Genomic DNA, 161,803 nt, shown 5'->3' on the forward strand with positions numbered 1-161,803 from the left:
TGGCCGAGCTACTGGCAAACCCGCCAGCAGCATGACCGTTGCTACGACCACGTGACTCCGCCGGGACATTTCCCCTGAGAAGTGCAGGAATCACCGGTGCACCGGTGATTCCGACAGCCCCCCGCCCGCCGTCAACCCCTCATCCACCGCCCAGCGTCGAGTCGATCAGCTCCTGGGCGACCTCGGCGAGCTGACGGGCGCCGGCGAGGTCCTCGGAGGCGTCCGAGGCGGTCACGGTGACACCGCTCCCGCCGCCCGCGGCCAGCTGGATGAGGTAGCGGGCATCGGCGTTCTCGCACAGCTGAGCGCCCTCGCCGAGCCCGATGATGGCGGTGTCGGTGCCGCTGGAGGAGGAGAGCCACAGGCCGTCGTCGCCCTCGTAGCAGGAGATGTCGGAGACGTCGTCCGCGGCGACCGCACGCACCCGGAACGTCAGCCCCTCCTTCTCGGCGATCGCGTTCAGCCGACGCACCATCACCTCGGGGTCGGAGACGCCGTCGGCGGCGAGCGCGACCGCGCGGTCGTCGAGATCCTGACTGCCCGAGAAGGTCGCGGTCAGGAGCGCGCGGTACGCCGCGATCCCCGCCCGGCCGTCGCCCGCAGCACTCGACCCGGAGGCCGAGGCCGAGGCCGACGGCGACGGGGAGGCATCAGGCGCCGGCTCGTCGGAGTCACCCGAGCATCCGGCGAGCGCGAGGACGGCCACGGCGCCGATGCCGGCCAGGACGACGTGGGGGCGGGTCACCGCCCCATCGAACCACCGGCCGCGGCGCGGCGTCAGCGGATCGTGCCGACGCCCGGGATCAAGGGCAGGTCGAGGGCGGTGACGAACCCCGGCGGCAGGTCGTTGACCGCCGGGACGGCGTTGAGCGCGCGCATGCCGGTGGCAAGACACCCGGCCACGGCCGGAGCGCGCCCCGAGCCGTCGGTGAAGCGGAACGCCGTCTCCTGACTGATCGACGGCGAGCCGATGACGTCGACGCGGTAGACGTCGTCGGCGGTGCCGGCCGGCCACTCGGGGGCGGCGTCGAGCCCGATGCGGTTGACGTGCTCGAGCGTGATCACCTCGCGACCGTCGAACACGCCGTTGATGGTGAACCGGATCGCGGCCACCTTGCCGGCCTCGATGACGCCCTTCGCGGTGGGGCGCGGCGTCGGCGTCACCCACTTCTCCCACGTGGTGGTGATGTCGTCGAGCTCGATGCCGGCGGCGTGGGCGATCATCGGCACGGTGGCGCCCCACGCCATGATGAGCAGCTCGGGGATCTCCAGCAGCGGGGTGAACTCCGGCGAGCGGCCGATGCCCATCTCGTCCTCGTAGTCGCCCTCGTAGTCGGTGTAGTCGAGCAGCTCGGAGGCGCGCACCGAGTCGACCCGCCCGCACAGGCCCATGAGGGTCATCGGGAAGAGGTCGTTGGCGAAGCCGGGGTCGATGCCGGTGGTGAAGCACGACGCGCCGCCGGCCTCGCAGGCCTCGCGCACCGGGTCGAGCCAGGTGACCGGGATCGAGGCCAGGTGCGGCCACACCCACGGGGTCATCGCGGTCGAGCAGACGTCGATGCCGGCCCGCAGGAAGGCGGTGATGACGCGGATGTTGTCGTCGGCCTTGGCCGCCGTGGGGCCGTAGTGCACGAGGGCGTCGGGGCGCAGGGCGATCAGGTCGTCCACCGAGTCCGTCGCGAGGACGCCGATCGGTGCGAGACCGCAGATCTCGCCGGCGTCCCGCCCGATCTTGTCGGGGTTCGAGACGCCGACGCCGACCAGCTCGAAGAGCGGGTGGTCGACGAGCTCGGCGATCACCATCGACCCGACGACGCCGGTGCCCCAGACGACGACCCGTTTGCGGGCTCCCACCCCGGGCGAACCCACGGCGCTCATCGCTCGAAGGCCGCGCGCACGCGGTCCTCGGTGAGGCCGTAGTCCTTGAGCGCGTAGCGGTGGGACGGCGCCTTGCCGCCGGCGCGCAGCTCCTCGTCGGCCTCGCGGACGCACGTCTCGACCTCGGGCGTCCAGTCGAGCCCGAAGGCGTCGTAGATCGAGCGCACGGTGCCGACCTGATCGGCGCGGAAGTCCTCGAAGGAGACGTCGACGAACTGGCGCTGGTCGTAGCGCGGCCGGGCGTCGTGGAAGGCGTGGAAGGAGCGCGACCACAGATCGAGCTGGGTGTGCCCGATGACCCCGCCGATGTAGGAGTCCGAGTGGCCCTCGGTGGTCTCGGCCGAGAGCGAGCAGGAGGAGGCGATGCACACGACCGGGTCGCGGTGGGTGTAGACGATGAGCGCGTCGGGATAGACCGTCATGAGCGCGTCGAGCGCTGTCATGTGCGAGGGGTTCTTCAGCACCCAGCGCTTCTCGGGGTCGTTGAGACCGATCAGCTGGAGGTTGGCGCGGTGCCGCTCGTAGGCGTCGGTCCAGTCCTGGGTCTGCAGCCACCGGCTGTAGCGCGGCAGGTTGGCCAGGGACTCGTACGAGTTGGACTTGCCGGTCTGGCGCAGCAGCCGCCAGCACTCCTCCACCGAGGTGGCATCCATGTAGTGGATGCCCATGTACTCGGGGTTCTCGGCGTGATGCGCGGCGAAGCCCTGCTGCATCATCGCGAAGATCGGGTCGTCGTCCCAGGTCTCGCGGGGCGGCCGCGGCTGGGGGAACTGAGTCAGCCACATCTCCAGGCCCTGGGCATCGGGCGCGGCGTAGAGCAGGCGGTGCAGGGCGGTGGTGCCGGTGCGCGGCAGGCCCATCACGAAGATGGGCCGCACGATCGGGACGTCGGCGTGCTCGGGCCGGGAGGTGAACGCCGCCTGGGTGAGCAGCCGCCCGACGAGCGCCGACTTCACCTCCGAGCGCTGGAAGTAGTTGCCGCGCGGGGTCAGCCCGGCCTCGGGGGAGTTGAGGTCCTCCACGAGCACCCGCAGACCCTCCTCGTGCCCGGTGCCGCCGAAGTCGGAGAGCCCTGTGGTGCGCATCGCCGCAGCGGCGATGTCCTCGTAGGTGCCGACGTCCGCCCGCTCGCGGGTCATCACGTTGTCCGCCATGGGTCTCCCCCTCCGCCGTCCGAGCCCTCAGGACTCGTTGTGGAACTCGCCGCAGTCGACGTTGATCAACTGCCCGGTGATCGCCGAGGCGAGGTCGGTGGCCAGGAAGAGCGTGGCGCGCGCGACCTCCTCGGGCGAGGCGAGCCGCTTGAGGTCGGTCGGCGCGGCCTTCTGGGCGTAGATGTCGTCGTGGGTGACGCCGTCGACCGAGGCCAGCCAGTCGAAGTAGGACTTGTTGACGTCCTCGTAGATGTAGGACGGCGCCACGCTGTTGACCCGGATGCCGCGCGGACCGAGGTCGGTGGCCAGCGAGGAGGCGAGGTGCAGCAGCGCGCCCTTGGAGAGCTTGTAGCCGCTGTACTCGGGCTGGGAGGAGTGCACCACGCAGGAGTTCAGCATGATGATCGAGCCGTGGGTCGCGGCCAGCGCGTCGGCGAACAGCGCCGAGAGCCGCAGGGGCGCGAAGACGTTGGTCTCGTTGGCCGCGCGCAGCGACTCCACCGACAGGGTGCTGACGGGGTCCATCGGCGGGATGCCGAAGGCGTTGTTGAGCAGGCAGTCGACGCGACCGAACTCCTCCAGCGACCGCTCGACGAGCTTGGCCCGGGAGTCCTCGTCGGTGATGTCGGTCGGGACGACGAGCGCGCGGCGTCCGTGGGCCCGCACGACCTCGGCCATCTTCTCCAGCCGCGACTCGGTGCGGCTGACGAGCACGAGGTCGGCGCCCATCTTCGCGGCCTCCTCGCCCAGCGCGCGGCCCAGACCCGGGCCGACGCCGGAGAGGACGACGACCTTGCCCTCCAGCAGCGGCAGGGGTCGGTAGCGCTCCTCGACGGCCGCCGAGGTGGCGACGTGGGCGGCGGCGGTGGTCGGAGCGTTCACGAGATCATCCTTCGGGCGACCGAGCGCTGCCGGGCGGCGATGCGCGCGGCGTACTGCTCGGGGGTGAGCGGGCGGGTGTGGGGCAGCAGGGAGGGGACCTCGGCCAGCGGCACGATCTGCACGGTGGGGCCGTCGTCCGGGCCGAGGTCGCGCTCGAGGCGCTGCCAGCGCAGCATCATCGAGCCGGTGCGGTGGCCGGTGGTCTCCAGCCAGTTCGCGATCGGGGCGCCGTCGTAAGGCGGGTGCTCGCTGACGACGAAGCGCATGACGCCGTCGAGGTCGGTCTCGGCCTGGGCCTTGGTCAGCGAGGTCTGGTGGGTCTCGTAGTCGGTGGAGGCGTACCAGTCCGAGCCGATCTGGATGGCCTGGTAGCGGGCCTCCTCGCAGCGCGGGACGCTGACGATCATCGCCTCGTGCTCGCCGAGCTCGTAGTGGCCGATGGAGGAGCGCTGGGAGGCCAGGCCGCCGGGCGTCGACTGCGGCACGGTGAGGGTGTTGACCGGTTCCTTGTACTGGAAGAACTGCGGGAAGGCGAACCAGGTCTGGATCGAGCCGACCAGGCTGCGCGCGGCCACCTCGTACTTCTTCGCGAGCCGCTCCCGGGTCAGGGGGGCGGCCGGCTGCCCGAGGGTGTCGACCCGCTCGATGGTGATCGTGCCGCGCTCCTCGGCGTCCCAGTCGCAGAAGACCTCGCGCACGATCATCGTCTTCGCGCCGTGCTCGGCGGTGTAGGTGAACTCGAAGGAGCCGTCGTCGGCGACCTCGAGCTCGCGGTCGTCGAAGGCCAGCATCGAGGTGGCCGCGGAGTCGGCGGTGTAGGCGCCGCCCATCACCTGGAAGGACAGGTCGGCGCTGGTGCCGCGGCGTCCGCGGACGACGTACTCGACGCCCTCCTTGAGGTAGGCGTTGAAGTAGATGGCGTCGGGGTTGTCCAGGCCCTGGCGGGAGAACTGGTGGGTCGGGTTGACGAACAGCGGCCGCTCGAGGTCGTAGTCGAACGCGGTCTGCATCGCCATCCGGATGCGGCCGGCGAGGTAGTCGTAACCCTCGAGGAGGTCCTTCTCGGAGCGGATGAACGACGCCCCCGCGATCAGCTTCTCGGCCTCGGCGATCGCCTCGCGCAGCGGCGCGGTGAGGTCCCAGGAGCCGTCGGTGCCGGGAACGGCGTCCGGGGCGCTCACCCGTTCACCTTGGCGATGATGTTCTCGGCGTACTGCTCGAGGTGCTTGATCTTGGTGTCGAGCGGCTCGGTGTCGGGGCCCTTGATGTAGGGAACCCGGAAGCCGACGATGCAGTCGGTGACGCCCTTGTCCTCCAGGCGCTTGATGCCGTCGACGGTGTAGGCGTCGTAGCTGATGACGTGCACCTCGAAGTCGTCGCGGGTGTCGCCCTCCTCCGCGCGGATCTCGGCGAGGCGGGCCAGCAGCCGGTCGAGCTCCTCGCCGTCGCCGCCGGCGTGCATCCAGCCGTCGCCCTTGCGGACGGCGCGGCGCAGGGCGGCGTCCGCGTGGCCGCCGACGAGCAGCGGGATCTTCTCGGTGGCACCGGGGCACTGCTTGAGGCTGTCGACCTCGTAGAACTCCCCGGAGTAGGAGAAGAACTCACCGGTCGTGAGGCCGCGCAGGATGTCCATGCACTCGTCCATCCGCTTGCCGCGCTTCTCCCACGGGACGCCGAGGTTGGCGAAGTCCTCGGGCCACGGCGAGATGCCGACGCCGAGGCCGAGCCGGTTGCCGGAGAGGAAGGCGAGGGAGGAGGCCTGCTTGGCCACCAGCACCGGCGGACGCACCGGCAGCTTCAACACGAAGGGCGTGAGCCGCAGCGTCGTCGTCTGCGCGAAGAGGTGCGCGCAGAGGATCATCGTCTCGATGAACTCCTTGCCCTCGAGGAACTCCCGGTCGCCGGTGTCGGTGTAGGGGTACTTCGAGTCGGAGATCTCGGGGTAGATGAGGCTGTCGGCCACCGTCATGGAGGTGTACCCGGCCGCCTCCGCGGCCTGGGCGAGCGGGGCGTAGTACTCCGCGCGGGTCATGGCCTCGGCGTAGCTGAATCGCATGTCGACCTCTCGATGGGGAACCGGCTCGAAATATAGAACCTGTTTCAGTTCTGTGCCAGAGTTCACACCGTGGAACTGCGCGAGATCAGCGACCGCCTCGAGATCCAGGACGTGCTCGTCCGCTACACCCGCGCCATCGACACCGGCGACTTCGACCGGCTCGACAGCGTCTTCACCCCCGACGCCGACATCGACTACGTGGCCTCCGGCGGCATCCACGACACCTTCTCGGTGATCAAGCCGTGGCTGGCCGAGATGCTGCCGCTGTTCTTCCCGACCCGCATGCACACGCTCGGGCAGTTCGAGATCGCGTTCCCCGACGGCGCCGGCGCGCTCACCGGCGAACCGGGGGACGTCGCCACCTGCACGGCCTACTTCCACAACCCGATGACCATGGACGACGGCGCCGGCGGCACCAAGGTCGTCGAGCTCGGCGGGCTCTACCACCACGAGCTCGTGCGCACCCCCGAGGGCTGGCGCAGTCGCCGGCTCGTCGAGGAGGTCGCCTGGAAGCGCGGGCTCTGACCCACGCCGCCCGATCGGGCGGGGCGAGTTGGGCGACCCCGGGCCGTCCGTGACAATGGCGGGGTGTCCGACCCGACCAGCGGCCCCGATCGCCCCCGCCGTCCCACCGAGGACCGGCCCATCCTCACCGGGCTGGTCGCGCTCGTGGGTGTCGGCATCGGCGTCGGCCTGGTGCTGGGCCTGGTGGTGCTGATCGGCGTCCGGGTCACGGGCATCGGGGGCGACGACGTCGCCGCCTCGACCTCCCGCGACGACGCCACGATGTACCTGCCGCGACCCGAGCGGACGACGGCGTCCGACGGCCCGCTCATCACCCTCGACGCCGACCCGAGCTCTTCGACGACCCCGAGCGCCTCGCCGACCGAGTCGGAGTCGCCCACCGAGTCGCCGTCGCCCGAGACGGGCATCAACCTCTCGGCCGGCACCACCGCCGTCGCCCCGATGGAGCAGATCGACCTCACCGGCACCTACCCCGACGGCGAGGGCGCGGTGCTCCAGGTGCAGCGCTTCCAGGCCGGCGCGTGGGCCGACTTCAACGTGACGGTCGTGGTGAGCAACCAGACCTTCGCCACCTACGTGCAGACCAGCGTGGTCGGCCTCAACCGCTTCCGGATGGTCGACACCGACTCCGGTGCGGTCTCCAACGAGGTGCGGGTGCGGGTCGGCTGAGGTCGGCCTACCGGCGTCAGGAGTCACCGGGCGCCCGGTGACTCCTGCCATTGGTCAGGCAAGACTGCCGTCACGAACCGACAGTCTCGCCTGACCAACCTGGCGACCAGCGACCAGCGCCGATCGCGAACGCCTCACTGCGGCACGTAGTCGAACGTGTCCGGGTTCGGGCCGGTACGACCGGCCTCGCCGCGGTCGAGACCCGAGATCGCGGCCATCTCCTCGGCGCTGAGCTCGAAGTCGAAGATGGCGAAGTTCTCCTCCATCCGCTCCCGGCGCATCGACTTGGGGAAGACGATGTCGCCGCGCTGCACGTGCCAGCGCAGCGTCACCTGGGACGGCGTGCGGCCGTGCGCGGCGGCCACCTTGCCGATGGTCTCGTCGTCGAGCACCTTGCCCTGGGCGATCGGCGACCACGCCTCGACGGCGACGCCGTGGCGGGCCGAGGCGGCGCGGGCCTCCTCGTTGCCGAAGTAGGGGTGCACCTCGATCTGGTTGACCGCCGGGACGACGCCGGTCTCGGCGACGATGCGGTCGAGGTGGGCGGGCTGGAAGTTCGAGACGCCGATCGAGCGGGCGCGGCCGTCGGCGACGAACTCGCCCAGGGTGCGCCACGTGCTCACGAAGTCGCCGTCGTAGAGCGTGGGCAGCGGCCAGTGGATGAGGAAGAGGTCGATCTGGTCGATCCCCAGCTTGGCGATGGTCTCCTCGAAGGCCCGGCGGGCGTCGTCGGGACGGTGGTAGCCGTTGTTCAGCTTGCTGGTGATGTAGAGCTCCTCGCGCGGGAGGCCGGAGGCGGCGATCGCGATGCCGACCTCCTGCTCGTTGCCGTACATCTGCGCGGTGTCGATGTGGCGGTAGCCGACCTCGAGCGCGGTGGCCACGGTGTCGGCGGCCTGCGCCGGGGGCACCTGGAACACACCGAAGCCCAGCTGCGGGATGGTCGTCTGGTTGTTCAGGGTGATGCTCGGAACGGTCATGCCTTCGAGGCTGCCACCTGAGGCGTATTCCCCCTACACCCCGGCGCGAGGAGATCCGAGCGCTCCGAAGGAAGGGGCGGACGCCGGGAATGGATCCCGCCCGACCGGGGTTGGGGCGTATGAATAAACTTGAGCCACCAAGACTCAAGTAAGTGGACAGCACCGACGCAGGTCGCGCACCATGGCGGCCGACGTCCCTCGGGCACCCGGCACCGCAGCACAGCTCAGCGCAGCATCCGCCGGCGACCGGGCAGCCCACAGCGAACAGCGAACAGCAGAAGGAAGGTTCAGCCATGGCACGTGCGGTCGGCATCGACCTCGGCACGACCAACAGCGTCGTGTCGGTCCTGGAGGGCGGCGAGCCCACCGTCATCGCGAACGCGGAGGGCGCGCGCACCACGCCGTCCGTGGTCGCCTTCGCCAAGAACGGCGAGGTCCTCGTCGGCGAGGTCGCCAAGCGGCAGGCCGTCACCAACGTCGACCGCACCATCCGCTCGGTCAAGCGCCACATGGGCACCGACTGGAAGGTGAAGATCGACGACAAGGACTTCACCCCGCAGCAGATCAGCGCGTTCGTCCTGCAGAAGCTCAAGCGCGACGCCGAGGCCTACCTCGGCGAGCCGGTGACCGACGCCGTCATCACCGTGCCCGCGTACTTCTCCGACGCGCAGCGCCAGGCCACCAAGGAGGCCGGCGAGATCGCGGGCCTCAACGTCTCGCGCATCGTCAACGAGCCCACCGCCGCGGCCCTGGCCTACGGCCTGGACAAGGGCGAGGACCAGCTCATCCTGGTCTACGACCTCGGCGGCGGCACCTTCGACGTCTCCCTGCTGGAGATCGGCGAGGGCGTGGTGGAGGTCAAGGCCACCAGCGGCGACAACCACCTCGGCGGCGACGACTGGGACAACCGCATCGTCGAGTGGATGGTCAAGAAGTTCAAGGACAACAACGGCGTCGACCTCGGCGCCGACAAGATCGCCAAGCAGCGCCTCCAGGAGGCAGCGGAGAAGGCGAAGATCGAGCTGTCCTCCTCCTCCGAGACCACGATCCACCTGCCCTACATCACCCACGGCGAGTCCGGCCCGCTGCACTTCGAGGAGCGCCTCACCCGCAGCGAGTTCCAGAAGCTGACCGCCGACCTCATCGAGCGCACCAAGGCCCCGTTCCAGCAGGTGCTCAAGGACGCCGGCGTCAAGGTCGGCGACATCGACCACGTCGTCCTGGTCGGCGGCTCGACCCGCATGCCGATCGTCACCGAGCTGGTCAAGGAGCTGCTCGGCGGCAAGGAGCCCAACAAGGGCGTCAACCCCGACGAGGTCGTCGCCGTCGGCGCCGCGCTCCAGGCCGGCGTGCTCAAGGGCGAGGTCAAGGACGTCCTGCTGCTCGACGTCACCCCGCTGAGCCTGGGCATCGAGACCAAGGGCGGCATCATGACCACCCTCATCGAGCGCAACACCACCATCCCGACCAAGCGCAGCGAGATCTTCACGACCGCCGACGACAACCAGCCCTCGGTGGAGATCAAGGTCGCGCAGGGCGAGCGCCAGATCTGGGCGGAGAACCAGCCGCTCGGCAACTTCGAGCTCACCGGCCTGCCGCCGGCGCCCCGCGGCGTCCCGAAGATCGAGGTCACCTTCGACATCGACGCCAACGGCATCGTCCACGTCACCGCGAAGGACCAGGCGTCGGGCAAGGAGCAGTCGATGACGATCTCCGGCGGCTCCTCGCTGAGCAAGGACGAGATCGACCGCATGGTGCGCGAGGCCGAGGAGTACGCCGAGGCCGACGCCAAGCGACGCGAGGCGGTCGAGGTGCGCAACCAGGCCGACCAGCTCGTCTACACGACCGAGAAGTTCCTCACCGACAACGCCGAGAAGCTGCCCGAGGACGTCAAGACCGAGGTCCAGGCCGACGTCGACGCCCTCAAGGCCACCCTCGAGAACGCCGACGCGGACGCCGAGGAGCTCAAGGCCGGGGTCACCAAGCTCAACGAGTCCAGCCAGAAGATGGGTGCGGCGCTCTACGCCGCGGCCGAGGCGGAGTCGGCGGCGCAGGGCGGTGCCACCGGCGCCACCGGCGAGGCCGACGAGGACATCGTCGACGCCGAGGTGGTCGACGAGACCCCCGAGGACGACAAGTGACCGATCCCGCAGGTGCCGAGGCCGGCGCGGCTGACGCGCCGGTCGAGGGCGAGGCCCCCGTCGACGCGCACGCCGCGGAGACCTCCGGCGTCTCGGACTGGATCGAGGAGGGCAACCCCCTCGAGCCCCAGGACGTCGCCGAGGTCGAGGGCACGGCGGGCACCGAGGGTGCTTCCGGTGACGCCGGGGAGCCCGAGGACGGTCTCGACCCGCTGGGCCGCGCCCAGTCGGAGCTGGCCGAGCGCACCGCCGACCTCCAGCGCCTGCAGGCGGAGTTCCTCAACTACAAGCGCCGCGTCGACCGCGATCGCGACCTCATCCGGGAGAACGCCACGTTCGCGGCGCTCACCCCGATCATCGAGGTGCTCGACACGATCGACCGGGCGCGTGAGCACGAGCCTCTCGAGGGCGGCTTCAAGGCCGTGGCCGAGCAGCTCGAGCGCACGGTCGCCGCACTCGGACTCGTCCGGTTCGGCGATCCCGGCGACGCCTTCGACCCCGGGCTGCACGAGGCCCTGAGCCACATCGGCACCGACCCCGAGGTCAGCGTCACCACCTGCAAGGTCATCGCGAAGGCCGGCTACCGCATCGGGGAGCGCGTCGTCCGCGCCGCCCAGGTGCTGGTGGTCGAACCCGCCGACGCCTGACCCACCGCCGTCCGCCGCCCAGCCGCGCGTCCCTCGAGGGGCGCGCGGCCGGCGGTGACGGCACCGCCACCGCACGACACGAGGGGAGGTATCTCGCGTGAGCAGTACCGACGGCTTCCGGGCCGACTGGGCGCAGAAGGACTTCTACGCCGTCCTCGGCGTGAGCAAGGACGCCACGACCGACGCCATCAAGAAGGCCTACCGCAAGCTGGCCCGCGAGAACCACCCCGACTCCCACCCCGACGACACCGCCAAGCACGAGCGGTTCAAGGCCGTCGCCGAGGCCTACGACGTCGTCGGCGACCCCGACAAGCGCGCGAAGTACGACGAGATGCGCCGCCTCTACGCCTCCGGGGGCGGCTTCCCCGGAGGCTTCGGCGGTGCCGGGTTCGGCGGCGGCGGGCAGACCTTCAACCTCGACGACCTGCTGCGCCAGCAGGGCGGGGCCGGTGGCGGGATCGGCGACATGTTCGGCGACCTCTTCGGCGGCGGGGGCGGCTTCGGCGGCGGCTTCGGCCGCGGACGCCGTCGCGCCACCGCGGGCGCCGACGTCGAGACCAGCGCCACCATCGGCTTCGCCGACGCGCTCGACGGCGTCACGATCTCACTGCGCCTGACCAGCGAGTCGGCGTGCGAGTCCTGCCGCGGCACCGGCGGCAAGCCGGGCACCAAGCCGCACACGTGCCCCCAGTGCGACGGCGCCGGCTACGTCACCGCCGGTGTGGGCGGGGCGTTCTCCATCAACGAGACCTGCCCGGCCTGCGGTGGGCGGCAGATGGTCTACGACGACCCGTGCCCCACCTGCCACGGCACCGGCCGCGGCAGCTCGGCGCGCACCATCTCGGCCCGCATCCCCGCCGGCGTGAAGGACGGCCAGCGCATCCGGTTGCGCGGCAAGGGCGGGCCCGGCGAGAACGGCGGCCCGGCCGGCGACCTCTACGTCACGGTCAAGGTGCAGGGCCACCCGGTGTTCGGCCGCAAGGGCGAGCACCTCACGATCGACGTCCCGGTCAGCTTCGACGAGCTGGCCCTGGGTGCGGAGATCAAGCTGCCGACCCTCGGCGGCGCCCCGGTCACCCTCAAGGTGCCGGCGGGCACGCCGAACGGCCGCACGTTCCGGGTGCGCGGCAAGGGCGCCCCGGGCCCCGACGGATCGCGCGGCGACCTGCTCGCCACGGTGGAGGTCCAGGTGCCCGCGGTGCTCAACGCCGAGGCGCGCGCCGCCGTCGAGGCCTACCGGGCCGCGATGTCCGGCACGCCGCTGCGCACGAAGCTCTTCGACACGGCAGGGTGATCACCATGGCCGGCACTCCCCGCTCCCCCTTCGAGGGTCGCCGCGGCGGCCCCGGACCCGACCCCGACGCGGCCGTCTACGTCATCAGCGTCGCCGCCGAGCTCACGGGCCTGCACCCGCAGACCCTGCGCACCTACGAACGCCTCGGCCTCATCACCCCCGGGCGCACCGGCGGCGGCGGACGCCGCTACTCCGCCCGCGACATCGAGACCCTGCGCGGCATCGCCGAGCTCACCTCCTCGGGCATCGGCCTCGAGGGCGTGCGGCGCATCATCGAGCTGCAGAACCACGTGGCCGCGCTCGCGGCGCGCAACGACGAGCTGCTCGCCGAGCTGCACGCCACCCGCGAGGCCCTCGCCCAGGCGCTGACCCAGCGCAGCGAGGTGGCACGCACCCCGAACAAGCTGCCGGTGCTGCGCCAGCCGGGGGCCGGGACGCCGTCCTCGGTCGTCGTGTGGCGACGCGGCCGCTGAGCCGGCCGGGCCCGCCGGGCCTGCTCGTCCTGGAGTGGTCGGCGCGGCTCCGGGTGATGCAGACGGCCGCCCGGGGTGCCGACGCGCACATTCCCTGGCGGCCCGGGCCCCTGCCTTCTAGTCTTCGCTCGGACGAGACGGTCGTCACGTCCCGACCGGGCGCGTGGGGTGCTCGGCATCAGGAGCGGGGTGCGGTGGATGGTTGAGTGGTTCAGCGACTGGCTGGCCGACATCCACTGGGTGCACTTCCTGACGATCCCGGTCTTCACCGGCGTCGTCGGCTGGCTGATCAACTGGTCGGGCCTGTGGATGCTCTTCAGCCCGGTGCGCTTCCACGGCGTCCGCATCCCCGGCATGCAGGAGCTCGCCGGCCTGCTGCCGCGCAAGGTGCAGGAGGTGCCCGGCATCCTCCAGGGCGGCATCGGCTGGCAGGGCATCGTGCCCGCGCGCGCCGCGAAGATGGGCAGCATCGCCGTCGACAAGGCGATCGCCAAGCTCGGGACGCCGGCGGAGTTCTACCAGCAGCTCGAGCCCGACCAGATCGCCGAGCACATCATCGAGGTGTTCCGTCCCGAACTGCCGGAGCTCGTCGACCGGGTGATGCGCGAGGAGCACCCGCGCCTGTGGCGCGACCTGCCGCGGCCGGTGCGCACCGCCGTCATCGAGCGGGTGCAGGCGCAGCTGCCCTCGGTGGTCACCAAGGTCACCACCGAGATCGGCATCCACATCGACCAGCTGCTCGACCCCAAGATCATGGTCATCGACCACTTCCAGAAGAACCCCGCGCTGGTCGTGCGCATCTTCCGCGACTTCGGTCAGCGGGAGCTGAACCTCATGGTCGCCTTCGGCTTCATCTTCGGGTTCCTGCTGGGCATCCCGGTCGCGATCGTCGACTCGATCTTCGGCCAGTGGTGGCTGCTGCCGATCCTCGGCGTCATCGTCGGCTGGATCACCAACGCCCTGGGCATGTGGCTGATCTTCGAGCCCACCGAGCCCAAGCGCTACTTCGGCATCAAGACCCAGGGCCTCTTCCTGCGTCGCCAGGAGCAGGCGGCCGAGGTCTACGCGCGCATCATCGCCGAGGACGTCATCACCCTGGAGCGCATCGGCGACTTCCTGCTCGAGGGCCCGCGCGGCGACCGCACCCGCGCGATGCTCGCCACCGCGCTGAAGCCCGCCATCGACAAGGCCGCCGGGCCGGCGCGGGCCGCCGTCCGGCTGGCCGTGGGCCCGACCAAGTTCGACAACATCCGCGACTCCGTGGCCCGCGAGGCGGTCGGGCGCACGCTCACGCCGTTCCAGGATCCCGACTTCAGCCGCCGCCAGTCCGAGAAGATCCGGGTGCTCATCGCCCGGCGCACCAAGGAGCTGCCGCCGCGCGACTTCGTCGACATGATGCGCTCGGCCATCAAGGAGGACGAGTGGATGCTCTACGCCCACGGGGCGATCATGGGTCTGGCCGGCGGCTTCCTGCACCTGTGGATCTTCGGAGTGGCGTGATGGGTGTGATCGAGGGGCCCGGCCCCGGCTCGACCGGCGGCTCGATGGAGCGCGACGAGGCCTACGAGCGCTCGTTGGACGACGCCCTGGCCCGGGTCTACGGCGACGAGGCGACGCCGGTGCCGCTCACCGAGGCGTTGGCCCCGGCCGTGGAGGCCCTGCCCGGCCTGGCCCGCGTGGCGGCGTCCGCGGCCTGGCACACCACGAGCTGGAGCGTGCGCGCCTACGTCAAGGGCGGACGCCGGCTGGCCAAGGCGATGACCGACTCCCGCGAGGCGGCGGCCCTGGCCGCCGACGCCACCAAGATGGCGGCGGTCGTGAGCGACCTGAGCCGCTCGGTCTCCGGCGGGACGCCGATCGGCCGGGCGCTGCTGCAGGCCGCGGAGTCCCTCGGCGAGATCGTCGACCCGGCCGGGGAAGGGCCCTCGGTCGTGGTGGCGGCCAACATCCACGTCAACGACCGCCGTCGCTCGACCCCCGAGCGGCTGCGCGAGCGCGGTGCCGACCTGCTCGAGCGCAGTCGCGACGTGTGGAGCGAGGAGGAGTCGCACCCGGCCTACGACCGCATCCTCGACGAGCTCGCCCCCGACGAGGCCCGCATCCTGCTGCTCATGCTGCGCGGCGGCCCGCAGCCCAGCGTCGACGTCCGCACCGGTGGGCCGATCGGCCTGGTGAGCAGCCAGCTGCTCGCGCCGGGTCTGACGATGATCGGCCCGCGGGCCGGTCTGCGCTACGTCGACCGCGTGCCCTCCTACCTCAACAACCTCTTCCGGTTGGGGCTCGTGTGGTTCTCCGCCGAGCCGCTGCGCGACCCGATGGACTACCAGGTGCTCGAGGCCCAGCCCGACGTGCTGGCGGCCATGCACTCGGTGCGGTTCGCCAAGATCGTGCGCCGCAGCATCCACCTCACGCCGTTCGGCGAGGACTTCTGCCGGACCTGCCTGATCGACGAACTCGCGGCCACCGCGGTCTTCCCCGCCCACGAGGCGCCCCCGGAGAGCGCCGACGCCTGAGGCGAGCGGCCCGGCCGACCCGACTGGCCTCCCAGACTTGAGCGGAATAGACTCAACTTAGCTGAGGTTGTTCCACTGACGGGCCGAGCACGGCTCGTCGTACGAGCCCACCGCCCGGAGGTCCCGCCGCCATGAGCCAGTTCGGCGCCGACACGTTCACCACCCGCAGTCGCGAGGCCATCGAGGCCGCGCAGCTGTCCGCCACCACCGCCGGCCACAGCGTCATCGAGCCGGTGCACCTGCTCCTCGCCCTGCTCCTGCAGCCCGAGAGCACCCCCGCCTCGCTCGTCACCCGGGCCGGCGCCGACGCCGCCGCCCTCGTGCGCGCCGCCTCCGCCGCCCGCGACGCCCTGCCCACCGCCACCGGGGCCAGCGTGCAGACGCCGACGGCGTCCCCCGCCCTGACCCGGGTCCTGGCCGGCGCCCTCGATCTCGCCCGCTCGATGAAGGACGAGTACGTCGCCACCGAGCACCTGCTCATCAGCCTGGCCACGGTGGAGTCCTCGGCCAAGAAGGTGCTCACCGACGCCGGGCTCACCGAGGCCGGCCTGCGCGACGGGCTGACGGCCGTGCGCGGCAACCGCCGCGTCACCAGCCAGGAGGCCGAGTCGACCTACGAGGCGCTCGCGAAGTACTCCGTCGACCTCACCGCCGCCGCCGAGCAGGGCCGCCTCGACCCCGTCATCGGACGCGACTCCGAGATCCGACGGGTCATCCAGGTGCTCTCGCGGCGCACCAAGAACAACCCCGTGCTCATCGGCGAGCCCGGCGTCGGCAAGACCGCCGTCGTCGAGGGCCTGGCCCAGCGCGTGGTCGCCGGCGACGTGCCCGACAGCCTCAAGGGCCGCCGGGTGCTCAGCCTCGACCTCGCCGCCATGGTCGCCGGCGCGAAGTACCGCGGCGAGTTCGAGGAGCGGCTCAAGGCCGTGCTCGAGGAGATCAAGGACGCCGGCGGGCAGGTCATCACCTTCATCGACGAGCTGCACACCGTCGTCGGTGCGGGCGCCGGCGGCGACTCGGCGATGGACGCCGGCAACATGCTCAAGCCGATGCTGGCCCGCGGCGAGCTGCACATGATCGGCGCCACCACGCTCGACGAGTACCGCGAGCGCATCGAGAAGGACCCCGCACTCGAGCGGCGCTTCCAGCAGGTCTTCGTCGGCGAGCCGAGCGTCGAGGACACCATCCAGATCCTGCGCGGCATCCAGGAGAAGTACGAGGCGCACCACGGCGTCCGCATCACCGACGCCGCGCTCGTGGCGGCGGCGTCCCTCTCCGACCGCTACATCCCCGGCCGTCAGCTGCCCGACAAGGCCATCGACCTCGTCGACGAGGCGGCGTCCCGGCTGCGCATGGAGATCGAGTCCTCCCCCGAGGAGATCGACAAGCTGCGCCGCCAGGTCGACCGCATGAAGATGGAGGAGTTCGCGCTCGCCAAGGAGTCCGACGACGCCTCGGTCGAGCGGCTCGCCGCCCTGCGCGCCGACCTCGCCGACCGCGAGGAGGAGCTGCGCGCGCTCGAGGCCCGCTGGGAGCGGGAGAAGTCCTCGCTGGAGGGCGAGGGCGAGCTGCGCCGCCAGCTCGACCAGCTGCGCATCGAGGCCGAGCGCCTGCAGCGCGAGGGCGACCTCGGCAAGGCCTCCGAGCTGCTCTACGGCCGCATCCCCGAGCTGGAGGCCCAGATCAGGGCCGCCGACGCCGCCCAGGCCGGCGGGCTCGACCCCGCCGACCGGCTCGTCGGCGAGGAGGTCGGCGCCGAGCAGATCGCCGAGGTCGTCGAGGCCTGGACCGGCATCCCGACCGGGCGCATGCTCCAGGGCGATGCCGAGAAGCTGCTGCACATGGAGGAGGTCCTCGGTGAGCGGCTCATCGGGCAGCGCGAGGCCGTCCGCGCGGTGAGCGACGCCGTCCGCCGCTCGCGGGCCGGCATCGCCGACCCGAACCGCCCCACCGGCTCGTTCCTCTTCCTCGGCCCCACCGGCACGGGCAAGACCGAGCTGGCCAAGGCGCTGGCCGACTTCCTCTTCGACGACGACCGCGCGATCGTGCGCATCGACATGAGCGAGTACGCCGAGAAGCACGCGGTGGCCCGCCTGGTCGGGGCGCCTCCGGGCTACATCGGCTACGACGAGGGCGGCCAACTCACCGAGGCGGTGCGCCGGCGTCCCTACTCCGTCGTGCTCCTCGACGAGGTCGAGAAGGCCCACCCCGAGGTCTTCGACATCCTGCTCCAGGTGCTCGACGACGGCCGCCTCACCGACGGCCAGGGCCGCACGGTCGACTTCCGCAACACGATCGTGGTGCTGACCAGCAACCTGGGCTCGCACCACCTCGTCGACCCGCTGCTCGACCCCGAGAAGCGGCGCGACTCGGTGATGGCGGTCGTGCGGTCGTCCTTCAAGCCCGAGTTCCTCAACCGGCTCGACGAGATCGTGGTCTTCGAGGCGCTCACCCCCGCCGAGCTCGCCCGCATCGTCGACCTCCAGCTGGCGCTGCTCGAGCAGCGGCTGGCGGTGCGCCGCATCGGCATCGAGGTCACCGACGAGGCCCGCACCTGGCTGGCCGACACCGGCTACGACCCGGCCTACGGCGCCCGCCCGCTGCGGCGGCTCATCCAGACCGCGATCGGCGACCCGCTGGCCCGCATGCTCATCGCCGGCCAGATCGGCGACGGCGGCCGGGTGCGCGTCGACCTCGGCCGGGAGGACACCGGCCCCGACGGCGTCCCGACCGAGGGCACCGGCCGGCCGCGGCTGGTGCTGACCCCCGCGTAGGCCTGCGTGTCGCGGGCCCGATGCAGGCCCGATGCGGGGCTGATGCGGGGCTGACACCGTCCCGGCGTCTCGCGGGGCACCTGCCGGGTTAGTCTCGGCAGGTGCCCCGTACCGCTCCCCGCCGTGCCGCCGCCGTCCTCGCCTCCGCCGCACTCCTGGCGCCGCTCGCGCTCTCCTCGTCCTGGGCCGGGGGCACCGACCCCGGCAGCACGAGCAGCGACACCCTCTTCCCGACCTCCGGCAACACCGGCTACGACGTGCGTCGCTACGACGTCGCCCTCGACTACACGCCGGGCGCCAACCAGGTCGAGGCCACGATCACGATCACGGCCCGCGCCCAGCAGGCGCTGCGCTCGTTCCACCTCGACTTCGAAGGGCCGACGCTCGACACCGTCACCGTCGGGGGCAAGGCCGCGACCACGAGCCGCGACGGGGCCGAACTCATCGTCACCCCCGCCTCGACGATCGCCCGGGGCTCCACCTTCACCACCGTCGTCACCTACGCCGGCACCCCGCCGACCCACACCGACCCCGACGACAGCACCGAGGGCTGGGTGCCCACCTCCGACGGCGCTGTCGCCCTCGGCCAGCCTGTCGGTGCCGCCACCTGGCTGCCCTCGAACAACACGCCCGGCGACAAGGCCGACTACCGGTTCCGCATCACCGTGCCCGCCGGCTGGTCGGCGGCCGCCAACGGCGCCCTCGTCTCGACCACCACGAGCGGCACGCGGACCACCTGGACCTGGCGCACCGACGAGCCGATGGCCACCTACCTGGCCACGATCGCCATCGGCCGGTTCACCGTGACCAAGGGCTCGTTCCGCTCCCGCGACGGCCGCACCATCCCCGTCACCACCTTCGTCGACTCCCAGCTCGGCTCGGCCGACGGCCTGAGCCGGCTGACCGAGATCCTGCGCACCGAGGAGAAGTGGTTCGGCCCCTACCCGTTCAGCGCGGCCGGCGGCATCGTCGACGACGCGAACGTGGGCTACGCGCTGGAGACCCAGACCCGGCCCTTCTACCCCATCGGCGGCGCCGACGTCTCCACCGTGGTGCACGAGAGCGCCCACCAGTGGTTCGGCGACTCCGTGGGCCTCACCGACTGGCACGACATTTGGCTCAACGAGGGCTTCGCCACCTACGCCGAGTGGCTCTGGGACGGCGCGCACGGCGGCAAGACCCCCCAGCAGCACTTCGACGACCTCTACGCCGAGCCGGCGGGCTCCGGCCTGTGGAGCCCGGCGCCGCGTACCTTCACCGACCCGGCCGACCTGTTCGGCGAGCCGGTCTACAACCGCGGCGCGATGACCCTCCAGGCCCTGCGGGTGCGCATCGGCAGCAAGGACTTCTTCACGCTGCTGCGCCGCTGGGCCGCCCAGCACCGCGACGACACCGTGCGCAACGCGCAGTTCGTGGCGCTCGCCGAGAAGGTCAGCGGCAAGGAGCTCTCGGCGTTCTTCCGCACCTGGCTGGAGATCCCGAAGAAGCCGAAGGGCTACTGACCAGCGGCCCTCAGACCTCGCTGACGGCGTAGGCCGCGGCGGGCTTCTGTTTGTCGTCACCGCAGCTCTGACGCCGCCGCGTCGAGGTCGCGGTGACGCGGACGTTCTCCGTTCCGCCGGCGAGGTGCACCCGGACGACGTCGCCGTCGACCTCGATCCGGCCGACGGCGTCGAGAGCATCGAGGCCGTGCGCCGCTCGAACGTGCAGGTCGGCGGCCTGGGCCACCGGTGTCTGCCCGGCACGGCCGCGCACGAGGGCGAGGTCGGGCAGTCGCCCCGAGAGGATCCGCTCGGCGGCGGGGACGGCGTCCGCGGCACCGACCCGACCGAGGGTGACGCCGCTCGGCAGGGCGATGAGGGTCGGGGCGAACCGGTGGCCGCCGAGATGGCTGGTCTCCCAGGTGTCGTCGGGCCAGCGGGCGGCCAGCGCGGCGGCGACCGGGCGGCCGAACTCGGCGCAGCACACGTCACGGCGTCCATGGGTGCACACCAGCCAGAGCGGTGCGGCATGGGGACGCCAGTCGGCCGCCGCGAGATCGAGGTCGTCACCCACGAGCGCGGTCTCCACGACGCCCGCGACGAGGTCGGCACGGAAGACCCGGCGGCCGCCGGGGGTCGCTCCTCCGCCGACACGTCGGATCAGCTGCACCCGGACGCCGTCCTCGACGCCGTCGATCGCGAGCTCGTCGGCCGCCTTCGGCGTCCAGGCTCCGGGCTGCTCGACCAGCACCCATCTGGTCTCGGTGGGTGCCGTGCCGGCGAGCGGCTCGCCGTCCCCGACGCTCGCGAGCGAGCACCGGAACGGGCCCACGGCCGTCTGCGTCACGTGTGCACCTCGCCGAGGTCCTCGTGGCTGCGGTGGCTGACCGGCTCGACCTGGAACGTCGCGTGCCGCACCCCGAAGTGCTCGGCCACGCACGCGCAGAGATCATCGAGCACCGCACCCACTCCGCGGGCGGCCAGCGCCTCGTCGGTGACGGTGACGTGGGCCGAGAGGCTGGGCAGGCCCGACGTGATGGTCCAGGCGTGCAGGTCGTGCACGTCGACGACGCCCGGCACCCCCAGCACGTGCTGCTCGACGTCGTCGAGGTCGAGGCCGGCCGGGGCGATCTCGAGCAGCACCACGGCGGCGTCCCGCAGCAGCGCGACCGAGCGCGGCAGGATCATCGCGGCGATCAGCAGGGAGGCGATCGGGTCGGCGCGATGCCAGTCGGCCACCAGGATCGCGACCCCCGAGAGCACGGCGAGCACCGAGCCGAGGAGATCGGCGAGCACCTCGTTGAGGGCGCCGCGCATGTTGAGCGACTCGCCGTCGGCCCGGCCGAGCACCGTGAGCGACACGCCGTTGGCGATCAGGCCGACGAGGGCGAAGGCGACCATCGCGCCGCCGTCGACGTGCGCGGGGTCGAGCAGGCGCGGGATCGCCGCCCACGCCAGGTAGCCGCAGACCACGAGCAGCACGACGGCGTTGACGAGCGCGGCGAGGATCTCCGCACGGTGGTAGCCGAAGGTCGAGCGCTTGCCGCCGGGCAGGCCGGCCACGAACGAGGCGCCGAGCGCGAGCACGACGGCCGCCGCGTCGGTGGCCATGTGGCCGGCGTCGGCCAGCAGCGCGAGCGAGTCGGTGACGAACGCCCCGATCACCTCGACCACCATCACGGTCGCGGTCACCGCCAGCACGATGCGCAACCGACGCCGGTCGGCCGCGCGTGCGGCGCCGTGCCCGTGCCCGTGTCCGTGGCCCATGGGGTCAGCGTAGGCGGGCGGGAGTCTTCCGGGTCAGCCGCGCCCGTGCGGCGTCGTCCACCCGGAGAGGTCGGGACCGGCCGGCACGATGCCCGACGGATTGATGTCGGTGTGGACGACGTAGTAGTGCGCCTTGATCTGCTCGAAGTCGACCGTGTCGCCGAAGCCCGGGGTCTGGAACAGGTCGCGCGCGTAGCCCCACAGGTTCGGCATCTCGGAGAGCTTGTTGCGGTTGCACTTGAAGTGCCCGTGGTAGACGGGATCGAAGCGCACGAGGGTGGTGAAGAGCCGGACGTCGGCCTCGGTGATCGCCTCGCCCATGAGGTAGCGGCGATCGGCGAGCCGCTCCTCGAGCCAGTCCAGCGCGGCGAACAGGCGCTCGTACGCCGCCTCGTAGGTCTCCTGCGACCCGGCGAAACCGCAGCGGTAGACGCCGTTGTTGACCTCGGTGAAGATCCGCTGCATCACCTCCTCCATCTCCTCGCGCAGATGGGCGGGCCACAGGTCGGGCGCGTCGGGACGGTGGTACTCCTTCCACTCGAAGAAGAAGTCGTGGGTGATCCACGGGAAGTCGTTGGTGACCAGCAGACCGCTCGACTCCTCGACGATCGCCGGCACGGTGATGCCGCGCGGGTAGCCGGGGAAGCGCTTCTCGTAGGCGTCCTTGAGCCGCGGGATGCCGAGCACGGGGTCGAGACCGTCGGGGTCGAGGTCGAAGGTCCAGGAGTTCTTGTCGTGGGTCGGGCCCGGCGTCCCGAGCGAGATGACGTCCTGGAGCCCCAGCAGCTCGCGCACGATGATGGTGCGGTTCGCCCACGGGCAGGCCCGCGCGGCCACCAGTCGGTAGCGGCCCGGCTCGACCGGCCACAGCTCGCCCGCGACCGGGCCGTGCTCGGGACGACGCGCGCCGGCGGTGATGCGATCGGGGACGTAGTTCATGTCCCGCTCGAACGCCTTCCCGGTCTCGACGTAGGTGGGGGTCAGGTCCTCGCTCATACGGTTCACGCTACCGAGCCGCCCCGCACGAGGGCGTCGACGAACTCGAGCTTGTCGAGCACCGGCTCGGGGATGACGAAGGGGTAGAGGTCGTCGGCGCCCATGCTGCGGTTGATCTGGTTGAGCGCCGTCGACAGCGGGATCCAGACCCCGGTGACGACGTCCCGGAACCGCGCGAAGGAGGCCACCGGGCCGACCGTCGCGAGCCCGAAGGCCCGCGCGGTCTCGACGGCGTCGCAGATGTGCAGGTAGTGCGCCCAGGTCTCGGCGAAGTCCTCGAAGGGATGCATGGTGGCGTAGGTCGAGATGTGGCTCGACTCCCACCCCGCCGGCGGGCCCGACGCGTAGTGCCGGTCGATCGCGGCCTGGTAGTCGAGGGTCTCGTCGCCGAACAGCTCGCGGTAGCCGGCCCGCCGCTCGCCGGTGACCAGGCGCCACTCGTAGTAGTGCCCCACCTCGTGGCGGAAATGGCCGAGCATCGTGCGGTAGGGCTCGTCGAGCTGCGCCTTCACCTTCTCGCGGTAGGCGTCGTCGCTCTCGGCCAGGTCGATGGTGATGACGCCGTCCTCGTGGCCGATGACGACGTTCTCGGCGACGCTGGAGAGCAGGTCGAACGCGAGTCCGCCGACCGGATCGGCGAGCTTGTCGACGACCGGCAGCCCGAGCGCGTCGAGCTCGGCGACGAGGTGGCGCTTGGCGGCCTCCGCGAGCCGGAACTGCGCGAGGCCGAGGTCGTCGTCGTCCGCCGGACGGGTGCGGGTGAGGTCGCAGCCGGAGCATTGCGCGCCCTCGGTGCGGGCCAGCCAGGTGCAGCCGGAGAGGTTGAGGTTCGCGCACACGTGCCACACCAGGCCGGTGGCGTCGACGTACACCCCGCTCGCGTCGACCGGGACGATCGCCCGCTCCTCCCGCGCGTAGCCGAGCGCCGTCCCACAGGCGACGCAGAGCGAGTTCTCGAAGTACAGCGGGTTGTCACAGACTCGGCAGCGGTAGGCCAGCATCCCGCCAGGGTGACAGGTCACGCCGATCTCGGCTGCACGCGCGGGTGGGGGAGGACAGGCGAAACTGCCCGTTTCGGGGCCGATCGGGCCGGATTCCGGCTGGTTTCCCCGGTCGGCCGGGGAAACTGGCCCCTCACGCCGTGACCGTCAGGACGACGTCCGCCCGCCGCTCGGCGTCCGACCAGCGCCGCCGCGCCCGCAGCAACCGGGCGGCCGACCAGCACAGGAACGGGACGGCGAGCAGGGCCGGCACCCGCCAGTCGTCGGCGCGGGCCAGCCCGGAGAAGACCAGGCCCGTGACGGTCGTGCTCGCCGCGAGACGTGCGGAGTAGCCGACCATCGCCAGCGGCGGGGCGGGGGTGGCGCGGGCCGAGCGCAGGTCGGCGGCGTAGGGGTGCAGGATCGACCAGCGCATCGAAGCGGCCACCACTTGCAGCGCGATGACGAGCACGCTGGCGAGCATCGCGGTGAACTCGGCCGGTGTCGGCACGCCGGCGCGCAGGCCCGCGATCAGCACCGTGAGCGCGGAGGCCGACAGCAGGAACTCCGCCAGCACCCAGGCTCGGGCGTCGAAGACCAGGCCGGGCTCGACCGGGAGGCTCTCGCGCCAGCGACCGCCGCGCCCGTCGAGACACCACGCGTTGACGCCGAAGAGCAGGGCCCCGCCCGAGACCACGAGGCCGGGCAGCAGGGTGAGGGAGTCCCACCGCAGGTCGCCGAGCACGGCCACCAGCCCGGGACCGACGGCCAGCACCAGCAGGCCGCGCCGCATCGGCACGGCACGCCACACCGACGCGCGGTCGGTGCGCACGAGCGCGGCCCACGGCGATCGCGCCAGGCCCCGCGGACGACGATGGCCGGTCTCGAGCTCGACCTCGTCGACCGGCAGCCGGCGTCCGGCCCAGCGGGCAGGAACGGCACCGAGGGCGACGATCGCGACGGCCGCGAGCGCGAGGAGCAGCACCGTGGTCCACCAGCGCGGGCCGGGGGCGTCGAGGAGTCCGATGAGCACCGGGGAGGTGGGCGCGGCGTCGAGGGCGTCGACGAGCAGGTCGGCGGTCTGCATGGCGATCGCGGTGGCGATGACGAGCACCGTGAGCATCCGCACGATCGGGACGCCGTGCGCGGTGCGGCGGATGCCCTCGATGGTCCACGCCGCGAACTGGCCGATCGCGGTGGCCACGACGAGCCACAGCCCCAGGCCGAGCTGGAGGCCGGCGAGAGTGCCGAGCGAGCGGTGCCCCACGGCGTAGGCGGCCGAGCCGAGCAGCACCCACGCCTGGAGCAGCCAGGCGATGTTGAGCGGGGTCAGCACGAGCGCGCCGAGATGGTCGGTGGTCGAGCCGATCGGGAAGATCTGGCCCGGATCGCGGGGCATCAGCTCGCGCCCGCCGCCGCTCGCGACCGCCGAGGTGACGGCGAGCAGGACGACGCCGGCCATGCCGGTGGGCAGCAGGAGCAGGAGGTTGAACGCCCGGTCGCCCGATCCCGCGTGCGGCGTCCAGGCGGGCACGGTCGCCACCGCGAGGGTCAGCACGACGAACGCGGCGATCGCCCCGCGGGCCCGGCCACGGCGGGCGGTGCGGGCACGGAAGCGCAGCAGGGTGACGAGGTCGACGACCGCGGTGCCGACGCCTTCGCGCCGCCCGCTGCGGGACGTCGGCCGCTCAGTCCAGGAGGCCGCGGTAGGCACGCGCCCCCTCCTCGCCGCGCATCTCCTCAGCTGTCATGGAGGCGACCCGGGCGCCCCCGCGCAGCACGCTGACGCTGCCGCAGGCCTGGACGGCGAGCTCGCGCAGGTGCGTTGAGACCAGCACCGCGGCGCCGCGTGCACGGGCGTCGGCGATGGCGTCCATCGTGGCCTCGACGCCGATGGGGTCGACGCCGTCGAAGGGTTCGTCGAGCAGCAGCACCTCGGGCTCGTGCAGGACGGCGAGGACGACGGAGAGCCGGCGTCCCATGCCGTGGGAGAAGCCGGCGGTGATCCGGTGGGCGACGTCGCCGAGCTCGAAGCGCTCCAGCAGGTCGCGCCCGCGGCTCTCCCACGAGGGGCCGAGGCGGCGCAGCCGGGCGGAGAGCTGCAGGTGCTCCCACGGGGTCGCGCGCGGCACCAGGCCGCCGATGTCGGGGCAGTAGCCGACGGCGCGCTTGACGGCCAGGGTCGCGGTGCGGACGTCGTGCCCGGCCACCACCACCTCGCCCGCGCTGGGCGGGACGACGCCCGCGAGCACCCGCATCGTCGTGGACTTGCCGGCGCCGTTGCGGCCGAGCAGCGCGGTGGCCTGACCGGCGTAGGTGCTCAGGTCGACCCCGGCGACCGCCTCGACGCGCCCGAAGCGCACGTGCAGCCCGCGGACGTGGACCCGCTCGTCGGCCTCGACCACGACCATCCCCTCTCTGACCCAGCGACGGACGCCCCCGTGTCCGTCGCGGCCATCCTCCCCGGCCCATCGGCGGCCCGCGGCGGGTCGTGAGAAGTCCGACCGATCGGAGGAGACCGGGGTGCGGGTGCGGGTGCGGGTGCGGTGCTCGGCCGCGCCGCTCGGTCGCGGGCCGGCGTCCCGCCATGTGGATCGACTTCTCAGGGGAAACTGGCGCTGATCGGGCGATGTTTCCCCTGAGAAGTGCAGGAATCACCGGTGCACCGGTGATTCCGACACGCCACCAGCCCCCGAGCCGTCCACCCCCCGAGACGCCACGAGCCGGCGCCCCGGGGAGGGGGCGCCGGCTCGTGGGTGTCCGGAGAAGCCGAACCGAGCAGCCGATCAGGCCGGGAGCGAGCCCCCGGAGGCGGCGAGGTCGCGCAGCCAGGCGGTGGGACGGAAGCGCTCACCGTAGGCGTCGGCCAGCTCGTCGGCCCGGGCGACGAACGCCGCCAGGCCGATGGTGCCGTCGGCACCCTCGTAGCCGGCCATGAACTGCGCGGCACCACCGGTCATCGGCGGGAAGCCGATGCCCATGATCGAACCGATGTTGGCCGCGGCTGCGGAGGTGATGACGCCCTCCTCGAAGCACTTGGCGGTCTCGAGCGCCTCGGCGAAGAGCATGCGGTCCTTCACGTCGGCGAAGGGCACCTGCTGCTCGGCGACCGGGAAGACCTCGGCCAGGCCCGACCAGATGGAGCCGCGGTTGCCGGCCTCGTCGTAGTCGAAGAAGCCCGCGCCCTTGAGGCGGGAGGGACGACCGATCTCGATCATCTTCTCCACCACGGCGATGCCCGGGTGGTCGTTGACCGGCTTGCCCTCGCGCTCGGCGGCGGCACGGGTCTCGGCGGCGATCTTGGCCATGAGCTCCATGTTGAGCTCGTCGGTCAGCTGCAGGACGCCGACCGGGTAGCCGGCCTGGGTGGCGGCCCGCTCGAGCGAGTACGGCGCCACGCCCTCGCCGACCATGGCCAGCGCCTCGGTGACCTGGGTGCCGATGACGCGCGAGGTGTAGAAGCCGCGGCTGTCGTTGACCACGATCGGGGTCTTGCGCAGCTGCTGGACGACGTCGTAGGCCTTGGCCAGGGCGACGTCGGAGGTCTCCTTGCCGCAGATGATCTCGACCAGCGGCATCTTGTCGACGGGCGAGAAGAAGTGCAGGCCGATGAAGTCGGCCGGCCGGTCGATGCCGGTGGCCAGCTCGGTGATCGGCAGCGTCGAGGTGTTCGAGCACAGCAGCGCGTCGGGGTTGACGTGCGGGGCGATCTCGGCGAACACCTTCTGCTTGAGCGAGGGGTCCTCGAAGACGGCCTCGATGACCAGGTCGCAGCCGGCGAGGGCGGCGGGGTCGGAGGTCGCGGTGATGCGGTCGAGCAGCTCGGCCGACTTCTCCTCGGTGAGCTTGCCGCGGCTGACGGCCTTGGCGTTGATCTTCTCCGAGTAGGCCTTGCCGCGAGCGGCGGCCTCGTCGCTGACGTCCTTCAGCACGACCTGCATGCCGGCGCGCGCGCAGGAGTAGGCGATGCCCGCGCCCATCATGCCGGCACCGAGGACGCCGACCTTCTGCGCGCGGAACGGCTCGACGCCCTGCGGACGCTGGGCACCGGAGTTGATCGCCTGGAGGTCGAAGAAGAACGCCTGGATCATGTTCTTCGAGCCCTGGTTGACGATCAGGTTCGTCAGGTAGCGCGACTCGATGCGCGAGGCGGTGTCGAAGTCGCGGTTCGCGCCCTCGACCGCGGCCGAGAGGATCGCGCGGGCGGCCGGGTAGAGCGCACCCTTGGTCTGCTTGCGCAGCAGTGCCGGGAAGGCGGGCAGGAAGCCGGCGAGCGCGGGGCTCTTCGGCGAGCCGCCGGGCATCTTGTAGCCCTTGGCGTCCCACGGGTTGAGGGCGGCGTCGGGGTTGGCCTTGATCCACGCCTTGGCGGCGGGCACGAGCTCCTCGCGGGTGGCGACGAGCTCGTCGATCAGGCCCTTCTCCTTGGCCTGGGCGGGCTTGAAGCGGGTGCCGGTCAGCAGCACCTCCATGAGGCCGGTCTGCAGGCCGAGGAGGCGCACGATGCGGGTGACGCCGCCACCGCCGGGCAGCAGGCCGAGCTGCGACTCCGGCAGGCCGATCTCGACCTTCGTGTCGTCGACGGCGATGCGGTGCTGGGTGGCCAGGCAGATCTCGAAGCCGCCGCCGAGGGCGGCGCCGTTGATCGCGGCGACGACGGGGCGGGGGAACTTCTCGAGGCGGCGCAGCGCGGCCTTGACGTTCTCGGCCATGGCGAAGACGTCGGCGGCGTCGTCCTTGCCGGCCTGGATCATGTTCTTCAGGTCGCCGCCGGCGAAGAAGGTCTTCTTCGCCGAGGCCACGACGACGCCGGTGACGCTGTTCTCGTCGGCGGCGTACTCGTCGTAGAGACGGTCGACGACGGCCTTCATCGAGGAGATGTAGAGGTCGTTCATCGTGTTCGCCGACTGGTTCGGGTCGTCGAGGGTGAGGGTGACGATGCCGTCGGCGTCCTTCTCGTACCGGACGGCCGTCTGCTCGGTCGTGGTGCTCATGGTGTTCCTGTTCTGGGAGATCCCGGACGGCGCGGCGCGCGGCTCGACCGGAGTGGCGTGAGGGAGGGGCGCGTGCGACGCGCCCGGGTGGCCCGGCTGCGCCGGACCCGATGCTCGGTCAGACCAGCTCGACGATGGTGGCGATACCCATGCCACCGCCGACGCAGAGCGTGGCCAGGCCGCGCTTCTGGTCGCGTCGGGCGAGCTCGTCGATGAGGGTGCCGAGGATCATCGCGCCGGTGGCACCCAGCGGGTGGCCCATGGCGATGGCGCCGCCGTTGACGTTGGTGATCTCGTGGGAGATGCCCATGTCGCGCATGAAGCGCATGGCGACGGCCGCGAAGGCCTCGTTGATCTCGAACAGGTCGATGTCCTCGGTCTTCAGACCGGCCTTGGCTAGCGCCTTGCGCGCGGCCGGCGCGGGACCGGTGAGCATGATCGTCGGGTCGGCACCCGAGACGGCCATCGAGACGATGCGCGCCCGCGGGGTGAGGCCGAGCTCCTGGCCGATCTCCTCGGTGCCGATGGCCATGAGGGCCGCACCGTCGACGATGCCGGAGGAGTTGCCGGCGTGGTGGACGTGGTTGATCTTCTCGATCCAGTGGTACTTCTCCAGCGCGACATCGTCGAAGCCGGCGTCACGGCCGAGGTCGGCGAAGGACGGCTTGAGGCCGGCCAGGCCCTCCGGCGAGGTGTCGGGGCGGATGAACTCGTCGTGGTCGAGGACGGTCAGGCCGTTGAGGTCGCGCACGGGCACGACGGAGTCGGCGAAGTAGCCGTTGGCCCACGCCTTGGCGGCGCGGTGGTGCGACTCGGCGGCGTAGGCGTCGACGTCGTCGCGGCTCCAACCCTCGATGGTGGCGATGAGGTCGGCGCCGATGCCCTGGGGCACGAAGCCGGCCTTGAACGCGGTGGCGGGGTCGGAGGCCCAGGCGCCGCCGTCGGAGCCCATCGGCACGTTGGACATCGACTCCACGCCACCGGCGAGGATGAGGTCCTCCATGCCGCCGCGGATGCGGCCGGCGGCCTGGTTGACGGCCTCGAGGCCGGAGGCGCAGAAGCGGTTCAGCTGCACGCCGGCGACGGTGTCGGGGTACCCGGCCGCGAGAGCCGCGGTCTTGGCGATGTCGCCGCCCTGCTCGCCGATCGGCGAGACGACGCCCAGGACGACGTCGTCGACGCGCGCGGGGTCGAGGGAGGGGTTGCGGGTCTTGATCTCGTCGAGCAGGCCCACCACGAGGTCGACGGGCTTGACCTCGTGCAGCGAGCCCGCCGCCTTGCCCTTGCCGCGCGGCGTACGGATGTGGTCGTACACGAATGCTTCTGCCATGACCGTCCTTGAGGAAGTGCGGGGTGAATGCTCTGATTGTGACACTATTGGTGTCATGGTCAAGCGGGAGTCCCTCACAGCGGACACGGAGGTCGACGGCGGCAGCACCGCTGCGACCCCCACGACCCCCACGGTCGGCGACGCCGGAGCCTCCCTTCCGGCCGGCGGCGGCGTCGCCGAGGCCGCGGCGACGCTGCTCACGCTGGAGGAGCTGACCCAGCGGGTCGGGATGAGCGTGCGCAACGTGCGCTTCTACACGACCAAGGGCCTGGTGCCGCCGCCGATCCGCCGCGGCCGTAGCGGCTACTACTCCCCCGACCACGTGGCGCGCCTGGAGCTGGTCAAGGACCTCCAGGGGCACGGCTTCACGCTGTCCGCGATCGAGAAGTACCTCGCCGCGATCCCGCCCGACGCCTCGCCCGAGGACATCGCGCTGCACCGCACGATGTTGGCGCCCTGGCAGGCCGACACGACCCAGGAGATGACGCGCGCCGAGCTCGAGCGCCGCGCGGGTCGCGAGCTGAGCGACGCCGACCTCGACACCCTCGCCGCGCTCGGGGTCGCGATGCGCACCAAGCGCGGCCGCTACGAGGTCTCGACCACCCAGCTGACCGTCGGCCTCGGACTGGTCGACCTCGGGTTCCCGACCGAGGCGGCGGTCGCCGCGGCCGACGTCTACACCGCCCACGGCCGCCAGCTGGCCAAGGAGCTCAACGACCTGTTCCGCACCATGGTCTGGCCCGCATACAAGGAGGCCGGCGCCTCGGCCGAGGCGATCCGGGAGATGGTCGAGCGGCTCAAGCCGCTCTCGATCGCGAGTCTGGTGGCCGCCTACGAGGCCGCCATGGACGAGACGCGGCGCGAGCGCATCGCCGCCCGCGCCCGCTCCGACCGCCCGTCCTGATCCCACCCCGAGGAGGGGGCACGGGACGCCGTCCCCGCTCGGGTCGGGTCGCTCTCACCAGGGCTCCCCTACCGTGGGGGGCATGACCGGGCCGGCCGACCCCACCCACGAGCGCCGCGCGGACGACGGCGGCTGCCGCGTCCTCGTCACCGGCGCCACGGGTTTCGTGGGGCGCCGCCTGGTGCCCGGACTGCTCGCAGCAGGGCACACCGTGCGGGCGATGACCCGGCGGCCCTTCGACTACGCGGGCGAGGGCGAGCCGGTCTTCGGCGACGTCGCTGACGTCGAGTCGCTGCGCGAGGCGCTCGCCGACACCGACGTCGCGATCTACCTCGTGCACTCCCTCGACGACCACGACTTCGAGCGCAAGGACGCCGAGGCCGCCCGCAACTTCGGACGCGCCGCGGCGGAGTCCGGCGTCCGCCAGATCGTCTACCTCGGCGGTCTCGGCGACGACGCCGAGGAGCTCTCGCCGCACCTGCGCTCACGCCGCGAGGTCGAGGAGCTGCTGGGCGAGGCCGGCGTGCCGGTCACCGTGCTGCGCGCCGCCATCGTCGTGGGCGCCGGCGGCATCTCCTGGGAGATGACGCGGCAGCTCGTGCACCACCTGCCGGCGATGGTCGTGCCGAAGTGGGCCGCCACCCGCACCCAACCGATCGCCATCGACGACGTCGTGCGTTACCTCGTCGGCGTCGTCGGCCACGACGAGGCGCTGGGGCGCACCTTCGACATCGGCGGCGCCGACCAGCTCTCCTACCTCGGCATGCTCCAGCAGGCGGCGCAGGTGATGCACGGCCACCGCATCCCGATCCTCCAGCTCCCGGTGGGCACCCCGCTGCTCTCGGCCTACTGGATCAAGCTCATCACCGGCGTCGACGTCGTCACCGCCGGCAACCTCATCGAGTCGATGCGCACCGAGGTGGTGCAGCGCGACACCGCGATCCGCTCGGTCGTCCCGGGTGAGCCGCTGTGCTACGCCGAGTCGGTACGCCGCGCACTCGCCGAGGCCGCCACCGCCTGACCGGCTGGACCGGCTGAGGACGCCGTAGCGTCGTGTGCGGCCTCGGACTGCGCCAGCCGGAAGAGCATCACCAGCGCCGGCAGCACCAGCACCATCGCCAGAGCGAGGGCGACGAGGAGCGCCTGGAGGGTCGCGGTCGCACCGGCCGCGCCGTCGATCGTGACGTGGTCGACCAGCAGCCAGGGGTACTGGCCGACCCCCCACCCCGACAGGACGGCGGCCACGGCGACGACCGCGGGCAGCCGGGCTGCGGCGAACCGTCCGCGGGCGACCAGCGCGAGCGTGAGCACGCCGGCCACCGCGGCCAGGACGACGAGCGGCAGAGCGCGTCCGGTGAGGCCCGACCACAGCGTCGGGGCGTCGGCGCGCAAGGGCAGCAGGCCCGCGAACACGACGGCTCCGGTGACGACGCCGACGGCGAGGGTGCGGCGCCGCAGCGCCGCGGCCAACCGCACGCGGCCACCCCGGGCGGCGTCCGCGGTGAGGAAGACGCCGGCCAGGAACGCGCAGGTGCCCACGGCGATGGTGCCGCCCACCAGAGAGGTGGCGTTGAGCCAGGAGCCCCACCGGTCACCGCGCTCGCCGTAGGGCACCCGGCCCGAGGCGATCGCGCCCGCGACGGCGCCGAGGAAGAAGGGCGTGATCACCGACGAGGCCCCGAACACCACACCGAACAGCCGCGCCTGGCGCAGATCGACGGCGTACTTGCGGAAGGCGAAGGCCGCGCCCCGCAGGACGATGCCGAGCAGGGCCAGCAGCATCGGCAGCACGAGGGTGTCCATGGCCGAGGCGAAGGCCATCGGGAAGGCGGTCCACCAGACGACGAGCACGAAGATCAGCCATACGTGGTTGGCCTCCCACACCGGGCCGATGCTGTGGTCGACCTGGGTGCGCAGTTCGGCGCCGCGCCGGTCGCCGCCGGCGGTGAGGTCGTAGAAGCCGGAACCGAAGTCCGCGCCGCCGAGCACGCCGTAGGCCAGCACGCCGATGAAGAGGGCGGCGGCGACGAGCACCGGCAGGCTGAGCGAGAGGCTCATCGGCCCGCTCCCGCTCGCGCTCGCGCAGGGGAGTCGAGCGGCTCGGGCTCGGGCGCGTAGGGCGAGGGCAGGTCCTCCGAGCCCTCCCGCCAGCGCCGCGCCATCGAGCGCAGCACCACGACGGCGCCCGCGGTCATCGCGCCGTACAGCAGGACGCTCGCGCCGTAGAGCCACCACAGACCGGAGTTGTCACCGGCGGCCTCGCTGGTGCGCATGATCCCGTAGACGATCCACGGCTGGCGACCGACCTCGGTGGCGACCCACCCGGCCTCGAGGGCGACGACGGCGAGCACGCCGGACGCCGCGACCAGCCGCAGGAAGGGTCGGTGGAAGCGGGTGCCGGGGTCGAGCAGGTCGCGCCGGCGCCACCGCGCGAACCAGTAGACGACGACGGCCAGGGCCAGCAGGGTGCCGATGCCGACCATCGACTGGAAGGCCAGGTGGGTGATGTTCACCGGCGGCCGGTCGGCAGCCGGGATCGTGTCGAGGCCCTGCACCGGTTTGGTCAGCGAGTTCCGCGCGATGATCGAGCCCAGGTAGGGGATGTCGAGGTGGAAGCGCGGTTCGCCGTCCACCAGGATCCCGCCCAGACGCAGCGGCGAGGGGCTCTCCGTCTCGGTGGCGAGCTCGAAGGCCGCGAGCTTGGCGGGCTGGTGGTCGGCCACCCGCAGGCCGAGCAGATGGCCGACGAGCGGCTGGGCGATCGCCGCGGCGGTGGCGAAGCCGAAGGGGATCGCGAAGCCGAGGCGGTGGTGGGCGTCGAGGCGTCCGCGCAGCATGCCCACGGCGTAGACCGAGGCGACGCCGAAGCCGACGACCATGAAGGCCGCGACCCACATGTGCAGGAACTGGAGCCACACCTGGTCGTTGAACATCGCCGCCCACGGGTCGACGTCGACGACCTCGCCCCCGACGATCCGGAACCCGGTGGGGTCGTTCATCCAGGCGTTGACCGAGAGCACGCAGAACGTGCCGAACACCCCCGCCGCACCCATCGGCAGCAGGAACAGGGCGTGGCGCTTCGGGGGCACGCGGCCCCAGCCGTAGAGGTAGAGCCCGAGGAAGATCGCCTCGACGAAGAACGAGATGCCCTCGAAGGCGAACGGGAGGCCGAGGACGTCGCCGAAGGTGCCCATGAGCCCGGGCCACAGCAGGCCGAGCTCGAAGCTCAGCACGGTGCCGGAGACGGCGCCGATGGCGAAGAGGACGGCGGCGACCTTCGACCAGCGGCGGGCCAGGCGCATCGCGACCTCGTCGCCGCGCCAGGCGCCGCGCCAGTGCGCGAGGAGGATCATCGCCGGGAAGGCGACGCCGAAGCAGGCGAGCACGATGTGCCAGCCCAGGGAGAGGGCCATCTGTTCGCGCGCGGGGAGCAGGCCGGCCGGATCGGCGGTCGTGACGAGCGAGGTCAGCGGTGCGAGCGCCGCGTCGTGGAATGCGCTGGGGACTGCCACGTCTCCGACGCTACGCCGCTTGTGAATGCATTCACAAAATATGTGAAAACTTTCACAAGGGGGTCAGCCGAAGATCGCCGGGAGCAGGAAGAGCATGCTGATCGACCAGGTCAGGTGGGTGATGATCGGCGCCAGGATGCCGCCCGAGGCCCGGCGCTGGAGGCCGGCCACGGCACCCAGGAGGACGGCGGCGAAGCTGAGCATGACGTTGCCCGTGGCCAAGGTCGCCACGGTGTAGGCGACCGTCGTCCACACCACGGGGTGGCGCGGGATCGCCGCATAGGCGGCGCCGCGGAAGAAGAGCTCTTCGGCGATGCCGTTGAGGGCGGTGATCACGACGAGGATGGGCAGCGAGCCGTTGTCGGCGATCGCCAGCACGTTGCGGATCTGGTCCTCCAGCGGCTGGAGGAAGGCCAGCCCCCGCACGAGCAGGGCGCCGACCACGAAGAGCGCCACCATCGCGGCCCCCAGCAGGAACGGCGGCACCACCGGGCGCTCGAAGGTCTGCGGCTCCTCCAGGTCGGCGATCCGGCCGAGGTGGAGCCGACCGGAGGCGAAGGCCCCCACGATCCAGACGAAGGCGAGCAGGGTGCTCGCGGGGTAGAACCAGATGCTGCCGGGCTCGATCCGCAGCGAGATCGCGAGGGCCGCGGCACCGAGCACGAGGAAGCCGGCCGTCACCCACTGGCGACGGCGCAGGCCCTGCGGGGTGTCGCGCTGGTCGCGCGGGACGACGTCCCACAGCGAGCGGCGGACCAGGGCGGGCAGGTTCACGACCATGAGCCTAGGAGGTCGCACCCAGGGCGGGCCGGACGTCCGTGAACGCACGACAGGGGGCGACCCGCGGTAGCGGGGCGCCCCCTGTCGGGGAGTGGATCACTTCGTGAGGCCGTCCTTGATGTCGGACACGGCGTCCTTGACCTTCTCGAAGCCGTCCTTGATCGAGGCCTTGGCCTGGTCGGCCTTGCCCTCGGCCTGGAGCTGCTCGTCGCCGGTCGCCTGACCGACGGCCTCCTTGCCCTTGCCGGCGAGGTCCTCGGCCTTGTTCGAGATCTTGTCAGCGAAGCTCATCGTCGTACCTCCTTGGTGCGGATCGGACATCTTCGAGACTGCCCGCCGCACCGCCCCGCTCACACCTCCAAGGGGTGGTCTGCCCACGTGGGGAGTTCCACACCGATCCGATCGCCGGATCGGGAATGGAACCGCCACCCCCGCATCGGGAGTTGCGGCGTCAGGAGAACTGCAGGACGCCGTCGTCGATCTTGTCGCGGCGGATCGTGCGGATGTCGCTGAGGTAGTTCTGCTTGAGCATCCACGGCGCCCGGTCACCCTGCTTGGGCAGGCCGTCGAGCGCCCGCTGGATGTAGCCCGACGCGAGGTCCATGAACGGGCGCTCCCCGACCGTCTCGTCCTTGACCGGCACGACGACCTTCTTGCCGTGCTCGTCCATGTAGGTCAGCAGGCGGTTGACGTACTCGGCCACCAGGTCGGCCTTGAGGGTCCAGGAGGCGTTGGTGTAGCCGATCGTGTAGGCGAAGTTCGGCACGCCGCTGAGCATCAGCGCCTTGTAGGCCATGGTGTTCGCCGCGTCGAGCTTCTCGCCGTCGATGGTGATCTCGATGCCGCCGAACAGCTTCAGCTTCAGGCCGGTGGCCGTCACGATGATGTCGGCGTCGAGGTGCTCGCCGCTCTCGAGCTGGATGCCGGTGGCGTCGAAGGTCTTGATGCGGCCGGTGGCCACCGACGCCGTCCCGGCGCGCAGGGCGCGGAAGAGGTCGGAGTTCGGCACGACGCACAGGCGCTGGTCCCACGGGTTGTACGGCGGCTGGAAGTGCTCGTCGTAGGAGACGCCCTCGGGCAGCTGGCGCTCGGTGAACTTGCGCACGAAGCCCTTCGCCTGGTCGGGGAAGCGGCGGGCCAGCTGGTAGCTGGCGACCAGGCGCAGCACGTTGGCCCAGCGCACGATGGGGTACTTCGCCGAGAACGGCAGGAAGTCCAGGCGCTTGGAGAGCTCGTCCTCGCCCGGCTGCGGGAGGATGTAGGTGGGCGTGCGCTGCAGCATGGTGATGTGCCCGGCGGTGCCGGCCATCGAGGGCAGCAGGGTGATCGCCGTGGCGCCCGAGCCGATGACGACGACCTTCTTGCCCGTGTAGTCGAGGTCCTCGGGCCAGAACTGCGGGTGGATGATCTGACCCTCGAAGGTCTCCTCGCCCGGGAACTGCGGGCGGTGGCCCTCGTCGTAGTCGTAGTAGCCCGTGGTGCCCCACAGGAAGTTGCAGGTGATCTCGCGCTGCTCGCCGTCGACGTCGACGGTGACGGTCCAGCGCGCGGAGGCGGTGTCCCACTCGGCCGCGACGACCTTGTGCCGGTAGTGGATGAGCTGGTCGACGCCGTACTCGGTGGCGACCGTGCGCAGGTAGTCGAGGATCAGCGCGCCGTCGGCCAGCGAGGTGTGGCTGGGCCACGGGCGCCAGCGGTAGCCGAAGGTGAACATGTCGGAGTCCGAACGGATCCCGGGGTAGCGGAAGAGGTCCCACGTGCCGCCGCTGGCCTCGCGGGCCTCGAGCAGGGCGAGCGTGCGCTCGGGGTGGGCGGTCTTCAGCTGGCAGGCAGCTCCGATGCCGGAGAGTCCGGCACCGACGATGAGCACGTCGACATGCTCGGGCGCGGTGGTGGGCATGCGCCCACCGTACGCTTATTGACAGATATTCAGCAAGGGGTGTCGTGCAGGTCTCAGCCGGTCGGGATGCGGTGGGCCGGCCGGGCCGAGAGCCGGAAGGCGCGGCCGGTCACCGCGACCGGGGCGATCTCGACGACGTCGTACTTCGGCGTCCCGATCCACGGGCGCAGGCCGACCCGGTCGGCCCGATGCGCCTCGTCCTCCTCCAAGCGCCGCGCCGTGCCGCGGACCACGACGCTGCGCGCCTCCTCACCGACGATCCGGTCGACCTCGAAGGCGATCTCGCCGCCCAGCACGACCGCGAGCAGCTTGGTGCCCTCCGCGGTGCGGAAGAGCAGCGTGCTGCGGTCGACGCCGTAGTTGACCGGCACGATCGAGATCTCGTCGATCAGCCGGTACGCCAGCCGACCCAGCTCCTCCTCGGCCAGCAGCTCCCAGCACTCCTGCGGGCTCAGTTCGCGCCACAGCTCGTCGGTGAACATCGCCGTCCCCCTCTCCGCGGCCACGGGCGGGTCGCCGTCCTTCGACGGTAGGTCGGACGGCGTCCGCGGGGCAGGGCCGTGCGGCCCGGGACGGGAGGACGTAGGCCCGCCCCGGGCACGGGCAGCTCAGGCCTGGACGGCGATGCCGCGCTCGAGCAGGCCGTCGACGTCGGCGATGCCCCAGGCCTCGAGGGCCTCGCGGGTGTGCTCGCCGGCAGCCTTGCTCGGCGGGGTGGTGATGCTCGGCGTCGTGCGGGAGAAGCGCGGCGCGGGCTGCGGCTGCATCATGCCGTGCCGCTCGACGAAGGTCTCGCGAGCGACCAGGTGCGGGTGGCGCACGGCCTCGCTGATCGGCACGATGCCCGCCACGCAGGCGTCGGTGCCCTCGAACAGCTCGATCCACTCGGCCTGCGTGCGGCTCTTGAAGGTGTCGGTGAAGATCTGCCGCATCTCGTCGTAGCGGTCGAGGTCGGCCTGACCCGGGCAGGTGTCCTTGACGCCGAGGAGCGTGACGAGCGCGTCGAAGAACTGCGCCTCGAGGGCGCCCACCGACATGTGCTTGCCGTCGGAGGTCTCGTAGATGTCGTAGAACGGCACGCCGCCGTCGAGCAGGTTCGCCGCGCGCTCCTCGCGGTAGCCGCCGCTGGCGGCGAAGGCGTTGGTCATCGCGTTGAGGTGCGCGGTGCCGTCGACGATCGCGGCGTCGACGACCTGGCCCTGGCCGCTGACCTTCGCCTCGAGGAGCGCTGCCAGGATGCCGATGACCAGGTAGGTCGAGCCGCCGCCGAAGTCGCCGACGAGGTTGGTCGGGAAGTGCGGGCGGGACTTGTCCTGGCCCAGGCCGAAGAGGGCGCCGGTGATGGCGATGTAGTTCATGTCGTGGCCGGCCGCCTGGGCGAGCGGGCCCTCCTGGCCCCACCCGGTCATCCGGCCGTAGACGAGCTTGGGGTTGACGGCGTGGCAGTCCGCGGGTCCGATGCCGAGCCGCTCGCAGACGCCGGGGCGCATGCCCTCGACGAGCACGTCGGCGTCCTTGACGAGCTCGAGCACGACCTGCGCGGCCGCGGGGTCCTTGAGGTTGAGCGCCACGCTCGGCCGGCCGCGGTTGAGCAGCATCGTCTCGCCGCCCGCCAGCGCCTGGCCGCCCGGCCGCTCGATGCGGATCACGTCGGCGCCGAGGTCGGCGAGGATCATGCACGCGTGCGGCCCCGGGCCGATGCCCGCGATCTCGACGACCTTGAGGCCCCGCAGCGGGCCCGTTCCCTGTCCCAGCTCGATGGTCATGGGCGTGATTCTGACAGAACCACTGTCACAGTGGTGGTGTGACCGAGGGGCGGGCGCTGCAAGTTTCTTCGGTCAACCGAAGAACCTTGCAGTCGGACGGCGAAGTTTCGCCGTCCCAGCGATCGTTTCGTCGGTCGACCGAAGAAACTTGCACGCCACGAGGCCCGCCTCACGCCCCCAGCACCCGCCGCAGGAACGTCCGCGTGCGCTCCTCGCGGGGCTCGGTGAAGATCCGCTCCGGCGGGCCGGACTCCAGGATCCGACCCTCGTGGAGGAAGCAGACCGTGGTGGCGACGTCGCGGGCGAAGGCCATCTCGTGGGTGGCCAGCACCATCGTGGTGCCCTGCTCGGCGAGTTCGCGGACGGCGTCCAGCACATCGCCGACGAGCTCGGGGTCGAGGGCGGCGGTGATCTCGTCGAGCAGCAGCAACACCGGCCGGGTGCATAGCGCGCGCACGAGCGCGACCCGCTGCTGCTGGCCGCCGGAGAGCCGGTCGGGGTGCTTGTCGACGTGCTCGGAGAGACCGAAGCGGCCGAGCAGTTCGCGCGCCTCCTTCTCCGCCCGTGCCCGCGGGACGCCGTGCACGCGGCGCGGCGCGAGGGTGCAGTTCTCCAACACCGAGAGGTGCGGGAAGAGGTTGTAGGCCTGGAAGACCGTGCCCATCCGCTTGCGGACCTCGCGCGGGTCGATCAGCGGATCGGAGATCTCGCGGCCCTCGAAGACGATGACGCCGTCGTCGATGGGCTCGAGCAGGTTGAGGCAGCGCAGCAGCGTCGACTTGCCCGACCCCGAGGAGCCGATGAGGCACACGACGTCGCCGGTGCCGACGACCAGGTCGACATCGGCCAGCACGACGCGCTCGCCGTAGGTCTTGCGCACGTTCTCCAGGCGCAGCAGTTCGCTCCGGCCGCTCATCGAGGTGGTCACCGAGCGCCCGCCCATTCGCGGCGCCGCGCGCGCTCCTGGAGCCAGTCGACGAAGCGGGCTGTCGGCACCGTCAGCAGGATGAAGATCGCGGCGACCACCACGTACGGGGTGAAGGTGAAGTTGTAGTTGCCGTAGTCCTGGGCGTAGAAGACGGCGTCGAAGATGCCGAGCACGGAGACCAGTGCGGTGTCCTTCTGCAGCGAGATGAAGTCGTTGAGCAGGGGCGGGACGACGCGGCGCACCGCCTGCGGGATGACGACGAAGCGCAGCGCCTGCGACCGCGAGAGCCCGAGCGCGTCGGCCGAGGCCAGCTGCGAGGGGTGGATGGAGTCGATGCCCGAGCGGAACACTTCGGCGACGTAGGCGCCGTAGGAGAGCACGAGCGCGACGCCGGCCCACACGATCGCCGAGTTGGTGACGCCCTGGAGCTGCAGGCCCGGGATGCCGAAGCCGAGCAGCAGCACCAGCAGCACGGTGGGGATGCCGCGGAAGAGGTCGGTGTAGAGCACCGCGACGATGCGCAGCGGCGCCAGCACCGGGGCGGTCGAGACCCGCGTGATCGCCACGAGCAGCCCGACGAGCAGGATGGCGATCTCGCAGACCACGAACAGGCGCACGTTGAGCCAGAAGTGGCTGAGGATCGGGCCGACGGTGGCACGCACGTCGCCGCCGTCGAAGAACAGCTCACGCACGCGGTCCCAGCCGGGACTCGCGGTGACGCCGAAGGCCAGCGCGCCGAACACGACGACGACCGCCGTGCTGGAGATCAGCAGCGCACGGCGCCGCTGACCGCGGATGACCGCGCGCCGCTCCAGCTCGCGGGCGGACGGCGTCCACCCGTCCGCCGCGGCGGACATCGCGGGGTCGGCGCTCACTGCAGCACGGGAACGCTGACGACGTCGGAGAGCCACTTCTGCTGCAGCTCGGCGAGGGTGCCGTCGGAGGTGAGCTCGGCGAGCGCGGCGTCGACGCAGGGGGTCAGGGTGCTGTTCTTCTGCAGCAGCAGGCCGAACTCCTCCTGCTGACCGGTCTCGGGCTGGAACTGCCCGATGATCGAGGCCTTCGGGATCTCCACCGCGGTGATGTAGAAGGCGGTGGGCAGGTCGGCGAGGATCGCGTCGACCTGGCCGTTGAGCAGCGCCTGCTTGGCGGCGTTGGTGTCCTGGAACACCGCGGGGTCCTGGTCGGGTGCGATGACGTCGCGGATCGCGGTCAGCGAGGTGGTGCCGGTCTGGGCGCCGAGCTTGAGGCCCTTCAGACCGTCGACGGTGGTGACGCTGGCCGCCGGGCCGTCCTTGAGCGCGATCACGGCCTGCGCGGCGGAGTAGTAGCCGCTGGAGAAGTCGACCTTCTCGGCACGCTGCGGGGTGATCGAGATCTGGTTGATGTCGAAATCGAACTTCTTCGCCCCCGGCGCGTAGGAGGTGTTGAAGCGCACGGTGGTCCACTCGACCTGGTCGGCGCTGAAGCCCAGCTTGTCGGCGACCGCGTAGGCGACGGCCGACTCGTAGCCCTTGCCGTTGGTGGGGTCGTCGTCGACGAACCACGGCTCGTAGGCCGGGCTGTCGGTGCCGATCGTCAGCACGCCCGGCTTCTTCAGGTCGGCCGAGGCCGCGCAGGCGGCCGGGTCGGCGGACGCCGTCCCGTCGTCCTCGCCGGTGGAGGCGGTCGGGGAGGCGCCGGCGTCGCTGGCGGTGTCGGCCTCGGGCGCGCACGCCGTCGCGATGGCGAGGACGGCGACGGCCGGGATGAGAGCCGAACGGGTGAGCCGGAGCGTGCGGGTCCGAAGGTGCGACATGGCTGCATCGTAGGGGCGGACACCAGCCCCCTGGCAGGCGCCGTCCATGCGGAGCACCGCTGATCGGTGACGCCGCTCACGTCGACCCCCGACCTCTTGCAACTAGTTGCATAGCCGTGCCACGCTGCCGCCATGCCGCTCGACCACGCCCTCCTCGTCGCGCTCTCCGAGCAGCCGGCGTCGGGGCTGGAACTGGCCAAGCGGTTCAGTCGCTCCATCGGGTTCTTCTGGAGCGCGACCCACCAGCAGATCTACCGCACCCTCGCCCGCATGGACGCCGACGGCTGGCTCGAGGCCAGCACGGTGCCCCAGCACGGCAAGCCCGACAAGAAGGTCTACGAGGTGTCCCCTGCCGGACGCCGCGTGCTCGCCGACTGGCTCGGCGAACCCACCGAGATCCACCCCCTGCGCTCCGATCTCGCCGTGAAGCTGCGCGGCGCGAGCTTCGGGGAGCGCGCCGCGGTGCTCGACGTCGTCCGCGACGTCCTCGCCGACCACCAGACCCGTCTGGCGCACTTCCGCCACCTCATGTCCCGCGACTACCCCGACCCGTCGACCCTCACCGGCCTCGAGCGCGACCAGTACCTCGTGCTCCGCGGCGGCATCCTCATGGAGGAGGCCTGGGTCGCCTGGCTCAGCGAATACCTGGAGGCCCACGCATGACCGAGAGCACCACCTACCCGCACCTGCTCGCACCGCTGACGATCGGCGGCCTGACGCTGCGCAACCGCGCGGTCATGGGCTCCATGCACACCGGCTTCGACGACCACCCGTGGGACCGGCCGAAGGCCCAGGCCTACTTCGCCGAGCGGGCGCGCGGCGGCGTCGGCCTCATGATCACCGGCGGCCACGCGCCGACGAAGCGCGGCTGGCTGCTGCCCTTCGGCGCCGAGATGCGCAACCGGCTGCACGCCGCGCGGCACCGCGACACCACCGACGCCGTCCACGCCGAAGGCGGCGCGATCGCCCTCCAGGTGCTGCACGCGGGCCGCTACGCCTACCACCCGCTCAGCGTCGGCGCCTCGGCGAAGCAGTCGCCGATCACGCCGTTCAAGCCGCGGGCGATGAGCTCGCGCGAGGTCGACGCCACGGCCACCGCCTTCGCCGAGTCGGTCGCGCTGGCCCGCAAGGCCGGGTACGACGCGGTGGAGATCATGGGCTCGGAGGGCTACCTCATCAACCAGATGGTGGCCGCCCGCACCAACGACCGCACCGACGCGTGGGGCGGCACCGCCGCCAAGCGCATGCGGTTCCCGGTCGAGATCGTGCGCCGCACCCGCGAGCTCGTGTCCGCCGACTTCCCCGTCATCTACCGCATCTCGCTGCTCGACCTCGTCGAGGACGGCCAGACGTGGGAGGAGACCGTCGAGCTCGCCCACCTCCTCGAGGACGCCGGGGTCACCGTGTTCAACACCGGCATCGGCTGGCACGAGGCGCGGGTCCCCACGATCATCACCCAGGTCCCGCGCGGCGCCTGGCGTTCGCTGACCGCGCGCCTCAAGGCCGAGGTGGGCGTGCCGGTGTGCGCGTCGAACCGCATCAACACCCCCGAGCTCGCCGAGGACATCCTCGCCACCGGCGAGGCCGACCTCGTCTCGATGGCCCGCCCGCTGCTGGCCGACCCCGAGTTCGTCGCCAAGGCCGCGGCCGGCCGCGCCGACGAGATCAACACCTGCATCGCCTGCAACCAGGCCTGCCTCGACCACGCCTTCGGTGGCAAGAAGGTCTCCTGCCTGGTGAATCCACGCGCCGGCCGCGAGCTCTCGCTCGTCCTCGCCCCGACGCGTCGGCGCCGCCGGGTGGCGGTCGTGGGCGCCGGACCCGCCGGTCTGGCCACCGCGGTCAGCGCCGCCGAGTGCGGCCACGCCGTCACCGTCTTCGAGGCCGACGACGTCATCGGCGGCCAGTTCCGCCTCGCGATGGCCGTGCCGGGCAAGGAGGAGTTCGCCGAGACGCTGCGCTACTTCGGACGCCGCATGGAGGTGCTCGGCGTCGACCTGCGGCTCTCCACCCGCGCGACGGCGTCCGAGCTGCTGGGCTTCGACGAGGTCGTCGTCGCCACCGGTGTCACCCCGCGCATCCCGGCGATCCCCGGCGTCGAGCACCCGAAGGCCGTCAGCTACGCCGACGTCCTCTCCGGCCGGGTCGTTCCCGGACGCCGGGTCGCGGTCATCGGAGCCGGCGGCATCGGCGTCGACGTCTCGGTGTGGCTGACCCACACCGAGGAGGACCTCGGCGAGTGGATGGCGCACTGGGGCGTCGGCGACCCCGCCATCGACCGGGCCGGGCTCACCACCGTCAAGCCGCGCACGCCCGCTCGGGAGGTGACGCTGCTGCAGCGCAAGACCTCGATGATCGGCAAGGACCTCGGCAAGACCTCCGGCTGGGCGCACCGGCTGGTGCTCCAGCAGTCGGGCGTCACCCAGGTCGCCGGCGTCACCTACGACCGCATCGACGACGCCGGCCTGCACTACACGAAGGACGGCGTCGCCCACGTGCTCGACGTCGACCACGTCGTCCTGTGCGCCGGCCAGGAGTCGGTGCGCGGCCTCTACGACGAGCTCACCGACCTCGTCGCGGGCCGCGCCGACGCCCCGCGCCTGCACCTGATCGGCGGCGCCGACCTCGCCGCGGAGCTCGACGCCAAGCGGGCGATCGAGCAGGGCACGCGGGTGGCCGCGGGGCTGTAGCGGAATCGCCGGACCGGTCGGTCCGCCCGGTACCGTTCTCCCCGTGGGACGCGTGCTGGACGGTGCCGACCGGTTCCAGCGTCGGCATCCCGTGCTGGGGATGCCGATCGCGGTGATCTACAAGTTCACCGACGATCAGGGCAGCTACCTGGCCGCGATCATCACCTACTACGCGTTCGTCGCGATCTTCCCGCTGCTGCTGCTCAGCACGAGCATCCTCGGCTTCGTGCTCCAGGGCCAGGAGCAGCTCCAGAAGGAGCTGTTGAACTCCGCACTCGCGCAGTTCCCCATCGTCGGCGACCAGCTCGGTCGGCCCGAGGGGCTCCAGGGCTCCTACGGCGCCGCGATCGCCGGTGGACTGGCCGCGCTGTACGGCTCCCTCGGCCTGGGCCAGGCGCTCCAGAACGCCATGAACGTCTCATGGTCGGTGCCCCGCAACAGCCGGCCCAACCCGATCATGCTGCGCCTGCGCAGCCTGCTGCTGCTGATGTCGGCGGGCGTCGCGGTGCTGGTCATCTCGGTGCTCTCCGCGATCGCCTCGAACACCCAGGTGTTCGGTCGCGACGTCGATGAGAGCATCCGCTGGCTGATCCGGATCGCCACGGTGGCGCTCCTGTGGCTCGTGCTCACCGTGCTGTTCCGTCTCGCCGCCGCCCGTGCGCACCGCGTGGGAGCGGCCGCTCCCGGCGCGCTCGCCGTCGCGCTCATGTGGCAGGGGCTCCAGTACGTCGGCACGCTCTACGCCACCCGCATCCTCGCCGAGACCTCGAAGATGAACGGCACCTTCGGACTGGTGCTCGGACTCATCGGCATCATCTACATCGCGGCCGTCATGGGCGTGCTCGGCATGGAGCTCAACGTCGTCCTCGCCCGGCGGCTGTGGCCCCGCGCCCTGCTGACGCCGTTCACCGACAACGTCGATCTCACCGAGGCCGACCGCCGCGCCTACACCAGCTACGCCCGCGCCCAGCGCCACAAGGGCTTCGAGAACGTCGAGGTCACCTTCGACGACCTCCCCGCCGTTCAGGAGCCGATCGCCGAGCCGCCGGTGCGGGCCGAGGGGCCCGCCGGCTTGTAACGCGGGGTTACGCACCTCTGAGTGACCCTGACAAGGGGTGCCTAGAGATGTGCACCTGCGCGTGACAAGCCTCCGGCGCCCGATCAGGCCGGCCGGAGCCGACCGACCAGCGCCGCGATCTCCGCATCCGAGAGGCCGAGGCCGTCGCGGACGTAGGCCTCCAGCGATCCGTGGTGCTCGGCGACGGCGGCGTCGGCCTCGGCGAGATAGGCGAGGTCGGCGACCATGACGGCCTCGTAGACGGCGACCTTGTCCTCGCCGAGGTGCTCGCGGATGAGTCCGAGGTACTTGTGCCGGGTGCCGTCGACCTCGTTGGTGAGCAGGTAGTCGGCGTGCACGGTCGCCTCCGGCACCCCGCACAGGCGCAGCAGGACGGCGGCAGCCCAGCCGGTGCGGTCCTTGCCGGCCGTGCAGTGGAAGAGCTGCGGGGTGCTGGACGCCGCGATCGAGCGGAACAGCTCGGCGAAGGCGGCCCGGGCGCCGGCGAGTTCGACGAACCCGCGATAGACGCGGTGCATCGTGTCCAGCGCCGCCTCGAGGCTGGGCAGGTCGGCGACCTCGGTCATCGGGATGCCCTCGACCGGAACGTGGTGCCACCGCGAGCCGGGCACCTCGATGTCGGGGTGCGCCTCGACCTCGATCGACTCGCGCAGGTCGAACACGTCGGTCACACCCAGGCCGGCCACCGTGGCGGCGTCGCCGTGGGAGAGCTGGAGCTCGTTGCTGCGGAAGAGGACGCCGGTGAGCAGCCGGACGCCGTCCTCGGTGAGGTAGCCGTCGCCGGCCACGTCGCGGAAGTTGTCGGCCGAGGAGAGTCGCAGCATCTCGGTGCGAAGATCCTGGGTCTCGGCGGGATCGACCGGGGGAGGGCTCACGGTGTCGACCCTAGCGAGAGGCGGGTACGGCTCCCGATCGACGAGGCGGCAACGGGAAGAACATCGAGGTGCGCGCGGCGTACTCCGGGTACCCCGGCCGCTTCATCATCGTGCGCTCGAGCAACCGCGCACCGGTGGCGAAGAGCAGGAAGTAGGTCATCGCGAGCGGGCTGACGACCGCGAGCAGCCCCCACCAGCCGGACGCCGCGGCGCCGGCCAGGAACAGGCCCCACCAGATGCAGGCGTCACCGAAGTAGTTGGGGTGGCGGGTCCACGCCCACAGACCGCGGTCCATGACCGGGCCCCGGTCGGGGTCGGCCTTGTACGCGGCGAGCTGGGCGTCGCCGACGGTCTCGAAGATCCAGCCGAGCAGCCACACGGCGATGCCCAGGACGACGACGGCCCAGGAGGCGACGTCGGAGACGGCGGCGACCTGGAGCGGGATCGAGATGAACCAGACGGCGAACCCCTGCACGAGGAACACCTTGCGGACTGCGACACCCATGCCGACCTGGGACAACGGACCGCCGAGCAGCTCCTCGTAGCGCGGGTCCTCCTTGCCCTGGTGGTCTCCGAGCGCCCGGCGGCGGATGTGCCAGGCGAGGCGCAGGCCCCACGCACCGACCATCGCCAGCACCACCCACCGCCGGGGCCCGTTTCCCTCCGACGCGGTCCCCACTGCCGTCATGACGACGGCGACCGCGACGAAGCCCAGGCCCCACGCGACGTCGACCACAGCTACCCGGCCGAGCTGCCGGGCGCGCAACGCCGCGAGGGTCATCACCAGCGCCGCCGTCAGGAGGGCGACGCCGGAGGCGACCAGGAACGAACTCATCGAGCACCCATCAGAAGTCCCGGATCCAGGGCACGCTGTGCGCGGCACCCGGGCGCACCATCAGGATCTGGTCGACACCCATCCGACCGTCGCGGAAGGCCATCGATCCGCCGACGAGGTAGAGGCGCCACACGCGCACGACCTCCTCGCCGACGAGCTCGGTGAGGCGCTCGAGGTTCGACTCGAACCGGTCGATCCAGCCCGCGACGGTGAGCACGTAGTGCTCGCGCAAAGCGTGGACGTCGCGCACCTCCAGGCCGCCCTTCTCCAGGAAGGCGACGGTCTCGCCGACCGGGCGCATGTACATGTCGGGGGCGATGAAGGACTCGATGAACGGACCGCCGCCGGGCCACTTGCCGGTGCGCGACATCTGCTGCACCAGCACGCGGCCGCCCGGCTTCACAGCGTCGTGCAGCACCTTGGCGTAAGTGGGGTAGTTGCCCTGGCCGACGTGCTCGCCCATCTCGATCGAGGAGACCGCGTCGTACTCCTGACCGCGCGGCGGGACGGCGTCGCGGTAGTCGAGGAGCTTGATGGTGACCTTGTCGCCCAGCCCGCGCTCGGCGATGCGGGCGTCGATGAACTTCTTCTGCTCCGCGGCGATCGTGACGCCGGTGACCTGGGCACCGAAGTGCTCGGCGGCGTGCAGCGACAGCGATCCCCAGCCGCAGCCGACGTCGAGCAGCCGCATGCCGGGCTGGAGGCCGAGCTTGCGGCAGATCAGCGACAGCTTCGCGAACTGGGCCTCCTCCAGCGGCTGCTCGGGGCTGGAGTGGTAGCCGCACGAGTAGGCCATCGAGGGGTCGAGGATCAGGGAGTAGAACTCGTTGGAGAGGTCGTAGTGGTGGCTGATCGAGCGGATGTCGCGCAGCTTCGAGTGCAGGCGGCCGCGGATGCGGGCCTGGGACGCCGGGGGTGCCGGCGGGCGGCCGAGGAGCCCGAGTCGGCCCTCGCCGAGGTCGAGGGCGGTGCGGACGGCGGTGACCATCGCGGCGGGCGAGGGCCGCTTGCCCGACAGGCCGCGCTCCTTCGCGACCGCGAAGGCGTAGGTGAGCGCCTGGTCGAGGTCACCCGGGACGTCGAGCTCGCCGGTGACGTAGGCCTGGGCGGCGCCGAGCTCGCCGGGGTGCCACAGCAGCCGGCGCAGGGCGTCGGGACTGCGCAGCTCGACCAGCGGCGCCTCCAGCGGGCCGGCGACCGAGCCGTCCCACGCCTTCAGGCGCACCGGCAGGTCGCCGCCGACGAACGGTCGCAGGGCCTCGGCGAGCGCGGGGGCCACCGGTCGAGTGGTACCGGCCATGCCGGTGGTGTCGGTGGCGGTCACGCGCCCTCCCGGGTCAGCAGGATCTGGTTGACGTCGATGTAGCCCGAGGCGAAGCCGGCGCGGGAGTACTCGAGGTAGAAGTGCCACATCCGGATGAACGTCTCGTCGAAGCCGAGCTCGAGCACGCGGTCGCGGTTGTCGAGGAACGCGGTGTCCCACCGGCGCAGGGTCTCGGCGTAGTGCGCGCCGAAGTCGAGCCGGTCGGCGATGCGCAGCGAGGTGTGGGCGCGGGTGATCTGGTCGATGGCCTCGACCGAGGGCAGCAGGCCGCCCGGGAAGATGTACTTGTGGATCCAGGTCCACGTGTTGCGGGTGGCCAGCATCCGGTCGTGCGGCATGGTGATGGCCTGGATGCCGACCTTGCCGCCGGGGGCGAGCACCCGGTCGATGGTGGTGAAGTAGGCGTCCCAGTAGTCGTAGCCGACGGCCTCGATCATCTCCACCGAGACGATGGCGTCGAAGCTGCCCTCGACGTCGCGGTAGTCGCACAGCTCGACCGAGACGAGGTGCTCCAGACCCGCCGCGGCGATGCGCTCGCGGGCCAGGGCCTGCTGCTCGACCGAGAGGGTGATCGTCAGCACGCTGGCGCCGCGACGTGCGGCCCGCAGGGCGAGCTCGCCCCAGCCCGAGCCGATCTCCAGCACCCGGCTGCCCTCGGTGACGCCGGCGACGTCGAGCAACCGCTCGATCTTGCGGGCCTGCGCGTCGGCCAGCGACTCCTCGCCCGCCTCCAGCGGGGAGGGGACGCCGTCGAACAGCGCGGAGGAGTAGCTCATCGTCGGGTCGAGGAAGAGCTTGAACAGATCGTTGGAGAGGTCGTAGTGGTGCGCGATGTTGTTGCGCGCGTTCTTCTTGCTCGACCGCTGACGGCTCGGCGGCCGCTTGGCTACCACGGCGCGCAGCCGCTGCAGGCTCTGCGGCACGAGCTCGCTGATCTCGGCGGCCAGCACGGTGAGGAAGTCACCGAGGCCGGACGGCGTGGGGGTGTCCCAGGCGCCGGTGAGGTAGGCCTCGCCGAAGCCGATGAGCTGGTCGCGGCCGAGGCGGGCGAAGAACTCCTGCGGGCGGTGCACCCGCATCACCGGGCCGCCCTTGCCGTAGGTGCGGCCCTCGAGCTCGACGGTCACGTCGAGTCGGTTGACGGCACCGAGGAACAGCCGGCGGGCCACCCGCGCGGACACCGCGACGCGGGGCCCGCTGGGCACCACGTCGAGGCCGACCCAGCGCATCGCGTCGGGGCGACTGGTCGCGAGCACCTCGCGGTCGGGGGAAGCGGTCATCGGGGGTCACTCTCCTGCACGAGGGTCTGGGAGTGGGCGGGACGGGGCTGGATCGGCAGGCGGCGCAGCCACAGGCGGATGCCGTGCATGCGGATCAGCAGCGATCCGCGCAGGGCCGCCCAGGCGGCACGCCGGACGGGCGGGGCTGCGTTGACCCGGCGTCCGTCGAGGGCGGCGCTGAACCGCGCACCGTCGTCGGTGTGCAGTGTGACCGCCACGTGCAGCCGATCCTCACCCGGGGTGGGGACGGCGAGCTCGTAGTGCCCGTCGGTTCCGTGGAACGGCGAGACGTACATCTGCTTGTCGGTGCGCGCGCGGCCCTGCTCGTCGGGGTGCACGAGGTAGGCGTGCCGGTCGCCGTAGGTGTTGTGCACCTCGACCACGGTGGCGACACGGGCGCCGGCGGCGTCGTGGCACCAGTAGACCGAGATCGGGTTGAAGCAGTAGCCGAAAGCGCGGGGCTGGGTGGCCATCAGGATGAGGCCGTCGGCCTCGATGCCCTCGGCGCGCAGGAAGGCGACGACGTTCTCGCGGATGCTGCGCTCGGGGTCGCCGAAGTGGTCGCGCGCCTCGAAGGTGCCCTTGAGGACGCCGAACGGACGGTGGTCGGGGAGGTCGTCGAGATCGACGACCCAGACGTGGGAGGCGTGCTCGAAGCTGCGCTTCCACGGCACGCGCCGCGTGTGGCGGATCGTGGTCTCGTAGACGCCGGTGACCTCCGCGGGCGCCGGCGCCTGGGGCGCGGGCGTCGAGGAGACCTCGTCGGGGCGCAGCCACGGGAGGCCGAGGTGCTCCGCGGCGGCGAGGCCCGAGCGGGCGCCGTCCTCGTGGAAGCCCCAGCCGTGGTAGGCGCCGGCGAAGGCGACCCGGTCGGTGTTGAGCTCGGGCAGGCGGGCCTGGGCGGCGACCGAGACGGGGGTGTAGAGCGGGTGCTCGTACTCCATGCGGTCGATGACGGTGGCCGGATCGACGAGGTCCTCCCCGCCGAGGGTCACGAGATAGTGCACGTCGGTGTCGAGGCGCTGGAGCCGGGTGAGGTCGTAGGTGACCGTGACCTCGCCCCGTTCGCCCGAGACGCGACGGAAGTTCCACGACGCCCAGGTCGAGGTGGCGCGGGGCAGCAGCGAGGTGTCGGTGTGCAGCAGCGCGGTGTTGGGCGAGTACGGCATCGCGCCGAGGATCTCCACGTGCGCCGGCGTCGGCTCGGCCAGCATGGCGAGCGCCTGGCCCGGGTGCGTGGCGATGACGACGGCGTCGTAGGTGGCGGTGTCGCCGTTGCCGTCGGTGATCTCGACGCCGGACGGCGTCTCGAGCACCGAGGTGACCTTCGCACCGGTGCGCACCTCGTCGAGGTGCGGGGCGACCCGCGAGACGTAGCTGCGCGAACCGCCGGTGACGGTGCGCCACGTCGGCGACCCGAAGACCGCGAGCATGCCGTGGTGCTGGAGGAACGCGAAGAGGTAGCGCGCGGGGTAGGCCAGCGCCACCTCGGGGTCGCAGGACCACACGGCCGCGACCAGCGGCTCCATGAAGTGGCGGCGGAAGTAGGGCGTGAACCGGTGGACGTCGAGGAACGCCGCGAGCGTCATGTCGTCGCCCGGCTGGGCGAGCAGCGCCTTGGCCCGGCGGTGGAACCGCGGGATCTCGGTGAGCATCCGCAGGTAGGCCGGATCGGTGTAGTGGCGCCGCGTGGGGAACACGCCGCCGCGGCCGAGCGCGCCGGCCCATTCGACGCCGGTGTCGTCATCGCTGATCGACATCGACATCTCCGACTGCTGGGTGGCGACGCCCAGTTCGCCGAACAGGCGCAGCAGCACCGGGTAGGTGCGGCGGTTGTGCACGATGAAGCCGGTGTCGATCGCCAGTTCGCGACCCGAGGGGTCGAGCACCGTGTGGGTGTCGGCGTGACCGCCGAGGCGGTCGTCGGCCTCGTAGAGGGTGACGTGGGCGGTGCGGGACGCGACGTAGGCGGCGGTGAGGCCGGCGACGCCGGACCCGACCACCGCGATGCGACGGCCGGTGGGGGCGGCAGTCACGATCAGGCCTCGTCGAAGGGCAGCAGGACGGCGGAGGCGAGGTTGGGCTCGGGCGATCCGCCCTCGGGCTCGGTGGTGATGCCGACCGCCGAGGCGGAGGCGGCGTCGCCGGTGAGCAGGACGGTGTCGTCGGAGCCGCTGGGCAGGAACCCGGCAGCGACCATCTCCTCGCCGTGCTGGAGCCAGAGCTCGTAGACCTTGCCCTCGGGCAGGTCGGCCATACCCTCGACCGTGATGACGGCCTGCTTGAGCGAGACCGAGCGGACGACGGTCGCGCGGGCACCGTCGTTCATCCGGAACGTCTGCTTCTGCGCGTCGGGCGCGTCGAGGACGCGCGCCGCGGCGCTGATCGTGGTCGGTGCCGGCTCGTCGCCCGGGCGCAGCACGGTCGCGCCGACGCCGAGGGCGGCGATCACAGCGGCTGCGGCGGCCAGCGCCGGGAGGCGGCGGCGACGGAGCGGGACCACGGTGCGGTCGACGTCCGGTCGCTCCACCACCGGCGGAAGGGGCCGAAAGGTGGCGATCTCGGCCATCACCTTCTCCCGGAGCATCGCCGGAGCGGCCATCTCCAGGCTCTCGCCCATGAGGGCGGCGGCCTCCTGCAACGAGGAGACCTCGTCGCGGCAGGTCGGGCAGATCGCCAGGTGGCGCTCGAAACCGGCACGCTCGAGATCATCGAGCGCGTCGAGCGCATACGCACCCGAAAGGGCATGAATGTCGCTCATCGCCCTCCCACTCCCATCGTGTCACGCAACCGGATGAGTCCATCGCGGATGCGGGTCTTGGCGGTTCCCACAGGCAGGTCGAGCAGGCTCGCCACCTCGGTGTGGGTGTAACCCCCGAAGTACGCGAGCTCCAGTGCTTCGCGCTGCACGGGGGTCAAGGTCTGCAGGGCCGCGCGCACGCGCCGCGCCTCGAGGCTCGCGTGTGCGGCCTCGGCGGTGGCGTCGTGGGCGACCGGTTGGTTGTGCTGGTGGTACGTGGTGTCGCGCCGCGTGGACGCCTCGGCCGAGCGGACCCGGTCGACGGACTTGCGGTGCACGATCGTGAGGATCCAGGCCATCGGGCTGCCCTTGTCGGCGTCGAAGCGACCGGCGGTGCGCCAGATCTCCAAGAACGCCTCCTGGGCGACCTCCTCGGCCTGCGCCGGATCGCGGACGACCCGGACGGCGAGCCCGTAGACGCGTCCGGAGACGGCGTCGTAGAGCTCGGCGAAGGCCTCCTGCTCACCCTTGGCGGAGCGGCGGAGCAGCTCGCCGAGGACGGCCTGGCCGTCGGCAGGCGCCGTCGCCGGCGTCCCCTGAGGGACGCCGGCGACGGGACGTGGATCGGTCATGACCAAATCCTCGCGTGACTACCTGTCCTCAGGCAATCAGGGCATCAGGACGGAGTCGATGACGTACACCGTGGCGTTGGCGGTGGGGATGTTGCCGCACAGCACGTTCGCGGTGACCTTCGAGTCCTTGACGGTCATGCCGTCGGTGTCGCCCGCGACGGTGACGGTGTCGCCGTTGAGGGTGGTCTGCTCGCCCACGACGGCGGTCGGGTCGAGCTGCTCGCCGATCACGTGGTGGGTGAGGATGGCGGTCAGGGTCTTCTTGTCCTTGAGCACCGCGTTGAGGGTGTCGGGGTCGATCGCCTTGAACGCGTCGTCGGTGGGAGCGAAGACGGTCAGCGCCTCGGCGTTGTTCAGGGTGTCGACGAGACCGGCGGCCTTGACGGCGGCGACCAGCGTGGTGAGCAGCGGGTTGTTGCTCGCGGCGGTGGCGACCGGGTCCTGGACCATGCCGTCGAAGGAGCCGGGGTCGGTCGGGTCGGTCGGGACCTTCGCGCAGCCCGGGCCGAAGACCTGAGCGGCGGCGTCGGAGGTGGAGCTGCCGGAGTCGGTCGACTCGGCGGCCGTGGGCGTGCTGTCGCCCGCGGTCGAGTCGGACTCGTCGTCGCTGCCGCAGGCCGCGAGGCCCATCGAGAGGACGGCGGTGGCGGCGGCCAGGGCGCCGGTACGGCGGAGGGTGGTGCGCTTCATGGGGCTTGCCTTCCGTGTGGCTGTCCCGGTCGGTAGTTCCGGGGCTGTTGACGTGGGTGATTCGCACCCCCGGGGGGATCGGATTGGTCGGATCGGAAGAAATCTCCGACGCCCGATGAGACCCGGATCACATCAGGCATGCGCCGTACGGCCCGGGACGCACTCGTGCCCGCCGGCGGTGAGCCGACGGGCACGAGGAGGAGGCCCGCATCGCGTCGGGCCGGACCGTTCAGACGGTCTTGAAGCCGATGCCGAGGTTGACGATGGTCTCGTCGCCGGGGCAGCCGACGGCGGAGTAGATGTCGGTGCCCGTGACCCGCCACGGACCGGCGTACTTCACGCCGTCGGTGCACTGGATGAGGGCCCGGAACCGGTTGGCGCCGCTGCTCTGGAGGCCGCACTGGGTGGCGAAGGAGTTGTTGTTGTAGGACACGTTCTTGGTGCAGGTGTCCCTGGCCGGTGCGGCCGAGACGGGTGCCGCGGCTGCGGCGACCAGGCCGCTCGAGGCGAGCAACAGGCCGGCGACGGCGATGGCGTGCTTGGACATGGGGTGGTTCCTTTCCCGAGAGTGATGAGGCACAGCGACGATCGCCGTTCGCCGACGTCGACCTGCTCATCCGCAGGGGTGTCGACAGCACCGGGCCGCGCTCGATCGAGGACCACCGCCGGAGACGACCGAGCCGGCCACGCCGCACTGGCGGGGCCGGCTCAGGGTCGGTTCGGGGTCGGTTCGGGGTCGGTCCGGGGTCGGTCGGTTGGCGGTCGGCTCGGAGCGGCCGATCAGCCGACGGTGACGAAGATGTCCTGGATGCCGCTCGAACCGCTCGGGAACGGATCGGCGCGCACGGCGCTCTGCACCTCGCCCTCGCCGCTGACAGCGCGGACCGCGAGGCTGTGGCGACCGGGCTTGGCGTCCCACTCGTAGTACCACTGGCGCCAGTAGTCGTTGTTGACGTCGGGGCCGAGCGTGGCGTCGGTCCAGGCCCCGCCGTCGATGCGCACCTGCACCTTCGCGATGCCGCCCGCCTGCTGGGCCCACGCGACGCCGCCGATGAACTGCTTGCCGGCATCGATCTGGCTCAGGGCACGGGGGGTGTCGATGCGCGAGGACATCTTGATGGGGGCGTCGGTGGCCCACTTGCGATCGGTCCAGTACGCCGTCTCCTCGGCGTAGGTGGTGAGCGTCAGACGCGTGACCCACTTGGTGCCGCTGATGAAGCCGTAGAGGCCGGGCACGATCATCCGCGCCGGGAAACCGTGGGCCCGCGGGAGCGGCTCGCCGTTCATGCCGATGGCGATCATCGCGTCGCGGCCGTCGGTGGCGAGGTCGAGCGGCGTGGAGATCTTCATGCCGTCGAAGTCGGTGGAGAGGATCTGGTCGGCCTTCGTGCCGACCTTCGCCCGGTCGAGCAGGTCGGTGAGGCGGACGCCGAGCCAGGTGGCCGAGCCGAGGTAGGGGCCGCCGACGCTGTTCGAGACGCAGGTCATCGTGATGTCGCGCTCGATGAGCTCCATGTCGAGGAGGTCGTCGAAGGTGAAGGTGAGCTCGTTCTCGACGTCGCCGTCGATCCTCAGCGTCCAGTCGGCGGCCGACAGGACCGGGGTGTCCAGGCGGGTGTCGACCCGGTAGAAGTCCTTGTTGGGCGTCTTGAGGGGCGAGATGCCGGGGATCTTGTCGTCGAGTCCGACCGGCAGCGCCGGAGCGGGGTCGGCCGCGGCCGGGAGGGTGATGTCCTCGGGCCGGGCGCGGAAGGATCGGATCGCGCGGCCCGCCTCGCCCATCGCGGCCGCGAGCACGGCGAGCACGCCGGCGCCGATGAGCACGCCGCGGCGCGAGGCGCCGGCGGCCGTGGCCACCGGAGACTCGACCGGGGACTCGAGCCGGTCCTCGGCTGCGAGGGGTCCGGTCGGCGCACCCGGGACGGAGGCGGTGCGCCGACCGTGCGCGAGGCGTGCCAGAACGCCCAGCGCGGCGACCCCCGCGGCAGCGGTGACCAGGCTGGGGACGAGGTCCTCGGCGCCGGCGGTGGGACGGGTGATGGCGGCGTAGGCGGCGACCGCGACGAGCACGACCTGGAGGATCGCGCCGTTGCGGAACCGGCGGCGGGCGAGCAGTCCCGCGACGGCCGAGAGCAGCAGGACGACGATCAGGACGGATCCGACGAGGATCGTCTTGTCCTTGCTCCCGAAGTTGCGGATCGCCCACTCCTTCATCGGCGTCGGCGTCGCGTCGATGACCGCCGAGCCGACCGCGAGCACAGGCGAGGACGACGGCACCAGCAGCGCGGACACCAGGTGACCGGCCGCGATGCCGACGAGGGTGGCGAGGACACCGAAGAGTCCCCAGACGGCAGCTGTGCGGATGCGGGCGAACATGTCGAGGGTTCGACACGGACCCCCGCCCCGGATTGCCTGCCGGCAGGGCAGGATGCCCTCCATGAGCGACGTCACGCCCGCGCCGGAGACCCGATCGACCCTCGTGCACTACCGCGCGACGGACGGCGTCGCGACGCTCACGCTCGATTCACCGCACAACCGCAACGCGCTGTCGCGGCAGCTGGTCGGCGAGCTCCTCGAGGGTCTGCGGCGTGCCGATGCGGACGACGAGGTGCGGGTCGTGCTGATCACGGCCACCGGCACGGTGTTCTGCTCGGGTGCCGACCTCTCCGAGGCCGGCACCGGCTCGATGACGCAGGGCGCACGCGCCATCGTCGACCTCCAGCGCCTGATCCTGACCCTCGGCAAGCCGGTCGTGACCCGCCTCCAGGGGGCGGTGCGCGCGGGCGGCACCGGCATCGTCGCCGCCTCCGACGTCGCGATCGCCGCCGAGGGCGCCACCTTCGCCCTCACCGAGGTGAAGCTCGGCCTCGCTCCGGCGGCGATCTCCTTGACCGTCCTCCCGCGGATGACCTCCCGTGCCGCGGCGCTCACCGCGCTCGGCGGGGAGGTCTTCACGGCCGCGGACGCCGTCGGCATGGGCCTGGTCACCGAGGCGGTGCCGGCCGACGAGCTCGATGCCCGGGTGGCGGCCGTGTGCGCCTCCCTGGCGACCGGCGCCCTCCAGGGGCTGCGCGAGACCAAGGCACTGCTCACCCGCGAGCTCGTGGCGCGCATCGACGCGACCGGCGACGACCTCGCCGACCTGTCGGCGCGGCTCTTCGCCTCCGAGGAGGCGAAGGCCGCGATGACGGCGTTCCTGACCCGGCGTTGAGGCCGCCGGCGTCCGGCCGGCGTCCTCTGGTGCGGGTCAGCCGGCCTTGACCGAGGGCCCGAGCTTGGGCTTGCCGCTGGAGGTGAGGGCGCCGTTGAGGCGGGCGTCGTCGCTGACGGCGGTGTTCCCCTGCTTGGCGGTCATCACGGCGCCGACCCGCACGGAGGCGGGCCGACCGAGGCAGGAGCGCGGCACGTACACGTACAAGGTGTTCGGCGTGTCCTCGATGCGCGTGTCCATGGCCTTGCAGGTGATGGCGGTGCCCTTGCGGGAGAGGACGGCGTACTTCGTGCCGCTCAGCTTCGCGAGGAGAACCTCGTAGTTCGACTTCGGCGTGCGGATCGCGGTGACGAGGTTCCAGTTGTCGGCGTCGACATCGCGGAGCGTGACGACGACCTTGACCGCGGAGGTGCCGTGGGTGACGGCGATCGAGGTGATGTCGGCCGTCTGGTTGTTCGGCGAGGTCGACCCCGAGGAGGTGACGGCGTCACCGGTGGCGTCGGTGTCGGTGGTGGCCGCGGCGCGGGCCGGGGCCGCGAGCGAACCAACGAGGGCGGCGGAGGCGACCAGGGCGACCAGTGGGCGGATGGCGGGGACGAGAGACGTGCGCATGGCACCAGATCCTGACACCGACGCCGCACCGGCGGGAGTCGGCGAGTAAAGTCGGGTGCTCGCCGCCTCCCGGAGCCCTGGGGGACGGCCTTGGCTGACCGGCCCCTGGGGCCGCGGTGACGAAGGACGGGCATGGACCGGGAGTTGGAGCGGGAGGACGACCTCGCCGCCGGCGAGATCGCCCGTGAGCAGGCGTTCGTCGACCGGGTGCGCGAGCAGCTGGCGCTCTCGGCCCGCAACGCCGAGCAGTTGGCGAAGGAGGGCCACGCCCGCGGGCGCCTGGGCCACGAGGGCGGCCTCGTCGAGCGCGACGCGATGGTCTTCCAGGCCGCCAAGCGCATCGCCCAGCTGGACGCCGCCCACGAGGGCCTGGTCTTCGGCCGTCTCGACCTGCGGCCCTCCATCGACGACGAGCCGCGCTACATCGGCCGCATCGGGCTGCGCGACGAGGAGCGCAACAGCCTGCTGATCGACTGGCGCGCACCGGCGGCCGCGGTGTTCTACCAGGCGACGGCGGCCGAGCCGCACGGCGTCCTGCGGCGTCGGGTGCTGCGCACCAAGGCCGACGTCGTGCTCGGGGTCGAGGACGAGCTCCTCGACGGCGAGGCGATGGCCGAGGCCGGGCTCGACCTGCCGATCGTCGGCGAGGGCGCGCTGATCGCGCAGCTCTCCCGCGCCCGCGACCGCTCGATGCACTCGATCGTCGCCACCATCCAGGCCGAGCAGGACAAGGCGATCCGCGCGCCCGCCAAGGGTGTCGTCGCCATCTCCGGCGGCCCGGGCACCGGCAAGACCGTGGTCGCGCTGCACCGGGCGGCGTTCCTGCTCTACAGCGACCGGCGCCGCTACGAGACCGGCGGCGTGCTGGTGGTCGGCCCGAGCGGCGTCTTCATGCGCTACATCGAGCGGGTGCTGCCCTCGCTGGGCGAGACGGCGGTGGCTCTGCGCTCGCTGGGCGAGGTGGTCGACGGCGTCCGCGCGACGCGGCGCGACGAGCCGGCTGTGGCCGACGTCAAGGGATCGGCGCGGATGGCCGAGCTGCTGCGCCGGGCCGCGCGCCAGCAGGCGCCCGACAGCCCGTCGGATTTCCGCTACTTCTACCGCGACGACGTGCTGCTGCTCGACCGCGGCACCCTGGGCCGGGTGCGGCGCTCGCTGATGTCGCAGGGGCGCCGCAACCGGCAGCTGCCGCGTGTCGCGGGCGCGCTGCTCGATCAGCTGTGGCGCCAGGTGCGCAGCGAGCGCGGCCGGGAGCGTGGCCGGGAGGCGTTCGAGGACGACCTGCTGAACGACGCCCGCTTCCTGGAGTTCGCCGCCGCCTGGTGGCCGGCCCTCGAGGCACGGCAGGTGCTGGGCTGGCTGGCCGATCCGGAGTTCCTCGCCCGCGTGGGCGAGGGCGTCATCACCGCCGAAGACCAGCGGCTGCTGCTCAAGTCGTGGTCGCAGGGCTTCGCCGACCTCTCCATCGACGACGTCCCGCTGCTCGACGAGCTGCGCTACGCCCTCGGCGACGTCCCGCAGCGCACCGAGGACGACACCGACCTCGAGGGCACCGGGCTGCTCGACGGCGGCCGCGACGTCGCGGAGCTGATGACCGCCGCCGACCGGGAGTTCTCCTCCGGGCGCGGCTGGACCCCGCCCACCTACCGGCTCGAGGACGACCCCTTCGCCCACGTGCTCATCGACGAGGCGCAGGACCTCACCCCGATGCAGTGGCGCATGGTCGGCCGCCGGGGCCGCACCGCCACCTGGACCATCGTCGGCGACCCGGCCCAATCGTCGTGGCCGGTGCCGGAGGAGGCCGCGGCCGCCCGCGCCGAGGCGCTCGAGGGCAAGCAGATCCACGAGTTCCACCTCTCCACGAACTACCGCAACTCCTCGGAGATCTACGCCTACGCCGCCGCCTACGCCCGCCGCGTCGGGCTCGACGCCGACCTGCCGACCGCCGTGCGCTCGACCGGCGTCGACCCGGTGGAGGTCGCCGGGGTGGCCGACCTCGAGGCCGCCACCCGCGAGGCGGTGGCCGCGCTGGCGGCGTCGGTCTCCGGCACCGTCGGCATCGTGGTGCCCGTGGCGCGCCGCTCGGAGGTCAACTCCTGGCTGGCCTCGTGGAGCGAGTTCGCCGACGACGCCCCGCACGCCCGCGAGGCGATCGACTCCACGGCCGCGCCCTCGGGCGAGGATCGCATCGTCGTCCTCACCGGCCTCGACACCAAGGGTCTGGAGTTCGACGGCATCGTCGTGGTGCGGCCGCAGGAGATCGAGGACGAGTCGGCCACCGGCCGGGCCACCCTCTACGTCGTCCTCACCCGGGCCACGCAACTGTTGACGACGGTCAGCTAGGGCGGGGCCAGGGGCGGCCAGGTCGTGCACGTTCCGTCGGCTGACCGACGAACCCTGCACGCCGCGCCGCCCACTAGGCTCTCGCCCATGGACGACGCCGTGACCCGCGCCCGCGACGGAATCGAGGCGATCCGGGGTCACGAGGCGTGGGCGATCATCCGGCGTTCCACGCGGGCGGGCGATCGCGACACCGTCGGCCTGCTCGGCGGCACCCGCAGCGAGGTCGCCTCGCTGCTCGACGTCCCGCTCGAGGAGGGCCCGCCGGCGCCCGGTCGGGTGGCCGACCGGCTGCTCGCCGTCCCGTTCCGGCAGGTCGCCGAGCGCGGGTTCGAGGCCCACGACGACGGCGCCCCGCTGGTCGTCGTCGACATCGCGGTGGAGATCGAGTGCTCGGTGGCCGAGGTGGTCGCCGCCATCGACCCGGTGCCGGTGGAGTTCGTCGACCGCGGCGGGTTCGAGACCTCCGACGAGGAGTACGCGAAGGTCGTCGAGGCGATCATCAAGGACGAGATCGGGCAGGGCGAGGGCGCCAACCTGGTGGTCGGGCGCCACTACCGCGCGCAGGTCGCCGACTGGAGCGCCGAGACCGCGCTCACCGTCTTCCGCCGGCTGCTCGAACGCGAGCGCGGCGCCTACTGGACCTACGTCTTCTTCACCGGCGACCGCTACCTCATCGGCGCGAGCCCCGAACGCCACGTGAGCATCCACGACGGCGACGTGCGGATGAACCCGATCAGCGGCACCTTCCGCATCCCGCGCGATCCCGACGCCGACGTCAAGGCGCGGCTGCTGGAGTTCCTCGGCGACGAGAAGGAGATCTACGAGCTCTTCATGGTGGTCGACGAGGAGCTGAAGATGATGTGCGACATCTGCCACGAGGGCGGCCAGGTGCTCGGCCCGTTCCTCAAGCCGATGACCCACCTCATGCACACCGAGTACCTCCTCGCCGGCCGCACGAACCGCGACCCGCGCGCCGTCCTGCGCGACACGATGTACGCCGCCACGGTCACCGGCTCACCGGTCGAGAACGCCTGCCGGCTCATCAAGGCCTACGAGAACGAGGGCCGCGGCTACTACGGCGCGGCGCTGGCGATCCTGGGCCGCGACCCCGACGGCGCGGCCGTGGTCGACAGCCCGATCGTCATCCGCTCCGCCGACGTCTCGCCCGACGGTCGCCTCAAGGTCACCGCGGGCGCCACGCTGGTGCGCGACTCCGACCCGGCCTACGAGGTCGCCGAGACGCACGCGAAGGCCGGCGGCATCCTCTCGGCCTTCGGTCTGGTCGACCCGCCGACCGTGCCGGCCGCCGACGTCGCCGAGCTGGCCGCCGACGAGGACGTCCTCATCGCCCTGGCCGCCCGCAACCGCCGGCTCTCCACCTTCTGGCTCACCGACCAGGCCGGCGAGGACCCCGACCCGCTGCTCGCCGGCAAGCGCGTGCTCATCCTCGACGGCGAGGACGACTTCGTGAACATGCTGCGCCACGTGCTCGGAGTGCTCGGCATGACCTCGGAGGTCATCCGCCACGAGGACTACCGCGACGGCGTCCTCGAGGGCTACGACCTCGTCATCGTCGGCCCCGGCCCCGGCGACCCGCGCGACGACGCCGACCCGAAGATGGGGCAGCTGCGCGCGGCCGTCGACTGGCTGATGGCGCACGAGAAGCCGTTCCTCGCCGTGTGCCTGGGCCACCAGGCGCTGTGCCACCGCCTCGGACTCGGCCTGCACTACAAGGACATCGTCTTCCAGGGCACGCAGTCGACGCTGCGGGTCGACGGCCGCCGCGAGCGGGTCGGCTTCTACAACACCTTCGTGGGGCGGGTCGGCGACGCCGTCCTGCCGGCGGGGGTGGAGGTCGACGCCGATCCCGAGACCGGCGACATCCACGCCCTGCGCGGGCCGCACTACTACGGCATCCAGTTCCACGCCGAGTCGATCCTCACCGAGCGCGGCGACGACCTGCTGCACGGCATCGTCGCGCGGCTGCTCGGCTGAGGCGCGCCCCGGGATGGCGGGGGTGCCGGACGTCGTGGTCGTCGACCACCACGACTCCTACACCCACAACCTGGTGCACCTCATCGCCGGCGTGACCGGCGTGCTGCCGCGTGTGGTCCAGCACGACGAGGTCGACGCCGCCGAGGTGCTGCGGCATTCCCACGTGGTGCTCTCCCCCGGCCCCGGCCGGCCCGACGATCCGGCCGACTTCGCGGTCGGACGCGCGGTGCTCGAGGCCGGCACGCGGCCCGTGCTCGGGGTGTGCCTGGGCCTGCAGGGGATCGTCGACGTCTTCGGCGGCCGGGTGGGGCGGGTGACGCCGGGGCACGGCGTCCTCGCCCGGGTGCGGCACGAGGCGACCGGCCTGTTCGCCGGCGTCCCGCAGGGGTTCGCGGCCGTGCGCTACCACTCGCTGGCCGCGCTCGAACTGCCCGACATGCTCGCCCGCACGGCCGTCGACGAGGAGTCGGGGCTCGTCATGGGCGTGGCCCATCGCGACCTGCCGATCGCCGGCGTGCAGTTCCATCCCGAGTCGGTGCTCTCCGAGCACGGCGCGCTGCTCGTGGCCAATTTCCTGGGGGCCGACTTACCGGGGGCCGGCCTCCTGGGGGCGACGTGATCCCGCTCGACCCCGCCGACCTCGCCGCGACCTTCACCGAGGTCGCGGCCCGCCACGACCGCTGCGTCTGGCTCGACGGCGGCGGGTCGCGGGAATGGTCAGGACGACGCTCGATCCTCGGCTGGCTGGAGCCCGACGACGTCTCCCTCACCTACGACGCGGCCCGCCACCAGGTCACCCGGCACGCGGGCGGACGCAGCGCGGTCGTCGGCGACGACGTCTTCGCCGTCCTGGAGGCGGAACTGGCCGACGGGCCGGCCGACGCCCAGTGGTTCGGCTACCTCGGCTACGCCGCGCGCCCCGACCTGCCGGCCCGCCCGGCCGGCCCGGACGGCGTCCCCGACGCCGTGTGGGTGCGGCCCTCGCACCTGCGCCTCGTCGACCATCCGGCGGCGGCCGGACACCCCGCGCCCCAACGGGAGGAGCACCCTGGCGACCCGGTACCGGCGGTTTACGCGTCGGCGTTCGCGCGCGTGCAGGAGCACCTGCACGCCGGCGACACCTACGAGGTGAACCTGACCGAGCGGATCGAGGTGGCCGCCGACCTCGATCCGGCGGCCGCGTACCTCGCCCTGCGCCGGCTCAACCCGGCGCCGTACGCGGGCTTCCTGCAGCATCGGGTGCCGAGTGCGACCGGGTGGCTGCTCTCCAGCAGCCCCGAGCGGTACGCGCTCATCACCTCCGCCGACGGCACGCGGCACCTGGAGACCAAGCCGATCAAGGGCACGCTGCCGCGGCTGGCGGACCCGGAGGCGGACGCCGTCCAACGCGAGCGGCTGCGCACCGACCCCCGCTTCCGGGCCGAGAACCTGATGATCGTCGACCTGCTACGCAACGACCTCTCGATCGTCTGCGAGCCGGGCAGCGTCGAGGTGCCGGAGCTGATGGCGGTGGAGTCCTATGCGACCGTGCACCAGCTGGTGAGCACCGTGCGGGGGCGGATCCGCGCCGACTCCTCCTCGGTCGCGGCGCTGCGGGCGCTCTTCCCCGCCGGGTCGATGACGGGAGCACCGAAGCTGCGCACCATGCAGATCATCGACGCCGTCGAGGCCACGCCCCGCGGGGCCTACGCCGGCGCCTTCGGCTGGATCGGCGCCGACGGGCGCGCCGATCTCGGCGTCGTCATCCGCACCCTGACCTCCGCGGAGCCGGGACGCTGGAGCATCGGCACGGGCGGCGGCATCACCGTGCTCTCCGACGTGGCGAGCGAGTACGCCGAGGCACGACTGAAGGCAGAGCGGCTATTGGCCGTGTTCGATCACTGACCGCCGGCCAGGCGAAGATCGGTCGGCTGGTCAGCCCAGGGTCAGCTCGACCTCCGCCTCGACCTCGCGACTACCGAGATCGAACAGCAGCGTCAGGGTGAACGGACCCGGCGGGATACCGAGGGAGGCGAGGTCGACGGTCGCGCGACCGGCCTGCTCATCCAGACCGATCAGCTCGACGTACGAGCGCAGCTCCTCACCATCCGCGACCCAGGTCGCCTGCAGATCGACGTAGCGGATCTCGGCGGCGTCCACGTTGGTCAACCACGTCAGCTCGAAGGTCTCGGGTACGACGGCGCCCGCGCTGGGCGAGGTGATCCGCAGGGAGGGCACGACCACGGTCACGGTGATGCGATCGGACTCGCGGACGGTGCCGGCCCGATCGGTGGTCCGCGTCCACACCGTGCGGGTGCCGGGGCGATCCCCGGCGTCCCAGGTGATCGACCAGCTGCCGATTTCTTCGACGCCGGTCGCGACCGTCTCCCCGTCCACGATGAGCTCGATCGTCGCGACCCCTGGATCGTCCGGATCACCGGCCTCCAGGGAGGGGTACAGCACGGTGCGGCCATAGACGGTCTCGCCGTCGTAGCGGGAGATGTCGGCGACGGTGCCGACCCGCTCGGCGACGATCTCGTTGCTCGGCTGCGAGACGGGCGACCAGCCGCGCTCGTTGCGGGCTTCGACGGTGAACGTGTACGAGCGGCCGGTCGTCAGACCGCCGACGCGGAGGCGAGCCGCGTCGGCGCCGATGGCGTCGGCCGTGCGCGTGCGACCGTCGGAACCGGTGACCCGATAGCGCGTGACCACAGCACCGCGGTCGTCGGGTGGCGCCCAGGTGACCGTCGCGGTCCGTCCCTCGACCGTCGCCACCACCGCCGCGGGGGCGGCCGGCACCCGCGCGGCCCCGGCACCGAACTCGATCCTCACCCGAGCGCTCGACCCGGTCCGAGAGAGCACCGTGATGCGGGTACCGCGCGGCGTGGTGACGCTGCTGCCGACGGGGATCGCGGCGTCCTGATGGCCGGCCTCGGGACGGGAACCTGGGGTCGCATCGATGAGCCAGCTCGGGGAGGGCCACCGCGAGGAGCCGCTTGCGGGCGCGCGAACCTGCACGCCGCAGGCCGCGGCCGGTTGCGTGCACGCGTCGGCGTCCAGGCCATCGGCGGTGCGCAGCTCGAGCCACCAGGGAACACCGCCGTCGTCGACCACGACGGCCCGGACCCCGGGGTCACCGGCCGAGGTGGCACCGAGGGAGGCCAGCTCCACCGTTGTGGTCGAGCGCACCGTCCGGCGCTCGCCCAGCCACCCGAGCCGATCGAGCTGCGAGCTCGACAGCGCGGTCGGCCAGTCGATGCCCATGGCATCGAACGGGTCGCCGTACTCGAACCCGTCGCAGCCTCGCAGGCCCCGCTCGGACGACGGGAAACTCCGCGGTGAGCGGCCGCCGCAGGTGAGCGAGCCGGCGTGAGGGAGCCCGAGGTTGTGGCCGATCTCGTGCGCGACCACGCCCGGTCGGAAGGCGCCGAAGATCCAGACCCGGCCGGGATCGGCACCGAGGTCGCCCAGACCCGCGATGTAGCCCGGTCGGCAGGGCAGGTGGAGCACCAGGTGCTCGATACGACCGACGCGGGCCTTGCGGGCCGCCTCGCGGGCGATCCGATCGGTGGCCGACAGACATCCTCCCCGACCAGGAGCGCCCACCCGGACGACCGGCGTGACCCGTGGGGTCGCAAGCCGGAACCGCCCGCTGGAGACCTGGTCGTACCAGTCGGCGACCTCGGCCATGGTGTCCTCCACCGTCGCAGCACTCGGTGAGCCGCCGCTGCCGGGCCAGCGGACCCGCACGACCGTCACATCGTGGCTGCCGCGGACGACGCGCGGCGTCGCCGCCGGCCGACGAGTGCGCACGACGTCGTCCATCCGGACGGCCGAGCGGGGGCTCTCGGCGCGGACCGGTCGGGTCGAGGACGACGTCGCGCCCGCGACCGGGGCGCCCGCGACCGGGGCCACGGCGGCGTCCGCTGGAGCCAAGGGCGCGCCCAGGGGGAACGCCGGCGCGAGGAGGAGGGCGGCGATGGCCAGCAGGCCCCGCCGGGCGGATCGCACAGGGAGCATGTGCCGCTCACTTCGGTCAGGGGGAGGAGGGCGAGTCTAGGACCGCGACCCCCCGAGCGGACCACTATCGGCGACGACGACGCGTCCCTGAGGGCTGGCCCAGCCCACCACCACCCCGACGAGTGAGTGTCATCCGGGCGTTACAGAACGGGTCTAGCGTGGAGGTCATGGAGGAGAAGCCCCACGTCGTCGTCCTGTTCGGGGCGACCGGCGACCTGGCCCGTCGCAAGCTGCTGCCGGGCCTGTTCCGGCTGCATCTCGCCGGCCTGCTGGTCGACGCCCGCATCGTCGGCACCTCGCTGGAGGAGGTCGACACCGAGCACTTCCAGAAGTTCGCGCGGGCGGCGTGCGAGGAGTTCGGCAAGGGCGCGCTCACCGAGGCCGCCTGGGCGGAGTTCGCCCCCACGTTGTCCTACGTCGCGCAGTCGGCGGGCCCCCACGCGCTGGCCGACGAGGTGCGCCGCGTCGAGGCCGAACTGCCCGGCGAGCTCGCCGACAAGCGGCGCCTGCACTACCTCAGCGTGCCCCCGAAGGCCGCTCTCGACGTCGTCCGGCAGCTCGACGAGGCCGGCCTGGTCGAGCGCAGCCGGATCATCATGGAGAAGCCGTTCGGCACCGACCTCGCCTCGGCGATCAAGCTCAACGGCGCCGTCCACGAGGTCTTCGACGAGTCGCAGGTCTTCCGAATCGACCACTTCCTGGGCAAGGAGGCGGCCCAGAACATCCTGGCGTTCCGCTTCGCCAACGGCCTCTTCGAGCCGATCTGGAACCGCAACTTCATCGACCACGTGCAGATCGACGTCCCCGAGACGCTCGGCCTCGAGGGCCGCACCGCCTTCTACGAGGCCACCGGCGCCTACCGCGACATGGTCGTCACCCACCTCATGCAGGTGCTGGCGTTCATGGCGATGGAGCCGCCGACGTCGCTGGCACCCGGGCCGATCGGCGACGAGAAGCTCAAGGTGTTCCGCTCCATGCGGCCCATCGAGCCGAGCAACGTCGTCCGCGGCCAGTACACCGGTTACCGCGGCAAGGAGGGGGTCTCCGACCACTCCGACACCGAGACGTTCGTGGCGCTGAAGGTGGAGATCGACAACTGGCGCTGGGCCGGCGTCCCGTTCTTCCTGCGCACCGGCAAGAAGATGGCCGAGGGCGCGCGCATCATCTCCATCGCGTTCAAGGAGCCGCCGCTGACGATGTTCCCGAAGGGGTCCAACGTCGGCACCCAGGGGCCCGACCACCTCACCTTCGACCTCGCTGACCAGTCGCGCATGTCGCTGTCGTTCTACGGCAAGCGGCCCGGCCCCGGCATGAAGCTCGACAAGCTCTCGATGCAGTTCGCCACCCACGACACCGCGGACGCCGGTTCGGTGCTCGAGGCCTACGAGCGGCTCATCCACGACGCCATGCGCGGCGACCACACCCTCTTCGTCTCCGCGGCCGGCATCGAGGCGCTGTGGGAGAAGTCGATGCCGCTGCTCGAGCACCCGTCGCCGGTGCGCAGCTACCAGCCCGGCTCGTGGGGCCCCAACGCCATCCACCAGCTCATCGCGCCGCACGCGTGGCGGCTGCCGTTCGAGCGGTCGTGGCGCGACCCGAACGTGATCGGGCAGTAGGTCGACGTCCGATAACCGGGGTCACTTCTCAGGGGAAACTGGCGCTTGTCGGCTGAAGTTTCCCCTGAGGAGTGCAGGAATCACCGGTGCACCGGTGAATCCTGCAGCCACTTCCCGCCGGTCAAGCCCCGATCCACAACCTAGGCGCCCGGCTCGGTGCGCGTGCCGTCGTCGCGGTACCGCACCGTGGTGAAGTCGATCTGCCGCTTGGTGTTGGCCATCGCCGTGATGACGACCGTGCCGAACGGGCCCTCGCGGTCGTAGACGGTGGTGGTGCCGACCACGATGCCGTCCTGCTCGAGCCGGTCGAGCACCTGCACGCCCATCGAGGGTCCGACCGGGTGCCGGGCGAGGGTCAGGGTGAGGTCGGCGTTGATGTGCCCGACACCGGCCTCGCCCCAGTTGGTGACCAGGTTGGCGGCATCGGCGACGCACGCGGCCCGCTGGAACGGCGAAGCCGGGACGCCCAGCACGACCGAGGGCATGGTGGTCCACTCCGCGTGCGGCCCGGCGTTCTGGTGGTCGCCGAAGCGCTGCGACCAGTCGGCGTCGCTGCGGAAGAACGGCACGTGCGGCATGTCGGTGACCGGCGCAAGCTCCAGGGGCGGCGGCACCGGCCGCTCCAGGGACGGCGTCCAGGTGGCCGCCGGCGGGTTCTCGCTCACGGCCAGCGCCAGTGCGCTCGCCCGGGCGACCGGCTCGCCGTCCTGGAGCAGGACGACGTCGACGAGCGCGAGACGGGCGCTCTGCCGCACCACCGTGGCGGTGGTCGTGACCGGCTGCATGCGCACCGGCCGGAACAGGTCGACGCTCCACTTCGCGATCCGCAGGTGCGCCGCGTCGAGCCCGTCGAGCGCCTGCTCGGCGGTCCGCGCCAGCGCACCGCTCACCGCGACGCCGTGCGCCTGCTCGGCGCTCCAACTGCTGGCGGCGAGGGGCAGCGGCACGAGGCGCTCCCCCGCGTCGGTCTCCTCGACGCGGAAGAAGGCGATCGAGGTCGGGTCGGGGAGGCTCACGTGCGGAGGCTAGCCGAGCGGGAGTTTCCGCGGTCAGCCGGGGAAACTCCCGCTTGTCAGGCAATGCTTGCTGTGCCACGAGGGAGTTCTCCCTGACCAGTCGCACGGCCCGGACGGCGGGACGAGGCGACCAGGGGATCCTTCAGGACGGATCGCCCGGCAGCGCGAGCACGAACCGCGCCCCGCCGTACGGCGATCGCTCGGCCCGCACGCTGCCGGAGTGCCGCTGCGCGACCTGGGCGACGATCGAGAGGCCGAGGCCCGAACCCGGCATCGAGCGCGACTCCTCCGAGCGCCAGAACCGCTCGAAGACGTGCGGCAGGTCGGCCTCGGCGATGCCGGGGCCCTCGTCGTCGACGGTGAGGACGCCGCGGACGAGCGTCACGTGCACCGTGCCGCCGGCCGGGCTCCACTTCACCGCGTTGTCGAGCACGTTGGTGTAGGCGCGTTCGATGGCCGACGGGTCGCCGATCGTCGTCCAGGGCTCGGCGGCGACCTCGATGAGGATGCCCGACCCGGCGCGACGGCGCACCCGGGTGACGGCGGCCTCGAGGACGTCGGCGAGCTCGACGCTCTCGATGACCTGGGCCAGCGGCTCGTCGCGCGCCAGCTCGACCAGGTCGCCGACCAGGGTAGTGAGCTCCTCGACCTGGCCGCGGACGTCGCCCAGCAGCTCGGCCCGCGCCCCCTCCGGCAGGACGACGCCGGACTGGTCGGCCTGGGCCAGCAGGTCGAGGTTGGTGCGCAGCGAGGTGAGCGGCGTGCGCAGCTCGTGGCCGGCATCGGCCACCAGGCGCCGTTCACGATCGCGGGAGGCGGCCAGCGAGAGCATCATCTGGTTGAAGGCGGCCGAGAGGCGGGCGATCTCGTCGCCCCCCTCGACCGGGATGGTGTCGAGCTCCTGGGTGCGCGAGATCTCCTCGGCCTTCGCGGTGAGCCGTCGTACCGGGCGCAGACCGCTGCGGGCGACGGCCCAGCCGGCGATGCCGGCCGCGATCATGCCCGCGAGGCCGAAGAGCAGGCTGACGATGCCGAGCTTCACCAGCACCCGCTCGGTCGGCTCCAGGGACTGGGCGACCACGACCGCCACGCCGGGGCGGGTGGCCGGCACGGCGGCGACGCGGTACGGCGTCCCGTCGACGGAGATGGTGCGCACGCTGGACGGCGCGTCGCCCCGGGCCACCGCCGCCTCCGGGGCGCCGAGGTCGAGCCGGCTGCCGCGGTTGAGCTGGATCGTGTAGGCGCCGCCGTTGCCGCTGACGGCCACGAGGGCGACCTTAGCGTCGGCTGCGCCCAGGGCCCAGGCGGGCAGGCCCCCGGTGACGCTGAACTGATCGAGGTAGGCCTCGAGCTCCTCGACATAGACGGGGGACGCCGCGGCCTGGGCGCGTTCGAGGAGGGTGTCGTCGAGGGTGGCCCGCAGCTGGTGGCGTGCGGTCAGGTAGGCGCCGGTGGCCACGAGCGTGACCGCGATGCCCACGGCGATGGTGGTCAGCAGGGTGACCCGGCTGGCGAGCGACCGCCGGTAGCGGAACCGGTGGTCGACCCGTGCGTCGAGGCTCATGTCTCCTTCAGCACGTACCCGACGCCGCGGACGGTGTGCAGCAGGCGGGACTCGCCCTCGGCCTCGGTCTTGCGGCGCAGGTAGCCGACGTAGACCTCGAGGGAGTTGGCCGTGGTCGGGAAGTCGTAGCCCCAGACCTCCTCGAGGATGAAGGAGCGCTCGAGCACGCGGCGCGGACGGCGCAGGAACATCTCCAGGAGCGTGAACTCGGTGCGGGTGAGCTCGATGAGGCGTTCGCCGCGGCGCACCTCGCGCGAGGCGAGGTCCATCGAGAGGTCGGCGAAGTGCAGCACCTCGGCGGCGTCGTCCTCGCTCGGGGTGGCGCGTCGCAGCAGCGCACGCAGCCGGGCGAGGAGCTCCTGGAGGGCGAAGGGCTTGGTGAGGTAGTCGTCGGCCCCGGCGTCGAGGCCCTCGACGCGGTCGCCGACGGCGTCGCGTGCGGTGAGCACGAGGATCGGGACGTCGTGCCCGGCCTTGCGCAGCGCCTTGGTGGTCTCGATGCCGTCGAGGCGCGGCATCATCACGTCCATCACGACGACGTCGGGGTGGGTGGTGCCGATGCCGGCGAGCGCCTCGGCGCCGTCGGCGGCGAGCGAGACGTCGTAGCCGTTGAACTCCAGCGAGCGGCGCAGCGACTCCCGGACGGCGCGGTCGTCGTCGACGACGAGCACGCGGGGGCGGGCCGGCGAGGTTCCTGTCACGGGCCCCATGATGCCGTCCGGGGCTGAACCGTGCCTGAGGCGCGCTCAGCCGGTGCTCAGCCGGCGTTCAGAGCGCACCCGGCGGGCTCACAGGTAGCGGACGGCGCAGTCGGCCGCGCGGGCGCCGTACCCGCCCCCGAAGAGGCAGGCGTGCACGAGCAGGGGATGGATCTGGTGCAGCGGCACGCGCTCCTCGAACCCAGGGGCCAGCGGGGCGGCCTCCTGGTAGGCGGCGAGCACCCGGGCGAGGTGCGGCAGCCCGAAGAGGGAGAGCATCGCGAGGTCGACCTCCCGGTGACCTCCGTGGGCGGCCGGGTCGATGACGTAGGTGCGGCCGTCGTGACCCCACAGCACGTTGCCGTTCCACAGGTCGCCGTGCACCCGCGCGGGCGGCTCCTCGGGGACGAGGTCGGGCAGCCTGGCCACGAGCCGCTCGATCACGACCTGCTGTCCCGCGGTGATCGCGCCGCGCTCGCGGGCCAGGCGCAGGTAGGGCAGCACGCGGCGCGCGGCGTAGAACTCCGCCCAGGTGGGCAGCGGCCGGTGGGGCAACGGCAGGCTGGCGATGAACCCGTCGTGGTCCCAGCCGAAGCCCGGCGCACCCGCGGCGTGGGTGGCGGCCAGCTCGCGGCCGAACGCCGCGGCGGCATCGGTGGTCGGCCGGCCCGGCTCGATCCAGCGCAGGATGACGCAGTCCTCGGCCGCACCGAGCAGCTCGGGGACGGCGACGCCGCCGGCCGCGGTGGCCTCGGCCAGCCAGCGCAGCCCGGTGGCCTCGGACTCGAAGAAGCCGGACGGCGCGTGCGGCCGGGTCTTCATCAGCGCCACCAGGCCGGTGGCGGTGCGGATGCGGGTGGCGGTGGCGACGTCGCCGCCGGCCACCGGGGCCGTCGCGGCCACCGCCACCCCGAGGAGCTCCTCGGCACGGCGGGCCACGATCGGCTGGCGGGTCATCGGAAGGGCAGCTCCCGCTGGAGCGCAGCGACGATCGCGACCGACGTCCGCTCGATCATCGCCAGCACCTCCTCGAAGCCGTCACTGCCACCGTAGTACGGGTCGGGGACGTCGCCTCGCCCGAGCGGGTCGTGGTCGCGGAAGAGATGCAGCCGGGCGGGATCGACGGCGAGGCCGGCGTCGCGGGCCAGCTGCTGCAGGTCGCGCAGGTTCGCGGCGTCCATCGCGAGCACGAGGTCGAACTCCTCGAACAGGCCGAGCCGCACCTGCTGGGCGCGGTGGGTGGTGGGGTCGAGGTCGGCGGCGGCGAGGGTGGCGGCGGCACGCGGGTCCATCGGCTCCCCGACGTGCCAGTGGCCGGTGCCGGCGCTCACGACCCGGACGACGCCGGCGAGCCCGGCGTCGTCGACCCGCGCGGTGAGGACGACGTCGGCCATCGGCGAGCGGCAGATGTTGCCCAGGCAGACCAGGGCGATGCCGTAGCGGCCGGGGTTCAGCGCGGCGGGGAGCGGCGGGGGGGACGGCGTGCCGGTCATCGGCGCGGGGATCAGTCGTCGTCGCCGACGAACCCGTCGACGATCCAGGTGGTGATCGTGATGATGATGGCGCCGGCGACGGCGGGCCAGAAGCCGGTGACCTTGAAGCCGAGGTCGAGCTGGCCGGCGATCCAGCCGGTGAGGCCGAGCATCGCGGCGTTGATGACGAGCAGGAACAGCCCCAGCGTCAGGATGATGAAGGGGATCGAGAGCACGGTCAGCACCGGCTTCACGAACGAGGTGACGACGCCGAGGATCGCCGCGACGATGAGCAGGGGCAGCAGCTTGTGCTGGATCTCGTCCATGCCGTGACGCGGGCCGGTGAAGCGGATGCCGTCGACCAGCCAGGCGGCCACCGCGAGGGAGACGGCGGTGGTGGCGAGCCGGGTGAGGATGCGGTCCATCCCCCGATCGTGCCCTACCGGGCTGTGCCGGCGCTGGCGGCCTCCTCGGCGCGCAGATCGAGCGCGGCGAGGATCGCCTCCTCGGCGTCGGCGAGGTGGCGCACGAGGAAGGCCTGGGCGCCGGGGACGTCGTCGGCCTCCAGCAGGGCCAGGAGCTCGGCGTGGGTGTCGGCCTGGTCGTGGGCGTTGCGGCGGATGCGCTCGACCTGGGCGAGCGCGAGCCGCAGCTCGCGGACGAGGCTCTCCTGGGCGGCGACCAGGCGCGGGCTGCCGGTGAGCTCGACCAGGGAGACGTGGAAGGCGAGGTGGCGCTCGTTGAGCTCGCGGTAACCGGCCCCGGCGCGCACGGCTCCGGTGTAGGCGGCCAGCGTGGTGCGCACCCGCTCGCGGGCGGCGGCCTCGGCCTGCGGCCAGTGCCGCACGCCGGCGTCCTCGAGCACGAGGCGCGCCCGGCACAGGTCGCGCACGGAGTCGGGGTCGGGGCTGGCGACGCTCACCCCGCGGTGGGGTTCGCGCACGGCGAGACCCTCGGTGACGAGCAGGGCCAGCGCCTCGCGCACGGTCGGCCGGGAGACGCCGAGGGAGGAGGCGAGGGCGACCTCGCGCAGCGGGGTGCCCGATTCGAGCTCGCCGTCGAAGACCGCGCGGCGCAGTTCGTCGGCGACGCGGTCGACGGTCGAGGAGTGGTCGACGGTGAGGCCCGCGTACAGCGGCGGGTCGACGCGCGGGTCGTCCTGCGTCGAGGTGCGCGAAGCGGTCACGGGCCCTACGATAGCGATGTAAGATTGTCCGACAATCTGACATTCCGGTCGATGGACGCGCGATCCGCGTCCCGCCGACCGGCTGCGGACCGCCGCACCGACGACGAACCGACGACGCACCGACCACCAACCGACGATGAAGGGGAGCCACGTTGAACGAGAGCCTGGCCTGGGGCCGCCACTACGCGATGGTCGAGCCGACCCACTTCCGCGTCGAGTACGTCATCAACCCCTTCATGGACCCCGCCCTCCAGCCCGACCCCCAGCTGGCGATGCTCCAGTGGCACACGCTCCAGCGCACCCTCGAGAGCCTCGGGGCGCAGGTCGAGGTGCTGCCGCAGCGGGCCGACTCCCCCGACATGGTCTATGCGATGAACCTCGGCCTGGCCGTCGTCGACCCCGGGGCCGAGCAGCCGCAGCGCATGGTGATGTCGCACATGCGGTTCGCCCAGCGTCGGGCCGAGACCCTCACCGCCCAGCCCTTCTTCGCCGAGCGCGGCTGGCGCACCACCAGCGTCGGCCGCGACGGCGTCGGCCCGCACCTCGAGGCCGGCGACGCCTTCGCCTGGGGTGATGCCCTGCTCGTCGGCTACGGCCCGCGCACCGAGGAGCTCGCGCTCAAGCACCTCGCCACCGACCTCGGCGTCCGGGTGCGGGGTCTGCGCATCGTGCACCCCGGCATGTACCACCTCGACCTCGCCTTCTGCCCCCTCGACGAGCGCCGGGCGATGATCTGCCCCACCGCGCTGGACGGCGCGTCGGCCGAGGCGCTGATCGACCTGGTGCCCGAGCCGATCGTGCTCACCGAGGAGGAGGCGCTGGGCACCTTCTGCGCCAACTCCGTCGTCGTCCCCCGCGAGGGCGCGCCCGACGTCGTCGTCATGCCCGACTGCCCCGACCGCGTGCGCGAGCAGCTGGAGGCATGGGGCTTCGAGATCGCGCTCGTCGACGTCGGGGAGTTCCACAAGGGCGGCGGCTCGATCCGGTGCCTGACCAACCCGCTCGACGTCACGCTGGGCCGCGACCTGCCCCGCGTGCCGGGCGGGGAGGTCGTCCTCCCGCGCTGAACCTGGATGCGCCATCTCGCCCGGCTACCCTCGGCCCGGTGTTCCCGGTAGGCGGCGTCGGCGTCATGCTGCTCGGCGCCCTCCTCGGCGCGGTGGTCTGCGGCGCCCTGGCCGCGGCGCTGCGCCGTCCGCTCGGCGGCGCGCTCGCCGGCACCCTCGCGGCCCTGCTCTGGAGCCTGGTGGTGGTCGGTCTGGTGACGCTGATCCCCGCCGACGGGGCGCCCGGCATCGTCTCGGCCGAGGGCCGGCTGACGACCTGCTCGTGGGACATCGGCGGGCCCGCGCCGGAGGGCTTCTGGATCTTCGGCAGCGGCCAGCGGCTGCTCAACACCGTGCTGTTCGTGCCCTCCGGCGTGCTCATCACGCTGCTCGGCGGCGCGGTCGGACGGCGCTGGCCGCGCACCCGCCCGCTCGTGCCGGCCTGGACCGTGCTCGGCCTCGTGCTGCTCGCCGCCGCCTCCACCGGCATCGAGTACACGCAGCTCGAGCTGGCCCGGCTCGACCGGGCCTGCGACGTCACCGACATCGTCGACAACACCACCGGCGCGGTCATCGGCGTCCTGCTCGGGAGTCTCGTCGTCGGGACGGCGACCTTGCTCGGACGGCGCGGCGGACGACGTCCCCGTGCCAGGCTGGACGCGTGAGCGTCCCCTCTCCGCAGCCCCGCTCGGTCGTCGAGCAGATCCCGGTCTACGTGCCCGGACGGCCGCCCACCCCGCGGCCCGGGCTGACGACCTACAAGCTGTCGTCGAACGAGAACCCGTTCCCGCCGCTGCCCGGCGTGATCGAGGCCGCCCACGCGGCGGTCGACCTCGCCAACCGCTACCCCGACATGGGCAACACCCGGCTCTACGAGGGCCTGGCCGCCCGGCTCGGCGTCCCGGCCGACCACCTCGCCGCGGGCACCGGCTCGGTCGCACTGATCTACCACCTGCTCCAGGCCTTCTGCGACCCCGGCGACGAGGTGGTGCACGCGTGGCGCAGCTTCGAGGCCTACCCGATCGCGATCGCCTCGGTCGGCGCGGTCTCGGTGCCGGTGCCGCTCGACGAGCAGTGGCGCCACGACCTCGACGCGATGGCCGCCGCGATCACCGACCGCACCCGCATCGTGCTGCTGTGCACGCCCAACAACCCGACCGGCCCGGCGCTGACCCAGACCGAGCTTGACGCGTTCCTCGACCGCGTGCCCTCGCACATCGTGGTGGTCGTCGACGAGGCCTATCTGGAGTTCGTGCGGCTCGACGACGCCGTCGACGGGGTGGCCACCTACCGCGGCCGCTCCAACGTCGTCCTGTTCCGCACCTTCTCCAAGGCCTACGGTCTGGCCGCCTTCCGGGTGGGCTACGCCGTGGCGCCCGCGCCGATCGCCGCCGCGCTGCGCGCGGTCTCGCTGCCGTTCGGGGTCTCGACGGTCGCCCAGGCCGCGGCGCTGGCCTCCCTCGACGCCCACGACGAGCTGATGCGCCGCGTCGACCACCTCGTCGCCGAGCGCGACCGCGTCACCGCGGCGCTGCGCGACCAGGGGTGGAGCATCCCCGACGCCCAGGGCAACTTCGTGTGGTTCGGCGTCGGCGAGCGCACGGCGTCCTTCGCGGCGGCCTGCGAGGACGCCGGCATCGTGGTGCGCCCCTACGGCACCGACGGTGCCCGCGTCTCGATCGGCGAGCCGGAGGGCAACGACCGGCTGATCGAGGTCGCGGGCAGCTTCGGCTTGTAACGCGGGGTTACACACCACTAGGCACCCCTTGTAAGGGTCGGGTAGAGGTGCGTAACCCCGCGTTACAAGCTCGGCGGCCCCACGGCTTTACCGTTCCGCAACACGCGACGGGCAGGCTGTCACCATGTCGATCAAGGTCGCGCTGGAGCACCGGACCAGCTACACGTTCGCCCGGCCGGTCTCCGTCGCCCCCCACGTGGTGCGGTTGCGCCCCGCCCCGCACTGCCGGACGCCGATCGAGGCGTACTCGCTGCACATCGAGCCGAAGAACCACTTCCTGAACTGGCAGCAGGACCCGTTCGGCAACTGGCTGGCGCGCCTGGTCTTCCCCGAGCGCACCGACCGGCTCGAGATCACCGTCGGGCTGGTGGCCGACATGATGGTGATCAACCCCTTCGACTTCTTCATCGAGGAGTACGCCGAGCGGTTCCCCTTCGCCTATGAGGAGACCCTCGCCGCCGATCTCGCGCCCTACCTGCGCCCGGTCGAGGACGCCGAGGAGGTCGAGCGGTGGCGCGAGAAGCTGCCGCCGCTGCCGGCCGACGGCGTCCCGACGGTGCAGTTCCTCGCCGAGCTCAACGCCGCCGTGCACCGCGACGTCGCCTACAGCGTGCGCATGGAGCCGGGCGTGCAGTCCCCCGACGAGACCCTGCGGCTGGCCATCGGGTCGTGCCGCGACTCCGCGTGGCTGCTCGTCGCGCTGCTGCGCCAGTACGGCCTGGCGGCCCGCTTCGTCTCCGGTTACCTCGTGCAGCTGGCCGCCGACCAGGAGGCGCTCGACGGCCCGAGCGGCCCGACCGCCGACTTCACCGACCTGCACGCCTGGACCGAGGTCTACATCCCGGGCGCCGGCTGGGTCGGCATGGACCCGACCTCGAGCCTGTTCGCCGGCGAGGGCCACATCCCGCTCTCCGCGACCCCGCACCCCTCCAGCGCCGCGCCGATCGAGGGCGCCACCGAGCCGGTCGAGGTGACCTTCGACTTCCACAACGAGGTGCGGCGCATCCACGAGGACCCGCGCGTCACCAAGCCCTACAGCGACGACCAGTGGGCACGCATCGACGCGCTCGGCGAGGCCGTCGACGCCCGCCTCACGAAAGGCGACGTGCGGCTCACGATGGGTGGCGAGCCGACGTTCGTCTCCCTCGACGACGCCAGCGGCGCGGAGTGGAACACCGACGCCGACGGCCCCGCCAAGCGCGCTCTCGCCAGCGACCTCGCGGAGCGGCTGCGCGCCGTGTACGCCGAGGGCGGGCTGGTGCACCGCGGCCAGGGCAAGTGGTATCCGGGCGAGCCGCTCCCGCGCTGGAACATCGCGCTGCAGTGGCGCACGGACGGCGTCCCGCTGTGGCGCGAGCCCGGCCTGCTGGCCGACCCGTGGACGACGCCGGAGGAGCCCGCCACCGACGCCGACGCCCACACACTCGCCACCACCTTCACCGCGCTGCTCGGTCTGCCCGAGCGCCAGCTCCAGGCCGCCTTCGAGGACCCGCTCGCCCGGCTGGCCGCCGAGGTGCGGCGTCCCGACGGCCCCGCGCCGGCCGCCGAGGACGACGCCGCGATCGACGCCGACGCCCTGGCCCGGCTCGACGCCGCCGTCGACGAGCCGACCGGATGGGTGCTGCCGCTGACGACCGGCGAGACCGGCTGGACCTCGCCGGCCTGGCGGTTCCGCCGCGGCCGGCTCGTGCTGCTGCCCGGCACCAGCGCGGTGGGTCTGCGCCTGCCGCTGGACTCCATCGCCTGGGTCGACCCCGAGCCGACCGGCGAGCCCTCCTACCTCGAGGCCGGCGAGCCGTTGCCGCACGACCCCGATCTGCCCGAGGTGACGGTGGTCGACCCCGTCGGCGCGGCCACCACCGCACTCGCCTTCGAGACCCGCGACGGGCACGTGCACGTGTTCCTGCCGCCCACCGACCGGCTCGAGGACTACTCGACGCTGGTCGGGGCGATCGAGCGGGCGGCGTCCGCCACCGGCACGCCGGTGGTCATCGAGGGCTACGGCCCGCCGCCCGACGCGCGGCTCACCTCGCTCACCGTCACGCCCGACCCCGGCGTCATCGAGGTCAACGTGCAGCCGACCCGCTCGTGGGCCGAGCAGCGCGACCTCACCGTCACCCTCTACGAGCAGGCCCGCCAGGCCCGGCTGACCACCGAGAAGTTCGACCTCGACGGCCTGCACACCGGCACCGGCGGCGGCAACCACCTCACCCTCGGCGGCCACCAGCCGGCCGACAGCCCGCTGCTGCGGCGTCCCGACCTGCTGGCCAGCCTGGTGACCTACTGGCAGCGGCACCCGAGCCTGTCCTACCTGTTCTCCGGGCGCTTCATCGGCCCCACCAGCCAGGCACCGCGGTTCGACGAGGGCCGGCCCGAGGCGGTCTACGAGATGGAGATCGCGCTCGCCGAGATCGCCCGCATCACCGCCGAGCTCGCCGCGCACGGCGAGGAGCCGCGGCCGTGGCTGGTCGACCGGGCGCTGCGGCACCTGCTCACCGACCTCACCGGCAACACCCACCGCGCCGAGTTCTGCATCGACAAGCTCTACAGCCCCGACTCCAGCCGCGGCCGCCTCGGCCTGCTCGAGCTGCGCGGCTTCGAGATGCCCCCGCACGCCCAGATGGCGCTCGTCCAGGCGCTGCTCGTGCGCAGCCTCGTGGCGATGTTCTGGGAGCGGCCGCTCACGGCGCCGCTCGTGCGCTGGGGCACCGCCCTGCACGAGGACTTCCTGCTGCCCGTCGGCGCCGTCCGCGACCTGCACGAGGTGACCGCCGACCTGCGCGCCGCCGGCATCGCCTTCGAGGACGCCTGGCTCGACCCGTTCGTGGAGTTCCGGTTCCCGCGGATCGGCCTGACCCGGCTGCCGCGGCGTCCCGGCGCGGACGCCGCCGAGGAGGCAGTCACCGGCGTCGGCGCGGTCTCGGCGATCGAGCTCGAGCTGCGCTCGGCCATCGAGCCGTGGCACGTGCTCGGCGAGGAGGCCACGGCCGGCGGCACGGCCCGCTACGTCGACTCCTCGGTCGAGCGGCTCCAGGTGCTGGTTCGTGGGATCGACCCCCATCGGCACCTGGTGACGTGTCAGGGTGTGCCGGTGCCCCTGACCGAGACCGGCCGACCCGGCGAGTTCTACGCCGGCGTCCGCTACCGCGCGTGGCAGCCGTGGTCGGCCCTGCACCCCTCGATCGCCGTGCACGCGCCGCTGCACGTCGACGTCGTCGACACCCTCGCCGAGGCCAGCCTCGGCGGCGCCACCTACCACGTCGTCCACCCCGGCGGCCGGGCGTATGCGACCCCGCCGATCAACGCCAACGAGGCCGAGGCGCGCCGCCACAGCCGCTTCGAGCCGCGCGGCCACACGGCCGGACGCATCGACGTCGGCGCCCTGCGCGAGGCGGCCCGCCGGGCCGCGGCACCCGAGTACCCGCACCTCCTCGACCTGCGACGCGTGCCGTCGCAGCCGCCGCGCGTGTGAGGCGCCCGCGACCGTGACCGTGCTGCGTGACTACGCCACCGCCCTGGCCCAACCGGCGCTCGCCGGCGACGGCCCGCGCGGCGAGCGGTACGACGAGGTCGTCGCCCCCGACGGCTCGCTGCGCACGCCCTGGAAGGGGCTCGCGGAGCTGGCCGTCGGACTCACCGGCGCCGACCTCGACCGCGTCGACGGCGACATCTCGCGCTTCCTCGACGACGACGGCGTCACCTACGCGCGGCCCGGCACCGGCGGCTCGGGCTCGGAAGCCTGGCACCTGGACGCCGTCCCGCTGATCGTCGACGCCGCCACCTGGGCGCCGCTGGAGGTGGGGCTCGCCCAGCGCACCGAGCTGCTCAACGCCGTCCTGGTCGACCTCTACGGGGAGCAGAAGCTGCTGGCGGAGGGCATCGTGCCGGCCGCCGCCGTGCTCGGGCATCCGGGCTTCGTGCGGATCATGGCGCGCGCCTCGGCCGGCGATCCGCGCCCCCTCGTCTTCGCCGCCGCCGACCTCGGCCGCGACGCCGCCGGGGAGTGGCGGGTGCTGGGCGACCGTGCGCAGGCGCCGTCCGGCATCGGCTACGCGATGGAGAACCGCCGCGTCATCTCCCGGGTGCTGCCCGAGCTCTACCGCGAGGCCGGTCTGCACCGCATGGAGCCGTACTTCTGGGCGATGCGCTCGGCGCTGCTGCAGTCGGCCAACGGCGACCTCGCCGACCCGCGCGTCGTGGTGCTCAGCCCCGGCACGCACTCCGAGACCGCCTACGACCAGGCGTTCGTCGCCTCCACCCTCGGCTTCCCGCTCGTGCAGGGCAGCGACCTCGTGGTGCGCGACGGCTGGGTGTACATGCGGGTGCCGGGTCGCCTCGAGCGCGTCGACGTCATCCTGCGGCGCGTCGACGCCGCGTGGAGCGACCCGCTGGAGCTGCGCGGCGAGAGCCAGCTCGGCGTCCCGGGTCTGGCCGAGGCCGTACGTCGCGGGCGCGTGCGGGTGGTCAACGGCCTCGGCGCCGGCGTCCTGGAGAACCCCGCGCTGCTGCCCTACCTGCCCGCAGCGTGCGAGCGCCTGCTCGGCGAGCCGCTGCGCCTGGAGTCGGCGCCCACGTGGTGGTGCGGCGACCGGGGCGGGCTGGAGACCGTGCTCGACCGCGTCGGCGAGGTGACGATCCGCCCCATCGACGGCCCTGCCGACGCGCTGGCCGAGCTGACCCGCGAGCAGGTGATCGAGCGCGTGCTGGCCGCGCCGCACCGCTACGTCGGCCAGGAGCGCCTGCCGCTGAGCCAGGTGCCGACCTGGCAGCGACGCGGACGCCGCGGCGGCGAGATGCGCCCGCGGCCGATCACGCTGCGCACCTTCACCCTGCGCTACGGCTCCTCCTACCGCCCGCTGGTCGGCGGCCTCGCCGCCGTGCACGAGGAGACCGGCGTCGGCCGCTCCATCGCCAGCAAGGACGTGTGGGTGCTCAAGTCGGGGCCGGGGGACGCCGACCAGGGCCTCGCCGAGGTGATGTCGCTGACCAGCGTGCGGTCGGTGGCGGTCACGGTGCCGCGCATCCTCGAGGACATGTACTGGTCGGGCCGCTACGCCGAGCGCGCCGAGGACCTCCTGCGGCTGATCATCGCCACCCACACCGTCGCCGAGGACTACAAGACCCGGCCCGGCACCACGGGTGCGGTGAGCCTCGGCGTCCTCATGGCGGCGATCGGGCGGCTGGCCGGACACCGTTTCGACGACGTCGACGAGGAGTTCCGCTCGCTGCTGCTCGACGCCGAGCGGTCCGGCAGCGTGGCCCATGCGCTCACCGGTCTGTGGGATGCCCTCGCCGGGGTCCGCGACCAGCTCTCCTCGGACATCTGGCGGGTCTTCGGCGCCACCGACCGGGCCGCCGAGGCCCTGCGCACCAACCCGCACAGCCACCAGATCGCGGAGTCCGCGGGCCGCGCGCTGACCGGCATCCTCTCGCTGCAGGGCGTGACGGCGTCGATGATGCGCGACCCCGGCTGGCAGATGATCGGGGCCGGGCGATCGCTCGAGCGGGCGCTCCAGCTGTGCCACCTGCTGCGGGCCACCATCACCGAGCGTCGCGGTCTCGACGTCGACCGCACCGTGCTCACCTGCGTGCTCCAGTCCTCGGAGTCGGCCGTCACCCACCGACGCCGCTACCGGGGCTACGTGCGGCCCGCGAGCGTCTTCGAACTGCTCATCCTCGACATCGACAACCCGCGCTCGCTCGCGTTCTCGTTGCAGGAGGTGCGCGACCGGCTGGCCGCGATGCCGTCGTCCACCGGCTCCTCGCGACCCGAGCGGCTCGTCGCCGACCTCATCGAGGAGGTCGCCGCCCAGGACATCGCCGCACTCGTGGCCATCGGCGGCGTCGGCCGCCCGAACCTCGAGGCGTTCCTCGACCGGTTCGTCGTCCAGCTGGGCCGGCTCTCCGACGCCATCGCCGAGGTGCACTTCGCCTCCGGGCCGCCGCCGCGGCTGCTGGGCCAGCTCGTCGGGCAGCTCGCCGCCCAGGTGCCGCTGGTGCAGGAGGGGCCCTGATGCGCTACCGGGTCTCCCACCGCACCACCTACGCCTACGACGAGGACGTCACCGACTCCTACGGCATCGCCTACCTGCGCCCCCGCGAGCTGCCGTGGCAGCGCGTCGACGCCTACGAGCTGAGCATCGACCCGGTGCCGCAGGACCGCAGCGACGACGTCGACTACTACGGCAACACCACCACCTACTTCCAGATCACCGAGGCGCACACCGAGCTCGACATCGAGTCGGTCAGCGACGTCGAGGTGAGCGTGCCGGTCTACGACCCCGACGCGCTCGCCGTCCCGTGGGAGCGGGCGCGGCCGCTGCTCACCGACGTGCCCGGCGCGTGGGCGGTCACCGATCTCGCGCTGCCCTCGCCGCAGGTCGACCAGGTGGTCGGCGCGCGGGAGTACGCGGCGTCGTCCCTGCTGCGCGGGCGGCCCATCGGCGACGCCGTCACCGACCTCATGCACCGCATCCACGCGGAGTTCGAGTACGACAAGACCGCCACCACGGTCACCTCGACGGTCGAGGACATCCTCGACAAGCGGGCCGGGGTGTGCCAGGACTTCGCGCACCTCACCCTCGCCTGCCTGCGCAGCCACGGGCTCGCCGCCCGCTACGTCAGCGGCTACCTGGCCACCGAGCCGCCGCCGGGCAAGGAGCGCATCGTCGGCGCCGACGCCTCGCACGCCTGGGTGGCGGTGTGGCTGCCCGGACCCGACCCGACCGGACCGGACGCCGGCCAGTGGCTCGCCGTCGACCCGACGAACGACCAATGGGCCGGCGACCGCTACGTGACGGTGGCCTGGGGCCGCGACTACGGCGACGTCCCGCCGGTCAAGGGCGTCATCTTCACCGAGGCCAAGCGGTCGACGATGACGGTGGCGGTGGACGTCGCGCCGGTGGGGTGAGGCGACTCTGGCGGCCGGTCGCGGAGGGATTGGTCAGGTGAGTCTGTCGGTTGGCGTACGAAACTTCAGCTGACCGACGACAGAGTCACCGGGCGCCCGGTGACTCAGACGACCGGCCGGGACCCCCGACCCACCCCGGCGAGCCTCCGGCCTCCTGACCCCGCGGACGACGCGGGGCTAGGGTCGCGGGCATGGACTTCGCCCCCTCCCCCCGCGCGGCCGATCTCGCTGCCCGCGTGGCAGCGTTCATGGCGGCCGAGATCGATCCGGTCGAGCCGGCCTACCACGCCGAGCTGGCCCGGCGCCGCGAGGCGGCGGGCGATCCGACGGTGCCGAGTCCGTGGGAGCCGCAGCCGATCCTCGAGGAGTTGAAGGCCAAGGCCCGCGCCCAGGGCCTGTGGAACCTCTTCCTGCCCGCCGAGCACGCCGGGGAGTACGCCGTCCGCTTCGGCACCGACGGCGGCGAGGGCCTGACGAACGTCGACTACGCGCCGCTGGCCGAGATCATGGGCCGCTCGGCGATCGCGCCGCTCGTCTTCAACTGCAACGCCCCCGACACCGGCAACATGGAGGTGCTGCTGCGCTACGGCACCGCCGAGCAGCGCGCCACCTGGCTCGAGCCGCTGCTCGAGGGCCGCATCCGTTCGGCGTTCGGCATGACCGAGCCGGGCGTGGCCTCCTCCGACGCCACCACGATGGAGGCCACCGCGGTCGTCGACGGCGACGAGGTGGTCATCAACGGTCGCAAGTGGTGGTCGACCGGCGTCGGACACCCCGATTGCGCGGTGTTCGTGTTCATGGGGCTGCGCGACACCCCCGAGCGACTGGCCGCCGACGACACGATCGACCGTCACCACCGGCACACGATGGTGCTCGTGCCGCGCGACGCCGCCGGCGTGAAGGTCGAGCGGCTGCTGCCCGTCATGGGCCTCTACGACGAGCCGCTGGGCCACGGCGAGGTGAGCTTCACCGACGTCCGGGTGCCGGTCACCAACATCCTCTCCGGCCCCGGCGAGGCGTTCTCGATCGCGCAGGGACGCCTCGGCCCCGGCCGGGTGCACCACTGCATGCGGCTCATCGGCCTCGCCGAGCTGGCCTTGGAGCTGGCCTGTCGTCGCAGCCTCGAGCGGGTCGCCTTCGGCAAGCCGATCGCCAACCTCGGCGGCAACCGCGAACGCATCGCCGAGGCCCGCATCGCCATCGATTCCGCCCGCCTGCTGGTGCTCAACGCCGCCTGGAAACTCGACGTCGGCGGACCGTTCAACGCGCTCTCGGAGGTCTCCCAGATCAAGGTCGCCGTGCCCCGCATGGCCCAGGACGTCATCGACATGGCGATGCAGCTGCACGGCGGCGGCGGCCTGTCGGAGGACTTCCCGCTCGCCGCCGCGTGGACCGGCGCCCGTGCCCTGCGCCTGGCCGACGGGCCCGACGAGGTGCACCGCGGCGTCGTCGCCCGCCTCGAGCTCGGCAAGTACGGAGCGAGGCGATGACGGGGCTTCGGTGGTCCGAAAGTTTCAGCGGGTACCCGCTGGAACTTTCGGTTCGCGTGCGAAGCTTCGGACCTCCGCCGAAAGATTCGGCGGGTACCCGCCGAATCTTTCGCCCGGCGCCAGCGGAGGTGACGCGATGAGCAGGGTTCTCATCACGGGAGCGGCGTCCGGCCTGGGTGCGGCGCTGGCCGAGGCCCTCACCGCGCGCGGGGACGACGTCCTGCGCACCGACGTGAGCTACCTGGAGGCCGGCGAGCGCGAGCTGCGCCTCGACATCACCTCCGAGGCCGACTGGGCGCTCGCCCACGAGTGGGTGCTCGAGACGTGGGGCGGCCTCGACGTGCTGATCAACAACGCCGGCGTGGCCGGCGGCGGCCGCCTCGACGTGGCCGAGGTCGAGGAGTGGCAGTGGATCCTCGACATCAACCTCCTCGGCGCGGTGCGTGGCATGCGCACCTTCGTGCCGATGATGAAGGCCCAGGGCGAGGGTCGCATCGTCAACGTCGCCTCGCTGGCGGGCCTGGTGCACCCGGCGGGCATGGCGTCCTACAACGCGGTGAAGGCCGCGGTCGTCGCGCTCACCGAGACCGCCGGCCACGAGCTGGCGAGTCACGGCATCACCGCGCACGTCGTGTGCCCGTCGTACTTCCGCACCAACCTGATGAGCTCGCTGCGCGGTGCCGACACCGCACTCGGGGCGGTCATGACCCATCTCGTGGACGCCGCCCCGCTGAGCGCCGAGGAGATGGCCGACGCCGTCCTCGCAGGGCTCGACGCGGGCGAGGAGCTGATCGTCCCCGACGACGCCGCCCGCGCGGCGTACCGGCTGAAGCTGGACGACCGCGCCGCCTACGACGCCGTCATGCGCGCCCAGGCCCGCAAGCTGGAGGCCCGCGCATGAGCATCGACCTCAACCCGGCGGGGCGACTGCGCGAGGAGGACGCCTTCGACACCGAGGCCCTGACCCGGTGGCTGGTCGCCACCGAGGGTGACGCGGGGGTGGTGATCGACGAGGTGCGCCAGTTCCGCGGCGGCGCCAGCAACCTCACCTACCTGCTGCGCACCACCACCGGCGACGGCGCCGCACGCGAGCTGATCCTGCGCCGTCCCCCGGCGGGCCGGAAGGCGGCGGGTGCCCACGACATGGGCCGCGAGTTCCGCATCCAGGCGGCGCTCGCGCCGGTGTTCGCCCAGGTGGCGCCGATGGTCGGGCACTGCACCGACGAGGGCGTCATCGGCTCGGAGTTCTACGTGATGGAGAAGGTGCCCGGCCTGATCCTGCGCTCGGAGTTCCCCGCCGAGATCGGCCTGGTCGACGCCGACGCCGCGGCCGCGCTGTGCCAGAGGGCGCTCGACACGCTGGTGGCACTGCACTCGGTCGAGGTCGCGAGCGTGCCCGACCTGGCCGCGCTCGCCCGCGGCTGGGGGTACGTCGAGCGTCAGGTGACAGGGTGGATCACCCGGCTCGACCAGGCCCGCACCGACGACACCGGCGACTGGTCCGACGTCCTGGACTGGATCCGTGCCCACCAGCCGGACGACGTCGCGCAGGTGCTGGTGCACAACGACTTCCGCTTCGACAACCTCGTGCTCGACGAGCAACTGGAGGTGCGGGCGGTGCTCGACTGGGAGATGGCCACGGTCGGCGACCCGCTCATGGACCTCTCCTCGACGATCGCCTACTGGGTCGAGGCCGACGACGACGAGCTGTTCCAGCTCTTCCGGCGCCAGCCGACCAACGCGCCGGGCATGTGGACCCGTGCCGAGCTCATCGACCGCTACGCGGCCGCGACCGGCCGCACCGTCTCGGCGCAGCACGCGCTGTTCCTCGAGGTCTTCGGCCTCTTCCGGCTCGCGGTGATCGCCCAGCAGATCTGGTACCGCTACGTGCATCGGCAGACCACCAACGAGTCCTACGCGATCATGGGCCAGGTCGTCGGCTACCTCGAGCAGCGCTGCCGCGGGCTCATCCGGGCCTGAGGCCCGGCCACCGTCCACCCCACCATCCGCATCGACCCAGGAGGGCCGACCCATCGGCAGTGTGCTGCTCGTCCGGCACGGTCAGGCGTCCTTCGGCGCCGACGACTACGACGTCCTCTCCCCCGCAGGTTGGGAGCAGGGCCGCATCCTGGGCCGCTACCTGGCCGCCCGCGGCGTGCGTCCGACGACGCTCGTGCGCGGCGGGCTGCGCCGCCATCGCGAGACGCTGGAGGCGATCTGCGAGACGGCGGGGTGGACCCAGCCGGCCGTCGAGGACCCGCGCTGGGACGAGTTCGACCACCTCGCCGTCGTCGCCGCGCACCCGGAGTTCGCGGCGTCCGACGACCTCGACCGGCGCGGCTTCCAGGCGATCTTCGAGGCCGCGACGGCGGCGTGGATCGCCGGCACCCTGACCGGACACGAGACGTTCGCCGCGTTCGGCGAGCGGGCGCGCGCTGCGCTGGCGGACGCCGCCGCGTCGGCGGGTCCGGGCGCCGAGGTCGTGGTGGTGACCTCCGGCGGCGTCATCGCCGCGGTGGCGGCCGCGCTGCTCGAGACGGAGCTGCCGCCCGGCGACCCGGCGATCGGGCGGTTGTGGAACCGGTTCAACACCGTCTGCGTGAACACCGGCATGACCCGCGTGGTCGTCGGGCGCACCGGGGCCCGCCTGCTGACGTTCAACGAGCACGCCCACCTCGAGGGCGAGCACCTCACCTATCGTTGAGGTTGCGCACCGTCAGATGAGCCGCTTCACCACCGGCAGCGGCGCGTGCTTCATCACCATCGACAGCGGTGCCCACGGCAACGCCGGCACGCAGGCCGAGGGCACCTCCTTCTCGATGGCCTGCACCATCGCGCGCACACCCTTCTCGGTCGAGGCCATGAGCGGCGTCGACTGCTCGACCTTCTCGTTCATCTCCGAGGCGATGTAGCCCGGGTAGAGCACGGTCACCTTCACCGTGCGCCCGAGCTCGGTGCCGTAGAGCTCGGTGCGCAGACCCTCGGCGAGGTGGGCGACGCCGGCCTTGGTGGCGGCGTAGGTGGTCAACGACTTCGGCATGCCGCGCATCGCCGACATGGAGGAGACCATCACCAGGTGGCCGGCCCGCTGCTCGCGGAAGACCTCCATCGCGGCCTCGGTCTGGGCCAGGGCGGCGACGAAGTTGGTCATCGCGGTCTGCCGGTTGGCGTCGTAGCGTCCGGTGCCCAGCGCGGCGCCCTTGCCCAGACCGGCGTTCACGATCACCCGGTCGAGGCGCCCGAGGTCGTCACGGAACCCGCGGACGGTGGCGAAGACCGCCTCGTCGTCGGTGACGTCGAGCGGACGCACCGCCACCCGGACGCCGTGGGCGGCCACGATCTCCTCGCGCAGCTCCTCGAGCCGCTCGGTGCGGCGCGCGCACAGGGCGAGGTCGTCGCCGAGGGCGGCGAACTGACGCGCCATCTCGGCGCCCAGGCCCGAGGAGGCGCCGGTGATGAGGACGGTGCGGGAGCGACGGGTCACGGCGGGCAGCCTACGCACCCCCGGTGGTCCGGACCGGCGGCATCCGGCCCCCATCCGGATGACCATCGGCGACGAACACATGCCGCCTGGGGGTGTACACAGGTTCTGCATACCTGGTATACGGTCTGCACCCATACTCGGTATGGCGGTCGCCACATCCGCCTGCGCCGACCACCCTCCCGCCCCACCCGAATCCCCACCCAATCCCACGCCGAATCCCACCCCACGCACACCCCGACCCGCCCCGGAGGCCCCATGTCCGTCAAGCACGCGCTCCTCGCGCTGCTCGAGGACGGGCCGCGCCACGGCTACCAGCTGCGCACCGAGTTCCAGCAGCGCACCGGCGGCACCTGGCCGCTCAACGTCGGGCAGGTCTACACCACGCTCGCGCGCCTCGAGCGCGACGGCCTGGTCGCCAGCAGCGATCCCGACGACTCCGGGCACGTGCGCTACCAGGTCACGGCGAGCGGACGCCGCGAGGTCGCGGCCTGGTTCGGCGCTCCCGTGTGCCGACGCCAACGGCCCCGCGACGAGTTCGCCATCAAGCTCGCCCTCGCCGTCACCACCCCGGGGGTCGACGTCACCGACCTCCTCGAGCAGCAGCGGGCGGCCACGACCGCCGTCCTCGAGGAGTGCCTGGCGCTCAAGCACGAGGAGCGCGCCCAGCATCCCGACGACGCCGACGACCTCGCCCGCAGCCTCCTGCTCGACGCCGGCGCCTTCGAGGCCGAGGCCGAGCTGCGCTGGCTCGACCACTGCGAATCCCGACTGCGCCGCGCCGCGATCGGCCTGACCGTGTGCCGCGACGACGAGACCGAGGCCTCCACGAACGACCTGCGAGGGGTGATCTGATGAGCACGCTGTGCCGCGAATCCGAGACGCGTCCCTCCGCCGTCGTCCGCACCCGGCGGGTGCTCGCGGAGGTCGCGCTCATCGGCGTCCTCTACGTCGCCTACTCCTGCTCGCGGCTCCTGGCCTCCGACGCCCTCGCGCCGGCCCTCGACCGCGCCGCCGAGCTCGTGCGCGTCGAGCGGCTGCTCGGCCTGCACTGGGAGATCGCGCTCAACCAGCTGTTCGCCGAGGTCAAGGTGCTCGGTCTGCTCGCCAGCTACTGGTACGCCACCGCGCACTACATCGTCACCGCGATCGCCCTCGTGTGGCTCTACCGCGTCGGGCACCACGCCTACGTGCCGGCCCGGCGCGCCCTGGTCGCCGCCACGCTCATCGGTCTCGGGGTCTACCTGACGGTGCCGACGGCGCCCCCGCGGTTCGTGTCCGGCTACATCGACGTCCTCAAGCTCAACGCCGCCGACGGCTGGTGGGGCGGCGACGCCTCGGCCCCCAAGGGGCTGGGCGGGCTCACCAACCAGCTGGCCGCCTTCCCGTCCCTGCACGCCGGCTGGGCGCTGTGGGTGGCGATCGTCGTCAACCGGTACGCCGTGCACCGCACGACCCGCGTGCTCGGCTGGGCGCACGCCGTCGTCACCGCCGTGGTGATCGTCGGCACCGGCAACCACTGGGTCATCGACGCCGTCTTCGGCTGGCTGGTCGTGCTGGCCGGATTCCTCATCGCCGACGGCCTCTCCGCGTCGCGCACCATCACCGGGCGCCCACGCAGTTCCTCCTGACACCAGGCTCGGAGACCGGTCTCCCTTCGGCCCCGCGCACCCCTCGCCGGACGCCGTCCGGCACGTCGAGCGCGGGTCACGGAAGGGTATCCCCGCGATTGCGACGGCCCCAGGTGCTTGACGCCGATACCGCCACGGGTTTCGGATAGGGCCCATTCAGTCGCCGGTCATCGGGACGGCGACACATCTCCACCGATCAGGAGTCACTCGTGTCGGATCTCCCTCGGGGCATGCGCAAGCGCGGAGCGCTCGCAGGTCTCGCCCTCACCTCGGCAGCGGCCCTCGGCCTCGCCGGCCTCTCGGCGGTCACCACCGCCACGGAGGCGGCGCCCTCGGGCACCGCGGCCTCCCAGTTCAGCGCGGGACGCTACGTCGTCGTCCTGCGCCAGCCCGGCGCCGCGGCCTACCGCGGCGGCACGAAGGGCATGGCGCCGACGTCGCCGGCGGCCACCGGACGCTCGTTCCGGCCGACCGCCGAGACCACCCGCACGTACGCGCGCTACCTGGCCGAGCGGCAGAGCTCGGTCGCCTCCTCCGTGGGCGCCCGCATCGACACGCGCTACACGACCGCGATCAGCGGCTTCGCGGCCGACCTCACCCACGACCAGGCCCTCGCGCTCTCGCAGGACCGTCGGGTGATGCTGGTCGAGAAGGACACGCTCCAGCACCTCGACTCCTACGAGACCACGCCGGACTACTTCGGCCTCACCGGCAGCAAGGGCCTGTGGAAGAAGGAGGCCGGCGGTCGCGACAAGGCGGGCTCCGGCGTCGTCGTCGGCGTCCTCGACACCGGCATCTGGCCCGAGTCGGCCAGCTTCAAGGGCACCAAGCTGTCGGCCAAGCCCACCGGGCCGTGGGACGCCACCCAGGTCGGCAGCACCACCCGCATGGAGAAGTCCGACGGCACCCTGTTCACCGGCGCGTGCGAGACCGGTCCGGAGTGGGCCGCCGACACGTGCTCGACCAAGATCGTCGGGGCCCGGTTCTACGACCAGGGCTTCCTCGACCAGGTCGGCGGCGAGTCCGGCCTCGCCGAGACCGAGTACCTCTCGCCGCGCGACGGCGACGGCCACGGCTCGCACACCGCGAGCACCGCGGCCGGTGACCCCGTGGCCAAGACCACCGTCGTGGGCACCACCTACCGCGACCTCGCCGGCATGGCGCCGGGCGCCTCGATCGCTGCCTACAAGGTCTGCTGGAGCGGTGCCGACCCCGACGACGACGGCTGCACCACCAGCGACATCCTCGCCGCCATCGACGACGCCATCGGCGACAACGTCGACGTCATCAACTTCTCCGTCGGCGGCGGGGCCTCCCCGAACGTCGGCGCCGACGACCTCGCCTACGAGGGCGCGGCCGAGGCCGGCATCTTCGTGGCCGCCAGCGCCGGCAACTCCGGTCCCGGCGCCACCACGCTCGACCACGCCGGTCCGTGGCTGACCACCGTGGCGGCGTCCTCGTCGTACGCGGCGGAGAACACCGTCAAGCTCGGCAACGGCGTCAAGCTCGCCGGCGCCTCGCTGGCCGCCAAGCCGGTGCCCTCGACCCCGCTGGTCGACGCCGCCGCCTCGGGCCTGCCCGACGCCACCGACGCCAAGCTCTGCGCCCCCGACTCCCTCGACCCCACCAAGGTCACCGGGAAGATCGTGGTCTGCCTGCGCGGCGTCTACGCCCGCACCGACAAGAGCCTGGAAGTGAAGCGGGCCGGCGGCGTCGCGATGGTGCTCATCAACCCGACGCCCAACAGCCTCGACGCCGACGCGCACGAGATCCCGACGATCCACCTGAGCGACGTCGACGGCCCGAAGGTCTTCGACTACCTGGCCTCGGCCGGCAGCAAGGCCACGGCCTCCTTCATCCTCGGCAACAAGGTCGGCGTCACCCCGGTGCCGCAGATCGCGGGGTTCTCCTCGCGTGGTCCGACGGAGGTCGCCGGCGGCGACATCCTCAAGCCCGACATCGCCGCTCCGGGCGTCAGCGTGCTGGCCGCGGTCGCGCCGCCGACCAACCACGGTCGCGACTACGACTTCCTGTCCGGCACCTCGATGGCCTCGCCGCACATCGCCGGTCTGGCGGCGTTCCTCCAGGGCAAGCACCCCAAGTGGACGCCGATGCAGATCAAGTCCGCGATGATGACCACCGCCACCAACACCCGCACCGAGGACAACAAGGCGAACACCGACGTCTTCGCCCAGGGTGCCGGCGAGGTCGACCCGGCGAAGTTCTTCAACCCGGGCCTGTTCGTCACCTCCACCCCGCGGGAGTGGCAGGGCTTCTTGGCCCAGCAGGGCTACGACACCGGCGTCGCGCCGATCGACGCGAACGAGATCAACACCCCGGCCCTCGCCGAGGGTGCTGCGGCCGGGCCGGCGACCTTCACCCGGACCTTCCAGGCGACCCGCACCGGTACCTGGACGATCTCGAGCTCGGTGCCGGGCTTCACCCTGAAGACCACGCCGTCGAAGATCACCTCCAAGCGGGCCGGCGACCTGATCACGGTCGACTTCACCTTCACCCGCACCGACGCTCCGCTCGCGGAGTACGCCACCGGCTACGTGAGCCTCAACGGCCCGACCAAGCTGCGGCTGCCCACGGCGATCCGACCGGTCGCCGTCGACGCCCCGGCCGACGTCGCCGGCACGGGCACCACCGGGTCGGCCACGGTCGACATCACGCCCGGCATCACCGGCACCCTGCCGCTGACCCTCACCGGGCTGGCCAAGGCCCAGAGCGTCACCGACGCCGTCGCCACCGGCGACGACTACCTGGAGTGCGTCACCATCCCGGCCGACACCTCGTTCGCGCGGTTCGACCTCGACGCCACCGACGCCAACGCCGACCTCGACCTGTTCGTCTACACGTCGGACTCCTGCGACCCGGCCGACATCACCGGAGAGGCCGGCACCTCGGCCACAAGTTCCTCCGATGAGCGCCTCGACCTCGTCGCCCCCGACGCGGGCACGTACATCGTCGACGTGAACGGCTACGCCGCCGGCTCCTCCGGCTCGCCGATCCCGTTCCGCCTCGACACCTACGCGCTCGACCCGACGGCCACGCTGGGCTCGTTCACCGCCACCCCCAACCCGGTGCCGGTGACCGCCACCCAGCCGACGTCGTTCACGGTCAGCTGGAGCGGCCTGCAGGCCGGTGCCCGCTACCTGGGTCTGGTCGACTACGACGGCTCGCTGAGCCCGACGGCCGTCACGGTGTCCACGGGCTCCTGACGGTCCAGCAGCACCAGCACCACATCAGCCCCGGTCGCCGCCAGCGGCCGGGGCTGGTGGCCGTCCGGGGCGGGTCGAGGAGGTGGGACGCCGTCACACCGGCCGATCGTTCGTCGACCAGGATGGCGAGCAGCTCCCTCCCGCGAGGTCCTGCTCCCCTCGCTCTTGGCGACGCGAGTCTCGGATCTGGCGACAGTCGGATGCTGGTGCGAGAGCACACCGATAGCGTCCAGACCATGCTCTCGGAAGGGGCCAGCGGTGAGACCCAGGTGCCGGACCTCGGGCCACCCCCGGTACGCATCACGGTCGATGAAGACACCGTCCAGAAACTCGTCTCGGACCAGTTTCCGCACTGGTCACACCTAGACGTCGAGCCGGTCCAGAACCCCGGGTGGGACAACTTCACGTTCCGCCTGGGTGAGGATCTGCTGGTGCGCCTACCAAGCGCCGCCGAGTACGCGTTGGCCGTGGAGAAGGAGCAGCAGTGGCTGCCTCGACTGGCTCCGCATCTGCCCGTGCCCATTCCGTCGGTGCGCGGCCTGGGCGTGCCGGGCGCGGGATACCCGTTCGCGTGGTCCGTCTACGACTGGATCGACGGCTCCACGGCCACTCGGGCCGACATCACGGACCAGGCTCGATTCGCTGGGCAACTCGCCGACTTCCTCGTGTCACTTCGCAGCATCGACCCGGCCGATGGCCCGCAGCCCGGCATCCACAACTGGTACCGCGGCGCGACTCTCCTCACCTACGACGCGACAGCTCGTCGAGCCTTGGAGGCGTTGACCGACCGCGTCGATGTTGGCCTCGCCGCCGAGGTGTGGGCCGACGCCCTGACCGCCCCGTGGGACGGCACGGACGTCTGGTTCCACGGCGATCTCGCCGCGGGCAACCTGTTGCTGAGCGAGGGGCAACTCGCGGCTGTGATCGACTTCGGCACCTGTGGCGTCGGGGATCCCTCGTGCGACCTCGCGGTCGCCTGGACGCTTCTGAGCGAACCCGGGCGAGAACTCCTGCGAGACCGCCTCATGATCGACGAAGCAACGTGGGCGCGTGGCCGAGGCTGGGCGCTGTGGAAGACGCTCTCCTCCCTGGCCTCAGCGATCGCACACGACGATGAGGCAGAGACCGCACAACTCACGCACGTGTGTGGCGACCTCATCAACGGTCGCACCGCGGCGTCGTAGGAACATCGTCGCGATGCAGGCGACCTGCAGCCCGGACTGCTGCACACACACCCAGGGCGCCCAGGTCGACATCGCCCTCGGCGAGGGCGCCGGCCTCAAGGGAGCCACCGGCGCGGGTTCGGCGACCCACAAGGACCCCACGATGGTCGCCCTCCAAGAGGTCATCGACCGGCTCAACGACCTCTTCCATCCTGCGTTCGATCAAGTCGGCCGTCTACCGGTCGGGTCTCGAGGAGGAGGCGACCGAGCCCTGAGGGTCGGGCCGGCGAGCGGCGATCCCGGTGACTCGAGCGATGAGTACGCGCCAGTCAGATGTCCGCCACACCCATGACGCCGACCCCTGTCAGCCGATGCGCCGCAAGGGCAGGCCCCTGGCGGGAGGCGATCACGCCAGCCCTCAGTCAGGGAAGTCGTAAACGACGGGCAGGGGCGCCAGCTCGTCGATCAGGACGGCGAGCAGTTGCCGCCCACGACGCTCCTGCGCCTCCCGCTCGGCCGCGGACCGTCCGCGCATCTCGGCGTTTCCGCGCTGCCACGCGAGCAGGAGTCCGTACGTCTCGTGGCTGAGGCAGAGGTGCCGGTGCAGCCAGTCCGCGTCGTCGCCCAGGTACTCCTCGGCATCCCACAGCGGGAAGGCGGTGTGCGGCAGCGCGCGGAGCCGCAGCGGGGGCGTGACCCGATCGCCGACGGAGGTGTCCCTCGACTGCTCCTCATGCGCCCCCGGCACACCTGACGGTGGCTGCCCCTCGCCCGACATGGCGTCCACGATAGGCGCGAGGTGCGAGCGCGTCGCCGTCCGGCCCGCCCGCCGTCTCACCACAAAAAAGTCAGGCTTGACTGTTTGTTAGTGCCCGGTCCAGGCTGCTCCCATGGCCAGCACCGTGCGCGTCCCGCAGGAGGAGCGCACGCGCGCCATGCGGGCCCGGCTGCTGGAGGCGACCGTCGAGCTGCTCATCGAGCGCGGCTACGCCGGCACGACCACCACGCTGGTCTCCGAGCGGGCCGGGGTGAGCCGGGGCGCGCAGCTGCACCACTTCCCGACCAAGGCCGCGCTCGTCGTCGCGGCCGTCGAGCACCTCACCCAGGTGCGCGGCGACGAGCTGGCCCGTGCGGCCGCCGACGTCCCACGCGGGGTGCGCCGCACCCGCGCCGTGCTGGAGATGCTGGCCGACCACTTCACCTCGCCGGTCTTCACCGCCGCCCTCGAGCTGTGGGTGGCCGCCCGCACCGACCCCGAGCTCCTCGCCGCCGTCGCGCCGCTGGAGCAGCGGGTCGGCCGCGAGGTGCACCGCCTCACCGTCGAGCTGCTCGGGGTCGACGAATCGCAGCCCGGACGCCGCGAGCTCATCCAGGCCACCCTCGACCTCGCCCGCGGTCTGGGCCTGGCCAACACCATCTCCGACGACCGGCGCCGCCGCAGCCGGATCCTCGACCAGTGGGCGATCACCCTCGCCGACGCCCTCGCCGAGCCGACCCCGGGAGCATCCGCATGAGCACCACCCTCGACCAGCTCCTCACCGACCTCGCGGCCGAGGGCGCCGTGCTGCGCGAGACCGTCGTCGCCCTCGACGAGGCCGGCTGGCGCCAGCCCACCCCGGCCGCCGGCTGGGACGTCGCCACCCAGGTCGCCCACCTCGCCTGGACCGACGAGGTCGCCGCGCTGGCGGCTGGCGCCCACACGCCGTCCGGCAAGGAGGCCTGGGACGCCGTCGTCCTCGCGGCGATCGCCGACCCCACCGGGTTCGTCGACGCCGAGGCCCTGCGCCTCGGCGCCCTGCCGGTGCCCGAGCTGCTGGCCCGCTGGGACGCCGCCCGCGCCGGCCTCGGCACCGCACTGGCCGGCGTGCCCGCCGGCCAGAAGATGCCGTGGTTCGGCCCGCCCATGTCGCCGGTCTCGATGGCCACCGCCCGCTTCATGGAGACCTGGGCGCACGCGCTCGACGTCTACGAGACCCTCGGGGTGCCGGCCTCGACCTGCATCGAGCGCACCGGCGACCGCATCCGCCACGTCGTCCACATCGGCGTGCGCACCCGCAACTTCGCCTTCACCGTGCACGGCCTCACGCCCCCGGCCGAGGAGTTCCGCATCGACCTCGTCGCGCCCTCGGGCGAGGTGTGGTCGTTCGGACCGGAGGACGCCGTCCAGACCGTCATGGGGTCGGCCTGGGACTTCTGCCTGCTCTCCACCCAGCGGGTGCACCGCGGCGACACCGACCTGGTGGCGGTCGGGCCCGACGCCGACCGCTGGCTCGACATCGCCCAGTGCTTCGCCGGCCCCGCCGGCGAGGGACGGAGCGCGCGATGAACGACGTGCTGCGCGTCGGCAACTGCTCGGGCTTCTACGGCGACCGACTCACGGCGATGCGCGAGATGCTCGAGGGCGGTCCGCTCGACGTGCTCACCGGCGACTACCTCGCCGAGCTGACGATGCTCATCCTCGGCAAGGACACGATGAAGGACCCCTCTGCGGGTTACGCGCGCACCCACCTGCGCCAGCTCGAGGACTGCCTCGGCCTCGCCCTGGAGAAGGGGGTGCGCATCGTCTCCAACGCCGGCGGCCTCAACCCCGCCGGGCTCGCGGCGAAGGTGCGCGAGGTGGCGGCCGCGCAGGGGCTCGACGTCGCCGTCGCGCACATCGAGGGCGACGACCTGCGAGCGCAGGCGGCCGACCTCGGGCTCGGGGCCTCGGCACTCACCGTCAACGCCTACCTCGGCGGATTCGGCATCGCCGCAGCGCTGCGGGACGGCGCGCAGGTGGTCGTCACCGGCCGCACCGCCGACGCCTCGCTCGTGGTCGGCCCGGCGGCCGCGCACTTCGGCTGGACCCCCGACGACCACGACGCGCTGGCCGGTGCGGTGGTCGCCGGCCACGTGCTCGAATGCGGCACCCAGGCCACCGGCGGCAACTTCAGCGGCTTCCGCGACCTCATGCGCGCGGGCATGGATCCCCAGCGGCCGTTGGGATTCCCGCTCGCCGAGATCTCCGCCGACGGCTCCAGCGTCATCACGAAGCACCCCGGCACCGGCGGGGCCGTCACCGTCGACACCGTCACCGCGCAGCTGGTCTACGAGATCCAGTCGACGCGCTACCTCAACCCCGACGTCACCACCCGGCTCGACACCGTCGAGCTCACGCAGGAGGCGCCCGACCGGGTGCGCATCCACGGCGTACGCGGCGAGGCACCGCCCGAGCAGCTCAAGGTCTGCGTCAACGAACTCGGCGGCTGGCGCAACGCGATGGAGTTCGTGCTCACCGGACTCGACGTCGAGGCCAAGGCCGAGTGGCTGCGCGCCCAACTGACGCCGTCCCTCACCGCTGCCACCGTGCACTGGAGCGAGGTGCGCACCCCGCTGCCGAACGCCGACACCGAGGAGTCGGCCTCGGTGCTGCTGCGCTGCACCGTGCAGGACCCCGAGCCCGGCCCGGTCGGCAAGGGCTTCACCGGCCCCGTCGTCGAGACCGCCCTGGCCTCCTACCCGGGCTTCACCCTCACCTCGCCGCCGCCCGCGCCCACGCCGTACGGCGTCTACCGACCGGTGTACGTCGACCGCTCGCTCGTCGAGCACACGGTCGTGCATGCCGACGGACGCCGCGAGCCGATCGCCGAGCCGAGCGTGTTCTCGGTCGCCGACCACGCCGCCGGACTGCGTCCCTCGCCCTACCCGGCCCCGGCCGACACCCTCAACCGCCGAGCGCCGCTGGGCACCTTCGTGCACGCGCGGTCGGGCGACAAGGGCGGCGACGCCAACATCGGGCTGTGGGTCGCCCACGACGGCTCCCCGCTGCGGGAGGCCCGCATCACCTGGCTGGCGAAGTTCATGAGCCCCCGCCGGGTGCGCGAGCTGATCCCCGAGGCCGCCGACCTCGACGTCGAGGTGCACCTGCTGCCGCGCCTCGGCGCCGTCAACGTCGTCATCCACGGCCTGCTCGGGCAGGGCGTGGCGGCGTCCACCCGCTTCGACCCCCAGGCGAAGGCGCTCGGCGAATGGCTGCGCTCCCGCGTCGTCCACATCCAGGAGGGACTGCTGTGACCGCGACCCAGACCCGCGCCGACCTCGGCGCCGACCACCGTGACCACCACGAGGACCTGCGCGAACTCGGCCGCGAGTTCGTGCGCCGGGAGGTGGCCCCGCACCTGCAGCAGTGGGAGGACGAGCGGCTCATCCCGCGCGACCTGCACCGCGCCGCCGCCCGCCAGGGCCTGCTCGGCATCGGCTTCCCCGAGGAGGTCGGCGGCCAGGGCGGCGGCGTCATGGACACCGTCGTCCTCCAGGAGGCGATGTACGAGGCCGGCGCCTCCAGCGGCCTGATGGCGGGCCTGTTCACGCACGGCATCGCCCTGCCGCACATCGTGGCCAGCGGCGACACCGAGCTCATCGACCGGTTCGTGCGGCCCACCCTGGCCGGGGAGCTGATCGGCTCGCTGGCCGTCACCGAGCCGGGCGGCGGCTCCGATGTCGCGAACATCCGCACCACCGCCCGGCGCGACGGCGACCACTACGTCATCGACGGCGCGAAGACCTTCATCACCTCGGGCGTGCGCGCCGACTTCGTGACCACCGCCGTGCGCACCGGCGAGGCCGGCCACGGCGGCATCTCGCTGATCGTCGTCGAGAAGGGCACGCCCGGCTTCACCGTCGACCGCAAGCTGGAGAAGATGGGCTGGCACTGCTCCGACACCGCCGAGCTCGGCTACGCCGACGTGCGGGTGCCCGCCACGAACCTCGTCGGCACCGAGAACCACGGCTTCTACGCCATCGCCGAGCAGTTCGTCGTCGAGCGGGTGGCGCTCGCCGTCCACGCCTACGGCATCGCCGCCCGCTGCCTCGAGCTCACCGCCGAGTACTGCCGCCAGCGCGAGACCTTCGGCAAGCCGCTCATCGCCAACCAGGTCGTGCGCCACAAGCTCGTCGAGATGCGCCGCCAGGTCGAGATCGCCCGGGTCTACACCCACGACGTCGCCCGACGCCACGACGCCGGCGAATCGGTGATCGCCGAGGTCTGCCTGGCCAAGGAGACCGCCTGCAACGCGGCCAGCTTCGTCACCGACGCCGCCGTCCAACTGCACGGCGGCACCGGCTACATGAACGGCACCGAGGTCGAGCGGCACTACCGCGACGCCCGCATCCTGCCCATCGGCGGCGGCGCCACCGAGGTGCTCACCGACCTCGCCGCCCGCCTGCTGGGGTACGCGTCGTGAGCCTCCTGCGAGCGCCGTACGGCGAGGTGTCGCTGACGATCGCGGCGCCGATCGAGGAGGTCTGGAGCCTGGTCTCCGACGTCACCCGCATCGGGGAGTTCTCACCCGAGACTTTCGAGGCCGAGTGGACCCACGGCGCCACCGGACCCGCCGTCGGCGCCCGGTTCCGCGGCCACGTGAAGCGCAACGGCGTCGGGCCCATCTACTGGGTGCCCTGCCAGATCAACGTGTGCGAGCCGCAGCAGCACCTGGAGTTCTCGGTCGGCGGCAAGAACGCCGTCAACAACTGGGGCTACCGCCTCGAGGAGGTACCGGACGGCGTCCGCGTCACCGAGTACTTCCGGCTCTCGACCGCGCTGCCGCTGCGCCTGTACTGGCTGCTGCTCGGCACGCTGCGCGGTCGCACGAACGAGCGCGGCATGCGCACCACCCTGGAGAGGATGAAGCAGGTGGCGGAGCGATGACGCAGGCCCCGACCCATCGCGAGGCGATGCTGGAGAAGCTCGCCGCGCTCGACGCCGAGCACGCCAAGGCGGTCGCCGGCGGCGGGGAGAAGCAGGTCGCGCGCCACCACGCGCGCGGCAAGCTGCTCCCCCGCGAGCGGCTGGAACTGCTCATCGACGAGGGCTCGGCCTTCCTCGAGCTCTCACCCCTGGCCGGATGGGGCTCGGACTTCACCGTCGGCGCCAGCGTGGTCACCGGCATCGGCGTGGTCGAGGGCGTCGAGTGCATGATCATCGCCCACGACCCCTCGGTGAAGGGCGGCGCCTCGAACCCCTGGACGGTCAAGAAGATCTTCCGGGCAGCGCAGATCGCCGAGGAGAACGGGCTGCCGACGATCTCGCTCGTGGAGTCCGGCGGCGCCGACCTGCCGACCCAGAAGGAGATCTTCATCCCGGGCGGCAAGCTCTTCCGCGACCTCACCCGCTCCTCGGCCGACAAGCGGCCCACGATCGCGCTGGTCTTCGGCAACTCCACCGCCGGCGGCGCCTACGTGCCGGGCATGAGCGACTACATCGTCATGGTGCGCAACCAGGCGAAGGTGTTCCTCGGTGGACCGCCGCTGGTGAAGATGGCCACCGGCGAGGAGTCCGACGACGAGTCGCTGGGCGGCGCCGAGATGCACGCCCGCACCTCCGGCCTGGCCGACTACCTCGCCGAGGACGAGCTCGACGCGATCCGCATCGGACGCCGCATCGTCGCCCGCCTCAACTGGCGCAAGGCCACCCCCGAGCCCACCGGCTACGCCGAACCGGACGCCGACCCCGAGACCCTGCTCGACCTCATCCCGAGCGACCTCAAGGAGCCGTTCGACCCCCGCGAGGTGATCGCCCGCATCGTCGACGGCGTCAGCGCCGGCAACGCGGTGGCCTTCGACGAGTTCAAGCCGCTCTACGGCAGCTCGCTGGTCACCGGCTGGGCGCGCCTGCACGGGCGGCCGATCGGCATCCTCGCCAACGCCCAGGGCGTGCTGTTCAGCCAGGAGGCGCAGAAGGCCACCCAGTTCATCCAGCTGGCCAACCAGACCGACACCCCGCTGCTGTTCCTGCACAACACCACCGGCTACATGGTCGGCAAGGAGTACGAGCAGGGCGGCATCATCAAGCACGGCGCGATGATGCTCAACGCGGTCTCCAACTCCACCGTGCCGCACCTGACGGTGATCATGGGCGCCTCCTACGGCGCCGGCAACTACGGCATGAACGGCCGCGCGTTCGACCCGCGCTTCCTCTTCACCTGGCCCTCGGCGAAGTCGGCGGTCATGGGCCCGGCGCAGCTGGCCGGCGTCCTCTCGATCGTCGCGCGGGCCTCCGCCGAGAGCCGCGGCCAGGCCTACGACGAGGACGCCGACGCGCAGATGCGCGCCTTCATCGAGGCCTCGGTCGAGGAGCAGTCGCTGCCGCACTTCCTCTCCGGGATGCTCTACGACGACGGCGTCATCGACCCTCGCGACACCCGCACCGTGCTCGGCATCTGCCTCTCGGTGATCGACACCCGCCCGATCGTGGGCACCGACCGGTTCGGGGTGTTCCGACCGTGACCTCAGCCCACGCCACCGCCGGAGGTGTCACCCACCGATGATCACCCGCCTCCTCGTCGCCAACCGCGCCGAGATCGCCAGCCGGGTCTTCCGCACCTGCCGAGAACTCGGCATCGAGACCGTGGCGATCCACTCCGACGCCGACGCCGATCTGCCGTACGTGGCCGAGGCCGACCACGCCGTCCGGTTGCCGGGCAGCGCCCCGGCAGAGACCTACCTGCGCGTCGACCTCGTGCTGGAGGCCGCGCGGCGCAGCGGCGCCGACGCGATCCACCCCGGCTACGGCTTCCTCTCCGAGAACGCGGAGTTCGCGCGAGCGGTCGAGGCCGCCGGCATCACCTGGGTCGGTCCGACCCCGACCTCGATCGAGCAGATGGGCTCGAAGATCGAGGCGAAGAAGCTGATGAAGGCGGCCGGCGTCCCGGTGCTCGAGGCGCCTGCGGAGCCGACCGAGGCCGACCTGCCGCTGCTGGTGAAGGCGTCCGCCGGCGGCGGGGGCCGCGGCATGCGCATCGTGCGGCGTCTCGACGACCTCGCCGAGGAGATCGCCCGCGCCGAGGCCGAGGCGGCGTCCGCCTTCGGCGACGGCACGGTGTTCGTCGAGCCCTACATCGAGCAGGGCCGCCACGTCGAGGTGCAGGTGGTGGGCAGCGTCGTGTTCGGCGAACGCGACTGCTCCCTCCAGCGTCGCCACCAGAAGGTGGTCGAGGAGGCGCCCGCGCCCGGCCTGCGCGAGGAGGTGCGCGCCGCCCTGCACGATGCCGCGCGCACGGCCGCCGAGGCCGTCGACTACCGCGGCGCCGGCACTGTGGAGTTCCTCTACGACCCCGCCACCGAGCGGTTCTCCTTCCTCGAGATGAACACCCGCCTCCAGGTCGAGCACCCGGTCACCGAGCTCGTGCACGGCGTCGACCTGGTGCGCCTCCAGCTCCAGGCCGCGCAGGGCCACGCGGCGGTCGACCGGTCCGACGCACCGCACGGGCACGCCATCGAGGTGCGCCTCTATGCCGAGGACCCCGCAGCCGACTACCAGCCGCAGAGCGGCACGCTCACGGCCTTCGAGATCCCGGCGACCCCCGGTGTCCGCGTCGATGCGGGCTTCGCCACCGGCAGCACCGTCTCGACGTTCTATGACGCCATGCTGGCCAAGGTCATCGCCTGGGCGCCGACCCGGGAGGAGGCCGCGCTCAAGCTGGCCGGCGTCCTCTCCAGGTCGCGCATCCACGGCCTGCGCACCAACCGCGACCTGCTCGTGCACGTGCTGCGCGACCCCGGCTTCCTGCGCGGCGAGGTGAGCACCGACCGGCTGCCCGAGATCGTCGCGACGATGCCGGCGCCGGCCCCCGACCCGGGCGCCGCGGCCGCGGCGGCGATCGCGCTGGCCGAGCAGGCGGTGGCCGAGCGCCGCGTGCAACGCCACCTGCCGGCGGCCTGGCGCAACGTCGTCAGCCAGCCGCAGCGCACCGTCCTCGAACGGGACGGCGAGGAGACCACCGTCGCCTGGTACGGCGGCCGCGACGGCTACACCGTGGCCGAACCCGCCGGCGTGACGGTGGTGGCGGCGTCGTCCGAGCTCGTCACCCTCGAGGTCCACGGCGTCCGCACCGCCTACGCCGTCAGCGTCGACGGCGCGGCGGTCGACGTCGACTCCGCCCGCGGCCATGTGCGACTGACCCGCGTCCCGCGGTTCGTCGACCCGGCCGACCAGCTCGCCAGCGGCTCACTGCTGGCACCGATGCCCGGCACCGTCGTCCAGGTGGCCGTCGGGGTCGGGGAGGAGGTCTCCGCCGGCCAGCCCGTGCTGGTCATGGAGGCGATGAAGATGCAGCACACCGTGAGCGCGCCGACCGACGGCGTGGTCACCGAGATCAACGTCGAGCCCGGTGCGCAGGTCGCCGCCGGTGAGGTGCTCGCCGTCGTGGAGGAGAAGGAATGACCGTCAGCTTCACCGAGTCCGAGGAGCGCCAGGAGCTCCGCAAGGCCGTCCAGGCCCTCGCATCCAAGTACGGCCGGGAGTACTTCAACGCCCAGGCCCGCAGCGGCGGCAAGACCACCGACCTGTGGCTCGACATCGCCAAGCACGGCTTCCTCGGGGTCAACGTTCCCGAGGAGTACGGCGGCGGCAGCGGCGGCATCGGCGACATCGCCGCCGTCTGCGAGGAGCTCGCCGCGCAGGGCTGCCCGCTGCTGCTCATGGTCGTCAGCCCCGCGATCTGCGGCACGATCATCGCCCGCTACGGCACCGAGGAGCAGAAGCAGCGCTGGCTGCCCGGCATCTGCGACGGCACCGGCACCATGGCCTTCGCCATCACCGAGCCCGACGCCGGCACCAACACCCACAACATCACCACCACCGCCCGCAAGGACGGCGACGGCTGGATCCTCAACGGCCGCAAGATCTGGATCTCCGGCGTCGACGAGGCCGAGAACGTGCTGGTGGTCTCGCGCACCGAGGACGCCAAGACCGGCAAGCTCAAGCCCTGCCTGTTCGTCGTCCCCACGAACAGCCCCGGCTTCGAGGCCAACCCGATCCCGATGGAGCTGATCTCCCCGGAGAAGCAGTTCCAGGTCTTCATCGACGACGTCCGGCTGCCCGCCGACGCGCTGGTGGGCGACGAGGACGGCGGCCTCATGCAGCTCTTCGCCGGCCTCAACCCCGAGCGGATCATGGCCGCGGCCTTCAACGTGGGCCTGGGCCGCTACGCCCTCGACAAGGCCGTGGCCTACGCCAAGGAGCGCGCGGTCTTCAAGACCCCGATCGGCGCCCACCAGGCGATCGCGCACCCGCTCGCGCAGGCGCACATCGAGCTGGAGATGGCGGCGCTGATGAACCAGAAGGCCGCCGCGCTCTTCGACGCCGGCGACGAGTTCGCCGCCGGTGAGGCCGCCAACATGGCCAAGTACGCCGCCGCCGAGGCCGCCTGCCACGCCGTCGACGCCGCCATCCAGACCCACGGCGGCAACGGCGCCAGCCAGGAGTACGGCATCGCCTCGCTCCTCGTCGCCACCCGCGTCGGCCGGATCGCGCCGGTGAGCCGGGAGATGATCCTCAACTTCGTGGCGATGCACTCGCTGGGGTTGCCGAAGTCGTACTGAGGTCGGGCGCCAGTTTCACCGGTCGGCCGGGGAAACTGCCCGAAATCGGGCCTCCGGAGCCCGCAAACGGCAAGTTTCCCCGGTCGGCCGGGGAAACTTGCCTACCCCAGCGACCGCATCTGCCCCGCGATCACCGAGGCATACCAGTCGAAGGACGCCTTCGGCGTGCGCTCGCCGGTCGCCTCGTCGACCTCGACGAGGCCGAAGCGCTGGGTCCAGCCCTCGGTCCACTCCAGGGTGTCGAGGAGCGACCAGGCGTAGTAGCCGCGCACGTCGACGCCGCGCCGGGCGGCCGTGGCGACCGCACGCAGGTGGGCGTCGAGGAAGGCGATGCGGTCGGCGTCGGCGACGACGCCGTCGGCCCCGCGGGTGCCGTGGAAGGCCGCGCCGTTCTCGGTGATGAGGATCGGCGGCAGCGCGGCGCGGTAGCGGGCCCGCATCGTGATGAGCCACTCGCGCAGCGCGTCGGGCACGATCGGCCAGCCGAGGTCGGTGGTGGGGTAGCCGACGGTCTCGCAGAGCTCGAAGGGCACGTCGGCGTCCTCGGGCGTCGCCCCGATGCGCATCGGCATGTAGTAGCTGACGCCGTAGAAGTCGAGCGGCTGCCGGATGGTGGCCAGATCGCCCTCCTGGACGACGTCCTCCATCAGCGGCAGCAGGTCGGTGGGGTAGCGCCCGAGCAGCATCGGCTCGAGGAAGAAGCCGTTCCACAGGGCGTCGAAGAGCTTGGTCGCACCGACGTCGGCGGCGTCGTCGCTCACCGGCCACATCGGCGCGTGGTTGTTGGCGCAGCCGACCTCGCCGGTCGACGACGCCCGGACGGCGACCGCCGCGCGGCCGTGGGCCAGCAGCAGGTGGTGGGCGGTGTAGAGGGCGTTGAAGTGCAACGTGCGTCCTGGCGCATGCGTGCCCAGGCCGTAGCCGAACATCGAGGCGACGTTGGGCTCGTCGACCGGCACCCACTGCCGCACCCGGTCACCCAGCCGGTCGGCGACGATCGAGGCGTACTCGGCGAAGCGGTCGATGGTGTCGCGGTTGAGCCAGCCGCCGTCGTCCTCGAGCTCCTGGGGGAGATCCCAGTGGTAGAGGGTGACCATCGGGTCGATGCCGGCGGCGAGCAGCGCGTCGACCTGACGCTCGTAGTGGTCCAGGCCCGCGGCGGACGCCGGCCCGCGGCCGCCGGGCTGCACCCGCGGCCAGGAGATCGAGAACCGGTAGGAGTGCACCCCGAGGCGACCGAGCAGGCCGACGTCCTCGCCCCACCGGTGGTAGCTGTCGCAGGCGGGGTCGCCGGTCGCGCCGCCGCGGATGCGGTCGGGGGCGGCGGCGAAGGTGTCCCAGATCGAGGGACCGCGCTCGGCGACGCCGCCCTCGATCTGCCACGCGGAGGTGGCGACCCCGAATCGGAAGCCCGGCGGCAGCTCCGGAACGGCGGCCGCATCGGTCATGGCACGATCTTGGGTCATGACCGTGGAGATCCGCAGGGGTTCGGCCCGCTTCGTGACCCGTGAGACAGGGCGTGAGACGCGGCACACGTTCTCCTTCGGCCCGCACTACGACCCCGAGCGTCTCGGCTTCGGCGCGCTGGTCTGCCACGACGAGCACCTGCTGCGCGCCGGAGCGGGTTTCGACACCCACCGGCACTCCGGGCTGGTCATCCTCACCTACGTCGTCGACGGCATCGTGCGCCATCAGCACGGGGACGACGCCCCGCGCGACCTCGCCGCGGGCGACCTCGGGGTGCTGGTCACCGGGAAGGGCGTCGACCACAGCGAGCACGCGGCACTCACGCCCACCCGGTTCGTGCAGTTCTGGATCGCCGACCCCGACGCCGACGACCGGCCCGTCGCGCACGCCGTCCACCCCTCCGGGCCCGGGGCGTCGGAGGTCGCGCTGCCCGTGCCGGGCGCCCACGCCGCGGTGCTGCGGCTCGCGGCCGGCGAGGCGGCGACGCTGCCGGCGGCCGGCCGTCTCTATGCCGCGGTCGCCCGGGGTGCGCTGCTGCGCTCCTCGCTGGCCGAGCCGCTCCAGGCGGGCGACGCGTTCGCCATGACCGAGGCCGAGGCCTACGAGGTCACGGCGGCGGTCGATACCGACATCGTCGTCCTCAGCCTCGGCTGAGGTCGGGCACGAGCACCTCGAGGGCCGCCGGTCGCACCTCCACCAGCGCCGGCTCGGCATCGAGCGCCGGCAGGACGCCGAGAGGCTCCCCGTCGGCTCCGACGTCGAGGGCACCGCGGCCCGGAGCGGGGTCGGCGGCCACCCGGATCCGGCGTCCGCGCAGCACGGTGACCTCGGGTCGCCGCACGTGCGAGCCGTCGTAGATGGAGGGGAAGGAGCGCACGAGCCGCAGGCGCGAGGCGGCCGCGACGATGACGACGTCGAGGACGCCGTCCTCGAGGGCGGCATCGGGTGCGATGTGCATGCCCTTGCCGTAGAACCCGGAGTTGGCGACCACCACCATGCCGGCGTCGAGCTCGTGCACCTCGCCGTCGATGTCGAGGCGGAACCGGCCGGGGGCGTAGGTGGCGATCGCGCGCAGCGCGCCGAGCGGGTACTGCAGCGGACCGGGCGTGCGGCGCATGCGGTGCACGAGCACGGCGGCGCGAGCGTCGATGCCGGCGTAGACCGAGCCGGCGACCAGCCGCTCGGCGGGAGCGCCGGGGGGCTGCCAGGCCACGAGGTCGACCGCGCGCGTCGTGCCGGTGGCGAGCACCCGGGCGACGTCGGCCGGAGCGCCGGGCAGACCGAGCATCCGGGCGAAGTCGTTGCCACGGCCGGCGGGCACGACCGCGAGGCGGGCACCGCTGGCCGCCGCCGGACCCACCAGGTGGGAGAGCATGCCGTCGCCGCCCACCGAGGCGACCACCCGACCGGACGCCGCCGCGGCGGCGACGAGGTCGGGCAACGCGTCGGCGCCGGGGGAGGTGACCACCTCGGCGTCCCCACCGAGCGCCTCGAAGGCCGCGACGACCTCCTGCACCGCAGCGGGCCGCAGGCCGCCGCCGGCGGCGGGATTGACGAGGAAGGTCACGGGACGCGTCATCGGGAGGAGGCTCCCAGATGCGCCGCAGGATTCCCACCCGAGCGGACCGATGAATCCTCGGCACCTGGCGGGTCGACCCGTCCGGGAGGCAGACTCCGAGCCCCCGCCCGCACACCGCGTCCACATCGAGGGGATGACCATGACGCCGGCACCGCAGCAGGATCCGGGCACCGCGACCGCGGAACTGGCCGACTTCGACACGCTCACCGCGCGCTACCAGCGCGAGCTGCTCGCGCACTGCTACCGCATGAGCGGGTCGGTGCACGAGGCCGAGGACCTCGTCCAGGAGACGCTGCTGCGCGCCTGGAAGGCCTCCGCCGACTTCCAGGGCCGCTCCTCGGTGCGCACGTGGCTCTACCGCATCGCCACCAACGTGTGTCTGACCAACCTCGAGGGGCGGCCGCGGCGTCCGCTGCCGACCGGACTCGGCGCACCCGACCAGCCGGCCGGCACCGCGTTGGAGCAGGACCTCGAGGTCACCTGGCTCGAACCGGTGCCGGACGCCGCGGTGGTGGTCACCGAACGGGACTCGATCCGGCTGGCGTTCGTGGCGGCGCTGCAGCACCTGCCGGCCCGCCAACGCGCGGTGCTGGTGCTGCGCGACGTCCTGCGATGGTCGGCGGCGGAGGTCGCCGAGGCCCTCGACACCACGACGGCGGCCGTGAACTCCGCCCTCCAGCGCGCGCACGCGCAGCTGGCCGAGCGGGGGCTCACCGAGGACACCGTCCAGCCCGATCTCACCGCCGCCCAGCGCCAGCTGCTCGACCAGTACGTCGAGGCGTTCTGGCGCAAGGACGTCGACACCATCGTCTCCCTGCTCACCGCCGAGGCGGTCTGGGAGATGCCGCCGTTCACCAGCTGGTTCCGCGGCCGGGAGTCGATCGCCTGGCTCATCGGCAACGAGTGCCCGGGCGGCAGCTTCGACATGCCGATGCTGCCCACCTCCGCCAACGGCCAGCCCGCCTTCGGCCTCTACATGCGGGCGCCCGGCGGTGCGGGTTTCGTGCCGTTCCAGCTGCAGGTGCTGGAGTTCGACGGCGACGCCGTGCGGCACGTGGCGGCCTTCTTCGACCCCTCGCTGTTCGAGGTGTTCGGGCTGCCGATGCACCTGCCCGACGACTGGACGCCGTGAACCGGGCATGAGGTCGACCACCGCTCCAGCGGTCCTGCTCGACCTCACCGCCGCCGGCGCGCTGCTCGACCGGGCTGTGGCCCTCCTCGACCCGCTCCTGCGGCAGGTGCGGCCGATCGACCTGACCCGCCCCACACCGTGCGCCCGCTGGGACGTCGGGTGGCTCATCACGCATCTCCAGGACGCCGTGGCCGCCGTCGCGGAGGCGGCATCCGGCGAGGTGCGGGTGGAGCCGCGGCTCGTCGCGAGGCCCGAGCCGGTCGGCGTCGCGGACGCCGCCCGTGCGCTGCTGGAGCAGTGGCGCGCGGACGCCGCCGGCTCCCCGGTCGTCGTCGGGACCGCGCACCTGACGCCCGGCGTCCTCCTGGGCGCCGCGGCGCTCGAGATCGCCGTCCACGCCGACGATCTGGCGGTCGCCCTCGGCCGGCCCGGGATGGACGACGCGCTGGCTCTGACCCTCTGGCCGGTCGCGCGTGCGCTGGTGCGCACCGGCGACCGGGCGGGGCGCTTCGGCGCGCCCGTGGAGGTGCCGCCGGGGTCGCCGCCGCGGATGGTGCTGCGGGCCCATCTGGGACGCCGACCGGGCTGAGCGTCCCGCACCGGACCAGACAGATCCCGCTCAACGGCGGGGTTTTCGGCGTTTCGAGGACCAGAACCGCCGTTCCCGCCCGAAGCTCCCCCGGGGTTCTTAGGGTGACCTCATGCAGGTCGCCCGGACCGCTCCCCCAGCGGTCAGGCCGGTGCCCACCGGCGGATTCCTCTCCTCCACCTCCGATCCTCGACTGGAGCTGGCGCTCAGCGCCCAGCGGTCGGGGCGGCTCCTGGAGGCGCTCGGCCTGCTCTCCGCGCTGCACGCCTCGCCCTCCGGCGTCCCGGACCGTGATCTGCGGGTGCTCAGCGCCCTCGTCGAGCTGCGCACGGCCCGCGGCGACCTCGCCGAGGCGCGGGCCCTGGCGGCCGGGCTGCCCGCCGACCTGACCGCCGCCGTCCACGACGGCCTCGACCGTGCGGTCGCCGGCCAGGTCGAGGTGGCGCGTGCCGAGCTCGCCGCGGCCTCGGGTGATGTCGAGGAGGCGATCGCCGGCCACCGCCGCGCCGAGCACTGGGCCCACGACGCCGCTCCCGACGTCGTCCCGTGGCGGGCCGGACTCGCGGTCGCACTGATCCGCACCGGTGCCCGGCGCGAGGCGGCCTCGGTCGCCGCCGACCAGTACGCGGCCGCCCGTGCCTGCGGCGACCCCTACGCCGTCGCGATGGCCCTGCGCACGATGGCCACCACCGACCCCGGCGATCGTCGTCTGCACCACCTGCGGGCCGCGCGCCTCGAGCTGGAGGACGGCGGAGTGGTCGCCGAGCGGCTCGGTGCCCAGATCGACGCCGACCTCGGCGGGCTGCTGCTCCTCGGCTTCTCGCCCGACGACCGGGCCGAGGCCGTCCGGCTGCTGCGCAGCGCCGAGACCTACGCGGGCCGCCAGGAGCTGCGCCCGCTGCAGGAGCGGGTCGCCCGGCTGCTGGTGCGCATCGGCGAGGTGCCGCAACCGGTGCCCAGCGACGCCCTCGGCGCGCTCACCGCCACCGAACGCCGCGTCGCCGACCTGGCGGCCCGGGGGCTGACGAACCGGGCGGTGGCCGCCGAGCTCGCGGTCAGCGTCAAGGCCGTGGAGTGGCACCTCTCGCACATCTACCGCAAGCTCGGCATCACCTCGCGCACCCGGCTGCCGGGAGCGCTGGGGCTCTCCTCGGTCGGCTGAGGGGACGCGCGGGCCGACCCGGCCCCGGACTTCCCAGGGGAAGCCGTCGCGTATCAGGGGATGTTCCTCCTGATACGTGCAGGAGTCACCGGTGCACCGGTGATTCCGACACGCCGTCCGTCACCGTCAACCCACCCTCCCCAGGCCCGCTCACAGCCAGGCCCGCTCACAGCCAGGCCCGCTCACAGCCAGGCCCGCTCGCAGCCAGGCCCGCTCACAGCCAGGTCAGCTCACAGCCAGGTCAGCTCGCGCCCGTGCCCGTGGGCGTGAGCCCGCGCGACGCCGTCGATACCGACGACGAACGGTTGGGACGTGGCGGGGTCGAGTCGGCCGGCCGCGGCGACGCGCGGCAGCACCCGCGCACCCTCGTTGCTCACCCAGTGACAGGCACCCTCGGCCACCAGCCGGGTCATGAGGGTGTGGAAGCGCTCGCGGTCGTCGTCGGCGAGGTAGGCGATGACGGCGGTGTGGAACACGATCACCGGACCGTGGCGCCCGGCCTCGGCGATGAGGGCCTCGGTCGAGGTCAGCAGGTCGCCGGCCACGATCCGCGGCGGCTCGGCCCGGGCGATCTCGACCGCGGCCCGCAACGTGGCGCGGCGGTCGTCGTGCTCGGGCCAGATGAGGGTCTCCAGCCAGGCCATCGCATCGGGGTCGGTGACGTCGAGCGGGTGGAGGTCGATGCCGCCGCGCCACGCGACCTCGAGCGGGCGATCGGGCAGCGGAGCGGGCCCGCTCACCGTGCACGACAGCTCGTGCGCCGACGGCCCGGCCAGGGTGACGTCGCCGGCCGGCGTGGTCCACCGGTAGCTCCACCGGTCGGGGTAGAGGCACAGGCCGGCACTCGCGCCGACCTCGACCAGTGCCACGGGGGCACCGGCGGCGTCCGCCAGCTGCGCGAACGCCGGCAGCAACACCGCCGAGCGCCGCGCCTCGTTGGTCTGGGTGGAGCGGCCGAGGATGGTCGAGCGGAGGGTGCCGTCGTCGTCGAGGAGGGCGGCCCGCAGCGCCTCGTACGGGCCGGGCGCTGGGACGCCGTGCCAGCGGGCGGCGGCGAAGACGAGGTTGGGTTGGCGCTTGAGGCCGGGCAGGGTGTCGATCCAGGCCAGCACGTCAGTGTCGTCGGCGATCGCCGTCGACCACGCCACCAGGGACGGCGAGTCGACGCACTCGCGTGCGAAGGCGAGGTACTGGTCGCGGGTGCTGCCGTGAGGATCCATCCCGAGTAGGTCCTTTCCGGTGGGTGGTGGGGCGTCAGCCGGCCGGCAGCGCCACGTAGGTGGTCTCCAGGAACTCCTCGATGCCCTCGAAGCCGCCTTCGCGGCCGAAGCCGCTGGACTTCACGCCGCCGAAGGGTGCAGCCGGGTTCGAGATCAGGCCGGAGTTGATGCCGACCATGCCGTAGTCGAGGGCCTCGGCCACGCGGATGGTGCGGGCGAGGTCGCGGGTGTAGACGTAGGAGGCCAGCCCGTACTCGGTGTCGTTGGCACGGGCGATCGCCTCCTCCTCGGTGGCGAAGGTGCCGATGGCGGCCACGGGACCGAAGATCTCCTGACGCACCAGCTTCGCGGACGACGGCACGTCGAGCAGCACGGTCGGGCTGTAGAAGAAGCCGGCCCGCTCGGGCGCCGACCCGCCCGTGACGACCCGTGCGCCACCGGCCACGGCGTCCTCGACCAGGGCGGAGACACCGGCCACGGCCTTCTCGTCGATGAGCGGGCCGACGTCGACGCCGTCGTCCTGGCCGCGGCCCACCGACAACGCGCCCATGCGCGCACCGAGCTTGGCGGCGAACTCCTCGGCCACGGCCTCGTGGACGAGGAAGCGGTTGGCCGCCGTGCAGGCCTCGCCCATGTTGCGCATCTTGGCCACCATCGCGCCGTCGACGGCGGCGTCGACGTCGGCGTCCTCGAAGACGATGAAGGGGGCGTTGCCGCCGAGCTCCATGCTCACCCGCTGGAGGTTCTCGGCCGACTGGCGCACGAGGATCTTCCCGACGCCGGTGGAGCCGGTGAAGCTGACCTTGCGCAGCCGGTCGTCGTCCTGGAGCCGCTTGCTCACCTCGGCGGCGCGGGTGGTCGGCACGATGTTGAGGACGCCGTCGGGCAGCCCGGACTCGGCGAGCACCCCGGCCAGGGCGAGCATGGTGAGCGGGGTCTGCTCGGCCGGCTTGATGACCATCGTGCAGCCGGCCGCCACCGCCGGGCCGATCTTGCGGGTGCCCATGGCGAGCGGGAAGTTCCAGGGCGTGACGAACAGGCACGGCCCGACCGGCTTCTTGATCGTCAGCAGACGGCTGCCGCCGGCCGGCGCCTGCATCCAGCGGCCGTGGATGCGCACGGCCTCCTCGGAGAACCAGCGGAAGAACTCGTTGCCGTAGGCGACCTCGCCCTTGGCCTCGGCCACCGTCTTACCCATCTCCAGGCTCATGAGCAGCGCGAACTCCTCCGCGCGGGCCGCGATGGCCTCGAACGCACGGCGCAGGATCTCGCCGCGCTCGCGCGGCGGTGTGCGGGCCCAGTCGTGCTGCGCGGCGACCGCGGCGTCGAGGGCGGCGACCGCGTCGGCGACGGTGCCGTCGGCGACGGTGGTCAGCACCGAGCCGTCGGCGGGATCGAGCACCTCGAAGGTCTCCTGGTGCTCGGCGGGACGCCACCGCCCTCCGATGTACAGGGCACGGTGGTCGTCGGGCAGCAGGGCGGAGACGCGGTCGAGGCTCACGGGACCGATCCTGTCACCGCCCTCCGACGCCGCCAACGGGGGCCCGCCCCGTCGGCAGCGCGGACCACGTCGGGATATTTGTCCCGGACGTGTGGGGGGATTCGGCCTCCATCGGTCCCGCGGCCATGGCACACTGGTGCCGTCGACTTCGGAGGGAGCACTCAGAAGCGACGGTGAACCCCTTGCTGACCCCATGCAGCGAGGGGTTCACTCATGTCAGCCCCTGTCAGCGACCGCGCAGGAAGGCCTCCAGCAGCGGCCCGGCCGTTCCCGAGCCGGAGCTCCCCTCGTCGACGAAGACCGCCACGGCGAGGTCGCCCTGGGCGCCGACCATCCACGCGTGGGTGAGGGTGCGGCCGTCGCGCTCGAACTCCGCGGTACCGGTCTTGGCGATGACCGGGTCGCCGGGGACGTCGAGGAGACCGCGCCCCGATCCGCCGGTCACCACGCCGCGCAGCATCGAGCGCAGCGCGCCGGTCTCGGCCGCCGTCAGCGGGGCAGCGTCGGCCGGCGGCTCGGCGCGGACGTCGTCGACCAGCCACGGGACGACGGTGCGCCCGGCCACGACCGAGGCGAGCACGGTGGCCATCGCCATCGGCGAGGCCAGCACCCCGCCCTGACCGATGAGGTCGGCCGCGGCCTGGGTCTGCGAGCCGGGCGGGGGCACCTGACCGAAGTAGGCGGGGAAGCCGAGGTCGTGGTCGACCCCCACCCCGAGGGACGCCGCAGCGGCCGCGAGGTCGCCGTCGTCGAGGCGCCCGCGCTGGCCGATGAAGGCGGTGTTGCAGGAGTTGGCGAGCGCGGTCGCGAGCGGGATGTCGCCGTTGGCGCCGGCCGGGTAGTCGGAGTAGTTGGTGAAGCGCTTGCCGTCGACGGTGACCGCGACCGGGCAGGACACCGTGCTCGAGGGCGTCAGCCCGGCGCGCAGCAGGGCCAGGCTGGAGACGATCTTGAAGGTGGAGCCGGGCGGGAACTGGCCGTAGGTGGCGAGGTTGAGAGCACTGCCGGGACCGTTGGCCGCCGCGAGCACTGCCCCGGTGCTGGGACGGATCGCCACGAGCGCGCTCGGCGGCCCGACCTCGGCGAGCACCCGCTCGGCCAGCGACTGGAGCGACTCGTCGAGACTGAGGCGCAGGGCCGTGCCGTTCGTCGGCTCGATGCGCGTGAGCTCGCGGCGCTCGGCGTTACCCGGGGAGTCGGCGTCGCCGCCGTCGGCGGGGACGACGGCGTCGACCACCGCGCCGGGCGTGCCGCGCAATCGGTCGTCGTAGCGGGCCTGGAGCCCCGAGAGGCCGGCGACGTCGCCGACGCGGTAGCGCTGCGGATCGTCCTGGACCATCTCGGCGGTCACCGGCCCGACCGAACCGAGGATCGGCGCGGCGAAGGTGCGGGTCGGGGCGAGCGGGAGCTGCCCGGCGATGGCGGCCGCCCCGGGGATGGTGTCGTAGTCGCGGCCCACGCGCACCGGGACGTCCTCCTGCCGCAGCACCAGGCCCTCGACGAACGCCTTCGGGCCGGCCGCCTTCACCCGGGCCGCGAAGTCGTCGGCGTCGATGCCGAGCAGGTCGGCCAGGCGCCGGGCCGAGCGCGCCGCGGTCGACGCCGACACCCGGCTGCGGTCGATGCCGAAGCGCACCACCGGCCGGTCGGTGACCAGCACCCGCCCGCCGGCGCCTCGCACGACGCCGCGCTGCGGCGGCACGGAGACGGCGTCGAGCACCTCGCCGTCGGCCAGGGAGGGTTCGACGAGCCCACCGCTCCAGGCGCTCTGCCAGGCGCTGCCGCGCAGGGTGAGCGGCGCCTCGGTGGTGTAGGTCCACGCGTCGGCGCCCGGGACCAGGGTCCAGCTCCAGGCGAGGGTGACGGTGGCGCTGGTGCCGGTCACGGCGATGTCGTCGACGCGCACCTGCGGGGTGCGGTCGTCCATGCCCGCGACGATGGCCGCGTAGCGGCGACCGGCCTGCTCGGCGGTGAGGCCGGCGAGGTCGACGTCGGCGAAGTCGCCGTCGGTCAGGGCCGCCGCGAGCGCCTCGGCGGCCGGCCGCAGGTCGGGGCCGTCCTCCTCCCCGCCGCCCGAGCAGGCGGTCGGGACGAGGAGGAGCAGCGCCGCGAGCGCCCAGCCGAACCGAGACATGCTCCCGGTTCTATCAGCCCTCGCCGACAGGACCCTTCTTGTGCCGCGGCTTGCGGGGCGCGTCGCCCCGGTCGCCCCGGTCGCCCCGGTCGCCCCGGTCGCCCCGGTCGCCCCGGTCGCCGCGGTCGTAGCTGCGCTCGCCGTCGCGGCGAGGACGCCCCGGACGGCCGGCCGGCGGGCCGGAGTCGCGCTTGAGCTCGATCAGCTTGCCGCTGATGCGGGTCTGGCGCAGGGCCTCCCACGCCTCGGGGGCCAGCTCGGCGGGCAGTTCGACGAGGGAGAAGTCGGGGCGGATCGTGATGGCCCCGAAGTCGGCGCGGCGCAGGCCGCCCTCGTTGGCGATGGCGCCGACGATCTGCCGCGGCTCGATGCGGTGCCGCTTGCCGACCTCGATGCGGTAGAGCGCGAGCGGCGGCCCGTCGGCGCGCCGGTTCGGCCGCTCGCCGCGGGCCGGCCGGTCGCCGCGGTCGCCCCGGTCGCCGCGGTCGGCACCGCCGTCACGGTCGCGTTCGCGCGGTGCGCGCACGGGCCGCTCGTCGGCGGGGTCGAGCAGCAGTGGAGTGTCGCCCTGGGCGACGACGGCCAGCGCGGCGGCGACGTCGGCCTCGGGCACGTCGTGGTGACGGACGTAGTGGTCGACGATGTCGCGGAAGGCCGCGATGCGGTCGGTCTGGCCCAGCGCGGCGGTGATGGCGTCGTCGAAGCGGGCGAGACGGGTGGCGTTGACCTCGTCGACGCCCGGCAGCGGCATCTCGACCAGGGGCCGCTTGGTGGCCTTCTCGATCTGCTTGAGCAGGTAGCGCTCGCGCGGGGTGATGAAGGAGATGGCATCGCCGGTGCGTCCGGCCCGACCCGTGCGGCCGATGCGGTGCACGTAGGACTCGGTGTCGGTGGGGATGTCGTAGTTGACGACGTGGCTGACGCGGTCGACGTCGAGACCGCGGGCGGCGACGTCGGTGGCCACGAGGATGTCGAGCTTGCCGGCCTTGAGCTGGTTGACGGTGCGCTCGCGCTGGGCCTGGGCGACGTCGCCGTTGAGCGGCGCCGCGGAGTAGCCCCGGGCCCGCAGCTTCTCGGCGAGGGTCTCGGTCTCGTTCTTGGTGCGGACGAAGACGATCATCCCGTCGAAGTTCTCGACCTCGAGGATGCGGGTCAGCGCGTCGACCTTCTGCGGGTAGCTGACGACGAGGTAGCGCTGGGTGATGTTGGCGGCCGTGGTGCTGGTGGCCTTCACCGTGATCTCGGCGGGGTCCTCGAGGTAGCGCTGGGAGAGCCGGCGGATCTGGGCGGGCATGGTGGCCGAGAACAGCGCCACCTGCTTGGTGGCCGGGGTGTCGGCGAGGATCGTCTCGACGTCCTCGGCGAAGCCCATGTTGAGCATCTCGTCGGCCTCGTCGAGCACGAGGAAGCGCAGCTCGGAGAGGTCGAGGGTGCCCTTCTCCAGGTGGTCCATGATGCGACCCGGCGTGCCGACGACGACGTGGACGCCGCGGCGCAGCGCGGAGAGCTGGACGCCGTAGCCCTGGCCGCCGTAGACCGGCAGCACGTGGACGCCGGTGAGGTGGGCCGCGTACCGCTCGAACGCCTCGCACACCTGGAGCGCGAGCTCGCGGGTGGGGGCGAGCACGAGCGCCTGCGGGGTCTTCTGGGAGACGTCGAGCTGGTCGAGCACCGGCAGCGCGAACGCCGCGGTCTTGCCGGTGCCCGTCTGGGCCAGGCCGACGACGTCGCGGCCGGCCAGCAGGGTCGGGATGGTGGCGGCCTGGATGGCCGAGGGGGTCTCGTAGCCGACGTCGCGCAGGGCCTTCAGCACCTTGGCACCCAGGCCGAGATCGGCGAAGGTGGGCTGGGCGGGGACGTCGTCGGTGTGCTCGGAAGCGGGGATATCGGTGGTGGGGTTCTCGCCGGCGTGTCCGGCGACCGCGGGCTCTCCCGCGGGTTCAACAGGGTCAGTCACCCGACAACGGTAGTGGCCGCTCCCCCCGCCGGCCCATTCCGCAGCGGAGTCGATCCGGCCACACTGGCTCCGTGACCGATCGCGAGGAGGAGCTCTTCCATCCCGCGACCCTGGGCGAGTGGAGCGCGTGGCTCGCCGCCCACCACGATCGCGGCCTCGGCGTGTGGGTCGTCGGGTGGCGACGCACCAGCGGCCGCGAGGTGCTCGAGTACGAGGATCTCGTGCTCGAGGCGCTGTGCTGGGGCTGGGTGGACTCCCGGAGCAAGGGCCTGGACGCCGAGCGGTCGATGCTGTGGTTCGCCCCTCGCTCGCCACGCTCGACCTGGGTGCGCTCGAACCGGGACCGGATCGCCCGCCTCGAGGCCGAGGGTCGCCTGCAGCCCCCCGGTCGGGCGGCGGTGGAGGCCGCGCGGGCCAACGGCATGTGGGATCTGCTGCTCGATGCCGAGGCCGGCGTCGTCCCGCCGCGTCTGGACGCGGAACTCGACGTCGTCCCGGGCGCGCGGGCCGGGTGGGCAGCGCTGAGCGATGCCGCCCGTACCCGGTCGCTGACCGAGCTGGCCCTGGCTCGCACCGACGCCACCCGGGCCCGGCGCATCGCCACGATCGTCGAGGCCTGCGCGGCCGGACGCCGTCCGTTCTGAGCCGCCGGTCGATCCGCATCTCCTTCGAGCGGGAGGTGGAGCGCGGGTGGGGAATGGCCGCGCTTCCTCAGGGTGCAGGTGGAGGAGCCGATCAGGAATCCATCAATTTCCTGCGGGTCCAGTGGAGCCGTGCTACCTTTGGTGAACGGAACATGAACAGGAGGTGTCTCATGAGGTCCCAGAAGATGACCGGTGAGATCGTCCAGGTGTGGATCAGCGTCCCCGACGCCGAGGGCCGCTCCCACCTGGAGTCGCGGTGGGTGACGCCCGAGATCGCCGCCCAGTTGCACACGACCTACGCGGCCTGACCACCGAGCGGAGCAGATCCGCCCAGACCGCGCGCACAGGCCCCGTCCCGATCACCGGGACGGGGCCTGTGTGCTGTGCGCGGACCAGCCCTCACCCCCACCGGTCTGGACCGGTGCGGCGTCTGCGGGGAAGGCTCGGGAATGGATCCGACCACCGCTCCGTTACGGTGGTTGAAAGTTCTACCAACCCGACGACTTCCAGGAGCCTCCCATGGGCATCTTCAGCAAGAAGGCCGCCACCGACACCTTCGACGCCGCCACCTCGGTGCTCGACGACATCTCCGGCGACTACACCCTCGACGCCAGCCACAGCCGCCTCGGCTTCAGCGCCCGCCACGCCATGGTCACCACCGTCCGCGGCCAGTTCGGCGAGTGGAGCGGCACCGCCCACGTCGACGCCGCGAACCCCGCCGCCTCCTCGGTCTCGCTCACGATCAAGGCCGCCTCCATCGACACCGGCTCCGCCGACCGCGACGGCCACCTCGCCTCCCCCGACTTCTTCGACGCCGAGACCTACCCGGAGATCACCTTCGTCTCCACCGACGTCAGCCGCGACGGCGACGACTGGACCATCGTCGGCGACCTGACCATCAAGGGCGTCGCCAAGCCGGTCACCATCGAGTTCGAGCACACCGGCTCGGCCACCGACCCCTTCGGCAACACCCGCATCGGCTTCGAGGGCGCCAGCTCGCTCAACCGCAAGGACTGGGGCCTCACCTGGAACGCCGCGCTCGAGACCGGCGGCGTGCTCGTCTCGGAGAAGATCAAGCTCGAGTTCGACGTCTCGGCCATCAAGAGCGCCTGAGCCTCCCACCCCCTCACCAGGGGTCCCGAGGGGCCGCATCCGGATATCCGGGTGCGGCCCCTCGTGCGTGCGGGCGAGGATGCGCCGGTGATCGATCTCCCCGCCGGCTACACCGCGCGTCCCCTCGTGCCCACCGACGCGGCCGCCGTCGTCGCCGTCATGGCCGCCCAGCAGCTGCGCGACGTCGGGGAGGTCGCGATCGAGCTCGCCGACATCGAGTCCGACTGGGCCCGGCCGTCCTTCGACCTCGGCGCGCAGACCATCGGCGTCCTCAGCGGCACCGCGACAGGGGAGGTCCTCGTCGGCTACGCCGAGGTGAGCGGCTCCTCGCGCGGTGACGCCTGCGTGCACCCCGACCACGAGGGTCGCGGCATCGGCACCGCCCTCGCCGCCTGGATGCGGCGCCGCGCCCGCGAGCGCGGCGAGGAGTGGATCGGGATGCCCGTGCCCGCCGGTTCCGCCGGCGACCGGCTGCTCGCCGCGCTCGGCTACGAGGTGCGCTGGGACTCCTGGGTGCTCGCGCTGCCGGGGGACGCCGTCGTCCCGCCGCGCGACCTGCCCACCGGGTACGCCGTCCGCGAGGCGCGCCCCGAGGAGTACGAGCAATGCTGGACGGTGAAGGAGGACGCCTTCCTGGAGTGGTCGGCGCGCGAGCGCGAGTCCTACGCCGACTGGGCCGCGACCGTGCTCGGGCGCCCCGGATTCGCGCCCTGGAACCTCCGGGTGGTGCTCGACTCCGACGGATCGGTCGTCGCCATGGCGCACGTGGTGCTCGCGCCGATCACCGACGGGCTCGAGGGCTACATCGGCTCCCTGGCGACGCGCGCCGACCAGCGCGGACGCGGTCTGGCCCAGGCGCTGCTGGCCGACGCCTTCGCGACCGCGCGTGCCCACGGCGCCGTCCGCTGCGCCCTCGACACCGACTCGCGCACCGGGGCGCTCGGCCTCTACGAGAAGGTCGGCATGGTCGTCACCCAGACCTGGCGGCACCGCGGCATCCGGGTCACAGCCTGAATCCACCGGCTCCCCGCTACTGCGCGACACCATCCGGGCGCCCTGGCTTCGTTACCGCCGCTCGATGGTGCAACCAGACCGCCGTCGCGCCGGCGCCTTGCCAGGACACCCGCCTGGTGCCGCTCGCTACGCGGCGCACCGGTGGATCCAGGCTGAGGCAGCCTGGGATCAGCCGCCCTCGACGATCGTCGTGGTGACCGCCGTGACGCACGGACGCCGCGGGGTGGAGGAGAAGCCGAAGTCGGGAGGCGGGTCGACGGGCGCGAGCCCACCGAGGTCGACGCCGTCGAACCTGCCGCGGGCGGCAACGATCGAGCGGACGTCGCCGGCTCCGTAGTACTCGCGACGGCCGTTGCCCGCCGACCCGCGGGTGCGCACGCCGCGCAGCGCGACCCGGGCGACCGGATCGGTGACGGCGCAGAACCAGGGCGCCCGGGCGAGCGGCGGCGGCACGGCGCGCAGCAGGACGCCGAGCGGCGTGCGCCCGCCGAGCTCCAGATCGAGGGCGAGGGACGCCGTCCGCACCGACCAGCCGTCGCCGGGACCGGGGCCGCTGTCGGCCACCGCGACGGGCTCGATGCGCACCTCGTCGAAGGAGTAGGTGGCGGCCACGAACGCGGCGACCCGCTCGTCGGGGGCCAGCAGCACACGGTGTCCGGTGGCGGTGGCGACCATGACGTCGGCGAAGGGTCCCCACGGTCCGGCGTCCCACCGACCGACCACCAGGCGGACGCCGGAGTTGGAGCCGACGCCGGCGATCCGGCCCACGAACCGGTGCCGGACGGGCATCAGCCGGCGCTGAAGGGGAGCGCCTCGCCCTCGCAGCAGTTCGCCTTGAACTTGCACTGGGGACAGAACCAGCGGGTGGCGATCGGGTCGAACTCGTGACCGCAGGCCAGGCAGGAGAAGTACCCGGCCGCGGCCACGCCGGCGGGCCGTGAGGAGTCAGGAGCTGTCACTCCCCGAGAGTCCCACGGCCCGCCGGCGGTCGCGAGGACGCTCGCCGTCTCGTGATCACCGAGGGGAGCTCAGTGCACTGCGAACGCCTCGATTCCCCCCCACCGGCGACCGACCGCATCAGTCATGGGCTGCGGCCGGCCTTCCGGCGCGCCGGCGAGGACCGGCGCGTCTACGACGGTAGGTGCCGCGCAGCGCCCGTGGACCGCGGCGGTGTCTCAATCCGAGACACCCTCCTCGACCGGTGATACGAGGCCCCTGCCGAACGTCCCACCCGGGGGTTATCCTGACCCGCATGGGGGGTGGGGAGACCTCCGGCTCGCAGCGAGCCCGCCGACACCACGCCGCGTCGCGCACCATGTCGCACGGCGTGCCGCACCGCCTGCTCGCGTCCTGGCAGCGCAGCGAGGCCTACGGCGTCCCGCTCGAGGAGATCACCCCGGTCTTCGCCGGCACCGTCGAGGACGACTCGCTGTTCTTCCAAGCCGGACAGGAGGCCCTCGACGGGCTCCAGCGCACCCTCGTCGACGAACCGGTCAGCCTGATGCTCACCGATCCCGACGGCCTGGTGCTCACCCGGGGCAGCGGCGACCACGGGCTGCTGCGGGCCCTCGATCGGGTGCATCTCGCGCCGGGCTTCTCCTACGCCGAGCGCGAGGCCGGCACGAACGGCCTCGGGCTGGCCCTGGCCGATCGGCTGCCCACCCTCGTCCGGGCCGAGGAGCACTACGCCCTGAGCCTCGCCGGCTACACGTGCGCGGCTGCGCCGGTGCTCGATCCGCGCACCGGTCGACTGCTCGGCGCGGTCAACCTCACCACCTGGGCCGACACCCCGCCCCACCTCATGCTCGCCCTCGTGCAGGCGGCGGCCGGTTCGACGGCGTCCCTCGTGCTCGCCCGCGGCGCGGGCCACGACAGCCGGCCGATGCCGCGCGGGGAGGTCCGCCGCCTCGGCGCGCATCGGCTCGAGCCCGGCGCGGGCGCCGTCGAACCCGCTCGGCTCTCGACCTCGTGGCGCGACGCCTTCGACCTCGCCGTCCTCGCCCAGCGCTGCGGGCGGGTGGTCGCCGCGGTCGGCGAGCCCGGAGCCGGGCGCACGACCCTGCTCGCCCAGGCGCTGCGCGCTCGGCGACCCCACGGCCGCATCCTCGCCGCGAGCGCCCCGGCACCCCAGGACGCCGAGGGCTGGCTCGGCCTGTGGAGCCCCGAGCTCGGCAAGCCGCACACGGTCGTCGTGCTCCGCGACGCCGACGCCCTGCCCGCCTGGGCGGCGGAGCAGGTGCGCGACCTCGTGCAGCGTGCCCGGCGGACGGCCCGCCCCGTCGACACCGGCGGGGCCGACGGCACCACCGGGACCGACGCGACCGACGGGGCCGCGGGAGCGCCGATCGCCTTCACCTGCGAGCGCTTCGAGGACCTCCCGGCAGCGCTGCGCGATGTCGTCGACTCCGTGGTGCCGGTGCCGCCGCTGCGCGAGCGCCCCGAGGACGCCGTCGCCATCGCCGAGCAGATCGCCCTGCGGGTGCGCGGCCGCGAGGTCGGGCTGACCCCGGCGGCCAGGCGCGCGCTGGCCGACCACGGCTGGCCGGGCAACACCTCCGAGCTGGTCGCGGCGATCACCCACGCCGCGACGCGTGCCGACGTGATCGACGTCGTCCACCTGCCGCCCTCGGTGCTGGCCGCGCGTCGGCGGTTGACCCGGTTGGAGACCTTCGAGCGCGACGAGATCGTGCGGGTCATCGCGCGACCGGGCATCACGATGCGCGCGGCGTCCGACGAACTCGGGATCAGCCGCGCCACCCTCTATCGGAGGGTCGCGCAGTACGACATCCGCGTGCCACGCTGAGGCCCATGCGCACCAGCAGGCTCGAGGCCTTCAGCGACGGCGTCCTGGCGATCATCATCACGATCATGGTGCTGGAGGTGAAGATCCCGCACGGCGAGGAGTTCAGCGACCTCGGGGACTCCTTCCCGAGCCTGCTCACCTACCTGCTGAGCTTCATCTACATCGGCATCTACTGGAACAACCACCATCACCAGTTCCAGCTGGTGAAGCGGGTCGACGGCGTCGTCCTCTGGGCGAACCTGCACCTGCTCTTCTGGCTCTCCCTCGTGCCGTTCACGACGGCCTGGATGGACGAGTCCTCGCTCGCCTCGGCACCGACGGTCGTCTACGGCGTCAACCTGCTGGCCGCCGCGATCGCCTACTACGTGCTCCAGCAGGTGGTGCTGAGGGCCGACGATGCCGGGCACCTCGAGCTCGCGCTCGGCAACGACCTCAAGGGCAAGATCTCGCCGGTGCTCTACACGCTCGGCATCCTGGCGGCGTTCGTCTCGCCGGCCGTCGGGATCGCCTTCTTCGTGGCGGTCGCCCTGCTGTGGATCGTGCCCGATCGACGCCTGGAGTCCTACGTCGCCGAGCACGCGGCCGACTGAGGCCCCAGGTGACCCGCGACCTCGACGTCGTCCTCGTCGGGGCGACCGGCTTCACCGGCACCCTCGCGGCCGAGCACCTCGCCCGCGCAGCACCCACCGACCTGCGCTGGGCGCTCGCGGGCCGCAACCGGGCGAAGCTCGAGGCCGTGCGCGAGGCGCTGCCGGCGGGCGTCGCACCCGCGGAGATCGTGGTGGTCGCCAGCGACGACGACGCCGCCCTGCGGTCGCTCGCCGAGCGCAGCCGCGTGGTGATCGGCGCGGTCGGCCCCTACCTCCAGCACGGCGATCCGCTCGTCGCGGCGTGCGCGGCCGCCGGCACCGACTACGTCGACCTCACCGGAGAGCCGGAGTTCGTCGACCGCACCTACCTGCGCCACCACGCCACCGCCGTCGCGAGCGGCGCCCGGCTCGTGCATGCCTGCGGGTTCGACTCCGTGCCCCACGACCTCGGCGCGCTGTTCACCGTGCGCCAGCTCGTCGACGTCGACGGGCCAGTGCGGCTGCGCGGCGTCGTCCGGGCCGGCGGCGGGGTCTCGGGCGGCACGTTCGCCTCGCTGCTGGGCGCTGCGTCCCGGGTGAGGGAGATGCGCGCGGCCGCCCGCGAACGCGCGGCGGCCGAGCCCGCGCCGTCCGACGGACGTCGCGCCCGACAGGTCACCCTGCGTCCGGGCCGCGATCCGCTGCTGGGGCTGTGGCTGCTGCCGCTGCCGGCCATCGACCAGGCGATCATCGCCCGCAGCGCCGCGGCCCTGCCCGACTTCGGGCCCGACCTCTCCTACTCCCATGCCGCCGGGCTGCGCCGGGCTCCGGTGCTCGTCGGTGCCCTGGGCGGCATCGCGGCCACCGTCGCGGTCGCGCAGGTCGGCCCGGCACGCCGACTGCTGATGCGACGGCTGCCGCAGGGCACGGGTCCCTCGGCGGAGGTGCGGGCGGCGTCCGGCTTCACCGTCGACCTCGTCGCCGAGACCGACGCCGGCCCGTGGGTGCACTGCCGCGTCACCGGCATGGACCCCTACGACCTCTCCGGCATCGCGCTCGCCGAGAGCGCGCTGTCGTTGGCCCTCGACGACAACCCGCCCACCGCCGGCCAGGTCACCACCGCCCAGGCCATGGGCGATGCCCTCACCGCCCGGATGGAGCGGGTCGGGGTGCGGTTCGAGGTCGTCGCACGCGGCTGAAGGGGCGTCGCGAAGTCGCCGACCACCCCGCTCGTGATATCACGGCGGTACCGTGGCCATGAACCTGCGACCCACCGACGCCGAGAGCGATTGACAACCCATAGAAGCGTCTCAGGGTGGATGAGGCCGAGGCGATGATCCTCCAGGCTGCCGTGGGCCGGCTCGACGTCCCGGCGATCGCCGACTGGCTCCGCACCCACGCGAGGCCGACGTCCTGACCGGCCCCTGACCGGCCCCTGAACGCTTCAGTCCAGCTGCCCCATCACGACCGAGTCCGCATAGAACAGGGCGTATCCGTGTTCCACCGCCGGAATGACCCCGGCGTAGACGGTGGCCGGGGAGTCGAGGAATCCGTGCAGGCAGGAGGTCGGCACGGTCAGGGTCGCGGTGCGTCCGGAGGTCTCGAAGGCGGCGTCGGGACAGGAGCGGCGTGACCGCTGCCCGTTCGCACCGTAACGGACGACCTCGACGTCGCCGGATGTGCGGAACCCCCGAGCCGACAGCCGGACGTCGCCGCGCACGAAGGTCATCGTGATCGGGGCGACCGTCGAGTCTGGTCGCGGCACCGAGCGGCGTGTGCGCACGACGAGGGTGAGGGTGCCTGCGTCGGCGTCGAGGGTGGTCGTGGCGCGCCGGAGATCGGCGGCACGGGCGAAGGCCGGACGTCGGCGGGCATCGCCCGGGGTGGCCGTGACGTCGCCTAGCGGGTCGGCATGGTCGACGACCACCGGTTCGGCGGTCCGCTGCTGCGCGGACGCCGCGACGGGCACAGTCGCGACCACCAGCACGGCCGACATCAGGGCGATCGGACGACGCCGACGCACCCGTTGCTCCTGCCCGCTCCGAGAGGCCACGACGACCTCAGAAGCCGGAACTGCCGCCCCGGCCCCAGAACCCGCGGACCCACATCGAGGCGGCCTCCGCCTTGGCCTGCTCGTTGGCCGGCCGCCGCCGGTCGATGCCGCGGACGCGGTGGTGCGGGTCGGCGCGCCACCCGAGGAACAGGAGGGCGAGGACGCCGATGCCGACGATCATCCAGAACATGGTGACCTCCGAGGTCGTGTCGCTCCGCGATGGAGCCGACGCCTCAAGTGCACTCCTGCCACACCTCGGGCGTCAAGGACATCCGGACCGGAACGAGCCGGGGGAACCCCGACGCCGTCCGGACCGTTGAGGGGCATCAGACCGCGCCGACGTCCAGATGCGTGAGCGGGAACTCCCGCGTCGGCGAGGCGTCGTCGCTGTAGAAGCGCGTGTGGGTGCGCGGACGGCGCCGATGTTCGCCGAGCGTCGAGACGCCCAGGACCGCCGACTCCGCTCCGAGGAGACAGCTGAACGGCACGGTGAGGGTGACGAGCCGGCCGGCGGCGACCGTGCTCGCCGCCGGGCAGTCGACAGGGTCGGGGGTGCCGTCGCCGTCGTGGGCGTCGTCGAGCGGCAGCACGGTCGTGGTGCCGGTGCGCAGGTCGGCGAGGAGTTCGAAGGCGACCTGGTCGGGAGCGAAGCCGACGACCATGAGCGAGGCCCGCAGGCGGCGACCCAGCTCGGGCCGGCGTCCGGTCCTGGTGACCGCGACGGTCAGGAGGTCGGCGGCGCGGTCGCTGGTGAAGGTGACCGACCGCAGGTCGAGGCTGTGGCGCAGGGGGGCGTCGTCCCGGCGGGCCCGGCCGAGGTAGGAGTCGACATCGCCCTGCGCGTCGACGACGGTCTCGACGACGGCGGGGGCGGCGAGGTCGGCCGGCGACGGCTCGGCGTCGGCCGTGGCCACCGGACCGGCGGCCGGGAGTGCGAGGGCGACAGCGAGGGGGACGACGCGGAGCGCCGACCTCACATCGCTCCGCCGGGGCCGAAGTCGTTGTACCGAGCCGCGGCCTGCCCCTCGGCGATGGCCTGCTCGGCGGCCGCGTTGCGGCGGCTGACGCGAGCAGTGCCGCGCCTGCGGTCGTAGGCCCAGGCGGCGAGAGCAGCGAGCACGACGAGTGCGCCGACGACGATCCAGAACATGTGAACCCCTCCTCGGCCCGCCCGCTCGGGCGGGGCGACCAGTCAACACCGAGCCGTTCGACGGCGTCCAGAGCATGAACACCCGAACGCGCACGGCCCCGCCCGACGCGAGGTCGAGCGGGGCCGTGCGGCTGGTGCGGGGTGGATCAGCGGATGGAGGCGCCCGAGATGGTGCGGGCGATCACGAGGCGCTGGATCTCGCTGGTGCCCTCGAAGATCGTGTAGATCTTCGCGTCGCGCGACCAGCGCTCGACCGGGTACTCGCGGGTGAAGCCGTTGCCGCCGAGGATCTGCATCGCCTGGGTGGTCACCTTGACCGCGGTCTCGCCGGCGAAGAGCTTCGACATCGAGCCCTCGGCGGCGGTGAACGGCTGGCCGTTGGCGGCCATCGAGGCGGCGCGCCACACGAGCAGGCGGGCGGCGTCGATGCTGGTCTTCATGTCGGCCAGGGCGAAGGCGACGGCCTGGTTCTCGATGATCGCCTTGCCGAACTGCTCGCGGGTCTTGGCGTAGTCGAGCGCGGTCTCGTAGGCGGCGCGGGCGATGCCGACGGCCTGGGCGCCCACGGCGGGACGGGTGCGCTCGAAGGTGGCCATCGAGGCGTTGCCCGAGCTGCTCGCACCCTCGCGGGCACGGGCGAGACGCGCGTCGAGCTTCTCCTTGCCGCCGAGCAGGCAGCGGCCGGGGATGCGCACGTTGTCGAGGACGACCTCGGCGGTGTGCGAGGCGCGGATGCCGTGCTTGTGGAACTTCTGGCCCTGGGAGAGGCCCTTCGTGCCCGGCGGGATGATGAAGCTCGCCTGGCCGCGGGTGCGCAGGTCGGGGTCGACGACGGCGGTGACGACGTGGACGTTGGCGATACCGCCGTTGGTGGCCCAGGTCTTGGTGCCGTTGATGACCCACTCGTCGGTCTTCTCGTCGTAGACCGCGCGGGTGCGCATGGCGCCGACGTCGGAACCGGCGTCGGGCTCGGAGGAGCAGAAGGCGGCGACCTTGAGGTCGCCGGGCTCGCCGAACATCTGCGGCAGCCACTCCATGACCTGCTCCTCGGTGCCGTTCGAGCTCAGGCCCGCGGCGGCCAGCGAGGTGCCGGTGATGGCCAGGCCGATGCCGGCGTCACCCCAGAAGAGCTCCTCGAGGAACACCGGGATGCCGAGGCCGGTGGGGTCGAAGGCCTGGGTGGCGACGAAGTCGACGGAGTACAGGCCGATCTTGGCGGCCTCCTCCAGCACGGGCCAGGGGAACTCCTCCTTCTCGTCCCACTCGGAGGCGGCGGGGCGGACGACGTCCGCGGCGAACTGGTGCACCCAGTCCTTGAGGTCGAGGTGGTCCTGCGACAGGGTGAAGTTGGTGGGCGTCTCGGTCACGTCGATGACTGTACCCGCGGGTATAACTCCGTGTTACAACTTCGGGCGAACGTCACACCTCAGCGGTGTCCCGTGCGGGTGAACATCAGCGTGGCCGCCTCGACGATCTCGGCCGGCGTCGCGTCGATAGTGCCGTCGAGCCAGGCGGTCATCAGCTCCTCGACGCCGCCGATGAACATGAGCGACTGCAGCACGGCGTCCCGCTCGGGCAGCGCCTCCTCGCCGTAGAGCAGCCGGCCCTCGTCGGCGACGATCGCGGCGAAGGCGCGGGTCATGGCGTTGCGCGGGCCGCGCAGCTCGGGCCAGGACGGCGCCTCGAGGGTGACCACGCGTCCCACCCGCGGGTCGTCGGTCATGACGTGGACGAAGGCCGCGAGGGCGGCGCGCACCCGCTCGGTGGGCCCGCCCTCGGTCTCCTCGATCGCCCGCAGACCGTCGGTGCGGATGCGGTCGCCGATCTGCTCCAGGACGGCGATCAGCACCTCCTCCAGCCGGGAGAACGACTCGTAGAAGTAGCGCTCGGTGAGGCCGGCCTCGTTGCAGACCAGGGTCATGGTGATGCGCGGGCCACCCTCGCGGCCCCACACCTCCAGAGCCGCCTCGACGAGCTGCGCACGCCGGGCCGCGGCCCGCTCCTGCGCCGTCATGCCCCGGTAGCGCCCGGACTTCACCGCCATGGCACGCATCCTCGCATCGGGCCTCCTCCTCGCCTGGCTCCGACCAGGCCGCCCGGTGGGTCCGGGTCGCCGCAGGATGCATATTGACAGACGCGTCTGTCTGATTGAAGCTGGGCACGTGACCCAGACCACATCGCGCCCCGGGACGACGGCGTCCGCGGGGTCACCGACACCGTCGCGACCGCTGGCGGAGGTCCTTCCGCAGGACCGCGGGAAGCCCGTGCTCGGCCGCGCCCTGGAGTACGCGAAGGACCCGCTCGCGATGTTCCAGCGCCAGTGGGACCACTACGGCCCGGTCTCGCCGATCCTCATGCTCGGCCAGCGCTGGGTCTTCCTGCTCGGCCCCGAGGCCTGCGAAGCCGCGCTCACCAACCGCGACAAGGCCTTCGTCAACGGCCCGGCCTGGACCGAGGTCATCGGCCCCTTCTTCCAGCGCGGTCTCATGCTCCTCGACTTCGAGGAGCACCACATGCACCGCCGGATCATGCAGCAGGCCTTCACCCGCGACCGGCTCGAGGGCTACGTCGAGCGCATGCACCCGGCCATCGAGCAGGGCCTGCGCCGCTGGCGTCCGCTGCCGCGCTTCGAGGCCTACCCGGCCCTGAAGACCCTCACCCTCGACATCGCCGCCGAGATCTTCATGGGCGGCGCCGAGCACACCCCGCCCTCGGAGATGGCCGCGATCAACAAGGCGTTCATCGACTGCGTGCAGTCGGCCGCCGCCATCGTGCGCTACCCGCTGCCGGGCACCCGGTGGAAGCGCGCGATCAAGGGACGCCGCGTGCTCGAGGACTTCCTGCGCTCCTACCTGCCCGACCGGCGCGCCACCGAGACCAGCGACATGCTCAGCCAGCTGTGCCACATCGAGACCGAGGACGGCGAGCGGTTCACCGACGACGACGTCATCAACCACATGGTCTTCTTGATGATGGCCGCCCACGACACCTCGACCATCACCGTCTCCACGATGCTCGAGCTGCTGGGCAAGCACCCCGAGTGGCAGGAGCGCTGCCGTACCGAGGCGCTCGCGCTGCCCGAGCGTCCCTCGCTCGCCGAGCTCGAGAGCCTCGAGGCGATCGACTGGGTGATGAAGGAGGCGCTGCGGCTGCGCGCGCCGGTGCCGGTGATGGTGCGACGCACCATCAAGGACACCGTGGTGTGCGGAGTGGAGATCCCTGCCGACACGTTCTGCTCGGTCGGGCCCCAGTTCAGCCACGTGATGCCCGAGTACTGGACCGACCCGATGCGCTTCGACCCCGAGCGGTTCAGCCCCGAACGCCGCGAGGACAAGTCCCACCGCTACGCCTGGGAGCCGTTCGGCGGCGGAGTGCACAAGTGCCTCGGCATGCACTTCGCCGGCTCCGAGATCAAGGCCATCATGTGCCACCTGCTGCGCGGGTGGACCTGGTCGGTCGACCCGGGGTACGTCGCCCCGCTCAACAACCACTCCCTGCCGTTCCCGTCGGACGGCCAGCCCATCGACCTTCTCCGGAGGACCCGCGCATGACCCTCGACCTCACCGACAAGCTCGTCGTCATCACCGGAGCCGGGCGCGGCATCGGCCTGGCCACCGCCGCCCGCTTCGTCAACGCCGGCGCCCGGGTCGTCATCGGCGATCTCGACGACGACGTCGCCGCCAAGGCCGCGATCCAGGTCGCCAAGGGCCGCACCGGCGTGGCCGAGGGGCACGTCGTCGACGTCGCCGACCGCGACTCCTACGCCGCCTTCATCTCCTACGCCCGCTCGCTCGGGCCCATCGACGTGCTGGTCAACAACGCGGGCATCATGCCGCTCTCGGTGCTCGAGGAGCACGCCGACGCCTCGATCGACCGCACCCTCGACATCAACGTGCGCGGCGTCATCACCGGCACCAAGCTCGTCGTCCCCGACATGATCGCCCGGCGTTCGGGCCACGTCATCAACGTGGCCTCGGCCGTCGGCCGCATGGGCTACGCGGGTGCGGCGGTCTACTCCGCCAGCAAGTTCGCCGTCGTCGGGTTCACCGAGGCGATGCACAGCGAGCTGGCGCCCTACGGCGTCCACGCCTCGGTGATCCTGCCGACCGTCGTGGCCACCGAGCTGTCCTCGGGGGTGGCCTCGGCGCCGGGCATGCAGCCCTGCACTCCCGAGCAGGTGGCCGACGCGATCGTCGGGGTGGCGCGCAAGCCTCGCTTCGAGACCTGGGTGCCGAACTACGCCAAGGGCATCGGCTACGGCCTCTCGATGGTGCCGCGCCGCGGCCGCGACTGGCTGGGACGCACGACCGGCGGCGACAAGATCCTGCTCGACGTCGACAACGCCGCCCGCGCCGACTACGAGTCGCGCGCGCGCCGCTGAGCATCCCTTCTCCCGGGCGGTCGAGGGGCCCTGTCGGCTCCTCGACCGCCCGGACCAGCGCCCGGACCAGCGCCCGGACCAGCGCCCGGACCAGCGCCCGGACTCGCAGCCGGACCGCTCACTCGAGGTCGGCGTCGGCGAGGATCCCGTAGAGCCGGCGCCGGGTCTCGACGATCAGCTCCAGGGCGGCCTGCTGCTGGGCCTCCGTGCCGGTGGCCTTGACCTGCCACACCGCGCTCATCAGCCGTCCGAGCTCGGGCTTGAGGTCGGCGGTGCGGGCGTCCTCGGGGGCGTCCTCGGCGAAGGGCGCCCACACGGCGTCCAGCTGCTCGGCGTTGTCGGCGACCCAGGCGCGGCCGGCGTCGGTCAGCGCGAGGGAACGGCGGCCGCGGCCGGCGTCACCGGCGACCAGACCCTCGTCCTCGAGCTGCTGGATGGTCGGGTAGACCGACCCGGGGCTGGGGCGCCAGGCATCGCCGGAGCGTTCGGCGATGCGCTGGATCACCTGGTAGCCGTTGATCTCCGCGTTCTGCCCCTCTCCCTCGGCCTCCCGCAGGACGTCGAGGATCGCCGTGCGCACGTCGCCGCGACGGACCCGCGGCCCGCGGCCGCGCTCCCCCACGCCGAAGAAGCCGGCGAGCCAGGGCGGCGGGCCGCCGCGGTGACCGCGGCCGCCGTCCCAGGGGCCCTCGCCCCACGGGCCGCCGCCCGGTCCCCCGGGTCCGCCGCCGGGGTGGTGGCGCAGCCGGTGCTCGAGGCTGCGGTCGAAGCCGCCCTCGGCCGCCGAGCGGCGCCGTCCGCGGCGACCACCGGGGGTGCCGCCGCGCAGGCGGCCGAGCTGGTCGCCCAGCTGTCCGCCGATCTCGTGTTCGTCCCTGCTCATGGCGGGACCTCCTTCTCCTCGCTGCGAACCGGATCTCGGTTCCTATCGCGATATATCGGTAGAATAACGCGATAGTTGTGGTCTGGCAACCGTGGACGCCGGCGGTCCGGATGCCTAGGTTCGTCCCATGGCCTGGAGCGACGTCTACGAACGCTGCGTCGAGGAGATCGCCGCGGTGGCGGGCGATCTGGGGCCCGACGATCTGGGGCGCCGCGTGCTGGCCACCCCGGAGTGGACGGTGCACCAGCTGCTCGCCCACCTCGCCGGCGGAGCGCGCGACGTCGTCACCGGCCGCATGGACGACGCCCCCCAGCCCGCCTGGACCGCCCGCCACGTCGCCGAGCGAGCCGACACGTCGGCGGCCGGACTCCTCACCGAGCTCCAGGCCCAGGTGGCGCTGCTGACGCCGATGCTCCAGGACAACCCGCGCCCGGCGATCGTCTGGGACATCGCCGTGCACCTCGCCGACCTCCACGAGACCCTCGGCCTGGGCATCGCGCCGAGCGCCACCTGGGAGCCGGTGCTGGACGCCGTCCTGCCGCCGGGAGCGCGCGAGGACCTCGGCCTCGAGGACGCGGTGCCCGACTACGAGCTGTTCCGCGGTCGGTTCTCGCGCCGCTCACGGGCCCAACTGCGGTCGTGGGGCCTGCCCGGCACCGCGATCGAGACGTTCGGGGTCTTCGGGGTGCGCGAGGACGACCAGCCGGTGCCCTGAACCGCGCCCGACGTCGGCGCGCTCCACCTACCCTGGTGGCGTGAGGCGACGACGGATCATCGGGACGCTCGCCGCCCTCGGACTCGTCTGGGGTGTCGGCACGGCGCCGGCGACCCCCGGCGGCACCGACCCCCGCACCACCCGCGGCCTCTTCGTCGACCCGCTCATGCCCGGGTCGCAGGCAGCCGCCGACAACCCTCGCTACGACCGCATCGGCAAGCGGGCCCAGCCGCTGTGGATCACCGACTACTACGCGATCGACGGCGTCGCCGACGCCGTACGGCGCTACACCGAGCGCGCCGAGGAGATCGAGAAGACGCCGCTGCTCGTCCTCTACGCGATCCCCGGACGCGACTGCGGCCTCTACTCCTCCGGCGGAGAGCCCGACGCCGCCAGCTACCGCTCGTGGATCGACCAGGTGGCGCTCGGCCTCCAGGGCACCCATGCGCTGGTGGTCGTCGAGCCGGACGCCGTCCCCTTCATCGGCAACGAGCGCTGCAGCTTCGACGTCGACGAGCGGCTCTCGCTGCTGCGCTACGCCGTCCGCCAGGTCACCGACGCCGGCGGCTGGGCCTACCTCGATGCCGGCCACTCCGGCTGGCGCACCCCGGCCGACATCGCACCGCTGCTGAAGCGGGCCGGCATCGCCGACGCACGGGGCTTCAGCACCAACGTGGGCAACTTCCGGCCGACCGGTCAGGAGCAGCGGTACGCACGCGGCGTCCTGGCCGAGCTGGAGCAACGCGGCGTGCGGGGTCTCCACTACGTCGTCGACACCGGACGCAACGGTGGCGGGACGCCGGTCGACGGCGACGTCTGCAACCCGACCTGGGCCCGGATCGGGGCCCCGCCGAAGCTGCTCTTCCGCGACGCCTACGACGGGCGGCTGTGGGTGAAGAACCCGGGCGAGTCCGACGGTCAGTCCGACGACGGCACCTGCCATGGCGGTCCGCCGTCGGGGCAGTGGTGGCCGCAGGGAGCGCGACGACTGCTGAAGTGACGATCAGCCTGGATTCAGGTGGTTCCAGTCTCAGGCGTCGAGTGCCAGCGCGAGCGGGAGCACCCGCGCGGCGCCGGCGTCGTGGAGGGCGCGGGCAGCCAGGGTGAGGGTCCAGCCGGTGCCGACGCGGTCGTCGACGAGCAGCACCGACGCCTCCGGCGGCACGTCGGCCTGCAGGCGGAACCGGCGCCGCACCGCCGCCACGCGCTGGGCGGAGTTGGTGGCGCCCTGGCCCGGCCGCACCTCGGGGTCGACGATGGCGAAGCGCCCCACCAGCGGCACGTTCAGGTAGCGCGAGAGCCCGGCGGCGAGGTCGTCGACGAGGGCGCCGTGGGTCTCCGACTCGACCGCCACCACGGCCTGGACGGCGGGCCGCCAGTCGCCGAGCACCTCCACCACGGCGCGCACGAGGGGGACGGGAACGGTGGCGGGCGGTTCGGACCCGGCGGCGAAGAGGGCGCGCAGCTGCTGGCCGTAGCCGAGATCGGTGAGGCGGGCGACCACCCGGCCCTCCTCGGCGGGCGGCGCGATCTTCCCCTTGAGGTCGAGCCCCATCGCGGCGAGCCCGGTGGGCCACAGCTTGCGGGGCTCGATCGGCACCCCGGGGCGCGCCAGCCGCTCGCGGGCGGCCTCGAGCGCCTCGCCGGACACCTCGGTGCTGACGGCGTAGCCGCCGCACCGGTCGCACCGCCCGCAGTCGGCCGCCTCGGGGTCGTCGAGCTGCTCGCGCAGGTAGCGCATGCGGCACATCGGGGTGTCGAGGTAGGCGAGCATGGCCGCCTGTTCGCGCTCGCGGGCCTCCCGCACGCGCGCGTACCGCTCGGCGTCGTAGACCCAGGGGCGACCGGTGGCCTCCCACCCGCCCTTGACGCGGCGGACGGCGCCGTCGACGTCGAGCACCTTGAGCATGGTCTCCAGCCGGTTGCGGCTGAGGTCGACGCTGGTCTCCAGGGCCGCCGTGCTGAGGGGGCGGCCGGCCTCGGCCAGCGCGGCCAGGGTGTCGCGCACGAGCTCCTCCCGCGGGAAGGCCAGGGAGGCGAAGTAGGCCCAGATGTCGCGGTCCTCGGTGGCCGGCAGCAGCACCACCGAGGCCGTCTGCCCGGGCGCGAGCGCACGGCCGGCCCGGCCCACCTGCTGGTAGTACGACACCGGCGAGGACGGCGCCCCGAGGTTGACGACGAACCCGAGCGGCGCGTCGTAGCCCATGCCCAGTGCGCTGGTGGCGATGAGCGCCTTGACCCGACCGGCCGCGAGGTCGGCCTCCAGCGCCTGGCGCTCGGTGGTCTCGGTCTGCCCGGAGTAGGCGGCGACGGCGTGGCCGCGGGCGCGCAGGTAGTCGGCGACCTCGGCGGTGGCCGCGACGGTGAGGCAGTAGACGATGCCCGAGCCGGGCTGCTCGGCCAGATGATCGGCGAGCCAGGCCAGCCGCTGCTCGGCCGTCGGCAACCGGACGACGCCCAGCCGCAGCGACTCGCGGTCGAGGGTGCCGCGCAGCACCAGGACGTCGTCGCCGAGCTGCTCGGCCACGTCGGAGGTGACCCGCGCGTTCGCGGTGGCGGTGGTGGCCAGCACCGGGATGCCCTCGGGCAGGTCGTCGAGCAGGGTGCGGATGCGCCGGTAGTCGGGCCGGAAGTCGTGGCCCCAGTCGGAGATGCAGTGCGCCTCGTCGACCACCAGCAGGCCGCAGGTGGCCGCCAGCTGCGGGAGCACCTCGTCGCGGAAGCCGGGGTTGTTGAGCCGCTCGGGACTGACCAGCAGCACGTCGATCTCGCCGTCCGCCACGGCCGCCTGGATCGGCTGCCATTCCTCGATGTTGGTGGAGTTGATGGTGGCCGCCCGGATGCCGGCCCGCTCGGCCGCCTGGATCTGGTTGCGCATCAGGGCGAGCAGCGGGGAGACGATGACCGTCGGCCCGGCACCCTGCGCGCGCAGCAGGAGCGTCGCCACGAAGTACACCGCCGACTTGCCCCACCCGGTGCGCTGCACGACCAGCGCGCGACGACGGTGGACCGCGAGCTCCTCGATGGCACGCCACTGGTCGTCGCGCAGGACGGCGTCGTCGCGGCCCACGAGGGCCCGCAGGTGCGCCTCGGCCTGCGCGCGGACGCCGGTGGTGGTGCTCGCTCCCGTCACTCCCCCTTCCTAACAGCCGCGACCGACAAGCGTCGGAGCGGGTCCACAGGGTCCGCCCTCCGGAGACGTTGCTCACCTCGGGACACCGCGCCCGCGGGAACAGGTCCGAGGGCGGTCTGGACCAGTGACCGCGGGCACGGGACGCCGCCGGCGCCGTCCGTAGCCTCGAAGTACCCCCGGTCAGACCCCCGTACCGGCCCCGAGGAGAACCCGATGTCCCGCACCCGGATCGACACCCTCCGGCGCCTCGCGCCCTTCTCCGGCTGCTCCGACAAGGAGCTGCGCCGCCTCGACTCGCTGCTCGACCAGGCAGAAGTGCCGGCCGGCAAGCAGCTCACCGCCGTCGGACAGCACGGCACCCAGGCCTTCGTGATCGTCGAGGGCGCCGCCGAGGCCCGCATCGGCGAGCGTCACCTCGCGAGCTTCGGCCCCGGCGACGTGATCGGCGAGATGGCCCTGCTCGACCGCCGGGCCTCGCGCGTGGCCACCGTCGTCACGACCGCGCCCACGACCGTGCTGGTGATGGACCCGCGCTCGTTCGAGAGCGTGATGGCCCAGTTCCCCAGCGTGGCGCGGCACATCGCCACGGTGCTGGCCCAGCGGCTGCGGCTGGCCGACACCGCGCCGGCCAGCGAACTGGCCGGCTGACCCGGCTGACCCGGCTACGTGCTGACGAACGCGCCGTCCCGCAGCATCGGGACGACGACGTCGGCGTCGAGCCGCCCCGCCACCGCGACGTCGTCCGCGTAGCCCTTCGCGACGAGTTCGCGTCCGCTCGCAGACGCCGCGAGAGCACCCGGGCCGGCCGCCCGATAGGCGTCGGCCGCGGCGAGCGCCTCGGCTGAGAGCGCCACCGGCGCGGTGAGGGCCGCGAGGATCGCGCCGGCGCCCCACCAGTCCTCCTGGGCGGGGCGGAGCGACCCGTCGGGCCATCGTTCACCGCACGGCACCACCGCGACCCGGCCGCCGGCGGCCAGCACCGCGTCGACCCGCCGCGCGACCGCGGTCGCGTTGCGCAGACACCCCGCGACGACCGGCACGCCGACCTCGCCGATCGCGGCACTGATCGTGGCGCCGTTCGGCGAGGGCAGCACGAACCGGGATCCCGGGGCGGCCGCGGCACCGATCTCGGCGGGCGAGAGGCTGACCCGCGCCTGCGGCGGCGAGCCGGGGGTGCGCGCCTCCAACCGCCCGACGGCCAGGACGGCGTCCTGCTCGGCGGCGAACGCGGCGGCGCGGTCGTCCTTCCAGCGGTAGGGCCACACGGTGGCGCCGGCCGCCACCGCGACCGTGACGGTCGTGGAGAACGACAGCACGTCGACCACGACGGCGAGGTCGCGCGGACCGAGGTCGGCGACGATCGCCGCGGCTCCGACGGGACCCCACTCGCAGCGGACGGCGTACTCGCCCTGGGTGTGGGCGGGGTGGTGGGCGGGGTCGGGTCCGCCCATCACGCCCTCACCAGATGCGCACGCGCGCGTCGGGCTCGAGCCACAGCCCGTCGCCCGGCGCGGTCTCGAAGACCTCGTGGAACTCGTCGAGGTTGCGCACGATGTTCGCGCGGAACTCCGCGGGGCTGTGGGGGTCGACGGTGAGGAACTGCCGGGCCTGCTCCTCGCGGCGCTTCGTGCGCCACACGAAGCCCCAGTTCATGAACAGCCGGCGGCGGTCCTCGATGCTGGCCTGGCCGCCCTGGGAGATGACGAACGCCTTGTGGCCGATGGTCAGGCCGCCGAGATCGCCGATGTTCTCGCCCACGGTCAGGGCGCCGTTGACCTTCTCGCCGGGCAGGTTGCGCGGCTCGAAGCCGTCGTACTGCTCGATGAGCGCCTTCGACTTCACCTCGAAGGCCGACTTGTCGGACTCGGTCCACCAGTCGTTGAGGTTGCCGGCGCCGTCGTACTGGGCGCCCTGGTCGTCGAAGCCGTGGCCGATCTCGTGGCCGATGACAGCGCCGATGCCGCCGTAGTTCTCGGCCGGGTGCGCGTCGGGGCTGAAGAACGGCGGCTGCAGGATGCCCGCCGGGAAGCAGATCTCGTTGGTGCCCGGGTTGTAGTAGGCGTTGACGGTCTGCGGCAGCATGAACCACTCGTCGCGGTCGACCGGTCCACCGAGCTTGGCCAGCTGGCGGTCGGTCTCGAAGATCGAGGCCGCCATGACGTTGCCGACGAGGTCGTCGGGCCGGATCTCCAGCGCCGAGTAGTCGCGGAACCGCTCGGGGTAGCCGATCTTCGGGCGGAAGGTGTCGAGCTTGTCGTAGGCCCGCTGCTTGGTGTCCTCGCTCATCCAGTCCAGCTGGGAGATCGACTCGCGGTAGGCCGCCAGGAGGTTGGCGACCAGCTCGTCCATCATCGCCTTCGAGGACGGCGGGAAGTGGCGGGCGACGTACTCCTGGCCCACGGCCTCGCCGAGCGCGCCCTCCACGAGGGTGACGCCGCGCTTCCAGCGGGCCCGCAGCTCCGGCGTCCCGTTGAGGGTGCGGCCGTAGAAGCCGAAGTTGAGCTCGACGAGATCGTCGGTCAGGTACGGCGCCCACGAGCGCAGCACCCGACTCTCCAGCCAGTCGCGCCACTGCTCGATCGGCACCTCGTCGAGCACCGTGGAGAGGTGGCCGAAGTAGGACGGCTGCCGCACGCAGCTCTCGCCGAGCAGCGCCGCTGCGTCGAGCTTGGTGCCGCTGAGGTTGGTGGCGTAGGCGTCCCAGTCGAAGGACGGGCACAGGGCCTTGAGGTCGGCCAGCGTCGTCAGGTTGTAGGTCTTCTGGACGTCGCGGGTCTCGGCGCGCTCCCAGTGGCCGCCGGCCAGCCGGGTGTCGATGTCGACGACGGTCTGCGCGGCGCCGTCCGGGTCGGGGTGCGCGCTCTTCGTGAACAGTGCGGCGAGGTAGTCGCGGTAGGCGCCGCGGATCTCGGCGAACTTCTCCTCCCGGTAGTACGACTCGTCGGGCAGCCCGAGGCCGCCCTGGACGAGGTGGAAGAGGTAGCGGTCGGAGTTGCGGTCGTCGGTGTCGATGTAGGACCCGAACAGGCCGTGGCCGCCGATGCGCTCGAACTCGCCGAGGAACGCCGTCAGATCGCGGACGTCGCGCAGGCTGCGGGCCGCCTCGACCAGCGGCTCGATCGGCGTCAGGCCGAGGGCCGCGATCGCGTCGGTGGCCATGAAGGAGGCGAACAGGTCGCCGATCTTGCGGGCGTCGTCCGACAGGCCCGACTCACCGGCGGCGACCCGGGCGGCGAGGTCCTCGATGATGACCCGCACCTGCTCCTCGGCGACGTCGGCGAGCTGCACGAAGGGCCCCCAGCTGGAGCGGTCGGAGGGGATCTCGGTCTCCTCCAGCCACCGGCCGTTCACGTGGCCGAAGAGGTCGTCCTGGGGACGGATGTCGGGGTCCATGCCCGCCTGGGCTGCGTCCAGCATGCTCACGTCACCCGAGGCTAGTCGACGCCGCCACGACCGGGGGCGTGGCCCGGCCGACCTGGGCGCGATCCGAGGCCGGTCGCGCGACACTGGGGGGCCGAAACCTGCAGCCGGTCAGGCCGGCTCGTCCACCGCAGCCCGCACCGCGGCGACGACGTCGGCCGGCGTGGTGCCCGTGCGCTCGGCGAGCTGCTCGACCAGGCGCCGCACGACCAACAGGACGCCGCTCATCAGCGGGGAGATGTCGAGCTCGAGCTCGTCGTTCTCCTCGTCGAGCAGCAGCTCGATCGCCTCGATCTCCAACAGCTTGGAGAAGGCCAGCTCGACGGGGTCGGTGCCGTCGGTGTCGAAGGCGACGCTGACGCCGTCGAGGACGATGTGCGCCGAGAGCCGGGCGCGCTCCTCCTCGCTCAGCTCCGGGCCGTCGTGGCCGTGACCGTCGTGGCTGCAGTCGGGGCCGTGCTCGTGGTCGGACATGGGGTGCCTCTCGGTACGGGAGATGAGCAGGAGATGGGCGCGCGGATCAGCGCACGTGGACGACGGACTTGCCGAGCGCCTTGCGCTCGTCGAGGTCGACCAGAGCCTGACCGAAGTCGGCGAGGTCGTAGGTGAGGCCGACGGGCGGCTTGACCACGCCCGAGGCCATCATCGGCACGAGCTCGGCCCACTGCTGGTGCATGTAGCCGGGCCGGCGCATGGCGTACTCGCCCCAGCCGACGCCGCGCACGTCGATGTTGTTGAGGAGCAGCCGGTTGACCTTGACCTCGGGGATGCCCTGACCGGCAGCGAAGCCGACGACGAGCAGGCGGCCCTGGGAGGAGAGCAGGCGCAGGGAGTCGAGGAAGACGTCGCCGCCGACGACGTCCATCACGATGTCGACGCCGCGGCCGTCGGTGAGCTCCTTGACGGCGTCCTTGAACCCGTCGAGCAGGACGACGTCGTCGGCTCCGGCGTCGCGGGCGACCTGGGCCTTCTCCTCGGTGGAGACGACCGCGATCGTGCGGGCGCCGTACCCCTTCGCGACCTGGATGGTGGCGGTGCCGACGCCGCCCGCGGCGCCGTGCACGAGCACGGTCTCCCCGGCCTTCAGCGAGCCGCGTTCGGCCAGGGCGAACTGGGCGGTCAGGTAGTTCATCGGCAGGGCGGCGCCCTCGTCGAAGCTGATCGAGTCGGGGATCGGGAAGGTGAAGATGCCCGGGCTCGCGACCAGTTCGGCGGCGCCGCCGTAGGCGCCCACGCCGGCGACCCGCGTGCCGGGCGCCATGCCCTCGATCTCGGCGCCGCCGACCACGACGCCGGCGAAGTCGACGCCGAGGGTGAACGGCGGCTCGGGCTTGAGCTGGTACTCGCCCTTGCTCAGCAGCAGGTCGGGGAAGGAGATGCCGACGCTGTGCACCTCGACGAGCAGTTCGCCGGGACCGGGCACCGGCTCGGGGACGTCCTCACGGACGACGACGTCACGGGGTCCGGTGGTGGTGATCACCTGCACTGCCTTCATGGGCGCAACCGTAGCCGCCCGCCGACCCCGCCCATCCGCGGGCGCCCGGGCGCCGAACGACCGGCGTGCCCCCCACCGATCGCCTGCAGGCCATGACGATGCACGCCCTCGCCCGCTTCACCGTGCGCTACGGCGCCGACCTGCGGTTCGCGGGGCGCGATCTGCCCCGGCCGCGGGTGGTGCGGACGCCGACCCGGCACGGCGTCGTCCGGTCCTTCGTCTACGGCAGCGCGGACGCCGGCGGCGTCGCGCACGTGCACTTCCACGGTGGAGCGTGGTTGATGCGCTACCCGCAGATGGACGACTGGTGGTGCCGCTACCTGGCGGCGACCACGGGCGCGGAGATCTGGAACGTCGACTTCCGCACCGGCCCCTACGTGACCTATCCCGTGGCCCAGGAGCAGAGCCACGACGTGGCGGCCGCCGTGGCCGGCCAGCGGCGGGCGGTGAGCATCGGCGGGTTCTCCTCCGGTGGCGGGATCGCAGCGTCCGTGGCGCTCCAGGCCCGCGACCTGGGCTCGTTCGCGCCGCGCCTGCAGGTGCTGGGCGTGCCCGCGCTCGACCTCGCGAGCGATCTGCCCACCGGCGCCGGGATGATCTCGCCGTCCCTGCGAGCGTTGGTGCGGCGCGTGTACTTCCCCGATCCGGCGACGCGCAGCGAGCCCTACGCCTCCCCGCTGCTGGCCCCGGACCTGTCAGGGCTGCCGCCGGCGGTCGTGCTGACCGGCGAGCGGGACACGCTGCGTCGCGACGGCGAGGCCTACGCCCGCCGCCTGGAGGACGCCGGGGTGCCGGTCGTCTACGACATGACGCCCGGGGTCGACCACTACTTCCTGACCGAGGATCCCGGCCGAGCCCGCACGACGATGGCGATGATCGCCCACCAGATCTCCGCCCACCTCGCGCCCGTGGACTCCCACTGACGCCAGGCTGAGCCTGCCAGCTGAGCCCCGATCGGACCCGCGTCAGTCGGGGCGCACCAGCCGCGCCAGCTCGAAGTGCATGGGGTCGGTGTAGCTCCAGTCGCCACCCCAGGCGAAGCCCCACTTCTTGAAGATCGACACCACGGTGCGGTCCATCTCGCCGACGGTGCCGCGCTGGTTGCCGGGCACGTTGAGGTCGAAGGCGAGCCCGAAGGCGTGGTTGGAGAGCGTCGTGGTGCCGGCGATGAAGCGCGGGTAGAAGCAGCCGGCGTACTCGCCGACGTGGATCTTCGAGGCCAGCCCGCGCTGCACGATCTCCTCCAGCGCGGCTCGCAGCTGCGGGAAGATCGCCGTGTTGCAGGTCATCGACCCGAGGATCGGCACGGGCTCGGTGGCGATGTGGGAGGCGACCCAACCGGCGTCGGGCACGACCCGGCCGCCGACGACCCGGTAGCTGTAGGTGCCCACCGCGTCGGAGACGCCACCGACGACCACCGCGGTCTGGACGGCGTCGGGGTCGAGGCCGTACCGCGCCACGGCGTCCAGGCCCTGGATGGAGGAACCGGCGGGCACGATGCGGGCGATACCGCGCCGTACCCGGTCGGGTGCGGCCATCCCGGTGGAGATGAGGACGGCGTTGCCCGGCGTCATCCCGAGGGTGCGCCCCCAGGCCTCGTCGACCACGAGGTCGACCGAGGGCACCTGCGGGGCGAAGGCGCCGATGTGCGGGGTCGGGTCGTCGGGACCGAGCTGGAGGTACCCGTCGTCGGTGATCGGCAGGGTGTCGCGCAGGGCGGGGCTGACGAAGATCTCGCCGCCGGCCAGGCGCTTCCAGATGGCCGTGGCCTGGGCGACCTGCACCTGGGTGGAGCGGCGGTAGGTGTCGGGGTCGACGGCGGCGACGGTCAGGGCGCGGTCCTCGATCGCCAGCGAGGCGATCGAGAGCGGGGTCACCTCGCGGACGCCGGGGACCTTGCGCAGGCGCGCGAGCTCGTCGTCGCCGATGGTGCGGTCGTCGACGACGAGGAGGTCGGCGGAGAGGAGCGGCAGCTTCAGCGGGCCGGGGGCGGCGACCGCGTGCTCGGGGTCGAAGGCGTCGGCGACCTCGGCGGGGGCGCTGAGCCGGCCCCCGGTCGAGGCGGTCGGGTCGTCCGCGCCACCGGCGGCGCGGCCGGCGTCGGCCGATCCGCCGCACGCGGCGGCTGCGAGCACGGCGGCCAGCGCGAGACCGGCGGTCAGGGCCTGACGCGCCGACCGACGCTGTCGCTGCCAGCGCATGCCCATGGACCGACCTTCCGCACGGGGCGCACCCCGTCGTGCGCCGTCGCTCCAGGGTAGGCGAACCGGACCAGACCAGCAGGCCGGATGGATGGGCCGATCGGTCAGTTCGCGTCCGGTTCGCCGGCCAGCACGCGGGCGGCGATGAAGGCCACCGCGTCGGCGGTCTGCGTCGGCGCCGCACTGGGTTGCATCACGTGGGAGAGGACGACGCGGACGACGATGTCGATCATCGCGTCGGTCTGCTCGGCGGTCAGCGGATGCTCGTAGGGCTCGACCCGGGCCGCGATGACCTCCTTGGCGGTGGTCAGCAGCGAGTGCGCGTGCGTGGTGAGCAGCGGCAGGAGTTCGGTGTCGGCGCCGTGGGTGGCCGAGACGACCGCCTTGAGCAGGGTGTTGTCGCCGGCGTGCACGAGGACGTCCTCGGCCGAGGCGCGGATCGCGGCCACGAGGTCGGTCGGGTGGGTGTCGAAGGCGTGGTCGACGACGGTCATGAACCGCTCGAGCTCGCGCAGGATCATCGCCTCGGCGAGGCCGGCCTTGGTGCCGACCTCGTTGTGCACGGTCTGGCGGCTCACGCCGACCGCGTCGGCGAGCTTCGCCATGGTGACCCGCGACCACCCGAGGTCGGTGGTGAGCTGGACGCCGGCGTCGACGATGCGTTCGCGCGTCGTCAGCGGCCGGGTGGTCATGGCTCCGAGTGTAGGAAGCCCGACCACCCGGCCGACGACGGAGGTGCTCACCAGAGCCGCGCCTCAGCCCTCGAGCGTGAGCGCGAGCACCGGGCAGGCCTGGACGGCGGCGTGCACGTGCCCGCGATCGGCCTCGGGCGGGTTCTCGTCGAGTACGTGCATCTGCTCGTCGTCGTCGAGCTCGAAGTAGTCGCTGGCCATGGCCTCGCACATGCCCAGGCCCTCGCACTTGCCGTAGTCGACGACGATGCGCGGCATCAGAGGGCCTCGGCGTTCGTGAGCGGGAGGAAGTCGACCTTCTCGCGCACCCCGCAGTCGGGGCAGCACCAGTCGTCGGGGATCTCCGACCAGGCCGTGCCGGCGGCGAAGCCCTCGAGCTCGTTGCCCGCGGCCACCTCGTAGGTGTAGCCGCAGCCGGGGCAGCGGGCGGCGAGCACCTCGTCGACCTCGACGGCGCCCGGGGTGACGTCCTCGCGCACCGCTCCGGCGGCCGCCTCGGCGGCCCGGATCTCGGCCAGGTGCGGGGCGTACTTCGCGATGAGCTTCTCGCGCTTGCGGGGCATCACGTTGGCGCGGCTGATGTCGCCGTCGAAGTGGTCGAGCACCCGGCGGTCCATGACCCGGCGCCACAGCGGCGGGAAGAGCGCGAGCACGATCATGCCGGCGTACCCGGTGGGGAGCACGGGGCTCTCCTCGAAGTCGCGCAGGGTCTGGTAGCGACGGGTCGGGTTCGCGTGGTGGTCGCTGTGCCGCTGCAGGTGGTAGAGCAGCACGTTGGTGGCGATGTTGTTGGAGTTCCACGAGTGCGAGGGGTCGACGCGCTCGTAGCGCTGGCGCTCCCCGCTGCCGACCTTCTGGCGCAGCATGCCGTAGTGCTCCATGTAGTTGACGACCTCGAGCAGCGAGAAGCCGATCACGGCCTGGAGCGCCAGGAAGGGCAGCACCTCGACGCCGAGCCAGGCCACCAGCCCGCCCCAGAGGACGGCGGTCATGAGCCACGCGTTGAGCACGTCGTTGCCGAGGTGGAAGGGGTGGGTCGACTTCCGCGCGTACCGCTTCTGCTCCAGGTGCCAGGCGCTCTTCAGGGAGCCGAACACCGTGCGCGGCCAGAACTGGTAGAAGTTCTCGCCCAGGCGGCTGGAGGCGGGGTCCTCGGGGGTCGCGACCCGCACGTGGTGGCCGCGGTTGTGCTCAATGTAGAAGTGGCCGTAGGCGACCTGGGCCAGCGCGATCTTGGCCAGCCAGCGCTCGTTGGCCTCGCGCTTGTGGCCGAGCTCGTGGGCGGTGTTGATGCCGATGCCGCCGACGCAGCCGATGGACGCCGCGAGGCCGATCTTGTCGATGAGCGACAGGTCGCCCGGACCCCAGTCGACTCCGCGGGCGATGAGGTACATCGCGCCCACGAATCCGGCGTACTGGATCGGCAGGAACAGGTAGGTGATCCAGCGGTAGTACTTGTCGTTCTCGAGCTGCTCGATGACGTCGTCGGGCGGGTTGGCGGTGTCGAGACCGGCGAACAGGTCGACCGCCGGCACGATGCCGAGGATCACGATGGGCCCGATCCACAGCCACACGCCCCAGCCGGTGGCGGCCCACAGCCCGATGGCGAGGAACGCCAGGGAGGGCACCACCAGGCCGATGAGCCACAGGTAGCGCTTCTTGTCCTTCCAGGCCTCGGTCGAGCCGGCCGGAACGGTCGAGTTCGCGATCGCGGGGGCGATCGTCGGGTCGGACTGGGTCATCGGGTTCCTCCTGCGGTGACGGGCATCACGGCCCGCGGTTGACAGAACCATAGGGTTTGTCAACCGCTTTGACAAGAGGGTTGGAAATGTAAAGTGCGCGGGAGGTTGTCCGGCCGCCCGACACCGGGCAGGGTCGGGGCGTGAGCGGAACCACCACGGCACGTGCCTTCGGCATCGACTTCGGCGGCACCGGGATCAAGGGCGCCCCCGTCGACCTCGAGATCGGCGACTTCGCCGCCGAGCGGGTGCGCATCAAGACCCCCGATCCCGCGACGCCCGAGGCGGTCGCCGACGTCTTCGTCGAGCTGCTGGGGGAGTTCGACGACATCGAGGGGCCGATCGGGGTGACGGTGCCCGGCATCGTCCGCAAGGGCATCGTGCACAGCGCCGCGAACATCGATCCCGCCTGGATCGGCACCGACGCCGATGCGCTGTTCAGCAAGGCCACCGGCCGCGAGGTGCACGTCGTCAACGACGCCGACGCCGCCGGCATCGCCGAGGCCCGCTACGGCGTCGCCCGCAGCCGCGGGGGCCTGGTCATCCTGACGACGCTGGGCACCGGCATCGGCTCCGCGCTCATCCACGACGGCCACCTGGTGCCCAACAGCGAGCTCGGACACCTCGAGGTCGAGGGCCACGAGGCCGAGAAGTGGGCGGCCAACAGCGTCCGCGAGGAGCACGACCTCTCGATGGAGAAGTGGGCCGAGCGCCTCCAGGCGTACTACCGCACGCTCGAGCGGCTCTTCAGCCCCGAGCTGTTCGTGGTCGGCGGCGGCATCAGCAAGCGCGCGGAGGAGTTCCTGCCGCTCCTCGACCTCGACACCGCGATCGTGCCGGCCTCGCTGCTGAACAAGGCCGGCGTGGTGGGTGCGGCGGTCTACGCCTCGGAGGCCTCCGGCGCCTGAGCGTCCCGCGGCGTCGCGGTGCGCGCGATCGCCGAGGCCACGGCCTTCGGGACGTCGGGGTGGAAGACCGTGGGGATGATGAAGCTCGGGTTGAGCTCCTCGTCCTTGACCACCAAGGCGATCGCCTCGGCGGCCGCGAGCAGCATCGGCACGGTGACGTCGGAGGCGCGGGCGTCGAGCAGACCGCGGAAGACACCGGGGAACGCGAGCACGTTGTTGATCTGGTTGGGGTAGTCCGAGCGGCCGCTCGCCACGACGGCGGCGTACCGGCCGGCCTCCGCGGGGTCGACCTCCGGGTCGGGGTTGGCGAGCGCGAAGACGACGGCGTCGGGCGCCATCTCGGTGATCCACTCGGCCTTGAGGACGCCGGGCGCGCTCACGCCGATGAACACGTCGGCACCCTGGAGCACGGTGTGCAGGTCGCCGGTCACCCGCCGCGGGTTGGTGGCCGCGGCGAGCTCGCGATGGGCGGGCGGGAGCGACTCGTCGCCGGCGCACAGCGCACCGGCGCGGTCGACCACGACGACGTCGGTGACCCCGGCCGCGAGCAGCAGCGTGACGATGGCGGTGCCGGCCGCGCCGCCGCCGGAGACGACGATGCGGACGGCGGAGAGCTCCTTGCGCACGACCCGCAGCGCGTTGGTCAGCGCGGCCAGGACGACGATCGCGGTGCCGTGCTGGTCGTCGTGGAAGACCGGGATGTCGAGGCTGGCGCGCAGCCGGCGCTCGATCTCGAAGCAGCGCGGTGCCGCGATGTCCTCGAGGTTGATGCCGCCGAAGCCCGGGGCGATGAGCTCGACCGCCCGCACGATCTCGTCGGTGTCCTGGGAGGCCAGGCAGATCGGCCAGGCGTCGATGCCGGCGAACCGCTTGAACAGGGCGGCCTTGCCCTCCATCACCGGGAGGGCGGCGCCCGGCCCGATGTTGCCGAGCCCGAGCACGGCCGATCCGTCGGTGACGACCGCCACCGAGTTGCCCTTCACCGTCAGGCGCGGGATGTCCTCGGGGTGCTCGGCCAGTGCCCGGCTGACCCGGCCGACCCCGGGGGTGTAGGCCATCGAGAGGTCGTCGCGGTTCTTCAGCGGCACCTTGGAGGAGACCTCGATCTTGCCGCCGATGTGGAGCAGGAAGGTGCGGTCGGAGACCTTGTAGACCTCCACGCCCTCGATCGCCCCGACGATGCGCTCGAGCTCGAGCGCGTGGTCGGCGTCGCCGGCCGAGCAGGTGACGTCGACGACGAGGCGGGTGTTGCTGGACTCCGCGACGTCGATAGCGGTCACGATGCCGCCGGCCCCGGCGATCGCGGTGGCGACCGCGCCGACGACCCCGTGGTCGGGGTCGGTGTGCAGACGCATGGTGATCGAGTAGGAGGACGTCGTCGCGCGGTTCACCTCCTCACCTTCGCACCGGTGCGGTGGTTACCGACAAGTCGGACACCCGTGCGTGGGCTCGGGCGGCGGGAGGGCGTCCGCAGACCGGTGCGGCACGTCCGATGGACGGTGTGACCGGCGCCACAATTCTGCACTCCTTGAACGGGAGTGCAATACTGCACTACATGTCCGAGAGTGCAATCTCCCTGCGTGAGGCGAAGAAGGCGCAGACCCTGCGGCGCATCCGCCAGCAGGCCCTCGAGCTGACCCGCGACCGCGGGCTCGAGGGCTGGACGATGGACGATCTCGCCGAACTGGTCGAGGTCTCGCGCCGCACCTTGTTCAACTACGTGCCCGGCAAGATCGACGCCATCCTCGGCGAGCCGCCGGCCTTCCCCGACGACGCCCTGGCCGTCTTCCGCGCCGGCGGCCCCACCGGCCGCCTCGTCGACGACATGACCGTGCTGGCCGTGGCCATGTTCGAGCGCGACGACTTCGGCGCCGACCTGCTGCCGCTGGCCAAGCAGGTCTTCGCCGCCACCCCGCGCCTCATCCTCATCGCCCACGAGCGCTTCGAGGTCGTGGCCGCCGAGATGGTCGGCCACATCCTCGAGCGCGAGGGCGAGTCCTACGGCAGCGACCGCGCGCTGCTCGCCGTCCGCGTGCTGGCCGCCCTCTTCGACGTCGCCACCTACGCGCTGGCCGCCGACCCCGACGGCCCGCCCCTGGCGGAGCGCTTCGAGGAGGCCGTCGACCAGGCCCGCGCCCTGCTCACCTGACCCGCCCGACCCCGCACGACCCCGCACAGCCCCGCAGAACCCCGCCACCAGCGCCCTGTCACTTCCCACCAGGAGACCACCACCATGGCCACACTGCTGTACCGCCTCGGCCGCACCGCCTACCGGCGGTGGCCGATCGCGATCGGCGCCTGGCTCGTCGCTCTGATCGCCGTCGGCACCATCGCCGCCGGCTTCGGCAAGCCGATGACCGACGCCTTCACCATCCCCGGCATCCCCTCGGAGAAGGCCCAGGACCTCCAGGCGGAGCTGTTCCCGGGCTCGGTCGACGCCTTCGACCAGGCCGGCGTCACCGTCGTGGTGGCCGCGCCCGAGGGCAGCACGCTCGCCGACCGGAACGTCGCGCGCTCGGTCGACCAGCTCGTCGCGCGCCTGCAGAAGCTGCCGCAGCTGAGCGAGGCCGGCTCCGCCGCCATCGCCGATCCCGTGCAGGCCGAGCAGACCCAGACCTCGCAGATCCTGAAGTCGGCCCGGCAGAGCGGCACGCCTCCCGACGAGGCCCGCGCCGACGCCGCCAACCTCTCGCCGCTCTCGGCCGACGGCCGGGTCGGGCTCATCAGCTTCGCCTGGGACGTCGACACCCCGGCCGACGTGAAGGCATCGACCATCGACGCCCTCGACGCCGCGATGGCCTCCGCGCGCGCCGACGGCCTGACCGTCGAGGCCAACGGCTCGGGCTCGAAGGTCCAGGGCGAGGTCGGCGGAGCCTCCGAGCTCATCGGCATCGGCGTCGCGCTGATCGTGCTGCTGCTCACCTTCGGCTCGTTCGTGGCCGCCGGTCTGCCGATCGTCACCGCCATCATCGGCGTCGCACTCGGCATGCTCGGCATCACCGCCATGACCGCCGTCATGGACATCGGCTCCAGCACCCCGATCCTCGCCACGATGATCGGCCTCGCGGTCGGCATCGACTACACGCTCTTCATCCTCGCCCGCTACCGCACCGAGCTGCAGGAGACCGACGACCGCGAGGAGGCCGTCGGCATCGCCGTGGGCACCGCCGGCTCGGCGGTCGTCTTCGCCGGTCTGACCGTGCTCATCGCGCTCTCCGCGCTGGCCGTCGTGCGCATCCCGTTCCTCACCGCCATGGGCCTCGCCGCGGCGGCGACCGTGCTGATCGCCGTCCTCGTGGCGCTCACCCTGCTGCCGGGCATCCTCGGCCTGCTGAAGTCCAAGGCCTTCGGCGGCACGGTCCGTCGCTACCGCCCGAGCCGTGACGCCTCCGGTCGCGTCGTGAACAACGGCGTCCGCTGGGCCCGGGTCGTCGGACGCCGTCCGGTGGCCGCGGTCGTGCTCGTCGTCCTCGCGCTCGGGGCACTGGCCGTACCGGTCAAGGACCTCTTCCTCGCCTTCCCGACCGACGCCACCGCGGCCTCCGACACCACCCAGCGCAAGGCCTCCGACCTCATCACCGAGGCCTTCGGCCCCGGCCGCGACGCACCGCTGCTGGTCGTCGTCGACGCCCGCTCGGTCGAGGCCAAGCAGCGCGGCCAGGCCTTCGCCGACGTCGCGAGGTGGGCGAACCGGCAGGACGGCGTCGCGCACGCCCAGATCGCCGGCACCAACCCCGACGGCACCGGTGCGCAGATCCTGGTGACCCCGTCGACCGGTCCCGCCGACGAGGCCACCGAGCAGCTGCTGCTCGACCTGCGCGACGGCCAGGCGGGCATCGAGGCCCGCACCGGCACGACCACCGGCATCACCGGCCTGACCGCCATCACCACCGACGTCTCCGACCGGCTCAGCAGCGCGCTGCCGATCTACCTCGCGGTGGTCATCGGGCTGGCGTTCATCCTGCTGATGATCGTCTTCCGCTCGATCCTGGTGCCGCTCACGGCCACCCTGGGCTTCCTGCTCTCGGTGCTGGCCACCCTCGGTGCGACCGTGGCGGTCTTCCAGAAGGGGGCGTTCGGCCTCATGGAGGGTCAGCCGATCGTCAGCTTCATGCCGATCTTCCTCATCGGCGTCGTCTTCGGTCTCGCGATGGACTACCAGGTGTTCCTGGTGACCCGCATCCGCGAGGCGCACGTGCACGGCATGTCGACCCGCGACGCCGTCGTCGACGGCTTCCGCAACTCGGCACGGGTGGTCGCGGCCGCCGCGACGATCATGACCGCGGTGTTCTCGGCCTTCATGCTCCAAGACGACGCGATCGTGAAGTCGATGGGCTTCGCCCTGGCGATCGCGGTGGTCTTCGACGCCTTCGTGGTGCGCATGGTGCTCATCCCGGCCCTGCTCTACCTGATGGGCGAGAAGGCCTGGTGGCTGCCGGCCTGGCTCGACCGCATCCTGCCGGTCGTCGACGTCGAGGGCGAGAACCTGCAGCGCCCCGGCAAGGCGCTCGACGCCGAGCTGGCCGCGCTGACCGAGTCCGGCGAGGGCGTCGACACCGCGCGCTGATCGGCCGCCGCACGACACGAGGGCCCCGGGACAACGTCCCGGGGCCCTCGGCGTCGTCGGACCACAGGGCCGGACGTCGTCCTGGCGGCTGCGGGAGCGGCTTGATCGTGATCGGGCCGCGACTTGTCAGGGGAAACTCCCGCTTGGCACAGCAAGCATTGCCTGACAGGAAGGAGTTTCCCCGGCTGACCGGGGAAACTCCTCCCGGCCCTCAGCCCGCCACGCCCAGCTGCCGCAGCAGCTGGGCGGCGAACCGGTCGCCCATCTGGGCCACGACGCCGGACATCGTGCGGGTGACGGCGGGCCGGGCGAGCCCGGGCAGCGGGAGATCGAGGGTGATCTCGAGGGAGGTCGCGAGCGCGGTGACGCCGGGCCGCAGCTCCTGGAGGTCGTACCAGCCGACGACGCCGGCGCGCTCGGTCGTCCCCGCCGGCGGGTCGTGCCGGAACTCGATGCGCTCGGGCTCGGTGAAGGTCATCCGCTCGGTGAAGGCGGGGGCGACGTCCAGTCCGGCGACCGAGAGCCCCGAGAGCTGCCAGTGCCAGTGCGTGCCGCCCTCGAGGGCGGTGATGGAGCGCACGAACGGCACCAGCGGCGCCAGCGTGGAGGGGTCGACCAGGATCGCCCAGATGTCCTCCCGCGGCGCTCGCACCTCCGCGTGGGCGGTGCGCGACGCGGTGAAGGAGGTCATCAGGCGGCGAGGGCCTTCTCGATGTCGGCCGCGATCTTCTCCGGCTTGGTGGTCGGGGAGTAGCGCCCGATGACCTGGCCGTCCTTGCCGAGGAGGAACTTGGTGAAGTTCCACTTGATCTTCCCGCCGAGCAGGCCCGACTTCTCCTTGCGCAGCCACTGGTAGAGCGGGTGCGCCCCGCTGCCGTTGACCTCGATCTTGGAGAACAGCGGGAAGGTGACGCCGAAGTTGCGCTCGCAGAAGCCCGCGATCTCGCTGTCGCTGCCGGGCTCCTGGTGGCCGAACTGGTCGCACGGGAAGCCGAGGACGGCGAACCCACGCTCGGCGTACTGATCGTGCAGGGCCTGGAGACCCTGGTACTGGGGCGTGAAACCGCACTGCGAGGCGGTGTTCACCACGAGCACGACCTGACCCTTGAAGTCGGCGAGGTCGACGGGCTGACCGGAGATCGAGGTCGCGGAGAAGTCGGCGAGGGACGTCATGCCCCCAGCCTGCCAGGCCCCCGGAAACCCGCCCAGGTCTTCGCCGCGATCAGTCGCGATCGGTCGGCGAGGGGACGCCGATCGGCTCGCCGGTGGCCTTCTCCACATAGTCGATGAGCGCGGCGACGGCGACCGGGTCGTGACCCCGCTCCCAGCCGAAGGTCGTCGGGCGCTGCACCCGGTCGTGCCAGAAGTGGCCGGGCCGCGACATCGGCCGGGTCGCCAGCAGCCACACGGCCGTGTCGGCGCCGTCCGCCGGGCCGCGCAGCAGCGGTCGGGTGACCTTCTCGAAGGTCGGCAGGTGCTGGCTCACGCCCGGGGTCGCGACCCAGCCGGGGTGCATGCTCTCGACCCGCACGTCGCCGGCGCCGGCCGCCCGCAGGCTCTGCGCCCAGGCGTCGGCGAGCACGACCTGCATGCGCTTGGTGCGGGCGTAGGCCTGCACGGCGTCGTAGCGGCCGACGCGGTACTCCAGGTCGTCGGCGTCGTCGGCGTGCAGGCGCGCGCCGTACATGCCGCCCGAGCTCATCCACACCACGCTCGAGCCGTGGGCGGCCCGCAGCGGGTCGAGCAGCAGCGCCGTCATCAGGTGCGGCGCGAGCACGTGCACGGCGAGCGTGGCCTCGTGACCCTGCGCGGTCTCGGTGCGCTCGGGGGTCATCAGCCCGGCGTTGTGCAGGACGCCGTGCAGGGCCGGGACGCGGTCGCGCAGGCCGAGGGCCCACGCCTGGACGGCGTCGAGGTCGGCGAGATCGCAGATCTCCTCCTCGATCTCGGCGTCGGGCTGGGCCCGGCGCAGCGCCTCGGCGCTCGCGCCGACCTTGTCGGGGTTGCGGCCGAGCAGGTGCACTGTGGCCCCGAGGCGGGCCAGGCCGGAAGCCGCGGCCTCGCCGATGCCGGAGGTGGCGCCGGTGACGACGATGCGGCGTCCGCGCAGAGACCCTGGCTCGGGGTCGGCGGGCCACCACCGCCGGCGCAGCGCGCTGCCGATGCGGGTGTAGCCGCCCACGATCGAGCGGTCGAGGGCGGCGTCGACGAGGGCGGTCACGGGCATGCCCTCGACTGTAGCCAGCGCCCGCGCGAGGCTCGGGCGACGTCCTTCACAGGAACCCGACAGGTTCGCGCCGGGTTCGCGCCCACCCCTCCGGGTGGCCTGGCATGATCGCCCGGTGCTCACCTCCCTGCGACCGACGCGCGCCGATCTGACCGCGCCCCCGGTCGTGGCGGGGCTGCTGTCGCTGCTGGCCCTGATGGCCGTCGACGTCGCGGCGTTCCGGTTCGCCGGGGCGTTCGGCGCCGCCGCACTGGTGACGTCGGTGCTGGGTCGAGCGCGCCAGACGGTCGTCACGGTCGCTGCGACCGAGGCGGCGCTGATCGCCAGCGGGGCGTGGCACGGATTCCTCGACAGTCCGGAGATGCTCCTACGAGGCGGCACGGCGACGGCGATGTGCGTGATGGCCGTCGTCTCCGCCTACGTGCGCGACGAGCGCGAATCGCATCTGGCCCGGATGACCGTCATCGCCGACACCGCCCAGCGGGCGTTGCTGCGGGCCGCTCCCGAGGCGATCGGCTCGGTCGGCCTCGCCACGCGCTACGTCTCGGCGACCGAGGGCGCGGCGGTGGGCGGCGACCTGTACGAGGTCGCGGCGACCCCTTACGGCGTCCGGGTGATCGTGGGCGACGTGTGCGGCAAGGGACTGGACGCCGTGCAGACCGCCGCCGCCGTCCTCGGCGCCTTCCGGCAGGCCGCGTTCACCGAGTCCGACCTCGCCGCCCTGGCGCGCAGCATCGACCAGATGGTCGCCCGTGAACCCGCCGACGAGCTCTTCGTGACCGCGATCGTCGGGGAGTTCCACGACGGCTCGGTGCACCTGGTCAACTGCGGCCACCCGTCGCCGGTGCTCGTCGACCCCGACCCGCGGGCGCTCGAGGGCGACGACGTCACCCTGCCGCTGGGCCTGGGCGCCGACCCGGTCGTCACCGAGCACCCGTGGCACCGGGGCGCGCGGCTGCTCCTCTTCACCGACGGCCTCATCGAGCAGCGCGACCGCACCGGCGCCTTCTTCCCCCTCACCGAGCATGCGGCCGGCCTCGCCTCCGGCACCCTCGACCAGGCACTCGACACCCTCGTGGGCGCGCTGCGGCGGCACGGCGGACGCCGCATCACCGACGACCTCGCCCTCCTGCTGGCCGAGAACCGCGCCTGACCCCCACCTGACCGCGGACCGGCCCAGTCGGCACCGGCCGGGCCCGGCCGAGATCGGAGGGCCGTGGGACGCGCGGGACAACCGCCGTCCCGTCACCGCCCCGGCGCGTGCCTACTGTCCCGGACCGGATCAGGACACCTGCCACCGGCGCGAGCGGAGAAGGTCCTGCCCGGTCAGGGCCCGGCTGCGGGGCGCGATGGGAGGACGCCGGCCCGCCCCAGCCGACGGCATCCGTCCCTGCAGAAACCGGAGACCGATGATGTCCGTCCACCTTCTCGCGGCATCCGCCGCCGCCCTCGACACCGAGGACTTCGCGCACGCCTACGACCAACTGCCCACGCCGGTGATGATCGCCGACACCGACCTCGTGATCCGCTACCTGAACGCCGCCTCGCAACGCGCGCTGCAGCGGGTCGAGGCGCACCTCCCCGTGCCGGCGACCGCCGTCCTCGGGAGCAGCCTCGACGTCTTCCACCGCCACCCGCAGCACCAGCGCAGGATCCTCGCCGACACCTCCGCCCTGCCCCGCCGGGCGCTCATCGACGTCGGCCCGGAGGTGCTGGAGCTGACCGTGACGACCGTGCGCGACCGGGCCGGCGTCGTCGTCGGCTCGATGGCCGTGTGGGACGTCGTCACCGACCGCGTGCGCCAGGACGAGGAACGCATCGCCGGCGAGCGGGACGCCGCCGCCGCCAACCGCGTGGAGGTCGGCGTCGCCGCGGCCGTCGACGCCGACGCCGCCGTCCTGACCGCGATCGAGCGGGTGCGCGAGGAGTTCGGCTGGGCCTACGGGTCGTTCTGGCGCATCGAGGACGACGGTCGCCTCCACTGCGCCGCCGAGTCCGGCACGGTGAGCCCGGAGTTCGCCCAGCTGACCCGGACGGCGTCCTTCGCCGAGGGCGAGGGGCTGGCCGGGCGCGCCTGGGCGGCGCGCGACCTGGTGCACACCGCCGACCTCGGGGCGATGACCGACTGCGTGCGGGCGCCGGTGGCGCACCGCCTCGGCATCCGCTCCGGGGTGTGCCTGCCGATCACCCACGGCGGCGTCGTCATCGGCACCATGGACTTCCTCACCACCGAGACCGTGCACCTCTCCGAACGACGCCTCGACGTGCTGCGCACCGTCGGCCGCCTGGTGAGCAACGGCATCGAGCGGTTGGCCCGCGAGGAGGAGGACCGGCGCCGCGGGATGCAGATCGCGATGCGGGTGCAGCAGATCCTCGCCGCCGTCGAGCGCGCCGCCGAGGGCGATCTCAGCCAGGATCTCGAGCTCGCGGGCGAGGAGGACCCGGCCACCGCGATCGCCGTGGCGTTCAACGCCATGCTCGCCCAGCAGCGCAGCGCGCTCGGTCGGCTCGCCGAGACGACGACCGGGCTCGGCGAGGCCGGCGCGCACCTCGGCGGACTGGCCGGCTCGATGGCCGCCGACGCCGGACTCACCGACGAGCGGGCACGCTCGGCGTCGACCTCGGCCGCGGAGGTGAGCGCGGCGGTCTCCTCCGTCGCCGCGGCGGCCGAGGAGATGACGGCCTCGATCCGCGAGATCGCCCACAGCGCCACCGAGGCCGCGGCCGTGGCCGCCACCGCCGTCGAGGCCGCCACCGGGGCACGCACGACCGTGGCGAGCCTCGGGGAGTCCTCGACCGAGATCGGGGAGGTGCTCAAACTGATCACCTCGATCGCGCGTCAGACCAACCTGCTCGCGCTCAACGCGACCATCGAGGCCGCGCGCGCCGGGGACGCCGGGAAGGGGTTCGCGGTCGTCGCCGGCGAGGTCAAGGAGCTGGCCAAGGAGACCGCGCGGGCCACCGAGGACATCGGACGCCGGGTCGAGGCGATCCAGGGCGACAGCGCCGAGGCGGCCACCTCCATCGCGCGCATCGCCGAGGTGATCGGCCGGATCAGCGATCTCCAGACCTCGATCGCCTCCGCGGTCGAGCAGCAGACGGCCACCACGAACGAGATCGCCCGCTCGGTGAGCGAGGCCGCCGAGGGCGCCGAGCAGATCGCCCGCGACGTCACCGACGTGGTCGGCGCCGCGGCGTCCACCCTCGAGGGCACCCGCCGCACCCGCGACGCGCTCGGCGACATGGCGCAGATGGGGACGACGTTGGAGGAGCTGGTGGGCGCCTTCCGGTTCTGAGGGTTCCGGGCCTGAGGGGTCGACCGGCGGGCGCCATGTGGTTGAATGCTGAACTATGTCAGCGCCCGAGGTCGTCCTCGCCACGGCACCCGGAACGCGGCTCGACCGCGACGATCGGCCGCTCGTCGTGCTGCTGCACGGGCGGGGCTCCGACGAGCAGCAGATCCTGCCGCTCGCGGCCGCCCTGCCCGGCGGCCTCGACGTCGTGGCGGTGCGCGCGCCCATCGCCGAGGGCGGCGGCTACGCGTGGTTCGCCAACCGGGGCATCGGCCGCCCGGTGCCGGCGTCCCTGCGGCTCCACCTCGACTGGTTCCGGGAGTGGCTCGACGCCCTGCCCCGGCGCCGCGTCGTCCTGGTCGGCTTCAGCGGCGGCGCCGCCTTCGCGGGCGGGCTCGTGCTCGACGACCCGACCCGGTTCGCCGGCGTCGCCGTCCTGCACGGCACGCTGCCCTTCGATGCGGGGCTGCCGGTCGAGCCCGGTGCCCTGGACGGCGTCGAGGTGCTGGTCAGTCGCGGCGCCCGGGACGCCGTCATCCCCGGCGACCTGCTCGACCGCACCTGGCACCACCTCGCGGACGGCGTCTCAGGTGCGCGGGTCACCTCCCATCTCGACCCCGGCGGCCACGAGCTGACGCCGGCGACGGTCGCCGTCCTCGCAGCCTGGCTTGCGCGGATCGCGACCGGCGGGGAGCGGTGATGGACACCCGGGACGCCGTCGTCGCGCTCGCCGCCGCCCGCCGCGAGCGCCGCACGATCGACCCCTTCACCGACACACATCCCGACCTCGACGAGGCGTGGGGCTATGCCGTGCAGGACCTCGACCTGGCCGATCGACTCGCCGCCGGGGAACGGTCGATCGGGATGAAGCTGGGCCTGACCAGCGCCGCGAAGCAGGAACGGATGGCGGTGCACCGCCCCGTCGTGGGCTTCCTCACCGACGCCCACCTGCTCGCCACCGGCGAGGTCGCCCGGCGTCTGGACTCCTGGGTGCAGCCGCGCATCGAGCCCGAGATCGCCTTCGTGACCGCCGTCGATCTCGGTGGCGGGCTCACCCGCGCCGACGCGCCGACGGTCGTCGCGTCGGTGCTGGTGGCCGCGGAGATCCTCGACTCCCGCTTCACCGGCTACCGGTTCCGGCTGCCCGACGTGCTCGCCGACGCGACCAGCGCGGCCGGGGTGCTGCTCGGCGAGCCCCGACCGGTCGGCGACCTCGATCTGGCGTCCCTGGCCTGCCGGGTGGAGGTCGACGGCGTGCTCGAGCACGAGGCCACCGGTGCGGCCGTGCTCGGCGATCCGTGGCTGGCGCTGGTCGAGCTGAGCGCGCACCTCGGTCGGCGGGGCACGATGCTCCCGGCCGGATCGCTCGTGCTCGCCGGGGCGCTCACCGACGCCGTCCCGCTCACGGCCGGGCGGCGGTACCGGCTGGTCGTCGACGGTCTCGGGGAGATCGTGGTGGACCTGTTGGGCGCGGTGGGCGCGGTCAGCCCGTGAGCTCGACCCGCGTGATCGACCGCCACCGGTAGGTCTCCCCCGGCCGCAGGAGCGGCGAGGGCCAGCCGGGGTGGTGGACGGCGTCCGGCGGCAGCTGCGGTTCGAGGGCGACGCCCGCGTAGGGCGGGAACGGTCGGCCGTCGAACCCGGCCGCCGTGTAGACCTGGAGCCCCGGTTGGTCGCTGGTGAGCACCAGCCGCCACCCGTGCGCCTCGAGGCGGGCCACCTCCCGCAGGCCGTCGCCATCGACGACGCCGTCGACGACGAGATCGTGGTCGAGGCCGCCGAGCCGATCGGCGAGGTCGCCGATGCGCACGCCGCCGCGCAGGTCGAAGGCCGTGCCCGCGACCGGAGCCGTCGCCCCGGTCGGGATCCCGGTGCCGTCGACCGGGTGGTAGCCCGAGGCCGGCACCGTGAGCACGTGGTCGCGCGCATCGGCGCCGCCGAGGCGGTAGTAGGCGTGACTGGAGAGGGCCAGCGCGGTCGGTGCATCGGTCGTGGCCGAGTAGGTCGTGTGCAGCGCGCCGCCGTCGATCGCGAACCGCGCGGTGACCCGGACCTCGCCGGGGAAGCCCTGGTCGCCGTCCGGGCTGAGCAGGTGCAGCTCGGCGGCGGTGTCGGTGCGGACGCCGATCTCCCAGCGCCGTCGGTCGAAGCCGTCGGGGCCGCCGTGCAGGGTGGCGCCGCGGTCGTTGGTGGCGAGGCGATGCACGATGCCGTCGAGCGGCAGTTCGCCACGCGCGATCCGGTTGGCGACCCGGCCCACGGTGGCGCCGAGGTAGCCGTCGTGGCCGAGGTAGGCGTCGTCGTCGGGCAGGTGGAGCACGAGGTCGTGCCAGGCGCGGAGTCCTGCGTCGTCCGGCGTGCCACGGGCGCGGAGCCGGTGGAGCCGGGCGCCCAGCGGAGCGATCTGCGCCTCGAGGTCGCCATCGCGGAGGACGACGAGGTCGCGCGGGGAGCCGCTCACGAGGCGAGATCGCCGTCGAGGAGGAGCCGGTCGAGCGACTGCTCGGCGGCGCCCAACGCGGCGGCGTGGACGCCGAGGACGCTGCCGCGCAGCTCGGGACGCACCTGCGCCCGCGAGCCGAGCCGCTCGTCGAGGACGGCGCGCGCGGTGGGCAGTACGTGGTCGAGCAGCGGCACGAAGTAGCCCCCGAGCACGACGACATGGGGGTCGAGCACGCCGGCGAGGATCGTGAGTCCGAGGCCGAGGTCGCTGCCGAGGCGGGTCAGGCGCTGGGCGGCCGACGGGTCGCCGGCGGCCTGGGCCGCGAGGTCCTCGGCGAGGGCGAGCGGGCTGCGGTCGTCGGCGGCGGCCGAGCCGGACGGGTCGGACGGGTCGGCCGAGTCGGCGGAGCCGAGGTGCTCGGGCACGAGCGCCGCGAGACCGATCTGGGCCTCCCAGCACCCGCGGCGCCCGCATCCGCAGGGCGCCTCGGGGTCGCCGACCGGGATGTGGCCGACCTCCCCGGCGAAGCCGGCGGCGCCGCGCATCAGCTCGCCGCCGACGACGATGCCGGCTCCGATGCCGACCGTGCCGGTGAGGTAGAGCGCGTGGCTCACCCCGGCGGCGGCGCCGTGGTGCAGCTCGGCCAGGCTGGCGCAGTTCGCGTCGTTGGCCACCCGCACCGCGCATCGTGCGGCGGCCGTGCCGGCGAGCCCCGCCTCGACCCGCGCGGCCACGTCGACGTCGTCCAACCCGAGGTTGGGCGCCCACGCGACCGTGCGTTCGTCGCTGCGCACCAGGCCCGGCACCGCCAGGGAGACGCCGGCCCACCGGGCGTCGGGGTGGGCGTGGAGGCAGCCGCGCGCCAGCTCGAGCAGGCGCTGCTCGCGGTCGGACGGCGTCGCCGCGCGGGTCTCGACCTGCACGACCTCGCCGGCCAGGTCGAGCACCACGGCGGCGACGTAGTCGACGTTCAGCTCCAGGCCGAGGCCGAGGTGGCGTCGTCCGCGCAGCTCGACGGGACGCCCGGGACGGCCGCGGGCACCGGCACGCGCCGCGCCCTCCGCGACGGCCTCGGCGCCCTCGAGGTCGGCGACGATCGCGCCGACCGTGGCCTTGGCCAGACCGGTGCGCACCGCCAGCTCGGCACGGGTCGCCGGGCCGTCGGCACGCAACGAGCGCAGCACGGCCGCGACGTTGTCGCGACGCAGCTGGTCGGTGCCGACGGCCACCGGCGTCCCCTTCTCAGGTCGGTTCGGGCGAGCCCGGATCAGGTCAGGTCAGGTCAGCGGACACCGTAGAGGTGCTCGAGCGCGAGCTGGTCGAGCCGCTCGAACCCGGCACCGCGCGCGGCGATGGCCTCGACGTCGGGCAGCGGCCAGGCGGCCAGCTCCTTCCAGGTCTCGCCCTCGGCCAGGGTCGGGACGGCGAGCTCGGCGACCTTCGCCTCGGCCAGGGCGTCGGCGACCTCGGGGTCGGCGCGGAACGCCTTCACCTTCTCCCGCAGGATGAGGTAGTTGTCCATGCACGCCTTCGCCGAGACCCACACGCCGGCGTCGGACTCGGTGCGGGCCGGCTTGAAGTCGAAGTGCACCGGGCCGTCGTAGCCGCCCTGGAGCAGCGTGTCGACGACCCAGAAGGCGCCGCGCACGTTGCCGGCGCCGAAACGCAGGTCCTGGTCGAACTTCGGACCGTTCTGGCCGTTGAGGTCGATGTGGTAGAGCTTCCCGTGCCACAGCGCCTGCGCGTACCCGGCGGCCGCGTTGAGCCCAGCCATCTCCTCGTGGCCGATCTCGGGGTTGAGGCCCACCAGCTCGGGCCGGTCGAGGGTCTCGATGAACGCGAGCGCGTGGCCGATCGTCGGCAGCAGAATGTCGCCGCGGGGCTCGTTGGGCTTGGGCTCGATCGCGAACCGCAGGTCGTAGCCGTGGTCGACGACGTACTCGCCGAGCACGTTGAACGCCTCCTGGTAGCGGCTCAGCGCGGCGGCGACGTCCTTCGAGGCACCCGACTCCGCACCCTCGCGTCCGCCCCAGCAGACGTAGACCTTCGCGCCGAGCTCGGCGGCGAGGTCGAGGTTGCGCATCACCTTGCGGATCGCGAAGCGGCGCACGTCGCGGTCGTTGCTGGTGAAGCCGCCGTCCTTGAAGACGGGGTGGGTGAACAGGTTCGTGGTGGCGGTGGTGACCGCGAGGCCGGTGCGCTCGAGGCCCTGCTTGAAGTGGGCGATGATCGCGTCGCGCTCGGCGTCGTCGGAGCCGAAGGGGATGAGGTCGTCGTCGTGGAAGTTGACGCCGTAGGCGCCGATCGCGGCGAGCTGCTCGAGGGCGTAGACCGGGTCCATGGCGGGGCGGGTCGCGTCGCCGAACGGGTCGCGGCCGGCGTAGCCGACGGTCCACAGGCCGAAGGAGAACTGGTCCTCGGGCGTCGGGGCGGGGATCTGGATGGCCATGGTGGTGCCTCTCGTCTGGCTGGTCGGGTGGTGTCGGTGCCGGTTGCGGGATCGGGTGCGGACCTCAGGTCCAGGACGCCGTGCGCTCGCGCAGCGCGGCGTAGGCGGCGCGGACGCCGGGGGTCGGCTCGGCCTCGACGGTCTCCAGGCCGGGCAGCGGCCAGGACGGCGGGGCGTCGGTGCCGGCGAGCGCCCAGGCGGCCTGCCGGGCGGCGCCGAGGGCGACGTACTCGCCCGGGGGCGGGAAGGCGACGGGGCGGCCGAGCACCGCCGGGGCGAGGGCGCGCAGGGCGGGGCTGCGGGTGGCGCCGCCGACCATCAGCACGCGCCGGGGCGGTGCGCCCGTGGCGGCGACGAGCAGGTCCATGGCCTCGCCGAGGCTGCACAGCAGGCTCTCGAACGCGGCCCGTGCGAGGTCGGCGCGGGTGGTGGCCGGGGTCAGCCCGTGCCAGGTGCCCTGGGCGGTGGGCCGGTTCGGCGTCCGCTCGCCGCCGTAGTACGGCAGCAGGGTGACGCCGCTTGCGCCGGGTGCGGCCTCCAGCGCCAGCCGGGCCAGCTCGTCGTGGTCGACCCCGAGCCAGCGGGCCTGGAGGTCGAGGATGCCGGCGGCGTTCATGGTCGTGACCATCGGCAGGTAGCCGCCGGCGGCGTCCGCGAAGCCGGTGACCGTGCCGCTGCCGTCGCGCACCGGCACGGTGCCCACCGCGCTCGCGACGCCGGAGGTGCCTACCGAGAGCAGCACGTCGCCGGGTTCGAGACCCATGCCGAGGGCGGCGCCCATGTTGTCGCCGGTGCCGGCGGCGATGACGGCCCCGGACGGCGTCCGGGCGGCGACGGCTCCGGGTGCCACGACGCGCGGGAGCTCGGCGTCGTGGCCGAGCGCGGCGGCGAGCAGGTCGTGACGCCAGGCGCCGGCACCGCCGTCGGCCGCGGCGTCGAAGTAGCCGGTGCCCGAGGCGTCGCCGCGGTCGGTGAAGGGCGTGGTGCCGGGCGCGGCGGCATGCAGGGAGACGTAGTCGTGGGGCAGCAGCACGCGGTGCACGCGGGCGGCGGCGTCGGGCTCGGCGTCGCGCAGCCAGCGGAGCTTGGTGACGGTGAGCGAGGCGACCAGCACCGAACCGATCTCGTCGGCGCACGCCTGCGGGCCGCC

General features: G+C 72.7%; 145 protein-coding genes. 67 read left to right on the forward strand and 78 right to left on the reverse strand.

Annotated features, from left to right (window positions below; genetic code table 11):
• Positions 1–139: 139 nt before the first annotated feature.
• Genes ABD671_RS15160 through ABD671_RS15185 form a run of 6 tightly spaced genes read right to left on the reverse strand, consistent with a single transcriptional unit; the run spans position 140 to position 5,970 of the window.
• Positions 140–745, reverse strand: coding sequence for a hypothetical protein (locus ABD671_RS15160; protein ID WP_344734261.1), 606 nt, complete (start codon positions 743–745; stop codon positions 140–142).
• A 32-nt stretch (positions 746–777) separates the two neighbouring features.
• Positions 778–1,854, reverse strand: a complete 1,077-nt coding sequence (locus tag ABD671_RS15165; protein WP_344734262.1) for an NAD(P)H-dependent amine dehydrogenase family protein — start codon at positions 1,852–1,854, stop codon at positions 778–780.
• Between the two features lie 20 nt (positions 1,855–1,874).
• On the reverse strand, positions 1,875–3,032 hold the full coding sequence (locus ABD671_RS15170) for a sulfotransferase family protein (protein ID WP_344734263.1): 1,158 nt from the start codon (positions 3,030–3,032) through the stop codon (positions 1,875–1,877).
• Positions 3,033–3,059: 27 nt separating this feature from the next.
• Complete coding sequence (locus ABD671_RS15175) at positions 3,060–3,914, reverse strand: SDR family oxidoreductase (RefSeq protein ID WP_344734264.1); 855 nt, start codon at positions 3,912–3,914, stop codon at positions 3,060–3,062.
• Complete coding sequence (locus tag ABD671_RS15180; protein WP_344734265.1) at positions 3,911–5,095, reverse strand: type VI secretion system Vgr family protein; 1,185 nt, start codon at positions 5,093–5,095, stop codon at positions 3,911–3,913. The genes ABD671_RS15175 and ABD671_RS15180 overlap by 4 nt, the downstream gene beginning before the upstream one ends.
• Complete coding sequence (locus ABD671_RS15185; RefSeq protein ID WP_344734266.1) at positions 5,092–5,970, reverse strand: TIGR03619 family F420-dependent LLM class oxidoreductase; 879 nt, start codon at positions 5,968–5,970, stop codon at positions 5,092–5,094. The genes ABD671_RS15180 and ABD671_RS15185 overlap by 4 nt, the downstream gene beginning before the upstream one ends.
• Positions 5,971–6,039: 69 nt before the next feature.
• Here ABD671_RS15185 and ABD671_RS15190 point away from each other — a divergent pair, with 69 nt between their 5' ends.
• Together ABD671_RS15190 and ABD671_RS15195 are read left to right on the forward strand one after the other, a co-directional pair.
• The gene (locus tag ABD671_RS15190) at positions 6,040–6,495 is read left to right on the forward strand and encodes a nuclear transport factor 2 family protein (protein WP_344734267.1); all 456 of its coding nucleotides are present in this window, start codon (positions 6,040–6,042) and stop codon (positions 6,493–6,495) included.
• A gap of 63 nt (positions 6,496–6,558) precedes the next feature.
• Entirely contained in the window at positions 6,559–7,164 is a 606-nt protein-coding gene (locus ABD671_RS15195) for a hypothetical protein (protein WP_344734268.1), read from the forward strand.
• Positions 7,165–7,298: 134 nt separating this feature from the next.
• Here the strand turns inward: ABD671_RS15195 and ABD671_RS15200 are convergent, their stop codons facing one another.
• Entirely contained in the window at positions 7,299–8,144 is an 846-nt protein-coding gene (locus ABD671_RS15200) for an aldo/keto reductase (protein ID WP_344734269.1), read from the reverse strand.
• Between the two features lie 293 nt (positions 8,145–8,437).
• Here ABD671_RS15200 and dnaK point away from each other — a divergent pair, with 293 nt between their 5' ends.
• The 8 genes from dnaK (at position 8,438) to ABD671_RS15240 (ending at position 19,488) form a co-directional block, all read left to right on the forward strand.
• The gene (gene dnaK / locus ABD671_RS15205; protein ID WP_344734270.1) at positions 8,438–10,285 is read left to right on the forward strand and encodes a molecular chaperone DnaK; all 1,848 of its coding nucleotides are present in this window, start codon (positions 8,438–8,440) and stop codon (positions 10,283–10,285) included.
• On the forward strand, positions 10,282–10,932 hold the full coding sequence (gene grpE / locus ABD671_RS15210) for a nucleotide exchange factor GrpE (protein ID WP_344734271.1): 651 nt from the start codon (positions 10,282–10,284) through the stop codon (positions 10,930–10,932). Before dnaK ends, grpE begins: the two co-directional genes overlap by 4 nt.
• 97 nt (positions 10,933–11,029) lie before the next feature.
• Entirely contained in the window at positions 11,030–12,226 is a 1,197-nt protein-coding gene (dnaJ, locus tag ABD671_RS15215; protein WP_344734272.1) for a molecular chaperone DnaJ, read from the forward strand.
• A 5-nt stretch (positions 12,227–12,231) separates the two neighbouring features.
• Positions 12,232–12,699, forward strand: a complete 468-nt coding sequence (locus tag ABD671_RS15220) for a heat shock protein transcriptional repressor HspR (RefSeq protein WP_344734273.1) — start codon at positions 12,232–12,234, stop codon at positions 12,697–12,699.
• A 198-nt stretch (positions 12,700–12,897) separates the two neighbouring features.
• Positions 12,898–14,199, forward strand: a complete 1,302-nt coding sequence (locus ABD671_RS15225; RefSeq protein WP_344734274.1) for a DUF445 domain-containing protein — start codon at positions 12,898–12,900, stop codon at positions 14,197–14,199.
• Positions 14,199–15,212 carry an Abi-alpha family protein gene (locus tag ABD671_RS15230; protein ID WP_344734275.1) on the forward strand — a complete coding sequence of 338 codons (1,014 nt, stop codon included), beginning with the start codon at positions 14,199–14,201 and terminating at the stop codon, positions 15,210–15,212. Before ABD671_RS15225 ends, ABD671_RS15230 begins: the two co-directional genes overlap by 1 nt.
• A 131-nt stretch (positions 15,213–15,343) precedes the next feature.
• Positions 15,344–17,986 carry an ATP-dependent chaperone ClpB gene (gene clpB / locus ABD671_RS15235; protein WP_344734276.1) on the forward strand — a complete coding sequence of 881 codons (2,643 nt, stop codon included), beginning with the start codon at positions 15,344–15,346 and terminating at the stop codon, positions 17,984–17,986.
• A gap of 101 nt (positions 17,987–18,087) precedes the next feature.
• Entirely contained in the window at positions 18,088–19,488 is a 1,401-nt protein-coding gene (locus ABD671_RS15240; RefSeq protein ID WP_344734277.1) for a M1 family metallopeptidase, read from the forward strand.
• 10 nt (positions 19,489–19,498) lie between these two features.
• Here ABD671_RS15240 and ABD671_RS15245 read toward each other — a convergent pair whose 3' ends face one another.
• The 8 genes from ABD671_RS15245 to ABD671_RS15280 all read right to left on the reverse strand — a co-directional run bounded on the left by ABD671_RS15245 (position 19,499) and on the right by ABD671_RS15280 (position 29,534).
• Entirely contained in the window at positions 19,499–20,314 is an 816-nt protein-coding gene (locus ABD671_RS15245) for a ferredoxin family protein (protein WP_344734278.1), read from the reverse strand.
• The gene (locus tag ABD671_RS15250; RefSeq protein WP_344734279.1) at positions 20,311–21,234 is read right to left on the reverse strand and encodes a cation diffusion facilitator family transporter; all 924 of its coding nucleotides are present in this window, start codon (positions 21,232–21,234) and stop codon (positions 20,311–20,313) included. The genes ABD671_RS15245 and ABD671_RS15250 overlap by 4 nt, the downstream gene beginning before the upstream one ends.
• 33 nt (positions 21,235–21,267) lie before the next feature.
• A complete protein-coding gene (locus ABD671_RS15255; RefSeq protein ID WP_344734280.1) occupies positions 21,268–22,230 on the reverse strand; it encodes a glutathione S-transferase family protein in 963 nt (320 codons plus the stop codon).
• A 5-nt stretch (positions 22,231–22,235) separates the two neighbouring features.
• Positions 22,236–23,231, reverse strand: coding sequence for a zinc-binding metallopeptidase family protein (locus ABD671_RS15260; RefSeq protein ID WP_344734281.1), 996 nt, complete (start codon positions 23,229–23,231; stop codon positions 22,236–22,238).
• Positions 23,232–23,364: 133 nt separating this feature from the next.
• Positions 23,365–24,924 carry a hypothetical protein gene (locus ABD671_RS15265; protein WP_344734282.1) on the reverse strand — a complete coding sequence of 520 codons (1,560 nt, stop codon included), beginning with the start codon at positions 24,922–24,924 and terminating at the stop codon, positions 23,365–23,367.
• Positions 24,899–25,615: an ABC transporter ATP-binding protein gene (locus ABD671_RS15270; protein WP_344734283.1), complete on the reverse strand. Its 717-nt coding sequence runs from the start codon at positions 25,613–25,615 to the stop codon at positions 24,899–24,901. Before ABD671_RS15270 ends, ABD671_RS15265 begins: the two co-directional genes overlap by 26 nt.
• Before the next feature lie 381 nt (positions 25,616–25,996).
• Positions 25,997–28,204, reverse strand: coding sequence for a 3-hydroxyacyl-CoA dehydrogenase NAD-binding domain-containing protein (locus ABD671_RS15275; RefSeq protein WP_344734284.1), 2,208 nt, complete (start codon positions 28,202–28,204; stop codon positions 25,997–25,999).
• Between the two features lie 118 nt (positions 28,205–28,322).
• Complete coding sequence (locus tag ABD671_RS15280; RefSeq protein ID WP_344734285.1) at positions 28,323–29,534, reverse strand: acetyl-CoA C-acetyltransferase; 1,212 nt, start codon at positions 29,532–29,534, stop codon at positions 28,323–28,325.
• A 55-nt stretch (positions 29,535–29,589) separates the two neighbouring features.
• Between ABD671_RS15280 and ABD671_RS15285 the strand changes: the two genes are divergently transcribed.
• Both ABD671_RS15285 and ABD671_RS15290 read left to right on the forward strand, forming a co-directional pair.
• Positions 29,590–30,438, forward strand: a complete 849-nt coding sequence (locus ABD671_RS15285) for a MerR family transcriptional regulator (protein WP_344734286.1) — start codon at positions 29,590–29,592, stop codon at positions 30,436–30,438.
• 82 nt (positions 30,439–30,520) lie between these two features.
• On the forward strand, positions 30,521–31,459 hold the full coding sequence (locus tag ABD671_RS15290; protein ID WP_344734287.1) for an NAD(P)H-binding protein: 939 nt from the start codon (positions 30,521–30,523) through the stop codon (positions 31,457–31,459).
• Here the strand turns inward: ABD671_RS15290 and ABD671_RS15295 are convergent.
• From ABD671_RS15295 to ABD671_RS15340, 10 genes are all read right to left on the reverse strand, one after another.
• Positions 31,411–32,496, reverse strand: coding sequence for a cytochrome d ubiquinol oxidase subunit II (locus tag ABD671_RS15295; protein WP_344734288.1), 1,086 nt, complete (start codon positions 32,494–32,496; stop codon positions 31,411–31,413). The genes ABD671_RS15290 and ABD671_RS15295 overlap by 49 nt on opposite strands.
• Positions 32,493–33,950 (reverse strand): cytochrome ubiquinol oxidase subunit I, encoded by a 1,458-nt coding sequence (locus tag ABD671_RS15300; RefSeq protein WP_344734289.1) that lies wholly within the window; start codon positions 33,948–33,950, stop codon positions 32,493–32,495. The genes ABD671_RS15295 and ABD671_RS15300 overlap by 4 nt, the downstream gene beginning before the upstream one ends.
• 63 nt (positions 33,951–34,013) lie before the next feature.
• A complete protein-coding gene (locus ABD671_RS15305) occupies positions 34,014–34,724 on the reverse strand; it encodes a CPBP family glutamic-type intramembrane protease (protein ID WP_425574924.1) in 711 nt (236 codons plus the stop codon).
• Between the two features lie 102 nt (positions 34,725–34,826).
• Positions 34,827–35,021, reverse strand: coding sequence for a CsbD family protein (locus ABD671_RS15310; protein ID WP_344734291.1), 195 nt, complete (start codon positions 35,019–35,021; stop codon positions 34,827–34,829).
• Between the two features lie 160 nt (positions 35,022–35,181).
• Positions 35,182–36,630 (reverse strand): flavin-containing monooxygenase, encoded by a 1,449-nt coding sequence (locus ABD671_RS15315; RefSeq protein WP_344734292.1) that lies wholly within the window; start codon positions 36,628–36,630, stop codon positions 35,182–35,184.
• 53 nt (positions 36,631–36,683) lie between these two features.
• The gene (locus ABD671_RS15320; RefSeq protein WP_344734293.1) at positions 36,684–37,112 is read right to left on the reverse strand and encodes a pyridoxamine 5'-phosphate oxidase family protein; all 429 of its coding nucleotides are present in this window, start codon (positions 37,110–37,112) and stop codon (positions 36,684–36,686) included.
• Between the two features lie 126 nt (positions 37,113–37,238).
• On the reverse strand, positions 37,239–38,396 hold the full coding sequence (locus tag ABD671_RS15325) for a CaiB/BaiF CoA transferase family protein (RefSeq protein ID WP_344734294.1): 1,158 nt from the start codon (positions 38,394–38,396) through the stop codon (positions 37,239–37,241).
• Between the two features lie 169 nt (positions 38,397–38,565).
• Positions 38,566–39,312, reverse strand: a complete 747-nt coding sequence (locus tag ABD671_RS15330; RefSeq protein WP_344734295.1) for an amino acid ABC transporter ATP-binding protein — start codon at positions 39,310–39,312, stop codon at positions 38,566–38,568.
• An 8-nt stretch (positions 39,313–39,320) separates the two neighbouring features.
• Positions 39,321–40,199 carry an amino acid ABC transporter permease gene (locus tag ABD671_RS15335; protein ID WP_344734296.1) on the reverse strand — a complete coding sequence of 293 codons (879 nt, stop codon included), beginning with the start codon at positions 40,197–40,199 and terminating at the stop codon, positions 39,321–39,323.
• The gene (locus ABD671_RS15340; RefSeq protein WP_344734297.1) at positions 40,196–41,122 is read right to left on the reverse strand and encodes an ABC transporter substrate-binding protein; all 927 of its coding nucleotides are present in this window, start codon (positions 41,120–41,122) and stop codon (positions 40,196–40,198) included. Before ABD671_RS15340 ends, ABD671_RS15335 begins: the two co-directional genes overlap by 4 nt.
• 132 nt (positions 41,123–41,254) lie before the next feature.
• On the opposite strand from ABD671_RS15340, the gene ABD671_RS15345 reads away from it, so the two are divergent.
• From ABD671_RS15345 to ABD671_RS15355, 3 genes are read left to right on the forward strand one after another with little or no spacing between them, the layout of a single operon-like run.
• Positions 41,255–41,785, forward strand: a complete 531-nt coding sequence (locus ABD671_RS15345; protein ID WP_344734298.1) for a PadR family transcriptional regulator — start codon at positions 41,255–41,257, stop codon at positions 41,783–41,785.
• Complete coding sequence (locus ABD671_RS15350; protein ID WP_344734299.1) at positions 41,782–43,812, forward strand: oxidoreductase; 2,031 nt, start codon at positions 41,782–41,784, stop codon at positions 43,810–43,812. Before ABD671_RS15345 ends, ABD671_RS15350 begins: the two co-directional genes overlap by 4 nt.
• A 43-nt stretch (positions 43,813–43,855) precedes the next feature.
• Positions 43,856–44,890: a YihY/virulence factor BrkB family protein gene (locus ABD671_RS15355; protein WP_344734300.1), complete on the forward strand. Its 1,035-nt coding sequence runs from the start codon at positions 43,856–43,858 to the stop codon at positions 44,888–44,890.
• An 83-nt stretch (positions 44,891–44,973) separates the two neighbouring features.
• Here the strand turns inward: ABD671_RS15355 and ABD671_RS15360 are convergent, their stop codons facing one another.
• The 10 genes from ABD671_RS15360 to ABD671_RS15405 all read right to left on the reverse strand — a co-directional run bounded on the left by ABD671_RS15360 (position 44,974) and on the right by ABD671_RS15405 (position 55,642).
• Complete coding sequence (locus ABD671_RS15360; RefSeq protein ID WP_344734301.1) at positions 44,974–45,765, reverse strand: tyrosine-protein phosphatase; 792 nt, start codon at positions 45,763–45,765, stop codon at positions 44,974–44,976.
• A 10-nt stretch (positions 45,766–45,775) separates the two neighbouring features.
• Entirely contained in the window at positions 45,776–46,600 is an 825-nt protein-coding gene (locus tag ABD671_RS15365) for a DUF1295 domain-containing protein (RefSeq protein ID WP_344734302.1), read from the reverse strand.
• 10 nt (positions 46,601–46,610) lie between these two features.
• The gene (locus ABD671_RS15370) at positions 46,611–47,924 is read right to left on the reverse strand and encodes a class I SAM-dependent methyltransferase (RefSeq protein WP_344734303.1); all 1,314 of its coding nucleotides are present in this window, start codon (positions 47,922–47,924) and stop codon (positions 46,611–46,613) included.
• Entirely contained in the window at positions 47,921–49,204 is a 1,284-nt protein-coding gene (locus ABD671_RS15375; protein ID WP_344734304.1) for a class I SAM-dependent methyltransferase, read from the reverse strand. Before ABD671_RS15375 ends, ABD671_RS15370 begins: the two co-directional genes overlap by 4 nt.
• Positions 49,201–51,240 carry an FAD-dependent oxidoreductase gene (locus tag ABD671_RS15380; RefSeq protein ID WP_344734305.1) on the reverse strand — a complete coding sequence of 680 codons (2,040 nt, stop codon included), beginning with the start codon at positions 51,238–51,240 and terminating at the stop codon, positions 49,201–49,203. The genes ABD671_RS15375 and ABD671_RS15380 overlap by 4 nt, the downstream gene beginning before the upstream one ends.
• A gap of 2 nt (positions 51,241–51,242) precedes the next feature.
• Complete coding sequence (locus ABD671_RS15385; RefSeq protein ID WP_344734306.1) at positions 51,243–51,965, reverse strand: anti-sigma factor; 723 nt, start codon at positions 51,963–51,965, stop codon at positions 51,243–51,245.
• Positions 51,962–52,576: an ECF RNA polymerase sigma factor SigK gene (gene sigK, locus ABD671_RS15390; RefSeq protein WP_344734307.1), complete on the reverse strand. Its 615-nt coding sequence runs from the start codon at positions 52,574–52,576 to the stop codon at positions 51,962–51,964. Before sigK ends, ABD671_RS15385 begins: the two co-directional genes overlap by 4 nt.
• Before the next feature lie 36 nt (positions 52,577–52,612).
• The gene (locus tag ABD671_RS15395; protein ID WP_344734308.1) at positions 52,613–53,266 is read right to left on the reverse strand and encodes a fasciclin domain-containing protein; all 654 of its coding nucleotides are present in this window, start codon (positions 53,264–53,266) and stop codon (positions 52,613–52,615) included.
• Positions 53,267–53,495: 229 nt separating this feature from the next.
• Positions 53,496–53,813, reverse strand: a complete 318-nt coding sequence (locus tag ABD671_RS15400) for a hypothetical protein (protein WP_344734309.1) — start codon at positions 53,811–53,813, stop codon at positions 53,496–53,498.
• A gap of 233 nt (positions 53,814–54,046) precedes the next feature.
• Positions 54,047–55,642: a molybdopterin-dependent oxidoreductase gene (locus tag ABD671_RS15405; protein ID WP_344734310.1), complete on the reverse strand. Its 1,596-nt coding sequence runs from the start codon at positions 55,640–55,642 to the stop codon at positions 54,047–54,049.
• Positions 55,643–55,703: 61 nt separating this feature from the next.
• Here ABD671_RS15405 and ABD671_RS15410 point away from each other — a divergent pair, with 61 nt between their 5' ends.
• Positions 55,704–56,477 carry an enoyl-CoA hydratase-related protein gene (locus ABD671_RS15410; protein WP_344734311.1) on the forward strand — a complete coding sequence of 258 codons (774 nt, stop codon included), beginning with the start codon at positions 55,704–55,706 and terminating at the stop codon, positions 56,475–56,477.
• Between the two features lie 36 nt (positions 56,478–56,513).
• On the opposite strand, the gene ABD671_RS15415 is transcribed toward ABD671_RS15410, so the two are convergent.
• Positions 56,514–57,089, reverse strand: coding sequence for a hypothetical protein (locus ABD671_RS15415; protein ID WP_344734312.1), 576 nt, complete (start codon positions 57,087–57,089; stop codon positions 56,514–56,516).
• Between the two features lie 132 nt (positions 57,090–57,221).
• On the opposite strand from ABD671_RS15415, the gene ABD671_RS15420 reads away from it, so the two are divergent.
• The 4 genes from ABD671_RS15420 to ABD671_RS15435 all read left to right on the forward strand — a co-directional run bounded on the left by ABD671_RS15420 (position 57,222) and on the right by ABD671_RS15435 (position 63,311).
• Entirely contained in the window at positions 57,222–59,432 is a 2,211-nt protein-coding gene (locus ABD671_RS15420) for a HelD family protein (RefSeq protein ID WP_344734313.1), read from the forward strand.
• Positions 59,433–59,519: 87 nt separating this feature from the next.
• Positions 59,520–61,427: an anthranilate synthase family protein gene (locus tag ABD671_RS15425; protein WP_344734314.1), complete on the forward strand. Its 1,908-nt coding sequence runs from the start codon at positions 59,520–59,522 to the stop codon at positions 61,425–61,427.
• 13 nt (positions 61,428–61,440) lie between these two features.
• Positions 61,441–62,046 carry an anthranilate synthase component II gene (locus ABD671_RS15430; protein WP_344734315.1) on the forward strand — a complete coding sequence of 202 codons (606 nt, stop codon included), beginning with the start codon at positions 61,441–61,443 and terminating at the stop codon, positions 62,044–62,046.
• Entirely contained in the window at positions 62,043–63,311 is a 1,269-nt protein-coding gene (locus ABD671_RS15435) for an anthranilate synthase component I family protein (RefSeq protein ID WP_344734316.1), read from the forward strand. The genes ABD671_RS15430 and ABD671_RS15435 overlap by 4 nt, the downstream gene beginning before the upstream one ends.
• Before the next feature lie 30 nt (positions 63,312–63,341).
• On the opposite strand, the gene ABD671_RS15440 is transcribed toward ABD671_RS15435, so the two are convergent.
• The gene (locus ABD671_RS15440; protein WP_344734318.1) at positions 63,342–65,426 is read right to left on the reverse strand and encodes a fibronectin type III domain-containing protein; all 2,085 of its coding nucleotides are present in this window, start codon (positions 65,424–65,426) and stop codon (positions 63,342–63,344) included.
• A 167-nt stretch (positions 65,427–65,593) separates the two neighbouring features.
• Between ABD671_RS15440 and zwf the strand changes: the two genes are divergently transcribed.
• Positions 65,594–67,042, forward strand: a complete 1,449-nt coding sequence (gene zwf, locus ABD671_RS15445; protein ID WP_344734319.1) for a glucose-6-phosphate dehydrogenase — start codon at positions 65,594–65,596, stop codon at positions 67,040–67,042.
• A gap of 140 nt (positions 67,043–67,182) precedes the next feature.
• Here the strand turns inward: zwf and ABD671_RS15450 are convergent, their stop codons facing one another.
• The 7 genes from ABD671_RS15450 to ABD671_RS15480 form a co-directional block, all read right to left on the reverse strand.
• Complete coding sequence (locus tag ABD671_RS15450; RefSeq protein WP_344734320.1) at positions 67,183–68,058, reverse strand: acyl-CoA thioesterase domain-containing protein; 876 nt, start codon at positions 68,056–68,058, stop codon at positions 67,183–67,185.
• 142 nt (positions 68,059–68,200) lie between these two features.
• A complete protein-coding gene (locus ABD671_RS15455; RefSeq protein ID WP_344734321.1) occupies positions 68,201–69,622 on the reverse strand; it encodes an ATP-binding protein in 1,422 nt (473 codons plus the stop codon).
• The gene (locus tag ABD671_RS15460; protein WP_344734322.1) at positions 69,619–70,323 is read right to left on the reverse strand and encodes a response regulator transcription factor; all 705 of its coding nucleotides are present in this window, start codon (positions 70,321–70,323) and stop codon (positions 69,619–69,621) included. Before ABD671_RS15460 ends, ABD671_RS15455 begins: the two co-directional genes overlap by 4 nt.
• An 87-nt stretch (positions 70,324–70,410) precedes the next feature.
• Positions 70,411–71,277, reverse strand: coding sequence for a fructosamine kinase family protein (locus tag ABD671_RS15465; RefSeq protein ID WP_344734323.1), 867 nt, complete (start codon positions 71,275–71,277; stop codon positions 70,411–70,413).
• On the reverse strand, positions 71,274–71,813 hold the full coding sequence (locus ABD671_RS15470; protein ID WP_344734324.1) for a low molecular weight protein-tyrosine-phosphatase: 540 nt from the start codon (positions 71,811–71,813) through the stop codon (positions 71,274–71,276). Before ABD671_RS15470 ends, ABD671_RS15465 begins: the two co-directional genes overlap by 4 nt.
• Before the next feature lie 11 nt (positions 71,814–71,824).
• The gene (locus ABD671_RS15475) at positions 71,825–72,217 is read right to left on the reverse strand and encodes a phage holin family protein (protein WP_344734326.1); all 393 of its coding nucleotides are present in this window, start codon (positions 72,215–72,217) and stop codon (positions 71,825–71,827) included.
• 14 nt (positions 72,218–72,231) lie between these two features.
• Entirely contained in the window at positions 72,232–72,978 is a 747-nt protein-coding gene (locus ABD671_RS15480; RefSeq protein ID WP_344734327.1) for a GntR family transcriptional regulator, read from the reverse strand.
• A 152-nt stretch (positions 72,979–73,130) separates the two neighbouring features.
• Between ABD671_RS15480 and ABD671_RS15485 the strand changes: the two genes are divergently transcribed.
• The 10 genes from ABD671_RS15485 to ABD671_RS15530 all read left to right on the forward strand — a co-directional run bounded on the left by ABD671_RS15485 (position 73,131) and on the right by ABD671_RS15530 (position 86,866).
• Entirely contained in the window at positions 73,131–74,045 is a 915-nt protein-coding gene (locus ABD671_RS15485; protein WP_344734328.1) for a dimethylarginine dimethylaminohydrolase family protein, read from the forward strand.
• A gap of 38 nt (positions 74,046–74,083) precedes the next feature.
• On the forward strand, positions 74,084–74,689 hold the full coding sequence (locus tag ABD671_RS15490) for a VanZ family protein (protein ID WP_344734329.1): 606 nt from the start codon (positions 74,084–74,086) through the stop codon (positions 74,687–74,689).
• Positions 74,686–75,762, forward strand: a complete 1,077-nt coding sequence (hisC, locus tag ABD671_RS15495; protein WP_344734330.1) for a histidinol-phosphate transaminase — start codon at positions 74,686–74,688, stop codon at positions 75,760–75,762. The genes ABD671_RS15490 and hisC overlap by 4 nt, the downstream gene beginning before the upstream one ends.
• Before the next feature lie 124 nt (positions 75,763–75,886).
• Positions 75,887–79,234, forward strand: a complete 3,348-nt coding sequence (locus ABD671_RS15500) for a transglutaminase family protein (protein ID WP_344734331.1) — start codon at positions 75,887–75,889, stop codon at positions 79,232–79,234.
• 13 nt (positions 79,235–79,247) lie between these two features.
• Positions 79,248–81,776 (forward strand): circularly permuted type 2 ATP-grasp protein, encoded by a 2,529-nt coding sequence (locus ABD671_RS15505; protein WP_344734332.1) that lies wholly within the window; start codon positions 79,248–79,250, stop codon positions 81,774–81,776.
• Positions 81,776–82,672 carry a transglutaminase family protein gene (locus ABD671_RS15510; RefSeq protein ID WP_344734333.1) on the forward strand — a complete coding sequence of 299 codons (897 nt, stop codon included), beginning with the start codon at positions 81,776–81,778 and terminating at the stop codon, positions 82,670–82,672. The genes ABD671_RS15505 and ABD671_RS15510 overlap by 1 nt, the downstream gene beginning before the upstream one ends.
• A 191-nt stretch (positions 82,673–82,863) precedes the next feature.
• Entirely contained in the window at positions 82,864–84,162 is a 1,299-nt protein-coding gene (locus ABD671_RS15515) for an acyl-CoA dehydrogenase family protein (protein ID WP_344734334.1), read from the forward strand.
• Positions 84,163–84,298: 136 nt separating this feature from the next.
• The gene (locus ABD671_RS15520; RefSeq protein ID WP_344734335.1) at positions 84,299–85,063 is read left to right on the forward strand and encodes an SDR family NAD(P)-dependent oxidoreductase; all 765 of its coding nucleotides are present in this window, start codon (positions 84,299–84,301) and stop codon (positions 85,061–85,063) included.
• Positions 85,060–86,142 carry a phosphotransferase family protein gene (locus ABD671_RS15525; RefSeq protein ID WP_344734336.1) on the forward strand — a complete coding sequence of 361 codons (1,083 nt, stop codon included), beginning with the start codon at positions 85,060–85,062 and terminating at the stop codon, positions 86,140–86,142. The genes ABD671_RS15520 and ABD671_RS15525 overlap by 4 nt, the downstream gene beginning before the upstream one ends.
• 61 nt (positions 86,143–86,203) lie before the next feature.
• Positions 86,204–86,866, forward strand: a complete 663-nt coding sequence (locus tag ABD671_RS15530; protein WP_344734337.1) for a histidine phosphatase family protein — start codon at positions 86,204–86,206, stop codon at positions 86,864–86,866.
• A 12-nt stretch (positions 86,867–86,878) separates the two neighbouring features.
• On the opposite strand, the gene ABD671_RS15535 is transcribed toward ABD671_RS15530, so the two are convergent.
• Positions 86,879–87,646, reverse strand: coding sequence for an SDR family oxidoreductase (locus tag ABD671_RS15535; protein WP_344734338.1), 768 nt, complete (start codon positions 87,644–87,646; stop codon positions 86,879–86,881).
• Positions 87,647–87,901: 255 nt separating this feature from the next.
• Here ABD671_RS15535 and ABD671_RS15540 point away from each other — a divergent pair, with 255 nt between their 5' ends.
• From ABD671_RS15540 to ABD671_RS15555, 4 genes are all read left to right on the forward strand, one after another.
• Positions 87,902–88,498, forward strand: a complete 597-nt coding sequence (locus ABD671_RS15540) for a PadR family transcriptional regulator (protein WP_344734339.1) — start codon at positions 87,902–87,904, stop codon at positions 88,496–88,498.
• Positions 88,498–89,274, forward strand: a complete 777-nt coding sequence (locus ABD671_RS15545) for a phosphatase PAP2 family protein (protein ID WP_344734340.1) — start codon at positions 88,498–88,500, stop codon at positions 89,272–89,274. Before ABD671_RS15540 ends, ABD671_RS15545 begins: the two co-directional genes overlap by 1 nt.
• A gap of 230 nt (positions 89,275–89,504) precedes the next feature.
• Positions 89,505–92,498 (forward strand): S8 family serine peptidase, encoded by a 2,994-nt coding sequence (locus tag ABD671_RS15550; RefSeq protein ID WP_344734341.1) that lies wholly within the window; start codon positions 89,505–89,507, stop codon positions 92,496–92,498.
• Positions 92,499–92,734: 236 nt separating this feature from the next.
• Entirely contained in the window at positions 92,735–93,682 is a 948-nt protein-coding gene (locus tag ABD671_RS15555; RefSeq protein ID WP_344734342.1) for an aminoglycoside phosphotransferase family protein, read from the forward strand.
• A gap of 397 nt (positions 93,683–94,079) precedes the next feature.
• Here ABD671_RS15555 and ABD671_RS15560 read toward each other — a convergent pair whose 3' ends face one another.
• Positions 94,080–94,439, reverse strand: coding sequence for a hypothetical protein (locus ABD671_RS15560; protein ID WP_344734343.1), 360 nt, complete (start codon positions 94,437–94,439; stop codon positions 94,080–94,082).
• Between the two features lie 112 nt (positions 94,440–94,551).
• On the opposite strand from ABD671_RS15560, the gene ABD671_RS15565 reads away from it, so the two are divergent.
• From ABD671_RS15565 to ABD671_RS15600, 8 genes are read left to right on the forward strand one after another with little or no spacing between them, the layout of a single operon-like run.
• Positions 94,552–95,175 carry a TetR/AcrR family transcriptional regulator gene (locus ABD671_RS15565; RefSeq protein WP_344734344.1) on the forward strand — a complete coding sequence of 208 codons (624 nt, stop codon included), beginning with the start codon at positions 94,552–94,554 and terminating at the stop codon, positions 95,173–95,175.
• Positions 95,172–95,987 (forward strand): TIGR03084 family metal-binding protein, encoded by an 816-nt coding sequence (locus ABD671_RS15570; protein WP_344734345.1) that lies wholly within the window; start codon positions 95,172–95,174, stop codon positions 95,985–95,987. The genes ABD671_RS15565 and ABD671_RS15570 overlap by 4 nt, the downstream gene beginning before the upstream one ends.
• Positions 95,984–97,714 carry an acyclic terpene utilization AtuA family protein gene (locus tag ABD671_RS15575; protein WP_344734346.1) on the forward strand — a complete coding sequence of 577 codons (1,731 nt, stop codon included), beginning with the start codon at positions 95,984–95,986 and terminating at the stop codon, positions 97,712–97,714. The genes ABD671_RS15570 and ABD671_RS15575 overlap by 4 nt, the downstream gene beginning before the upstream one ends.
• The gene (locus ABD671_RS15580) at positions 97,711–98,883 is read left to right on the forward strand and encodes an acyl-CoA dehydrogenase family protein (protein ID WP_344734347.1); all 1,173 of its coding nucleotides are present in this window, start codon (positions 97,711–97,713) and stop codon (positions 98,881–98,883) included. Before ABD671_RS15575 ends, ABD671_RS15580 begins: the two co-directional genes overlap by 4 nt.
• Positions 98,880–99,347: an SRPBCC family protein gene (locus ABD671_RS15585; RefSeq protein WP_344734348.1), complete on the forward strand. Its 468-nt coding sequence runs from the start codon at positions 98,880–98,882 to the stop codon at positions 99,345–99,347. Before ABD671_RS15580 ends, ABD671_RS15585 begins: the two co-directional genes overlap by 4 nt.
• Positions 99,344–100,924: an acyl-CoA carboxylase subunit beta gene (locus ABD671_RS15590; protein ID WP_344734349.1), complete on the forward strand. Its 1,581-nt coding sequence runs from the start codon at positions 99,344–99,346 to the stop codon at positions 100,922–100,924. The genes ABD671_RS15585 and ABD671_RS15590 overlap by 4 nt, the downstream gene beginning before the upstream one ends.
• Before the next feature lie 37 nt (positions 100,925–100,961).
• The gene (locus ABD671_RS15595) at positions 100,962–102,860 is read left to right on the forward strand and encodes an ATP-binding protein (RefSeq protein ID WP_344734350.1); all 1,899 of its coding nucleotides are present in this window, start codon (positions 100,962–100,964) and stop codon (positions 102,858–102,860) included.
• Positions 102,857–104,020, forward strand: coding sequence for an acyl-CoA dehydrogenase family protein (locus ABD671_RS15600; RefSeq protein ID WP_344734351.1), 1,164 nt, complete (start codon positions 102,857–102,859; stop codon positions 104,018–104,020). The genes ABD671_RS15595 and ABD671_RS15600 overlap by 4 nt, the downstream gene beginning before the upstream one ends.
• Before the next feature lie 101 nt (positions 104,021–104,121).
• Here ABD671_RS15600 and ABD671_RS15605 read toward each other — a convergent pair whose 3' ends face one another.
• Positions 104,122–105,468 carry a GH1 family beta-glucosidase gene (locus ABD671_RS15605; RefSeq protein WP_344734352.1) on the reverse strand — a complete coding sequence of 449 codons (1,347 nt, stop codon included), beginning with the start codon at positions 105,466–105,468 and terminating at the stop codon, positions 104,122–104,124.
• 16 nt (positions 105,469–105,484) lie between these two features.
• Between ABD671_RS15605 and ABD671_RS15610 the strand changes: the two genes are divergently transcribed.
• On the forward strand, positions 105,485–106,141 hold the full coding sequence (locus tag ABD671_RS15610) for a pirin family protein (RefSeq protein WP_344734353.1): 657 nt from the start codon (positions 105,485–105,487) through the stop codon (positions 106,139–106,141).
• On the opposite strand, the gene ABD671_RS15615 is transcribed toward ABD671_RS15610, so the two are convergent.
• Positions 106,128–107,066: a diacylglycerol/lipid kinase family protein gene (locus ABD671_RS15615; protein ID WP_344734354.1), complete on the reverse strand. Its 939-nt coding sequence runs from the start codon at positions 107,064–107,066 to the stop codon at positions 106,128–106,130. The two genes, ABD671_RS15610 and ABD671_RS15615, sit on opposite strands and share 14 nt — an antisense overlap.
• A 139-nt stretch (positions 107,067–107,205) precedes the next feature.
• On the opposite strand from ABD671_RS15615, the gene ABD671_RS15620 reads away from it, so the two are divergent.
• The 3 genes from ABD671_RS15620 to ABD671_RS15630 all read left to right on the forward strand — a co-directional run bounded on the left by ABD671_RS15620 (position 107,206) and on the right by ABD671_RS15630 (position 109,949).
• Positions 107,206–108,198: a sigma-70 family RNA polymerase sigma factor gene (locus ABD671_RS15620; protein WP_344734355.1), complete on the forward strand. Its 993-nt coding sequence runs from the start codon at positions 107,206–107,208 to the stop codon at positions 108,196–108,198.
• Positions 108,199–108,205: 7 nt separating this feature from the next.
• A complete protein-coding gene (locus ABD671_RS15625) occupies positions 108,206–108,787 on the forward strand; it encodes a maleylpyruvate isomerase family mycothiol-dependent enzyme (RefSeq protein WP_344734356.1) in 582 nt (193 codons plus the stop codon).
• Between the two features lie 112 nt (positions 108,788–108,899).
• Positions 108,900–109,949, forward strand: coding sequence for a LuxR C-terminal-related transcriptional regulator (locus ABD671_RS15630; RefSeq protein ID WP_344734357.1), 1,050 nt, complete (start codon positions 108,900–108,902; stop codon positions 109,947–109,949).
• A gap of 230 nt (positions 109,950–110,179) precedes the next feature.
• On the opposite strand, the gene ABD671_RS15635 is transcribed toward ABD671_RS15630, so the two are convergent.
• The 4 genes from ABD671_RS15635 to ABD671_RS15650 all read right to left on the reverse strand — a co-directional run bounded on the left by ABD671_RS15635 (position 110,180) and on the right by ABD671_RS15650 (position 116,761).
• Positions 110,180–111,169, reverse strand: coding sequence for a DUF2332 domain-containing protein (locus tag ABD671_RS15635; RefSeq protein WP_344734358.1), 990 nt, complete (start codon positions 111,167–111,169; stop codon positions 110,180–110,182).
• 34 nt (positions 111,170–111,203) lie between these two features.
• A complete protein-coding gene (locus ABD671_RS15640; RefSeq protein WP_344734359.1) occupies positions 111,204–112,670 on the reverse strand; it encodes an NAD-dependent succinate-semialdehyde dehydrogenase in 1,467 nt (488 codons plus the stop codon).
• A 226-nt stretch (positions 112,671–112,896) separates the two neighbouring features.
• Positions 112,897–114,804, reverse strand: a complete 1,908-nt coding sequence (locus ABD671_RS15645; RefSeq protein WP_344734360.1) for a penicillin-binding transpeptidase domain-containing protein — start codon at positions 114,802–114,804, stop codon at positions 112,897–112,899.
• Positions 114,805–114,817: 13 nt separating this feature from the next.
• Positions 114,818–116,761, reverse strand: coding sequence for a DEAD/DEAH box helicase (locus ABD671_RS15650; protein ID WP_344734361.1), 1,944 nt, complete (start codon positions 116,759–116,761; stop codon positions 114,818–114,820).
• A 71-nt stretch (positions 116,762–116,832) separates the two neighbouring features.
• Between ABD671_RS15650 and ABD671_RS15655 the strand changes: the two genes are divergently transcribed.
• The 4 genes from ABD671_RS15655 (at position 116,833) to ABD671_RS15670 (ending at position 119,532) form a co-directional block, all read left to right on the forward strand.
• The gene (locus tag ABD671_RS15655) at positions 116,833–117,405 is read left to right on the forward strand and encodes a YdeI/OmpD-associated family protein (RefSeq protein WP_344734362.1); all 573 of its coding nucleotides are present in this window, start codon (positions 116,833–116,835) and stop codon (positions 117,403–117,405) included.
• Positions 117,406–117,575: 170 nt separating this feature from the next.
• Entirely contained in the window at positions 117,576–117,713 is a 138-nt protein-coding gene (locus ABD671_RS15660; RefSeq protein WP_344734363.1) for a hypothetical protein, read from the forward strand.
• A gap of 211 nt (positions 117,714–117,924) precedes the next feature.
• The gene (locus ABD671_RS15665) at positions 117,925–118,518 is read left to right on the forward strand and encodes a YceI family protein (RefSeq protein ID WP_344734364.1); all 594 of its coding nucleotides are present in this window, start codon (positions 117,925–117,927) and stop codon (positions 118,516–118,518) included.
• Positions 118,519–118,605: 87 nt separating this feature from the next.
• Positions 118,606–119,532, forward strand: coding sequence for a GNAT family N-acetyltransferase (locus ABD671_RS15670; protein WP_344734365.1), 927 nt, complete (start codon positions 118,606–118,608; stop codon positions 119,530–119,532).
• A 168-nt stretch (positions 119,533–119,700) separates the two neighbouring features.
• Here ABD671_RS15670 and ABD671_RS15675 read toward each other — a convergent pair whose 3' ends face one another.
• Both ABD671_RS15675 and ABD671_RS15680 read right to left on the reverse strand, forming a co-directional pair.
• A complete protein-coding gene (locus tag ABD671_RS15675; RefSeq protein ID WP_344734366.1) occupies positions 119,701–120,321 on the reverse strand; it encodes a hypothetical protein in 621 nt (206 codons plus the stop codon).
• Entirely contained in the window at positions 120,321–120,491 is a 171-nt protein-coding gene (locus tag ABD671_RS15680; RefSeq protein ID WP_344734367.1) for a hypothetical protein, read from the reverse strand. Before ABD671_RS15680 ends, ABD671_RS15675 begins: the two co-directional genes overlap by 1 nt.
• Positions 120,492–120,784: 293 nt before the next feature.
• On the opposite strand from ABD671_RS15680, the gene ABD671_RS15685 reads away from it, so the two are divergent.
• Genes ABD671_RS15685 through ABD671_RS15695 form a run of 3 tightly spaced genes read left to right on the forward strand, consistent with a single transcriptional unit; the run spans position 120,785 to position 124,103 of the window.
• The gene (locus tag ABD671_RS15685) at positions 120,785–122,335 is read left to right on the forward strand and encodes an AAA-type ATPase lid domain-containing protein (protein ID WP_344734368.1); all 1,551 of its coding nucleotides are present in this window, start codon (positions 120,785–120,787) and stop codon (positions 122,333–122,335) included.
• A gap of 5 nt (positions 122,336–122,340) precedes the next feature.
• A complete protein-coding gene (locus tag ABD671_RS15690) occupies positions 122,341–122,925 on the forward strand; it encodes a TMEM175 family protein (RefSeq protein ID WP_344734369.1) in 585 nt (194 codons plus the stop codon).
• 8 nt (positions 122,926–122,933) lie between these two features.
• Complete coding sequence (locus ABD671_RS15695) at positions 122,934–124,103, forward strand: saccharopine dehydrogenase family protein (protein WP_344734370.1); 1,170 nt, start codon at positions 122,934–122,936, stop codon at positions 124,101–124,103.
• Between the two features lie 245 nt (positions 124,104–124,348).
• Here ABD671_RS15695 and ABD671_RS15700 read toward each other — a convergent pair whose 3' ends face one another.
• From ABD671_RS15700 to ABD671_RS15725, 6 genes are all read right to left on the reverse strand, one after another.
• Positions 124,349–124,927, reverse strand: coding sequence for a hypothetical protein (locus ABD671_RS15700; RefSeq protein ID WP_344734371.1), 579 nt, complete (start codon positions 124,925–124,927; stop codon positions 124,349–124,351).
• Positions 124,928–124,964: 37 nt separating this feature from the next.
• Positions 124,965–125,138, reverse strand: coding sequence for a hypothetical protein (locus ABD671_RS15705; protein ID WP_344734372.1), 174 nt, complete (start codon positions 125,136–125,138; stop codon positions 124,965–124,967).
• A gap of 145 nt (positions 125,139–125,283) precedes the next feature.
• Positions 125,284–125,934, reverse strand: a complete 651-nt coding sequence (locus tag ABD671_RS15710) for a hypothetical protein (RefSeq protein ID WP_344734373.1) — start codon at positions 125,932–125,934, stop codon at positions 125,284–125,286.
• Positions 125,931–126,107 (reverse strand): hypothetical protein, encoded by a 177-nt coding sequence (locus tag ABD671_RS15715; protein ID WP_344734374.1) that lies wholly within the window; start codon positions 126,105–126,107, stop codon positions 125,931–125,933. Before ABD671_RS15715 ends, ABD671_RS15710 begins: the two co-directional genes overlap by 4 nt.
• A 146-nt stretch (positions 126,108–126,253) precedes the next feature.
• Positions 126,254–127,474, reverse strand: coding sequence for an acyl-CoA dehydrogenase family protein (locus tag ABD671_RS15720; RefSeq protein ID WP_344734375.1), 1,221 nt, complete (start codon positions 127,472–127,474; stop codon positions 126,254–126,256).
• 59 nt (positions 127,475–127,533) lie between these two features.
• The gene (locus tag ABD671_RS15725) at positions 127,534–128,151 is read right to left on the reverse strand and encodes a TetR/AcrR family transcriptional regulator (RefSeq protein WP_344734376.1); all 618 of its coding nucleotides are present in this window, start codon (positions 128,149–128,151) and stop codon (positions 127,534–127,536) included.
• Positions 128,152–128,269: 118 nt separating this feature from the next.
• On the opposite strand from ABD671_RS15725, the gene ABD671_RS15730 reads away from it, so the two are divergent.
• Entirely contained in the window at positions 128,270–129,658 is a 1,389-nt protein-coding gene (locus ABD671_RS15730) for a cytochrome P450 (RefSeq protein ID WP_344734377.1), read from the forward strand.
• Entirely contained in the window at positions 129,655–130,488 is an 834-nt protein-coding gene (locus ABD671_RS15735) for an SDR family oxidoreductase (RefSeq protein WP_344734378.1), read from the forward strand. The genes ABD671_RS15730 and ABD671_RS15735 overlap by 4 nt, the downstream gene beginning before the upstream one ends.
• A 118-nt stretch (positions 130,489–130,606) precedes the next feature.
• On the opposite strand, the gene ABD671_RS15740 is transcribed toward ABD671_RS15735, so the two are convergent.
• Entirely contained in the window at positions 130,607–131,371 is a 765-nt protein-coding gene (locus tag ABD671_RS15740; protein WP_344734379.1) for a PadR family transcriptional regulator, read from the reverse strand.
• Positions 131,372–131,498: 127 nt separating this feature from the next.
• Between ABD671_RS15740 and ABD671_RS15745 the strand changes: the two genes are divergently transcribed.
• Complete coding sequence (locus tag ABD671_RS15745; protein WP_344734380.1) at positions 131,499–132,086, forward strand: maleylpyruvate isomerase N-terminal domain-containing protein; 588 nt, start codon at positions 131,499–131,501, stop codon at positions 132,084–132,086.
• Positions 132,087–132,126: 40 nt separating this feature from the next.
• Positions 132,127–133,086 (forward strand): glycoside hydrolase family 6 protein, encoded by a 960-nt coding sequence (locus tag ABD671_RS15750; protein ID WP_344734381.1) that lies wholly within the window; start codon positions 132,127–132,129, stop codon positions 133,084–133,086.
• A 30-nt stretch (positions 133,087–133,116) separates the two neighbouring features.
• Here the strand turns inward: ABD671_RS15750 and ABD671_RS15755 are convergent, their stop codons facing one another.
• On the reverse strand, positions 133,117–135,219 hold the full coding sequence (locus ABD671_RS15755; RefSeq protein ID WP_344734382.1) for a RecQ family ATP-dependent DNA helicase: 2,103 nt from the start codon (positions 135,217–135,219) through the stop codon (positions 133,117–133,119).
• 213 nt (positions 135,220–135,432) lie between these two features.
• On the opposite strand from ABD671_RS15755, the gene ABD671_RS15760 reads away from it, so the two are divergent.
• Positions 135,433–135,867 (forward strand): cyclic nucleotide-binding domain-containing protein, encoded by a 435-nt coding sequence (locus ABD671_RS15760; protein WP_344734383.1) that lies wholly within the window; start codon positions 135,433–135,435, stop codon positions 135,865–135,867.
• 14 nt (positions 135,868–135,881) lie between these two features.
• Here the strand turns inward: ABD671_RS15760 and ABD671_RS15765 are convergent, their stop codons facing one another.
• The 4 genes from ABD671_RS15765 to ABD671_RS15780 form a co-directional block, all read right to left on the reverse strand.
• Complete coding sequence (locus tag ABD671_RS15765; protein WP_344734384.1) at positions 135,882–136,670, reverse strand: 2-phosphosulfolactate phosphatase; 789 nt, start codon at positions 136,668–136,670, stop codon at positions 135,882–135,884.
• Positions 136,671–136,677: 7 nt separating this feature from the next.
• Complete coding sequence (locus ABD671_RS15770) at positions 136,678–138,636, reverse strand: M13 family metallopeptidase (protein WP_344734504.1); 1,959 nt, start codon at positions 138,634–138,636, stop codon at positions 136,678–136,680.
• Positions 138,637–138,750: 114 nt separating this feature from the next.
• Positions 138,751–139,113 carry a hypothetical protein gene (locus ABD671_RS15775; RefSeq protein WP_344734385.1) on the reverse strand — a complete coding sequence of 121 codons (363 nt, stop codon included), beginning with the start codon at positions 139,111–139,113 and terminating at the stop codon, positions 138,751–138,753.
• Positions 139,114–139,159: 46 nt separating this feature from the next.
• Positions 139,160–140,134 carry an NADPH:quinone oxidoreductase family protein gene (locus ABD671_RS15780; protein ID WP_344734386.1) on the reverse strand — a complete coding sequence of 325 codons (975 nt, stop codon included), beginning with the start codon at positions 140,132–140,134 and terminating at the stop codon, positions 139,160–139,162.
• A gap of 92 nt (positions 140,135–140,226) precedes the next feature.
• Here ABD671_RS15780 and ABD671_RS15785 point away from each other — a divergent pair, with 92 nt between their 5' ends.
• Entirely contained in the window at positions 140,227–141,057 is an 831-nt protein-coding gene (locus ABD671_RS15785) for an alpha/beta hydrolase fold domain-containing protein (protein WP_344734387.1), read from the forward strand.
• Between the two features lie 42 nt (positions 141,058–141,099).
• Here the strand turns inward: ABD671_RS15785 and ABD671_RS15790 are convergent, their stop codons facing one another.
• The 4 genes from ABD671_RS15790 to ABD671_RS15805 all read right to left on the reverse strand — a co-directional run bounded on the left by ABD671_RS15790 (position 141,100) and on the right by ABD671_RS15805 (position 144,769).
• Positions 141,100–142,341, reverse strand: a complete 1,242-nt coding sequence (locus ABD671_RS15790; protein ID WP_344734388.1) for a M15 family metallopeptidase — start codon at positions 142,339–142,341, stop codon at positions 141,100–141,102.
• Positions 142,342–142,439: 98 nt separating this feature from the next.
• Entirely contained in the window at positions 142,440–143,027 is a 588-nt protein-coding gene (locus ABD671_RS15795) for a TetR/AcrR family transcriptional regulator (RefSeq protein ID WP_344734389.1), read from the reverse strand.
• Between the two features lie 63 nt (positions 143,028–143,090).
• Entirely contained in the window at positions 143,091–143,285 is a 195-nt protein-coding gene (locus ABD671_RS15800) for a ferredoxin (protein WP_344734390.1), read from the reverse strand.
• The gene (locus ABD671_RS15805; protein ID WP_344734391.1) at positions 143,285–144,769 is read right to left on the reverse strand and encodes a fatty acid desaturase; all 1,485 of its coding nucleotides are present in this window, start codon (positions 144,767–144,769) and stop codon (positions 143,285–143,287) included. Before ABD671_RS15805 ends, ABD671_RS15800 begins: the two co-directional genes overlap by 1 nt.
• Before the next feature lie 140 nt (positions 144,770–144,909).
• Here ABD671_RS15805 and ppgK point away from each other — a divergent pair, with 140 nt between their 5' ends.
• Complete coding sequence (gene ppgK, locus ABD671_RS15810; protein ID WP_344734392.1) at positions 144,910–145,674, forward strand: polyphosphate--glucose phosphotransferase; 765 nt, start codon at positions 144,910–144,912, stop codon at positions 145,672–145,674.
• Here ppgK and ABD671_RS15815 read toward each other — a convergent pair.
• Positions 145,647–147,065: an NAD-dependent malic enzyme gene (locus tag ABD671_RS15815; protein WP_425574925.1), complete on the reverse strand. Its 1,419-nt coding sequence runs from the start codon at positions 147,063–147,065 to the stop codon at positions 145,647–145,649. The two genes, ppgK and ABD671_RS15815, sit on opposite strands and share 28 nt — an antisense overlap.
• Before the next feature lie 164 nt (positions 147,066–147,229).
• On the opposite strand from ABD671_RS15815, the gene ABD671_RS15820 reads away from it, so the two are divergent.
• The gene (locus ABD671_RS15820) at positions 147,230–147,823 is read left to right on the forward strand and encodes a TetR/AcrR family transcriptional regulator (protein ID WP_344734393.1); all 594 of its coding nucleotides are present in this window, start codon (positions 147,230–147,232) and stop codon (positions 147,821–147,823) included.
• 84 nt (positions 147,824–147,907) lie between these two features.
• Positions 147,908–150,241 carry an MMPL family transporter gene (locus ABD671_RS15825; protein WP_344734394.1) on the forward strand — a complete coding sequence of 778 codons (2,334 nt, stop codon included), beginning with the start codon at positions 147,908–147,910 and terminating at the stop codon, positions 150,239–150,241.
• A 211-nt stretch (positions 150,242–150,452) separates the two neighbouring features.
• Here ABD671_RS15825 and ABD671_RS15830 read toward each other — a convergent pair whose 3' ends face one another.
• Genes ABD671_RS15830 through ABD671_RS15840 form a run of 3 tightly spaced genes read right to left on the reverse strand, consistent with a single transcriptional unit; the run spans position 150,453 to position 152,468 of the window.
• On the reverse strand, positions 150,453–150,932 hold the full coding sequence (locus ABD671_RS15830) for an SRPBCC family protein (RefSeq protein WP_344734395.1): 480 nt from the start codon (positions 150,930–150,932) through the stop codon (positions 150,453–150,455).
• A complete protein-coding gene (locus ABD671_RS15835; RefSeq protein ID WP_344734396.1) occupies positions 150,932–151,414 on the reverse strand; it encodes a glutathione peroxidase in 483 nt (160 codons plus the stop codon). The genes ABD671_RS15830 and ABD671_RS15835 overlap by 1 nt, the downstream gene beginning before the upstream one ends.
• Positions 151,415–151,463: 49 nt before the next feature.
• Positions 151,464–152,468, reverse strand: a complete 1,005-nt coding sequence (locus ABD671_RS15840; RefSeq protein WP_344734397.1) for an SDR family NAD(P)-dependent oxidoreductase — start codon at positions 152,466–152,468, stop codon at positions 151,464–151,466.
• A gap of 115 nt (positions 152,469–152,583) precedes the next feature.
• Between ABD671_RS15840 and ABD671_RS15845 the strand changes: the two genes are divergently transcribed.
• From ABD671_RS15845 to ABD671_RS15860, 4 genes are all read left to right on the forward strand, one after another.
• The gene (locus ABD671_RS15845; protein WP_344734398.1) at positions 152,584–153,621 is read left to right on the forward strand and encodes a PP2C family protein-serine/threonine phosphatase; all 1,038 of its coding nucleotides are present in this window, start codon (positions 152,584–152,586) and stop codon (positions 153,619–153,621) included.
• A gap of 259 nt (positions 153,622–153,880) precedes the next feature.
• The gene (locus ABD671_RS15850; RefSeq protein WP_344734399.1) at positions 153,881–155,764 is read left to right on the forward strand and encodes a methyl-accepting chemotaxis protein; all 1,884 of its coding nucleotides are present in this window, start codon (positions 153,881–153,883) and stop codon (positions 155,762–155,764) included.
• A gap of 55 nt (positions 155,765–155,819) precedes the next feature.
• Positions 155,820–156,461, forward strand: coding sequence for an alpha/beta hydrolase (locus tag ABD671_RS15855; RefSeq protein WP_344734400.1), 642 nt, complete (start codon positions 155,820–155,822; stop codon positions 156,459–156,461).
• On the forward strand, positions 156,461–157,255 hold the full coding sequence (locus tag ABD671_RS15860) for a 2-keto-4-pentenoate hydratase (protein WP_344734401.1): 795 nt from the start codon (positions 156,461–156,463) through the stop codon (positions 157,253–157,255). Before ABD671_RS15855 ends, ABD671_RS15860 begins: the two co-directional genes overlap by 1 nt.
• Here the strand turns inward: ABD671_RS15860 and ABD671_RS15865 are convergent.
• The 4 genes from ABD671_RS15865 to ABD671_RS15880 form a co-directional block, all read right to left on the reverse strand.
• Entirely contained in the window at positions 157,245–158,222 is a 978-nt protein-coding gene (locus ABD671_RS15865; RefSeq protein ID WP_344734402.1) for an aldose epimerase family protein, read from the reverse strand. The genes ABD671_RS15860 and ABD671_RS15865 overlap by 11 nt on opposite strands.
• A complete protein-coding gene (locus ABD671_RS15870) occupies positions 158,219–159,433 on the reverse strand; it encodes an ROK family protein (protein ID WP_344734403.1) in 1,215 nt (404 codons plus the stop codon). The genes ABD671_RS15865 and ABD671_RS15870 overlap by 4 nt, the downstream gene beginning before the upstream one ends.
• 53 nt (positions 159,434–159,486) lie before the next feature.
• Positions 159,487–160,653, reverse strand: a complete 1,167-nt coding sequence (gene xylA / locus ABD671_RS15875; RefSeq protein ID WP_344734404.1) for a xylose isomerase — start codon at positions 160,651–160,653, stop codon at positions 159,487–159,489.
• A gap of 64 nt (positions 160,654–160,717) precedes the next feature.
• Positions 160,718–161,803: FGGY-family carbohydrate kinase (locus tag ABD671_RS15880; RefSeq protein WP_344734405.1), on the reverse strand; the 1,086-nt coding region annotated here is incomplete at its 5' end.

Source organism: Nocardioides fonticola, from assembly GCF_039536805.1.
Lineage (GTDB): Bacteria > Actinomycetota > Actinomycetes > Propionibacteriales > Nocardioidaceae > Nocardioides > Nocardioides fonticola.

What these genes read in the sequence shown, in the direction of transcription:
- ABD671_RS15170 (WP_344734263.1), bottom strand. Translation starts at nt 3,032, where the DNA reads ATGGCGGACAACGTGATGACCCGCGAGCGGGCGGACGTCGGCACCTAC.
- ABD671_RS15185 (WP_344734266.1), bottom strand. Translation starts at nt 5,970, where the DNA reads ATGCGATTCAGCTACGCCGAGGCCATGACCCGCGCGGAGTACTACGCC.
- ABD671_RS15200 (WP_344734269.1), bottom strand. Translation starts at nt 8,144, where the DNA reads ATGACCGTTCCGAGCATCACCCTGAACAACCAGACGACCATCCCGCAG.
- dnaK (WP_344734270.1), top strand. Translation starts at nt 8,438, where the DNA reads ATGGCACGTGCGGTCGGCATCGACCTCGGCACGACCAACAGCGTCGTG.
- ABD671_RS15220 (WP_344734273.1), top strand. Translation starts at nt 12,232, where the DNA reads ATGGCCGGCACTCCCCGCTCCCCCTTCGAGGGTCGCCGCGGCGGCCCC.
- ABD671_RS15225 (WP_344734274.1), top strand. Translation starts at nt 12,898, where the DNA reads ATGGTTGAGTGGTTCAGCGACTGGCTGGCCGACATCCACTGGGTGCAC.
- ABD671_RS15230 (WP_344734275.1), top strand. Translation starts at nt 14,199, where the DNA reads ATGGGTGTGATCGAGGGGCCCGGCCCCGGCTCGACCGGCGGCTCGATG.
- clpB (WP_344734276.1), top strand. Translation starts at nt 15,344, where the DNA reads ATGAGCCAGTTCGGCGCCGACACGTTCACCACCCGCAGTCGCGAGGCC.
- ABD671_RS15250 (WP_344734279.1), bottom strand. Translation starts at nt 21,234, where the DNA reads ATGGGCCACGGACACGGGCACGGGCACGGCGCCGCACGCGCGGCCGAC.
- ABD671_RS15255 (WP_344734280.1), bottom strand. Translation starts at nt 22,230, where the DNA reads ATGAGCGAGGACCTGACCCCCACCTACGTCGAGACCGGGAAGGCGTTC.
- ABD671_RS15260 (WP_344734281.1), bottom strand. Translation starts at nt 23,231, where the DNA reads ATGCTGGCCTACCGCTGCCGAGTCTGTGACAACCCGCTGTACTTCGAG.
- ABD671_RS15275 (WP_344734284.1), bottom strand. Translation starts at nt 28,204, where the DNA reads ATGAGCACCACGACCGAGCAGACGGCCGTCCGGTACGAGAAGGACGCC.
- ABD671_RS15280 (WP_344734285.1), bottom strand. Translation starts at nt 29,534, where the DNA reads ATGGCAGAAGCATTCGTGTACGACCACATCCGTACGCCGCGCGGCAAG.
- ABD671_RS15285 (WP_344734286.1), top strand. Translation starts at nt 29,590, where the DNA reads ATGGTCAAGCGGGAGTCCCTCACAGCGGACACGGAGGTCGACGGCGGC.
- ABD671_RS15290 (WP_344734287.1), top strand. Translation starts at nt 30,521, where the DNA reads ATGACCGGGCCGGCCGACCCCACCCACGAGCGCCGCGCGGACGACGGC.
- ABD671_RS15295 (WP_344734288.1), bottom strand. Translation starts at nt 32,496, where the DNA reads ATGAGCCTCTCGCTCAGCCTGCCGGTGCTCGTCGCCGCCGCCCTCTTC.
- ABD671_RS15310 (WP_344734291.1), bottom strand. Translation starts at nt 35,021, where the DNA reads ATGAGCTTCGCTGACAAGATCTCGAACAAGGCCGAGGACCTCGCCGGC.
- ABD671_RS15315 (WP_344734292.1), bottom strand. Translation starts at nt 36,630, where the DNA reads ATGCCCACCACCGCGCCCGAGCATGTCGACGTGCTCATCGTCGGTGCC.
- ABD671_RS15320 (WP_344734293.1), bottom strand. Translation starts at nt 37,112, where the DNA reads ATGTTCACCGACGAGCTGTGGCGCGAACTGAGCCCGCAGGAGTGCTGG.
- ABD671_RS15325 (WP_344734294.1), bottom strand. Translation starts at nt 38,396, where the DNA reads ATGACCATCGAGCTGGGACAGGGAACGGGCCCGCTGCGGGGCCTCAAG.
- ABD671_RS15330 (WP_344734295.1), bottom strand. Translation starts at nt 39,312, where the DNA reads ATGAGCGGCCGGAGCGAACTGCTGCGCCTGGAGAACGTGCGCAAGACC.
- ABD671_RS15340 (WP_344734297.1), bottom strand. Translation starts at nt 41,122, where the DNA reads ATGTCGCACCTTCGGACCCGCACGCTCCGGCTCACCCGTTCGGCTCTC.
- ABD671_RS15345 (WP_344734298.1), top strand. Translation starts at nt 41,255, where the DNA reads ATGCCGCTCGACCACGCCCTCCTCGTCGCGCTCTCCGAGCAGCCGGCG.
- ABD671_RS15350 (WP_344734299.1), top strand. Translation starts at nt 41,782, where the DNA reads ATGACCGAGAGCACCACCTACCCGCACCTGCTCGCACCGCTGACGATC.
- ABD671_RS15365 (WP_344734302.1), bottom strand. Translation starts at nt 46,600, where the DNA reads ATGAGTTCGTTCCTGGTCGCCTCCGGCGTCGCCCTCCTGACGGCGGCG.
- ABD671_RS15375 (WP_344734304.1), bottom strand. Translation starts at nt 49,204, where the DNA reads ATGACCGCTTCCCCCGACCGCGAGGTGCTCGCGACCAGTCGCCCCGAC.
- ABD671_RS15385 (WP_344734306.1), bottom strand. Translation starts at nt 51,965, where the DNA reads ATGAGCGACATTCATGCCCTTTCGGGTGCGTATGCGCTCGACGCGCTC.
- sigK (WP_344734307.1), bottom strand. Translation starts at nt 52,576, where the DNA reads ATGACCGATCCACGTCCCGTCGCCGGCGTCCCTCAGGGGACGCCGGCG.
- ABD671_RS15395 (WP_344734308.1), bottom strand. Translation starts at nt 53,266, where the DNA reads ATGAAGCGCACCACCCTCCGCCGTACCGGCGCCCTGGCCGCCGCCACC.
- ABD671_RS15400 (WP_344734309.1), bottom strand. Translation starts at nt 53,813, where the DNA reads ATGTCCAAGCACGCCATCGCCGTCGCCGGCCTGTTGCTCGCCTCGAGC.
- ABD671_RS15405 (WP_344734310.1), bottom strand. Translation starts at nt 55,642, where the DNA reads ATGTTCGCCCGCATCCGCACAGCTGCCGTCTGGGGACTCTTCGGTGTC.
- ABD671_RS15410 (WP_344734311.1), top strand. Translation starts at nt 55,704, where the DNA reads ATGAGCGACGTCACGCCCGCGCCGGAGACCCGATCGACCCTCGTGCAC.
- ABD671_RS15415 (WP_344734312.1), bottom strand. Translation starts at nt 57,089, where the DNA reads ATGCGCACGTCTCTCGTCCCCGCCATCCGCCCACTGGTCGCCCTGGTC.
- ABD671_RS15420 (WP_344734313.1), top strand. Translation starts at nt 57,222, where the DNA reads ATGGACCGGGAGTTGGAGCGGGAGGACGACCTCGCCGCCGGCGAGATC.
- ABD671_RS15425 (WP_344734314.1), top strand. Translation starts at nt 59,520, where the DNA reads ATGGACGACGCCGTGACCCGCGCCCGCGACGGAATCGAGGCGATCCGG.
- ABD671_RS15430 (WP_344734315.1), top strand. Translation starts at nt 61,441, where the DNA reads ATGGCGGGGGTGCCGGACGTCGTGGTCGTCGACCACCACGACTCCTAC.
- ABD671_RS15440 (WP_344734318.1), bottom strand. Translation starts at nt 65,426, where the DNA reads ATGCTCCCTGTGCGATCCGCCCGGCGGGGCCTGCTGGCCATCGCCGCC.
- zwf (WP_344734319.1), top strand. Translation starts at nt 65,594, where the DNA reads ATGGAGGAGAAGCCCCACGTCGTCGTCCTGTTCGGGGCGACCGGCGAC.
- ABD671_RS15455 (WP_344734321.1), bottom strand. Translation starts at nt 69,622, where the DNA reads ATGAGCCTCGACGCACGGGTCGACCACCGGTTCCGCTACCGGCGGTCG.
- ABD671_RS15465 (WP_344734323.1), bottom strand. Translation starts at nt 71,277, where the DNA reads ATGACCCGCCAGCCGATCGTGGCCCGCCGTGCCGAGGAGCTCCTCGGG.
- ABD671_RS15470 (WP_344734324.1), bottom strand. Translation starts at nt 71,813, where the DNA reads ATGACCGGCACGCCGTCCCCCCCGCCGCTCCCCGCCGCGCTGAACCCC.
- ABD671_RS15475 (WP_344734326.1), bottom strand. Translation starts at nt 72,217, where the DNA reads ATGGACCGCATCCTCACCCGGCTCGCCACCACCGCCGTCTCCCTCGCG.
- ABD671_RS15500 (WP_344734331.1), top strand. Translation starts at nt 75,887, where the DNA reads ATGTCGATCAAGGTCGCGCTGGAGCACCGGACCAGCTACACGTTCGCC.
- ABD671_RS15510 (WP_344734333.1), top strand. Translation starts at nt 81,776, where the DNA reads ATGCGCTACCGGGTCTCCCACCGCACCACCTACGCCTACGACGAGGAC.
- ABD671_RS15515 (WP_344734334.1), top strand. Translation starts at nt 82,864, where the DNA reads ATGGACTTCGCCCCCTCCCCCCGCGCGGCCGATCTCGCTGCCCGCGTG.
- ABD671_RS15520 (WP_344734335.1), top strand. Translation starts at nt 84,299, where the DNA reads ATGAGCAGGGTTCTCATCACGGGAGCGGCGTCCGGCCTGGGTGCGGCG.
- ABD671_RS15525 (WP_344734336.1), top strand. Translation starts at nt 85,060, where the DNA reads ATGAGCATCGACCTCAACCCGGCGGGGCGACTGCGCGAGGAGGACGCC.
- ABD671_RS15540 (WP_344734339.1), top strand. Translation starts at nt 87,902, where the DNA reads ATGTCCGTCAAGCACGCGCTCCTCGCGCTGCTCGAGGACGGGCCGCGC.
- ABD671_RS15545 (WP_344734340.1), top strand. Translation starts at nt 88,498, where the DNA reads ATGAGCACGCTGTGCCGCGAATCCGAGACGCGTCCCTCCGCCGTCGTC.
- ABD671_RS15550 (WP_344734341.1), top strand. Translation starts at nt 89,505, where the DNA reads ATGCGCAAGCGCGGAGCGCTCGCAGGTCTCGCCCTCACCTCGGCAGCG.
- ABD671_RS15555 (WP_344734342.1), top strand. Translation starts at nt 92,735, where the DNA reads ATGCTCTCGGAAGGGGCCAGCGGTGAGACCCAGGTGCCGGACCTCGGG.
- ABD671_RS15560 (WP_344734343.1), bottom strand. Translation starts at nt 94,439, where the DNA reads ATGTCGGGCGAGGGGCAGCCACCGTCAGGTGTGCCGGGGGCGCATGAG.
- ABD671_RS15565 (WP_344734344.1), top strand. Translation starts at nt 94,552, where the DNA reads ATGGCCAGCACCGTGCGCGTCCCGCAGGAGGAGCGCACGCGCGCCATG.
- ABD671_RS15570 (WP_344734345.1), top strand. Translation starts at nt 95,172, where the DNA reads ATGAGCACCACCCTCGACCAGCTCCTCACCGACCTCGCGGCCGAGGGC.
- ABD671_RS15575 (WP_344734346.1), top strand. Translation starts at nt 95,984, where the DNA reads ATGAACGACGTGCTGCGCGTCGGCAACTGCTCGGGCTTCTACGGCGAC.
- ABD671_RS15590 (WP_344734349.1), top strand. Translation starts at nt 99,344, where the DNA reads ATGACGCAGGCCCCGACCCATCGCGAGGCGATGCTGGAGAAGCTCGCC.
- ABD671_RS15595 (WP_344734350.1), top strand. Translation starts at nt 100,962, where the DNA reads ATGATCACCCGCCTCCTCGTCGCCAACCGCGCCGAGATCGCCAGCCGG.
- ABD671_RS15600 (WP_344734351.1), top strand. Translation starts at nt 102,857, where the DNA reads ATGACCGTCAGCTTCACCGAGTCCGAGGAGCGCCAGGAGCTCCGCAAG.
- ABD671_RS15605 (WP_344734352.1), bottom strand. Translation starts at nt 105,468, where the DNA reads ATGACCGATGCGGCCGCCGTTCCGGAGCTGCCGCCGGGCTTCCGATTC.
- ABD671_RS15610 (WP_344734353.1), top strand. Translation starts at nt 105,485, where the DNA reads ATGACCGTGGAGATCCGCAGGGGTTCGGCCCGCTTCGTGACCCGTGAG.
- ABD671_RS15615 (WP_344734354.1), bottom strand. Translation starts at nt 107,066, where the DNA reads ATGACGCGTCCCGTGACCTTCCTCGTCAATCCCGCCGCCGGCGGCGGC.
- ABD671_RS15620 (WP_344734355.1), top strand. Translation starts at nt 107,206, where the DNA reads ATGACGCCGGCACCGCAGCAGGATCCGGGCACCGCGACCGCGGAACTG.
- ABD671_RS15625 (WP_344734356.1), top strand. Translation starts at nt 108,206, where the DNA reads ATGAGGTCGACCACCGCTCCAGCGGTCCTGCTCGACCTCACCGCCGCC.
- ABD671_RS15630 (WP_344734357.1), top strand. Translation starts at nt 108,900, where the DNA reads ATGCAGGTCGCCCGGACCGCTCCCCCAGCGGTCAGGCCGGTGCCCACC.
- ABD671_RS15635 (WP_344734358.1), bottom strand. Translation starts at nt 111,169, where the DNA reads ATGGATCCTCACGGCAGCACCCGCGACCAGTACCTCGCCTTCGCACGC.
- ABD671_RS15645 (WP_344734360.1), bottom strand. Translation starts at nt 114,804, where the DNA reads ATGTCTCGGTTCGGCTGGGCGCTCGCGGCGCTGCTCCTCCTCGTCCCG.
- ABD671_RS15660 (WP_344734363.1), top strand. Translation starts at nt 117,576, where the DNA reads ATGAGGTCCCAGAAGATGACCGGTGAGATCGTCCAGGTGTGGATCAGC.
- ABD671_RS15665 (WP_344734364.1), top strand. Translation starts at nt 117,925, where the DNA reads ATGGGCATCTTCAGCAAGAAGGCCGCCACCGACACCTTCGACGCCGCC.
- ABD671_RS15675 (WP_344734366.1), bottom strand. Translation starts at nt 120,321, where the DNA reads ATGCCCGTCCGGCACCGGTTCGTGGGCCGGATCGCCGGCGTCGGCTCC.
- ABD671_RS15685 (WP_344734368.1), top strand. Translation starts at nt 120,785, where the DNA reads ATGGGGGGTGGGGAGACCTCCGGCTCGCAGCGAGCCCGCCGACACCAC.
- ABD671_RS15690 (WP_344734369.1), top strand. Translation starts at nt 122,341, where the DNA reads ATGCGCACCAGCAGGCTCGAGGCCTTCAGCGACGGCGTCCTGGCGATC.
- ABD671_RS15705 (WP_344734372.1), bottom strand. Translation starts at nt 125,138, where the DNA reads ATGATCGTCGGCATCGGCGTCCTCGCCCTCCTGTTCCTCGGGTGGCGC.
- ABD671_RS15715 (WP_344734374.1), bottom strand. Translation starts at nt 126,107, where the DNA reads ATGTTCTGGATCGTCGTCGGCGCACTCGTCGTGCTCGCTGCTCTCGCC.
- ABD671_RS15725 (WP_344734376.1), bottom strand. Translation starts at nt 128,151, where the DNA reads ATGGCGGTGAAGTCCGGGCGCTACCGGGGCATGACGGCGCAGGAGCGG.
- ABD671_RS15735 (WP_344734378.1), top strand. Translation starts at nt 129,655, where the DNA reads ATGACCCTCGACCTCACCGACAAGCTCGTCGTCATCACCGGAGCCGGG.
- ABD671_RS15740 (WP_344734379.1), bottom strand. Translation starts at nt 131,371, where the DNA reads ATGAGCAGGGACGAACACGAGATCGGCGGACAGCTGGGCGACCAGCTC.
- ABD671_RS15745 (WP_344734380.1), top strand. Translation starts at nt 131,499, where the DNA reads ATGGCCTGGAGCGACGTCTACGAACGCTGCGTCGAGGAGATCGCCGCG.
- ABD671_RS15760 (WP_344734383.1), top strand. Translation starts at nt 135,433, where the DNA reads ATGTCCCGCACCCGGATCGACACCCTCCGGCGCCTCGCGCCCTTCTCC.
- ABD671_RS15765 (WP_344734384.1), bottom strand. Translation starts at nt 136,670, where the DNA reads ATGGGCGGACCCGACCCCGCCCACCACCCCGCCCACACCCAGGGCGAG.
- ABD671_RS15770 (WP_344734504.1), bottom strand. Translation starts at nt 138,636, where the DNA reads ATGCTGGACGCAGCCCAGGCGGGCATGGACCCCGACATCCGTCCCCAG.
- ABD671_RS15775 (WP_344734385.1), bottom strand. Translation starts at nt 139,113, where the DNA reads ATGTCCGACCACGAGCACGGCCCCGACTGCAGCCACGACGGTCACGGC.
- ABD671_RS15780 (WP_344734386.1), bottom strand. Translation starts at nt 140,134, where the DNA reads ATGAAGGCAGTGCAGGTGATCACCACCACCGGACCCCGTGACGTCGTC.
- ABD671_RS15785 (WP_344734387.1), top strand. Translation starts at nt 140,227, where the DNA reads ATGACGATGCACGCCCTCGCCCGCTTCACCGTGCGCTACGGCGCCGAC.
- ABD671_RS15790 (WP_344734388.1), bottom strand. Translation starts at nt 142,341, where the DNA reads ATGGGCATGCGCTGGCAGCGACAGCGTCGGTCGGCGCGTCAGGCCCTG.
- ABD671_RS15795 (WP_344734389.1), bottom strand. Translation starts at nt 143,027, where the DNA reads ATGACCACCCGGCCGCTGACGACGCGCGAACGCATCGTCGACGCCGGC.
- ABD671_RS15800 (WP_344734390.1), bottom strand. Translation starts at nt 143,285, where the DNA reads ATGCCGCGCATCGTCGTCGACTACGGCAAGTGCGAGGGCCTGGGCATG.
- ABD671_RS15805 (WP_344734391.1), bottom strand. Translation starts at nt 144,769, where the DNA reads ATGACCCAGTCCGACCCGACGATCGCCCCCGCGATCGCGAACTCGACC.
- ABD671_RS15820 (WP_344734393.1), top strand. Translation starts at nt 147,230, where the DNA reads ATGTCCGAGAGTGCAATCTCCCTGCGTGAGGCGAAGAAGGCGCAGACC.
- ABD671_RS15825 (WP_344734394.1), top strand. Translation starts at nt 147,908, where the DNA reads ATGGCCACACTGCTGTACCGCCTCGGCCGCACCGCCTACCGGCGGTGG.
- ABD671_RS15830 (WP_344734395.1), bottom strand. Translation starts at nt 150,932, where the DNA reads ATGACCTCCTTCACCGCGTCGCGCACCGCCCACGCGGAGGTGCGAGCG.
- ABD671_RS15835 (WP_344734396.1), bottom strand. Translation starts at nt 151,414, where the DNA reads ATGACGTCCCTCGCCGACTTCTCCGCGACCTCGATCTCCGGTCAGCCC.
- ABD671_RS15840 (WP_344734397.1), bottom strand. Translation starts at nt 152,468, where the DNA reads ATGCCCGTGACCGCCCTCGTCGACGCCGCCCTCGACCGCTCGATCGTG.
- ABD671_RS15850 (WP_344734399.1), top strand. Translation starts at nt 153,881, where the DNA reads ATGTCCGTCCACCTTCTCGCGGCATCCGCCGCCGCCCTCGACACCGAG.
- ABD671_RS15855 (WP_344734400.1), top strand. Translation starts at nt 155,820, where the DNA reads ATGTCAGCGCCCGAGGTCGTCCTCGCCACGGCACCCGGAACGCGGCTC.
- ABD671_RS15860 (WP_344734401.1), top strand. Translation starts at nt 156,461, where the DNA reads ATGGACACCCGGGACGCCGTCGTCGCGCTCGCCGCCGCCCGCCGCGAG.
- xylA (WP_344734404.1), bottom strand. Translation starts at nt 160,653, where the DNA reads ATGGCCATCCAGATCCCCGCCCCGACGCCCGAGGACCAGTTCTCCTTC.